Source organism: Zunongwangia atlantica 22II14-10F7 (genome assembly GCF_002094855.1).
In the GTDB taxonomy this organism is placed as follows: Bacteria; Bacteroidota; Bacteroidia; order Flavobacteriales; family Flavobacteriaceae; genus Zunongwangia; species Zunongwangia atlantica.
Genome location: NZ_ARYN01000003.1, coordinates 57672 through 288357 on the forward strand (window position 1 = coordinate 57672; position 230686 = coordinate 288357).

A 230686-nucleotide genomic window follows, 5' to 3' on the forward strand; every position below is an offset into this window, starting at 1 on the left:
GCTAACATGTATTGATCCATAACTACTTTTATTTTAAATAGGGTTTCATTAAGGAAATGAATTTACCCTGGCTCCCGGGAAAACCCGAGAGCTATTTTGATTAATATATTGGTTCCTTTGCTTTAAATATTAGATCGTGTAATGAGTTGCGATCTCTTTAAAATCTGCTATTTGAGCAGTAATCCAGGCTTCATCTTTTCCTAATTCTTTAGCCAGTATTTTTGCAACTTCAGGAGCACATTCTATGGCTGCTTTAGAATCCATAAATAACATTCTTACCCTTCTTGCAAGAATATCATCTACTGTTCTGGCCATTTCATGACGGGCAGCCCAAACTACTTCTGCTTTAAGAAAATCTAATCTTGGGTGTAATTTTTCTCCTAAAGAAGAGTCTTCTTTAATTAAATTGTGAATTTCTGGCTGGTCACTTCCGTAGATATATAAGTGATTAGAAAGATCTGGATTTTCTTTTGCTCCATGAATTTTAAGGTTCACGGTTTTACATTCTTTTTTAGGTAATTTACCTAAAGCAATAGCTTTATCTACTGTATCCTGAGCCATTCTTCTAAAGGTTGTCCATTTACCACCAGTAATGGTAATTAAACCTGTATTAGAAACTAATACTTTATGACTTCTTGAAATTTCCTTAGATTTTTCTGAACCATCTTTAGGTGCAGCTAAAGGTCTTAAACCAGCATAAATACTTCTAACATCTTCCCTGGTTACCTGTTTATCTAAATAATTATTGAAGGTTTTAAGAATAAATTCAATTTCTTCTTCTAATGCAACTGGTTCCAAACTATGCTCATCTAGCTGCGTATCTGTAGTCCCAACAATCACTTTATCATGCCACGGCACAGCAAAAAGAACACGACCGTCTTCTGTCTTCGGAATCATAATAGCATCGTCTCCCGGAAGGAAAGATTTATCAAATACCAAATGTACACCCTGGCTAGGTTTAACCATGTTACGCGCATCTGGATTTTCCATTCTTAAGATCTCATCTGTAAATACCCCGGTTGCATTAATAACAGCATCTCCAAAAAACTGATGATCCTCTCCAGTTTCCATATCTTTTGCAGAAACTCCTTTGATCTCATTATTTTCTATAACCAGATTATTTACTTTAAAGTAATTTAATACAGATGCTCCTTGCTCTATACAGGTTTGAGCTACATTTACTGCCAACCTAGAATCATCAAACTGACCATCTTTGTAAACTACTCCGCCTCTTAATTTATCTTTACGTATCGTTTCTAAACGATTTAAGGTTTCGTTTTTATTAATATGTATCGATTTACCAAGGCTTAATTTACCCGCAAGAAAGTCGTAAACTTTAAGTCCTACAGTATAAAAAATACCTTCGTACCATCTATAGTTAGGAATAATAAAACTCTGATTTTTCACAAGATGAGGAGCATTTTTACTTAAAAGTCCTCTCTCATATAAAGCTTCCTTAACCAGATCTATATTTCCCTGTGCTAAATACCTTACTCCACCATGCACCAATTTTGTACTTCTACTCGAAGTTCCTTTAGCAAAGTCTACCTGTTCTAACAATAAGGTTTTATAACCTCTGGTAACACTGTCTAAAGCAACGCCTAAACCTGTTGCTCCGCCACCGATTACGATTAAATCCCATTTTTCAATGGATTTTGCAGAATCGACCAGCGATTTTCTTGAGTATATATTTTTAGCACCCATAATTTGGAATCTTCTAATTTTCAGCTAAAATAATAAAATTATCTCAAAACGAAACATTTCGAAACAAAATATTAGTTAAAGAAAACAAACGAAAGTGTTAACGAAAGACACAGGAGGCTTTAATTAGCTTAAAATTTACCAAAAAATAGATTTACTTTCACTTTCTTTCGTTTTAGAATAGGTTACTAAAAGGACTAATTTTATACATTTGTAAAGGCCATTACTCGAACTATGAAAAGACATCAATTAATTTTAGAAAAGCTTAACCACGAGCAACACATCGAAGTTTCAGATTTATGTGAAGAACTTAATGTTTCAGCGGTTACTATTAGAAAAGATTTAAAATTACTTGAAGATAAAGGACTCCTTTATAGAACTCATGGCGGTGCATCGCTAGAGAATCCTTATATCAATGACAGACCTGTAAACGAGAAAGAGAAAATCTCGGTTATGGAAAAATCTGATATCGCAAAAGAGGCATCAAAACTAATAAAGGATAACGACTCTATTATGATTGCTTCTGGTACCACCGTACAGCAATTAGCAAAATCTATCACCAATAAAGGGGCTCTAAATGTAATTACCTCATCTTTGAATGTTGCCTTAGAATTATTAAATCATCAAAACATTCAGGTAATTCAGCTTGGCGGCAATTTAAGACATACTTCATCTTCAGTAACCGGCCATTATGCCCAGCACATTTTAGAACACATTTCCTGTAATCAATTATTTTTAGGGGTAGATGGGATTGATCTGGATTATGGATGCACTACCACCAGCTTGGAAGAAGCGCTATTAAATCAAAAAATGATGGAATCATCCCAACGTACCATTATTTTAGCAGACTCTTCTAAATTTGGAAAAAAGAGTTTTGGCAGAATTTGTGGTCTGGAACAAGTTGATCAAATTATCACAGATAATGGCATTTCTCCTACACTAGCAAAGAAAATAAGAGACCTGGGCGTTAAGCTAAGTATTGTCTAGCGATTTTTATGTACCCCTCTCTAAACCAATAATAAAGCTTTCCATTTTTTTTCTACATCAAATTAGCAACTTCCTGTTTTAATTAAAAGCTAATATTACTTTAAAAACTTCAGGATGTAGATTTAAAACACTAATTTAAGGCCAGGTTTAAACATTACCTCTCATAAATTGAGAACTAATTTATAAACCTGGAGGCCAACCACCTTCTTAAGACTAACCAATTATTACGACCCTTATGAAGCAGGAAGTACAGCTTTATTCTTTATTCACAGATTTCGACATTTCTTTATTTAAAGCAGGTAAACATTACAGAATTTATGAAAAACTAGGATCACACATCCTTGAAATTAATGGTAAAAAAGGAACTTATTTCGCAGTTTGGGCACCATCAGCAAAAGAAGTCTCTGTAGTTGGAGATTTTAATTACTGGACAGAGCACGAACATAAACTTTCGGTACGCTGGGATAGCAGTGGTATCTGGGAAGGATTTATTCCTGGCGTTGGCAAAGGCTCCAGATACAAATACAAAATCACCAGTTGCATAGATAATATTAAGACTGAAAAAGCCGATCCTTACGCTCGTAAATGCGAGCACCCGCCAGCCACAGCATCTATCGTTTGGGAAGATGATTATTCCTGGAAAGACAAAAGATGGATTAACAGCAGAAAAAATAAAAATGCCTTAGATCAACCAATATCGGTTTATGAACTTCACTTAGCCAGCTGGAGACGTAAATGGGAAGAAAATCGCCCACTTTCGTATATCGAAATGGCAGATGAGCTGGTTAATTATGTGAAAGAGATGGGCTATACTCATGTAGAATTTATGCCAGTAATGGAATATCCCTACGATCCTTCCTGGGGATATCAGATTACCGGTTATTTTGCTCCAACCTCAAGATTTGGTAGCCCAGACGAATTTAAATTCTTAGTCGATGCATTTCATCGTAAAAACATCGCTGTAATCATGGATTGGGTTCCTTCTCATTTCCCAGAAGATGATCACGGCTTAGGCCGTTTTGATGGCTCTCACCTATACGAACATCCAGATCGTCGAAAAGGATATCATCCAGATTGGAAAAGCCTTATTTTTAACTATGGACGTAACGAAGTACGTTCATTTTTAATTAGTAATGCAATTTTCTGGTTAGACCAGTATCATATCGATGGATTACGAGTAGATGCCGTAGCCTCGATGTTATACCTGGATTACTCTAGAGAAGAAGGAGAATGGGAACCAAATATTTTTGGCGGAAATGAAAATCTTGAAGCCATCTCTTTCCTGAAGGATTTAAACATGGAGGTTTATCAAAGTTTTGAAGGCGTACAAACCATTGCTGAAGAATCTACGGCATATTCAGGTGTTTCTAAACCTATCTATCTGGGAGGATTAGGCTTTGGCATGAAATGGATGATGGGCTGGATGCACGATACCTTAGAATATTTTAAAAAGGATAGCATTTATCGCCAATATCACCAAAATGAAATAAGCTTTAGTCTCACCTATGCTTTCACTGAAAATTTCACTTTACCATTAAGTCACGACGAAGTGGTTTACGGTAAAAATTCACTCTTAGGCCGTATGCCAGGAGACGAGTGGCAACGTTTTGCCAATCTAAGGTTAATGTACGGCTATATGTATTCTCATCCCGGCAACAAACTGCTATTTATGGGAGGTGAAATTGGACAATATAACGAATGGAATTATAATGCGAGCCTGGATTGGAACTTATTGGAATATCCTGTACATAGCGGATTAAACAAGCTTGTAAAAGACCTCAACAAAGTCTATAAAAAATACCCTGCTCTATACGAAAAGCAATTTAGCTCTGAAGGTTTTGAGTGGATTTCCTATAACGACAGCCAAAATTCAGTGTTATGTTATCTAAGAAAAGGGAGATCCAGTAAAGATGACCTTGTGATTATCTGCAATTTCACGCCTACAGTTTTAAACAACTATCGTATTGGCATTCCTAAACCAGGAAAACTAAAAGAAATTCTAAACACCGATAATTCTAAATACGAAGGTTCTGGTGTAAAAAATAAAATTTTAACTATCGAAAACCAGGCATTTCATGGGAAAGACTATTCTGTTGCCATAACAGTACCACCCCTGGCTGCTGTTTTTTTCAGCATAGAATAACCCCTAAATGTTTTTAATACCTAGAATATGATTACAAATACAGAATTAGAAAAGAAAGGAAACCTTTTCCCCTCTAAATTGGTTTCTTATGAGCAAAACGGAGATTCTATTTGTTTTACTTCTGAAAATGGTGTACAACTAATAATCACTGTAGTGCGAGACAGCATGCTTAGGTTTAGGTATGCAACAGACGGAATTTTTGAGCATGATTTCTCTTACGCCATAGACGAAGACCAATCTCACGGCTACTCAGTATTAGAAGTTACTGAAGATGATGAGTTTATCTGGATCACCACAGAGCAGATAAAATGCCGCATAAACCGCATTGATATGCGTACCGCAATGTTCGATCTTGAAGGGCAACTTATCCTTCAGGACGAGCTTGGATTTCATTGGGAAGAAAGTTTCGAGTTTGGTGGCAATTACGTAAAAATGAGTAAAAACTCGATGGATGGTGAGAACTTTTATGGCCTAGGCGATAAACCTACCACATTCAACTTAAAAGGAAAAAGATTAAGCAATTGGAATACAGACCAATATGCTTTTGGAAAAGATTTACCCGAATTATATAAAGCCATACCATTTTATATTGGACTGCATAGCGCTAAAGCCTATGGTATTTTCTTTGACAATACATTTAAAACCCATTTTGATTTTTGCCATGAACGTAGGCATATTACCAGCTTTTGGGCAGATGGCGGGGAGATGAATTACTATTTTATCTACGGACCAAAAATTGCAGATGTTGTTACCAAATACACCCATCTTACCGGTAGACCAGAACTACCACCAATGTGGGCTTTAGGATACCACCAAAGTAAATGGAGTTATTATCCTGAAGCTAAAGTAAAACAACTTGCTGCAGGATTTAGAGATAATAAATTCCCCTGTGATGCGCTATACCTAGACATCGATTATATGGACGGTTTTAGATGCTTTACCTGGAATAAAGATTACTTCCCAGATCCTAAAAACATGGTTGAAGATTTGGAGGAAGATGGTTTTAAAACCGTTGCGATTATCGATCCCGGTATAAAAATCGATGATAAATACGAGATTTTTAAAGACGGTCTTGAAAAAGATTATTTCTGTAAACGTGCGGACGGTCCTTATATGCGAGGAAAAGTGTGGCCTGGAAACTGTGTTTTCCCAGACTTTACAAATCCTGAGGTTAGAGAATGGTGGGCAGATCATTATAAAACCTTAATTGCTGAAACTGGCATTAAAGGCGTTTGGAACGATATGAACGAACCTGCCGTTATGGAAGTGCCGGGAAAAACTTTTCCGTTAGATGTGAGACACGATTACGATGGAAATCGATGTAGCCACCGTAAAGCGCATAATATCTACGGAATGCAGATGGCTCGTGCTACCTACGAGGGAGTTAAAAAATACATTTTCCCTAAACGTCCTTTCACCATCACCAGAGCAAGTTACTCGGGTGGGCAGCGATTTAGCTCTACCTGGACGGGTGATAACCTTGCCAGCTGGGAACATTTATGGCTAGCCAATACACAAATTCAGCGTTTGGGAATGAGTGGCTTTAGCTTTGCCGGAACCGATATTGGTGGTTTTGCAGATCAACCAACGGGCGAATTATTCACAAGATGGATTCAGCTTGGTGTTTTTCATCCATTTTGCCGCGTGCATTCTTCAGGAGATCATGGCGAGCAGGAGCCTTGGTATTTTGGTGAAGAAGTCCTGGATATTACCAGAAAGTTTGTAGAATTACGTTATCAATTGCTTCCGTATTTATACACGGCTTTTTATCAATATTGTGAAGATAATGTACCTATTCTAAAACCTTTGGTTTATTTCGATCAGGAAGATATTCAAACTCATTATCGTGCAGACGAATTTATCTTCGGAAATCACCTCTTAGTTTGCCCAATACAAGAGCCAAACGTACAGGGAAGAAGAATGTACGTACCGCGCGGGCGCTGGTATAATTTCTGGAACGACACTATTATTGAAGGAGGAAAAGAACTATGGGTAGATGCACCTTTAGATAGTATGCCTCTATTTGTTAAAGAAGGGGCGATTATACCTAAATATCCCGTGCAGCAATATGTAGATGAAATTGAAATTGAAGAAATAAACCTAGACATTTACTATAAGAACGGAAAGCAAAATTCGGTTTTATATGAAGACGACCATGATGGTTACGATTATAAAATGGGAATTTTTAATCTAAGAACCTTTAAACTAACTGGAAAAACAAAAGAAATTATTGTACAACAGCATGTTGATGGTACTTACGAATCTAGCTTAAAAACAATGAAAATTACTTTTCATGGATTGCCTTTCGAGATTAAATCTGCCAGCGTAAATAACGAAGATGTAAGTTTAGAAAGTATTAATTATGATAAAGAGACTAACTCGATCATTTTACAGGAAAGCTTTACAGATTTAAGATTGATAAGTGAGTAAACTACCTTGAGGCAAGCCTCGGAGTACTATACCCTTTGGCGGTACCAATAAAATCTACGGCCGCTGTGAAAAAACAGCGGCCTAATTTTTAATACAAAAAGAAAACGGATTGGCTTGACCTAGTCCCCACCAATCCGTTTTCTTTAAATGTAAATTAAACTCTCCTTTTTTAGGGCAAAAAAGTGTCTCTTCGTTACTTCTCTATCAAATAGTGATATTGCAGTTCATAGGGTGTCTGGCTCATCAATTCAATAAAAAAGATTTGCTTGTTTTGGTATTTATTTTGGGTAAATTTTTCTATCGATTTACTACATAAACAAAGTGCATTCGCTGCGGTAACTCCGCCATTTTTTCTTGCTTGTTTCTCAATACAGGCCTTAACTATTTTATGCTGATAAACAATTCCCGGTTTCCTTTCTGGATCTTTAGCTCTAGCATAAGTTCCCTGCATATTTTCAGCTTCGCAACAGTTTACAAACTGCTTGTTGCTGTAGACCTCGATAGTCACCTCGATCATTTCTCCGTTTGTATTTTCTACTGTTACGTTCATTTTCTGCTTATTTATACCCTAAAATTACTATCAAAAAGCAGCAAAACGAGAAGATTTCGATGTAGTCCTTTTTATCTATCGACCAATGGTAAGGGTTAAAAGTTGGATTGAATGATTTATAGATGGCCTTTTGCTAAGAATTGTTATTTTTACGATTAAATTTTTATAAGATGTCTAAAGGCTTTATCGCAGAAGGCGAAAAATACATTCAGGAAGAAAACTTTATTGAAGCGGTTACCATAGATTGTGTGGTATTTGGATTTAATGAAGGAAAAATGGAAGTTCTTCTGGTAAAGCATGCTGAAGGAATTAGTAAAGATAAATGGGGATTACCAGGGGGATGGATAACCGAAAAGGAATCTATAGATAATTCAGCTAAAAGAGTTTTAAGAGATCTTACCGGCCTAGACAATATCTTTTTGGAACAACTACAGGCCTTTGGTGAACCTAATCGCTTCCCTACCAGCCGCGTGATCACTATTGGGTATTATGCCCTTGTAAAAAGTGAAGATTACGAAATTGCTGCTGGTTTTACCGCTTCTGAAGCTAAATGGTTCTTAGTAGAAGAACTGCCAGATCTTATCTATGATCATAAGATTATTTTTGAAGCCGCTCAGGAAAAGCTTAGAAATCGCGTGCGCCAGGCACCAATTGGTTTCAATTTACTTCCTGAAAAATTTACGCTACTTCAGTTAATGCATCTTTACGAAGAAATTTTAGATGTGAAAATGGATAAACCTAACTTCCGTAGAAAATTTTTAAAAATGAAGCTTCTGGTTGATATTGGCGAAAAACAAAAGGATGTTTCGCATCGTGCAGCCAAACTTTATAGTTTTGATGAAGAAGTATATCAAAAACTGACTAAGAAAGGTTTTACCTTTGAATTTTAAGCGAACACTTAAAATTGATTTCTACTTGCTTTCTAATTTTTCAGAAATCTTATTCTTATAAAATTCGAGTTCTTTTAGGAAAGTCTCCTCGGCATCAATTGAATCATCTTCAAATCGGTTATGCCCTGTACTAATCTGATCGATCAATTGTTTATTCCGGAAGATATAAATTCCGCTGAATCCACCATCAAAGTTATTTTTATCTATTCGATTAGACTTTGTATCATAACCGAAATATTTAGTACGATCCCGCACCAACACAAGTTGCTCATTTTTTAAATAGAATGAATAATATTGTATTCCGTAGGAAAGAAATAGTGTAAGCGCAATTTTTCTTATTTCGTTGTTAGCAGCATCGTAAAAACCAATTAACTCACCTCCGTCATCTGAAGATCCTTCGATAAAATCTTCATTTTCTAAAATGATAGATTGCAAAGAATCATTACTATCCAAAGCTTTTTCCAGCTCCTTTACACCTGGATATTTTTCTATGAGGTTTTGAGCATTTAAACAAAGTCCTATAAAAAGAAACGAAAGTGTCACAAATCCCTTCATAAGCGACTGGTTAGTCAGGAATTTTAGTGACTTCCATAGCAGCTTCTCCGGTAAGACTTAAATAAATATACAGATCTTGCGGCGCAAATTCAAAATGTGAAATATTAAGCTGATCTAATTGTGCATCGACCAATAAACCTTCTGCTGGTTCGTTATTTTCTTTAAGCTTTGAGTTGATTTTGGTTAATTCCTGCTGTAATTTTTCTGAAAGGTTTTGCTTCGATTTTTGTAATACTTTCTTTTGAAGAAATTTATTCAGAATAATCTGAACAATCTTATTCATTAGTTTATTCTGATTTTCACCAACGGCTTCATAATCTTCTAACGAAAATTGATTAGTAACCGGATCAAAATTGAACTTAAGATGAATTTTAAGCTCTAATTCTTTATTTTTAAATAGAAATGTTTTGGCTTTTAATCGTAAACCAAGCGTGATATCATAATCTACTTCAGGATTTTTCTCCAGCCATACAAATTTCACTTCGGCATACTCAGCAATGCTATTTTCTTCGTCATCTTCTTCCTGCATCTTCTCTTCGATCACCTTTTCTAAAACAGCATAAGGTAATTTTACAGGAATATTCAGAATTAATCCTTTTTGGTAATCTTCAATCATAGTTTGCGGGCTTTCTTTTAAAGGTATAAAAGAAAAAGCGCCGCAAATCTAATATTAGGTTAAAATTGATTCAAAATTCAGCTAAACCCAGCTTTCAGCGAATCTTATTAATTAAGAATGCATCGCCGGTTTGCGATACAATTTACCACGAAGCCAAAAGGAAACACGTACCAAAAGAATTAGCGCCGGCACTTCGATTAGCGGACCAACGATCCCAACAAAAGCCTGACCTGAATTTAATCCAAAAACAGCAATGGCTACGGCTATGGCAAGCTCGAAGTTATTTCCGGCCGCGGTAAAAGAAATTGCAGCGTTTTCATCGTATTTTGCCCCTGCCCATCTACTGGCAATAAATCCAATCAAGAACATTAATGCAAAATAGATCATTAATGGAATAGCGATTAGCACTACATCTTTAGGAATTTCTACGATTAAATTTCCTTTTAAGCTAAACATCACTACAATGGTAAAAAGCAACGCAATTAAGGTGATTTTGGATATTTTAGGGATAAATTTTTCTGAATACCATTTTTCACCTTTCAGCTTCACCAAAACTAAACGACTAAGAATTCCCATTAAAAACGGAACTCCTAAATAAATCGCAACGCTTTCTGCAATCGTCGCTACAGAAATATTAACGATACTCCCTTCGTAACCAAAATACGGCGGAAGTTTTGTGATGAATAACCAGGCATAAAAAGAATAGCCAAAAACCTGAAAAATGCTGTTTAAAGCCACTAATCCTGCTCCATATTCTTTACTTCCATCGGCAAGATCGTTCCACACCAAAACCATCGCAATGCAGCGTGCGAGGCCTATTAAAATTAAACCGGTCATATATTCAGGATGATCGCCTAAAAATAAAATTGCCAGCGAAAACATCAAAATTGGGCCTATGATCCAGTTTAGTAATATCGAAATACTAAGAATCTTTACATTTCTAAATACCTTAGGTAGCATCTTATAATCAACTTTCGCCAAGGGTGGATACATCATCAAAATTAGCCCAACAGCTATAAGAATATTGGTAGAACCAGCGCTATAGGAATTAATCGCTTCTGGCACCGCCGGGATAAAATAACCAAGCCCTACACCTACTGCCATCGCAATAAAGATCCAAAGGGTAAGGTAACTATCCAGAAAACTAAGTTTCTTTTTCATGATTCTTTATTTTGAAAGTTCTTTTGCTTTTGTAAATACATACAATAGATCTGTTGCGATCTCTTTGCTTTTTTCCTGATATTTCTCCAACTCCTCTGGCGTACCATCGCTTACTTTAGGGTCTTCAAAAGTAAAAGCGATTCTAGCATCGGCTCCCGGCACAAAAGGACAGGCTTCGTTGGCCTGAGAACACGTCATTATCGCTGCGAAGTTTTTCTGCGGATTAAGACTATGATCATAAACTTTCGAAAAACTAATGATCGGCAGGGCGTCTTCAGCAAATTTTAAATAGCAAACCGGATTTTTATCTTCTGAAAGTTTCCCTACGGAAAACCCTACACTTTGAAAGGCTTTTAATACTGAAGGATATACCGCTGTAGCTTCTGTTCCGCCAGAATAAGAACGCACATCTTTTATACCCAAATATTCGGCAATAGTTTGAGCCCAGATTTGTGAAAAATGACTTCTTCTTGAATTGTGCGTACAAATAAAATTAAGGCTTACAGGCTCTTGTTTTTGTAGTTTTTCAGCAACAAAAGAAACAAAGCCCTTTAAAGCTTTTTTACGTTCTTCACTAATTTTATTGATATCTAAAGCATCAATAAATTCTTGGATTGCATTATACATTTTGAAGAATATTTTTGATTAGCAACAACCAGATCCAGGCTTACAAGCAGTAGCTACAGCAGCTGTTTCTGTGAGATCTTTTAAACTTCTTTTTGGCTTTTCTGAAGCGCTTTCTGGAATCCCGCATTGATCCTGGGCGAGACAGGTGGTAAATTTATTGACTAGCAAAAATCGCTCACCATTAAATTCAAGATCATATTTACCAATGGTACTTCCTTGGTATTCTACTTCAATTTCTGAATTTTCATCTAAATGCAGTACATTTTCTGAAAGTTCGATGATCGAAAGTAATTTCTCTGGATGCAAGCGATGATCGTAGTCATTTGCTTCCCATAACTGAAAGCTTGCTTTGGCTTCGTCTCTAAGCGTACCGCCACAGTCTATAAATTTCTTTTCTACACGACCAATTTCGGTAACATGAAAATGAGAGGGCACTAAGTTGCCATCTGGCAATTCAAATTCGATAGTCGTTTTTTCATTTAAGATCTTCTTTATTTCTGCTAATTTCATAAATCCAAATTTTAATTATCGTAATATTACGATTAAACTTCATTGCAATATTACGATAATTAAGCAGACTTTTAAAAGTGGAGGTTAAATTTTTTATTATTTAAATATGTTCTTCAGGGAAATAGCAATCGTGAAGCATCCTGTAAACATCGGGGTGTTTACGTTTTAGACTCCTAGGATTTTCGAAAAAATATTCACTGGCTGTAGCGAGGAATTCGGCTTCATTCGTACCACCATAATTCCGAATATCAGATTTGTTTCTATTGATAGCTTCCATTTCTTCGTGCACCATTTTTAACCACGGAATGGTGTAAGCTTGTTTTAATAATCTTTCAGGCACGCCATCTGTTGCACCATCTACTTTATCAATTAAATGAACAAATTCATGAATTCCGGTATTTAGACGATCATTATAATTTTTAAAACCATCGTGTAAAGCGCGACGGGAAAGTATCATTTGATGCTCAAATCTTCCGGTTCCCACTAAACCCATTACGATTTTATCTTCCCCACTATTTTCGAAAACTAGATTTTTATTAAAATGATCTGGATACAAGATCACTGTACTTAGGTTAGAATAATGCCAGCTCTTAAATCCAAAAACCGGAATAACCCCACTCGCAGCAACTAAAATTTTATCTAAATCTTGTAATTTAAACGAAACGCTCTCGATATACACTTCGCTTAAGAAGATCATGATTCGCTGCTGAAATCTTTTTTGTTCCGAAGTAGATAATTCGGCATAAAACTCTACATTTTCTAATAACAATTGATGCCAGTTCGCAGGAAAGGGCGCTACTTTCTTTTTCTTCTTTTGGGTTATCTTGTAAATAATAAAAGCTGCAAGGATCACCACTACCAGAATGGCTTCAAAAAGTTTATTCATTTAGAAAATGGGTTTCAAAAATTCAGCATAAAAATACCTAAAATCGGTTCTAATTTTAAGCTTAGACTTCTAAATGTTTTTTCCGGTAATTACTGGGCGTCATCCCATAGAGGTCCTTAAATTTTGTAGAGAATTTTGAAGTACTTGAGAATCCCACAGCATAGGCAACCTCTGCAATATTTGTACGCTTAGAAACCAACAATGTTGCTGCTTGTTTTAACCTGATATTCGTCATCAATTCTCCCGCAGATTGATTAGTGAGCTGTTTTAATTTTCTATATAAATGCACGCGACTAATCCCTAATTCTCCTGCAATCATTTCTACATTAAGATCTGGATTATTAGTATTTTCATTTACTACGCGCATGAATTTCTCTAACAAAGCCTCATCCCCAGATTTAATATCTACTTTTTTGATCTTATCTTCCTGAAGTTGATTTCCTGCATAGGTATTCTTTAACAGCGTTCTGTTCTTTATAAGGTTTTTCGCCGTTTTTCTAAGAATTTCAATATTAAAAGGTTTGTTGATATACGCATCTACACCAATATCCAGGCCTTCGATATTAGTTTCTTTATCGGTTTTCCCTGTAAGTAAAATAACAGGCACATGATTAATATAGATATTCTTTTTGATCTTTCGGGTAAAAGCGATTCCATCCATTTCAGGCATCATCACATCACTAATAATAAGATCTGGAGGATTTTTAGCAACTTCTGGGAAAGCAACTTTTGCGTTTGGAAAAGTATGTACATTATAACTTTCCCTGAATTCGCCAGCAATATAATTCCTTATCTCATCATCATCATCGACAATAAAAACGGTAGGAATATTCTTTTCTGTAGCGTCTTCTTCAAATTCTTCAGAAGAGGAATTCAATAAATTTACTTTAGTCTCATTTGTAAATTCTGTAGCCGATTCTAAGACTATGTCCTTTTCATCTAAATGATCTTTTCCTAAAGGCGCTGTTATCACAAACTTACAGCCAGGCTGATCTTTATTGTTTTCGGCTTTTACCGTTCCGTGATGAAGCTCCGCAATAGATTTGGTTAAATGAAGCCCAATACCGGTTCCTTCAAACTGACGATGTTCTTTACTCGAAATTCGATAAAATCGATTGAAAATATTTTCAATATCGCTTTCTTTTATTCCTACGCCATTGTCTTTGATCACAATGCTAAACTTGTTCCAGTTTTCGCTGGCTTCTATATCGATCTCTATATTGCCTCCCTGTGGCGTAAATTTTATCGCGTTAGAGATCACATTCTGAATGATCTTATCAAAATGACGTGGATCGATATATGCATACAACTCTTCTTCACGATGCCTTACTTCAAAATGAATACGCCTGCTTTCTACCTGATCTTCAAAAAGGGAAACTATATTTTTAATAAAGCTTATGATCTCTGTTTTTCTAAATTTCAGCTCAATTTTTCCCTGGTCGATCTTTCTAGCGTTAATTAACTGGTTTAGCAAATGAAGCATACGCTCTGAGTTACGCTCCATGATCTTATAAAGTCTTTGCCGCTCCGGTTGAGAATCGTTTTTGATCAATTTATTCAAAGGATTCATGATAAGTGTGATTGGCGTTTTAAGATCGTGAGAAATATTGGTTAAAAACTGTAATTTCGCCTCATTCATCTCTTCAGCCTGCAGATGCGCTTCTAATTTCTTCTTTGTACTTTGCCTTTGCCTAATGATCTGAATAATCGCATAGGTAATCAAAATAAACAGAAACACATAAGCCAGTTTAGTCCAACTAGATAGATACCATGGCGCATGAATTACAATTATTAATGATCTTGCACCGGTATATTCATCAATATCCTTCGCCTTTACTCTAAAATTATAAGTACCAGGATCTAGATCGTTAAAAGTTACGGTGTTCATTCCCGGGCGTAACTTTATCCAGTTTTCAGAATTTAGAGAATAGGCATAAGTGATCCATTCCTGGTGTTTAAAAGAAAAGGAAGAAAATTCGATACTAAAATCATTATCAAAATGAGCCAGTTCTATCGTATCTGCTTCTATAATTGGCTTGTTAATTATCGAATATGAACCAGATTTCATTCCTTTTTTTACCGGTTCGTCCTGAAGATAAAACTCGGTTATTCTAAGATCGATATTGCTTCCCGTGGCTTCTATTTCTGAAGGTTGAAAAAATGTAATTCCGTTAGTATTTCCGAAGAATAATTTTCCATCCTTATCTGAAAATGAAGCATTTTTATTGAATTCATTTCCCTGAAGTCCATCCCTGAAATAGTAATTTTTGAATTGTTTAGTTTCCCTTTCGAACTTAGCAATCCCATGGTTGGTGCTTATCCATAAATTATTATCCAGATCGGGTTCGATAGCGCAAATTACATTACTAGGTAAACCATCTGATGTGCTATAAACTCTTGTGATCGTATCGTTTTTAGGCTTAAAGTATAAACCTTCTGAAGTACCTACCCACAAGTTGAGTTCCTCATCCTCGTAAAGATTGTAAATGATCTTATTTGCGATAATATGATCTTGCCCGTTTTTATTTAGAAAAGTATTTTTAGAAAAATCTAAAGCCGATAAACCATCATACGTCCCAATATATAGTTTATTAGTCTTAGAGAATAATAAACAGTTAATCCACTTATTGTTTATTTCTTCGAAACCATCCTGTTTTTCTAATCGATTATAATTACTGAAATTTTTAGTGCTTATATCGTATTTAAAAAGTCCGTAACCAAGTGAGCCAATCCAAACGTCTTTTTTATCATCTTCAGCAAAAGCATAAATTCGTTCTACCCGATTACCTTTTTCATCTTTTAATTCCGCAGTAAAATCTAATTTATTTTCAGCTCTATTCAATTTTGCCAGTCCCTGAAGATAGGTTCCTACCCAAAGTGTATTATTAGCATCCTGAAACAAGCTCATTACACTTGCCGAACTTTGCCCCGTATTAGCCGTTATATGAGATTTTTGTCGTTTGTTTTTGCTAATTCCATAAAGTCCGTCACCATCGGTGCCAACCCACAGCGTTTCTTCGTTATCTTTTAGTAGAGAAACAATACTGTTAGATCCAATAATATTATTTTTTACAGACTGGTAACCTATATATTCAAAATTATGTGTTCGATCTGGAACCAGCAAAACACCCTTCTGATAAATCCCTAACCAAAAATTATTGGCTTTGTCCTGAATTATAGAATGAATTTTTGTTTTCGTAAAATCGAAATTAGCGATACTAAAGTCATTTTCTCTTAGTTTATTTTTTGCAGGATCATACACCCAAAGACCTTTGCCATCTGTTCCTACCATAACTTCATTCTGATTGCTTATCTGTAATGATTTTACCGGCAGGTTTTGTGAACCTTCAATTAAAGCAAACTCGTCTAGATCACGATCATAACGAAATAATCCTTTACTTAAACTAGCGACATATAAGTTTCCATTGTCGCTTTCAGCAATAGAAGATATTGAAGCATCTATATCTGAATTTATAAAATACGCTGTTACCTGATTCTCTTTATCGATTTTATAAAGTCCCTGGTTTTGGCTAGAAACCCATAAATTTCCTTCTGTATCTTCAAAAAGATCTTCGAAATACTTTTCAGGCAATGTACTTACAATTTGCCGGGCAACTAATTTCCCCGCATCCTTTTCTAATTTAGCAATTCCCTGACCCGAGGTACTTAGTATGATCTCTCCTGTTTCCCGTTCTAAAATCGAAATTACATGTGATGGATATAAATAATTATTCCCCACGTATATGGGAATATCATGAAATTCCTCGGTTGCATAGTCGTAGTATTGCAAGCCATTAAAAAATCCGAAGTATAACCTCCCATTACTATCCTGGTATATCGACTTTACGTAATTATTCTTAAGAGAAGTAGAATCGTTCTTGTCTTGCTTGTAAACTGAAAACTTAGCGCCATCATATTTATTTAAACCATCCTCTGTAGCGATCCAAACAAAACCCTTATCGTCCTGATAGATTTGATTGATCAAACTACTGGAAAGGTCGGCGTCTGTAGAGAATAATTTTCCTACTTGAGAATAGCCTAGGGTTTGTACTATAAATATGAGAAACAACCCAAATACATACTTGTAGTATCGGAAATTATCTTTGGCCGTTTTATTCATTAATCTCATATTTCAACTAGGAAAGAAATTTGAATTTTCAGATCAAAAACCATCGAAACCAACTTATAGTTTTCGTGACTACAAATTAGTAAAATTTTAATGATTTTTCAATTTAAAACCTAAAATAAAAACATTTATCAATTAAAATATTAATATTTTAGACAAAATACACTTATTACATTTTGCTTTGAAAGCACACACTCCACTTTTTAAGGTATTTTATAGTATTGAAGAAACAAATTGATAATAGAAGACAACCGGACTATTCTTTCAAACAAATTTTAAACTTTTGAATGGTGGAATCAAAAATAATTTAATAGTCCGAGTTGTCTGGAGGAAACTATTGTGCAGATAAATCAATTAAATTTTTCACCACTGGCTTTGGTTGGTTTTGCCTGTCAAACAATAAAGGATAGTCTGTTCTACCAGATACAGGCCAGTCGTTTTTCCAGGAATTTCCATCGTTTACACCCCAAAATGTTATTCTAGAAATCTTATCCTTATGTTTTTGAAACAGCTTAAAAAAGCTCAAATATCGATCAGTAAATTGTTGTTCTACATTCTCAGGCAATTGTTCTGGAAAAGGATTCATTTCATCTTCATATTTGAAGTTATCTGAAATATTTGCTCCGGCATCGCCCCATGGCGAAGGCAATACACTAAGATCTAATTCAGATATAGCGACTTCACCTAACTGGCCAAAAGCTTCGATACTTTTTTCGAACTCAGAAATTTCAGGATGATTTAACCCTATATGACCTTGCATACCTATACCATGAATGGGAACGTTGTTATCCTTAAGCTCTTTAACCATTCTCACCACACCAGCTCTTTTTTTAGGATTAGCCATTGAGTAATCGTTATAATATAATTTGGCATCTGGATCTGTCTGATGGGCAAACTGAAAGGCCAATTTTATATAATCTTCGCCTATAATTTTATAAAATTTACTTTCGCGAAGACTTCCATCATCTTCGATAGCTTCATTAACTACATCCCAGGATTTAATTTTCCCTTTATATCTTTCTACAACTGTAAAAATGTGTTCTTTCATTCTTGAAATCAGTTCCTCTCTACTCACATCTTCTCCATTTTCATCTACAAAAAACCATTTGGGAGTTTGTGAGTGCCAAACCAAGGTATGACCATGAATCGTCATATTATTTTCTTCTCCAAAATCAACGAATTTATCGGCAATTTCAAAATTGAACTTCGCATCATCAGATCGAAGTCGTCCACTTTTCATGCAATTTTCAGCAACAATCGAGTTGAAATGAGATTTCACAACATCTGTCTCATCTGGGTTTCTACCTGTGATCTGGCTGGTGTTTAGCGCAGTTCCTATTAAAAACTGATCTTTAAAGGCATCCTTTAAAGAAATAATTTCAGCATCTGCCTCAACACTCTTATCTGTTCTACAACTGTAAATAATGAAGCCCACGCATACCGGGAGAATTGCAGAAACAATCGTTTTTTTAATCATAATATGTAATAATCTTGTGGATGGTTTATTGGTTTTGATTTAACATTGGCAATTGAAATAAAAAGTTCTCCTGTAAACACTAAGTTTATTCAGCAAAAGTTACACTACTACTTCAACAATAATACTGCGACGCATTGTTAAGGCAGCTAGAAGTGATACAGGAGAACTATTAAGTAAAAAATCACAAGTATCTAAAATTCAATTTATGCCGCAGTATTTTTAAATTTTCCATTAATAAGCTTCGGCTAAGTTTTCACAGGTTTTCTTTTTTAATCACAATTATAAAATCTTAATGAATCTCCAAGCCCTATGAGTATTTATATAAATTACTGCTGAAATAATCATACTGAGAAAACTCTACTCAATCGTTTTCGTTTTAAACTCTTAATCTTTTGCAAAAGAAGCTTTTATTAGAATAATTAGTAATTTTCTCTATGCTTTGTTAACAGAATCAAATATATCTGTTAAAACATTTTAACAAAATCAAAATTGTTACAATTGCTTTACGTTGTGTTACATTCGATATTTAACACATAATTTTGAGCTTACGATGGAAATTAAAAAGCATCATTAAACATTGATTATTAAATATTTAATCCCTAAAAACCTATCCAACAAATGTATTTTTTGAAAACTTGGGATTCAATAAAAAAGATATTTCACTGACTTTTTTTAATGTAAAATAAGCGGTATAAAGCTCTACTCTAAAATATTGAATCTTCAGAATTTGTATTTTACTTAAACTTACTTAAGAAGGGAATAAACTTCATTCAAAAATATACGCCCTAAGTAGTTTCAGCAATCTAATACCGCAATCGCGAAATTCATTTTAATAGTTTATTATAGGATATGTATTGCATAAAAATCAACCAGAATTCTTACAATATCAAACTCAAAGTCTCTTATTAAAGGGTGTAAAATAAAAAAGCCAGCATTTCTGCTGGCTTTCTCTAGTAGCGGGAACTGGACTCGAACCAGTGACCTTCGGGTTATGAGCCCGACGAGCTACCTACTGCTCTATCCCGCGATATATATTGTAAAAATATCTTTATTTCAGTATGTCTTGATATCGCTTATTGCGTTATCGGGATGCAAATATACAACGCTTTTTCACTTCTCCAAAACTTTTTTCAGAAAAAAAAATTTAGCAATTCAGCTAAATAGTGATATTCGATATTTTAGAGTACTTTTCTATTCTTCATCTAAACAATACAAGAGTTTAAAAATCAATCAACTTCAACAATAAGGATTCGGTAAAAATCAATTTATAAACGGCTGAAAAAATTTTAGCCTAAACTTTACAATCTTAGCTTAAAACCCGAAAAAACTTTCCGAAGTAATAAAAATAATAGTCAAAATCAACCAATCTTACTATTGCTCTATACTATCTGCGACAAACTCCATTAGTTCGCCATCATGAAAAGCTACCGTAAATTCTATAGGATTGCAACAATTCTCGCAATCTTCAATATAGGTTTGGCGTTTTACAGAAGGGTCTAAAAGTACCGAGATTTCTTCCCAGCAATACGGACATTGAAAAAAGTGTTCAAACATATCAAAACTCAATATTCAGCAACTGCCCTGTTAATTGCAGCAATTGCAACTCGGCCAGTTTTGCATCGTATTTAGCTAAATTAAGACTCGTTTTTGCATCCAACAAATTAATTTGCGCCTGTCTAAATTCGATAGAAGAAATTTGCCCTAATCGATATTGCTCTTCAGATCTATTAAAATTATCTTGATTGGTAAGTACGTTTTCTTCCTGTACGCGATAGATATAAAGTTTATTCTCGTAATCTCCTAACGCATTGGCAATGTCTCGCTCTACTTCTAATTCTATCTGTTTTTTCTGAAGTTTTTGATTTTCTTTGGTGATTTTTGCATTCTGAATAGCAACACTGGTTTGCCCGCCATCAAATAAATCCCAAGATAAATTTAAGCCAGCTGAAAGCCCATCTGTTGTTGTGGTAGAACCAGGAAAAAAGGCTGTAGCAGCACTAATATTTCTATTCCACCCATAAGAACCGCTAAGTCCAACAGTTGGCAAGTACCCAGATTTACTCACTTTAATGTCATAATCGCTAATAATTATATTGCTTTGCGCCTGAAGTAAACTTACATTATTGTAAGACGATTGTTCTAAGAAAGATTCCATTTGTAACTGCGGAATAAAATCTACCAAAGTATCTACCTGAAATTGGCGATTATTGATATCCCTGTTTAAAATCACATTCAAATCTCGTTTTGTGTTTTGTAATTGCTGACGGGTTTCGATAATATTGATGCTATCTGTATTTACATCTACCCTTGCATTTAGAACCACAAGATTATTAGACTGCCCATATTCAAATTGATATTCGGCGCGCTTTACGCGTTCCTGTGAAATCTGAAGCGTCTCTTCTAAAACTTCCATATTTTCACTTAACCGGGCAACCTCATAATACACGGTTAAAAGCTGAAGTATTGTATTTTCTATAGTTTCCCTGGCTTCTAACTGAGATAGATTATACTGTTCTTTAAGGCTCTTGTAATTATAAAACCTACCCAAACCATCAAAAAGTGTGTAATCTAAATCAATCGATGCATTAAAAGATTCCCCCTCTATCCCACGCTGATCTACAACATCACCACCTTCTGGCTCGGTTACACGATCGTTAAGATTGTAATTATAACCACCATTTCCGCTAAGAGATGGTAAATAGCCCGAGTTTAAAATACCTTGATTATTTTCAGCAATCTCAACATTATTATTGGCCATTTTAATCCCGAAGTTACTCTCTAAAGCCCTTGCAATTACTTCGTCTTTAGTTAGTAAACTATCCTGTATACTTTCTTGCGCGTTCACTGAAAAACATAGCACCCCGAAGAAAAAGACCGTAAAATATATAATCTTAGTATTCATCTCTATTTTTTTCAGATTCATGTAATTCTTTTATAGTTCGCTCTACAGATTCTCGTTCAACTCTTTCTCCTGTAGCCAGCCATTTGCTTTCTACTTTTATACTATTGGTAATAGAAAGAAGCAAAGGCAATAAGAAAAGTGTTAATAATGTTGCTATCGCAATCCCGTAACTAATAGAAATTGCCATAGGCTTTAAGAATTGTGCCTGCCTGCTCTTTTCTAAAAGTAATGGCGCCATCCCGGCAATAGTAGTTAAAGAAGTTAAAAAGATAGCTCTAAAACGAGATTTCCCGGCTTCATAGATCGCATCTTTAAATTTTAAACCATCCCGCAGGTTCCCATTATATTTCCCTATAAGTACGAGCCCATCGTTTACCATAATACCAACCAGCGCAATAATTCCTAACGCTGAAAGCATATTGATAGGAAAATCATGAATCCAATGCCCCCAGGCAACACCAATTACACTAAACGGAATCATAATCATTAAAAGTAAAGGCTGACTATAACTTCTGAAGGTAAATGCGATAGTTGCATAAATAAGAAATAAAATAACTGGTAATACTGCACTTGCTGAACTTACCAATTTGCCGGCTTCACGATTTTGCCCTTCGTAAGAAACACTTAAACTAGGATATTTTGACAGTAAATCTGGCATTACATTTTCCTGAATATCTGCTAGAATATCTGTAGAACTTCCATTAGGATCTTCCATATCTGCGCTAACCCTAATTTCACGCATTCCATCAAGGTGACTTATAGATTCGGTTCCTCGAACAATCTCGTAATTTGCTATTTCATCAAACGGTACGCGATTTCCGGTAGGCGTCATAATACGCATATCATCTAAATCGTTAATTGACGATCTATTTTCAAGCTCATATCGCACCCAAACTCGTATTTCGTCCTGCCCACGCTGAAAACGCTGTGCCTGCGTCCCAAAGAATCCGTTTCTTACCTGTCGCATAACATCGGCAAGATCTAGCCCAAGTGCATAGGCATTGTCTTTTAGCCTAATATTAATTTCCTTAATCCCTTTTGGATCACTATCATTCACATCCTTTAGCAAAGGATTGTTTTCAAAAATCGCCTTTAGGTCTTCTTTGGCAGCTTCTAGTTCCTCTAAATTATTTCCTAATAAAGAAACAGAAACAGGATCTCCTCCAAAATTACCACCAGAACCAAAGGTTAAAGTTTCTACGCCATACACAGGACCAACTTCATCTCGTATAGCGTTGGTGATTTCTGGAGCTCCAAAATCACGCTCTTCGCCTGGTAATAGATTTACCTGAATAGATCCTTTGTTATTTCCTGGCCCTACTCTTTTTATCGTATTTTCTATTACTGAAAGATTTCCCGTTTGCCGCTCTGTGAAATCTTCGTTTACTCGCCAGGCTGCCTCTTCGATCATGGTAATAATAGAATCTGTTCTTTGCGGATTCACACCTTCAGGCATTAAAAGATCGATCGAAATTCGATCACTCGCTACACTAGGAAACAAGGTAATCCTAATAATATTTCCACCTATAGCGCCAAAAGTAAGTATCAATACTGCCAGTAAAATCCCTAGACTCAAGATTTGTTGTTTCAGGATAAAATCTAAAATAGGTGCATATAATTTATCCCGAAGAAAGATCATAACACGATCTCCTATTTTATTTACATTCCTCATTTTTTCGAAGAACTTACCAATAGCCGTTTTAGGTTTTGGCACATTTCGCTTTAATGCTTTAGAATGTGCAATATGTGCTGGTAAAATAATTAATGCTTCAATTAGCGAAACCACCAAAGTTAGCATTACAACAGTAGAAACTTCTCCAAAGAACTCCCCTATACGGCTATCTAGAAAAAGGAAACTTGCAAAGGCTAAAATTGTTGTTATGATTGCTGAAATAATTGGCGGCACCACTTCAATCGTTCCATCTAAGGCCGCTTTGATAGGGTTCTTCCCCATCTCGAAATGCTGATAAATATTTTCTGAAATCACGATACCATCGTCCACAAGAATCCCAATTACAATGATCATCCCAAAAAGAGAAAGTACGTTTATGGTTACCCCAAATTGTTCAGCAAAAATAAACATTCCCAAAAAGGCTACTGGCAAACCAAAAGCTACCCAAAAAGCCAATCGTGTATTTAAGAATAGGGATAAAAAGAAAAGCACCAAAACAATCCCCATCACCCCATTTTCTACTAAAAGCTGAGTTCTTTCCTGTAATCGAATAGAGGAATCAAAAATCACATCAAGCTGCACATTACTGCTTTTACGATTGTAATCTTCAATATATTCGTTTACCTGTGCTGCAGCGGCCAGTAAATCTTCAGAATTGGTATTACTAATCGTTACGTTTACACTTTGATTTCCGTTAAAAAACGATGCATTAGGTGTTTCAGAGAATTGATCTGAAACCCTGGCAATATCTGAAAGTCTTATAATCTCCCCACTAGTGGTAGATTTTAAAACCAAATCCTGTAAATCTTCAGCATAATAAGAACGATTGTTCGCTCTAATCAAATAATCCTCGCTACTGGTTTTTATAGTTCCTCCAGTAGTTAAAATATTAGCTCCTGCAACGGCCTGGGCTACATCCTCAAAAGTAAGATTGTACGCTAAAAGATCATTTTCTCTAACTGCAATTTCAATTTCTTCTTCTGGAAAACCATCGATTTCAATTTGCGAAATACCCTCCATCATTCGCAGATCATTCTCGATCTGCTCACTAATTCTTTTTAAGGTTACCAGCGGAATTTTCTCTCCACTAATGGCAAACCTAATGGTAGGACGTATAGATTCTTCTTTTGCAACGATTAAAGGTTCCATTCCAGTAGGAAAAGTGGGAACACGGTCTACCGCATTTTTCACCTCGGTAAGCATCACGTCGATATTCTCGTCTCGCTCGATCTCTACCGTAATCGAACCACCACTCTCCCGTGCTACAGAAGTTACACGTTCTATCCCGTCTAAACCTTTTAAATTATCTTCGATTTTAAGAATAATTCCTTCTTCGATCTCCTCGGGTGCAGATCCTGGATAAGTTACATCGATATTAATCATTCTGCTTTCCTCTAGCGGGAAAAACGAAGATTTAAGCGTTAAAGCTCCAATAGCTCCAAATAAAAGAAAGGCGATAATCACGATATTTACCGCTACTTCGTACTTTATAAAGTAACCAATAAGTTTTCTCAAAGCTATTCTGTTTTTGCGGTGTCTTCTACTTCTTCAGCATTTACCAATTGCCCGGCGTAAGCTCCCGGCACAGATGCTGCAAGCATTCTTGTACCGTCTTCTAAACCTTTTACAACAACCGTTTCTGTACTAAAATAAACTGGTTCTACTCGAACTAAATCCAAAACGCTATCTTTTACCACGTAAACTTTAGAACGTTCTACTAATAATTCCCTTGGGATTTCAAGGGCATTTGGTTCTTCCTTAGCATCGAGCATTGCTTCCAGATACATCCCTTCCTGAATATTTTGTCCTTCAACTCGAATAAATACCTGAATGGTTTGTGTTTCAAGATTTACTTTTCCGTTAATTCGGCTTACGGTACCGGTGTATTGCTGCGTTCTATCTAAATTCTGAAGTTTTACTTCTTTACCAATAGCTAATAAATCACTAAACTTTTTGGCTATAGAAACCTGCAGCTCATAAACTGATGGATCTATAAATTCACCCAATTTTTGTCCAGACCTAATAAGCGTTCCTTCTTTTACTAAAGCTTCGGTAAGAATTCCATCGAAAGGCGCTACGTGCGTATATTTTCTTAAACGCTCTTCCAGGTTTTTAATATTGTAATATGCAGATACAATTCCGCGGCCACTTATAAAATACTTTTCTTTATCGGTTTCAATTTCAGGGAGTTCAGGAACCGATTTTGTAATATCGAAATTGTTTAAATAATCCTGCCATTTTTCAAAAACTTCAGGATAATCCAAACGCAAATCTGGCATAATCGCTGTAATACTATTATACAAATCACTTTTAGCAGATTGTACGCTGGCGGCATATTCCGCAGAATCGATATTCAATAAAATCTGACCTCTTTTATATTCCTGCCCGGGCAAGAAATTATGACTACTACTTCTAAATATCCCCTGAACCTCTGAGTAAAGTTCGAGTTTTCTTAGAGCAGAAACATTTCCATTAGCAGGAATACTAATAGGAACAGTGTCGTTTTTTACTGTTTTTACAAATACGTTTTTTACAACTTTTTGAATTTCGGGATCTTTTTTGACGTTGCTATCGATGATCCACTTTGCTGCAAATACGGCCCCAACGATGAGAAGGAGTCCAAGACCTGAAAGAATTATTTTGCGTTTATCCATAATTATTTAATTGGACTCTTAAAACTCGTTAAAGTTTAATTGAATATCTTAATTTTTTAAGAAACTAGCTTATTTCTTCTATTTCTAGCTGCAAATCCTCCCATTCCTTCATCAAAGATTTAAGATATTTCTTCTTATCATTATAGCTATCTAAAAAGCCTGCCTGAGCAATGGTTTTTTCGTAGTTAGTTGCTAAATCATGATCTTTTTTCTTAAGCTCTTTTTCGATTTTGGTGATTTTCGACTCTATTTTGCTAAGCTTATTATTTAGCGTTTTTAACTTCTTTTGATCTTCGTAAGATTGCTTTTCTGAAGTTTCTTTTTTCACCGCTGTTTTAGGAGCTTTATCTCTTTTCTCTACAGCACGCATATCTTCAAGTTTACGCTGCTCTAAATAATAATCGATATCTCCTAAATACTCTTTTATTTGTTTATTTCTGAATTCGTAAACCGTACTGGTTAAGCCCTGAAGAAAATCCCTGTCGTGAGAAACAATGATTAAGGTTCCTTCAAAATTCTTACAGGCTTCTTTTAAAACATTTTTAGATTTAATATCCAGGTGGTTGGTAGGCTCATCCATCACCAGCACATTAAAAGGCTGTAGCAACATTTTACAAAGTGCAAGCCTGTTACGTTCCCCTCCAGATAATACTTTTACTTTTTTATCTACATCGTCCCCGCGGAATAAGAACGACCCCAACATATCTCTAACTTTAGCTCGATTACTCTCGTTTGCAGCATCGACCATAGTATCGTAAATACTTTTTTCTCCGTCTAAATAATCGGCCTGATTTTGTGCAAAATAACCCAGTTGAACGTTATGCCCTAATTTTAGATTACCTGAATGAGAAATTTCATCGATAATAATTTTAGCCAGTGTGGTTTTCCCCTGTCCGTTTTGTCCAACAAAGGCAATTTTACTACCACGCTCAATAAGCAAATTAATATCGTCTAAAACCTGGTGTTCCCCATATGCCTTACCAACATGCTCGGCTTCTACAACAACTTTCCCAGGCTGTACAGAAACCGGAAAACTAATATTCATCACCGCATTATCATCTTCATCTACTTCAATACGATTAACTTTATCCAGTTTTTTAATTAAAGATTGCGCCATAGAAGCTTTAGATGCTTTTGCTCTAAACTTTTCGATAAGCTTCTCTGTCTGTTCAATCTCTTTTTGCTGATTTTTCTGAGCGGCTAATTGTTGTTCCCTAAGTTCACTTCGTAGCTCCAGATATTTAGAATATGGCTTTTTATAATCGTAAATTCGGCCTAAGGAAATTTCTATCGTTCGGTTGGTTACATTATCCAAGAACATTTTATCGTGAGAAACCAGGATCACACAACCGGGATAAGAATTAAGGAAACTTTCTAACCAAATGATACTTTCAATATCCAAGTGGTTGGTAGGCTCATCGAGTAATAGAATATCGTTATTCTGAAGTAAAAGCTTTGCCAGTTCTATTCGCATTCTCCATCCTCCAGAAAATGTATCGGTTAGTTTTTCAAAGTCTTCTCGTTTAAAACCAAGACCAAGCAAAACCTTCTCTGTATCTCCTTCATAATTATAACCACCAATAATTTCGTATTGATGGGTAACATCGGTAAGTTCCTGAATTAATTCAGTATAAGAATCACTTTCGTAATCTGTACGGGTAGCTAATTGATGATTAATTTCATTCATTTTAGCTTCCAGACGTTTAATTTCTTCAAAAGCCTGATAAGCTTCATCTAAAACAGTAAGACCTTGTACAAAATCGATATCCTGCTTAAGAAAACCAATTCTTAGATCTTTATCCTTGGCAATCTGTCCGCTATCATATTCCTGATCTCCAGAAATAATTTTTAGCATTGTAGATTTTCCAGCTCCATTTTTACCAATAAGACCTATACGGTCACCGGCACCTAAACGAAAACTAATTTCCTGAAATAAATATTCTCCTTGAAAAGAGACTGAAAGATTATGTATGTTGAGCATTATTGTAACTAAAGTATCTTATGATTCGTGCAAAGATGACTAAATTTGTAATGCAAAAAAAATATTATGAAATTCTTGAAAGGCACTAAGTTGTATAGCATATTCACCGGCACCTGTCCTGTATGCCAGGAAGAAAGCATGTACAAAGAGAAAAACCCTTTTAAACTAAGCAAGGTGTACGAAATGCACGAGCATTGTTCACATTGCGGGACTAAGTACAAAATAGAGCCTTCTTTCTTTTATGGAGCTATGTATGTTAGTTATGCGGTTGGAGTTGCGTTTTCTGTTGCTGCCTTTATCATTGCACATTATTTTTTGGGCGGCGGACTATTAACTTCCTTCTTCGCGATCGTTGGGACATTAATTGTTTTTATGCCTATAATTATGCGACTTTCGAGAAATATATGGATCAATTTTTTCCTAAATTACGATAAGGACGCTGTTAAAAAGACGAAACGAAAAGTTTAGGATTTATAAAATTTCTTCTGAAAACGTCGAATATCGACTTCTGGCGGTAAAGGAATTTCATCTTCTATAAAATTAAGCAGCTTTTCTGAAATCAAAGGTGCAATTAAAACACCACGGCTTCCAAAACCATTACAGATAAACAATCGTTGATGCTCTGGATGATTTCCTGCCAACGGACGACGATCTGATGTCGCTGGGCGTATCCCGGCAACCTGATCTACAATTTCGTATTTACAGTTTATAACTTTATCGAGATCCGCCTGCAATTTTTCTTTTGCAGCTAAAGTTGGCTGCTGAGTTTTATCCTGATGATTATATGTAGCCCCAACTTTATATAAATCCTTTCCTAACGGGAGGATAAAAATCGATGATTTTACGGCCTGTTTTAACTGAAGTTCTTCCGATTTTATCACAAGATACTCTCCTTTATTCCCTCGCAATGGCAAATAATTGAAGTAAGGATTATTTACCACACCATAACCCTCACAAAAAACAATATGTCTAGCTTCCAACCCATCATAAGAAACTGAATCCTTATTAATTTTCAGTTTAGAATAATCGAAGCGTTTATTTTTTAATATTTGACGTTTTTCAAGGTATTTTTTATAGGATTCAACAAGAAGTTCGGTATCCAATGCTCCGGTTTTTTCTACTTTCCCAAAAGAAAAATCTCCAGGAATAGAATCATTCACCTGCCGTATAAGTTGTGTATTTAAAAAGGGAGAAAGCCTAAAATTATCGGCAGCTTCAAACCAGTTATTCTGTTCTTCAACCGAATGAAATCTACGATAAATATTAAATGGGCGTATTAGCTTCTCATTAAGCTTTTCTTCAAGTTTTTGATAAAAAGGAATAGAATAATTTATCTGTTTATCGGCTTCCCAGGCAAGTGTAAAACGCTTTAAAATAACAGGATTATAAATCCCGCCAGCAACTTTTGTTGATGTTTGAGAATCATCTTCAAAAACAACAAAACTGCGTTTTCGCCCCTCTAATTGGTTAGATAATGCAATACCACTAAGCCCTAAACCAACAACTATATAATCTAGCATACTCTCCTATTAATACTACAAATTAAGAATAAAAAAAGCGCCTCTAAAAGGCGCTTTTCAATTATTTTTTGAGAATTATAAATTAATAATTCCACATATCCTGTTCGAAGTTTCGAATCTGCTCTTTAATACGTTCAGATTCCAATAATTGCATAAAACTATTATCTACAATATAATCATTAATCTGGCGATCTCCCTGCACGTTATCCTCTTTAAAGATTACAGCATTAAATCTTCTGGCGTTTAGCAATTGATCAAAAGAAATAGTTGTATTGTTACCAATATAAGCTTTTGCATCATAAAGCACTTCTCTGGCATCTGGGTACCAAACCCAGAAAAGATCTACTAATTCATTCCCAAGTTCAGAATCATCCATAAAGTTAACATCTGGAGCCCTTGGTGCAATACCTAAAATACGATATTTAAGTTCTGCCTGTCTTTTATCAAAATACCAGATTCCACGAATTTTATACTCCTGGATATCTGCAGCTCCAAGATCTCTACGATCTATAAATTGCGCGTCTACTTCTTGTCCGGCATTATATTGCTCGATACCGGCATTTGTGGTATCTACTTTAGAAATTGTTGCCTGAATATCCTTAAGAGTTCTTTTTTCAGTAAAGTAAGAATCGGCATAAATATTTTCGATTTTACCGTCTTTTATCCCACGAATTAAAACATGATATAAAGACCTTCTGTTTGCAGAAATATTTAAAGTATCTACAGGATAATATAAAGGAAAATTCACTCTTTCATCCAAATCAATAATTTCCCATGTTCCTTTAGACCAAAGTACATCACGATCATCTACATAACCATATTCTAAGGGACCACCATCAACATCCTCTGCAATTTCAGCATTAGCTGATTTCCCAATATCCTCTGGCTTCTTCGCATTCAAAATATTAGCTGTTTGTGCAAGACTGGAAAAACCAACTAGCAAAAACAAACTATATATTATATATTTCCCTTTCATAATAATCTACTTTTCTTAATTCGTAAGTTCTATAAAAACCGGAGCTATCTTCTTAAGCTTATAACCACTATTAGTAGTTAGAGTAGCATCGATATCAAAAATCTGAACCGTTTCTCCTCTACCAGCTCTACGTAGTGCCGCTTTAGCAGCATTATCTAATCTATTTCCTCGAACTGTTACCGTTGGTTGTCCAGAAACTTTAAAACTGAAACCATTAACTCTTAAACCAATATCGAAATCAAAATCCAATAACTCTGCACCAACTTCAGAAACCTCTAAACTATTTCGTTGCATTTTCACTGATCCTGTTTCCTTTCTAATCGATCCAACCGGACTTGGAATATCTTTAATTCTGAATGTTGAACTAGATGGGTAACTTTTCCCATCAATAGTTCCTGTTACATTAATCTTAACTTCTCTTTGCTGAAGTGTAGTCACATCCATCACGTAACTACTTCCTGAAGTTCTTGATAAACCAGGTGCATTTGCCTGAACATTATTATCTGGAACACCAGCCATAGAAATGGTTAGCGGGTTTTTTACTCCACGATATAACACATTCATTTTATCAGCTGAAATTGTTGCTGAATTTGGCTTTGGAATTACAGCAAACTTTTGATTTACAGCAACCTCTATAGGCTCTTCTCCACCTTCATTAAATATTAATTGTCCAGTAATTGTATGATCTCCTGCATTTCCTGCCGGAACATTTAAAATAACTTTACCCCCTTGAAGTGAATAATCACTTTCAGAAAGTGTTCTACCGTCTAATTTTAATTCAATCTTGTTAGGCTTTGTTGTTTCATCACTTCTACCTAGAACAATAGCTCCATCAAAAGTTTCTCCTTGATAATAAGCAGATTTCTCAGTTTCTAGGATCGTAGTATAATTACTCATAGAAACTTCCTCTTGCAATTGTCCTGCTAACATTGCAGATAGGACATCATTCTCGGTTGTTTTAACGTCAGATTGCAATTGAGTTAGCTGAGTAATTGAAGCGATTAAAGGAAAACCTTCAAAGTTATACGTTAACCAAGGCTTTTTAGTTCCTTCGCTATCCTCTACTTCATCAGTATTAAATTTACGTGCTATTTCATTATTTAAGGTACTAAAATCTTCTCCTAAAGTGCTAATGATTCCTTCACGATAAGTGTTTATCTTTTCTACAAACTCCTCACCTTCTGGACTAATCTTACCTCCTTTAAAGAATTTCTCGTCTAAAACATCTGGTTTGTCCATCGCCTGATAATCCTGCGGATCGTCCAATTCACCAGTCAAATCAGTTTTTACTCCTGCGATATAAGTATCTAGTTCCTGAGAAAGTTGATTTATAGTTTCAGCTTTTTGAGCTAATTGCGCATATTTTTCAGCCTGCTCACCAGCTTTTGTTTGTAAGCCTTGCATTGCAGCAACATTTCTTTGCTCGGTAGTGGCGTTAGATTCCTCTAACTTTTCATTCATTGAACCAAAGGCTACCAAAACCTCTTTTGACATATTAAGCGCCATCATAGCGATGAACACTAAATACATCAGGTTGATCATTTTCTGCCTTGGGCTTTGTTTTCCTGATGCCATTTATTTTATCTTCTAATTAGTTTATTAATATATAAAGTCTAAAAATTAAGCTCTTCTTTGCCCGTGCATAGCAGTTAACATACCACCATAAACACCGTTTAAAGAAGCTAGGTTTTCGGTTAAAGAATCCATTTCAGCTTTTAGTCTGGTAGCGTTTTCAGCTACAGCTTTATTAACTTCGGCTTGTTTAGAAGCAGATTCTACCTGAACTTTATATATACTATTTAGAGTTTCCATTTGAGTTGCAGCAGTTGTTAACTCCTGGCTATATTTTTTCTGTGATGCCATTGCATCTACGGTTGGGGCAATACCTTTTGCAGCACCTTCAAAATTTCTAATGCTATCACCAAGACTACTCATTAAAGCTGCATCTACTTTTGCGTCACGCAACATATCGTCTAGTTTTTTAGAAAGCATTCCCTGAGCGTCTTTAGTTTCTTCTATTACAACTTCCTTTTTTCTTGGAGATGTTATAGCTGCACTTCCCTGCGCTAACTCTGGATAAACAAGAGACCAATCATAACCTTCGTCTACTGGTTCGAAAGCTGAAACTGTAAATACTAAAGCTTCTGTTATAAGACCTGCGATTAACATTTCGTTACCAAATGGCCAGTGCATAATTTTAAAAAGCGCTCCAAGGATAACTACAGCCGCACCAAGACCGTATACCATATTCATAACTTTTGCTCTAGATTTTGATTGTGCCATAATAAATAATGATTAAGTTTAAGTTTTTAAGATTGTTATTTAGGGGTTGTTGGTTATTTTAATTTAAGGGCGTTTGCTGGTTTAAAGGAACATCATTACCTAAGTAATCCTGCACGGTTCTAAAACCAATATAACTTCTTGCTGAATCAGCATATTCATAATCTCTGGAAGACACCTGTAAGAAATACGCTACATCTTTCCAGGATCCACCTCGTACTACTTTTCTTGGATCTTCGTAATCATCTACAGTAGGATTCATAGAAGACATGTAATCATAAGATGAAGCGTCATAAGAAGAGTTTACCCACTCAGACACGTTACCAGCCATATTATACAATCCATATCCATTTGGATCAAAAGATTTCGCTTCTACAGTATATAGCGCCTGATCTGCAGCATAATCCCCTCTTAAAGGCTTAAAGTTGGCCATAAAACAGCCACGATCATTTTTAGTGTAAGGACCTCCCCAAGGATATGTTCCACCTTCTAAACCACCACGAGCAGCATATTCCCATTCTGCTTCAGTTGGCAATCTATAATGAGGTACATTACTATCTCCTCTGGATTTACGGAAATCGTTATTATATTTTGTTCTCCATTCTGAAAAGGCTCTGGCTTGTTTCCAGTTTACCCCTACAACAGGATAATCATCAAAAGCGCTATGCCAAAAATAATCATTGTGCATAGGTTCGTTATAAGAATAATTAAAGTCTTTAATCCAAACTGCTGTATCTGGATAAACTTCTACAACTTCAGTTTGTACATAATCACGACGATTTCCTTTACCTCTGGCTGCAGCCTGGATATCCATCCAGCTATACTTAAATTTTAAATGCTTAACATCGATTGTTCTTGTTCCATTATAGGCATCTTCCTGTGGAATGTACAATTGATCCATTACCCGGGCATAAGCTACATCTGGATAATCTTCTGTATCCCAAACAATATCTACCCTTTTATTTAATTTTCGGTTTTCGTAAGAATCCATTTCGCCACCGGTACCATAAGTCTCTAACATATATTCCTGGTAAGGGGTAAGATTAGACTCATCTGCATCTGCAAAAGCGTATTCACCAATTCCATTATCTCCAGCAGTAGCTCCTTCAAGCTCAGCTTCCATTGCAAGCATTACGCGTACAACAGAATCTTTCACATAATTTACAAACTGGCGATATTCAGCATTAGTGATTTCGGTTTCGTCCATGTAAAAAGAGTTGACTGTAACCGTCTTTGGAGGGGCGTTTAGTTGTCCTGCTATATCATCATCAGATTTCCCCATGATGAACGATCCACCCGGGACTAATACCATCCCAAAAGGATCTTCAGGGTTCCATCTTTTTCCTTCCGCACCTACAAGCTGCCCTCTGTCATTACTTCCACAACTGTAGATTAAAGCAAGAACAGCAACTAGCGAAACAATTTTCTTCATAATACTTTTTAGGTTAAGACATCTCAATTTAAGGCAGTAAACCTATCTAATTATTTTCTAAAAAACAATAGTTTTAAGAAAATTACAATATATCAAAGGCTTGCCCAACTCGATTAAACTTCGTTTTTTCTCTTAGCTTTATACCATCTTTCTGGAATTACCTGATTACAGGCTTCCAAATAATCCTCCTCACTACATGGTAATAACGTGCTTCTTTTTAATTTAGTATTGGAGTTAGCAACGTAGGGAATCTCGATCCACCAACGACCGCTAAGCGGACTTTTAAAAAACACCAGTACATCATCATCTATAGGAACCTGATATTTAATAAACTCTTGCTTAGCCGCTACGGTATTTTCATTGTTCCTATAATTTACTCCTTCTGCAAAATACCAGATCATTTGTGCTAATAGCATATTTGATAATTCTCCCAATGCCGAATGATATTCAAATATACCAAAAGAGCTTACTTTATCACTTAGGCCTGCGTATCTGGATATTGCACAAATTTCTTTGCCATTAAAACCATTAGGAGATTTAAAAAATGAACTTCCCAAAGCTCCAGAATCAATACTATTTAAATCTACACTAACCAGATTGGCTGCTCTCATTATAGGTTCTATTAAAGAAATATCATTACTGATTTCTCCTAAACGATAAGCATCAAAAAACAACCTATCCATTAACTCTATTTCTTCCTGAGAGTTAAAATAGGTTTGATAGCCAATATTTGAATAGTTAAATAGATTATAAGGCTCGTTTACAATAATCTTAGAAACATAGGATTTATTAGAGATTACCTGCTCTGCATCACCTAAATCGAAACGAGCATCTACATTTACAAGGTTTACCATCTCATCTAGAGTATCATAAGCCCTGTATTGCGCATAAATAAGATCTTGCGAACCACCAAGTAAAACAGGAATCACATCCATTTTCACCAATGCGGCAACCGTTTTTTCAACCGCGAAATATGTATCTTTTACTGTATCTCCCTTTTGAATATCGCCAAGATCTGCAATATTCATACACCAGTTACCTGGAAATAAACTATAAAAAGTCTTTCTAATTCCGTCGAAATTCAGCAAGTCGTCTTCATAAGTTTCTGAAAGACGATTTTCCCGAATCCCGATAATAGCAATTTGCACATCACCAAGATCTGGAATACCTTCTAAAACCGAATTAAACTTCACTTTTGAACCTATACTATGCTGACTTAAGGCTTCAGCATAAGCTATCAACTCTTCACTAACAGGACTTAAAAAATCCAATTCCATTCAGTTACTTTTTGGATGTTTTCTTTGTTGTTTTTTTAGCAGTAGTTTTCTTCTTGGTCGTTTTCTTAGCTGCTTTTTTCTTTGGTGCTTTTTTAGCGATTATATCTTTAGCCTCTTCAAGCGTAATTTTTGTTGCATCTACTGTTTTAGGTAACTCTACCTTAGTTTTACCTTTTATAACATTAGATCTTCCCCATCTGGCCTTTTCTACACGAATCCCTTCTTCTTCCCAATTATGAATAATCTTCTCTCGCTCTTTACGTTTCTTATCTTCGATAAGTTCTTCTATATCTTCGCCTGAAAGATTATCAAAATCGTACTTTTTATTCACATTTATAAAAATCCCATTCCATTTTAAGTAAGGACCAAAACGCCCAACTCCTTTTTGAACTGGCAGGTTTTCATATTCGTAAATAGGAGCATCTGCCTTTTCTTTTTCTTTGATAAGCTCTAAAGCTCTATCAAAATCAACACTCATGGCATCTTCACCTTTTTCTAAAGAGACATATTTCTTACCAAATTTCACATAAGGCCCATAACGGCCATTATTTACCTCAACTTTTTCTCCTTTATATTCTCCTAATTCCTTTGGAAGTTGAAAAAGATCCATCGCTTCTTCGTAAGTGATGGTATCCAGTGTTTGATCTGGCCCTAAACTTGCAAATTTTGGCTTTTCATCATCTTCTACAGATCCTATCTGAACCATTGGCCCAAACTTCCCTAAACGCACACTTACCGGCTTTCCGGTTTCAGGATCTTCTCCCAGGATTCGCTCTCCAACTTCACGATCTGCATTCTTTGCAACATCTTGGACATGCGGATGAAAATCTGTATAAAAATCCTTCATCATTTTTGTCCACTCCTCATTTCCTTCAGCAATATCATCAAAGCTTTGCTCCACTTTTGCTGTAAAATTGTAATCGAGAATGTTAGAAAAATGATTAACTAAAAAGTCATTTACTACTTTACCTACCGCCGTTGGCACTAATTTTCCTTTATCACTACCTACGGTTTCGCTTAATTTCTTTTCTGAAATTTTTCCGTTTTCAAGAGTAAACTGCGTGTATTCACGTTCGGCTCCTTCAATAGAGCCTTTTTCTATATAATTTCTATTCTGAATAGTTGAAATAGTGGGCGCATAAGTAGAAGGTCTACCAATTCCAAGCTCTTCCAATTTCTTAACTAAAGATGCTTCAGTATATCGATAAGGCGGACGCGTAAAACGTTCAGTAGCATGTATAAAAATGTTTTGAAGAGCCTGATTCACTTTCATATCTGGCAACATTCCGCTTTGCTCTTCAGAATCTTCGTCGTCGCTTCCCTCTAAATAAACCTTTAAAAAACCTTCAAATTTCAGCACTTCACCATTCGCTGTAAAAATTTTATCATGCTTATCTGCTTCAATTTTCACATTGGTACGCTCTAACTGCGCTTCAGACATTTGTGAAGCGATAGCACGTTTCCAAATCAATTCGTATAAACGCTGCTCATCACGATCGGCTTTTACACTATGACTGGCAAAATTTGTGGGACGAATAGCTTCGTGAGCTTCCTGTGCACCTTTAGTTTTACCTTTAAATTGTCTTGATTTTGCGTATTCTTCGCCATAGGCTTTTAAGATTTCGCGCTTAGCTCCTTTACGTGCATCATCAGATAGATTAACACTATCTGTTCTCATGTAAGTGATATGACCGGCTTCATAAAGACGTTGCGCCAGGGTCATTGTTTTACTTACTGAAAAATATAATTTTCTTGAGGCTTCCTGCTGTAATGTTGAAGTTGTAAATGGTGGTGCAGGCGATTTCTTAGCTGGTTTTTTAGTAAGATCTGCAACCTTAAAATTAGCACCTAGATTATCATTTAAGAATGCTTCAGCTTCTTCTTTAGTATCAAAATTCTTAGGAAGTTTAGCTCTAAACGTTTTCCCTTCAGCATTAGCAAATTCAGCATCAATTCTATAAGAAGCTTCTGGAGTAAAATCTTCGATCTCACGCTCTCGCTCTACAATTAGTCTAACAGAAACACTTTGCACCCTTCCGGCAGAAAGTCCTCCCTTTACTTTACGCCATAAAACCGGTGAAAGTTCGTACCCAACCAGTCGGTCTAAAACTCTTCTGGCCTGCTGTGCATTTACAAGATTATAGTTAATCCCTCTGGGATTTTCTATTGCATTTAAAATGGCAGATTTTGTGATTTCGTGAAAAACGATCCTTTTGGTATTATCGTCCTTTAACTTAAGTTCTTCTGCAAGGTGCCAGGCTATTGCTTCTCCTTCACGATCCTCATCACTAGCAAGCCATACAGTCTCGGCATCCTTAGCTAAACCTTTAAGTTTTCTAACAACATCTTTTTTATCTTTCGAGACGATATATTTAGGAGAAAAATCTCCCTCAGTATCCACCCCTAACTCTTTTGTAGGAAGGTCTGCAATATGCCCAAAGCTTGAAGCCACCTTATAATCTTTCCCCAAAAACTTTTCAATCGTTTTTGCCTTGGCAGGAGACTCCACAATCACTAAATTTTTTGCCATAGTTTACATTTTTGTAAGTGCAAAAGTATATCAATTTTTTTTTAACCTAATAAATGATTTATTAAATAGGTTTTAAATTAAAAGTATTATAAGCTTTTAAGACCTGTTTTGAAAGCATTTTGCACAAAAATTACATGCCCGCGATATCGCGGGCATGCAAAAATAAACCAAACATAAATAACAATCGTAATTAAGAAACTTAATAGATTGATTTTACTATCTTTATACCAAATTACAACTAGTGCTTACCCCGATCGGTAACAGTCATCATTAGGCAGAATTATTTCATAGGTGTTATATTCTTTATTGACTTTGTTAGCAATGATCGGGGCTTTCACGCTATTTTCTTTTTCAAAAATCTCTTCCCCTTATTAATCTTTCACTTTTTTTTAATCATTTTCAGCAGCAAAAATCACTGCCATTTTTATCGAATTTCAACCATTAGATGTAATAAGATGAAAAAGGTTGCGTAAAAATTTTAAAAAATTTTACTGCCACTTTGTCACAAGAAGCTTAAAACGTATCTTTGCCACCTAATTACCTAAGCTTAGTACAGCATTATGGAGAAGATTATTGACGAAAAGCAACAGGGAAACTCCCTGGTAATGGAGCCTAAGACCGAAAACAAGCGTAAGCTTTTTATAGAATCTTATGGTTGCCAGATGAATTTTAGTGATAGTGAAATTGTAGCTTCTATTCTTTCAAAAGAAGGTTACAACACTACCCAGCAATTAGAAGAAGCTGATCTTGTTTTGGTAAATACCTGCTCGATTAGAGAAAAAGCTGAACAAACAGTAAGAAAACGCCTTGAAAAATATAATGCCGTAAAACGTATAAATCCTAATATGAAAGTTGGGGTTTTAGGCTGCATGGCAGAGCGATTAAAAAGTAAATTCTTAGAAGAAGAAAAAATTGTAGACTTGGTTGTAGGACCAGATGCCTACAAAGATCTTCCTAATCTTATTAATGAAGTTGAAGAAGGTAGAAATGCGGTTAACGTGATTCTTTCTAAAGAAGAAACTTACGGTGACATTTCACCTGTGCGTTTACAATCTAACGGAGTTTCTGCTTTTGTATCGATTACTCGTGGTTGCGATAATATGTGCACCTTTTGCGTTGTTCCTTTTACTCGTGGTAGAGAACGTAGCCGTGACCCGCAAAGCATCATCGAAGAGGTTAACGATCTTGCCAACAAAGGTTTTAAAGAAATTACCCTTCTTGGACAAAATGTAGACAGTTATTTATGGTATGGTGGCGGACTTAAAAAAGACTTTAAGGATGCCACACCGATGCAAAAAGCTACGGCTACTAATTTTGCTGCACTTCTAAAAATGGTTGCTGAAGCACAGCCAAAAATGAGAATTCGTTTTTCTACATCTAACCCACAGGATATGACCTTAGATGTTATAGAAGTAATGGCCGCTCATCGCAATATTTGTAACTACATTCACTTACCGGTACAAAGTGGTAGTGATAAAATGCTTAAGAAGATGAATCGTCTTCATACACGTGAAGAATATTTCAGTCTTATCGATAATATCAAAAAACTAATCCCAGATTGTGGAATTTCGCATGATATTATTACCGGTTTCCCAACCGAAACTGAAGAAGATCATCAGGACACTATTTCTTTAATGAAATATGTAAAATATGATTTCGGATTTATGTTTGCTTATTCTGAAAGACCAGGAACCATGGCTGCCAGAAAATTTGAAGATGATATTCCTGAAGAAACCAAAAAGAGAAGACTATCTGAAATTGTTGCTCTTCAGCAGGAACATAGTAAATATAGAACATCGCAATTTTTAGGAAAAACTGTCGAAGTGCTTATCGAAAAAGCTTCTAAAAAATCTGATGCTCATTGGAGTGGTAGAAACACGCAAAATACTGTGGTAGTTTTCCCTAAAGAGAACTATAAAGTTGGTGATTTTGTAAATGTGAAAATTAGCGATTGCACCAGTGCCACACTAATTGGTGAAGCTGTTGGATACAGTGACAATAATTAAAAAAGGTATATTCTTATCTAAAAGCTATTCAATAACATTTAAATACCACATATTTTAAATGGAATCAGTACAGGCCATAAAACAACGTTTTGGAATTATAGGAGATGATCCAAAATTAAACAGGGCTATAGAAAAAGCAATACAGGTTTCCCCTACAGATATTTCGGTTTTAGTGACCGGGGAAAGTGGGGTTGGGAAAGAAAGTATTCCAAAAATTATTCATTCCCTATCGCATCGCAAACATGGTAAATATATTGCTGTAAACTGCGGAGCTATTCCCGAAGGAACTATAGACAGTGAGCTTTTTGGTCACGAAAAAGGAGCGTTTACAGGAGCTACCCAAACCAGAAGCGGTTATTTTGAAGTAGCCGATGGCGGTACAATATTTTTAGATGAAGTTGGTGAATTACCGTTACCAACCCAGGTAAGACTTTTACGTGTTTTAGAAAACGGAGAATTTATTAAAGTAGGTTCTTCTAAAGTTCAAAAAACAAATGTTCGTATCGTTGCCGCGACCAACATTAATATGTTCGAGTCGATCAAAAAAGAGAAATTTAGAGAAGATCTTTATTATCGATTAAGTACGGTAGAAATTCACTTACCACCACTTCGCGAGCGTAAAGGCGATATTCATTTATTGTTTAGAAAATTTGCTTCAGATTTTGCTTTAAAATATAAAATGCCAACCATCAGATTAGAAGATGATGCGGTACTTTTAATGCAAAAATATCACTGGGGCGGAAATATTCGTCAGCTTCGAAATATCGCTGAACAAATATCGGTTCTAGAGCAGGACCGCTCAATAAATGGTAAAGAGCTTAAAGAATATTTACCAGATATGGGCAGCAATTTACCAGCGGTAATTTCAGACAAGAAAAAAGACTCAGATTTCAGCAACGAAAGAGAAATCCTTTATAAGGTTCTTTTTGACATGAAAAATGACCTTAACGATCTTAAGAAACTTACCTTAAAATTAATGCAGGAAGGCAATTCTAAAGAAGTTCGTGATGAAAATGAAGGGCTTATTCAAAAAATCTACGGTAATGGTGATGAGGACACTGAAGATTTTAACGTAGAAGATCTGGATAGCGATAATCTTGAAGTATTACAAATACCACAACAGAGTAGCCTAAGCGAATACGAGCCACAGCAAGAAAACCTGTCTGAAAAAGACAAATATCACTTTGCTGAAGAAATTGAAGAAGAAGAAACGCTCTCACTTCAGGATAAAGAACTAGAATTGATTAAAAAATCGCTGGAACGCCACAATGGCAAACGTAAAGCTGCTGCTGAAGAATTAGGGATTAGCGAAAGAACACTTTATCGCAAAATCAAACAATACAATTTATAATCTTAGAATTTCGTTTTACGAGAAACAAAATTCACGACCTTAACCTATGAAAAAATTAGGCCTTATTTTATCGATTTTCGGCATTTTGAGCCTTGTTTCTTGCGGAATTTATTCGTTTACAGGAGCAAGTACTGGTGATGCCACGAGTTTTCAGGTTAATAATTTCCAGAATACTGCAGATTTGATAGAACCGGGAATAGAGAGAACCTTTAAGCTTAACTTACAGGATCTTATTCAAAATCAAACAAATCTTACCTTAACAAATAATAACGCCGATCTTATTTTTGAAGGTGAAATTATCGATTATTATATTGCGCCGATGACGGCGACTGCACAGAACACGGCTGCACAAAATAGACTAACAATTGCAGTGCAGGTAAGATATTACAACACGCTGGAACCTGAGAAAGATTTCGACAGGCGGTTTTCTTTCTATTACGATTATCCGGCAGGACAACAATTAGTAGGCGCAACACTTAATACTGCTATTGAAGAAATTTACGACAGGATTACACAAGACGTTTTTAATGCTGCTTTAACCGATTGGTAAAATTAGCTATGGATTTAAAGAATTTCACATATTTATTAGAACATCCCGAAGAAGTTTCGCCACAGGAAACTCGAGAGTTAGAGGATATTTTAATGAATGCTCCTTACTTTCAGGCGGCACGTGCTATTCGATTAAAAGGTTTAAAAGATGCAGAAAGCCCTTCGTACAATTCGGCTTTGCGAAAAACTGCAGCTTTTACTACCGACCGTGAAATCCTTTTTGAATATATAAGCTCTATAGATTTTAACCAAAATCGCATAGCCCATCAAATTAAAAAACAGGACGAAAAACTTAACAATCTCGAAGTTTACGAACCTATAGAAGTTTTAGGCAAAAAAAGCATGGCAATTGGCGAGGCCATACAAATGAAGCAGGACGAATCTGACAAGGTGATGGATCCTGAACTTTTTGAGCGTTCTAAAAATAGAGCACCTTCAGAATTACCTGAAGATCAATTAAAAATTGGCAGCCCTTTGCAATTTAATAATGCTGAATCACACAGCTTTTCAGAATGGCTTAGATTAACTTCAGCCAAACCACTTCAGCAACAAGATTCAGCTAAAAAAGAGCAAAATGCCCCTGAAAATATTCAGAAGAAATTTGACATTATTGACCGGTTTATTTCTAAGAACCCAAAAATAAAACCGGCTAAATCTTCTCCAAAAGCCAGCGTTCCAGATCTTAGTAGCCCAGCTCCTGAGGCCTTAATGACAGAGACTTTAGCCCGAGTTTATCTTGAACAAAAAAACTTTAAAAAGGCAATTCAGGCCTATAAAATTTTAATTTTGAAAAATCCCGAAAAAAGTGGTTTCTTTGCAGACCAAATTCGGGCAATCGAAAAATTACAGGAAAATAACACAGATAAAGAATGAGCACATTCACAATTTTTTTAGTTTTAATAGTTATCGTAGCATTTTTGCTAGTGGTAGTTATCATGGTGCAAAATCCTAAAGGAGGCGGTTTATCTTCTTCTCTTGGTGGCGGCGGTCAACAAATTGGTGGTGTACAAAAAACAAACGATTTTTTAGATAAAAGTACCTGGACACTGGCAACCGTTTTATTAGTACTTATCCTTATTAGTAATGTTTCTATTATGGATGGTAGCAGCGGTTTTGGAGACTCTAAAATATTTGATGAGGACGAAGTAGAAAATGCTTTACCAGAAGCAACTCCTGCACCAGCACAACAAACTGAACAAACAGAAGCAACTCCTGCTGCAGATAGCGCTCAGTAAAAAATATACCAGATTACATTTATAAAATGCCAGCTTGTCACAAAGCTGGCATTTTTTATTTATTAATGTCAGCTTTTTTTTAGTGGCATAATTTTCGAAATATTCAAGATCGAATATTTAAAATTAATTAATCAAAATAAATTTAAAGAAAATGGGACTAAACATTAAACCGCTTTCAGACAGAGTTCTTATCGAGCCTGTAGCAGCTGAAACAAAAACAGCTTCAGGTATCTATATTCCAGAAACTGCAAAAGAAAAACCACAAAGAGGTAAAGTTGTAGCAGTAGGTAAAGGAACTAAAGATCACGAGATGACTGTTAGTGTTGGTGATATGGTTCTTTATGGCAAATACGCCGGTACCGAACTTAAATTAGAAGGTACAGATTATCTTATCATGAGAGAAGACGATATTCTTGCTATCGTATAATTCTATTCTCAGACTCAATTTTAATTAAAAATTAATCAATTTTAAGCCGAATTCCGGCAACTAAAATTTACAATAAAATGGCAAAAGATATAAAATTTGACATCGAAGCACGCGACGGTATTAAGCGCGGTGTAGATGCTCTTGCAAACGCAGTAAAAGTAACTTTAGGACCAAAAGGTCGTAACGTAATTATTAGTAAATCTTTTGGTGCTCCAACAGTAACTAAAGATGGTGTTTCTGTAGCTAAAGAAATCGAATTAGAAGACGAGCTAGAGAACATGGGAGCTCAAATGGTAAAAGAAGTAGCTTCTAAAACTAACGATCTTGCTGGTGACGGTACTACAACAGCTACTGTTTTAGCACAAGCTATCGTTAAAGAAGGTCTTAAAAACGTTGCTGCTGGTGCAAACCCAATGGATCTTAAAAGAGGGATAGATAAAGCGGTAGAAGCTTTAACTAAAAACTTGGCTGAGCAAACTCAGGAAGTTGGAGATTCTTCAGAAAAAATTAAGCAGGTAGCTTCTATTTCAGCAAACAATGATGACCTAATTGGTGAATTGATCGCTGAAGCTTTTGGAAAAGTTGGTAAAGAAGGGGTTATTACTGTAGAAGAAGCTAAAGGGACAGATACTTATGTAGATGTTGTAGAAGGTATGCAGTTTGACAGAGGATACCTTTCTCCTTACTTTGTAACTAACAGCGAGAAAATGACCGCTGATCTTGAGAATCCTTATATTCTTCTTTTCGACAAGAAGATCTCTACAATGAAGGATCTTATGCCAGTTTTAGAGCCGGTAGCACAATCTGGAAAACCACTTTTAATTATTGCTGAAGATGTAGACGGTGAAGCCCTTGCTACTTTGGTTGTAAACAAATTAAGAGGTTCTCTTAAAATTGCTGCTGTAAAAGCTCCAGGATTTGGTGATCGTAGAAAAGCAATGCTAGAAGATATCGCAATCCTTACTGGTGGTACTGTAATTTCTGAAGAAAGAGGTTTCTCTTTAGAAAATGCAACTATCGATATGTTAGGAACTGCAGAGAAAGTAGCTATCGATAAAGATAACACTACTATCGTAAATGGATCTGGAGACGACAACGCAATTAAAGAGCGTGTTAACCAGATTAAAGCTCAAATCGAAACTACAACTTCAGATTACGACAAAGAAAAACTACAGGAGCGTCTTGCTAAATTAGCAGGTGGTGTTGCAGTACTTTATGTTGGTGCAGCTTCAGAAGTTGAAATGAAAGAAAAGAAAGACCGTGTAGATGATGCGCTTCACGCAACTCGTGCAGCTGTAGAAGAAGGTATCGTTGCCGGTGGTGGTGTTGCCTTAGTTAGAGCAAAAGCTGTACTAGAGGCTGTTGCTACTGAAAATGCAGATGAAGCAACAGGTATCCAAATTGTAGCTCGCGCAATTGAAGCTCCACTTAGAACAATCGTTTCTAACGCAGGTGGTGAAGGATCTGTAGTAATCAATAAAGTTCTTGAAGGAGACAAAGATTTTGGTTACGACGCAAAGACAGATACTTACGTAGATATGATGAAAGCTGGTATTATAGATCCTAAAAAAGTTACACGTGTAGCTTTAGAGAACGCAGCTTCTGTATCTGGAATGATCTTAACTACAGAGTGTGCTTTAATCGATATTAAAGAAGACAATGCTGGCGGAGGAATGCCACAAGGAATGGGTGGCGGTATGCCAGGAATGATGTAATCACATCACAAACCCAATAGTATTAAAAAGCTGTCTTATTCATTTAAGGCAGCTTTTTTTATGCTGAAAGTTTTTAACCAGATATATTATTCAAAATCAAAAATTCATAAAAACATCCTTTTTAATGAAAACAATAAACTGCGAGTTTTGATTAAAATGAATTTACTATTGAAAAATATTCTTGAAAAGATCAATTTCTACGGAACAAAGAAAAGTTCCTCTCTAACTTTGATATAACTCGACTACTGAAATTAACGAGTTTCATAACGGAAGAGAAATTAGTAAATTTTAAGACTTCTTTCGCTTAATGTAAAAAAGCTCCTAGAAAGCCTGCCTTAAAATCACTCCAATCCATAATTATCTGAAAAACAACGATTGCCAGAATAATTAGAACTGCTGTTCTTAATTTAGCCTCTGGTTTTCCTTTCTGCTCAGTATTCATATAAAAAACGTTTGGATTAGCTAAATTATAAAAAAATATTAAAATTCACCAAGAATTCGGCGACCATGATAAGCCCGCGCACCGATACTTTGATGTATTTCGTCTAAATTTTTATTTGTAACCCGCCCGGCCGGCATGATTTCCAGTTTATTACCGGCAATTGCAATCATTCCTTTTAAAGTCGAAATTCCTTCTTTTGCGGTTGCTTTTCCTCCTGAACTTAAAATTGTAGAAATTCCATCGATTTTCGATAATTCTTCGGTTGCTTTTAAAATATCTGGTGTTTCATCAATGGCTTTATGAATTACTACTTTTAATGGTTTAGAAAGTGTTACCAAAGTAGAAATTCGGTCTAAATCCAAAGTTTTATCTTCTTTTAGGATTCCAAAAACAACTCCTTCTACTCCAATTGCTTTACAAAATGAGATATCCTGCTTCATTACATCAAATTCGGCTTCAGAATATACAAAATCGCCTCCCCGGGGACGAATCATCACGCGAAACGGAATCTTCAGTTGTGCTTTTGCCTTTTCAATAACACTTCTTTCCGGAGTAATTCCATCTTGCGACAAGTCTGCGCACAGTTCTACTCGGTCTGCGCCAAGTTTTTCAGTTTTTAAGGCTTCTTCTAAAGATTCTACGCAGGCTTCTTTGACGAAATTGGTCATTTTAAAAGGTAAATTTTAAGGTGGCTAATACCTGCGATGGCCGTAATCGATAACTACTTTGCACGTAATAATACTCGTTATTATACGCATTAATAAAGGTATCTGTGTTCAGGATATTGCGCCAGCTAATGTTAAGATCCATTTTAGGTTTCTCAAAAGTAAACTGATAGCTTAGGTTCACAAAATAATTGGTGCCATTTTCAGATAAAGAATTGCCATAATATTCGCCTCCCGCACTTAAATATTGATTGTCTTTTGGATAAAAATAAAGATCGAGCGTATGCTGCTGAGTTTCTATTGTTTGAAAATCTCCATCTTCGAAACCTGAAGTATAAGTAGTATAATTACCCGAATAATTCGCAATTAGCCAACTGGAAATTTCAGCATCTAGGCTTCCTCGAAAATTTAAACTTCTTGTGTTTACTTCGGCCAGCGTATTATTTAAAAGCTGCTGACGTTTTGATAAATTATAGGAAGTATTCAATTTAAGCGTTGTTTTCATTTTCCTAAAATACTTACTTCCACCGGCTCTAAAACTATGATTATCGGAGTTATTATCTAAAGCTACAGCTTCTAAAATTGTTGTCCCATTTTCACCAATATTAGAACTGTACAGCAAATTATTTTCAGAATAATTATAAGAATAAGATGCGCTTAAGAATAACTGTTTTAAGGGATTTCGATACCCCAGCCCGGCATTATAAATTTGTCTTGTTTCTTCGGAAATCGGGGCGTTATACCTATTTAGATTTCGATATCCATTTAGTAAAAAGCCATAATATAATTGCTGAAGTTCCCCAAAATCATACCTTAAGGCTGCTGAAGCATTTGCATCCCAATAAGCAGAAAGTTTTTTATTCATAGAAAAATAAGGTTCAAAAATCAGCCGATCCAACTCCCTGGTTTCTTCAAAATTATCATCCTCTAAACGAAAACTTTTAAATTCTAGCGGCGTACTTAAACTCAAATTCCAAGTTTCATCTTTACTTTTAAATCTGAAAGAGTTTTTAAAATAGACCGAAGATTCTACAAATTCGGTTCTGTTCTTAAAATCAGCATCAAAAACCTCTTCTCCATCTTCCAAAAAAATATCGGTATCTAATTGCTGATTCTGGATAGAAAATCCAAATTTAGGTGCTATGGTAAATTTCCCTAACGCTTCGGTAAAGCCGGCCGAATTATCGGTGTATATTTTTCTGGTTGAAACTAATTGCTGAAGCTGTTCATAAGGCTCACCATCGTTAAAAATGGCTTCAAACTGTCCCGGCTTTACTAAAAGATCCTGATTATTTTCAGCAAAACCTGTATTTGAAGTAAAAGTGATCAATTGCTTTCCTACAGTTCTAAGCAGGCGTAAATCGTTTTTAATTCCGAAGAAAGGATTGTCCATCTGCTGCATTATTCGTGTATCAGGACGATCAATTAAACCGCGTTTGGCATTCCAGGACCCATTAAAGGCTAGTTGATCTTTAAAATAATTTTTATCGGCATTATTCTCTAAAGTAAGCTCTCCTTCCAACTTACTTATAAAAATATCGTTATTCGTATTTTCGATAACATCGATCGTATCTGTAGGAGTAAAATAGCGTGTTTGAGTACTACCATCCTGTTGCTGATAATCATTAAGGTAAGAAATATTCAGTTTTAGATCTAAATCTTTTTTAATGCGCTGTAAAATATTTCCCGAAAGTAAATGAACATTATTATCTAGCCAACGCTCGGAAGAAAATGGAGGTGGCGACACATTTTGTATCGAAACCCAATTCTCCTGATCTATACCAAAATTATTTCCATAGAAGTTCTGTGAAAAATTAAGAACCTCACCAGAGGCATCTACGCCAGTATTGTTACTTTGGTAAGTAACGATCGCCTGTCTTTTCTTTGTAAATATCATTGGTGTAACTTTAGCTTGCCATAGTAAAGGCGCTGCACCAATCCCTGCGGTTGCTGTCCCGCTAAACGTGATATCTTTTTTTAGTTTTATATTGATCGAAGCTCTTTCTGAAAACTCTAAACTATCCAAAACTTTTACCGGCTGATGATTTTCTAGAATTTCGATTTTAGAAACCGCATTTGCCGAAAGGTTATTATTGGCAAGGTTATAACGCCCTTCCAACATATCTAAACCTTCGATATAATATTTCTGGATGGGCTCATCTTTATAATAAATCCCCCCATTTGGTCGAATTTCGATCCCAGGAATTTTCTTTAGTACATCTGCAATAACCCGGTCGTTTTTACCTTTAAAAGCATCTACCGAAAAACTGAGCGTATCGCCACGTTGCTGTAAAATTTCAGATTTTACGATTACTTCTTTTAAAGCTTCAGAAGAAGGCGAAAGTTTCACTTCTAATTGCTGCGCTTTATTGAGAATAGTTTTTTCGAACGTAGCAAAACCTATGTAAGAAACTTTTAGAAACAAGGATTCACTCTCACTTTTCACGGCTACCTTAAATTTTCCATCGGTGTCTGAAATTCCATAAGCCAGGATCGAAGAAACCGAATCTTTACTGATCATTATTGTTGCACCACTAAGCTTTTTACTGTTATCATCGAAAACCTGCCCGGTAATTTCAGTTTGAGAATAGCCTGCAAAAACAACGAATATTGATAGAATTATAAAGAGGATTTTTTTCATGTTATTGCAGTTCTATAGGATTATTTTCTTTCTCCAACATTTTGGTAAAGGAGGCTACCATTTTTTTATGATATTCAGGATTAAGCTTATCATTAGTATTTCCTCTTAATGCTTGCATATGCATCATAGGATCTCGACGATACTCATACAATCTTTCTGCAATATCTTCTTGGGTACTTTCAATATATTGTTTAAAATTTATCTTATAAGTAAGGGCAGGTGCGAGCTTCTCTAAACCTATAAAAGAAAAAACGTAATCATTCCCGGTATCGGCAATTTCTAATATTAAGCCCGGCAAGCCATTAAATTTATAAGGGCCGTCTGAAACTGGAACTTCAGTAGTAAACCAGGCAATATAATCCCGCCCAGCAAATGATTTAGTTGCTTTTTGAGCTTTACAACCTTTGATCACTCTTGTTTCAGGATGGATTTCCCAATCAAAAAGACCTAACTCCTGAACGTAGAAAAAATCGGTCATTGGAACAAAAACCGAATTATACATTTTTGATGCTCCCCGATCTTTGATGGTTTTGGTAAAGAATTTTGTAACTGCCGCACGCGATATATTTCCGCCATTTCCTCTTGTTACAATTGGATTTGCCAAAACATATGCCCTACTGGAAAATTGAGAAATCTCATCTCCTAAATACAGGATCATGTATTCTGATATTTTTTCTGCTGAAGTAGAATCCAATTTAAAATCAAGCTTATAAGTGACCTTATAATCGAATTTTCCTTTTAATTTTTCCTGTGCTGAAATATTGTAAAAACAGCATAATAGGATTATAAACAGTTTTAGTTTCATGATGGTTTTTGATTGATGATTTTTTTAGACTATTCCAGTTCTATCGGATTATTTTCTTTCTCCAGCATTTCAGCAAAAGATTCGATGTATTTTTGATGAACTTCTGGCGAAATAGTAATGTTTGGATTGTTTACATAAGTAAAAGGATCTTTGCGATAACGAAGGTTAGTTGCTTTTAACTCGGCCGGACTTGTTTTTATAAGCTGATTAAATTTTAATTGAAAATCCTGTTTTGGCGATAGCTTTTTTAAACCGACAAACTCAAAATTCCATTCACTTTCAACGTCTGAAATCTCTAAAATTAATCCCGGCAAACCATTAAATTTATAAGGCCCGTCTGAGATTGGAACCTCTGGAGTAAACCATGCCACATAATCTCTCCCTGCAAAGTTTGTAATAGCTTTTTGGACTTTATATCCCTTTATTTCTTTGGTTTCTGTTTCTATTTGCCAATTGAAGAGATGCTTATCCTGTCCAAAATAAAATCGATCTGCAGCGATTGTATGAATATAAAATAACCTATCGTTTTTTATTTCTTTTAAAATTTGATAATGAAAATTGGTTAAGGCATTTTTAGATGTACTGCCAGAGTTTCCCTTTACTTTTATTTGATCTGCAAAATTTTGAGCTCTACTTATATAATATGAATAATCTTTTCCCAGATACAACATCATATATTCACTTTCGGGCTTAACAAGAGTAGAATCTAATTTAAAAGACAACTTATAAATTACTTCATAATCGAATTTTTCTTTTATAGTTCCCTGTGCTGAAATCCTAAAAGAGAAAAATATTAATAGGAATAATAACTTTAGTTTCATGATGAATTTCGATTGATGATAGTTTTGCTACGGAAGCTCAATTGGATTATTTCGTTTTTTATACTTTTTGGTTAACTCCTTTCTTTGTTTAGCTTCATCTTCTTCGCTCCAACCAAATCTAATTCCTGCCTTCTGCATTGTACCAATAGGATCACGATTATAATCGTCACGAACCTGGTCGAGTTCTTTTTGAGAAACTGTTTTATAGTCATCTAAATTCAGTATTCTACTTACTGGTTTCTCTAATTCCTGAAAACTTGTTAAGCTAAAATGATATTGATTTTGTAAATCTGAAATTTCTAAAATAAGTCCCGGCAAACCAGCAAATTTGTATGGCCCATCTGAAAATGGAAGCTCTGGTGCGAACCAGGCGACATAATTTCTACCTGCAAAAGCACCCCTAGCTTTTTGAACCTTAAACCCAATTATTTCTTTAGTTTCTGATTGAATTTCCCAATCGATCTGATTTAGATCCTGCTTATATTTAAAACTGTATTGAAAAACCTTTTCGGCTAAAACAAGTTCACTTTGCTGGTAATCCTTGAAAATCGTGTATTTAAAATCGGTCATTTGATTATACTTGTCCATCCTTACTGTTTCAGGATTGGGCATATTCTCTAAAGAATCTTTAATCGCCTGGCCTAAGCTAGAATATCGTGATTGCCCATCACCTAAATAAAGAACACCAACTTCAGACTTTATAGAGTTTTCATCAGTAGAATCTTCCTGATACTCGAGTTCGTAGGTCGCTTTATAATTGAATGTTGTCTGTGCTTCTTGCTGCGCTGAAATCTTAAAAGAAAAGAAGAGCAACATTAAAGCTATTTTAAATTTCATAATCATTTTCGATTTATAAATTTATTTTGGTTGAAGTTCAATTGGATTATTTTGTTTTTTATGTCTCTTCCGGAATTTCCTTTTAGCTTCTTCTTCCTGCCCATCTTTCCAATGAATAGTTACACCGCCGTTGGTCATTGCAGTAAGTGGATCTCTTTTATAATCACCACGAACCTGATCGAGATCTCGCTGAGAAACTTCTTTATAATCATCCAAATTCAATGTTTTAGACACTATTTTTTTTAACTCCTGAAATTCCATTATGCTAAAATGATAATGATTTTTAGTGTCTGAAATCTCCAAAATAAGTCCCGGCAAACCTCCAAATTTATAGGGACCGTCTAAAAATGGCAGCTCTGGCGAAAACCAGGCTTCGTAATTTCTGCCGGCAAACGAGCCTGAAGCTTTTTGAACTTTATATCCTAAGATCTCTTTGCTTTCTGACTGAATTTCCCAGTCGATGGGATTTAAAATCTGTTTATACTTCAGTTTATCCTTAAAAACCTTTTCGGCTAAAATAAGCTCGTTATCATTATAGTTTTTGAAGATCTTATAGTGAAAATCGGTATCTGGAGTTAGACTTCTAATTCGATAAAATTCAGCCATTCTTTTATTTGAAGGATCTAAAGTTGCGGTTAAAGAATCTTCAACAGCCTTACCAAGACTTGAATATCTAGACACCCCTTCTCCTAAATAAAGTACAACAGTTTCAGATTTTATAGAATTCAAATCTATCGAATCTTCCTGATACTCCAATTGATATGTTGCTTTATAAGAATAATCCTGAGCATTAATACTTACGCCAAATAGATAAATAATAGAAAACAAGAGGTATCTCATTATTGTAATTCTATGGGATTATTCTTTTTGGCTAACTTTTCATGCTGTTTTTTCAGATAATCCTTTTTATCATCTCCTACAATTTTAATACTTACCGTTTTACCACCCGCGCCCACATAATTATTTATATAACTAATTGGATCTTTTTGATAAGTTGCCAATAAATCCAGAAGTTCCTTTTTCTTAACCTCCTTATATCCTTCAGGAAAAATCTGATATTCTAAAGGATCAGCTAATTCCTCAAAACCTGTGAATTCAAATATGTATTCAGCTTCTGTATCCTGGATTTCTAAGATCAAACCAGGTAGGCCAGCGAATTTATATGGCCCATCTGAAAGCGGAATCTCTGGAGTAAACCAGGCAGTATAATCTCTACCGGCAAAACTTGTTGTTGCTTTTTGCACCTGATATCCTGAAATTTCTTTGGCTTCAGTCTGTATCTCCCATTGTATTTTATCGATATCTTGTGAATAATACAATTTATCGTCCATCAGTTTAATTCCGTATCCCAGCTTATTTTCAGATTTATTTTTGAAGATCTTATACTTAAAATCGGTTTTAGAAGCTACCATTTTACTTTTCCACCTTTCAGATCCAATATCTGCAACATTTACATTTACCGACATCGAATCTTTTAGTGCTGCTCCTCTACTTAAGAAAAGCGAGGATTCGTTATTGGCAAAAAGCCACATAATTTCAGATTTACTGGATTCCAAATCTGTAGAATCCAACTTATAAGTAAGTTTATAGCTCACCCGATAATTGAGTTCGTTTTGTGCCTGAAGCTGAAAAAAATTGAATACTAAAACGCCTAAAATGAAGATGATCTTATTACTCATAGTGATAGTTGATTGATTTTTCCCTCACAATATCGAATATAAAACCGAAGCTCACAAGAAATGAACTATTTTTTTAGTAATAAAACTAATTTAATAGTAATTTGAAATCCATAAGCTTAAAAAAACAACATTTATTTGAAGATGGATACAAGTTAAAGTTCTTTATAACTCTTATAATTATATCCCTTTAGATTGTAAAGGATTTGAAATAAAATACTTAGGCTACTCTTTAATTTCAATAGGGTTGTTTCGCCTCTCGTACTTTTCGCTTAGCATTTTTCTAGTATCAGCTTCAACCTTTTTACTGCTAAAACCAAATTTTATTCCTGCATTTCTCATTGCGGCAATTGGATCACGATCATTATCGTCCCTAAATTGATCAAGTTCTTCCTGAGAAACCAATTTGTAATTATCCAAATTCAATGTTTTAGTCACCGGTTTTTCTAATTCCTGAAATTCAGTTAAGCTAAAATGGTAATCATCTTTAAGATCTGATATCTCTAAAATAAGTCCAGGCAAACCATTAAACTTATAAGGACCATCTAAAAATGGAAGCTCTGGCGCAAACCAGGCTTCATAATTTCTACCGGCAAAAGAACCCGTTGCCTTCTGAACGGTGAAACCTAAAATTTCTTTGTTTTCTGGTTGAATCTCCCAGTCGATCGTTTTCAGATCCTGATTGTATCTAAATTTATACCGACCAACCGTAATATTTTCAGTTAAAACAAGCTGGTTCTCCTTATAGTTTTTGTAGATCATATAATGAAACTCAGATCCTTCACTACCTCCTATAGAATCTTCTATGGCTGTACCTAAACTAGAATATCGCGAATGTCCATCGCTTAAATAAAGCACAACGCTTTCAGATAATATCGAATTCTCATCTGTAGAATCTTCCTGATATTCGAGATTGTAAGTCGCTTTATAGGAATATTGAATTTCGCTTTCCTGAGCATAAAATATCACAGAAAAGCACAAGAAAAAAGGCATCAGGATAGATTTCATAAAAAGAAATTTTATCTAAGATGCCTAAAAAAACCTTTACAAACAAAAATTCAACTAAAAAAGCAGTGCTGAATTTAATATATCAAGTTAATTAACTGGTATTATCATTCTATCTGTATTCCAGCCTTCTATAGAAATTTGAAGATCTTCCACTTCATTTTGCGGTGCTTCTAACACAATCTCTTTTGTTGCTCCGGGAATGATAGAGAAATAGTTTTCATCATAAAAAGTTGGTAAAATTCTTTCTCCACTCTCTACACTTTCTAAAGAAATTCGGTTAAAGAACGAAACAGTATTTTGTTCAGGATTGGTGATTTTAAGCTTAAATTTATTTTTAGCAACTTTTTCAACTTCAGCTTCAACTTTAGTTTTTGCTAAATTCTGTAATCCGGAATATGTGCCTGTACTGTCCGGAATCCAATAGAAATTCTCATCTAAAACTTCCTGATCCTGATTCTTAAGATCCAATTTTAAAAACAGTCCTTCTTTAGCAGCTAACGTATCAATTTGCTTTTTTAGGGACAATATTTTTTTTGTACTCGAAGCTTCGATATAAGCAAATACCTGGGTTACCGGCTTTTCATTCCCCTTCATATCGTACAATTTTATTCCTAACATAAGATCGTACTGGGCTTTAAAACCATTGTTTACTAGATACACATCGCCAGTTGTTGTATTATACATAACATGCAAAGGCTTACTCCCTTCGCGAAGTCCAAATAAACAGGCGTTAGGATCTAAATAATAATCGTACATCTGGCCGCGTAATGCGGTCCACGGATTTTGGGTTTTCCAGATGATCGACCCTGTATACCAATCCCACATATGCGAACTAAAACCTTCCATTAACGCACGGTATTGATTATAATTTACCAGCTGTGCTTTCGATGCAAAATCGGTCATATTTTCTGGCGTTCCATAAGCTTCTAAAGAATTTCCATAATCGATGTATTTATGATACGTCCAAACTGGATCCTTCACGGCTTCTGTTCCTTCATATTCTACCGGAACGGTATAATTTTCTTTTGGGAGAAAACGCTTTAAACTTACCTCATCCCCTACACCAACAGAGCCAACTTCAGAATTAAAAGGCCAGGTACGCTCTTCCCAAAAAGTCGAAATATCCTGAATTCCGTAAGGGCCATCACCATTTCCGCCTTTAAAATTATACGACATTTCATCTGAATTTGAATAATCGATAAACCAGCGTGTCCCATCTAATTCTGGTAGAATTTCATCTTTCATCGCATGTAAAATATCCTGTGGTGGAGTGATCTCGTTCCCACCGCACCAGATAGCAAGTGAAGGATAATTACGCAGCATTTTTACAGCATCTGCAGCAGATTCGATAAACAATTCGTGATCGTCTGGATATTGCCTGCGCGTCCATTGATCGTCTTTTTTCTTAGGATCTACCCATCGACCATTACAATCACCAGACATCCAAAAATCCTGGATCACCAGCATCCCATATTTATCACAGGCTTCGTAAAACTCTGGTCTTTCTGGTAAAGCACCACCCCAAATTCTTATAAGGTTTAAATTCATATCACGGTGAAAACGAATCTCGGCATCATAACGCTCTTTAGTAAAACGAAGCATCGCATCTGAGATGATCCAGTTTCCTCCCTTTATAAAAATAGGCTGCCCGTTAACGAATATCTGTTTACTACGTGTGTGCGAATTCCATTCGGTTTGGATTTCACGGATTCCTACTTTTAAAGTTTCTCTATCTGAAATTTTATTTTTTATGCTGAATTGAACTTCGGCGTCGTATAAATTTTGCTCGCCATAACCTGAAGGCCACCAAAGTTTTGGTTCTTCAATTTCGAATTCTGGAAGTGCTACCAACATTTCAGCATTCGCTGCCAGACTTACCTCCTTTTCGATGTTTTTACCTGCAATTTTAAAAGATAAAGTTCCTTCAACTTTTTTTGAAGTTGGGTTTTCAACTTCCGCAGTCAAAGAAATTTTCGCCGGTTCCTGCTTTTCTCCCGGAAGTCGCTTTCCAGAAACTTTGGTCACCACATGCGGATTTTTAAGATTTACCGCACCGGTTTTTTCGATAATTACCTTATCCCAAATCCCGGTATTTCGATCGCGAATGGGTTGGATCCAATCCCAGCCGGCTACATATTGATGGGCCACGCCACGTGCAATTGTACCATCGCCACCCTGACCTCCATTTGGATTCCCAACATGTGGTGCCGGATAAACAATTACTGCAAGACGATTTTTGCCATTTTTGGCAAGGAATTTTGTGATATTAAAACGCTTCCTAAGAAACATTCCTTTGTATTCTTTCTGGTTGACTTTCTTACCATTTAGAAAAATATCTACACTGTAGTTTATTCCACGGAAATTAAGCCAAATCTGCTCATCTTTCTTGACTTTTTCCTCAAAGTCTTTTACAAACCAATACGTATAATAATCGCGACCAACATCGTAGATATCTGGAATTTCACCATTATTCATCCCGAAAAATGGGTCGGGAATTTCACCATTATTCAGTTGCGTGGTAAGCACCGTACCGGGAACTGTGGCATTTTTCCAGTTTTCTACGGAAAAAGATGTATTTGAAAGTTCTTCGCCACTAGATGTTACATCTGCTATAGGCAGTGTTTTCCACCCCGTATTAAGCTCATAATTTTGCTGAGAAAATCCTAAGAAGTGTATAAAGCTGAAAACAATTAAAACAAGACTGTATTTTTTGCGCATATCGGTGAATGTTTTGGAAGTTTGAAAATCCTTAATAAATCGAATTTTATAAACTTTTTTCGACAAACAACCCGTGAGTATTGCTAAATGAATCTTAATAATTTAAGAAAACCATATAGTTAAAACTCAAAAAAACAATTATTCCAGTTCAATAGGATTATTCTTTTTGGCCAATTGCGCACGATGTTTTTTTAAATAATCTTTTTTATCATCGCCTTCCAAACCAATTCTAATTGTCTTACCGCCTTCGCCTACATAATTATTTACATAACTTATGGGATCGCTTTCATAAGTTTCTAGTAACTCTAGAAGTTCTTTTTTCTTGATTTCTTTATATTTCTCCGGAAAGATTTCATATTCTAAAGGTTTAGAAAGTTCTTCAAACCATGCGAATTCAAAAACATATTCAGCTTCGTTATCCTGCATTTCTAAGATCAAACCTGGTAAGCCTGCAAATTTATACGGCCCATCAGTAAGTGGAATTTCGGGAGAAAACCAGGCAATATAATCTCTCCCGGCAAACCTTGTTGTTGCTTTTTGTGCCTGGTATCCTGCAATCTCTTTAACTTCGGTCTGTATCTCCCATTTTATTTGATCTATTTCTTCTGTATAATACAGCTTATCAGCTATTAACTTAATTCCGTAGCCAACTTTATTATTTGCTTTATTTTTAAATACCCTGTATCTAAATTCTGTTTTAGCAGCTTCCATTTTACTTTTCCACCTTTCAGAACCAATATCCGCAGCATTTACGCTTACAGACATAGAATCTTTTAAAGCAGCGCCTCTACTCAAAAATAAAGAGGATTCATTATTAGCGAAAAGCCACATGATTTCAGATTTACTGGATTCCAGATCTGTAGAATCCAACTTATATGTAAGTTTATAACTGACCCGATAATTGAATTTATTTTGAGCCTGAAGCTGAAAAAAATTGAATGCCAAAACGCCTAAAATGAAGATGATCTTATTTCTCATAATGATAGTTGATTGATTTATGTCACAATATCTAATATAAAAACCAACAAAACAAGAATTAAACTACTTTTTTAGTAATAAAACTAATTTAATAGTAATAAATAGAATTACCGAATTGTGGAGAAAATATTTATCTTCCCATAGATAATAAATTATAAATGAATAACAGTCTTAAACGCATCATCTTAATTGCAGGCCCATTAATTTTTACAATATTTCAGTTTTTACAACCACCAGAAGGAATGACACCTGAAGCTTTTGATGTGTTAGCCGTAACCCTCTGGATGGCGATTTGGTGGGTTACCGAAATTATCCCAATTGCAGCGACTGCCCTATTGCCTATTGTTCTTTTTCCCTTAAGTGGCGCTCTAGAGATAGGTGTAACTACTGCCTCTTACGGCCATAAATATGTATTTCTATACATGGGCGGATTTTTTATTGCCGTAGCCATCGAAAAATGGAATTTACATCGCCGTATTGCCCTTAATATTATCAATTTAATTGGCACTAATATTAAATTGATCATTCTAGGTTTTATGGTAGCCACCGCATTTTTATCGATGTGGATCTCTAACACCGCAACCTCTGTAATGATGCTCCCTATTGGGACAGCCATTATCCTACAACTAAAGGATAATCCTCAAACCAGTGAAGACGAAAATAAAACCTTCGGAAAAGCACTAATGTTAGCTATTGCTTATAGTGCTTCTATTGGCGGAATTGGAACTTTAATTGGTACACCGCCAAACCTTGTTTTTGCCGGAATTGTTGAAGAATTATACGGTATCGAAATTAGCTTTGTAAAATGGGCGCTTTTAGGAATGCCTATTTCCATTCTTCTTTTAATCTTTTGCTGGAAGTATATCACCAGTATTGCATTTAAATTCAGACAAAAAGAATTTCCCGGTGGAAAAACCGAAATTAAAAGATTACTTGACGAACTAGGAAAAATAAGTCTTCAGGAAAAACGTGTATTGATCGTATTTGTGCTCACCGCACTTTGCTGGATTACTCGTTCTTTTTTTCTAGAAAAGTTCTTACCAAATATAGACGATACGATTATTGCTATGTTGGCAGGAATCGCCTTATTTTTAATTCCTTCTGGGAAAAATAAAGAAAAACAAAAACGCCTGTTAAGCTGGGAAGAAGCCGTTAAAATTCCCTGGGGAATTATATTACTTTTTGGTGGAGGAATGGCGTTAGCCAGAGCGTTTAATGATACCGGATTAGCAAACTGGATTGGTGAGCAGTTAGTGAATCTGGAAAATTTACCGCTATTTTTATTGATTTTGATCCTGGTAGCTTCTGTCAATTTCTTAACTGAAGTAACCTCTAACCTGGCAACCACAGCCATGTTATTACCAATATTGGCACCTATGGCGCTTGCTTTACATTTGCATCCATACTTCTTAATGGTTGCAGCAACATTAGCCGCCAGCTGCGCTTTTATGCTTCCGGTTGCGACACCTCCAAATGCCGTGGTGTTTGGATCTGGCTATCTAAAAATCGCAGACATGATGAAGACAGGCTTTTGGTTAAATATTCTTTCTATATTAATAATTAGCCTAATTATCTATTTTGGTTTACCTCTTATCTGGGACTTTGATCCTTATACCATCCCTAAAGTTTTTAAATAATTAATTAGATAACTTCAATCTAAAATATTTGATTTTTTTACGGTCGTATGTATAGGTGATATGAATTTCGCCGTTTTCAGCCTGAATTATTGCCGGGTAACTAAACTCACCTTCTTGCTGATTTTCGAGTTTTAAAACGTCGTGCCAATGTTCGGCATTTTCAGAATATGCTAAATTCAGTTTACTTCTACCATCCCACCAGTCGTCTCCACTGGCCATGGGATTATAAACCATTAAAAATCCGCCGTTTTTTAAACTAACAGCATCGATTCCGGAGTTTGGGTTTGCAAGTTCTGAGGCGCTAAAATCACTCCAGGTTTCGCCATTATCTTTGCTGAAACTTTCTAAAACTACATCCTGATCACTTCTAAAAAAAGCTTTTAAATCGCCATTTTTAAGCTGAACAATGGTAGGCTGAATTACTTTATATTCTGAATCCTGATTCACCTTAATTTTGCGCCAGTTGTTACCAAGATCATCTGAAATTTCCATGTGAGCATGCCAAATTTCGCCATCCTGAAGTTCTACGCTAGACGGACTCACAATTCGGCCATTTTCTAACTGAATTGGCTTGTTTTTTATTGGTCCTAAAATACCTTCTGGTAATAATTTTTTATCGCTCCAGGTTTCGCCATTATTTGTTGAAGTTTTATAAGCGCCCCACCAGGTTGAAGGTGAAGGTCCAATTTTGTAAAATAAAAAGAGTTTATTTTCAGTATTAAAAAGCACAGGATTCCAAGTTGGGTAACTTAGCGTATCATTTTGGAAACCAGTGGCTACTTTTTTAGGAGAAGACCAACCATTCTTGCTTTTTTTACTGGTATAAATGCTAACATCTGGATGTCTTTCGTGCGTACCACCAAACCAGGCGGCAATGAGATCTCCATTGTCTAATTCTTCGATCGTAGAAGCATGCGCACTTGGAAAGTTAGCTTCAGTATAAATAAAACCCGACTCTAAAACTTCGAATTTCAGCTTTTGCTGAGCGATTAATTTCAGACTAAAAAACATAACTAAAACAACGAATCTTGACCTCATAATGTAGAAATAAAAAAAGGGAAGAGGTAAACTACTCCTCTTCCCTTACAATGTATGAAACAAACTTACACTTACTTGAAATTCTTTTTTAATACTTTCTATTTAGATCCTGCTATTTAGACCCTGAAAGTATTCTAAACTTTAAAAAGGAAGGAGGATGGCGGTCCTCCTTCCATTGTCAAACAAACTATTCACTTTTATGTGAACATAACATGAAGACTTATTGAGATAAGCTGTCCAAAATCGGTTGTTCCAAACCTGAAATTGATGATTTTGGGTCTTCATTCAGCTGCTCTAAAATTGTAATCGTATTTCCTTTTTCTTTTAACCAGCATCCCGGTAAATACAATGTTTGTTGCGGGCCAACTTTCCAGTAACGGCCAAGATTGTGGCCATTTACAAAAACGATCCCTTTACCCCATTTTTGCATATCCAAAAATGTATCTCCTACTTTATCCAAATCAAAACTTCCTGAATAAAGTACTGGTAAACCTTCTTTAACTTCGGTTGATTCTTCTAGATTAGGTGCAACATCAAAAGGTGCTTTATACATTTCCCAACCGCCAGAAATTTCGTAATCGTTAATACTTACCGCACTAATAATTCCTTTGGTGTTTTCAGTAATTTTAGCTCCGTAATTAATACGCCCCATATTCTCTACAAGGATCTCTAAAGTCCCGTTAAACGGAATTTTAATATCCATCTCGTATTCGTTGTAAATACGATTTAGCTTTCCTACGTACTTACCATTTACATAAATAGTGGCATAATCACGTAATCCTGGTATTTGCAACTTTCCGTTTATAGGCTGCGTAAACTTTTTACGATATAAAACATATCCAAATCCCTGGTCTAATTCCTCGAAACTCATAGGAGCATCGGCTATAACAGGCTTTGATGATTTGATATATTTAATCGCACTTTGCTTTTTATCAAGCTTAATTTCTGGGATAGCTATTACCGGAATTTGAGCCGGAATTTCAGGAATATCATATTCTACATATTCCTTCATTAATTTTCTTATCGCCATATATTTTGGCGTTGCCCATCCAGCTTCAGAAATTGGTGCATCATAATCGTAACTAGTAATATCTGGTTGGATATCGTGATCGTCGTTATAATTTGCGCCACTGGTAAATCCAAAATTAGTACCACCATGAACCATATAAATATTAAAATCTACATCGTTCTTAAGATACACTTCGGTTTGCTTAGCAATGGCATCTGCACTAATTCTTGTAAAAGGCTCTGCCCAATGGTCTAACCACCCGGGATAAAATTCGGCTACCATATACGGGCCTTCCCCATTATGATATTCATTAACCGCTTTTTTAAGATTGGCAATATTATTTTCACCATTGGCGGTTGGCAATACGCCTTCTAAAGCGCCACCGCTAAATAACCAAGTACCATCTGAAGTAAAAAAAGGCCCATCTAAACCAGAATCCTTCAGCATTTCAAAGATCTTTTGTTTATAAGCTTTATGGTCTTCTGCGGAAATATCCTCTCGTTGCGAAACGAAAGAACCAAATTCATTTTCAGCCTGAACCATAATCAAATTCCCTCCTTCACTTGCCTGAAGCGGTTTTACCTGTGCTGCAAGCTCGTTGATATACGTGCGACAAGAATCTAAAAATGCCTCGTTATTTTGACGAATCTTAAGATCTGGGTTCTTTTGAAGCCACCACGGATAACCACCAAATTCCCACTCGGCACACGCATAAGGTCCAGGGCGAAGAATCACAAAAAGTCCTTCTTCTTCAGCTAATTTTATAAATTCTGTTAGGTTTTTATTATCTGATTTCCAATCCCATTCTCCCGGAGCTGTATTGTGATAGTTCCAGAAAACATAGGTATTAACAGCATTTAAACCTAAAGCTTTCATCATCTGTAAGCGATGGCGCCAGTACTCTTTTGGGATCCTGGCATAATGCATTTCTCCTGCATAAATATGAATAGATTCACCATTATACTTAAAATCACCATCTTCAATCTTAAACACTTTGTTCTGTGCCTGTACAGTAAAGCCTACAAGACAAAAAATAAGTATGAGTTTTGATAAAATACGCATTGATATTAATAAATTTCAATATTAGTAATTACCGGGCTGGCTTTTGCCGCCTCAAACTCAACTTTAATTGCAGTGGTTTCTACAGAAGGAACTTCAAGTATTCTTTTGTATCCAATCGTAGTGCCTTCAGCAATTTCTTCCCACTCACCATCGATCATTGCTGCAATATGAAACTTTTCTACACGTTGTCCTAATGCTATATTTTCCTGTACTAATACAAAATTAACCGTTTTAGCAGAATCAAATTCAATTTCCACAGAAGATTCAATAATTCCTTCATCGGTTACCCAAAATGAGCTTGGATCTCCATCAATTAAATTCGCCGCAGCATAGTCTTCAGATTCGCCTCTAAAATTACTAGCTGAGATTTGAACATTTTCAGCTAAATTTTCAGCAAAAACACTATCGATTATTCTTCGCATTCCTAATAAAGAAGCTACATCATTTTCATGAAACTGCCCTCTTTGATCTGGCGGAACATTCAGCAACAAAGTAGATCCCCTACCCACAGATTGCATGTAAGTTGTAAATAATTCTTCTGGAGACATCACTAAAGAATCCTCTTCTTTATGATAAAACCAACCCGGGCGAATAGATGTATTTACCTCAGCCGGGATCCAATCTGTACCATCTTTAGATCCTGTTTGTAAAACATCGCCAATACCTGGTTTCCCGGCATAAAGCGTATCTGGTGTAATTGTGTTCCAGTTTGTTGTGCCACCAACACCGTCTTCGTTTCCTACCCAACGCAAGTCTGGACCGGCATCACTAAAAAACAGCACTGCAGGCTGCATTTCCTCAACCATCGCCAAAGTTGTTGGCCAATCATAATAGTTTTGTTTATCGATTCTTCGCTCTTCGTTAGCGCCGCCGTAGTAACCGTCACCACCATTAGCACCATCAAACCACATCTCGAAAATATCGCCGTAATTAGTAAAAACTTCTTTTAACTGATTTCGGTAATACTCTACATAAGATGCTTCTCCATAATCTTCACGATTACGATCCCACGGAGAAAGATAAATCCCAAATTTTAATCCGTGTGCTCTGGCAGATTCGGCTACTTCTTTAACCAAATCTCCTTTTCCATCTTTGTAGGGAGAATTTGCAATATCATGCTCGGTATAATCTGAAGGGAAAAGTGCAAAACCATCATGATGCTTTGCGGTTAAAATCACTCCCTTAAAACCTGCTTTTTGCAAAGTCTCCATCCATTGATCTACATCAATAGCTGTTGGATTAAAAATTTCTGGCGATTCGTCACCAAATCCCCATTCTTTACCTGTAAATGTATTGGTAGTAAAATGAATAAAGGCATTCATCTCCATATCATGCCAGGCCAGTTGTTCTTTTGTTGGGGTTGGTCCTACAGCCTGTGGTGCTTTAACTCCCTGCTTTTCGTTACAGGCAAATAAAAGACTGGCAATACCAATCCCGGCAATTGTTTTGTTTAAATTTCGGATCATTTATTTAGTTTTCTATTGAAAATGCTATTCCTGAACTATTTTTTGCTGAACGGATTTCTTTAGGAAGACTAATTTCTACCTTACCATCCTTAATTTTAAAATCTACTTTTTCACCGGTTTCCAGTAACTTGATTTTAGCGTTTTCTGAAGGTAAATTTTTACTGAAGCTGATAGTTTTTGGTAATTCTTCACCATCCTTAAACATTGCGATAGCGAAGGTTTTCTTAGCATTTTCAGTAAAATAAACATTCCCATCCTGATAATCGTTAATCGCATGAGTATCGTAGATAGCTTCCCCGTTTTTATCAAGCCATTTTCCTATTTCTTCTAGTTTTGCTACCACTTCTAATGGTAAAGTTCCATCTGGTTTTGGCCCCACTCCAAGAAGCATATTTCCACCTTTAGCAACAACCTCTACAAGATTATTGATAACTTCAGTAGAAGATTTAAAGGGATCGTTAGGTACATACCCCCAGTTATTTCCTAAAGGCAGGCAACTTTCCCAAGGATTATCTAGTTTGGTTTCAGGAATCTTACGCTCTGGTGTTTGGTAATTCTCGTAAGGGCCATGCACTGTACGATCTGCAAAAATGATCCCTGGCTGATTTTCCCTTGCCATTTCAGCAATTTTAGGCATATCGATCTCCTGACTAAAATCTGGAATTGGTGCTCCCCAGGCTCTAACTTCATCGTTCACGGTTTCTTTTGGGCGTACCCAACCACCGTCTAACCAAAGAATATCTACACTACCATAACCCGTCATTAATTCTTCGATCTGGTTATAGGCAAATTCTTTAAACTTATTCCAACGCCAATCGTACTTTTCTATATCGTAATTAGCATTTCTATTTGGAGTAGCATATTTATCCCACCAAAAATATTGCGAATGCCAATCTGGTTTAGAATAATACGCCCCAATCATAAAATCTTTCTTTCTAAAAGCTTCAAAAATATATTTTGCTACGTTCGCTTTTGGATGGTTTTGGAAAGGACCATTGGTAATTTTATAATCGGTTTGCTGCGTATCGAACATATTAAATCCATCGTGATGCTTAGTGGTAAATACCATGTACTTCATTCCGGCAGCTTCAGCAGCATCTGCCCAGCTATCTGGATCAAAATTTACCGGATTAAAGATTTTATCTAAATTCCAGTACCATTTTTTATAATTATTGTAGGTAATTGTACTATCACGTTCTATCCAGTCTTCAGAACATAAATTCCAGCTTTCCATAATTCCGGGTACCGAGTAAACACCCCAATGAATAAGCATTCCGAATTTTTGATTTCCCCATTTATCCAGTTTTTCCAAAACCTGAGGATCTGTGGGTGCTACATATTCTTCAGATCGTCCATGTACACCATGCTCGTCTTCCTCCTGCGTTTGGGCCTGCAAAGCCTGTACGCCAATTAGTAGTGCCAGTACTAAAAATGCTTTTATTTTGTTGAATTTCGACATTTGTGGGTTTTATTTAGCTTGTATTTTAATTAGAAATTGTAATTGTTTCGGGAATTTCAAAAGTGGTTTCCAGTTTAATATCTTCAGATGAAGCACCAATCATTAATTTAAATTCACCAGCTTCTACTTTTTGGATCATTTCAGCATCAAAAAGTGATAATTCCTTCGGAAGCAATTCAAATTGAAGACTTTTTGTTTCTCCTGCTTTTATAGAAACACGCTCAAATGCACGTAATTGCTTTACAGGACTAAGTACACTGCTTAGCATATCGCGAATATAAAGCTGAACAACTTCATCGCCATCTATTTTGCTGATATTGGATACTTTTAGACTGATATTTATTTTGGTGTTTTGTCCTTTTCCTGAAGTGCTTAATTTTAAATCTGAATATTCAAATTCAGAATAACTTAAGCCATAACCAAACGGAAATAAAGGTTTAGCATCGTGCTCTACATAATCTCTTCTTATAGGAAACCAATAATTGTAATATACCGGGATTTGTCCTAAAGATTTTGGTACAGAAACCGGCAATCTTCCCGCAGGATTAAAATCTCCGAAAAGAACATCGGCAATCGCGTTACCACCCTCCTGCCCGGGATACCAGACATCTAAAATAGCAGGTACATTTTCTGCAGGCCAGTTTAGCAATAATGGGCGACCTTTAATTAACACTAAAACAGTTGGTGTACCTGTTGCCACAACAGCCTGAAGCAATTCCATCTGTTTCCCCATTAAATTAAGAGTAGAACGATCGAATCCTTCACCACTCTCCATATCTCCTAGAATTTCATCTTCTTTTGAAGAAACAGTAGCAGCTCCAGTTTCTAAATATTCGGTTTTAAAATCTCTGGCACTAGAACCTCCCAATATAACTATGGCAACTTCAGCATTTTTTGCAGCTTCTACCGCAGCCGGAATATCTGTTTGAGTAGTATCTCTAACAGCTGTTCCTTTTACATAATCTATTGTTGTATTCGGTAATTTATTCTGAATTCCTTCTAAAGCGGTAATTATATTATCTTCAGATTGTGGGCCAGTATAATCTCCTAACTGATTGTATTGCATATCTGCATTCGAACCAATTACAGCGATACGTTTTAGCTCTTTACTTAGCGGAAGTAGATTATCTTCATTTTTAAGCATCGTTACAGATTGGCGTGCAACTTCTCTTGCTAATTCGATATGCTCTTCACTTCTTACTAACTTTTCAGCTTCTTTTTCGCTGGTAAAAGGATCTTCAAAAAGCCCTAATTTGAACTTTACAGCAAGAATTCTTTTTACAGCTTCATCGATACGCTTTTCAGAAACTTTACCCGCTTTTACGGCATCTAGTAAAGCATCATCAAAACCATTTCCTCCCAGATCTACATCTACACCAGCATTCATGGCCACAGCAGCAGCATCTTCTTCAGTATCTACAATGTGATGATCTCCTAAAAGACCTTCGATACTTGCTAAATCTGAGATCACAAAACCATCAAAGCCCCATTTTTCACGAAGTGTATTTGTTAATAGACTTTTATGCGCTGTACTAGGTACGCCATCGATAGAACTATAAGCAGTCATCACCGATAAAATCCCGCTATCTACTGCTTCTTTAACCGGATACATATAATTTTGAAATAGATCGCGTTCTCCAATATGAACTGCAGCACCATTATGCCCGCCTTCTGATACTCCGTAAGCAGCAAAATGCTTTAATGTGGCAGCCACATGTTTTTTTGTTTTTAAATCACTTTCGTTATCTCCCTGAAAACCCTTTACTATAGATTTTCCCATCTGAGCGATAAGGTAAGAATCTTCACCAAAGGTTTCTTCTACTCGAGACCATCTTGGCTCTCTGGCGATATCTATAATAGGACCATAAGCAGTATTACTTCCCTGCGCTCTAATTTCTAATGCAATAGCCTGAGCCATTTCTTTAATCAATTTAGTATTCCAGGTACTAGCCTGACCTATCGCAGTTGGGAATACTGTAGTCCCTACTGCCATATGCCCGTGCATAGCTTCTTCTTCAAGTAATAATGGAATGCCTAAACGACTATTTTCAATAGCATATTTTTGTATTGCATTGGTAATTTTTGCAGCTTCTTTTGGGTGTAACCCAGTTTCTAAAGTTCTTTGCGTCCATGGATCTGCTCTTAAAACTCCCCATAAACCACCAATATGCCTATTCTTTATTTCTTCTTTATAAAGTTCACTTAAACTTGCCTTAGTCCCTGCCTTTTTGCTATACATTTTCCATCCAAGTGGGGTAGTTAGCTGTCCTATTTTTTCATCTAGGTTCATTAAGGAAATTAAGTTTTCTACTCGCTCATCTACGCTTAATTCTGAATTTTTGTATGGCGCATTTTTAAGATCCTGTGCAATCAGGAAATTTGAAATTAGTAAAAAACAAAGGCAAATCTTTTTCATTTATTTTAATTTAAAAATTTTAATAGGAAAACTGGTTGACGATTAATCAACCAGTTTTCACCTAACTAAACAGAAACAATCAAACGCTTGTTTTCTTTTTAGAAGTTTGCAGCACCGGTATCCCACCAAACTCTGGTTCCTCCATTATCTGGACCACCAAGAAGTTCAACTCCGGTTTGCACACCTTCATTATGTGTATTGTATTCTACTGTTGGGAATGGCGTTCTTCTAACAAACTCATCTGTATCGATTAATCCTCCACTATAATTTACTACAACAGGTATTAATCTTGGATATCCCGTTCTTCTGAATTCAGACCAGGCTTCCTGACCATTTGGAAATAAAGAGATCCATTTTTGAGTAATAATACGCTCTAATTTACGCTCATCTGAATCTGATTCTTCCCAGGCAATCGTAATGTCACTTGACGCAGAGAAGTTATTTTCAGAATTTTTAGGATCTGTATAGTCTGCAAATGTGCTAGTTGCATCAGCTAAATAATCAGCCGCTCCAGCAGCATCAAATTCATCAAAACTAAGTTGTACACCCTGAGTATATAAATCTTCTGCAGAACCTCCCATATTCCAACCTCTTAAAGCACCTTCTGCTCTTAAGAAAGCAACTTCTGAAGCTGTCATAATCTTTACATTTTCAGCTGTACCGAACATCGTTCCTATTGCTGAAAAATTCACATAAGTGTTTTTAGATGAAATCGCAATACCTTGTCTAATTCCTTTAAACTCTCCAGCCACATCATCGTCTATTGCCGGTTGAAAATAAATTGGTAAACGAGGATCTTCATAACCTCCTAAAACAGATTCCATCGTAGCAGACATTCTTGTATCCTGCCAGCTACTACTAAACATCCATAATGGGTGCATATTTCCCTGTAAAGACATCATAAGGTTGTCTTCATTGCTCTCCATTACCCCGTATGAATTAGCAATTGCTTTTTCAGCTTCCTGTTGTGCAAGTGCTGGATTAACCTTTACGATTCTCATTGCAAGACGTAATCTTAAAGAATTCGCTGCTTTGATCCATTGTGCGATGTCTCCACCTAAAGTTGACGTATCAAACTGGACAAATTCGGTATTATCTGTATAAGTTTCTAAAGTAGCTACAGCCTCATCCAATTCAGCAAAAAACTGAGTATAAACCTGCTCCTGGCTATCATAAGGCACAAAACTAGGAGAAGAGTTGTACTGGCTATACATTATTGGCCCGTAGTTATCTGTAACCTTATGCATCGCAAAAACTTTATGAATAAGTCCCAAAGCATAAAAATTTGGGTAATTTTCATCAACACCATTTTCTTCAAATCTTCCCATATATGACATGATATTGTTATACTTAAGGACCATTTGTCTATCATACCATGAAAAGGCATAAGTCACATTATTTCTATTAGAAACAAAGGGAGTTGGAGGCACCAAGAACTGTGAAAAGGCATCTCCGGTAAGGTTCTCTTCTACCTGTAAACCAGCATCGATAGTTCTAACATACGCTTGCATGGCTCTTACAAAACCTCCAATATTATTACCATCCTGTTCTGCAGATTCGTCTGTAATCCCATAAGGATCTGTGTTGATCTCTTCGAAATTATCTGTACAGTTCGTTACAGCGAAAAGTGCAGTAGCTGCTAATACTGTATTAAATATTTTTTTCATCATCATCTTAAATTAGAAGTTAGCTGAAAGGTTTAAACCAAAGTTTCTAGTAATCGGTGGACCAAAATTTGTCACCGCTTGAGTTCCGTTACCTGTACTAATGGCAAAGTCTGGATCTGTTGGTGCCTCGTTGTAAAAGAAGAATAGATTGTTTCCTACTAAAGAAACATTTAAGTTCTTCATAAAACTATCTTCATCAAAGCCAAAGTTATAACCTAAAGTAAATTGTCTAAGTCTAACATTAGTAGCATCGTAAACATATCTTTCTTTAATTCCATTTCTACCACCAACACCAGTGTAATAATCAAGGGCATCTACAACACCACTAAATGGTGTACCGTCATTTAAAACACCGTCAACCTGAACACCGCCAGCATCTCTGGCAGCAGCAGTTGCTTCGGTTGCGCCAAGACCATCTAGATAAGCTTCGGTTTGGGAAACAAATTTACCACCAACTCTAGCATCAACTAAGAAACTTAAACTAAAGTCTTTAAAACGCATAGAGTTATTCCAGCCTAACATAAAATCTGGGTTAGCACTTCCTACCAGTTTCATTCCATCTGTAGTATTTGCATTTACTGGAATTCCATCTTCAGAAACTACAATGTTTCCGTTTTCATCTCTGGTATATGCATTTACATAAATATCACCTAAAGAACCTCCCTGTACAATATAAGTTTCATAACCTTCTCCGCCACCACCAACGATCGTATTTCTTTGACCATTTAATTCTTCATTAAGATCTATAATTTCGTTATCGTTATGTGTAAAATTGAAAGTAGAATTCCATGTGAAATTATCGTTCTTGAAAACGTCTGCTCCTAATGTTAATTCTACACCATAATTTCTTACGTGACCTGCATTAACAAAATAGGTTTCCCAAACTGTCCCAAGAATTGCCTGTAAAGGTAAAAACTGGTCTCTACTATCAATTTGATAATAGGTCGCACTTAAATTAACTCTGTTTTTAAAGAATCTAAAATCTGCACCAAATTCCCAGTTATCCTGAATTTCTGGTTTTAACTCTGTAAAAGGCTGAGTAGTATTAAAATCGATTTGGTTGTAAGCTGCATCATTTATAGGATTGGTTCTAAATGCTGGAACCTCATTTGCTACTTGTGCAAATGAAGCTCTTACTTTAGCATAAGAAACAAATTCTGGCAGCTCAAATGCTTCACTTGGTAAAAACGTAACACCTGCTGAAGGATATAAATAAGAAGTGTTTTCTGTAAAAGATAAGGTTGAAGCCCAATCATTTCTAGCCGAAACATCTAAAAACAGCATATCTTTAAAACCTATAGAGGCATTGGCAAAAACAGATTGTTTAACTAATCTTGAGCTTACTTGCTGAGCTCCAGTAAAAGCTTGTAAACCTGTAATATTCTGAATAGTAAATTCGTTTGGTGCATATAACCCATAAGTATTACTATCTACAGATAATCCATCTCCAATAATTCTTTTTTGATAAGCTGTCCCTACCAATCCATGAAAATCCCAATCTTCACCAAATTCCTGATCGTATGTTAAGATCATATCGGTATAAGCCTGCCAGCTCTCTATATTTTCATAAACATAACGACCATTATCACTAGAAACTACAGGACTACTTCCTGCCATTACTTTTTGCTCGTAAATCTGGCGAGTAAAATCATAACTAGCACGTCCTGTTAAAGTTAACGCATCAGAAATATTATATTCTATAGAAGCATTTCCTATAAAACGTTTAGTTCTTTCAGTATTAGGTGCATTGTTTAATATCCAGTATGGATTCATGTTCGCTTCACTGTTTCCTAAAATTGGCCAGTTTTGCGTCATAATATTTCTTTGAGGATCTAAAACCTGATAGTTATTAGCATACTCATTAAAATCTAAACCTCTTGGAAAAGTATAAAGCCCTAAAAGAGGATTAAAATAATAACCATTCAACATCTTATTGTCAACCTTTTGGTCTGTCAATAAAACATTAGAAGAAACTTTAACCTTTTCATCAAAGAATTTAGATGTTTGCTTGAAGGTTAAGTTATTCTTATTAAACTCGTTTGTAGGCATGTTACCCGTAGCATAAGTATTAGCATACGAGAAATAAGTAGTAGTCTTATTATTACCACCACTTAAAGAGATAGCATTTTGAAGCGTAATACCCGTATCAAAAAAGTCATCTACATGATTTCTGTAGCTTCCAGGTGCTCCCCAACTTGAATCTGCACCAGGTTCATCTGTAGCTCCATATCTAAATTGAAGATCTGGATAATCATAAACTCTTTGAACCTGAGTTGTAGAGCTAATATTAATTCTGGTTTTCCCCTCTTCTCCTTGTTTAGTTGTAATAAGAATTACACCATTTGCTCCCTGGCTACCATAAAGTGCAGCCGCATTGGCTCCCCTAAGTACTGTAACACTTTCGATATCTTCTGGGTTAATGTTCGATAAACCATCACCACTATCACGACCACCATAAAAACCACTGGCATCTGAAGTTTGATAGTTTGCCATAGGGATACCATCAATTACAAATAAAGGTTGATTTGAAGAAGTAATATTCTTTGATCCTCTTAATTGAATTTTAGTTGAACTACCAGCACCTGCTGTTCCCTGCCTAATTTCTACACCGGCAACTTTACCACTAAGTCCTTGTGTAAAATTCACGTTTTTACCCTGAGTAACTTCTTCAGATCCCAAGGTTTGAGAAGCATAAGTAAGCGCTTTAGATTCACGCTTAATACCCAATGCCGTAACCACTACCTCATCTAAAGCTTCGGTATCGGTTTGCATTTCTACGTTTATTTCATCAGATGTAACAGGAATTTCCTGAGTAGCATAACCAATCATTGATAAAACCAATGTAGCATTCTCTCCCACACTTAATGAGAAATTCCCATCAAAATCTGTAGAAGTACCATTAGAAGTACCTTTTTCCATCACCGTCACCCCAGGCAAAGGCATTCCTGTCTCTGCTTCAATAATGGTCCCAATTACTGTTTGTGACTGTGCCACAACAATTTGAGTTAGTCCCATTACAAGCAGAAACGAAAAAATAATTCTTTTAAACATACTTGTATTTAATTTTAGTTAGTACCGTAATTAGCAGCGTGCGACTACTAATTTTATCTTAAATGTTATAAATAAGTTAAGTTTCTTAAAATAAAATCGACAGACAACTCCTATGAGTAGACCAACAACTTAATAATAAATTTAAGATTTAATTGCTGTTTACACACAATTTTAAATAAAGTTCAAATACTAATTAAAGTTTTTTATTTTTTCATTGCTTTTTTCGTATAAGTTAATCGATTAACCTATCATTAAAACTCATATTCAATTTTCAAGAAAACGATTGAGTTATTTTCTATCTAAAAAAGCTTAATTATTTTAACATTTTTAAACCTGAAGTTTTCTAAAATATAGAATAAATAATCCTCGGGGGATTATACTATTTGGCGGTGCCAATAAAAAAACCAGAATGCTTAGGCATTCTGGTTTAATAACTACTTTTCGATATATAGAATTAAAACTATTTAACTCAATACTTTTCTATTCGTTCCAGATAAAATTCCCCATTTCCAAAGACCAGTTGTTCCCAAAAAATCCACCAAATTTAACACCTGGCAAACCTGCTTTTGGCATTGCACTATCAAACACCATTACATCTGGGAAAAATGTTCCGTTTTCAAGATAATCGTTAGCATAAGCAGCGTGCATTCCTTCAACTCCCGTTGCACTAATTACTCCAATACTCGTTGAAGCATTATCGTTATTTGGATAAATAAAATAGGTACCATATTGAGAACCTTTTAAAATTTTACTACCAATTTCTATCTCGCCATTAGACACTTGTATTGGTGAATCTTTAAGTAATTTTTTCCAAGCCGCGTTATTGGAGCTATTTCCGTAGAGAATAATATTTTTACCTTTAAAATCATCTAATTTGAAGTTGGTATCCTTTATTAATTCTATATTTCCGTTTGCTCGATACCAAAATTTTTCAGCATCAAACTTGGCGCGGTTATAATACCATTCATTTTCTTCATCACTACCTTTACTGGCATAAACAAAAACCATATTATTTCTGAAAGCGTCTTTAAAACCTCCGTATCTAAGCGGACTTTTTTCTGAAGCTTCAGGTTGATCTACGATTTGCCATTTATCTTCAACTTTTGAAATGAATATTTTATCTGAAGAATCTAATGTTATTGGTTGATGGTCTATAAAAACTTCGGTTAGATCTTCCTGCCCCATCGCTTTTAAATCTATAGATAATGTTTCTACATTAGCCGTTGCTATCTTAAATCCATTTTCAGTTCTATCGAATTTAAAATTACTAATCTCGAATGGTTGTTCCTGTTGAAAGATACTTACAAAATGAGAGCCTTTAGATACTCCTGGTGAAGCTGTTGTAAAGTTAATATTGTTGATTTCAGTATCCTTTTTTATTTCCCTTCTATTAAAGAAATAAAATATAGGAGGCCAGTCTACACTTTCGTCTCCAAACCAATGCTCTCCTCCTGGATACTCGTAATAAGCAAAATCATTATGATATTTTCCCAATCGCTCACGCATATCTTGTGCTAAAAAGGTAGGAACTACATTATCTGAATCTCCATGAAGGATATAAACACCATAATGCAAATAATTTTCTTTTAATTTCAAAGTTCTACTCGTGTTTCCGGCGCGTCTAATCATGACATCCATCTGCTCCTGTTTGCCATTACCTAAATTTGGATTGATTTTTTGCTCAAAATCGGCTAAACTCATACCAAATCTTCTTTGTGCCATTTCATCATCTATATTTCTGGTAAAACTATGTCGATATTCCAAAAGATCTGGATAACCAGCAGCTGGTGCTATCGCAGCAAATTTATCTGGATAAGTTGCCCCCAAATACCAGGTTCCATGACCTCCCATAGAATGACCTGTTAAATAAGTATGTTGCGCATCGGTTTTGTATAAATCTGAAGCATGTTTTAAAACTTCTAATGCATCTAATCTTCCCCAATCTTCCCATGCAAAACCAAATGGCCTTCTATTTGTTGGCGCAACAACGTGCCCCCAGTCTTTTTGTTTATATGCATTCGCCTGGTTTACGGCTTCTACAGAAGCACCGTGAACAGATAAAAACAAAGCCTGATTTTCTTTATTCTTAGTTAGTGATGGCGCCACACTGTAATATTGAACACTATGATCTATATCACTTAAAAAAGTATTTTTGTGATGTTTGTAAACCGACTTTACATCTAAACTAATACTTGCGGTATCAATTACGCTATTATTCTTAGCTTTTAAATAAAGTGTTGCAGTTACAGATTCTCCTTCTTTTAAATCTTTAGGATTCGGAATAAGAAAAGGTACTTTTCGAACATATTTTGGCGCTACAGCCGGAATTTTAATGACTTCGGAATTTCCATTCAATTTAACTTCAATAGAAGCATTCTTAAAAAATTCATCTTCAGTATTAATAATTCGTATTGCACCCCAAAGTGATTCACTACCTTCTGCAATTAAATCTGGCAAAGTAAGATCTCTTATGGTAAATTCTACTGGTTTAAAGGTCTCTAGTAAACGAGCTCTTATTTTTGGAAATCTTCCTCCTGAAAGTAAAAATGTATTTTTTCCTTTCTTTAAAGTGATAGGAATCAAATTCCAACCAAAGTCATAATGATCGCCTTCATGCGGCAATCCATTTATCAAAACTTTAGTATGCCCGGAAGCTTCAAAAAGAACCGTTTTTTCTTCTTCTGAAGTATATTCCAGATACAAATAACCATTACGTCTTAAAAAAGGATCATTAAATTCACCATTTTCAGCAATAGTTATTTTCTCCCATTTAACAGATTTCTCATTAAAACTATCGTAAACCTCTTTGCCTTCTGAAATTCCAGAGTTAGAAGAATTATTTAAAAAATCTGCAAAAACAGGATCATATTCTACAGAAGCATTACTAAAAGGAACTCCTGTAGTTTTTAAAATTAATCCTTCTTTAAATAAATGAATCACCTCTCCTTCACTTACATCGTTTACTTTCTCTTTACCAAAATATTCAACAATATTTCCTTCCCTTTGTTGGGCAGAAACTTTAGTAGTTGTTATAACTAAGCAGGCAATAAATAATATTCTAAAAAAAGTCATTATGTAAATTGAAAAAGAGGTGATTAAAGTTTTAATTTTTTATTATTCTACATCCCACCAAATACGAGTGGTTAAAAGATCTGGACCTTGCGATTGTACAGCAGCATTATAATTCTCTGCATTAGTAGACTGCTCTGAAACCATATAGGTTAATCGTCTTGGGATCGTACCATTAGTAACATTTCCTGGATAATTTACAGGAGTTAATGCTGGGTAGCCACTTCTTCTCCAGTTAGAATAAGATTCTATCTCGTTTAAGAAGGTTGCAGCCCAATATTGTGTATTAATTAGTTCTAAAGCATTTTCAGCGTCGTAAGGATTAGCGGCGATATAATCGTCGATTTCAGCATCGCTAATTACTGCTTCTGGAGAATATAACTCAAGATAACTCATTGCAGCTCTAATTCCTGCATTGTAATGAGCCTCTGCATCTCCACCGGCAATTCCCCATCTATAAGCTGCTTCAGCCATCATAAATTCAACTTCCGCATAAGTTTGGAAAAACATTGGCGCAGCTTCACTAGTCATATAAAATCTGTTTGGCTCAGAGTAATCCTGTGTATTACTTTCACCTGTTAAATCTCTTAATAGAGAATTATCTAAACCATTAGGAAGCCCTCTTTGAGCAGCAGGATCTAAACGCTCTGCAGCAGTTCTAGTGTTCTCTTCTGAATCTGTTGCAGGTAAACTGGCATAAATTGTTAATCTAGGATCGTCCTGTAAAAACTCAATAAATGTATCACTCATTCTAGGAGTAGCATCTGCTGTAAAAGTTTCTCCGTTCCCGTTTTGAACAATACCATTTCCTTCTTCATGACGAACATAAGCAATATCATCGTTAGATTCCATTACACCACCTTCAATAGCTCTTTGGGCCCATTGCTGAGCAGAAGCTTCATCAACTTTAGTCATTCTCATGGCTAATCTAAGCATTAAACTGTTAGCCCATTTTCTCCAGCTATCAATATTGCCTCCATAAAGAATATCTGCACTACCTAAACTACTTGTACCACCGGCTTCAAAAATCGCTACAGCCTCCTGAAGTTCATTAAGCATATCTGCATAAATTTCTTCCTGTGGATCGTAGGCTGGTCTTAAATCTCCATCAACATAAGCTTTTCCCGCTTCAGAATATGGTACATCACCATATAAATCTGTCATCTTTTGATATTCAAAAACACGAAGTGTTTTAACTATCGCATAATCTACAGAGCTAGAATCGCCAGCTTGCTCTAAACCAGCTTTCATATCTTCTATAGATTTAATTGTTTGTGGGTACTGTGATGTCCAAAAAGCTTCGGCATAAGCAGTATTTAATAAATATTTATCCCCACTCCAATAAGTCTCGGTATTAGCAATATGTTGCACCATAGTAGAAGAGTAAATTAAATTAGCTCTCCATGATTCGTAACGTTGCCCAGATGCATACAATACTGCAGTTGGAAATTTATAGCCAAGATCTACTTCTGCAGCTGTAGTAGGATCTATATTGATTTCTTCAAAATTATCATCACAAGACTGCAACAATAAAATGCTTACCAAAAATAAGGCTGTATATATTTTATTTTTCATCAATATCTTCTTTAAAATTTAATGTTAAGATTAAGACCATAACTTCTACTAGTTGGAAGTCCAAATCTTTCTAAACCTCTAGCTCCTCTACTGTTAAAGGAAGATTCTGGATCGATATTTTCTGTCTCTCTTTTAATAAAGAATAGGTTTCTACCAATAACAGAAATATTAGCACTGTTAATAAAAGTGTTCTTTAATAGATCACTTGGCAGGCTATATCCTAAACTAAACTCTCTAAATTTGATAAAATCGGCATCCTGAATATGTTCTTCAGCAATCTCATATAATCTTTTGTAGTAAGTTTCAACATTTTCTGGAGCGATTGTAGTTGAATAATCGGCTCCTGAAGCATCAAAACCATTTATTTGAAGACCATTTTCTCTACCCACTAAAGTATTTTGGCTTGCCCCGTAATAGTTTGCAAATGCACTGGTTCCTGAATAAATTTCAGCTCCAAATTTCGCATCTATTAAGAAAGATAAATTCCAGTTCTTATATCTAAAGTTATTGGTAAGTCCCATTGCCCAAGGAGCAACTCCGTTACCAAGTACTTCCTGTGGACCAACAGTTGGAGTTCCATTACTATCGTACTGAATTCTTCCCTGGTCGTCTCTAACATAAGTAGTACCATAAATAGCTCCAAAAGGCTGTCCTACAATTGCACCAGATTGAACATTAGTAGCAGATGATCCATCAGGAAATAATGGGTTACCGTCTTCATCTGTTTGTACTACTTCGTTTTTATTATATCCTAGGTTATAAGAAACATTCCACGTGAAGTTCTCGTTTTTAATTGGAGAACCAGATAATAACATTTCAACACCATTATTTGTTAACTCTCCAATATTTACAACCGCAGAACTATATCCTGAAGCATTAGAAATAGTGATTGGTACGATATCATCTGTTGTTGTATTACTATAGTAAGCAAAATCTAAACTTAACCTGCTTTTAAACAATTGCAGATTTAAACCAATTTCATATTCTTCTTTAGAAAATGGTTTAAGATCCTGATTCGGTAATCTGTCATTACTTATTCTTCCTAAAGGAACAGAAGCTCCTGTACCATTATAAGTATCAAAAATACCATAAGCTAAAGCTAATTGATAAGGATCGTTGGCACCACCAGCAACATCAGAATAACCTAATCTTAACTTACCAAAAGTGATCCAGTCTGGCATTTCGAAGGCATCGCTAAATACGAAACTTGCGTTTGCAGAAGGATAAAAATATGTATTCGGGCTAGATTTACCTGCAAGAGATAATGTAGAGAACCAATCCTGACGCCCAGTAATGTTTAAGAATAAGAAATCATCATAAGAAAACTCTGTAGAGAAATACAGTGAGTTTCTTTTAACCTGTGAAAAATCGTAGGTGTAGTTTTTATTTGTAAGGTTATTAATATCTTCCAAAGCAGGAATTACGAATTCTGTTCCTCGCAATTCTGTTCTTTCAATTTTCTGATCGTTGCTATTCGCTCCAAGGATAATTTCTCCAGAGAATTTATCGAAAGATTTATTAAATCCAAGCATTGCATCAGCATCAACCAATTTTGTATTATAGGTAATTTCAGACATTGCTCCCAGCGGAATATAAGCTGTACCAAATGGCTCGATAGAAGTAATTCTGGAAGTATATTGGTCTAAACCAGCTCTACCTAAAACATACATCCAATCTGTAACATCATATCTTACAGTTGAAGACCCAATAAATCTATTTCTTAAACTACTGTTACTAAATTCGTAAGCAGAGAAATATGGATTTTGATGATAGGTACTACTAGAAACTCTATACTCTGTACCCTCGTCATTTATCCAAGGCTGATAATCTTCTACATTAATGTTTGGAGGAGATAAAACAACCGCAAAGTTAGCGTTACCAGGAGAATCTGATAATCTTGGTCTATTTTTTACGTCTTCAAGGACATATTTACCACTTACATCAAGACTTAATTTTTCTGCTAACTGCACCCCTCCATTAAGAGAGAAAGATTTTCTGTTAAGTCCGGCATTTGGCATAACATCTTCATTACTTAAATCTGTAGCAGAAAATCTAAAGTTATAACCTTCTCCTGCTTTCGTAATAGCTACGGTATTAGTTAAGGTATAAGCAGTTCTATAAAATCTATCAAGATTATTCCCTTGGTCTGTATAAGGTCTTTCCTGCCCATCAAACTGAATCACATTTGAACCATCTAATCTACCTCCCCAGGCCTGCATTCCTGCAGAAAGTGCCTCCTGAGTGGTTTGTGGTGCTGCACCATTATTTCCTTGCCCGTATTGTTTTTGAAAATCGTAAATATCAGACATAACGCTTTCAAATAGTACAGAGCCAGAATACTCTACTCCAAAACCTTGCTGACCTCTACCGGTTTTAGTATTAATAAGAATAACACCATTAGAAGCTCTAGAACCATAAAGGGCGGCTGCCGCACCACCTTTTAAAACACTAATAGATTCTACGTCATCTGGGTTAATACTCGAAATACCATCACCAAAATCTGATCCTCCCCATTGGCTGGCAGAACCTAAGTTGGTATTATCAATAGGTATCCCATCTACTACATAAAGTGGCTGGTTATTACCTCCTACACTTGAAATACCACGAATTAAAACGTTACTGGTTCCTGCTGGACCTGTAGCTGCACCGGTTACATTTAAACCTGCTACTTTACCTTGCAGAGAATTAATTGCATTTACCTGCTTAACGTCTGAAAGTTCATCACCCCCAACTTCGGTTAACGCATAACCTAATGCTTTTTCTGAACGTTTAATCCCCAAAGCCGTTACTACAACTTCATCTAAAGCTTCAGTATCGGTTTGTAATTCAGCATTAATTTCTCCTGAGGTTACAGCAACCTCAAATTTCTGGTATCCTACCATAGAAAATACCAATGTTGCTCCGTCACTTACAGTAATGGTGTAGTTCCCATCAAAATCTGTAGATGTTCCGTTAGATGTGCCCTTTTCTAAGACTGTAACTCCAGGCAAAGGCATACCTGTTTCAGCTTCTGTAATGGTTCCACTTACTTCCTGCTGCTGTGCATTGGCAAGTTGAATAAATCCCATTACAAGCAAAAACGAAAAAATAATTCTTTTAATCATACTTGTAATTAATTTTAGTTAGTGCATACTCTAGCAATCATATTGCTAATTTTAAGTTAATAGGTTCACTAAGTTTTTATCAAAAGAAAAGCTTTAGAATATCGTTTTAGAGACATACTGAAAAATATGAATATAAAAAACGTTTTCGACTGACATTAAAACTTAATTTTAAACTAAGTTAACACAATTAATAAAAAAATAATAGCAAATATTAAAGAAACTTTATTTTTTTAGGAAAGTTATCTTTTGTTAAATTTAACAAAGGTCTTTTTATAGACGAACCATCGATTTGAACTTCTATCTCCTTTTTTGAAACAGTATTATTTTCAATTATCAGCTCCCCATTCTCATAAAAGTCTTTATTAAGATGTAGCTTAATTTTATCGAAAGTTGGAGTTACGAAGGTGTAAACGGGTTCAGCGGGAGTTATTGGGTAAATTCCCATCATCGAATATATAATCCAAGCACTCATAGTTCCTGTATCATCATTTCCTGGGATTCCTCCGGGTAAATTTTGCCAATATGTATCGATTAGCTCATGAATTTTTTCTGAAGCCTTGTATTCTTTCCCCGGAATAAAATTATAAAGATAGCCGTAGGCGAAATCTGGCTCGTTAGCCATATCGAACTGATCTTTTTCAAAAAGTTCATCTAACCGAGCTTCAAATTGGTTATTTCCACCCATTAATTTTTTTAGTCCGTTTACATCATGTGGCACCATAAACAAGTATTGCCACGCATTCCCTTCGATATAACCAGGATTATGGGCAAAATTAGCACCAGCTAATGGATCAAATTCAGCAAACCAGCTGCCATCACTATTTTTTGGCTGAATAAATTTGGTCTCTGGATTATACAATTTCTTATACGACATCGAGCGTTTTAAAAACTGCTTATAATCTTTCTTTTTACCTAACTCTTTGGCTAACTGCGCAATCGCATAATCTGCAATATTATATTCCTGAGTGGTAGACACTGGCCCTTCAACCTCACCATCTACTCCCAAATAACCATTATTTATATATTCTTTTAAACCTGGCCGCAATGGATTATTGGTGGTATCTAATGCACTTTTCAGCATCGCTTCATAGGCTTTTTCAACATCAAAATCGGTTAAACCACGTAAATAGGTATCGGCTAAAACTACCGCCGCAGGATCTCCAACCATCGTAAAAGTCTCGGTTGAATTTAACTCCCACTTTGGCAACCATCCATTTTCGTCATACATCTCTAACATCGATCTCACCATATTCAGCTGCTCTTCTGGATACAGCAAACTCATTAACTGATGATAATTACGGTAGGTATCCCATAATGAAAAAGTGGTGTAACGAGTTCCTTCAGTCTTCCCAATTTTACCTGTAGCGATTTCAGGATATTCACCATTGATATCGTTTAAAGTGTTAGGATGAATTTGTGTATGATACAAAGCGGTATAAAAAATCGTTTTCTCATCGTTTGTTCCACCTTCAACTTCAGCAACCTGCAATTTCTTTTTCCAGGCATTTTTTGTTTCCGCCAATACTTCTTCAAAAGTGGAATCTCCAACTTCTTTTGCTAAATTTTCACGAGCATTTTCAATACTTACATAAGACACCCCAATTTGAACTTCTACTTCTTGTGGTTCTTTAAAATCGTACGTCATATACGCCCCAATACTATCGCCAACAACCTCTCTGGTAAATCCTTTCTTGATTCGGGTTTTCCCGTTGTATCCCATCCATTGCGACTCTAAACCTTCGTATTTATAAGGTGTTTTCCACACTCCAAAATCATCGGCTGGTTTAGAGAATTTCGCTACAAAATAAACTGGATAAGCAGCTTCTGCATTATTGTAACAAAAACTTCCTACCATTCGCATTCCTTCGATCTCGTCTGGCCCTACAACATGCACCATAGCGCCCTGCTCGTTGGTTAATCCTAAACCTAGATTCAGTAATACATTCGATTTTCCTGCCGGAAAAGAATACCTGCTCACTCCCGCTCTCGTGCTTGCTGTAGCTTCAGCTTTTACATTATATTTATCTAATTTTGCCGAATAATATCCTGCTTCTGCAGTTTCTTCAGAATATGTTGTTCCGTACTCTATATGATCTGTTTCTAATTCTCCCGTAGTTGGCATGGTAATGATCACGCCAAGTTCCGGGCAACCAACACCACTCATATTTACATGACTAAAACCGGTTAAAAACTGATTTTCGTGTACGTATGGATTCGATAACCACTGACTATCTTTTTCCAACGGATTTAGATCTATTCTTCCGGCAACGTTAAACGGTGACACACTTGCCATCCCTCTTGGAGCAATTGCCCCGGGATTTGTAGCGCCATAATTTGAAGTTCCTATAAAAGGATTTACATACGGAAGCGGATCGAATCCTGTTTGTGCCGAAGCCAACTGAACACTTATAAATACAACTACTACTGAAAGAATATTTCTTACTAAAAACATCGAATATTATTTTACCTGAATTTCATCTAAAAACAACCACGCACCGCCTCCATTAGGAGTTTTTGCTAATGGTTCTATACTTACTCTTACAAACTGAATATTTTCCTGAGTCTCAAATTTCAACTCAAAATTCTCGATTTTCGCCCCGGGATTGGTTTGATATTCTCTTTTTAAAGAAGCTACTTCTTTAAAAGACTTTCCATCTTTAGAAACTTCCACTTTTAAGTGCTGCGGAAAATAAATCCCGGTTCCCTGTTCTTCCAAACTTCCCACAACAACTTCACTTACCGTCGTTGTTTCTTCCAAATCAATGGTGACAATGGCTGGATTCCCTATCCATCCCTGCCAGCGGCCATCTTTAAAATACTTACTCCCCTTTAAAACATTTACAAGCGCTGTTTCGCCTGTAGAAGCATAACTTTGATTGTAAGGATATTTATAAGTCACCGGCTTGGCCACAGCCTTATGAAATTGAAAAGTTTTATCCATGACCGGCCCCATAACTTTAGCATTACTAAAAACAGCAGCCTTAATTTTAGTATCGGTATCAACTTTTATTTCGCTTTCGTAGACACTAGATTCAGCAGTAAGTTCTTCTTCGTTTAGGGCATAACGAATTTCAGTATTTGGAAACTCAGATTTTAATTTGATCGTAATTTCTCCGGTTTCCAAATCAATATCAGATTCTGGCTGAATCGCATACGCACTTTTCGCATAATTAATCCCCATCATCTCAAAACGGTCCATCATTTTGCGTATTCTTACCGAGAAATCTTCCCAGCCTAGTTGTTCTTCAGGACTCCAAACCACTTCAGCCAAAGCCGCTAATCTTGGAAATAACATATATTCAGAATGTTCTTCTGTAGGCACATATTCTGCCCAAAGATTGGCCTGCCCACCAAGCACATGCTTTTTCTGCTCGGCACTCATCGAATCTAACACTGGTCTAAATTCATAAACTCGCTCTAGTGGAGTGAATGCGTTAAAAGCCACCGGCTCGTGATCTGGACTTCCCTGGTAATAATCGAAATATAAATGACTGGTTGGCGTCATGATCACATCGTGACCTTCTTTTGATGCTTCCCATCCGCCTTCAAAACCACGCCAGCTCATCACCGTTGCTTCTTCTGGCAAACCACCTTCTAAAATTTCGTCCCAACCAATCAGCGTTCTGTTATTTTCATTCAAAAATTTCTCGATACGCTTCATAAAATAACTTTGCAGCTCATCTGCATCGGCAAGACCTTCTTCTTTAATTCGGCGTTGGCAATCGGGACAGGTTTTCCAGTTGGTTTTTGTTGCTTCGTCACCACCAACATGCATATATTCTCCCGGAAACAATTCCATCACCTCGGTAAGCACTTCTTCTAAAAACTCGAAAGTAGATTCTTTCCCGGCGCAATAAATATCTGTAATTGGCCAAACTCCGCCTGAAGGAACCGCAATAGGTTCTCCCGTGCATGACAACCATGGATAAGCCGCGATCGCACTCATCACGTGTGCCGGCATTTCGATCTCTGGGATTACACGAATTCCTTTTTCCTGCGCATAAGCCACAATTTCTTTAATATCTTCCTGAGTATAAAATCCGCCAAAAGTTGCTTCGGCATCAGGATCATTTTTGGTTCTCGCGTTCCAGTGGCTATCTTCCTGGTCGACTCTAAATCCGCCGACTTCAGTTAATTTTGGATATTTTTTGATCTCAATTCTCCAGCCCTGATCGTCCACTAAATGAAAATGAAACGTATTCAGTTTTAAAAACGCTAGTCTATCGATATGTTTTTTGATGTAATCTTTTCCGAAGAAATGACGCGAAACATCCAGCATATTTCCGCGATAGGAATATTGCGGTGCGTCACTAATTTCGACATTTGGGATATACCAGCCGATATTCGATATTTTCGAGGCACTTTCTATTTCTTTCGGAAGTAATTGGCGAATCGTTTCTAATCCATACACAAATCCCAGTTTAGAATTTGCCTCTAAAATCACATTTTCTGAAGTTACTTTAAGTTCGTAAGCCTCTTTAGCGATTTCTGAATTTATTTTTAGCTGAATACTATTTTCTGAAGTTACTTCTGTTGAAGTTTCCAACTCAAATCCGGCAGCTTTTTTAAAAAGATCGTTTAAAATTGAAGAAACTGAGGCTAAACTATCCTGCGGAATGATAATTTTGGTGCTTTTGGTTACTTCGAAGCTTCCGTTATTGAATTTTAGCGATTTTGGCTGCGGAATTAGCACTAAATCGTCTTTTGTAAATGACGGATTTTCCTTCTTTGCACAACCAATTGCGGCTAGCGCTATAAAAAGAAGTAAAATTTTAACCAATTTCATATAATCTTGATTTAGAAAATAAAATGATATCCAGATTTATCGAATATTAATAAATAGTATTAGGCTGCGGAGTTTCTAAAACCCTGTCTACAGGTTCGCTACTCATTTCGAATAACAATTCACCTCCCTCTACAATTTCTTTATGCGTGATATAAGCACGATTCAGCTCTTTTCCATTTAATTTTACCTTAGTAACAAACTGATTTTCTTCAGCGAAATTCGATGTTTTTACACTGAATTTTTTACCGCCCGGCAGATTAATTTCAGCAGATTCAAATAAAGGAGCGCCCAACATATAAGTTCCCTGCGCCGCATTTACCGGATAAAACCCCATCGAACTAAAAATATACCACGAGGACATTTGTCCACAATCTTCATTTCCGCAGTGTCCGTTTGGTTCATTTTTATATTGCTCGGTTAGGATTTGCCGAACCAGTCTTTGTGTTTCAGAAGGTTTTCCCAGGTAATCGTATAAATACGCTACGTGATGACTTGGCTCATTTCCATGCGCATATTGCCCGATCATTCCGGTGCTAAAAATTGGCAATTTATCGTCCGCAGCAGGATTAAAGCTAAACATCGAATCCAGTTTTTGCGTAAAACGCTCTTCGCCTCCGGTAGTTTTTATTAAACCCGAAATATCCTGCGGCACAAACCAGTAATATTGCCACGCATTGCTTTCACTAAAATAATCGGAATATTCCTTGCTATTAAATCCCGCGATAAATTCACCATTTTCGTTTTTTGCTCTAAAAAAACTGGTTTTAGAATCATAGGTGTTTTTCCAGTAACCAGAGCGTTCTAAGAAGTATTGATAATCGTCTTCTTTCCCCAAATCCTTAGCGAACATAGCGATACACCAGTCGTCGTAAGCATATTCTAAAGTTTTAGAAACACTCCAATCGCCTTCTTTTTCTTCAGCCGGAACATAACCTCTTTCAGCAAAAACATCGATTTTACGGGTGCTGGTCATTGCGCTTGCCTTACAGGCTTCGTAAGCTAGTTCAGCATCAAAATCAAAACCTTTAAAATAAGCGTCTACGATCACGGGAACCGAGTGATAGCCTAGCATCATATTAGTTTCGTTCCCCTGCATCGACCACACCGGCAGCAAACCGGTTTCCTGGTAATGCGCTAACATCGATTTTATAAAATCTGGTACTCTTTCCTGCTGAATGATCGTATAAAGCGGATGCGCCGCTCTAAACGTATCCCAAAGCGAAAAGGTATCGTAGCGATTAAAACCATCTGCATTTTCGATGCTATCATTCGCGCCTTTATAATTTCCGTTAGGATCACTTAATAAAGTTGGAGCCAACATCGATTGATACATCATCGTATAGAATATCGATTTTTGATCGCTATTTGATGTTTCAATTTTTATCTTCTGAAGTTCTTTTTCCCAGGTTTCATTGGCTTCTTCGCGGTAATGATCGAAATTAAAGTCGGGTGCTTCCTTCTCTAAACTTGCGTAAGCGCCTTCAATATTTGCTGAAGACACTCCGGTTTTAACCACTATTTGCTCTTCTGAAGTTGTCTCGTAATTCAGGATGATTTTGGTGTTTTCAGCGGTGATTTCTTTTGCTGAAATTTTCGCTCCATTTTCTAAAATTTCGAAATCCTGAAAGGCTTTAGAAAACTTCATCACAAAATATACACGCTGATCTTTTGCCCATCCGGTAGATTTTCGATAACCTTCGATAACCGAATCATTAACTACTTTAAGATGAGTTTCTGTAGCGCGATCCCAGTTTAAAGCATAACCAAGGTCTACATGAATTTGTGATAAAGAATCCTCTGGAAAAGTGAATCGCTGAATCCCGGTTCTTGGTGTAGCGGTAAGTTCAGCTTTAATATCGTAATCTAAAAGCTGCACCGAATAATATCCAGGTGAAGCTTCTTCCTGTTCATGATCAAACTTTGAAAATGGTTTGTGATTATTCTCTGGAATACGTTCTGAAAACTGACTATTGGTTGGCATCACCAAAATATCGTAAAGATCGCCGGCACCCGTACCTGTTAAGTGCATATGTGAAAAACCGGTAATGATCGAATCTTGATAAAAATATCCGGCGATACGATCCCAGCCGCCAACACCAATATCCGGACTTAACTGCACCATCCCGTAGGGCGTAGTTGCTCCGGGATAGGTATTCCCCGGCCCATCTGTCCCGATAAACGGATTTACAAATTGTGTAAGTTGCTCTTCTGCTATTTTACCTACTTCAGTTTCCTCTGTTTTACAGGAAAAAATCGTTATTAAAACAGCGATTCCTAAGAATTTTAATTTCATTTTTTAAGCGATTAGCCTTCAGCAATAAGCTGTCAGCTATTATTTTAAGCAGTAAGCTGAAAGCTTTCAGCCTTTTGTAATCTCAATATTTTACATTTAGAGCTTAGCTATAATCTCAGATTAAAAAAACAAATAGATGAGATCCCGGATCGAGTCCGGGATGACTATACTTTGTCATTTCGAGCGTAATGCAATGAAGTCGAGAAATCTATTAAAACTTTGAAATTTCTCCATCACACTAAACTTTACCTGCCGGCAAGGCAGAATTAAAATGATAAATCTTTTCAATTATCAGTAGCGAATTCATTCAAAATTCAGCATTCAAAACTTAAAATGATAAGTCCTGGTTCTTGCTTCCTATCTCTTCTCTCTGTTCTCTAGTCTAATTTCTATAATCTAAATTCTAACGTCTAACAGCGAAGCGATCTAAAATCTAACTTCTTAATTCTAATTATTCCTCACTTGCTGCTTTAACCGCTGCCAGTTTTTCTGGAGTAAAAGCACCTCCATCAAAGAAAGAAACGCCTTTTGCTCCGTTTGCTTTTGCCTGGTTGATGGCTTCAGTTAATTCTTCAGGAGTCATTTCAGGAATATAGATTCCGGTATGTAATTCGGTATTCTTAGCTTCCAGATCCTGCACACCTTGTTTTGTAGCAAAACCAATCCAATCTATTTCTTCATTATAGAAATTATTATAGATCATTGGCAATACATAGTCGATATCCCATTTATCCCAACGTTGGCGAACCATGTGATCTGCCATTTCTGGATAAGGGAAAACTGCCGCACTAAGCTCTTTGTTATTTTCGTGAACGATTTTATAAGCATCGTTAACCAGATCTCTAATTCTGTTTAAACGGAATTGTTTCCACTCCATATCTATCTGTGGATCGTCGGTATCTCTAGGATCTTTGTGGTGCATCTCTTTAAACTTAGCGATACAAACATCACAATAACAGAAATCATATTCTGGCATTTCTGTAGTTTGCTCTAGATCATACTTTGGTAATAATCCAATAGGTAGAAAAATATCCGGGAATCTTATATAATCTAAATGTACCGTTTCTACATCTTCAACTTTTGCCAAACCTTCTACCAAACTTAAAATATGGTTTCTCGATTCTTCTCTGGTTGGGCATAACCACTGGTAATAATCTACATAAGGGCGATGATCAAAACAAGATTCACCATTACGGCTTACCTGATACCAATCTGGATGCTGTAAAGCAACTTCGTCCCCTGGGCGATTTACTGCCATGATCCAGGCATGAACTTCTAAACCTTCAGCTTTGGCAAGTGGCGTTAAACGAGAAAGTAATTCGGGATCTGTATCAGTATTTATTAAAACTGCATCTAATCCATTCTCTTTATATTTTTTGAATTCTTCAGTATAAGATTCATCTGTTCTACTGGCATCTGCGGTGATCCATGTCCAGTATTTAAAATCTGAATCTTCAGTAGTTTCTGCAGTTTCCTCGTTAGCTTCCGCAGTATTTGCTTTCGCCTTTTGCATATTATCTAAACACGAAATGGTCGAGAAAGCGACCAATATCGAAAACAATAAAAATCTAAATTTCATACGATTAAGGTTTGTTGAAATTGCCCAATCTGGACAGTATTTATTTGGTTAATTGAATAAAGGATCCATCTTCTTTAATTAGGTATTTTTCTCCTGAAAAAGGACTTTCTATACTAATATTATACCCTGAAGAATGGACTTCTATTTTCGGATTTAATTCTTTATTTAAAACTGAAATAGGCGAATCCTGAAGTTTATCTACAGTATTTGCCCATTTTTGATGTTTTGAGTAATAATTTTTTTGTGCTCTGTATAACGAATACATCGCCCAGCGAATATGTTCGTCTTCAGGGATCTGAAATTCGATATTTTCTGAAGCTTTTTTATCGCTAAAAAATACGTAACCCCAATGCTCTGGCTCGTGCATATTAATTACACCCTGTGGTGACCAAACCCAGTTATATTCTGGTAGATATTGGCCATTTTCACCTTTCTTTCTTGAATAGCGACCATCTTTAAGATCGTGATTCCAGTTTACGCGAGAAAAGTTAACACGCCAAAAATCGTTCTGCGGAATTTTACCATTTGCACTAGCTTCAGTTAAAGCATCCCAGGGCATAGCAATTTCTACTTCCCAATATTGGTCTTTATCTGAAGCATCGTTCAAAGTTCCTTCAATATTTACGGCAGATTTAATTCCGTTAATATCCCAGTGATCGATCGCCGGCCCGCCTTCGCGATACGCCTCGATAAGCATTAAATCCCAAACAGTATTTAAAGCATTCACTTCAAACTCCATGTATTTTTGGGTATCACCATCTGGATCAATAAAAACTTCAAAATCGTTATTATAGAAAATCACCGTATCACGTTGTTTTAGAGTCCCCCAAATATGTGGTTCTTCTAATTTGGCGTAGATATAAAAATACTGGTCGTCCCAAAGCATTTTTGCATTGGTTTTATACTTTGGGACTTTATCACCTTCAATATCTATAAAATCGGCTGTCCATTTTGCCTCTTTCCAGCTTGCTTCATCGGCTTTACCGTCTATAACAATTTCTTCTGAAGTTTTATAGGACACGTAAGAACGTGGCGGCTCTTGCGCAAAAGCGTTTATACAAAAAAGAGATCCAAAAATGGCTAAAATCGATTTCATTTTATAAGCTGTTATTTTTTACAAAGTCTACTACTTCGCTAATTTTACCATAAGCAACGCCTGTGCAGGTATCTGCTGCGCCGTAATACAAAGCTAACTTATCCTCTTCATGCGAATGCAATGCCGCACAAGGAAAAACTACATTTGGCACATCTCCTGTCATTTCATAAAGTTCAGCCGGAGCTAATAAGTAAGGCTGTGAACGGTATTTTACTTTATCGGGTTCGTTTTTATCTAAAATGGCAGCACCTACCGAATATCTAAATCCATTACAGGTGGCGATAACACCGTGATAGAATAACAACCAACCTTCATCTGTTAAAATCGGCACCGGGCCAGCACCGATCTTAGTGCATTGCCATGCACTTTGTTCAAACGGAGCAACTTTCATTACACAACGATGTTCACCCCAGTATTTCATATCTGGGCTGTAGCTAATGTAAATATCACCAAATGGCGTATGGCCATTATCGCTAGGGCGACTTAACATTGCATATTTACCGTTGATCTTTGTAGGGAACAAAACTCCGTTTCTGTTAAAGGGCAAAAAAGCGTTTTCACACTGAAAAAATTCTTTAAAATCGAAAGTGTAAGCGATACCAATGGTAGGGCCGTGATATCCATTACACCAGGTAATCCAATAACGATCTTCGATGAAGGTAACACGAGGATCATATTTATAATCTGAATCGATCATTTGGGTATTACCGGCCTGCATTTCGATTGGCTCGTGGTTAATATCCCAATTGATACCATCTTTACTAAAACCAGCAAAAATATTCATTTGCACGGCTTTGTTATCACATCTAAAAACCCCGGCAAATCCATCTTCAAAAGGAACTACAGCACTATTAAAAATACTGTTAGAAGTTGGTATAGCATATCGATCGATAATAGGGTTTTCGCTATGTCTCCAAAGTACATCTGTACAATTCTCAGGTTTATCCTGCCAAGGTATATTCTTCATCATCTTCTTTATTTTACTCGAAAATCGAGATTTTTATTATTTTAATCCTAATAATTAATCAGGTTACTTCTTTATTTATTAAATATCGTCTTCACTGGTTTCCAGATTTTTCACTTTATCCAGCCAGGTAAACTTCAGTATTAAACTGGTTAACACAAAAACGGCCACAGCCATCCATGTTTTGCTATAGTCTCTCACTACCAAAAATATTGGCAATAAGATCATGCTCGATTGCCAGATAATCCCAATAATACAATTGAACATATCCAGCCAAAAATCATTGTTTTTTTCTATTTTTTCTTCGGAATAATGATCTCTAACCGGCTTCCACCAGCCCCAGGGATGTACATTAGTGTAAAATGATTTTAATGTTGCCATATCTGTAGGCTTGGTTAAGAAAGTTCCTAACAAAGAACCTAATAGCGAGAATCCAAGAATTATAGGAAATAAATAGATCGCCGGAATTTCTGAAAGGTCATGCAGTAAAGTACCTGCTTCTAAATTCGCTTTATTCTGATCTAAGAAAAACTGAAGCGTTGCGATAATTAAACCTGCTAACATTCCCCAAAAATATCCCCAGCCATTAAAACGCCACCAAACCCATTTTAAAAAGTTTGCGGCAACATAGCCACCATAAAGTGCACTAGTGATCCAAAGCGTAATCGAGTTTATAGAATCTGCAAAAAAGCCCATAATAACTCCCAGGGTAACTACACCAAAAGAAGCAATATGACTCGCTTTTACATAATGCCTGTCTGAAGCTACTGGCTTAAAATATTTCTTATAAATATCATTTACGATATAAGCTGGCCCTGCATTTACAAAAGCAGAAAATGTAGACATAAACGCGGCTAATAATCCTGCCAGCAATAATCCTTTAATCCCAACCGGAACGTGATTATTGATTACTTTTGGTAAAATTACTTCAAGATCGTTACCGGTTACCGCTCCAGCTTCAAGCATTTGAGGCGCTATGAAAACAAGCCCAATCAATACGATACCACCAATTAAAAGATAACGAGGAATAAACAAAACCAGATTTGTAAATCCACTCATATACGCTGCATCTTTTACATTTCTGGTAGAAAGAATTCGCTGCATATCGTAACCCGGAGTTGGTCCTGCTACACTCGAAAAGAAACCTTTAAAAAGCGTCATTCCAATAAAAGCACCAAACATTTTATACCCCTGTGTATCTATAAGTCGGTTAAACTCTTCGTAATCTCCAGACCAGAAGCCGGTAAGTTCATTTCCGAAGAAAACATTTTTCCATTCTTTAGGAATTAAAGTATTTACCTCGACATCAGTAAATGCGTAAAATGTATAACCTGCCACTAAAATCCCGGCAAGTACCATAATTAAATATTGTAAAACCTCTGTGGTTACCACAGAGAACATTCCTCCTTTAATGGTATAAATCGTGGTAAAAAATATAATAAGTAAGGCATAGGTTTGCTCTGAATTTAGCAGCGTTGTTTCAGCAATAGTAAGGCTTGCATCCCAAGGAAGAATTACCGTCATAAACTTACCGGCACCTTCAAAGAAATAAGCGATAAAACCTATAGAAGCAACTACTGCAAAAATAGCTACGATTAAATGTGAAGCTCGTCCTGCTTTATCATCACCAAACCGAGTTAAAATCCACTCAGATCCCGTCATTACTTTTGAACGTCTAATCCAAACGGCCAGGAACATCATTACAAAAACCTGGTTCCAGATGGGCCACATCCACATAAACATGAAACTTTTTACCCCGTATAAAAATAGGATTCCAACCATCCAGGCGGTACCCGATACATCGAACATCCCAGAACCATTACTTAATCCCAGGTAATACCATTTTATGGTCTTTCCTCCTAAAAAGTAAGAATCTAAACCTTCGCTGGCTTTTTTAGACACCCAAACGCCAACGCCCAGGGTTAAAATGATATAAAGGACAATTATAATTACATCTACTATATGCATTAATTCTGCTTATTTTTTGGCTACACCCCAGTTTTTATTCGGTTCGCTTCCCATTACAAATTCTAAAGATCCACCCGCAAGTATTTGTTCATGAGAAATTGTAGTAGTATTAAATTCTTCTCCGTTAAGTTTGGCTGACTGGATATAGAAATTTTCTGGAGAAACATTTTCAGCAGTGATCACAAACGTACCACCATCCTTAAGCTTGATCGTAGACTTTTCGAAAATTGGTGTACCAATTTCGTAGGTCGCACTTGCAGGGCTAAAAGGATATAATCCCATAGAACTTAAAACGTACCATGCAGACATTTGTCCTGCATCTTCGTTACCTGAAAGTCCGTTTGGCGTTGTATTATACTGAGAATTTAAAATATCATGAACATAATATTGAGTTCTCCACGGCTTACCTGCTTTATTAAATAAATAAGCAATATGGTGACTTGGCTCGTTACCATGTGCATATTGCCCAATTAAGCCTGAAATATCTGCGGAAGTATGCTCTCCTGTAATTTCTGAACTTTCGTTAAAAAGCTGTTCTAATTTTTCAGTAAATGGCTCGGCTCCTCCATGAAGTTCAATTAAGCCTTCTGGATCGTGAAGTACAAACCAGCTGTGTTGCCATGCATTCCCTTCAGTATAATCTGTATTTACACGATGTTGCGAATGCTTAGGATCGAAAGGTAAATGCCATTCTCCTTTAGCCGATTTTCCTCGCATAAATCCTGTTTCAGGATCAAAAAGTTTTTTGAAGGATTCTGCTCGCTTCGAAAAATACTCGTAATCTTCCTGCTTATCTAAGGCTTTAGCCATTTGCGCCACACACCAATCGTTATAAGCATATTCTAAAGTACTGGTTACAGATTCGTTTCCTAGATCGAAAGGAATATAACCATACTCTCTAAGTTCTTTAAGCCCACGTTGATCTTGCATCATTGTAGATTTTAAAGCCTCAAAAGCACGCTCGGGATCAAAACCCTTTATTCCTTTGAAATAAGCTTCTGCAATTACAGGAATAGAATGGTAACCTGTCATGGTATTAGTCTCGTTTCCATAAAGCGTCCAAACTGGTAAAGTCCCGCTCTCATCATAATACGCAAGCATAGAATTGATAATATCTGGAACTTTATCTGGATCTGTGATCGTTAATAATGGGTTTTCTGCTCTAAAAGTATCCCAAAGTGAAAGCGTAGAATAAGTTGTGCCATCAGCGCTGGAAATACTATCGTTTTGTAATCGAAATTCGCCATTTTTATCACTAAATGTTACTGGAGATAATTTAGTGTGATAAAGAGCAGTATAGAAAATCTCTTTTAATGAATCTATTGGAGTTTCTACAACAATATCTGAAAGTGCTTCATTCCAGGTTTCTTTAGATTCGGTTTTAATTTCTTCAAAGTTGAAATTAGCATCGCTATCCAGATTTTCTTTTGCATTCTCTAAACTTACTGAAGATAATGCTACTGCAACCTGAAGTTTTTTATCTGCTGTATCAAAGAATAATTGTGCTGAAGTTTTCTTCCCTTCAACCTCAGATGCTTCAGAAAGTTTAGCTTCAGTATATAATTCAGAATTAATGATTGGCTTAGAGAATTTCGCTACAAAAAACACTTTTTGATTTTTTGCCCAACCTGTGCTGTGACGGTAACCAGTGATCGTAGTTTCGTCTTCTATTTTTATAGCAGTCTCTGTTGGCTCGTCCCAGTTAATTGCAAAACCAAGATCGATCACTACAGATTGCTCTTCGCCCTCTCCAAAAGTATAATTATGATATCCTGTTCTTAAAGACGATGTAAGCTCTACATTAACATCAAAATCTTCTAAAAACAACTGGTAGTAACCAGGTTTAGAAGTTTCGTTATCGTGAGAATATTTAGAAAGATAAGGTATATCGTTTCTTTCCTTTACAGTTTTGGTTAAATCGATTTTTTTATTCACCGGCATAAAAAGAAGGTCGGCAAGATCACCAATACCAGTACCTGATAAATGCAAATGACTAAATCCTGCCACCAGAGAATCTGAATAATGATATCCAGAACACCAGTCCCAACCACTTGTACCGTTATCTGGACTTACCTGCACCATCCCAAATGGACGGCTGGCTCCCGGAAAGGTGTGACCATGACCTCCAGTTCCTATAAAAGGGTTTACGACACCTACCAAATCTTCAGATTTTGGCGATTCTTTTAGATTTTCATCTCCCTCTTTTTTACAGGAAATTAAGAGTAAAAATGATGCAGTTATTGTGCAAAATCGTTTTACCATAATTGTAGTTTTTTCGGATTAATCGTTGAGTCACCCCAACTTCTAAGCTAAATATTTATATATTCATCAACTCTTAAAAAGATATTAGACCAATGACATATCTGAACGGACAAACAACTAAAAAGTTAAGAAAAATATAAAAATTGGCTAAGGCAAAATCCATAAAAAACCTGTTTAGACTTCCTAGATTTGCAGATTACGAAATCAAGACCCTACACCATATCATATTTTGGGGTATTTATTTTATTTTCAACACATTAAGATGGGGGAGCTATTACGAAGACTATCCATTATCGATTAAGGGAAATCTTTTAGGTTTCCCCATACACATGTTTCTTTGCTATTTTACGATATACTTTCTTATCCCAACGTTTATCTATAAACGGCGATTTATTTTATTTAGTCTTACGTTAATAGCTACAATATTTTGCATGGTAATCATCAAATTTGAGCTTACCTATTTTTTAATTAGTAATAACGTGTGGCCAGAAGGACCAGAAACACATTCGCTTACACCAAATTATGTAATCCAGATGATGTTAGGCGAGTTATATGTAATCTCTTTTGTTACCGCAATTAAAATCACCATAGATTATATTTCTACCAACCAAAAAGCAGCAAAACTAGAGCAATCTAAATTAGAAACCGAGCTAAGATTCTTACGATCTCAGATCTCTCCGCATTTCTTTTTTAATACTTTAAATAACATTTATGCGTTAACTCTGGAAAAATCGAACAAAGCTCCAGATGTAGTCTTAAAACTCTCTGAGCTAATGCGCTATTTACTTTACGAGACAAAAAATAAAAGGCAAAGCCTGGAAAAAGAAATATTATGTATCCAAAACTACCTGGATCTTGAACGTATTAGATACGGCGAGAATTTAAATGTAGAAATGGAAATTTCTGGAGATATTTTAGGAAAACAATTATCACCTATGCTTCTTATTCCTTTTGTAGAAAATGCCTTTAAGCATGGGGTAAACGAAAACATAGGGAATGTTTTTGTAAAGATAAAATTAAAAGTTGAAGATGATTTTCTTTACTTTGAAGTCGCTAACTCTACGTCCCAAAAACGTAAAATGAAGCTCCCTAAAAAACTAAAGCCTTCTGGCGGAATTGGAATAAAAAACGTAAAAAAACGCCTCGAACTTGGCTACACCAAAGAAGAATACCAACTTGATATTGGTGAAAAAAACGGGCAATTTTTAATTGAATTAAAACTAAAACTAAAATGAGTCTTTCCTGTATCATAATTGATGATGAACCTTTAGCAATAAAGGTGATAAAAAACTATGTGGAACAGATTAAAGAGCTCTCCCTACAAGAGACCTTTACAAATGCAGTAGATTGTATGAATTATCTACAGGAAAACGAAGTCGATTTACTTTTTTTAGATGTAAATATGCCTCTTTTAGATGGTTATAGCTTTTTAGAAAGTCTGCCCCATAAGCCCAATGTGATTATTACCACAGCTCACGAAGAATATGCTGTAAAAGGCTACGAATTAGAGATACTCGATTTTTTAATAAAACCCATCCCTTTTCCTCGATTTTTAAAGGCCGTAAATAAAGCTTTAAAGTTGAAAAATGAGAGCCAAAATCTTACAAAATCGGTTCCTGAAACAGAACATATTTTCGTGAAAGTTGATAAAAAACGAATGCGAAAAATTTATCTGAATGATATTTTGGTGATCGAAAGTTTAAAAGATTACATTAAAATTATCACCGCTACAGATAAGCACATCGTTCATCAAACTTTAAGCAGTTTTACTGAAAGTTTACCACAAGATCGATTTATAAGAATACATCGCTCTTACACCATCGCTATTCCAAAAGTTGAAGCGATAGAAGGAAATAGTATTGAAATTGGTGGTAGCCGCTACACCATTGGCCGCAGCTATATTAACGAAGCAAAAGAAGCGATTTTAAAAAATGGAGATCAGGATTAATCCTGATCCTGTCTTGAACTCGACTTCAAGAAATACTTTGGGCTAACGCCATATTTTTCTTTAAAAATCTTAGAAAAATAACTACGATTATTTAAGCCAATAGCCACAACAATTTCAGAAATATTTTTATCGGTATTCATCAGCATTTCTTTAGCTGCTTCTAATTTTCTATGCTGAATATATTTGTTCACTGTAAGATCATAAATATACTTAAAACCTTCCTGTAGTTTATTAACGTTGGTTCCTGCTTCCTTGGCTAAAGCTTCAACGGTAAGATTGCTTGCCAGATCGCCTTCAATCCTTTTTGCTACATAGTTTACTTTTTCGATATCAGACTTCCGAAGAATTTGTGGTAATTTATCTTCAGCTTCGTCATCCTGATATTGGGCAATTTGCACCACTAACATTTCAAAAGCTTTTCCTTCAAGAAAAATGGAACGCAAAAAACCTGTAAATTCTTTAGTGGCAATTTCTTCCATAAGATCTGCCGACTTTAAACTGTAATTCCCCTGGTAGTAAAATTCCTTTTCAGAAATCTTATCTTTAAAAATCTCTTTAAGCTCTGGCTCTATTCCCTGAAACTGGTAATTATCACGATTCGAAAAAATAGAGCGTATAATCTCTAAACTTGATACATGCGTGGCTACATCTTTTTTAAAACTTAGCACATGCCCGCTGTAACCACTACTCGACACAATAATATTTTGAAAGCTATCGATGGTATTTGCCGTTTCAGAATCTTCAAAACAATGATCTACACTTCCCTGAGAACAGAATATAAATTTTAAAGGATGTACACTACTTAACGTAAAATGAATATCTATGTCTTCGTAAAACTTACAATTATATGTTACAATACCAATACCTGAATCAAAACTGGATCCCCTAATATAACCCTCGCCAATACTTGAAGGAATCTCTAAAATAAGCTCCCCTGCCCCATTTTTTATTGGAGCATCAATACATTTAGAGATGTCTTTAATTATATCATTTACAGGTAAAGTATTAACGTCTATTCTCATAAAATCTGCAGCTCTTTAAAACAGACGACTCATCTTCTTTGCCTGTTTATTTTCTATTTGTAAACGTTTAAACGAACGTTGCGACTGGTAAAATTAATATTTGAAGTCAATTTTTCTTTACGATAGTTAAAGTTGTGTGTTATCAACTATTAGTTATGTGAAAAACGTTATTCATCGTTATATACCGCTAGTAGCGCGGCATACAGGATTAAATAATAAATAGCTGAGATTCGATAAATTAAACTCCAGGTTTTGCCTTTGCACTAATATAATTAAATTAGAATAATTCTAGCAAATTCTTCAGGCTTTCGTTAACAGCAAGCAGCTTAACGGTTTGCTACAAACTCGTTTAAAAATTGAAGCTAAAATTGTATAATTTTCAGCATTTATTTATTAAAAAAATAAAAACTCCAGCTACAAAAGTTTTTCAGTTTCTATAGATCTAAAGTCAATTTTTAAAGATAGGATTACATAAATTGTATCTTTACCTAAAAACAATTTATGTCTAAAACATATTATGATCCGGCCGACTTAAGGAAATTTGGTGAAATTACAGAATGGAGCGAAGAGCTTGGGAAAAAGTTTTTTGATTACTACGGAAAAGTTTTTGAAGAAGGAGCACTTTCTGCCCGTGAAAAATCACTTATCGCTTTGGCAGTTTCTCACGTGGTAAAATGTCCTTATTGTATAGATGCCTACACTAAAGATGGTTTGCAGCGAGGCATTACCAAAGAAGAAATGATGGAAGCCGTTCATGCCGGTGCGGCCATAGAAAGTGGCGCAACTCTTGTACATGGTGTACAAATGATGAATAAGTACAAAAAGCTTAGCATGTAAACCAAAGCTAATCTTTTCGTCTAAACCAGCGTACAATATTTTTATATGTCTTTAAAATCCCTAAAAGCAAGAGAAGACGATCTATCCAGCCCTCAACGACAACTGGAATTATTAAGTGAAGGAATTTTTGAAGAAGGAGAGCTTCCAACTTTTAAAGATAAAATTGCAGAAAGTGGTCATTTCCCGCTTAAACCTAAAAAGCTGGAAATATTGCAACTAAACCTTGGCTATATGTGCAACCAGGTTTGTTCGCATTGCCATGTAGATGCCGGGCCAGATCGTAAAGAAATAATGACTAAAGAAACCATGCAACAATGCCTGGAAGTTATTAAAAATACCGGCGCGCATACTTTAGATCTTACTGGCGGTGCGCCAGAAATGAATCCCAATTTTAGATGGTTTGTAGAAGAAGCTTCTAAAGCAGGGATCAAAGATTTTATCGTAAGATCTAATCTTACCATCATTTTAGCGAATAAAAAATATCACGATCTACCCGATTTCTTCAAGAAACATAATGTTCATGTGGTTTCTTCGCTACCTTTTTACAAGCGCGAGAAAACAGACAAACAACGCGGAAACGGAGTTTTCGATAAATCGATAAAAGCGCTGCAGCTTTTAAATGAAGTAGGCTATGCACAACCGGGCAGCGACCTCAAATTAGATCTGGTTTATAATCCATCAGGTGCATTTTTACCTACCAACCAGGCAGCGATGGAAAATGATTTCAAGAAAGCGCTAAAAGAAGATTTCAATATCGATTTTAATAGTCTTTTTGCGATCACAAATCTTCCGATAAGCCGATTTTTGGAATATTTAATTGCTTCAGAAAATTACGAAGATTACATGTATTCTTTGGTAGATGCTTACAATCCCGCTGCCGTCGAAAATGTAATGTGTACCAATACGATTTCGATTAGTTGGGATGGCTGGCTTTATGATTGTGATTTTAATCAAATGTTGGATCTAAAGGTGAATTCTAAAGTAAAACACATTAGCGAGTACAACGAAGATTTGCTAAATGATCGAAATATCATTATTTCTCAGCATTGCTACGGCTGTACCGCCGGTGCAGGAAGTAGTTGCCAGGGTTCTACGATCTAATTTCACTCAAATTACAAGTTCTTTTTAAAGAAATATTTTCTAGCTTTTCTGATGTAATTTAATCCTGAAATTGTATAAAATCGGCTTCTTTTTCTTGGCAAAACGAGCGAGTTCAATTTCTAAAAATTAAGTTGAATAATATACAATCTCGGCCTTTATAAATTTCACAAAAAATTAGTCGACATTTTCATATAATCATAGTATATTGCTAGGAATGCAATACATCTGAAGGCTTTGTAAAAAGCATTAAAAATCAGCTTTTCAGATACAAAATATGATTTTTTGAGAGAAACAAATACTTCAAAAAACTTACTTTTAATTTTTACTCGTAATCCCGAATTTGGTAAAGTAAAAACCAGACTTGCCAAAGATATAGGAGATCAGGCTGCATTAGATATTTATAAATTTTTGCTGGAGCATACGGCAAAGATTTGCGCTCCGCTAAACACTAATAAAGCAGTATATTATTCCGAAGAAATAAAAGAAAATGATTTATGGGATAATGCTCTTTTTCAGAAGAAAAAACAAAAAGGCGAAGATCTGGGTGAGCGAATGAAAAATGCTTTTGCTGAAGGTTTTAAAGAGGGTTACTCGAAAATCGTTATTATAGGATCTGATCTTTATGATATTAAAACCGAAGATTTAGAGCAGGCTTTTGAATTGCTGAACGAAAATGAAGTAGTGATTGGCCCGGCTGAAGATGGTGGCTATTATTTATTGGGAATGACCCAACTTCAGGAAAATCTCTTTCAAAATAAAAACTGGGGAACCTCAACGGTACTTCAGGATACATTAAACAACCTTACAAAATCAAATTATAAATTATTACAAAAGCGGAATGATATAGACCTATATTCAGACATTAAAGATCATCCTGCTTTTATTCCATTTTTTACAGAACGACCATGACCATGACAGACGCAATTCAGGAATCAACCGATTATCTAAAATCTAAAGGATTTGAGGCTCCAGAAATCGGAATTATTTTAGGAACCGGACTAGGAAAACTTGTAGACGAAATAGATATCGAACACGAAGCCAGTTATAATCACATTCCATATTTTCCAACTGCTACGGTAGAATTTCATAAAGGAAAATTGATCTACGGAAGCCTTGAAGGCAAAAAGGTAGTGGTAATGCAAGGGCGTTTTCATCTTTACGAAGGTTATACTTTGCAGGACGTGACTTACCCGGTGAGAGTAATGAAAAGACTGGGAATAAACAGATTATTGGTTTCTAACGCGGCAGGATCTATAAATCTGGATTACAAAAAAGGAGAGTTAATGTTAATCGACGATCATCTTAATTTTCAGGGAGGATCGCCATTAGCTTTTAAAGGCGTAGCGCAACTTGGGGAACGATTTGTGGATATGGCGCAACCTTACGATCCAGACATGAATGCCGAATTAGAAAAGATCGCAAAAACAAACAATATCAACCTACATAAAGGAGTATACGCTTCAGTTTTAGGGCCACAATTAGAAACCAGAGCTGAATATCGCTTCCTTAAGATCGCCGGAGCAGATGCTGTGGGAATGAGTACGGTTCCAGAAATTATTGTAGCGAATCATTTAAAGATCCCGGTTGCGGCAGTTTCAGTGATTACAGATGAAGGAAATCCAGACGATCTTAAACCGGTAGATATTAGTGAGATCATTGCCATGGCTGAAAAAGCCGAACCTCAAATGATCGTTCTCTTTAGAGAACTTATCAAAACGCTTTAGTACAAATGAGCAGTTACTTAGAAACCACAAAAAACGTTTATAAAGATGCAGCACTTACACCAGATGTTGGGCTTTGCTGTACTACAAATCCTATTTGGGAATTGCCGGGATTAAAGATCCCTAAGATCATGCAGGAAATGAATTATGGCTGCGGAAGCACCGTACATGCACGTGATCTTTCTAACAATCCGCGTATTTTATATGTTGGTGTTGGCGGCGGAATGGAATTATTACAATTCGCTTATTTCTCAAGACATAAACATGGCGTAATTGGGATCGATGCCGTAGATGAAATGTTGGAAGCTTCAAGAAAAAACTTCAAAATTGCTGAAGAACAAAATGATTGGTTTAGCTCAGATTTTGTGGATTTGAAAAATGGCGATGCGCTTCATCTTCCGGTAGAAGATAATTCGGTTGATGTTGCTGCTCAAAATTGCCTGTTCAATATTTTTAAAGCTGAAGATCTTAAAAAAGCAATTGAAGAAATGTACCGTGTTTTAAAACCACATGGTAAACTGGTGATGAGCGATCCTACCTGCGAGCAGGAAATGAATGAAGAGCTTAGAAATGACGAACGATTAAGAGCTTTATGTCTTAGCGGAAGTTTACCTATTAAAGATTATGTAAAAGCTTTAACCGATGTTGGCTTTGGAACCATAGAAATTAGAGCCAGAAAACCATACAGAATTTTGGATCCAAAACATTATCCAACCAACGAATTGATTTATATTGAATCTATAGAAGTTGCCGCCATTAAAGATCCCATGCCAAAAGACGGACCTTGTATCTTTACCGGAAAAGCAGCGATCTATTATGGAGAAGACGATCATTTTGATGATAAAAAAGGGCATGTTCTTTTAAAAAATCAGCCTTTAGCGATTTGCGATAAAACCGCAAAAGCATTAAAAGATCTAGGCCGAGATGATATTTTTATTAGCGAATCTACCTTCCATTACGATGGTGGCGGGTGTTGCTAAACACCAAATTTAAACTGAAAATTGCGCAGCATGAAAAATTTTAACCTACTTAAACGAATATTGATAATGGCCATTTTCCCTATTGGTTTAAGCAGCTGCGCCTTATTTTCAGCGGCTGGATTTTCCAGTAAGGGTTTACCTCATACACAGGTAAAAGGCGAGTTAATTTCAACGATTTCTAATACTTCTACTAATATTGATCATTCTACCTGGCATAATTTGCTTCAAAAATATGTAGATGAAAGAGGACTAGTAAACTATGAAGGCCTCAAAAAAGATCGAAAAGCATTCGATAAATACATCAAGATGCTTTCAGAAAATAAACCAGATCAATCCTGGTCTGTTCAAGAACAATTGGCTTATTACATAAACACCTACAATGCTAATACCGTAAAGATAGTTCTGGATAATTATCCTTTAAAAACCATTCAGAATATCGATGGTGCAACCACTAAAGAATTTGTTAGCATGGGTACAAAGCAAATTTCTCTGGGCGCCTTAGAAAACAGTATTCTAAGAAGAATGAACGAACCCCGAGTTAATTTTGCGATTTGTAAAGCTGCAATTTCCAGCCCAAGATTATTAAACGAAGCCTACACCGCCGGGGCTATCAATGAGCAATTAGAATTTGCAACCCGATCTTTTATAAATTCATCTAAGAATCTTATAAAACCAGAATCTGCACATCTTTCTAGAATTTTCGACTGGTATAGTGGCGATTTTACCAACGGCAGTATTACTATTGGCGAATACATAAATCGCTATAGCGAGGTAAAAATGAAGAATTGGAATAATATTTCTTTTAGAGATTACAACTGGAACTTAAATAAACAATCCTAACCAACGAATCTCTTTAATTCACATACTTGCCGTAATTCACTTTTACGGTTTCTTCGGCCAGTTTATTTTGTGGAGTAAAACGATCGTTTTGTTTTCCGCCGGCACGCTCGTGATCGTGATGCCATTTCCAGAGAAATCCGCCGGCAAACCAGTGTTCTGGCCAAAATTCATCATAAATTACCTGTAAAGCCTTTGCCTGTAATCCTTCATTTAGATTTTCAGGAACCTTATCCCCTCTTCTTCTTGTAGAAGCCTGCCAGGGTTCTTTTGCTGTAAAATCAATATTTCTGTAGCCGTATTCAGTAAATATCACCTGCTTTTTATATGCTGAAGATAATTGCTGAAGCATTTTTTTATGCGATTTCCATCCGGCGATCAATTCGGCTTCTGTAGGATTTTTTGATTCACTTATCGGGAAATAAGCATCTACGCCAATAAAATCGAGTTCGTCCCAAAGTTCAAACCGGTCTACTTTATCCCAGTTTTCAGCATAAGTAATTTTTCCTGAATAAACTTTGCGCACTTCAGCGATCATCTTCTTCCAAAATTCAGGTCTTTTTTCAGTAAAATTATAAAGCTCGGTTCCTATGCAAAAAAGTGAAATTTGTTCTTTTTCGGCCAGTTCAGCATACAATAAAATATATTCCAGATAGCTATTTTCGAAAGTTTGCCAGTGTTCTTCTGAAGTCATATTAAGATCCCCGGTAAATTCGCCATGCCAGATCCAAATTTGAGGTTTAAGCATGATTTTTAATCCATTTCCCTGAAGTACCTGGATATTTTGCTGGACACCATCTACACGTTCTCCCCACCATTGCCGTTCGTGATTAAAATGCAACTCGGGACTATTTAAATCCTGAAGAAATGCAAAAGGCATTAAGGCAACGGTATTCGCATTTACATTTTTAAGCGGAAGAATATGCTCGATTTTTAACGAATCTCGGGAAGCTACCAAACTTAAACCGTTATATTTTAATTTAGGGAAATCTGGCTGGCAGCTGCAATGAAAAAGAGTAACCGCAACAATTAACCAAAAATTAAATTTCATTGAACCCACCTTATTTTTAAGCTTAAATTAAAGAAAATCAGCATCTATCTAAAAAATTAAATAAACATACTCAATTTTAAAATTGCTTTTCGACATTATAAGTTAAGATACTTCTTTATTTTCGACTAACTTTTAAATTGCACTTCGAATAGAAATCATTAAGCAATATCTGCAAAAGCATGGAGCACATCGTTATTCTTGGTAACGGAATTTCTGGAATTACCGCTGCACGGCATATCCGCAAACGATCGGATAAAAAGATCACGGTAATTTCTGCGGAAAGTGATTACTTTTTTTCTCGTACTGCGCTGATGTATGTGTACATGGGGCACATGAAGTGGGATCACCTGAAACCTTACGAAGACTGGTTTTGGGAGAAAAACCGAATCGATCTAAAAAATGGCTGGGTACAGCAAATCGATTTTAGTGAAAAAACACTTCATTTTAAAAATGGCGACAAACTTAATTACGACAAACTGATTCTAGCAACGGGATCGATCCCTAACAAATTTGGTTGGGAAGGTGAAGATCTAAACGGAGTGCAGGGATTGGTTTCAAAACAGGATTTAGAGTTACTCGAAAAAAACACGAAAAACTGCAAAAAAGCAGTCATTATTGGCGGTGGATTAATTGGCGTAGAGCTAGCAGAAATGCTTCGCACCAGGAATATTGAAGTCACTATGCTAGTTCGAGAAAAAGCTTTCTGGCATTCGGTATTACCTTTTGAAGACGCGAATATGATTTCTGAACATATTAAATCTAATGGCGTTGACCTAAGAACAGTAACCGAACTCGACAAAATAATTCCAGATGAGCATGGGAAAGTCAGTTCTATAATCACCAAAACCGGCGAACAAATCGATTGCCAACTTGTGGGACTTTGTGCCGGTGTACGCCCAAATATTGATTTTTTAAAAGATTCAGATTTAGCGATAAATAAAGGAATTTTGGTGAATTCTTATTTAGAAACTAATATTCCCGATGTTTATGCCATTGGCGATTGTGCCGAACAACAAGAAGCCATTGACCAGCGAAAACCGGTTGAAGCCGTTTGGTATACCGGCCGCATGATGGGCGAAACTTTAGCACTAACACTTACCGGAGAGAAATCTCAATATAATCCTGGGAATTGGTTTAATTCGGCTAAATTCTTTGATATCGAATATCAAACTTACGGTTGGGTTTGGCCAAGACCTAAAGAAAATGAACAGCATTTTCATTGGCAGCATGAAGATAACACCAAAGCGATCACGATAAGTTTCGATAAAAAAACGAAACTTTTTTTAGGAATAAATAGCTTCGGAATTAGAATGCGACACGAAGTTTTAGATCGTTGGCTAACTGAAGAGCGAGAAATCAATTACGTTCTTGCCAATCTAAAACAGGCCAATTTTGATCCTGAATTTTATGCTCGGCATGAGGCAAAAATATTTGAAGGCTTCAAGAAAAATCTCCAAAACGCATAAACTATATGAGCAATATCGAACATAATATGTCTATCACCGGGGATGCTCCAAAAAGTATTTCCACCACTCAAAAAATAGCAAGTGCTGTTGGCCTTTCCGGTTTATTGATCTTGGTTCTTGCCATCGCAAATTTTAATTTTCCGAATAAAAGCTTATTTCTAAGTTTATCGCTGGGAATGATCTCGCTAGGTACGGTAATTTTCTCTGTAGATGCCTATTGGGGAAAACATGCCGGAATTAAAAACGACGGAGTTTGGTTTAAATCCTTAAGTGGTAAAGGTTTTTGGGCCTGGATTCTTGGGATTGGACTAACCTTATTTTACGTCGTTTTATATTGGTTTCCGCAGTATTTGGGATTAAACAGCGAAGGCGCGAATACCGGAATTATCGCCTTATTCGATCCGCTAAGTAAATTTATTAATGGCGGACCGGCCAGCCAATGGTTTGTATACGGATCCTTATACACGGTGGCGATCTGGATTTTCGGATTCAAATTTATCCTGAAATATCGCCATAATCGCTATGAGATCATTAGAACCTGCTCGGTGATGTTTTTCCAGTTAGGTTTTGCGTTTTTAATTCCTGAAATTCTTGCCCGACTGAATAAACCTTATTTTGCACCGGCAACTATTTGGCCACTGAATTATGATCTTTTTGCCGGCTATCGCTTAGATTCATTTTTATCTGCCGGAAATTTAGGTGTGGCCATGCTTATTTTTGGTATTGTTTCGATCTTTGTGATCACCCCTATTCTTACCTACAAATACGGAAAACGTTGGTATTGTAGCTGGGTTTGTGGTTGCGGTGGTCTCGCTGAAACTGCCGGTGATCCTTTTAGACAACTTTCAGATAAATCTCAAAAAGCCTGGAAGATCGAACGTTGGGTAATTCACAGTGTATTGGTTTTTGTTACCGTAATGACCATCGCCGTAGTCTATTCCTATCTTGGTGAAAATTCAGATCGATTTTGGTTAACTAAAGATGTATTTCTTTGGGGAAGTGCAGGCTTTCTTACACTACTTTTCGCCTTGATCATTATCTTTAAACGCGACCAGATCCAAAAAGATGCGAAATACGGAGCGATTGGATATTTAGTGGTGATATTAGCGATTATTGGCATTAATTATTTCAGCGGAAACTGGAATATTTTTTTCTTCCCGGCATATAAACTCCGTGAATGGTATGGCTTTTTGATCGGTGCAGCTTTTTCTGGAGTGATTGGTGTTGGTTTTTACCCAATTTTTGGCAGTCGAGTGTGGTGTAGATTTGGATGCCCAATGGCCGCGATTCTTGGGATGCAACAAAAATTATTTTCAAAATTTAGAATTACAACCAATGGTGGGCAATGCATTAGCTGCGGAAATTGCTCGGCTTACTGTGAGATGGGAATCGATGTTAGAGCCTACGCACAAAAAGGACAAAACATCGTACGCTCTAGTTGCGTGGGCTGCGGAATCTGTTCAGCGGTTTGCCCTCGTGGTGTTCTGAAATTAGAAAACGGAAAAACAGAAGGCAGAATCAACGAAAATGAAGTTTTACTTGGGAACGATGTAGATCTATTGGATCTTTTAAATCAGAAAAGCAACTAATGGAAATCATCGATCTTAGTCAGGAGATTTACGATGGCATGCCGGTTTACAAAGTCTTGCCACAGGTAAGCATGAAAATGCATGCATCGCACGAAGAATGGGAAGGCATCGAAAATCCTGAAAACCCAACTCCCAGTGTTTATGCTCTAAAGATGAGTGAACACACCGGTACGCATGTAGACGCGCTAAACCATATGCGTAAAGAGGATAAAGGAAAATCGATCGATACTATGTCTTTGTCTACTTTTTATACTGAAGGGATTTGTCTCGATTTTTCAGCCAAAGGATTAAAAGAGATCATTACTTCAGAAGAAATAAAAAATCAACTAAAATTATCGAATCTTGACTTAAAGAAAGGCGATACTTTATTGTTTTGTACCCATCATTATCAAAAACATTTTAATACTGAAAACTGGCCAAATGGCCCGGGAATTTCAGCAGAAGCTGCTCGCTGGCTTGGTGAACAAAAGATCGCTGCATTTGGTGTAGAAACCATGTCGCCCGGCGTACCCGGAATTTCCAACAAAGAGGTTCATAACATCTGCGGTGAATTATCTTTTACGCATTACGAAAATATGATCAACCTGGATAAACTGGTGGGACGTGGGCGTTTCAGATTTATCGCCCTACCTTTGAAGATTCGCGGTGGCACGGGTTCCCCTGTTAGAGCCGTTGCGATTTTTGAATAAACTAAAGCCTCACAATTGAATAACAATCCCCTTATAAAAGTTATTATCCCTGCCCATAACGAAGCAGATTCGATTGCAAAAGTTATTGCTGAAATCCCCAATATCGTTGATGAAGTTATTGTGGTAAGCAATAATTCGACCGATGATACCGAGAAAAATGCTTCAGCAGCCGGGGCGACCGTTCTTCAGGAAAAACGCAAAGGTTATGGTTATGCTTGTTTAAAAGGATTGGATTATATCGCTAATCAACCTCAAAAACCTGAAATCATTGTATTTCTGGATGGCGATTACAGCGATTACCCTTCAGAATTAACCAATATTATTGCGCCCATTCAGCAAAAAAATATGGATATGGTGATTGGTGCCCGAGTAAAAAAATGGCGAGAAGATGGCTCGATGACGCTTCCGCAGATCTTCGGAAACTGGCTTGCTACCACTTTAATGCGTTTATTTTTCGGGGCAAAATTTACCGATCTTGGTCCTTTTAGAGCGATAAAATACGAGAAACTGCTTCAGCTAAACATGCAAGATAAAACCTATGGTTGGACGGTAGAAATGCAACTTAAAGCCATAAAACAGGATTTTACGTATGTAGAAGTACCGGTGCATTACAAAAATAGGATTGGTGTCTCTAAAGTTTCTGGAACGCTAAAAGGCGCTATCTTTGCAGGCGTAAAGATTTTGGGCTGGATATTTAAATATAGCTTTAAATAGATTAAAAAATAGATTGGATTTAGCGATTATCATAATATACACACTGGCGTTGCTGGTGATCTTCTTTTACAGTATTTCAGAATTACAATTATTGCTGAATTACTTAAAAGCGAAGAAAAGTGTCGATAATGCTGAAAAGTTCGATCTAAATAATCCTTCTGAAATCCCCAAAGTGACCATACAATTGCCGCTGTACAACGAAATGTATGTGGTAGAACGATTACTGCGGAATATCGCTAAGATCGATTACCCGAAAGACAAACTTGAAATCCAGGTTTTGGACGATTCTACCGACGAATCGATTTTAAAAACTACTGAAATTATTGCTGAAATTCAGAAAAGCGGAATTGACATTCGGCATATCCAACGGGAAAACCGAAGCGGATTTAAAGCCGGCGCACTAAAAGAAGGATTAAAAATCACCAAAGGAGAATTTATCGCCATTTTTGATTCCGATTTTATGCCCAATCCAGATTGGTTGCAACACACGGTTCCTTATTTTAAGGATTCTGAAATTGGCGTTGTACAAACGCGTTGGGCACATCTAAATCGTGATTACTCGCTGCTTACAAAAATCCAGGCTTTTGCTTTAGATTTTCATTTTATATTAGAACAAACCGGAAGAAATTTTGGTAGGCACTTCATTAATTTTAATGGAACGGCCGGGATTTGGCGCAAAGAATGTATTCTGGATGCCGGAAATTGGAGCGGCGACACACTTACCGAAGATCTAGATCTTAGCTATCGCGCTCAGCTTAAAAAATGGAAATTCAAATACCTGGAAGATGTCCAAACTCCCGCTGAACTTCCCGTGGTAATAAGCGCAGCACGCTCACAGCAATTCCGATGGAATAAAGGTGCTGCTGAAAATTTCAGAAAAAATTATCTAAGATTGGTTAAAGATCCAAGTGTTTCTTTTGGCACAAAATTTCACGGATTTTTTCATTTGCTAAATTCCAGTATGTTTTTGATCGTATTATTATTGGGGATTCTAAGTGTTCCCGTGCTGTACATTAAAAATAACAATCCTGCATTTAGCTGGTATTTTAATGTGCTTGCCGGTTTTGGAATTAGCACTATCATTTTCTTTTTCTGTTACTATGTTCCCTACACCAAAATCTACGGAAAAGGGATCAAATCTTTTTTTAGTTTTATCGGGATGTTCATTACCTTTTTTGCGGTAGCGATGGGATTTTCAGTGCATAATTCTTTAGCGGTTTTAGAAGGCCATTTTGGAAAAAAATCGGAGTTTATCCGAACACCAAAATTTAACGTGAATACGCTTAAAGATTCGTGGAAAGGCAATAAATATTTATCCAATAAATTTTCTGCGAACATTCTTATCGAAGCTTTGCTTTGCCTCTACTTCGCATTCGCTTTGTACAGCGCTTTTGCTTTGAATGACTTTGGATTAATTGTTTTCCACCTTATGCTTTTTGGCGGATTTGGTTTTGTGGCTTTTAAAAGTATTTTTTCGAAGACTTAGATTTTAGACCACTTCGCTGCGAGATATTAGATTATAGACAGGAGACTAGTAGAGTCTAAATACATCGGGAAGTTTGTCTCAATTCGTTGTTTTTGTCATACCGGACCTGATCCGGAATCTCATCCTTTACTGAAAAAATACCATTGTAATGAGACCCTGAAAAAAGCTTGCTAGCTTGAGCGTCAGATAAAGGAAGACGACTCCTCTTGAGAATTTATTGAAGACATTCAAATCTATTTCTCTATTTTCGTAATCTCACTTAAAATCTCCGGCTGCTTTGCTTCAATTTCTGAAATTCCATAAAATTCCGTTGCTTTTATTTTTAACGGCGGCTACTTTTTACTGGAGTTTTGCTTACGATTTAGATCGTGCTGATTTCCCAAAAATGCTTATGCTTTATGCGGGTTTGTTTTTTCTGAGCTTTAAAATTATTCAGCTTTTAAAAACAAGATTTTGGCTATTGGCAGGTGCAGCTCTAATTTTCAGGCTCATCTTTTTTATTGCTTTACCCGATTTATCCCAGGATTTTCATCGCTTTATTTGGGACGGGAGATTGTTAGCCAACGGAATCAACCCATATTTATCAACTCCAGTTCTCTTGATGGAATCGGCACATTTTGGCAGCATTTCTCAGGCTCAGGAATTAGCGAGTGGCATGGGCGCTTTAAGTGCTTCTAATTACACAAATTATCCACCTATAAATCAGCTGATCTTTGCTGTTGCAGGCATGATTTCACAGAATAGTATTTTATTTTCGGTAATTATTTTCAGGATTTTTATCCTTTTAGCAGAAGTCGGAATTCTTTTCTTCGGAAGAAAACTTTTAAAGAAACTTGATTTACCTGAACACTGTATTTTCTGGTTTATACTGAATCCTTTTGTGATTATCGAATGCTTCGGGAATCTACATTTCGAAAGTGTGATGGGCTTTTTTATTCTGCTGAGTTTTTATTTTCTATGGAAACGAAAATGGATAATTTCAGCTATAATTTTGGGATTATCGATTTCAGTAAAATTGCTTCCGCTTATGTTCCTCCCGCTTTTTCTGAAGTTTTTCAGCATTAAAAAAAATGATTCAGAAAATAGCGAAAATCGACATGTAGCAACTCAGTTTTCAGAAAAAATAACCGATCTAAAATCGATAAATTGGGCAAAACTTATTGGGTTTTATGCTATTGTCCTGCTTAGCGTTATTTTAAGCTTTCTACCTTTCTATAATTCGGTTTTCTTAAATAATTTTTCTGAAAGTGTTGGACTTTGGTTTCAGAAATTCGAGTTCAACGCCAGTATTTACTACATCGTTCGCTGGATTGGCTTCCAAATTAAAGGTTACAACATTATTGCAGATGCAGGTAGAATCCTTCCTGTTGTTACTTTTATCATTATCCTTACCCTTAGTATATTCAGAAAAAACAATAGCTTAAAATCGCTAATTTCGGGTTGTATTTTTGCGCTTGCTTTTTACTTTCTGCTTTCCACAACCGTTCACCCGTGGTATATTGTGACACCGCTTTTACTTTCAGTATTTACGAAATATCGATTTCCTATCGTATGGTCTTTTATGGCAATTTTGAGTTATAGTGCCTATGGAAATGCAGAATTTCAGGAAAATTTATGGCTGGTGGCTTTAGAATATATCGTGGTAATTGGCTTTGCGATCAATGAAGTGTTCTTTCCGAAGAAATTAAGCTTTAGCCTGCTTTCTTGATTTATGAATTAAAAACAGGTTTCTAATATATACGATTCCGCCAAAAAAATGTGCAGATAATAACACAGGATCTGTTCTAAAACAGGCGTAAGTAAAAATAATTGCAGAACCGGTTAAACTCATCACCCAAAAACCCCAGGGCAAGCTGCTTTTATCTCGCTGCTCTGAATACCACCATTGATAGACAAACCTTCCGGTATAAATAATTTGGCCAACAGTACCTAAAATTACCAGCCAAACAGCAATATTGTCTCCTGTAAACAATCGTCCCCAATCTAAGCTGCTAAAAAATATAAGATAAGCTGCTATAACTATTGGCGATAAAATAACTGCAGCTTTAAAGAAAATATTAGAAGGTTTCCATTTATTTTGAAGTTGTAAATTTCTAAAATAGAAATAGTAAATAAGCGCCTGGCCAATCATTATCGACAAATCCTTGCGCATATAACCGTAAATAAAGAAAAGAATGGCGCCAAGTAAACTAAGCTGCCAGAAAATAGTTGGGGTTTTTACTTTATTGGCCTTTTCAGACAAAAACCATTGTGTAATTAAACGGGCAGAGAAGCATAACTGCGCTAAAAAGCCAATCCCGTAAACTACCCACATATTCATACCCCAAAAAATTAGAAATAAAAAAGCTGTCCAAAATACGCCAAAATAGGCTAAAGGACAGCTGTTTTATCTTGTAAATCTTTGTTAATACTTTTTGCTAGAAAAGTTAAACAGTTTACATATCTAAGAGGTAAGCGAAAATTAGCGGCGCAACAATTGTCGCATCACTCTCGATAATATGCTTTGGTGTATTGATATCTAATTTACCCCAGGTGATCTTCTCGTTTGGTACAGCACCAGAGTATGACCCGTAACTTGTAGTAGAATCTGAAATCTGGCAGAAATAACTCCAAAACGGTGTATCTGTTCTTTCTAGATCCTGATATAACATAGGCACCACACAAATTGGGAAATCTCCGGCAATACCTCCACCAATTTGGAAGAAACCAATTCCGTTTTTAGAATTCTCTGTATACCAATCTGCAAGGAACGTCATATACTCGATTCCAGATTTCATGGTACTTGCTTTTAATTCGCCCTTAATTACGTAAGAAGCAAAGATGTTTCCAAGCGTAGAATCTTCCCATCCTGGCACAACCATTGGTAGGTTTTTCTCTGCAGCTGCGTACATCCAGGAATCTTTAAGATCGATCTCGTAATATTCTTCTAAAACTCCTGAAAGTAATAATTTATACAAGTATTCGTGCGGAAGATAGCGTTCTCCTTTATCATCTGCTTCTTTCCATATTTTAAAAATATGCTCCTGAATTCTTCTAAAAGCTTCTTCTTCTGGGATACAGGTATCAGTAACACGGTTTAAACCACCTTCTAAAAGCTCCCATTCTTCTTTTGGAGTAAGGTCACGATAATTAGGCACACGTTTATAATGTGAATGTGCAACTAAATTCATTACGTCTTCTTCCAGGTTAGCGCCAGTACAAGAAACGATTTGTACTTTATCCTGTCTAATCATTTCAGCAAAGATTTTACCAAGCTCGGCCGTACTCATAGCTCCCGCAAGAGAGACTAACATTTTGCTACCGCCTTCTAATTGCTTTTCGTAATCTTTTGCTGCATCAACAAGTGCTGCTGCGTTAAAGTGTAAATAATATTTTTCTATGAATTGCGAAATCGCTCCTTTATTCATCTTCGTCTTCTTCGTTATAATTTTGATATTTGAATTTATAGCTTAGCATCTTATAATATAGTTTTGCCGCAAGAAAATCTGAAGATTTCTCTTCTTTATTAGGGCAAAGCTCTACAATATCGAAGCCTACTACATTCTTCTTCTTAAACATTAATTTTAGAAACTCTAAAGTTTCGTACCAAAACAAACCTCCTGGCTCTGGTGTTCCCGTAGATGGTAAAATAGAAGGATCAAAAGCATCCAAATCTATCGTAATAAATACGTTAGGCGTCATTTGCCCAATAGCATCGTCCATCCAGTCTTCGTAAAGATCGTGACCAAAATACACCTGGTTTTCGTCCATATGCTCAGTTTCTGAAATATCCATAGAACGAATTCCTACCTGAATTAGGTTAGTCTTTTTACTAGCCTCGTACATAGCACAGGCATGGTTACATTTAGAACCTTCGTACTCTGGTCTTAAATCTGCATGTGCATCTAACTGAACTACGGTTAAATCTTCAAAACTTTCATTAAAAGCTCTAATACTACCAATAGAAATACTATGCTCCCCTCCAAAAAGTGTTACAAACTTTTCCTGAGAAATATAATTTTTAGTGGTTTTATACACTGCCTCTACCATTTTTTCTGGTGAAGAATTCTCTGTAACGGCAGGTGCTAAATACACTCCTTTTTTATAAACTTCAGATTTAGTTTCGATATCGTAAACTTCCATATTTTCTGAAGCTTCCAAAAATGCCTCTGGGCCTTTATCTGCGCCTTTTTGCCAGGTACTTGTGCCATCGTAAGGAACAGGAATTAATACCACCTTCGCCTCGTCTATTCTGGCATATTTATCGGGTATACCGGCATAATTCTTTTTACTCATTTTAATCTAGTTGGTTTAATAAGAAATAGTTGATTGTTTTAAAGATAAAAATTTTAGTTCTCATATTTACTCGTAGCCCAAAATATCTAACATATCCTCGGCCTTTTGCTGCTCGCTAAATAATTTGGTGGTAATTTTACCATTTTCGTCTCTATCGATTAGCAAATGTTTTGGTTGCGGTATTAAACAATGCTGAAGCCCTCCAAAACCTCCAATAGTTTGCTGGTAAGCTCCCGTATTAAAGAATCCTATATAGAGTGGTTTATCTTTCTTGAATTTTGGAAGATAAATGGCATTGGTATTTTGCTCGCTGTTATAATAATCGTCGCTATCGCAGGTTAGCCCTCCTAAAAGTACACGCTCGTATTCATCGTTCCAGCGGTTAATAGCCAACATTACAAATTTTTTACTAATCGCCCAGGTATCTGGCAAAGTGGTGATGAAAGATGAATTGATCATATTCCATTTCTCACGATCGTTTTGTTGCTTTTGGTATAAGATTTCATAAATCGCACCTCCACTTTCACCAACAGTAAAGCTTCCAAATTCTGTAAAAATGTTTGGAACCTCTACATCTGCTTCAGTACAGGCTAGTTTTATCTGATTAATGATTTCTTCAACCATATACTGGTAATCATAATCAAACGCCAAAGAATTTTTTATAGGAAATCCTCCGCCAATATTTAAGCTGTCTAATGTTGGGCAAATTCGCTTCAGGTTAATATAAACCTTAAGACATTTATTAAGTTCGTTCCAGTAATAAGCCGTATCACGAATCCCGGTATTGATAAAAAAGTGAAGCATTTTTAGATTCACTTTATCATTATCCTTTATTGACTGATTATAAAACGGAACAATATTTTTGTATCCAATCCCCAATCTTGAGGTATAGAATTCGAATTTTGGTTCTTCTTCAGAAGCAATTCTAATCCCAACTTCAAAATCGTCGTTTATACGATCTTCCAGTAGGCTTAATTCTTCATAATTATCAATAATCGGAATACAGTTTTTGTGTCCGTTATTAATTAATCGGCCAATATTCGCAACGTATTGATCACGTTTAAAACCGTTACAAATCACATAAGCATCGTCTCTCAGTTTGCCAGAAGCCTTTAATTTTTCGATAATATTAATATCGAAAGCTGAAGAGGTTTCAATATGAATCTCGTTTTTAAGCGCTTCGTTCATCACATATTCAAAGTGCGAACTTTTAGTGCAGTAACAATAATTATAAGTTCCCTTATAATCGAGATTTTTCATGGCTGTTTTAAACCAGCCTTTTGCACGATTGATATTGTCTGAAATTTTTGGCAGATAAGTGAATTTTAATGGCGCACCGTATTGCTTTACCAGCTCCATTAAATCAATATCATGAAATTGAAGCTCACTACCCTCTAATTTAAATTCTTCCTGAGGAAAGTAGTAAGTCTGATCGATTAAATCCCTGTACTTGGTATTCAATTTTATAAATGTAGATTGGTTAAAAATTAAAAATTAGTTATTAATTACACAGTCTGAAAATTCAGATTGATAAAATATTGTTAAGAAAATTATTAATGTAAAAAGTGTAAGATTTAGAATTGCTACTAAACCCAACAAACACCTGAGATGGCGGATACCTGAAGAAAAAATGTTTTTCAATCTAAAAACACTAAAAAATAAAGCTATTAATTAAAATCTTTTGCCGCCGGGTGATTTTTTAAATAATAGTTGTTACCACCCGTCACGAAACAGGTGGTAAATGTAAATAAAAAAGTAATTGAAATTTTAAAAAAATCGACTACAAATTTCCAAGGTTAATTACCTCTTGTTTAGTAAGTGTTCTAAACCTGCCACGTGGTAAATCTTTCTTGGTTAAACCTCCATAAACCACACGATCCAGGTTCAGAATTTCGTAACCTAAACTCTTAAAGATCTTTTGTACAATATGTGGTTTTGTACTTGTGATCTCCATCCCTACTTCAGATTTTGGGCGATCTTTTACGTAACTTACATCAGTTACATTAATCTTTTTACTTTCGATATAAACGCCTTCTCTAATCTTTTCAAGATCATCTTGTGATAAAGCGTGATCTAATTTTATATGGTAAATCTGTCGAATTCCGTTTTTAGGATTAGCAAGTTTCTTAGCTAAAGCACCATCGTTAGTAAAAACCAGTAAACCTGTTGTTTGCGTATCTAGCTTCCCAATAGGATCTAATTTAGATTTAGATGCTTTTGCCATAATATCCATTACGGTTAAGCCGCCTTTATGCACACTTCCGGTTACAAAAACACCTTTAGATTTATTCAGTACAAAATACTCTGGCTTATCTGGGGTAATGCTACGGCCGTCGAATTTAACCTCGTCTGTTAACTGTACTTTGTAGCCCATCTCGGTAACAACTTCTCCATTTACAGTTACATTTCCTGAAGCGATATAAATATCTGCATCTCTACGAGAACAAATACCAGCATTAGCGATGTATTTATTTAAACGCATTCCGTCTTCACGCTTCTCTAAAGCCGTATTCTTACGCTTAATGGGTGCATTACCACGAGCATATGATTTCTTACGACCACTGCCACCCTGTCTTCCACTAAACTTTTTTTCTGAAGAATTATCCCTTCTGCTCATATCGCTAATTTTTTGCAAAGATACTTGTTCGTATCGGTGTTAAAAAATGATTATTAAAAGATTTTGATTTATTTTGAAGTCAACTTACTAAAATCTAGCAATTTGCTTTTAGAACACTCTATTTAAAAGCGTATCTGGATCGATAAGTAAGATGCTAAAAACCCCGGCTACAATAATAAACTTCAGGATATTATGAAGTATTAGATACTGCCACTTCGCCTTACTAAAATATAAGATAAGCATAAACAAGGCTAACAGAAAAAAGCTGGCATAAAAGTAATAGTGCATATAACCAACATCAAATTTTTGGGTAAGTAATAGAGTTGGAATAATCGAAATTAAAAATAATATTCCTAAAAATAATTTACTCCACTTCTCTCCATAAACCACCGGAATGGTGTGATAATTTAAAGCAAGGTCTCCTTTAATATTTTCCAGATCTTTTACGAGTTCCCGCATGGCGATCATTAAAAACAGGAAGGCCGCATGAATAAAAATTACGGTTTCGGTATTGCGATAGTATACAAATACCGCAAAAAACGGAACAATAGCAATAATCGATGCTACCAGATTTCCTACGAACAAAATTTTCTTCAATCGGTGCGAATAAAACCAAATAGCAAAAATATACAACGAGAAAAAGACAACGGTTTTAAATGAAACGTAGCTAGCAAAAAACACCGCAAACATATTCAGAATAAAATATACTGAAAGTTTTGTGCGCTGCCCCACAATCCTGTCTAACATCGTTTTTTTAGGCCGATTGATTAAATCCTTCTCGCTATCGTAAAAGTTATTGATAATATATCCTGAAGCAATTACGGTAGCCGTGCTAAGAATTAGAAAAAAAAGATTATCATCAAAAAACACTTCTCGTAGCGGAAGATCTGGAGCCAATATAAAAGCTGATGCCAGATACTGCGCAATAACGATCATAAGAATATTATAACCGCGCACCACAGAAAAGAGGCTTAGCATCTTAAGCAAGAAACGCTTATTCATTAGCGAAGCCATAGGCTGTAAATTTTCAGGTAAACTTAGAAGTTGTAAACTACTTCCAGATTGTAATCTTTTAAGGACTTTCTGGCCTTCTCGATATCTTCAGTAAAACCAAGAATGTAGCCACCGCCGCCAGATCCACAAAGTTTCAGGTAATAATCGTTAGTTTCAATACCATTTTTCCAAAGATTGTGAAACTTCGCCGGGATCATTGGCTTAAAGTTATCTAAAACCACATGTGAAAGACTTTTTACATTCTTAAAAAGCGATTTTACATCTCCTTTTAGAAAATCGTCTACACAGGCATCGGTATGTTTTACAAATTGATTTTTAAGCATTTTTCTAAACGGCTCCTGCTTCATATTTTCCATAAAAATAGAAATCATTGGTGCTGTTTCTCCCGTAGAACCACTATCCAATAAAAATACCGCACCAGTACCATTCTCGGTTTGTGAAGGAATTCCTGCCGGCTCGATATTATCTTTAGAATTGATTAATATTGGAATGCTTAAGTAACTATTTAAAGGATCTAAACCAGAAGATTCTCCATGAAAAAAGCTTTCCATTTTACCGAAAATCTTCTTCAGTTTTAATAATTTATCTCTGGTAAGATTTTCCAGCACTGTAATTTTATCAGTCGCATATTTGTCGTAGATCGCAGCCACTAAAGCACCGCTACTCCCAACACCGTATCCCTGCGGAATGCTGGAATCAAAATACATTCCCTTTTCAATATCTGCTTCTAAACTTGCAATATCAAATTGCACTAGTTCTGGATGTTCTTTTTGAAGTGTATTCAGGTAATTTGCAAATCTTCTTAAGTGCTCGTTAGACTCTTTTGCTTTTGCCGTAGGCTCTTCTGAAACCTTTAAAGCACCGTTGTAAAAATTGTAAGGGATCGATAATCCTTTGGAATCTTTAATGATCCCGTATTCCCCAAACAATAAAATTTTAGAATAAAATAAAGGTCCCTTCATATAAATTAGCCTTTTAGCATTCAGAAATTGAAAATCTGAATCACAGCCGTTTACGTAAATCTACAACTTTTTTGATCCCTGTCCAATCTCGTCACAAATATAGTGTCCATTTTCACAATAGACAACTAACTCGTTCTTAACAAATTCCAAAATCTCTTCCTTATTTTTAGAAGGATATAACATATGCACGTTTGCACCTGCGTCTAAAGTGAAACAAACCGGGATTTTACTTTCCTCCCGCTTTTCCCAAATTTTATTGATAATTGCCAGTGTGTTTGGTTTCATCAACAAAAAATATGGGTCGCTACTCATCATCATTCCGTGAAGAGTAAGTGCTTCGCGCTCTACAATTTTAATAAACTGCCCTAAATCGCCCTGCTCAAAAACAGGAATCAATGCAGATAGATGATCATGCGCCTGGTTAAATCTGGCTTCGGCAAAAGGATGGCCATGCATTAAATTATGCCCTACTGTACTACTTACTTTCTTTTTGCCTTTATCTACCAGCAAAATAGTATCCTGAAAATCTTTAAAAACATCGGCAATTTTAAATGGATATTCTATTCCATATTCGTCGCTACTGAACGGGATTTCTTTGTGTGCACCCCAAACCACAAGATCGCCTTTTACACTTCTACAAGCGCTACCGCTACCTAATCTTGCTAAAAACGATGCTTTTTTATAAAAATAATCTTCGGTAACCTCAGGAAACAACTCCTTTTCGAGGCTCATTACACAAAGTGCCAAAGCACTCATTCCACTAGCCGAAGAAGCAATCCCGCTACTATGTGGAAAAGAATTTTCTGAAACCACCTCAAACTTAAATTGCTTTAAATAAGCGCAATAAGGTAAAATTCGTTTAAAAAAAGCTGCAATTTTAGGTTTAAAGCTCTCTTTTTTAACGCCTTCGAAGATCACATCGAACTCGATTTCTTCGGAAATTTGATTCTCCTCAGAAACTTTAACATAGTTCAATGTAGTGGTAGTTTTGCAGTTTTTTAGCGTAAAACTTACTGATGGGTTTGCCGGAATTTGATTTTCCTTTTTCCCCCAATATTTAACAAGTGCTATATTACTTGGGGCTTCCCAGCATACCGATCCACTTTTTGCAACAGTTTTTAGACCTGTTGCAATAAACTCCTTATCAGGCATTTTTCAATAGATTTTCAGCAAATATATGCTTTTAAATTTTTCCCGATAAATGAGCAACAAAGCATTTTTTTTGCTATTTTTAAATACAAATCTAACCTGATTCATGAACTCTAAGCTGCTCATTCGCAGCGTAACAGCTACCGCAGTTTGTCTTGTTTTTGGCTTTTTGGGGATTATTGCTCTTCAAAACGGACTCGACTCCTGGTATGCTACGTTGCAAAAACCATGGTTTACACCGCCAGAATTTTTATTTGGCCCGGTGTGGACGATAATGTACGTACTTATCGGGATTTCAGCAGGATTGGTTTGGAGCAAAGGCTTTTATCACAAATGGGTTAAAACAGCGCTTTATCATTTTGGCTTCATTTTATTACTTAATGCGTTTTGGTTTCTTTTTTTCTTTGGCCTTCACGAACCAATGATTGCATTTATGGCTATAAGCGCCGTTTTCATTTTATTGTTAATCACCATTAAATGGTTTAAAATCGTAAATACAATCTCGGCCTACCTTCTTATTCCTTACGCCGTTTGGGTGCTTTATCTGGTTGCTTTTACTTTTGAGTTTTGGCGAATTAACTAATCCCAGCAATCGCTTTTGCCGCTATAAATCCACCCGTCCAGGCATTCTGAAAATTAAAGCCTCCGGTAATTGCATCAATATTCAAGACTTCTCCTGCTAAATAAAGATTCTCATATTTTTTACTGCGGAAAGCTTTAAAATCGATTTCCTTTAAGTCTATGCCACCTGCCGTTACAAATTCATCCTTAAAGGTACTTTTTCCATTTACGCTGAATTCTCCTTTACAAAGCTGGAGCGCTAGTTGATCGAGTTGCTTTTTTGAAACATTTGCCCAAACCTCATCTTCTGGAATTCCTGAAGCTTTTACCAATTTAACCCAAAGACGCTTTGGAAGTTCAAATTGGGCATATTTGATCACTTTTTGTTTTGCTGAAGACTCTTTTAATCGGATTAAGTCTTCACTGATTGATTCTGGATTAAAACCTGGCACCCAATTCACCAATATCGAAAATTGGTAATTACATTCATTTAAATCTCGTGCTCCCCAGGCTGAAAGTTTTAAAATTCCGGGGCCACTCATTCCCCAATGCGTAATAAGCAGCGGACCTTCGCTTTCTAATCCTGAGTTTGGAATTTTCACTTCAGCAAACGTAGAAATACCCGCTAAATCTTTAATTCTAGGATCTTTGATATTGAAAGTGAATAAAGATGGCACAGCATCGACCATTTTATGCCCCAAATCCTTCAAAATATCCCACATTTTGGGATTACTTCCGGTAGCAATTACCAGTTCATCACAACTAAAATTGGTTTTTGTACTTTCTACAAGCCAAGATTCGTTATTTTTTTGAATGTTTTTTACAGGTTGCCCGGTAAGAACTTTAATCCCTAATCGCCTGGTTTCAGAAAGAAAACAATCGATTATCGTTTCAGAAGTATTAGTAACCGGAAACATTCTTCCGTCGTCTTCGGTTTTTAGTTCTACTCCGCGATCGACAAACCAACCAATGGTATCGCCCGTCATAAAACTATGAAAAGGGCCAATTAATTCCTTTTCTCCCCGCGGATAATTACGGGTTAAATCTTTGGGTATAAATTCAGCATGCGTAACATTACAACGCCCGCCACCAGAAATTTTAACTTTAGACAATACATTTTTACCACGCTCTAAAATGGCGATTTTTAATTCGGGATTAAAATTCGCCACATTTATCGCGGTAAAGAAACCGGCAGCTCCACCTCCAACAATCAACACGTCATAATGCGCCATACCTTCCTTTAAAAAATCTATTTTATATTATAATCGATCTGGAAAATCTGTAAAAATACCATCGACACCAAGGGCTTTCATTTTCTTGATCTTCTCTGGTTTATTTACTGTCCAAACATTAATTTTTATACCATTCCTGTGGCAGTCTGCTAGATAATCCCTGGTTACCAGTTTGTAGTAAGGATGAATTGCAACGGCCTTTAAGTGTCTTGCTTGCAAGAAAGCAATACTTAGATCGTCGTCTGTTAGCACCGCGACAGGAATTTCTGGGTTTAAGCTTCTAAGGCTCATTAATTCATTAAAATTGAAGCTGGAAATAAGGATTCTTGAACCCGGATATTTTTGAAGACATTTTAAAACCGGTTCGGCAGTACCTTCGCCTTTCAATTCAATATTTAAAATCACTTTATCCTGAATAAGTTCCAGAACTTCTTCTAAAGTAGGAATACGATAACCTTCTTTGGTTTTAAGGGATTTAATTTCAGAAAGACTTTTATTGCCTACCATCCCGGTTCCAGAAGTTGTTGTTTCCAGTTCTTCATCGTGAATTACCACCAGCTCTCCCGTTTTACACAGATGCACATCGATCTCGATCATATCTACTCTTAGCAATAATGCTTTTTTGATACTTTCTAGCGTGTTTTCTGCGACGTGACCTTTCGCCCCACGATGCCCAATTTTTAAAGTTGCCATTTATTTAGTTTGTTGTTAGTTAGTTTTATTCAAATAATTCTTAGTTCAAAAAATTAAAACCGGCATCTCTTTAGAAATGCTTAGGACAACTTAACATTTTTTTTGCGCTCACCATGATTAAATTGACTCGATTTCAAACCACTAAAATGCAAATTTTATGAATGAACCAAAAACCTTTCCGCAACAAGATCAAAAACAACCGGGTGATCAACACAAAATGAATCCCCAACCAATGATCATTAGAAACGATTATAAAGGTAGTGAAAAGTTGAAAGGCAAAAACGCATTAATTACCGGTGGAGACAGTGGTATTGGGCAAAGCGTAGCAGTTCACTTTGCACGTGAAGGCGCAAATATTGCTATTATTTACCTTGAAGAAGATGAGGATGCGCTAGAGACAAAAAAACTTATAGAGGCCGAAGGACAAAATTGTTTTTTAATAGAGGGCGACATTAAAAACCCAGAATTTTGTAAAAAAGCAGTAAATCATGTCGTTACAGAATTTGGCAGTCTCGATATTTTGATCAATAATGCCGCAGTTCAATTCCCAAAAGATGAAATTAAGGAGATTAGTATAGATCAACTTAAAGAAACTTTTGAAACGAATATTTACCCTTATTTCTATATCTTGAAAGAAGCCTTAGATCATCTAAAAGAAAATGCAAGCATTGTAAATACTACATCTGTAACTTCTTATCGTGGTAGTTCTCATTTATTGGATTATGCCAGCAGTAAAGGTGCAATTACAAGCTTTACAAGGAGTTTATCGTCGATGCTGGTTTCTAAAGGAATCAGAGTAAACGCAGTTGCACCAGGCCCAATCTGGACGCCACTAATACCTGCTACTTTTGACGATGTTACCGAATTTGGGCAAAAGGTGCCGATGGGACGCGCGGGACAACCAGGAGAAGTCGCTCCAGCTTATGTTTTCCTAGCCAGTGAAGATAGTAGCTATATTACCGGGCAAACCATTCATGTAAATGGTGGCGAATTAATTGGCGGATAAATTAACGAAACACAAAAAATAAAAACATGGAAAAATGGTTTGAAGCGTCAGGAACAAGTTTAGTTGCTATCACCTTAAGCGCAATAGGAATATTTATCTTAGTCATCTTATATACAAGAATCGCAGGGAAACGAAGTTTTTCCAAAATGTCTAGTTTTGATTTTGCGATGACCATAGCAAGTGGGAGTATCTTGGCTTCAACCATTGTATTAAAAAATGTAAGTTTAGTTCAGGGTGCCGTAGCTCTGCTTGTTGTCTATATTTTACAACTGGTCACTGCTTATTTAAGAAGATATCCGGCTTTTCAGAAAATAACTGATAACGATCCTATTCTGCTTATGAAAGATGGAGAGATTTATTACGATAATTTAAAGAAGGCCCGGGTAACCGAATCTGATCTTCGCGGAAAACTTAGAGAAGCGAATGTGATCCAACTTTCTGAAGTAAGGGCCGTTGTTTTTGAAACCACAGGTGATGTTTCTGTACTACATTCCGCAGACAAAAAATTAGAAGATTGGATAATTAAAGATGTAAATCGAAAATAGTAATTTGCGCAGGTAATTTTTACTTAACAGTCGAGAATAATCTATTACTCTAAAAAATGTACCAGCCAAAAAAATACATAAAGGATGATCCTGAATTTATCTTCCAGTTTATACAGAAGCATCCTTTTGCGACTATGGTGAGTAAGCTAGACAACTTTATTGCTACTCATGTTCCGGTTTTGATTGAAGGCAATGCAGAAAACTTTAGATTATACGCTCATATTGCCAATCATAACGAGCAATTAGAAACTTTAAAAGACGATGCTGAAGTTTTACTTATTTTTAGTGGCGCACAAGGCTATGTAAGTTCTTCCTGGTACGCAGAAAAAGACATTAGCACCTGGGATTATTCAGCCGTGCATATAAATGCTCACATAAAACTTCAAACTAAAGAAGAATTAGAAAGCTCTTTAAAAAAACTGGTAAATACTTTCGAAAATCGACAAAATTCGCCTTTGTTCTATGATGAAATTCCGGAGCAAATGCTTTTGGATCACTTGCCACTAATCACTGGATTTTGGGCTAAACCTTTTAAAATTCAAGGAATCGCAAAATTACACCAAGGATACAAAAAAGAAGATATAGCATCTTCTATAGATCATTTAGAAAAAGGTGATTCACAGCAAAAATCACTTGCTAAGGATATTAAGGAAGAGAATAATTTGTAGAAATACTCTTTACAAGTCTTTACAAGCTAATTCTCACATAATCAGCAAGAACACAGTTTTCAAGGTAATCACATCCCAGCTTTAAAATTTCTCCTTCAAAGGTATAATAACGACCTTTATCACTTACCGTACTAAAAAAATTCAGTTTTGTCTTTTCCATGATTTGCTGCTGGTGATCCTCGAAATTCGCATACTCATCATAATTAAGTATAATTCTACTCTCTTCTATGGTAAAGCTTCCTTCGTGCCGGCTTAAGTAACCAATAATTTCGTGTGTTTCAGAATCTTCAACAAATTCCTCTTTACGGTAAGCCCCATCTTCAGAAAAAATTATTTGCGAAATAAAAATATAATCTATACCATCAAGCGCTTCATAGTAATTTTCACTTGGGACCATGGTAAATTCCCACGCACCAACAATATCTTGATTAATCACTTCCTCATCACTGCATCCCAACGCAAGTAAGCTAAGAATTAGAACAGGTAAAAATTTCTTCATAATAAACACTTTCTTTTCAAGTAGATGCCAAAAACTTAAAAAGGTTGCTTTAAATATGAAAAACAGCAATAATTAAGACCGATTTTCATCAAAATTAATCATCCATTTTACTCCGTACTTATCTGTAAAACTCCCATAATAAGCACCCCAAAATGTATCCTGAAGTTCCATTTCAACAGCACCATCTATAGAGAGTCCGTTATACAAACGATCGGCCTCTTTCCTACTTTCAGGATGAAGTGAAATGTACATATTATTACCAGGCTTAAATTGATGTCCCATAGAAGGCAAGATATCTGAACCCATTAGTATTACACCTTCAGCAATTGGTAAAGCGATATGTAAAGTTCGATTTTGCTCGTCTTCAGTTAACTTATTGGCATCTGGGGTTTCATTCATCTTAAGAAATGCCATAAACTCACCTCCAAATATGGCTTTATAAAAATGAAAAGCATCTGCGGCATCTCCATCAAAATTCAGGTAATAATTCACTTTCATGATTACGGTTATTTTTATTTAGTTATTTAAATATAAGAAAGTTATGCCTATTTTTTATCCCGTTCTAAACGAATAACGAGCTATTAATATTCAGTTAATACGGCTAGAAAAAATCTTATCTATTTTTATCGAAATTCAATCCTAACCGAATTAATCTAATGAAAAGAAGATCTTTATTAAAAGGGCTTGGTGCTGCTGCCTTGGCACCATCATTATCTTTCACCTCAAAATTTCGAACTGAAAAACCTGTTTTACGTATAGCGCATATTACAGATGTTCATCTTAAAGATGATCTTGGCGCTCCTAAAAAGTTTGAGCGTTGTTTACATCATATTCAGCAACATTCACCTAAAGTAGATCTTATCCTTAATGGCGGGGATATTGTTTTTGATATGAACAAAGAAAAACTTAACGATATCGATGCTCAGTGGAAATTAATGGAATCGATAATGAAAAATGAAAATGATATCCCTGTAAAATATTGCCTGGGAAACCATGATGTTTGGTGGAATGAAGATTCTAAAGATGAAGTATTCTACGGAAAAAAATATTCTTTAGATCGTTTAGAGTTAGAAAAACCCTATTACAGTTTTTCACAAAACGGCTGGAAGTTTATCATTTTAGACAGCACCCATCAGGATATCGACGATACCTGGTACATTGGTAAACTTGGTAACAAACAGATGGAATGGCTTAGTTCAGAATTAAAAAATACCCCTGAAAAAACACCAATCTTGATAATGTCTCACATCCCAATTTTAACATCGGTTTTAATGATACAGGATAATGTAATTAACCGCTGGGAGTTTTTAGGTGGCGATATGCATACCGATTGCGCGCAGTTAACAGATTTGTTTTATGAGTATCCTAACGTAAAACTTTGTCTTAGCGGGCATATACATATGCGAGACAAAGTGGTGTATAATGATGTTACTTATATTTGTGATGGTGCAGTTAGTGGTGCCTGGTGGAATGGGATTCGCCGGCAAACCAACCCAGGTTATGGATTAATCGATCTTTATGCAGATGGCAGCTTTAACGAAAGCTACATTAATTATTGAAATAAGAGATATATTATAAAGTAAACTACCTCGAGGCATTCCTTGGAAACAAATTTTTAATTTCAAAGCAAGCCTCGGCGTATTATACCCTTTGGAGGTAATAAAAAAGCTCCTTTTAAAAGGAGCTTTTTTATTTTATCTATCACCAGCAGTTGCGGCAAGGTAACCAATACCCTGCAACACATCTTCTTTTTCCTCTAGATCTGTAATCATTAAGGTTTTATTACTGATGTCATATCTTTGATCGAAAATTAGAAAAGCTTTTTCTAAGAACAAGCCGATATAAAATTTAGACGGCCGGTGTAGACGAGCCGAATTTACACCAATCCCGTTTTTATCGATATAAATAAAACGTTTAGAAAAAGGTTTCCAGTTCGAAGAAACTTTAATTTCGAAATCTGAATCTTTTAATCGCTTTAAAAATTCAGCTACAACATTCTCATTATAATGTTGATCTAAAAAGCTTTTTAAATCATCATAAAAATGGGAACTATTAATAATCTGATTGGAGCGGGATACCATATTGTACACCTTTAAATGCGCCCCGGTGTAGGTTAATTTCATAGCTATTCTCGGTTAGTTTAGTAAGTTCAAAATTAAACAGTTACCACGAACTTCTACGAAATTTAACATTAAAATTTCATCATTAAATTGATAATTATAGATTTACTATAAATTACATTCTAAATATTTGGAATTAGAAATACAGCCAACAAAAAAGCTCCTTAGATTAAGGAGCCTTTAATTATATAGTAGGTAATTCTTTACGAATCCGCTCCCAAAAATCTGGATTAAAGAGATAAGCAGCGCCTACAACTCCAACTTTTTCAGCTTCGGTAACAATTCTTATACTTGTTTTAAGCCCTTCAGCCTCAATACAATTTTCAAGTTTATCTAGAAAGTAAGCTGAAGCTTTGGCTATATTCCCGCCGATAAATAAAACGTCGGTCTCGAAAGATTTTAAATGCGGAACTAAAAATTCACATAAATTATCGCTAAAATTGGCAAAAACCCGCTTCATATTTTCAGGATCTTTTTCAATAAGCTCTTTCACTCCGCAACCAGTGATATCTTCACCGGTTAGATCGCTGTAATGATTAATTAGCCATCGCGTAGAAAAATAATCGTCGGCAATACCATCTTTAAAATCCTTATCCCATAAACAACCGTGCTCTGGCACTCCGTTTCCAGAAATTAATGGCACTTTATTTTTAAGAAAAGTTGCTCCAAAACCAGTACCAAGGGTAATCGCAATGGTATTATCTTTATTTAAATTTTCTAAAAGATCACTTCCTAAGCCAAAAGAAGAAGCATCATTTAAAAATCTTAGCTTAATTTGTCCGTTTTGGATTTCTCTGGCAAGCCCATCGATTACAGAAACATTATAAAGACTTTCGTATTTATCGTTACGCTCGTACTTACCTATACCTTTTGCATAATCAAAAGGACCAGGAATAGCAATACCAACACCTAAAATATCATTATTGCTAACCGCCTTAATCGAATTATTTAAACAGGAAGCCCACTGTTTAAAAATGATGTCTTTAGGCGATTTATTATCAATTTTTTGGTTGTAATAGCTATTCTCTATTACAGAAAAAGAATCTAAGTCTATGGCTGCACTAGTGATATGGGTACCACCGATATCTGCGCCTATGGCTATATTCATTTTATCTCGATTTTCGGATTATGCTCATCACCATTTTATTGAAATTTCAACGCCTTCAGGATCATTTGCAAATTGCAGAAGCAAAGTTTTACTCTTCTGGTCATAATCCTGATTGGTATCTGGTGATTTACGTAATGGTTTATTATTAATTGAAATTGATTTTGGTTGCTCCGGAAGCAAAATTCTCATACTATTGTTAGTATCAAGCGGACTTTTACAAACAAAAGTATATGATGTTCTGGTAATTTCTTCATCATAAATTCTACTTGCCGAGGCCAAAACCTGTGGTTTATTTTTATCTTTTACGCTACTAATATTGTATAAATAGCTTTGCTCTCCTGGTTTAGTAACTATTTCTGAAAGAACTGGTAATGCTGGATTAAAAAGATCAATATAACTTCCTTTAGTTATTACAGGTGCATCAGAAACACTTTCATCTAAAGTGGCAATAAGCTCGTAAGCTCCTCTAACGAGTTCAAAATTATTTTTGAACTGAAGCTTTTGCTCATTATTTACATCAGCATAAGCTTTATTTAAAGTGCTAAGAAAAATATCATCTCCATTTTTATTCGTCACAAAATCCTTTGGATTCTGCTTAATAAAATAGACTTTCCCTTTTCCCGCCTTGTAAACCTGATTATCCTCTGGATATTCAATATTTAGTATATTGGTTAAATGCTCTATAGGCTTTTTGTAATTATATTTACCGGTATTCCACCATTCCTCTACTTGCTGGTAAGGGTCGTTATCTGCCGCAGCATAAATTAAAACTCCGCCTTCCTTAATCCATTTTGCAAGATATTCGTGCTCTTCAGGATTATTGGGTTTCATATTCGAATAGCTAAGAATCAATACTTTTTTATCCTGAAGACTGGGCTTGTAACTAAGGTTTTCTAAATGAACGGTTCTAACCGGAACTCCTCTTTTTAATAAAGGGAAAGTTTGCCCGTAAAAGTTTGAAAAATTAGGGTCTTCGTAGCCATCGTGATTTGGAAAGGTTTGAAACATCAACGAATTACTCATAGCCACCGCAATCCCCTGATCTCCACTTACCGTATTTTCTGAAACCTGAATATCATTTAAAGTATTCACCATAATCTGCATTTGGGTAGAATATGGCTTTGGGATAAGAATTTTCTTATCTGTTCCGGCAACACTATAAGGACGAGTATAAATACGCTCTGGCCATGGCATAACCTCGTAATTAGCATTCCCGGGATATAATAATTTTGCAACAAATGTTGCCTGATAGTTCTTTTTATAATCTTCCCAACTTTGGTTACGATCTTCGATAGGATCTGTTAAGAAGAAAATTTTTCTATTAGTTGGGGCTGTCATCGAAACCATCGAACCATATTCTAAAAAGGCATTTTCAAAAGTTCTTTCTTTCAAATTCCCATTAAAATAATTAGGTGTTCTTGAAGTTCCTGTCCAAACCTGTGCGATATAACCATCTATTCCCTCTAGAGAAGCCAGACTGGCCTCTGGACTAACTATATTCCATGCCGAATAATTAACTAACGAATGTGTTGGGATATACACCTTAACATCTAAGCCTTTTTCTTTGCCATACGACTTTGCATATTTAGAAACCTCATCGATAGCATTATAATAAAGCTGGTATTTTAACTTATTAGACAACCAGGTACTCTCTGGAGATTGGTGTTGTGGTTGCCATGCAAATCCATAGTGATTTTCCCATTCTTTTTTAAACTGAGAACTATAACCGGCCCTTGTCCAAAATTCAGGTTCCTCTAAATAAATTGAACTTATCCCAGCATCGATCACCGTTTTAATAATTGCCGTTTTCATATAATTTAAAAACGACTTATTAGGAACAATGTAAGGTACATTTTCGCCATGCCAGATGGTATCCCCACTTTGTTCTACCTGACCTTCATTTAAGTGTTGTTTACCATCCCATTCTCCTAAAAAATAATCCTGATAAGAACCCCAGGCAATTCCCGTCATAAAATGAGTTGTATATCCTTTATCTCTCCAGGATTTAACTCTATTTAAAAATGTAGCAGAGGGATCGTGATCTGATGGATTACCATTTACTCCATAGACAATTGCTATATCGCTACGAACATCTATTTGTGGCATCCAACCCGTACTGGTTTGAAAAGCAGTTTTTGCTCTTGTTTTAGCACTATTTGTTGTTTGTGCTATAGAAATCGAAGTAAATAAAACGGAACTGCATAACAGCCCCAGCTTTAAAAATTTTGAGTGCATTCTCATTGATAAGAAATAATTAATTGTTGCATTAAAACTTCGATTGCTTCTGTTTTTAAATTCTGTAGTTAGTACTTCTTCCATGTATAGATAAAAGAAGTTCTCGAATATAATAAAACGTTTTAGCAAATTAAAGCATTTTCGACGAATAATTGAAATCTTATGTCTAACAACCATTACTACACTATAAATGGACAAGGTTTACCTATAAACCAAGCTGTTAATGCTTCATAAAGAAGATTACATAATATTCACCACTTTCTATCTTACAAAGCATTTTACACACTAAAAAACCACAATAAGTGAATTATTTTCAATTTTAAAGCTAATAAAGTATAAACTAATGATAATTTTAAGTTAAAAATAGCATACAATAAGATCTAGCTTAGCCACTATTCCCCAACAACTAAAAATTAATATATGCTTCAAAAAACCAATTCTCACCCACTCCCCTTAATGTTTAAGCAGAAAATTTACATTCTTTTTTTGATGCTTTTTATATCGGGAGCAAACCTGTTTGCACAAAATCAATTAACAGGAAAAATTATCGATAACAACGGGATGCCATTACTTGGCGCTACAGTTGTTGTTAAAGGAACCTCTAATGGTACGCAAGCTGATATGGACGGAAATTTCACACTCCAGGTTGCGAATCTACAAGATGCTATTTTGGTTATTTCTTACGTAGGTTTTTCTACAAAAGAAGTACCTATTAACGGAAAAAAATCTATTGAAATAACATTAGAAGAAGACTCTGAAGCTCTTAGCGAAGTAGTTGTAACAGCCCTAGGAATTAAGAGTGAAAAAAGAGCTCTAGGATATGCTACTGCTGAAGTTGAAGGTGATAATTTAAGTGCTGTAAAGGCAACCAATAACTTTGTAAATGCATTAAGCGGTAAAGTTGCCGGTGTACAAATTTCCAGCGCTTCAAGTCAGCCAGGTAGTGGTGCTCGTATTGTGATTAGAGGTGGTTCTTCGATTACTGGGAATAACCAACCACTTCTGGTAGTTAATGGTGTACCTTTCGATGCTTCTAATGGTAGTAGTTCTTCGGGACTTGCAGATATCGACCCAAATTCTATAGAAAGTTTAAGTGTTTTAAAAGGTGCTGCAGCTTCTGCGTTATACGGTAGTGAAGCAGCAAACGGTGTAATTCTGGTAACCACAAAATCTGGCACTTTTAATATGAAGCCAGTGATCACTCTTAGCAGCTCTATTAGTTTCGATGAAATTTACGAGATTCCGCTTCAAGATCAATGGTCACAAGGATACTGGGCAGATGGTGACTGGGTGTATGTAGATGGAAACTCTTCATTTACCTCAACCAGTTTTGGACCAAGAATTTCAGATGTACCGGGTGCACAATCTTACGATCGTTGGGAAATTTTTGAAACAGGAATCACAAACGAAAACAGCCTAAGCATAACTGGCGGTGGAGACAAAGCTTCTTATTATGTTAGCTACAGCAACTTAAACAATAACGGTATTCTTTCTCCGCTTGAATTCAGAAGAAATTCAATAAATGCCAACACTTCGTTTAAATTTACTCCTAAACTTACTGTTTCTTCTAATATTCTTTATACCACTCAAAAGAACGAACGTCTTTTTGAAGATAATTCTAACAGTTCTTTTATGAATACTCTAATGTCTACACCAAACACCTGGAATCCTTATCCTATTTATGCTGAAGACGGAAGTTTAAGATCGTATAGAGGAGGTTCCAGAGATCCATACACATGGGTTTTGGATAATGTTGGCGCTAACAACGAAAGAGATCGTTTTGCAGGTACGTTTATTATTGAGTATGAAATCCTGGATCACTTAAAATTTAGATCTGTAACAGGTATCAGCACTACTAACGCGCATACAGATTCTCATTATAATCTTGGGGGTTATGCATCTGTACAGGGAAGTTATAGCTCTTCAGAAAGGTTTAGTCGTGATATCGAATCTACAGAAACAATCACTTACGACAATGATTTTGGTGATTTTGAAGTAAACGCCATGATTGGGCATAATATTCAGGAAAATAAATGGAGAGGTAACTACTTTAATGGAAACGGACTAATTCTGCCAGGTATCTACAATTCTACTAACGTAAGTGGATATTCTGCTTACGATGATCGCGGAATGTTTAGATCTTATTCATTTTTTGGGCAGGCTATGATTGGCTATAAAAAAATGCTTTATTACACCGTAACTGGAAGAAACGACTGGGCGTCTAGTTTAGCAGATAGCTTCTTCTACCCTAGCCACAGTTTAGGTCTTGTGTTCACAGAACTTTTACCAAAAAATGACATTTTAAATTTCGGAAAACTAAGAGCCAGTTATGCAAAAGTAGGCTCTCCTGCCGGTGCCTATGCCAGAAACAACCCTTTGGTTTCTGCTGGTGGAGACGGTGTAATGTGGCCGTTTAATGGTCGCAGAAGTTACCTTTCTTCTGCAAGGATTCCGAACGAAAATCTTACGAACGAATTTAAAAGCGAAGTCGAACTTGGTTTAGAACTTAAACTTTTAAAAAGTCGCCTAAACTTCGATATTGCTTACTACCATAACTGGAGTGAAAACCAGATTTTATCTGAACAATTTCTGGCTTCTACAGGATACACTTATGGTTCAGTAAACATAGGAGGGATTACCCACAAAGGAGTTGAAGTTGGTATAAATGCCACTCCAATCCAAACTGAATTCTTTAATTGGGATTTAAGCCTTAACTGGTCTAAAGATAACTCTAACGTAGATCGTTTGGGTACTAACAACGAACCTATTAGTGTTGGTTCTTATGGTTATGCTATTGTAGACCAACCTTACCCGGTAATTTTTGGATTAGGATTTTTAAGAGACGATCAAGGCAGATTGGTTTTAGATGACACTCCTGGTTTAAGCTACGGAAGACCTTTAGCAGATAACAGAGGAAACCAGATTCTTGGACAAACCGCACCAGAATGGATTGGTAGTTTAAGAAACACCTTTAACTATAAAAACCTTTCTATAATGTTTCAGTTCGACATGAGTAAAGGCGGTAACCTTTACAGTCTTAACGACCATTACCTTACATACTATGGTTTAGCGGCACATCAAAATAACCGCCCAGACAATAACATGACTACTTTCGATGGAGTAATGGGACATTATGATTCATCTACCGGAGAAGTAGTAGTTACCAGCGAAACACCAGAGCCTACCAGATACGACCTTTATTATCAAACCGTAGCACAATCTGTACTAGAAGATAATATTATGCCTAAAGATTACATCAAATTAAGAGAAGTGCAACTGGCTTATAATTTACCAAATAAAATTGTTGCCGGTGCCGGCTTACAGGATGTTCAGATTGCTTTTTCTGGAAGAAACTTATGGCGAAGCTTTCATGATGATTTTGAAGGACCAGATCCAGAAATTAATACAGATGGTATTACTAACGGAAATGGATACCTAAGCTACAGCTTACCAACCACAAAGACCTACTCTATTACCTTAACTGCAAAATTTTAAAATGAGAATTATGAATACAATAAAGCAATTATATAAGATTCGATTTTTAATATTTTTTAGCGCCTTTTTTATAACTGGGTGCGAATCATGGACAGATATCGATACAGATCCAGACAGCATTACCGCAGGACCATCGATCACCGAAGAAATAATGCTTATTGGTGTAGAAGCTGAATGGGTTGCAATGGCAAACGAAAAATTTGAAACCTGGTACGGTTATCCTACCTGGCTATCATGGTTTGCTATAGAAGGCTCTAACGCTATCGTAAACGTAGATCCCGGTTTTGGAAACGAGGTGTGGAACTCCTACTCTTACTCCTTAAAACATGCAGTAGAATTATATGATTTTGCTGAAGAAAATGGCAATACTCACTATCAGGGAATCGCAGGGGTAATTGCCGCTCATCACTGGTTTTACATTGCAGATGTTTACGACCAGGCTCCTTTAGAGCAGGCAATGACAGGTTTAGAAAACCAACAACCAGAATTGGCTACACAGGACGAATTATACGCTCATGCTAATGCGCTTTTAGATGAAGCTATCGATCTTTTTCAAAACACAGATGGCGGTGAACTTTTACCAGGAACAGACGATTATATGCTAAACGGTGATATTGATAGCTGGACGCGTTTTGCTTATTCCTTAAAAGCAAGACAGGCCATGAGAAGAATCTATGCACCAGGTATAGATCAGGATACACAAATCACTCAAATTCTATCTTATTTAGAAAATGGGATGACCTCTAACGATGACAATGTGATGTGGAGACATCTTGAAGATCTGGCAAACGCAAATCCGTTATATAATTACATGACCAGAGCTTATAGTGGTGGACGCGGACTCACACCTGGAAACTTTCTTATCGATATGATGAACGATTTTGAAGATCCCAGAAGACCTATCATGTTCACTAATGCTGAAGCAGATCCAGATGGATATATGGGGCATTATGCCGGTTCAGCGGTACAAGCAGGAAATAGACCAAGCCATTACAGGTTCGAATATCTTTCAATGTCTTATCCAGATCATATAATGCTTTATTCTGAATCTAAATTTTTAGAAGCTGAAGCTTATGCGTTTAGAGGCGAATGGGATTTAGCTGAAGCCGCTATGAAAGAAGGAAGTCGTGCAGATATGGAATATATGGAAGTTCCCGATGCTGAAATCACAAGCTACAACGCACAAGCTTCTTTAGATATGCCTACAAATCATGAAGATGCTCAGCAATTAATTATTCAGCAAAAATATTTATCGAACATCTTTAGAACAGGGGAAACTTACTTTGATTATGTAAGAACCGGTTATCCAGAATTCGATTTCGAATACATGATACAAAACGCAAATGCCAACAACACTTTTGCAAGAAGGTTTCCTTATCCATTAAATGAAATCGAAAGAAACCCAAATGTAACCGCCGTTGGCCAGCCAGATTGGTTTAACGAGGGAACCACCTGGGATAATAAAAACTAATTAAAAATTGCTAAATCTTATATAATGCTCAAATTCGATAAAATGAAAGGCTTTTTTTCAGCCTTAATTCTCTCTAGCCTGTCACTATGCTCTATAGATGCACAGTCCCAGGACGACAGTTTTGTTCCCTGCCAGGTAATGCCTATGCTAATTACCAATCACGAGGCAGATATGGGCGATTTGGTACGCTATTATTCTCCTTCAAATGGTTTTAGATGGGGAAGAATTTCAGATTCTGGAGGTTCTCAAGAAAGACGTGACCGTATTATTGAACTAAAAGAAAAATATCTTGCAGAATTATCTAAAATCGACTTTAAGGAACTTCCGCAGGAATGTAAAGTAGATTACATTTTATTTAAGCGCGATCTTAACAATGATATTAGTGAAGCAAAACAACATAATAAAACCTATGCTGAAGTTAAAAGCTGGTTTCCGTTTTCAGAAAACATCTACAAATACCTAAAATTAAGACGAAGAGGCTACCAGTTAGAAGCCAAAGAAGTGGCCAAAAACTGGAACACTTCAGCAAAACAAATAGACTCTTTATTACCTATTTTAAAAGAAGATCAATCCTTCAATAAAGATCAGGTTCAAGAAGCTATTTCAGCAGTAGAAGACCTTAAAAATTCAGCTTCCAGTGTTTTCTCATTTTATAACGATTACGACCCAATGTTTACGTGGTGGGTTCCCAGCACTTATAAAGCTTTGGATTCTAGCCTGGCGAAATACAAAACTGCTTTTGAGGCTAAGTTGGAAAATAAAAGGCCTGTTGATGAAAGCGGAATTATTGGTTATCCCGCCGGAAGAGACGAACTGGTAAAACAGTTAAAATACGAGATGATTCCGTACACTCCTGAAGAGCTTATTAAAATTGCCAATAAAGAGTTTGCCTGGTGCGATAAAGAACTTTTAAAAGCTGCTGAAGAGATGGGCTTTGGTAAAGACTGGAAAGCAGCACAGGAAAAAGTAAAAAATGCTTATGTAGAACCAGGACTTCAACCAGAAGCGATGTTAGATCTCTATAACGAATCTGTTGAATTCCTAAAAGAAAATGACCTTATAAGCGTTCCTCCATTAGCTGAAGAAACCTGGGGAATGCAAATGATGTCTCCAGAAAGACAACTAGTAAACCCATTCTTTACTGGTGGTACAAATATTACCATCTCTTACCCAACCAGCGGAATGACCTACGAACAAAAAATGATGAGTATGCGTGGTAATAACCCACATTTCTCTAAAGCTACCGTGCATCACGAATTAATTGCTGGTCACAACTTAGAAGGTTTTATGAATAGCCGCTATAGAACGTATCGCAATTATCGCACACCATTTTGGACAGAGGGCTGGTCACTTTATTGGGAATTATTACTTTGGGACGAAGGTTTTCCTAGCAGCCCAGAAGATCGTATAGGAATGTTGTTTTGGCACATGCATCGTTGCGCACGTATTATTTTCTCTCTAAACTATCATTTAGGAAAATGGACTCCGCAGGAATGTATCGATTTCTTAGTAGATCGTGTAGGTTTTGAACGTGCTAATGCTGAAGGTGAAGTAAGACGATCTTTCATTGGAAGCTATCCTCCACTTTATCAATTAGCCTATTTAACCGGAGGAAGACAGTTTTATGCTCTTCGCGAAGAACTGGTAAAAACTGGTAAAATGACCGATAAGGAATTCCACGATAAAATAATGCAACTTAACGCTATGCCAATAGAGATGATAAGAGCAATCCTGACCAATCAGGATTTAAAGGAAAATTTCAAAACATCCTGGAAGTTCTATGATTCGATCGAGTAGAATAAACAGATTATCCGCTATTTGTAATAAAGGGAATTACTGTCATTCCATTTGTGACACGGAATCACATTATGAGTTAAAAAAGGAACTTTATATATAAGATCCTGAATTAAGCTTACCTACCAAACAGATAGGTTAGAAGATAAAAACTCCTTTGTTTCATCAAGGATATTCAAAAGAGTAAATACCTCAAATTGTTTGATGCCCCACCCGGGATATTGTTTACCTCACATAGGCAATATTTCGGGTATTTTTTATCCATTATGTACACAAACAAATTGAACTTAATCTTCTAAATACTCAAATTGTATATTTTTAAGACATTTTTTTATGATATCAAATACACTTTAAGGGTAAAACTAAAGGACTTTTCTTAAAACTAAAGCATAAAAAAAGCCTCTCATTTCTGAGAGGCTTTTAACCTGTGCGGGCGGAGAGACTCGAACTCTCACACCTCGCGGCACTAGATCCTAAGTCTAGCGTGTCTACCAATTCCACCACGCCCGCAGGTTCAATAAAGTGCTTATCCTTTCGGTAAGCGGATGCAAATATAAACAAATCTTTCAATACACAAACAAGCTTTCAAAAAAAATTTTGAATTTCTTACCTTTGGGAAATTTCAAAATCTAAACCCAATGGACAACGTTAAATCTTATGTTGAAGAGCATAAGGATAGATTTGTCTCAGAACTTGTTGATTTACTTAAAATTCCGTCGATAAGTGCCGATTCAAAATTTAAAAATGAAATGATCACCACTGCCCAGGCAGTGAAAACAGAATTAGAAAAAGCTGGTTGTGATTTAGTCGAAATTTGTGACACCCCAGGACATCCCGTTGTATACGGCGAAAAAATTATCGACAAAAATCTACCAACCGTGCTAGTTTACGGTCATTACGATGTTCAGCCCCCAGATCCATTAGATCTTTGGAACTCCCCTCCTTTTGAACCTGTGATCAAAGAAACAGCCTTACATCCAGACGGAGCAATTTTTGCTCGTGGAGCCTGTGACGACAAAGGCCAGATGTATATGCATGTAAAAGCTTTGGAATATATGACCAAAACCAATCAGCTTCCCTGCAATGTAAAATTTATGATCGAAGGTGAAGAAGAAGTTGGAAGTAAACATTTAGGCTGGTTCATCGAAAATAATATCGAAAAGCTACAAAACGATGTGATTCTTATCTCAGATACTAGTATGATCGCAAAAGATGTGCCTAGCATCACCACAGGATTACGTGGCTTATCATATATGGAAGTTGAAGTTACGGGACCTAACCGTGATTTACACTCAGGCCTTTATGGCGGTACGGTAGGAAACCCAATCAATATTCTAACAAAATTGATCTCTTCTCTTACAGACGAGAATAATCATATTACCATACCTGGATTTTATTATAATGTAGAAGAACTTTCTGCGGAAGAAAGAGCTAAAATGGCTGAAGCACCTTACAATGAAGAAGAATATAAAAAGAAACTAGACATCAATGATGTTTATGGTGAAGCAGGATTCTCTACTTTAGAACGTGGCTCTATTCGCCCAACTTTAGATGTAAACGGAATCTGGGGCGGTTATATTGGTGAAGGTGCTAAAACAGTTTTACCATCCAAAGCCTTTGCTAAAATTTCGATGCGCTTGGTACCAAACCAGGATTGGCAAGAAATCTCTGAACTTTTTAAAAAGCATTTTGAAAGTATCGCTCCAAAGGCAGTTACTGTTAAAGTTAATGCACATCACGGTGGTTACGCTTATGTAACGCCAATCGATAATGACGCCTACAAAGCTGCAAGTAAAGCTTACGAGAAAACCTTCGGAAAAACACCAATTCCGCAACGTAGCGGTGGTAGTATCCCAATCGTTTCTCTTTTCGAAAAAGCTTTAAAAAGTAAAATTATTTTAATGGGCTTTGGGCAGGATACCGATGCCATCCATTCACCAAACGAACATTTTGGCATTTGGAATTACCTAAAAGGTATTGAAACCATTCCGTATTTTTATCAAAACTTCGCAGACTCGCAGAAATAAGTTACGGTCTTAGTCAGCTGTTTTATAGCATAGCTTTCAGCGATATTTAAAATTAAACCTCACAGGTTTTTAAAACCTGTGAGGTTTGTTATTTTAAAGAAATAGATTTCTCGACTTCACTTTGTTTCGCCTTTCTGTAGGCTAGGCAAGCTCGAATTAATCGTTAGCGAAATTTGCAGAAAGCTGAAAGCTAACTGCTACATGATAATTGTTTATTGAATTTTGCCAATTGTCTACTGAGACTGCTTACTGAAATCAGATTTCTCGATACAATTTTAATTTCGCTTCACTTCATTAAAATCACTCGAAATGACAACTTCTTAAGTTATAAAACGATTCTGCCATAGCGGGCACTTTGAAATTAGCTTTTCAATACTTAATTCTAACAGCGCAGCGGTCTAAATTTTCTCAATCAAATCTCCACGAACAGGTGAGTAATTTTCGATATATTTTCGATCCACTTTTAAGCGTTTAAAATAAGATTTTAAGCCTTTCGCACTGTTCATTTTTAATTCATCCTGAATATGCATATGCAAATGTGGCTCGCTGGAATTTCCCGAATTTCCGCATAAAGCTAATTGTTCTCCTTCTTCAACCTTATCACCTTCCTTCACTTTAATCGAATGCTTTTTTAAATGTGCCAGCCATAAAAACTCGCCATCTTTCAGCTTGATTACAATGGTATTTCCGGTCACAAAATCTGGATTCATTTTACCGGGAATATTATCATAAATTCCGTCCACCACCATCACCACTTCTCCGGCAGCAGGAGCTAAAATTTCCTCTCCAAATGCATAATATTGCTCGTTGGTGCTACCGTCGCCTTCATGCGTTTTAAGATCGTCGTTGATCTTTAAAAAATCGAAAGCGCCAGTTTGCGCAGGATGCTCTACATGATAATTATCTTCTTTCCTGTCGCCACCCCAAACCACGTACCATTCACCTTCAAAAGGAAGATCGAGCATCGTATCGGCTTCAGCAAGATTGGTTTCTTTTCCGTAGGGTGTAAACTTAAAACCGGTAATCTCTTTATTTTCTGAAAGTGCCAGGCTAAACATAAAAGCACCCGCATCAAATTCCGTAGCATAAATAGTGTACGGCGGATTAAATGTTAGAAACTCTGAATCGATAATATTTCCTGCGGAAGTCTTTAAATTTCTAAAAAACTCTTCGGTTTTCTCTAAGCTAAACGCGCCTTGCATTTCTACGGAATAACTATCGAAAATTGCTTTAAATTCTCCTGAATTATATGCTGAAATTACCGATTCTTTGACCTCTTCATAATCATTTTGATTTTGCCCAAAACTTAACTGAAAACCAAGAACGAAAAATAAGAATAGAATACTTTTATTCATTTTTTACTTCTTTTATGTAGTTATTTACCAAATCTTCCATCAAGGTTAAAGTCACCGTTCCCTGCGATAAAATTACCCTGTGAAATTCACGAATATCGAAATCTGTTTTTAAAGCTTCTTCTGCTTTTTTTCGCAATTCTTTAATCTTAAGCTCGCCCATTTTATAGGATAGCGCCTGTCCCGGCCACGAGATATAACGATCGATCTCGGTATTAATTTCATGCAAAGAGAGTGCGGTATTTTTCGTCAAAAAATCCACCGCTTTTTCGCGACTCCAACCTTTGGCGTGCATTCCGGTATCTACCACTAATCTACAAGCTCGCCATTGCTCGTAGGTTAGTTGCCCAAATTTCTCGAACGGATTGGCGTAAATTCCCATTTCTTCACCTAAACTTTCAGCATATAAACCCCAGCCTTCACCATAAGCCGAAAGATAAAATCCACGGCGAAATGGCGGAATGCTATCTCCTAATTCAGCATTTAAGGATATTTGCAAATGGTGCCCCGGCACGGCTTCGTGAAGTGCTAAAGCGGGCAATGCATATTTTGGCCTGCTTTCTAATTTATAGGTGTTAATCCAAAAATATCCAGGTTCGGTTGGAGAAGATGCTCCTTTATATCTTCCTGCCGTATATTTTGGCGCGATAGCACTTGGCACTGGTGCTACGCCATAGGGCTTTCTGGGCAAAACTTTAAAAAACCTGGGCAATTGCGCATCGATTCTCTTGGCAATATCCCGACCTTCTTTTAGTAATTCTTCTCCTGTTTCTGCATAAAATTGATCGTCTGTTCGTAGAAAATCAATAAATTCATCAAAGCTTCCTTCAAATTTTACTTCTTCAATGATCGCTTTCATTTCAGCATTAATTCGCGCAACTTCTTTCAATCCAATTTCATGAACCTCATCTGCGGTAAGATCTAATGTGGTGTAATAATGAATTCTATTTTGATAATATTCAGGACCGTTTGGAATTTCAGAAACGCCTATACTTTTTCGGGTTTTTGGAAAATATTCGGTTTCAAAAAATTTCTTGATTCGTTTAAACTGCGGAATCACATTTTCTTCCACAGCGATTTTAGCGACTTTTAATACCGAATCTTTTTGCGCCTGCGTTAAGTTGTTAGGCAAATCCTGAAACGGACTAAAATAAAAGCTTTCTGTATAATCGTCCACGATCTGGTCGTTATAAGTAGCCTCGTAACCATCGAAAATCACCAAAGGCTGCGTGATTCCTAATTCCAATCCTTCTCGCAACAATGCTAAATTTTGATCTACATACTTCGGAATCGCATTTAGCTTTTTTAAATACCACTTTACCTGCTCGTAATTATTCAATCGCCCAACATGATAAGGCAAACTCACATGAAATCCCGCATCTGAAAGAAGCGGATTCAAATAAGCCTTGTAGACATATTGATCTACACGTTCCTGAAGCTTAAATTTCATTAATTCAGCCGTAATTTTTTCAGTTTGCGAGAGAGTAGATTTATCGATTTTGGATAATTTATCAAGGAGATTTTGGGCAAAATCGGCTTCAGATTCATAGAGTTCTTCTGTATGTAATCCTAAAGGATATTCAGCATAATCGTAAGCGCGATGTTCGCTTTCAGCTTTAAGAATGCTATCCAGTTGAGCTGACGGATTTTGAGCAAAAACAATACTCGTAAAAAATAAACAAAATGAGCAAAGAAGTGATTGTAATTTCATTAACCAGGGGTTTTACAAGGCCTAAGATAATGATTATAGGGAAATGATTTATTAGTTGACGGTTTACGGCTGACAGTTCACGGTTTACAGTTATCAGAGATGAACTAGCTTTCAGCTTTTAGCGATTAGCGATTAGCGATCAGCTTAAATTAATGTCATTCCATGCTTGCCACGGAATCTCATCCCCTAAATATGCTTTTAGACTATCGATCGAGTCTAACTGATAAGTTAATTGAATGTCACTTCGAGTGACAAATTTCGTAATGCAATGGAGGAATTTGTTGTATCGAGAAGTCGGTTTCAATATACAGTATACAGCTTACAGTTAGCGGTTTATAGAGATGAATTAGCTTTTAGTTTCTTAAATAGATCCTGAAATTATACAATATTGATATATGTTTTTCTAGATTGAAATTTAAAATAATTTTTGTTTTTCACAGTGTATCAATAGCAATCGAAATAAGTCGAGAAATCCATTATTTATGAAAAAGATTTCTCCATTCCGCTGCTCTCCAGTCGAAATGACAAAAAAAACAATTCAAAATTCAGCATTCAAAATTCGAAATTATCGTTCCAACTCTTGAATCTCATATCTATTTTCTATGTTCTAAGATCTAATTTCTAAGAGCGAAGTGGTCTAAACAAAACTGCCAACTGAAACTGTAAACTGAAACCTAATTTCCTCTCATTCGCTCTAACAAACCTTTCATCATCTTAGAAGCATCGCCGTAATCTTTTTCAACTTCAGTAGCAATAAGTTCTCCGTCTTTGACTTCGAGTTTATAGCTAAAAACAAATCGTGAATCATTTCCTGTTGGATCGATCGTACCAAAACGAAGATCATTAAAATAAAGGTTTCCTTCTTTTTCGGTAATCGTGTACCAGCCTTTCGAGATCTTAACCAATCGCTCGAAATTTGGATAATTTTCCAGATCTCCCAGCAAATCGTAATTTTTAGGATAGCGCCTAAATTCTATGGGCTTATCGTCTAAAATCGAATAAGTTCCTACTAAATAAGATTTATCTGTCGCCACGTTAGCCGTCCAAAGAATAGTGTTAAACGGACTAGGTTTTGTTTCGATCTCGTAATAAGACAAATTTTGTTCTTCTAAGGCATTTTTAAACTCATAAAATGTATAGATCTTCAGCGGAATCGTAATGCAAAAAAGGTAAAAACAGCTTAACTGCAATCCCATATAATTCAGCTTTCTTCGGCCTATAGAATCTTTCGGTCTAAAAGCAGCCAATACCACAAAAAATAAAAACGGGAGCGTATAAAAAGGATCGATCACAAAAATCGTTTTAAAAGCCAACCTTATATCTGCCGGCCAAAAAAGTTGCGTTCCCCAGGTGGTAAACATATCTAGAAGCGGATGCGTAAATAAACCCCAAAACATCAATTTAGACCAGCCTTTCCAATCAACATCGGCTTTACGTTCGATCTTTGAAATTAGCCAGCCAAAAATGGGTGCAAAGATCAAAGCAAAGAAAATAGAATGTGTAAAACCACGATGCATTTCGTTGGCGGTAATCGTATCTGTAAAATTACGAGCAATCACATCCAAATCTGGAATCGTGCCGGCAATTGCCCCGTAAAGCATGGCTTTATTACCAACTTTTCTACCTAAAACCACTTCGCCTACCGAAGCTCCTAAAACAATCTGGGTTAATGAATCCATTTAAACTTTCTTTCTACTATTCGTCTACAATCTCCATTTTTCGCAATAAAAACGAAGCATTCATATTTTGGCAAATCCCATCTTTAAAGCGATAATCAAAATGAAGTTCATCATTAATGATTTCAGCGTCAAAATAATGGTTTTTTACCTGGGGTAATTCTGCGGTAATTTCACAAAGGCTAAGATCGTGGGTGGCGATAATTCCTGTAGAATGTGAACGTACCAGTTTTCGAACAAACTTTTTAGAGCCATTGGCTTTATCGGTGCTGTTTGTTCCTTTTAAAATTTCATCTAAAATTATAAAATATCGATCGTGTTGAATACGATTTACGATATATTTAAGTCGTTTTAGTTCAGAAAAGAAATAAGATTCATCATCATTTAGCGAATCGCTGGTTCGCATACTGGTAATTAATTTTATAGGCGTGTACTCACAATTTTCAGCACAAACCGGCAAACCAATATTGCTCATCACGATTTGCAAAGAAACCGTTCTTAAAAATGTACTTTTCCCGGCCATATTGGCCCCGGTCACGATAAAAAATTCTTTGTTGTCGATATAAAAATCATTGGCCACACGCTTTTCGGGATGCAAAAGCGGATGCGCTAATTGCGTTGCCGAGATTCCTTTTTCTCCGGAATTTATCTTCGGAAATGTATTATCTGGATGATTAAAACTGAAGTTTCCTAACGAATTATAAGCATCGGTAAGTTCGATCACTTCAAACCACTTTTCTACCTGAAGTCCGTATTTAGCAATCCAATTTTCCAGTTTTAAGGACTGCCGCAAATCCCAAAGTAAAAAGCCATTCCCAAAGATCCCGAATAACATATTATTTCGTTGATCTAAGGCATCGATGGCTTTAGAAAATTCCCTAAAGATCTGCGAAGCTTTCTTACTTTCAGTCCTAATCGCCTGCTTTTTGTCTTGCATTATTGCTGAAGAAAACGCTTCGTTTTCTAACATTCCCAGCAATTGGTGATATTGGTGAAAAGTATCCTGAATTTTAGAAACGCTTCCCGAAAGTAAATTGATCTTTTTCAGGTAGATTCCTGTGATCAAAATACCAACGACTAACCATAATATCAGCTGAAATTCACTTACAAAACCAAGCGCATATCCAACAATTACAGCAATCGACAATACCGAAAATACCGGCGAAAGCCATTTTATAAACTTCGGAACAAAACGTTTGTATTCTTTAAACCAGCTAACAATAGTGGTAGAAGATTCGGTTGTTTTTACCAGACTTGCGGTAGCGCTAAATTCCTGGCGCCATTTGGCTTTTTCGGCCAGTTCTTTTACCGCTTCCTGTTTCTGCGGAATATTTTCAATCTCATTGGCGAGCAGCACGCTTACCAGCTTTTTTGTTCCCTCGTAAAGTGCCGTTCTATTTAAATACTGAAAAAAGGAACCTCTTCCGAAGAGATCAATATCCTGAGCATATTCATGATTAGGAACTTCAAATTCGCTACCATCTGGCAAATCCTGAAATCGTCGCGATTGCATGACATCAATTTCGGTTTGATTCAGTTTAATGATCGCTTTTTGCTTATCGCTTTTGTATTTAAGATCGCTATGCCGCGAAACCAGGAAAACGAAAACTGCGATCCCGCCAATGATCGAAGAAATAATTACCTGTGTATTTCCCCAGAAAAAATAAATTAGAAAACAAATAATTAAGAAAACAAACAGGCGTAATAAGCTGGACGCTAATAATTGTTTAGAAAGTTTGTCTGCCGCTTTTTGATGAATTTCAATCTGTTTTTTATAAAAATCGATGTGTTTTGCCATTATAATTGGTCGAATTCTCGTTGTTGTTTTTTCGTTAAGCTATTAACGATTAGATGATAAGAATGGTCTGTAAGTTCAAAAATTAATTCGGTAGGGATTTCACCATCCAGAATCATCGTATTCCAGTGTTGTTTGTTCATGTGATAACCGGGAATGATCTTTCCGTCGTATTCTTCGCGAAGTGCTAATGCTTTTTCCGGCTCGCATTTAAGATTTACCCGAAGTGGGACAGCATCTAAAGACACCAAAGCAAACATTTTACCCATTACTTTAAAAACAAGTGTTTCAGGATCAAAAGGAAGATGCTCGGTCACCGCTTTTTTATCCAAACAATAATTTCTGAAAGTATCTATATTCATATTGTTGATTTTCAGGCTTATTTTTTTTCGATCTTTTTCTGCTCGGTTTCATCTAAAACTAATGCCGAATAATCCAATTTCCAACCAATGGTTTGCACGATATTTTCCATAAGCAATACAGTATTTAACGCCTCTTTTCTTGCCTGTTCGAACAATGGTGATTCCGGAATTTTATCTACAATATGCTTTTTTGCGTCGCGATTAATTTCGGTAAGATCTGAAGTTGTAAAAGGATTGGCCCAGCCTTCGCGCTTATCGTAATATTTAAAATCGGTTTCTATGGTAAGCAATTCGGGTTCAGGAAAATTAGTAAGAATGATCTGCTTTTTCTCGTTATCACTTTCCATCTTGATCTTACTAAGATCGAAACCCACATGCGCTTTTGCGTTAATTAAAATAATGGCCTTCTTTTTCCCAAAGATCAGACTTATATATTTTTCCTTTAGATTTTCGTAATGATAGATTTCAGAAAAATCACCTTCTACCGTAATAAATTTGCAAACGCTTCTAATCTTTTCCATTAACACAACAGATTGCTCTTTGGTTTTCACCTTTGAACGATCTTTGTTAAACGCTGTAAAAATAAAGTACGATGCAATGGCGCCTGCCGCCAGCCCGATAAAAAGAAATTCCATAGTCTACTTTCCGATTTCTCCCAAATGGGTGAATTTAAAACCTTTTTCGTATTTGAGTCCGTATCCTAAAATACGATCAAAAGCCGAATGAGAAAACAAAATTACACCTATTAATTGTAAAACCTGAAAATGAAGATGAATCCCCACCAGCCAAAACAAGATCGCCAAACCCTGATGATGGAACAAATTGTACAAAAATGCTCCTATTTTATTATTGAAAACATAACCAATTGCACCAATATCTGGCGCCAAAAATAAACCGATAAACCACCACCAGGAAAAGTCTAAAAAATAGAAAGCGAAAATGCCCAATCCTAGTTTGGCAAGTTCTTCGAGTTTAAGTGTTGTTTTCATTGATCATTGAATTTTATATAAAATAGGTTTCGATGGCGAGGCATCATTTTCGAATGAAGCAATCTGTAAATTCAGAAAATATTCACCGTCTGGCACATGATTCGGCACATAAATAAGTTCTGAAATTGTTGCGTCAAAACGTGTATTTTTAGGATAATTCCAAAAAGCTTTATGCGCCAGTAATTTTCCTTCGTCTTTCTCTTTATCTACTGATGGTAGATCGATTAGCAAATGTTTTACGTTCAATTGCCTGATAAAGATCATAGCTTCTTCAGATAAATACGGCCAATTGGTATGCGAATATTTTTTGCTTCGCTTTTCGATATAATTTGGCAGTGTTCTTATCACTAAAGCTTCCGGACAAGAATCGCCAATTTGCTCTTTTAATAATGCTGCGGAAATTACCTGATCTTCGCCTTGAACTTCCGGACTTACAGAAATAAGTTTCGACTTAAAAAAGAAGTTTTTTAAAGTTTGATTTATACTGAAAAACTCTTTGCTGATATGTCCAACACATTCAGTATGTGTACCATGCCCATGAGGATTAAACTGAATATTATTAAAATTCACTGAAGCTCCTTCTGAAACTTTCCCTACAAAATCACCATCTTTAAAAGGCGCGATCTTTGGCGAATCTAAATACCATGCAATGGGATTTTTATCGTCCCCGCGTAAACTCAGCGATATATCGATAGGTTTCGAAAAATCTATCGTAAAACTTTCTCCTTTATACTGAATTTGTGCAAGCATAATTTGTTTAGTTCTGGAGAGTAAAATTAGAGATTATTTATGGTTATAACAGTTTATGTAGAACATTGAGTGTTAGTTTTACGCAGAAAATTTTAAAACTCAGTTTTCAAAATAAATATTAATCCTTGCTAGTTTTTTCTCCCTTATCTATTTTCTATATTCTCAATTCTAATATCTATCAGCGCAGCGATCTAAGCCTTAATCGATATAAAACAAATCGGCTGCAATGCCATCACTTAAAAATGTCCCTTTTTCAGTGATATGCATCACATCATTTTCAATTTTCAGCAGCTCTTTTTGAAATAAAATAACCGACTGTTCCTTTAGATATTTTACATATTTTTCACCGAATTTGGTTTCAATTTCTTCCAAATCTACACCAAAATGAGTTCGCAATCGCGTCATGATATATTCGTTATAGCGATCTGTTATGCTTAACTCTTCAATTTCGAGAGGCAGTTCCGATTTTTCGATTGCTTTTATGTAAAGCGTATTATTGGCGATATTCCATTTTCGGCAATTGCCATCATAAGAATGTGCGGAAGGACCGATACCCAGATAAGGTTTACCTAACCAATAGGCCGTATTGTTTTGCGAAAAATAGCCCGGTTTGCCGTAATTTGAAAATTCGTAATGCTCAAAACCGGCATTTTTTAATGTTGTTCTTAGAATCTCGAAATGTTTCGCTGCAGCGGCATCATCTACCGGTTTCACTTTCCCTTTTTCAATAAATTTCTGTAAAGCAGTATTTGGCTCGACCGTTAATGCATAGCTGGAAATGTGCGGAATATCCAAATCGAGTAATATTTGGATATTCTCTAACCAACGCTCGTTACTCATTCCCGGAATACCATAAATTAAATCGACCGAAATATTATCGAATTTCGACCTAGCCAACTTGATAGATTTTAGTGCTTCTTCAGCATTATGAGCGCGGTTCATTAATTTTAGATCCTCTTCAAAAAAAGACTGCACGCCAATGCTTAGTCGGTTAATTTTTGAATTTGCCAGCTCGTTTAATTTCTCTTCAGAGAGATCATCTGGATTCGCTTCTAAAGTAATTTCAGGATTTTCAGAAATATTGAATTCCGTATAAATCGTTTCAAAAATCGCATTCAATTCCTCTAAATTCAGCAAACTTGGTGTGCCTCCACCAAAATAAATGGTTTGGATCGGTTCATTTAGCAGCTCATTTTTCCGAAGTATTAATTCCCTTTGCAATGCGCTAACCAGCTCACTTTTTTTCTTCAATGAAGTCGAAAAATGAAAATCGCAGTAATGACACGCCTGCTTACAAAATGGGATATGAATGTAGATTCCGCTCATTTTTTAATTTGAAGATTTGGAAATGTGCTAATGCGATAATTAATTTTCAAATTGGCACATTATCAAATTACCGAATTTTGTCTGGATTTTGTTTTACAAACGCATCCCAACCGGTGTAACTTTTACCGATATTAGGTTGCCCGGAATTGTAAAAATGACAAACCGCAGCGGCGAGACCATCGGTAGAATCCAGGTTTTTGGGCAAAGATTTTAACTTCAGCATACTTTGCAGCATTTTTGCAACCTGTTCTTTACTAGCATTTCCGTTTCCAGTGATCGCCATTTTAATCTTTTTAGGAAGATATTCAGTAATTGGGATTTCACGTGAAAGTCCGGCAGCCATCGCCACTCCCTGCGCTCTTCCCAGCTTCAGCATCGATTGCACGTTTTTACCAAAAAAAGGCGCTTCGATCGCAATTTCATCTGGATGAAAAGTATCAATAAGCTCGATCGTACGCTCAAAGATCAATTTCAGTTTCACATAATGATCATCATATTTTTTTAGCTGAAGTTCGTTCAGCTGCAAAAACTCCATCTTCTTATTCTTCACTTTTATCAATCCAAAACCCATAATCGTAGTTCCCGGGTCGATTCCTAAAATGATCTTTTCGCTCAAATTCGTGATTTTTTGACAAGGAAATTAAAGTATTCCTCTTTTGCAAAGCTACGGAAATCTATCTTTGCGATAAATTGCTAAAGGATTTCTGAAACTTCTGTAATTCTGAAAAAATTAAACCCATTTTATGCTAATATTCGTTGTTTTGATCGCTATTTCTTACGCCGCACTAATGATCGCTTTCAAAAAAGGCTGGGGCAAATTAAAAGAGCCGCTTTACGACTACGAAATGCCTGAAAATAGCTTTTCGATTGTGATTCCGTTTAGGAATGAAGCCGAAAACCTACCAGAATTACTCGAAAGTTTGTCTTTGCTGAACTATCCTTTAGAACTTTTTGAAATTTTACTGGTAAATGACGAATCTGAAGATGATTCTGAAAAAATTATTGCTGAATTTATCGAAAATCAACCTCAGTTTTCCTTGAAGCTTTTACAGAACAATCGAAGTTTTAATTCCCCAAAAAAAGATGCGATAAAAACAGCGATTGAAATTGCCCAATCTGACTATATTCTTACCACCGATGCCGACTGTAAAGTGCCGCAATACTGGTTGCAAAGTTTTAATACTGAAATTATAAAAAATAACCCCGCAATGATCGCTGCACCGGTGACAATCGAAGCTGAAAATCCAAAATTCAGCACCGCTTTTGAAGCGCTTGACTTTTTGAGTTTGCAAATTTCTGGTGCCGGCGCATTCGGACTTAATAAAGCTTTTATGGCCAATGGCGCTAATCTTTGTTATAAAAAGGAAGCTTTTATTAGCCAAAATGGATTTGATGGAAATGATAATATCGCCAGTGGTGACGATGTGTTTTTGCTGCAAAAATTTATTCAGCAGGGATTTAAAGTGAGTTTTCTTAAAGATAAGTTGGCTGTGGTAATCACAAAACCGCTGAATGATCTTAAAAAACTGGTACAGCAACGGATTCGCTGGGCATCAAAAACCCCGGCTTACAGCAGTAATTTTGCAAAACTTACCGGAATTATCGTTTTTGTAATGAATCTCGCTTTTAGTTTGAGTCTGCTTTTGGGACTATTTAAGCTATTTCCTTTTCCTTATTTTATGATCATCTTTTTAGTGAAATTCAATTTAGATTTTGTGTTGCTATATAATGCCTGTCAGTTTTTTAACCAGGAATCACTAATGCGACATTATATGATAAGCAGTGTTTTACATCCATTTTTTTCGATCTACGTGGCTTTTCTTTCTCTCTTTGGAGGTTATCAATGGAAAGGGAGACGTTTTTAGCTATTAGCAGACAGCTATCAGCTCTCAGCCTTCAGCAATATAAAGTTTTTAGTAAGTGAGTTTTATTAGTTTTCGGTAAACAAAATTCAATAAACAATGATTGTCATTTCGAGTGATTTTAATGAAGTGCAGCGAAATTAAAATTGTATCGAGAAATCTGTTCCCAGTAAGCAGTCTCAGTAGGCAGTTGGCAAAATTCAATTAACATTTAGCAACTAGCTCTCAGCCTTCAGCAATATAAAAGTTTTAGTTATTGAGCAATCTCGGTGTACAGTGAACAAAATTCAATAAACAATGATTGTCATTTCGAGTGATTTTTAATGGAGTGAAGCGAAATTAAAATTGTATCGAGAAATCTAATCATTTTTGCCAGTGAGCAGTCGCAGTGGGCAGTTGGCAAAATTCAATTAACAATTAGCAATTAGCTCTCAGCCTTCAGCAATATAAAGGTTTTAGTTATCTCCATCAGTTGGCAGTCTCAGTTAGCAGTAGAGTTCTATTCGCAATGATTGTCATTTCGAGTGATTTTAATGAAGCGCAGCGAAATTAAAATTGTATCGAGAAATCTGTTCCCAGTAAGCAGTCTCAGTAGTTACAAAATTCAAAAAACAATTATCAATTAACAGGTAGCCTTTAGCTATTAACAAATTTCATTACAGATTAGGTCTAAAGAACTACTGAAATCTCATTCAACATTAAGCATTTAAAATTCAACATAAATTTATCTTCTCTTAAAATCTATTGTCTAGATTCTAGAATCTAAAAGCGAAGCGTCTCAATACTCAATTCTAAATACTAAGAGCGCAGCGCTCTAACTTCTAACATCTATCAGCAACGCGATCTTAATTCTATTCCCTATCTTTAACCAAAACCAATCTTATGAATTTTTATATCCTAACTTATCATCTTGTAGATTCGTATTTAGAAGAACGTGGTAAATACCGCGGAGAACATTTAGGTATGGCGAAAAAAGGACAGGAAGCCGGAGAAATTGTAATGGCTGGAGCGCTGGACAACCCTGCTGATAAAGCTGTTTTTATCTTTAAATCTGAATCTGAAGAAACCGCTATAAACTTTGCCGAAAATGATCCTTATTACAAAAACGGACTCATAAAAGAATATTCGGTTAGAAAATGGAATGTGGTGATTGGAAATGAGTAGTGAGTAGTGAAATTTCAGATTGAAAATTTAAACTGCAAAAATGTTTTTTTCTGAATACTAAAATTACTCTGCCTTAATTACAATTGGCATTTTAAAAGCGGTAGAAACTGGGATTCCGCGTTTGCTGGCTGGATAGATCTTAGGTAAAGAATCGATACTTTCTCTTAGCCAGTTTTCAATTTTTGGTAATTGATTGGTCACCGTGCTATCTATTGCAGAAATCGAATCGATCTCTGGTTTCCCGGTTTTAGTGACTTCAAGATAAATATAGATGGTATCGTCGATACTTTTACTAACCACCGGCTGTTGCTGTTCCAGATAAGCGTAGACGTTTTTGGCGACTGCAGTTTCAAAACAATTTCTTGCAGCAACCAATTCGGTTTCCTGCTGGCATTCTTCAAAAGCCGGGTATTCGTCGACTTCTTTCCAGTTAAGGGATTTTGATTCCTGTTCTAAAACTTCTTCAGAAGATATTTTCTTTGTTTCAAAATTACAGGAAAATAGCATCAAAATTAAAACCGAAAAAAAGCTACCTCGAAGCACACCTTTTAAGTAGGTATGGCTAGTAACTTTTTGTAGCGAGAAAGGTGTTTTTATAACCTCATCTCTACTGTTGAGTAAACTTCTTTTCATTAAATCTTCGGCTTCTGGCATCAAAAATAATCAAATTGCGCTTAACCCCAAGATTAGATGATTTTTATACTATTTTTTCTGCTCAGAAATATCGCTGGTATCTGCTTCAGCTAAAGAATCCTTCAATTGATCTTTTTCATTTTCTTCGGAATTTTTTTCAGCAGCTAAATGTTTCTTTTTCTTAAGATCACTTATTCGGGTTTTAGTGAGATACAGCATTTCTCTGGCCAAGTAGTTAGGCTTTTCACTATTGTATTTATTCCAAAACGCCTGATAATAATTAATCTTGGTATCAAAATCCTTAAAATAATTATCGCCGGCAACCGCACGCTCGTATAAAGCCCTTATATGATCTGGATTTTCATTTAAAGTTTTCTGGAAATAATCAAAAGCTTTTTTATAGTCTTCAAGATACTTATAGGTAAGCGCCAAACTAAAATATTCCCCGTCCAAAGGCTGATCTTTAATCTCGATAGCCATTAATAAATGAGCTTCAGACTGCTTAAAATCTTGCGTGTTGGCGTACAATCTGCCCAACAGAAAATGAGTTGAAGAATTTCCCGGCTCGTAAGCTAAAGCCATTTTATAATGTTCGATCGCCTTATCCTTTTTACCATCTTTATAATAAGCGTAAGCTAATTTAGTATGAATAAATTCATTCCCCTGTCCTAGCTTAATGATCTTTTCGTAATGCGGAATCGCTTCGTAAAAAACCGCCATCGCCGAATATGTTTGTGCTGTGATAGAAAGTAACGAGACGTTATTTTCGTTTTTGCCTAATCCCATCGCAGTATAGGCTAAGGCTTGCTGATAGTCGTTATTTCGAAGACTTTCTTTAGACAATTTATACAACGCATTTTGGTGAAATTGGTCATATTTATGCGTTCTTTTAAATAGCTCGAAGGCCAGACTATCTTTTGCCATTCGTTCGTTGGCCAAACCTCTGGAATAATAAAATTGTGCGTTTTCAGGATAACGTAAGCTTAGTTTTTCGTAAAGACTGTCAGCTTCCTTTAATCTATTCAGGTTTAAGAGTGTTTCCCCATAATTTAAAGCCGTTATTACCCGGCTAGAATCTAAATCCAGGATCTTTTTATAGGTTTTTAAAGCCTTTTTATCTTCACTATTCGCCTTGTAATATTTAGCCAGATCTGTTAATATTTTTACTGAAGAAGTATCTTCTTTCTCCATCAACAAAACTGCCTCGTCGTATTTCCCAACAGCATATAAGCTATCGGCAATTTTGGTGTTGGATTGTGCGTAAATCGAAAGACTGATAAAGGCAAAAAGAATTGTACTAGTTAATCGCATAAATTATACTTTTAGATAAAACGGAAGCACCTGCTTTCGTTTTTCGTATTCTGAAATTAGGGTTTCTCGGAATTCCCGATTATTAAACATAAACAAATACATCGCGCCTCGTGCCTCCAAAAGACGTTGTTCGTTATCTTCTGAAAACTGAATTTTATTTAAGTTCTTCATCCCATTTACAAACTGATCGTAAAGATTACTTCCCTGCTGAAAATTTTCTAAGATAGCTGCTACTGAAAATGCTTCGATAAAAGGATTTTTGATTGATGGATTTGCTGAATTCCCATTTAAACCACCACAAACTTTTCCTTTATATCTCCCCTGTTCATCAAGACCTTTGATATAAAAATACTTTGAAGCCACATCTGTTAACCGATCCAGACTAATGGTATCTACAAATTTCCCAGTGCTTATTTTTTCTGAAAATTTATCCATTAGATCACCAAACTGTGCATCTGAATTTAAAAAACGGTAAAATTCCTTGTGTAGTGAAACACTATCTTCTATACCTTTTAGCTGAGAAAACTCACGAAACCCTGAATAACCAGTAAAAAGATTTAATAAAACTACTTTGTTTGTTTCGGTAAGTTCATATAAAGGATTTGTTTCCTCTAACTTTTTAACCGTAGGTTTTGGAAATTTCTGGTCTCCAAACTCCAACATTTCAACACCAAAAATTTTCTCGTAATTATTTCTAATATCAACTTGATTGGTTTGTGCCGACATGGTTTTTATCCCGAGAATCAGTACAACAAAAAGGAAGCCTCTCATTACATGTCTTCATTTAAAGTAATTGGCAGCGAATAAATCACATTTACTTTTTCAGAATTATGTTCTCCCGGGATTAACTGCGGAAGTCCTTCTACGGCCTTTACCGCTGCGGCTTCTATAACTTCACGGTTATTGCCCGCCAAAATCGCTCTGGCTCTTGCTGCTTCAACTTTTCCTAAAGAATTAATTCTGAATTGTACCACAACTCTAATAGCACTATCAAAATCACCTTTTATCCCCTCATTAAACCTGTTATTCACAAACTCATTTATTTTTTCTGAAGTACAGTTTTTTTGCTCTGCTGCTGCCAGTTCTTCACAACCCTTAAAAAGCGGAACTTGATCGACTACCGCAAAAGGAAAATCTACGGGCTGATTTTCGTTATTTTCAGCCATTATTTCAACATTCGCTGTGTTTTCTACGGAAGTAGTGCTTGCTTCAGAAACTTTATTCTGAATCGTATTTGCTGAAACATTCGCTACAAAAACCAACATGGCGAACGTTAACGGAATGGCAAATAAATATTGAAGTTTAGCCATAGATCGGCTTTGTTTTTTCTGTATCATTTTGATGCGTTTTTTTAACGATGAATTATTTAAAAACTGACTCGAAAATATAAGATCCTCACTACCAAAACTGGCATTAAGTAAATGCTGAAAATAGTTAGATTTTGAGGTCTTTTTCACCGACTCGGTATCGGCAAGATACTCGTGTATCATGGCAATTTTAGATTGATACACATACACCAACGGATTAAACCAAAAAATGACCTTGAAAATCTCGAAAATCAACAAATCCAGGCTATGTAATTGTTTGGCGTGTACTTTTTCGTGTACCAGGATTTGATCTCGCTCTAAAGCTGAAAGTTCGCTTCCCAAAAAGATGGTTTTAAAAAAGGTAAAAGCAGCTCTAGTTTGCGGTAGCTCAATAATCCTAAATTGATCTTCAGTTCTTTTAAGGTTTTGTGTAAAAAGTGACTTCAATTTAAACAATTTCAGGCTTAAAAAAATTGCGCTTATCACAACACCAATCACATAAGTTACCACCCACCAGTTTATAAAAATTTGCTTCGAAATTATCGAATTTCGGCTGGCTTCCTTTGTAGTTTCAGGTGCGGTAATATCTAAAATCTGTTGCGCCCTAAAAGCGCTTAGCCTTTCTGGTGAAACCACATCATAAAAAAGATCGAATTTCAGTAAAGGTAAAATTAGCGACAAACTAAAAGAAAGCAGCAAATACCAGCGATTATAAGCAAAAAAAGTAGTTCGTTTTAAACTAATCTCGTACACCAGCCAAAATAAAAACTGAAATACAATCACCTGAATACTGTACTGCAACATCTTTTAATTTTTAAGTAAAATACCTAGGGGCAAGCCCAAAAGGCACTCATTGGGAATAAATTTTTAATTCCGAGGCAAGCCTCGGGATATCATAGCCTTTGGCGGTGCCAATGAAAACTGCCCGGAAATGGGCAGTTCCCTAGTTCTTTTTCATATTATTTTGAAGCCGGTGCTGGCGGCGGTGGCGGTGGTAAAGAACCATCTGATCTTCCAGCAGCACCAGAAGTATTTTCTCCATTTTGGAAAGTGATTGGTAATGAATACACAACACCTACAGCTTCTCCTCCTTGCTTACCTGGCGTCATTTGTGGGATAGAATTTACCACTCTTTTGGCTTCTTCTTCCAATTCTGGTACTGGAGCTTTGGCTCTAATATCACGAATACTTCCGGTTTCGTCGATCTTAAACTGAACAATTACTCTGGCAATCGAACCTTCTTCCAAAAGATTCTTTCCTATTTGAGTATTAAATTCCTTTTGAACATGTTTCATAATCTTTTCTGAAGTACAATCCTTACGCTCTTCGTTGGTTTTTAAACCTTCGCAACCAGCAAAGGCAGGAACTTCTTCGATAACAGCAAACGGTACATCTGCAGTTGAAGACTTTGAACCATAACCCTGTACCTCTATTACTTTTTTATCTTCAAACCTACTAGATCCCAACATTTTATCTTCAATTTCCTGTAAACTATTTACCAATTGAAGTTTTTGATCTGAAGTTAAATTATCCCTGCTCTCGATCTTAGAAATTAAACTTTCGATATCACTGCTTGGATCTTGCGAGGCAACCTCTCGATCATCTGAACAGGAAACATAAACAAGCATCATCGCTAATACCGGCACCACCAGTAAAAACTTAAATTTTGCGATGGTTTTAGATTTGTTCTTTTGTAACATAATTATTCGTTTTTTGATTAAAGATTTATTAAAAAATTGATTGGTGAATGAGAGATTTTGAGTTTCAAAAGCACTGTTAAGTAACTGATTGAAATAATGTTTTTTAGAAGTTCTTTTTACCACTTCTTCATCGGCGATAAACTCGTGTAATAAGGCAATTCGATTCTGAAAAATATAAACTAGTGGATTAAACCAGAATACGACTTTTAAGATCTCGAAAAACAATAGATCCAGGCTGTGTTTTTGCGAAACATGAATAAGCTCGTGTTCTAAGATTTGCTCGCGTTCTTCAGCTGAAATTTCACTTCCCAAAAAGATGGTCCTTAAAAATGTAAAAGCCATTCTGGAATTAGGAATTTCAACAATTTTGAAGTCTTTTTTATCTTCAGCTTTAAACTGAAATAACTTACCTATAACTCGCCATCTTTTTAAGAATAACAACAAGCTCATAAAACTACCCAAAGCGTAGGCTATCAGCCACCAATTTACTGCTGTTGTCTTTTCGGCTACAATATGCACCGTAGGTAATTGTTCAACTTGCGGCTGGTTAGCCCCTATAAAGACTTCGGGTAATTTAATGGTATTATTAATTGCCATGACGGCAGATGCAGGTACAACTTCAGATAAAATAGTAAAACTGGCAAAAGGCAGTATTAAAGACAGTACCGGGGTTAACAAAAGATACCAACGGTTTGCCGTAAAAAAGGTTTCCTTTTTAAGAAACAATTCATACACCAGCAAAAATGCTAGCTGAAAAACTATAATTTGAATAATGTACCTTATCATAATCTAATATTTTTAAGCCTGAACCTGAAAAGTTATTGGTAGAGAATAAACCGAAGTATGCGGAGTCGGCTTGTTTTGTGATGGAATCAACATAGGCATAGATTTAATTATCTTTATGGCTTCTTTTTCTAATTCTGGTTGTGGAGCCCTCGCTCTTACCTCTGTAATTGCCCCGTCTGCCGAAATTTTAAACTGTACAATGATACGTGTTAAACCCTCTAAGCCTAATTCTTTTCCTAAATTGGTATTGAAATTTCTTAATACGTAATTTGAGATCTTTTCTTGTGTACAAGCTTTTCTTTGCTCTTCATCCGTTATAGATGTACATGAACCAAAAACCGGTGGGTAATTTACTTTTTCATACGGAATACCATCGGTAATTAAAACTTCTTTTAAAGAATTATAACCTGGTTCCATCTCCTCAACTGGCTTTGATTTTAGATTCATATACATCGTGTATGCAACCTCGCCATCTTTGGATATTGTATGAGAAGAATAGTCCTGAGGCACCGTTTCTTCTTTAGAATGCACGGTATACGTTACGCTACCTTCGGTATAATCTATAGTAGACCAAAGCACATAATCTTCATTATTTTCCATTAAAAACTCCTCAGACTTTTCCTGAATAGCTAAACTTTCTGCTGTTCTATTTTCAGCTTCACCTTTCTTTACTACGTAGGTATACTCTTCTAAATTATTTTCTACATCAGAACGTTCTTCATTAGAGCATGAAACGTAAACTAGCATCATCGCAATAGCGGGAATAAGTAGTAAAAATTTAAGTTTTGATAATTGACCTGATTTTCTTTTTTGCAACATAACAATTCGTTTTTTGATTAATGATTTATCGAAAAATTGATTGGTGAATGAGAGATTTTGGGTTTCAAAAGCACTATTAAGTAACTGATTGAAATATTGTTTTTTAGAGGTTCTTTTTACTACCTCTTCATCGGCTATAAACTCGTGCAACAAAGCTATTCTATTCTGAAAAATATAAACTAGCGGATTAAACCAGAATACAACTTTTAAAATCTCGAAAAACACAAGATCCAGGCTATGTTTTTGCGAAACATGAATAAGCTCGTGCTCTAAGATTTGCTCTCGATCTTCAGCTGAAATTTCACTACCCAAAAAGATGGTCCTTAAAAATGTAAAAGCCATTTTAGAATTGGGAATTTCAATGATTTTAAAGTCTTTTTTAGTTTCGGTTTTAAACTGAAATAATTTCCATAAAATGCGCCATCTTTTGAAGAATAACGCCAAGCTTATTGTAATTCCCAAAACGTAAGCTAGCAACCACCAATTAATATTTAAAGACTCTTCTACCGGAATCCGGGCTGTTGATGTTTGTGCCAATCCGGGCTGAGTAGTTTCTATAAGAACTTCGGGCATCATCAGGTTTTGATTCGCAACCGGTACTACTTCCTGCGGAAATAAATCTGCGAAATACGGAATATGCAAAAAGGGTAAAAGCATTGCGATAACGGGTGTTACCAGCAAATACCAACGGTTTGCCGTAAAGAAGGTTTCTTTTTTAAGAAACAATTCGTACACCAGCAAAAATACCAGCTGAAAGATGATTACCTGAAGTAGATATTGAAACATATTACTTATCGTCTTTATTGATTTCTTTTAAAATGGCTTCTAAATCTTTAGTATCCATTTCATTTTTCTTCATAAAAAAAGAAACCATACTTTTAAAAGACCCATTAAAGTAATTATTAATCAATTTATTCATACTCTGGTCGCTATAGGTTTCTTTCGCTACTACAGGAAAGTAGATGTATCCTTTCCCCTTTTTGCGGTGATCTACAAATTCTTTGTTTTCCAAAATCCTTACAATCGTAGAAACGGTATTATAAGCCGGTTTTGGCTCTGGCATCTCTTCGATAATCGTCGCGACGTTCGCTTCCTTTAATTGCCAAAGAATTTGCATGATTTCTTCTTCTGCTTTCGTTAATTGCTTCATTTTTTATTTTTTAATAGGGTCTTTAATTTCATAAATCTTGAGTATCCGAAGGTCTTTTAGTAAGATTAATAGCAATTCCAAAAGACCTTGTTCTACTCATTTGATGAAACTGATAGTATTGATTGATGGAGCTAATATAAACTAATCATTTAGTTTAAACTAATCTGTTAGTTCAAAAAATTAAACTTTAACATTTTATGATTCTCCTTAAAAAGCTATTAAAGCATCCAGAATAATCGATTTTACTCATAACTTTAATAGAAAACTAACATAAATAGCTCCTAAAAGTTCTATCTTGAAACAACAAATTTTAGCATCACAATAATTAACTATGAAAACTTTGCAAGACCCGAAGCAGTTAGATTCGGCGATAGAAAACCTGGAAGAATTACAATCGAAATTCAGCAAAAATAAACCGCTTATTTTTTTAGACTTTGATGGCACCCTGGCTCCAATCGTAGAGAATCACGAAGATGCCGGTATGGACGATGAAACTCGAAAGATCGTAAAGAAACTCTCCCAAAAATATGCTATTGCGGTGGTAAGTGGTCGCGGTTTAAGTGATGTTAGGGACAAAGTTGGGCTTACAGATATTTATTATGCCGGTAGCCATGGCTTTGAAATTGCGGGACCTAATAATTTTGAAAAAGACAATGAAGAAGCTGAAAAAATGCTTCCGGTTTTTAACGAAATTGAGGAAATACTTCAGCAAAAACTAAGAGTAATTGATGGCGTAAGGTTTGAACGTAAAAAGTTCACATTGGCCATTCATTATCGCCAAGTAGCTGAAGATAAGATTTCAGAATTTCATGAAATCATAGAAAATGAAATCCAAAACTATCCAAAACTGCATAAAGGTGACGGTAAAAAAGTAGTTGAAATAAAACCGAATATCGACTGGCATAAAGGAAAAGCTGTTAATTTTCTTCGGAAAGAATTGAGCGAAGAAGAAAATCCATTTTCAATTTATTTAGGAGACGATACTACAGATGAAGATGCCTTTAGAGAAATGGAAAATGGGATTGGAATCCTGGTTGGGGAACACGCCGATGATTCTTATGCCGATTATCGCGTTGAAAATATAGAAGAAGTAAAACAGTTTTTAAATTCATTGCTTTAAAAAGCTATCAATTTACAGAAGTTAACCATCTACGGATATTATACCCTTTAGCGGTGCCAATAAAATAGATGCCAAAATTATATAAAATCAACACTAATTTTTAAGCATGACGATACTCCTTATAAGCCTGGCGGTGATTTGTTTAGTTGTTGGTATTATTGGCAGCGTTTTACCAGTGCTACCGGGCGTGCCTATTAGCTGGCTGGGATTATTGCTTTTTTATCTTATCCCGGGTATCGAAATTGATTACTGGTTTTTAGGAATAACACTTGTTGTTGCAATTGCAATCTATGTCTTGCAAATTATGATTCCCGCGATGGGAACTAAAAGATATGGCGGTAGTAAAGCAGGAATGATTGGTACCACTATTGGTTTAATCGTAGGGATTTTTGCACCTATCCCTTTTGGGATTCTTATTGGCCCTTTTGTAGGTGCATTTATTGGTGAAATTATTAATAAATCTGATTCTAAAACGGCGTTGCGTGCTGCTTATGGTAGTTTTATAGGTTTTCTAGCCTCGACATTTATGGAGTTTATGGTAGCGCTAATTTTCTTTGTTCTCTTTATTTATAAAGGCTGGAGTTATAGGGAATTTCTTTTCAGCTATTAAACTAGATATATCGCGGGATAGAAACATTAAATTTAGTACCGGTTTTTTCTTCAGAATTTATATCGATTTGCCCACCCATTTCCAGCACCAAATGCCTTACCAGTTTTAAACCTAAACCATAAGTATGCTCTCCTACCAGGCCTTCTTTAGCTTTTAATGCTGAATTCATGATATCTTCTATCGCTTCTTCCTTTAAAAAGGTTGTTTTATCATCTACAGTCACACTAAGCTTTGCCATATCTGAAGCTCCGCTGTTCTTTAATCCTATAAAAACCTTTATTTCTGAAGCTTCCTTGGCATAGGTAATAGCATTAGAGACAAGATTCCCTGAAATTTGAGTGATTTTTTGCCTTGAAAATCTCAAATTATGATTCCCTGGCAGTAATTCGATATTTAAAGATATATTTTTAGATTTCGCCAATCCGTTATATAAAGCAAGTAATTTATTCTTTAATTCGGTTATCGTAATACTCGCTTTTGCATATTCTAAGAACTCGTTATTATTTTTCTCTAAAATATCGCTAATAATATCCAAAAGCTCTGTACTGCTTTGTCCAGAAAGGTGAAGATATTGTTTTAATACTGAAACATCATCTTCGTCCTCAGCAAGTTTACTTAAACCAAGAACACCACTTACCGGCCCTCGAAGATCGTAACCCAATTCGCGTTGGGCTGCATGCATATCGTGAAAACGGCGATTTATTTCAGCCATTTTTTTAATTCCTTCTAGTTTTTCAACAATTTCAGCTCCAATAAGTTTTAAAGCTTGTTGCTGATTTTTATTCAAAGTATACCCAACCTCATCGATAATACAAAGCGCTCCTATGGCATTCCCTTCTGAAGTTCTTAAAGGCACTCCAAAATAGTAGCCATATTTTTCATCTAACGGAACATTAAATTTATCGTCATCTCTAAAATTTTCGACCTCTAGCGATTCTTTTTCTCCAATGGTATATTGGCAAACTGAATTTTCCCTTCGCATTACAACAGTATCCATACCGCTTGCCGCGATAGACCACTGCCAGTAAGAATCTAAAATATTCACTAAAGAAAGCTCGGCGCCCGTAATGCTAGAGGCCAGTTCCGTTAAATTTTTAAACATTTCCTGTAGGCTCTGGTAATCCAGGTCTAGTTGAGAAACTTCGAGAACTCTCTTAAACTCGGCTTCAGAAGAATCGTTTGGTGCAATCATACATTTGGTCGAAAATCATAGTAAAATACATATTTTCAGTTAAATAGACAACTTAATTAGTTTCAGAAAAACTATTTATACCTCTCTAAAAACCTAATCTAAAGTACATCTATTTTTTGAAATTTCACATTATAAAAGTTTATGTTAATTTGACCAAAACAAGCTAACTTCATAATTAACAAAGGTTTATGCGATAAAATTTAAGATCATAATAGGTCTTGAGTAATTTTACTTCAGGAACCAAAAAACTACAATTATGAAAAAGAATGTTATTAAATTATCTGTGCTGGCTTTTGCTCTTACAGGTATTGTAAGCCTTTCTTCTTGTAAGAATACTGAATCTGAAAATGATGTCTCTGAAGTTGATAATACAGATATGGAGCAGATGAATGAAAATTCAGATAATGCCTATCCATCTAATGCAACTGCAGAATATCTGGCTTATGTAGATCGCTCTACAGACGAATCTGAAAACAAACTTTATACTGAACAAGCCATTAATAAATTGGCCGCTGCGGTTGAAGAAAAATCTCAGGATCTAAAAGCAAATCCAAGCGATAGCTTAAGAACTATCCTTCCTGAAGATAATACTACTGAAATGGATACCACTATAACTACCGATAGTTTATACACTAAAGGACAAATTATTGTAGGTGTGCTGGAAAACTTACAAAAGGATAATTTCCCAGAATTATCTGAAGATGTGGAAAGCTTAAAAGCCAGCTGGAAAAAATTAGAAGAGGCTAAAAAAACTAATTATAAAGAGACCGCGGTAAATTCATTTTTCAATAAAGCAGCAGATCTTTTAGAGGAAATGAATACCAACACTACAGACGGTACTGTTACTGCAAGTTATGTAGGTAATGATTCTACTCAATATAGCACTGAAGCAGATACCATACAGATAGATAAACAGTAATTGGAATTGCCAAAGAAAGAACGAAGGTCGCCTTTTGGCGGCCTTTTTTATTGGGTAAAACTAAGCAGCCAAGCCAAAATGTATGGAGCTAACAAAGCGGTAATAATGCCGTTAAAGCACATCGCTAAACCGCTATAAGTTCCTGCGGAAGCACTAATTTCAAAAGCCCGGGCTGTACCAATACCATGTGCTCCAGTGCCTAATGCCGTGCCTACTGCCTTTTTATTTTTTACCCCTAATTTGTGAAGTACAACAGGACCAAAGGCATTGCCTAAGATTCCTGTTATGATTACAATCCCTGCAGTGATTTCTGGAATACCTTCAGTGATCTTAGTAATCTCTATCGCGATAGGCGTAGTTACCGATTTTGCGGCTAAAGACCGACTAATAATTTCAGGAGCATTTAAAAGCACTAAAAATAGAACTACGGAAATAATGCCTACAATGCCGCCAACAAATACCGAAATAAGAAATATCTTTAAATCACGTTTTACTTCTTCTAACTTCTCGTATAAAAATACTCCCAAAGCCACTACAGATGGCCCTAAAAAGAAACTAATATATTTTGCCCCATTGTTATAGGTTTCAAAATCTATATTAAAAATAAACAAAACCGCTATTATCAATATTGCTGAAACCAGCACCCTATTAAAAATAACAAAATCGAATTTCTCTTTTAATTTTCCTGAAAGGAAATAAGCCATTAACGTAAGGGTAACTCCAAAAATGGGAAGCGCAAAAAATGCTTTCATTTTTTATCCAGTTTTTGATAAATCGCTCCAGTGACATAAATAGACAGCAAAGTACTTAAGATCACGGCAACCGAAACCGGAATCCAATAGGCTGCAATAATATTGGCGTAAACCATTAACCCTACTCCATACGGAATAAAGAAAACAACCAAATACTTCACCAGAAAATCTGAGGCTGGTTTTACATCTTCCAGCTTTATAATTTTAAAGAACAACGCCAAAAAAATAAGAAGCATCCCTATAATATTTCCTGCAATGGGAATCGCTAAAAAGTAATGAATTAGTTCTCCCAGAAAAAGAAAGCAAAAAATATAGATCAAGGATTTAAGCATTACTCATAAAGATTATCTACATCTGCATGATGTAATTCTACAAGAAAATCGGCAATTTTAGAGCTTACCGCTTCTACGAACTTTTTACCCTTTTCGGCGGTTGCCTTTTTAGGATTTCCCACTCCGGTATCACGGCTAACTTTTGTCCACTGTCGCTGGCTGCTTACCCAACCTTCTCTAAGCCCTTTAATTTTATAGCTCTTAGTAGCGCCATCACCAGCTTCTTCAAGTGGCAACACAAGTTCTGGAGCCAAATGCATTACAACAGCTGTTTCTAATTCACCGGCATGATCTCCGGGATCATCAAAAAAAGGAGTCGCATCCAAAACCTGAAACCAATTCAGGCTACAGGTAAAAATATCTGGAAACTCTAAGCTAAGCTCCCGGATCATTTGCTTAAAATGATTCCCTCCATGAGAATTAAAAATAACCAGCTTTCGTATACCACAATTATTTAAAACCTGCGCCACATCTTTTAAAATTGCGTATTGCGTAGAAGGATTTAAATTCATACAAAATGGAATATCCATCTGCCCTGTATTCACTCCGAATGGAATTGTAGGCAGCAACAAAACTTTAGCACCATTATCCCAAGCTTTTCTGCAGGTTTCCTTCGCCACACCTTCTGCTTCAATATTATCTGTAGCGTAAGGTAAATGGTAATTATGTGCTTCAGTAGCGCCCCAGGGCAAAATAGCTATTTCGTAATGCTCATCTTTTACATTTTTCCAGTTCGTTTCAGCAAGGATATAGGGTTTCATAATTTATCAACATCTAATTAAATATGAATTTACGACTTATATTTTCAACTAAATAATTAAAAAACAAGGTTTTTTTTATATAATACTTAAGTTTACACACTATAAAGGCAATCTTACAAAACAAACCATGTTCGATTTTATAATTATTGGGGCAGCCCAGGCTGGCCTAGCAATGGCGTATTACCTAAAAGAAGCCGGGTATCATTTTCTTATCCTTGATAAGGAAGAAGAAATTGGTGCTTCGTGGCTTAATCGTTGGGATTCTCTAAAATTATTTACTCCAACAGAATTTAATCATCTGCCAGGCATGGATTTTCCAGCCGAAAAAGGTCATTATCCTTCTAAAACCGAAGTTGCCAATTACTTTAAAATTTATGCTGAAAACTTCGAATTTCCGCTACAGTTAAATACGCTGGTGACTTCAGTAAAAAAAGAAAAATCCAGCTTTTATATTGAAACCGAAAATCAACAATTTCAGTCGAAAAATGTGATTATAGCTACAGGACCTTTTCACGTTCCTTACACTCCCCCTTTTCACAAAAAAATAAGCTCTGAAATTTTCCAAATTCATAGTAATTACTATAAAAATGTGGCGCAATTAAAAGAAGGAAACACACTTGTTGTTGGTGCTGGGGATTCTGGATTTCAGATTCTCGATGAAATTTCAGCATTGGGGCAAAAAACCTATTTTTCAGGAGCTACAGATGTAAAAGTGCTTCCGCAGGAATTTTTAGGAAAAACTTTATGGTGGTGGTTTACAAAAACAGGATTTTTAAGCTTCAACAAAGATTCCTGGATTGGTAAAAGAATTAGTAAAAGCAGGCAACCTATTATTGGAACCGATGTAAAAGAGATCTTATCGCGAAAAAATGTTGAAGCTGTTGGTAAAACTATCGATGCTGAAGATGATCTTATTTCTACTGAAAAAAAAGAGATCACAAATATCGCCAATATCGTCTGGGCTACAGGTTACCGACCTAATTTTAACTGGATTGATGGTTTAGAGCTTACCAAAGATGGTTATCCAAAGCATAAACGAGGCATTAGTAACACTAAAGGACTATATTTTATAGGCCTCCCGTGGTTACACACCCGTGGATCTGCAACTTTGGGAGGTATAAAAAATGATGCAAAATTTTTGTTCGATTTTATCGAAAATCAGCCTTCGTGACGCTTATAATTTTCGGTTGGTAATACCAAAAACGGAATTTTAACATTATAAGCAACCTCGTGAACTAAAGAGCTAAACAATAGCTTTTCAATAAAAGTATGCTTGTTTTTAACCATTACCAGCATTTCTACAGGATTTTGTTTTTGATATTCCTGCAAAGCATCCATCACGCTATCACGATTTATACGGCCAAAAATATATCCGTAATCATCAAAACATTTTTGAAGTGCAGCTTTTGATTTTTCCTGATTTTCATCTAAATCTCTTCCAAAGCTTACGTTTAAGATATGTACTTTAGATTCAAACTGTTCTACTAGTCGTTTTAAAAACCATAAATCGTATTCAGAAAAATCTAATTTCAGGTCGTTAGGAAACAGGATATTTTTGGGTTCTTTATACGTTGCCCCGGCAGGAATTGCCAGCAAAGGACATTTAGCTACTTTAATAGCATGCACGGTATTAGTTCCAAAAATAAGTTCGCTACCACCCTGAGCGCCTTCTGTACCCATTATAATTAAATCGATAGACTGTTCAGCCACACGATCTTTAATTTCTTCGTGTAACATTTTAAAGGTTGAAACTAATTCGAATTCGTGATATTTATTTGGAAACTCCTCTTCGATTTTCTTTAAAAAACGAGATAAATTTTTAGTTGAATTTTCTTTATAAACACCGTACAAACTACTGTAGATTATAAAATCGGCATTATAGAGCGTATTTAGCAGAATAAATTTGGTTCTGGAATTTTTAAATAATTGCAATGCATATTTAATGGCATTATATGAATTATCTGAAAAATCGGTTGGCAAAAGCACAGTTCTCATGACTAATTATTTTATGTCTAAATTTACGAATCTTGCCTTTGCCTAACTATGATTTTGGTCATAATCACCATCTGCTGGTAAAATTTAAAGCATCACTAAGTTAGTTACGGCTTTAAAATATTTATAATTAACAGGCTATTAGCAGCAAGCTTCAATTTTATCTTTAATTTTTGCATTAAGCCAAGATCATTTTAATGAAAAGAGAAGCAATAGATACTAAAACCAATCACAATCCTTTTAAACTTTCGCCAAAAGGCTGGTGGGAAGTAGTAAAGCAGGTAAAAAATGAGATCTCTGCAGATAAGGTAAGTATTGTTTCAGCCGGGGTTGCTTTTTATGCATTTTTAGCCACTTTCCCAGCAATTATGGCGTTGATCTCTTTGTATGGATTAACCACAGATCCTCAGGAAATTCAACGGCAAATAAGTGAACTTTCAGCAATGATGCCACAACAGGCTTTCGAAATTTTGCAACAACGTATCGATGTATTTCTTGAAACACATGGCGACAAACTTGGTTGGGGAACCTTATTTGGAATACTATTTAGTATTTGGAGTGCCAACAAAGGCACAAACGGTTTGCTAACAGGAGTAGATATCGCTTACGATACTACAGAGAATCATAATATTTTTAAGCAATATTTAATGGCCTCGATTTTTACAGTTGGTGGCCTGGCTATGCTTATTTTAAGTATGATTTTAATTGTAGGCTTCCCGGCATTGGTTCATAAAATTGGATTACCAACATATCTTGAAGATTTAATTAGCTGGTCACGTTGGTTGATATTGGCCTTTTTAGTGAGTATTTTTTTATGTTTAGTGTATAAGTTTGCACCGGCAAGGCCAAAACCGGCAAATCGATGGGTAATTCCTGGTGCATTATTTTCAACTTTTGTGTGGTTGGCTGCATCTTATGGCTTTTCCTTTTACGTGAGCAACTTTGGGAATTATGGCGAAGTTTATGGTTCAATTTCAGCAGTTGTAGTCTTATTGCTTTGGCTTTACATCACTTGCTTCATTATTTTATTGGGTGCTGAAATTAATACTGAAATCGTCGATTATCTAATTTCTGAAAAATTAAAAAACAACAACAATTCAACAAAAAACTAAATTAACAACCACTAAATAATATAATTGTTAAAATTAAAGGTTAAAAAATAATAAATCATTAAATTACAAGGTATTCTTTCCAAATTTAATGATTATGAAAAATGATGCTTCTAATGAGACTTATGTTGAATACCGTGTTGCTAATTTTATTCTTGCCAATCACCTTACTTATCAAAAAAATAAAAGGGGAAAATTGTTAAGCGATAAGCAACTTAATTGCAGAAGTTTTAAAGCAAAATTCTTAAAGCTTAAAAAGTCGAAAGTCCCAAAACACGCTATCTCCTCAACACCAATTGTTTTTACCTGCGGTTATAAAGTGATAAAAAACACTTCATATATTCTAAATTAAATTATAATATTTTTTGTGTTCAACTTTATCATTTTATCTTTAAACAAAAGTTGAATATGAAAATTGCTGAAAAATTTAATCTTTCTGAACGACAGATAGATCGCGTAATTGCCATGGCCTGGGAAGATCGTACTACTTTTGAGGCTATAGAATATCAGTTTGGACTTACAGAAAAGGATGTGATAAAATTTATGCAGGAGCAAATGCACCCCAGAAACTGGAAAAAATGGCGTGCAAGAGTTCAGGGTAGAAAAACAAAACATCAAAAATTACGGAATTTTGAATCGGGCAGATTTAAAAGTAGCCAGCAACGGCAAATAACGGGTAACCGAATTTCTAAAAAGAAATATTAAAAACTATGGCACCCGAGAAAGAATACAACTTATCGTCTTTAGATATTTATCTAAGTAAGCAGCATAAAACTTTTAATGACCTAAAAAGCTTACGCCTGCATCCACTTTGCAGTATGGATATTTTCGCAGATTATTCAGATAAAATAAAAGAAGAAGCCAGGCGGAATACTGAGCTGGAATCACTTAAAGCTTTTGCTGAAAAATATCATTGGAGCACTTCATTAAATTTTATGCTTAATCAGGATTATGAAGCTTTGGTATTAACCAAAAGAGATCAAACTATCTTATGGACCAATAAAGGCTTCAGCACTATGACAGGTTATCCGGCGAACTTTGCTAAAGGGAAAAAACCAAATTTCCTTCAGGGAAAAAACACTTCCGCAGCAATTAGAAAAAAGATAAAGAGCAAGGTAACTTTAGAAAATAATTTCTCTGAAATATTGGCCAATTACCGAAAAAATGGAGAGGAATATTTATGCAAAATCGATATTTATCCTATTAAAAATTTAGATCAGCAGGTCACTCATTTCTTAGCCCTGGAAAAAGAAGTTTATGAATATTGAAGAACGTATCGAAAAATAGACAACCCATCTTTTTAAAGCTGTTTTTCCAAATACCACCAATCATTACGACACTCTTTTTGGCGGTACGGCTATGCAAATGATGGACGAGGTTGCCTTTATCACTGCAACACGGTTTAGCAGACAACGTATGGTAACCGTTAGTAGCGATCGCATCGATTTTAAAAAACCAATTCCTGCCGGCACCTTTGTAGAATTAATAGGAAAAGTGACCAAAGTTGGTAATTCCAGTTTAAAAGTTAGTGTTGAGATTTTTACTGAAGAAATGTATTCTAACCATCGCGAACAGGCTGTAAAAGGAGAGTTTACTTTTGTTGCCATCGATGAAGATAAAAAACCAGAAAGCCTTAGACTATAAAATCCTAAAAAAAATAAAAGCCATGAAAAATTTCATGGCTTTTGATTTTTGGGCAAAAAAGGTTTACTACTCTGTGTAAAAATAAACGGCTGAAGCGCCAGATAAACTGTTATTAATTTGTGGAGATCTATTTCCACTCGTTGTGCTAACATCAGAGAATGCAAGCACTCTACCTCCACCATTTGCTACTTCAGCAATAAATACAGCATCATAATTAGAATCATATACAACATTTACAGGATTTCCAAGGTTGGTGTTTCCACCACTAACCCTCATTTGGTCCTCGATAGAAATCATTCCCCCATCCATAGTTGCGTTAAACTTACTGTCGAAATTTGTAATAACATGAAAACCTCCATCTGAATCTGAAGCTGCATCACCAATATCTGTCATTATCATAGTTCCTCCGTCATAATCTAAACCATGTGTTCTAACAATACCTTCTACCTCTACGGTTTTAGATGCTGAAGCTTCCATATCTGTCATATAAGTTGAAGAAAAATTGGTAAACACTGCAAGCATATTGGTGGCATCAACTACGGCATAAAGATCGTTATCAACAAATTCTATCCCCCAAACCTTAAAATCTACGCTTACCACATTTCTTAATTGAAAGCCCGAAGAGGTTTTAGTATAAATAAAGAATCTTCCATCTGCAGTGGTATCATCGCCATCTACATCTGCATTATCTGCTACAACATAAATATTTCCGTTTACGGCAATATCACGCGGACTTTGTAAATCTGAAGAACTTGATAAGTCTAAGCTAAGATTTAAATCTACCCCGGTTTCTAAACCACCAATATCTAAATAGCTCTCCAAACTTGCTGAAGATCGTGAAACAATAGTAAAAGAATCATCGTCGCCATCGTAATAAATACCTTCTGCATCATCTGAAGAGGTTTCGTAGCTTGTTGTTTCACCATTATTAATATCATAACGGGTTACGCTACCATTATGACTGGTTGCATATAAATGTGCAGTTTCTGAAGTTTCTACAGGAGTTCTTCCCATGCTGTCGTCATCGCTACATGAAATCATCATTGTTCCTGCAGCTAACATAAAAATTGGCCTAATAAACTTTTTCATATTAATTGAGTTTTTTGTTGTTCAGATACTTACGCAAATATGCTTAAAATAGTTTTCTAAAAAATCTTTCAGCTTTCCTAAAAAACTCACATATAATTGATTTTCAGTTATTTAAATATAAAATAGCTTCAATTTTTAACTTTGTTTTATTAAAAGATTAAGATTGTTTTACCTGAGATTGGATAAAAAAATTGCGTCATTCATATTGGATAAAAGAAGTTTAAATCGATTTAAATGAATGTAAAGATTATATGATAGTAAAAGACAAAGTCGCTTTAATAACTGGAGCAAGTAGCGGAATAGGAAAAGCTATTGCCATAAAATTATCTGAAGAAAACTGCAAAATCGTCCTTGCTAGCAGAAATGTCAAAAAACTTCAGGAAATTCAGAAACAATTAAAATCCGATAGTATTACTATCGAAATGGATGTAAGCCAGACAGAAAGTGTGGCCAAAGGTTTTAAAAAAGCTATCGCTAAATTTAAAACAATAGATATTCTGGTAAATTCAGCCGGAGTAATGCCTTTAACCTATTTAAAAAACCGCCACTTAGATGAATGGTTGCAAACCATCGAGGTAAATGTAAAAGGAACATTGCGCTGCATTCATGGCGTATTACCATATATGAAGAAAAACGAGGGCGGTCACATTATTAATATTTCTTCTGTAGATGGTAAAGAGGTGTATCAAGGTGGTGCTATTTACGGCGCATCAAAATCGGCCATTATCACTTTATCCAAGGCGATGCGAATGGAGCTTTCTCCTGAATATAATATAAGAGTCACCTGTATCGAACCAGGAACGGTAGATACCAGTTTAAGAAATAATATCACAGACGAAGAATTACTGAATGATAAAAACTACAATAACGCAGCTGAACCAAAATTAGAAGCTAACAATATTGCAGATGCTGTTCTTTACGCTCTCTCGCAACCCGATAGTGTAAACGTGAACGAACTGCTTATAAAACCAACTGGAAAATCTTAAAAATTTTAATTCTGAATCCAATAAAACAGACTCAGAATCTAATCATTAACCAAAATAAAAACTATAAATACTATGAAAAATCAATTGAAAAAAACCGGAAAATGGGCTGCTGGATACCTTGCGGCTAAAGCAGGAAAAAGAGTAGTGGCCAAAAGTGGCGTTGTAGGACTTGGAATTGGTGCTGCAGCAGGTTTAGGTTACTTAGGCTATAAACTTTTTAAAACCAAAAAAGATCAAGACGATATTAGCCAGAATTACCATGAAATTAAAGGCGAAAAGAAAATTGTGGTGTAAAACATCCAATTTTAGCCAATAGAAATTACAAGGAATCATAAAATATCTCGAATATTGAGTAAGCCGGAATTTCCGGCTTTTTTTATGTTTACTTTTTAAGCAATGGTCGTATATTTAAAGAGTGAATCGATCCAAAACTCTTAAAGCATAAATCAAAGAGCATTTTGTAGCTTCTAAATGAGCTTTAAACGATTTCAAATAAGCATAAAAGTCTAAAAACTACAAGTAATAATGAAAAAAATCATACTCTTATTCGCAGGTATAAGCCTTTTTACTTCATGTAAAAATACCGGCGAAAACAAAGAATCTGAGGAAAATAATCTTATCGTTTCAACAGAAAATGGAAAAGTTGAAGGTTTTTTAAATGAAGACCAATCGGTTAGAAAATACTTTGGGATTCCTTTCGCGCAACCTCCAGTTGGGGATTTACGATGGAAGGCGCCACAAGATGCCAAAAACTGGAATGATACATTAGCTACAAAAGAATTTAAAAATAAACCCGTTCAGGCGAATGTGTTTGGGGACATGAAATCTCGTTCTAATGGGATGAGCGAGGATTGTTTGTATCTAAATGTTTGGACGCCAAAAGAAACTTCAGAAGAAAAACTGCCGGTTCTTGTTTATTTCTACGGAGGCGGCTTTGTAGCCGGTGATGCTTCAGAACCTCGCTATGATGGCGAAACCATGGCTAAAAAAGGAATGCTTGTAGTTACCGTAAATTATAGGTTGAACATCTTTGGCTTTATGGCGCATCCAGAACTTAGTGAAGAAGCTTCTTATAAAGCTTCAGGAAATTATGGATTGTTAGATCAACAAAAATCACTGGAATGGGTTCAGGCTAATATTGCAGCTTTTGGAGGCGATCCTAAAAAGGTAACCATTGCAGGAGAATCTGCCGGATCGATTTCGGTAAGTGCTCAAATGGCTTCGCCTTTGTCTAAAGATTTAATTAATGGCGCGATTGGCGAAAGTGGTGCTTCTATTCATCCAACTCTTGCTCCTATATCTTTGGAAGAAGCTGAAAAAACCGGAATCGATTTTGCTGAACAAATTGGCGCTAACTCGCTGGCAGATCTTAGAGCGATGAGTACCGACTCTATTTTTATGCTTTACCAAAAATCGGGTAGATTTGGTTTCCCTGCAGTAATTGATAATTACTTTTTACCAAAATCACTTCCAGAAATTTTTGAAGCCAAAGAACAGGCACAAGTTCCTTTACTTGTAGGATGGAATTCTGCTGAAATTCCAGGAATGGGTGTGATGCAGGGATTAGAAAACACTCCAGAAAATTTCATTAAAAAAGTAAAAGAGATTTATCCTGAAGATTACGAAGAAGTATTAAATCTTTATCCACATACCACTAATGAAGAAGTAATCCTTTCAGCAACAAAACTAGCTTCAGATCGCTTTATTGTTTACAGTACCTGGAAATGGTTCGATCTTCATCGCAAAAATTCAAATGCTCCTGTTTATCGTTATTTGTACAGTAAATTAAGACCAGAATTAAAAGATCAATCTAAACAACCGGGACTTGCCGGCGGAACTCAGGAAAAAGACGAAAATACTCCTGAAGCACCAAAAGCGATTGGCGCACCACATGCGGCAGAGATCGAATATTTTATGGGGAATCTTGATCGCATAGAAGATTATGCATGGACAGAAGAAGATTATAAAGTTTCAGAAACGATTCAGGAATACCTGGCGAATTTCGTTAAAACCGGTAATCCAAATACCGAATCTTTACCAGAATGGCCAAAAGCTGAAGCTAATGATGAAACTCCACCTGTAATGATCTTAGATACCGAATCTAAAGCTGAAAATGCTGAAGATGATAAACGATTTTTATTTTTAGATAAGGATTACACAAAGTAATCGCCAAATATATGCCTTTATAAAAAAGAAAGCCCTCTAAAATTAGAGGGCTTTTTTGATCTTAGTAAACTACCTCAAGTCTAGCCAATGAAAGCTTTGTTTGAAAATAAACTTTAATTCAAGCTAAGCTTCGAAGTATTTAATCTTGATTACCAAGTTAATTTTGGCGTCTATCTCGCATCCTGCCACGCATTTGCTCACGGCGCTCTTCCTGCATTTTAGTATATTTTTTAAACTGATCTTCAGTAAGTAATTCTTTAAGATCTTCGTCTCTCTTTTCAGAAAGTTTTCTCATTTGCTCAAAACGCTTACTACGATCTCCGTTAGAATTTCGAAGCGCTTGTAATCCTTCAGTAAAATCTTTATTGATTTCTTTATACGCCGGGATTTGTTCTTCATTTAAAGCCAAAGCAGCAATTTCTTCTTCCTGCATTTTCTTTAAGACATCTTCAGACATTCTTCCCTGAGCAAATACTTGAGCTCCAAAAAGAAGAAATAAACCTAAAATTATTTTTTTCATGATTTAAACTGGTATTAAGTTACTACAAGCATTTGACTCTTAAATAATTAATTAGTTTAAACCATAAATCTTAAAATTATAAGATTTCAAGAATAATTATTTAGAACATTTATCACATAAACCTTTTACCACAAGATTAGCATCTGTAGCCTTAAATCCTTTAGGAAGACTAATATTAGGAATTGTTTGATCTGTTAAACATTGGGTTTCCCCACATTTAGAACAGTGAAAATGAAGATGTAATTTATCATTCAAACTTTTATTTCCAGAAGATTCTAAAGCAAACTTTGCCATTCCGCTACCATCTTCAATTTTATGAACCAAACCTTTTTCCTCGAATAGCTTTAAACTTCTAAAGAGTGTAGTTCTTTCAGTTTGGCCAAAAGCCGCTTCAATATCATTTAAACTCATCGCCAAAGATTCTTTTGCCATAAATTTATAAACCAACAATCGCACGGCAGTGGGACGAATTCCCTTAGCTTTTAAAATACTTTCAATTTCTTCCATGATATTTTTAGATCCTTCTTGTGGATTTCTTCAGGAACATAAATTTAAGATTTATTGGATAGTTTCTCGGTATTCCGGCAGAAAGTCTTCAGAATTTATCACTTACTGTGTTTACAAGTTAAGTAAACAAACTCAGCGCAAGCCTGTGAGACGTTTAAAAAATTCGTCTTTGTATCTAGGCAAGCTTCGTAACATTCAATCTCGATTACCAAGTAAAAAATATAAGCTGAAAATCGATAAAATCGAGATGCTTTTTTATTCCCTTCAAAAAGTGCTAAAAGCAACTTAAAGTTTTTATAAATTCTGAAGTGAATAGCGCTTCTCACTGTGTAAAGGCTTTATAATTCTTTACCTTTAAAAGAAAACCTTTCCATGAAATTTTTCATTAATAAACCCGATAACGTTGTAAACGAATCTATAGAAGGATTGCTTACAGATCCTAATCTTACCAAACTAGACAGTTTTCCAGAAGTAAGAGTAGTTACCCGAAAAGAGATCGATAGATCTAAAGTTGCCATCATCTCTGGTGGAGGTTCTGGTCACGAGCCTATGCACGCTGGTTTTGTCGCCAAAGGAATGCTCACAGCTGCCGTTTGTGGCGATATTTTCGCATCACCATCTGTAGATGCTGTTTTAGCGGCCATTCTTGCGGTAGACAGTGAAAAAGGCTGTTTACTGGTTATAAAAAATTATACCGGAGATCGATTGAATTTTGGGCTAGCAGCCGAGCAGGCCAGGGCTCTTGGTCATAAAGTTGAAACAGTGATCGTGGGTGACGATATTGCTTTAGGCGAAGATACGCAGCAGCGTGGTCTTGCAGGAACTTTACTGGTTCATAAAGTTGCCGGACAATTAGCTGAAGAAGGAAAATCTTTGGATGAAGTCACCAAAGCGGCAAAAAAAGTGGCTGAAAGTGCTATCTCGATCGGACTATCACTTACCGAAGGACAGAAATTCAACAACCCTGAAGAGTCGAGATTGGATAAATCTGAAGCAGAATTAGGATTGGGAATTCACGGCGAACCAGGTGTAGATGTTATAAAAATGGATCAGGCCGATGCACTGGTTCAAAAAGCGGTAGATAAATTGAAGGAATATCTTCCGGAGGACGAAGAAAAATATGTGCTGCTTTTTAACAATTTGGGCAGTGTGACTCCGCTTGAAATGAATTTACTGGTGCATAGTTTTGATAAAATCGATATTTCTAAAAAAGTGAAATACCTGGTAGGCCCAACCGCAATGACCACTTCTTTAAATATGAATGGTTTTTCGATCACGCTTTTAAAATTAGACGAAGAGATCGAAAATGCACTTTTAGAAAAAACCGAAACTCCAGAATGGCGAATTAGAGCCTATGCGAAACCAAGTAGCATTAAAAGTCCGGACTTACCTAAAACCATGCAATTCGAGCCTTCTGAAAATAAAAAACACCAGAAGATTGTAGAAAGTATTGCCGATTATCTTATCGAGATGGAAAAGGAAATGAACGATCTGGACGAGAAAGTTGGTGATGGCGATGCAGGATCTACTTTTGCTGCTGCAGGGAAAAAGTTTAAAAAGATTTCTTCGGAATTACCCTATGCTTCGTTACCTGAATTATTTACCACCATTGGCCGCGTTTTAGCACGAGAAACCGGTGGTTCTAGCGGTGTATTGTTGTCGATGCTCTTTACCAAAGCCGGAAGCAGCCTTGAAGATGATGACAATATTGGAAAAGCTTTGCTAAACGGATTAGAAAAAATGAAATCCTACGGTGGCGCTGAAAAGGGCGATCGTACCATGATCGATGCTATGCAACCTGCTTTTGAGGCTTTAAGCGATAATAAGTCTATCAAAGAAGCTGCAGAAGCTGCGAGAGAAGGAGCCGATGAAACCGCCAATATCACCAATACCAGTGCAGGACGTAGTTCTTATTTATCTGAATCTAGCCTTGAAGGAATCCCAGATCCGGGCGCTGAAATGGTCGCTCGAGTATTTGAAAAGCTTGTTGAAATTGTATAAAAAATCAGTTAAATACCTCGGGGTATTATACCCTTTGGCGGTACCAATAAAAAAATCCGTTAGAAGTTCTAACGGATTTTTTTGTAATTGACTAATACCTTGTTCTTATCGAATACTTTTTACTTTTTTAAATACTGAAATGAATTTGATTTCAGTTTAAAAACATTCTTCTTTTTATCGAATTTCAGCTTAACAATAGCTGTTTTACGCGGACTAACCTGTTCTTCTGAAAAATGAGTATGCAGCACATAATACAAAGAATTTCCTTTTTTAAACAAATCGCCATGTCCTGTACCATTAATATCCAAATCTGCTGTTGATATTAGCGGATTTGAAGCTGCTTTTTTCCAGGGGCCAAATGGACTTTTAGCCGTAGCCACCCCTACCGAATAGTCTGGATTTCTAAAATCGTTTACCGAGTAAAGCATAACATAAGTATCGCCATTTTTAAAAACTGTTGGCCCTTCGCTTACAGGCCATTCAGCATTTGCAGTGTTTTCCCAGCTTTCTTCAGCAGCAATACATTCTTTTAAAGTTTCGGGCTTTATTGCGCTAAGATCTTTGGTCATTTCAGCAACAAAAATTCGGTTTCCTTCCGTTAATCTTACATGGTATAAATACACTTTCCCATCATCAAAAAAAACAAAAGGATCGATTTGGTTTACCGGAGCTTCTAAAGCTTTTCCTTCATTTTCAAATGGTCCTAAGGGACTATTGGCGGTTGCTATGGCAATATTTTCGTTGGCAGTATACGCCATATAATATTTGCCCTGGTATTTAAAGATTTGCGGCGCCCAAAAACCTTTGGTTCCAAATGCATCTCCTTTCTTTAAAGCAAAACCATCAGTTTTTCCAACAGGGCCTTCCCAGTTTTTTAGATCTTTAGAAGTATACACCAAAAAACCTTCACCAGGAATGCTTTGATCTTCCTTGGTTCCGTATAAATAATAAGTGTCATTTTCTTCGAAAATCGTTGGATCTGCTAACAAAATTTGCTTTTCCTGAGCATATAACTGCATTGAAAAAACAATGCTTAAAAACAACCAAAATCGGTTTATCATATTCTATTTTTTTTGATAAAAACCTGAAAATTTAAAATCTTCAGCTTTTAAAAAGATATTTTATTAAATAAAATGGCACCAAAATAAATTTGATGCCATTTCTCCTAAAAACGCTGCACCAGGATCAACTAGCCTGGTACATGCATCAACAAAAAAACTAACTGTAATTTAGATTACACGGTACTAACTGGGTTACAAGTCCAGTTTTCTATAAAAATCTTCTTATTTTTTATACAATTTCGATGTATTGGATATTCAAAATTTATAGTTTCAATGTGCTATTCGTGCGCAAAAATATCTTCAGTTTTTAGTTTGTTTCCGGCAGGATCTATTACATCCAGATTTAAACCAGAACCTCCTTCTCCCTGAAAGTATTCTAACGTCATTTTATGATAACCGGCAGCTAATGGAATTTCAGCTTTTTTAAGTTCCATCCCGTGGATACCATCATGCTCGATAACCACCTTTCCATCTATAGTTAATCGAACTCCGTCATCTGCACTTAAATGAAACCCATAAATTCCCTGCTTATCAGCTTTCAAAAAGCCTTCAAATTTTAATCCGTAGAAATTTTCGTTTTTTCTTAATTCTGAAATTTTCAAAGATTTTGTTTCTCCTGAAGCAGCAACTTCTTCCGCAGAAAAATCTGGTAATTTTTGCCATTTACCACCATAAAGTGCATATGCAAGACCAGGTTTCATTGAACTTGAAAGCGCTTTTGAAGCTTCCTGATAGCTATCTACTTTTTCAAATTCTTCACTGGTTATATAACTTTCTTTATCTCCATCTATCGCAATGGCTTTAACCTGCGAAGATGCTGAAATTGTAAAAGGACCGCTATATTTTTTAGAAGATGAACCTGGCTCACTTCCGTCTAAAGTATAATAGATCGTTTCGTCTTTTCTAGAGCTAAGACTTACTTTTAGATCGTCTACAAAAAGGCTGTGTGCCGCTTTTATGCTCACTGGCGAGATCATTTGATCTGTATGAATATCGTGTAGATAATCTACCGGGATTTTAATCACTTCACGATCGTAAGTAACCAGCCCGTTTACTTCACCTTCTACATCTGAAACCTGCGTGTAAACCACCGCACTGGCATCTTTTTCTTCTTTCATTTCCCAAACCTTATCCCAAAGCTCGGTATACGATTTTCTAAATTCTAGAGAATCTGCCATATTACGATACCCCCAGTTAGACTCTTGCCAAAGGTGACCTTTTAAAGGCAGTCCTAAACCACCAAACTCACCAAGAACAGTTGCTCTATCTTCTTCAACTGGATAAACATCTGGCCCAGGATAGCTGTGCATATCGATAATATCGCCTACGTTGTGATCTGTCCAACCACTGGCGTTACTTACTAATCTTGTTTCATCTAAACCTTCAACCCATTTGGTTAAACGCTCTGTATCATATTGTCCCCAACCTTCGTTAAAAACTACCCACATTACAATACTAGGATAGTTATAAAGATCGTCGATCATATCTTCAAATTCAGCTTCAAATTGATCTTTGTCTTCCTGAGTTAAACGTTCTAAGAAATCTGGATGTGGATAGGCCTGCGGCATATCCTGCCAAACCAACATTCCCATTTTATCGCAGAGATAATACCATCTCTGGCTTTCAGTTTTAGCATGTTTTCTAAGTAAATTGAAGCCCATTTTTTTGAAAGTTTCAATATCCCAGATGTATGCCGCTTCGGTTGGTGGCGTCATTAAACCATCAGGCCAATAACCCTGATCCAACACACCCACCTGAAAATAATCCTTGTTATTTAAGAATAGCTTGGTTTTCCCTTCTTCTTTCCCAAGGCTAATTTTACGCATAGCCACATAACTTTCAAAACTATCGGTAGTTTCTTCACCGTTCACCAATTCGACTTTTAGATCGTATAAAAATGGATTTTCAGGACTCCAAAGTTTAGCATTTTCAACTTTTAAAGTAATGGTTTCACCGGCGCTGCCCTCAGCTGTAGCAACTTTAGAAGATCCATCCATAAGCTGCAACTTAATTGTTCCTTCAACCTCATCTTCCGCAGTAAAAGTCACTTCCCCTTTATCTATATTTGGACGAATTTTGAAGTTTTCGATATGATTTTTACTTAACGGCTCCATCCATACACTTTGCCAGATCCCGGTGGTAGAAGTATAAAAAATACCTTCTGGATCTCTTACCTGCTTCCCTACCGGCTGCAAGCCATCGTTAGAAGTATCGTGAACTTTAACAACCACTTCCTGTTTTCCTTCTTTTAAAAACGGAGTAATATTGAATGCAAAATGATCGAAAGCTCCTTTGTGATCACCCACTTTTTCGCCGTTTACATAAACTTGGGTTTCGTAATCTACACCTTCAAAATTCAGCATAATTTCTTCGCCATTCCAATCTTCAGGAATAGTGATGAGTTTTCTATACACCAAATCATCCGAAGTTTTCATAATTCCAGACAGGTAAGATTCTACCGCAAAAGGCACCAAAATCGAATCTTTTAATGGTTCAGAAAAAGTAGTTTTATCGGTCTTTTCAAGGCTTACTTCCCAATATCCATTTAGATTTTCCCAGTTTTCACGTTTTTGGATAGGTCTTGGATATTCTGGCAGTACATTTTGCGGATCTACTTTATTAGTCCACTGCGTTGTTAAGATTGCCTCTGGCTTATTTTGGTTGTTTTCAGCTGTTGTTTTTTCATCTTTACAGCCTACACTAAGCATGCCTGCAAGTACAAAAACAGCCGATTTTTTAAGTATTTTCATATTATCGCGTTTATTTTTTATGCTGAAATTCTACAATTTCGATGTGTATTTTTTCTGAAAAATTATTCCCAGGTTTTAGCATTATCACCTTCCCCAATTACCGGAAACGCACTAATTCTTAATCTGGCAGCTCCCATTGGAATCAGTTCCACGTTTTCTATTGCTTCCGAAGATTTTACAGGACTGTCCTGAAGCTCACCAGCCAAATCGTATTGATCGATCGTCCAGTTTGGGATTTGCTTTGCTTTGGTTTTTAAAACAATTGGCGCATTTTCTACCGTAAACGGAAAATTATTTGCCGGCCAGTCTTTTTCAACAATTTCAAAAGAATCCTCTGGATTTTCATCTAAAACCAATCCGTAATTCCACGGTGAATCTGGATAAATCTCGTAAGACGGCCATTTTTCCTGATCTACTCCTTCCTGCCATTTAGAATCCCAAATTGCTGTTTCATCACTTCGTTTTTCGATATATTTTTCATCGATTTTTAAACTAAAAGTCAATGGCCCGTAATCTATACTTGCACTATTATGATTTTTCTCCCAACGACGGACTTTCAATTGCTTCGGAAATGTAAGTGTGATCTGGTCCCCATCATTCCAGTCGCGATGTAATTTGATGTACTTTCCGGCTTCAGGAGCAGTTTCTATTTCCTCTCCATTCACTTTAACTGAAGCCTCTGTACACCATCCAGGAATTCTAAAATACAATGGGTATTCTGTATCAGCTTCCGTAGAAGAATTGATGCTAAACTGAAGTTGATCTTCAAAAGGATATTTGGTTTGCGAAGTAATACTTACCTCTTCTCCACCGGCAACTTTCGCTGTTACCGTACTTGGCGAATAAATTACCGCAGCCAAACCATTATCTGGTGTCGCCATCCAAAGATTCTCTATCATATAAGGCCAACCCTGCCCATGGTTATGCTGGCAACAGCGAGAACTAAACGGATTCATCATAATAAATGGCCCGTCGTTCATAATACCGGGGCGATGATTTTTATCATCGTTTAATACCATATTTGGGCTTGTGATGTAACGTAAAGATTTAAAATCTGGCATCATGGTTGCCGGGAACGTATTAAAAGCAACCTCCTCGGTATGATCTGCCCAGAAAGTGTCTCCGGTAATTCTTAACAACTGTTCGTTGCTATTCATTTGCTCCACAACACCGCAGGTTTCGATTCCCTGTCTTGGATCGTCATAACCCGGTCTTGCATTTTCATCGGCTCCAAACATTCCGCCTGGAACCTGCCCAAAATGATCTCTAATTATTTTAAAATCTTCATAAGTAGCTTCAAGATCTTTTTTATCGTGACTAAGTTGAGAATACTGAGCCGGTTCTCTAAAAGCCTGAGCTACATTTACATTATGCCAGTCTACAAGATTGCCAAACCAATCTGGCCAATCTGTACCTTCGCGGGTTTCTTTCCAGTTATTTATTTCATCTAAAGTATTATCTCGTTTTTCCCAATCTGCCGTATTTCGATGAATTTTTTCAGCAAGATCTAAGAGAAATTTATCGCCGGTGCGATTGTATAACCACATAACGCTGTACAGATTATCACCACCTCGAATACGCTGCCAATAATGACTTCTGCTTAAAAAATCTTCATCTGGAACTTCTAATTGAAATTTAAAATAATTGGTCATCAAATCGATCACTCGCTCATCCTGGCTGTATTCGTAATACGATTGCAGGCAATACAGCATGATCATATTAGACCAGAAATCCTGAGTACCATCTTCACCAAAACGCTTAGGCCCAAAATTTCCATCTTCGCGTTGGCTGGCAAGTGCTGCCTCTATCCAGGATTTGGTTTCTTCGATCATTTTTTGATCTTCTAAAATATAGGCCATGTTTCCATAACCTTTAAGCCAGTAGGGAACTTCTTCCCATCCCCAAGCACCAGAACCGTCTTTAGAAAGCCAAGCATTATCTTCTTTTTGTAACCATGCGCTAATTTCCCCAAGATGACCATTTAAACCATTGGCCTGTCTTGATAAACACTCGGCCAACCAACCTTCTGGTTTTACTGCTCCTACGGGTAATTTTAAAAACACACTAGATTGTAAAGGCGCACGGTTCCCTATATAATATTGATTGGTTATGGTGGTATCTGGAATTTGCACAACTTCAGCAACAATGGTCTCATTAGATTGTTTATCGTTTTTACACGACACCAATCCTGTAATTCCCAAAACAACTACTAAAGTTTTAAAATAGTTTGTCATTAGATCGTGGTGGTTAAAATTTTGTGGTGATTTTCGGATAAAAAAATGGAGATAGGCAAAAGCCTATTCCCATTTATCTTTTAATAATTTGATATAATAACCTCCTACAACACTACGTGCCTGGAAACCTCTTTGATCACCGCTGCTGGTATAATGCCAGTCACTCATAGGTACACGATTTTTTGTCTCTACAGCGAACTTATAAATTGGATCTCCAAAATATTTAAAAGTTGCATCGTCACCTAAACTTGCCGTCCAGTAAATCCAATCTGATTTTGTATAATCTGCACGATTATCTAGAGGAAGACCATATTCATTTTGCTTTTTTCTGTAATAAGCTAATTCGGTATCAAAAACTTCCTGAGGGAAAATTTCAAGATCCATTACCTTATCCCAAACCAGATTATACTTTTGGCTCCACGTACTTTTATCGTCATAGGTTAAAGCATAGTGATCGCCTGCGTCTGAAAGTTGCATCCACTCTTTGGCCATATTACGTGCTTTTGCAGTGAATTTTTCAGCTACATCTTTCTTTCCTAGCTGATTTGCCATATAACCATAACTTCCAACACCCATAATTGCTTTTACCGCTAAATTTGCGTTACGTGCAAGGTGACCAGAAAAATCATCTGTAGATAACTGGTTGGCCGGATCTAAACCAGCTTCGGTTAGATATTCTGTCCATTCGGTAAGTGTTTCCCAATGCTTTTTAGCATAATCTGCATTACCTTCGGCCATTACGATCGCTGCAGTTAACACCACCATATTACCAGATTCTTCAACTGGCATATCTTCACCATAAGTTTGCCCGGTTGCAATTGGATAGGTTCCTAAATCGTGAGCAGGGAAAGGCTTTTTCCATTTTCCACTTTCAGAATAATAGAAAATCCCGTTAAGCATTCCTTTTAATAAATCTGGATTATAAATCAAAAACAATGGCGCTGAAGGATACGTAACATCTACAGTATTTATCGAACCATTACTAAAGTTTTCTTTAGACAAGAAAAGAATTTCACCTTCGGGACTTTTCGTTAATTTATGGGCAGCAATAGCCTGGCGATACGCAATTTCTAATACTTCAGCATATTTTTCGCCACCGGCTTCCACGCCATCTTCAAAAAGATCTTTGTTGAAATCTTCACATTCATCTAAAACATCATCATACTCGGCATACGCCTTTTCTAATTCTGCCTCAATGCTGTTTTTTCCATCGATATTCCACCATGGTCTTAGTTTTTTTCCGAAGTAATTAATCGAATAAATATCATCGTAACCCAACATAACCATGTATTCTTTTTCTCCGGAAATGCTCTCTTCTGCGAAAACAGTATTCAGCATTAAATTGGTGCCTTTATTTTTTGCCTTCATACTTTTTCCTGAAGCAAAACTTGCTGTAGCATCTGAAGCAGCGGTAACCGACTGACTTGCATTTGCAGATTTTGGAACTGCGAAATACATATATCCCCAATCGATTCTTAAATTATCTCCTTTTTTCTCTAATATTGGCTGTTCTACTGTACCGGCTTTTAAGAAATTTAAGCCTTTGGTATCTCCTGTTTCTGAAGTTACTTCCTGGCTGGATTCGTTAACTGCAATTGCTGAAGCCGCCCCCAAATACACCTGAACTTTATGCGAATTGCCATCGTTAGGTTTTGTTTTTACTGAAATGTAAGAAACCGGGCGCGCCATTAGATCAAGATTATCCATTAATAAAGGCGAAGTGAACGTAAGATCTACATCTACACCGCCAGCTTTAAGCATATACTCGGTTTGAGTTGCTCTAAGATCTACACCTGTTTGTTCTGCAACTAAAACTTCAGCCTTAGATTCTTTTACCTCAGCTAAACCAGCATCAAGGAAACGACCTCCGGCAGTATTTCTAACATGGATCGCTAAAACATTGCCTTTTTTCTTCAATTTCTGCTGAACAGATTTTTCGATCTTTATATAGTCAAATTCGTGATTCCAGCCTTCTTTTTTAAAGATCTGCTCACCATTTAAATACACCACAACATTATCGTCGTGATGAAGTTTTAGATATAATTCATCGAATTTGGTCGATTTTAAATCGAATTCTCTACGATACCAAAGATCATCGCTGGTCCATTTTGTCTCGTATTTTCCTTCATCTCCAAAAGGTGCTTTCTTAGATTTCCAGTTTTTGTCGTTAAAACCAAGTTTTTCCCATCCAGCCCCAGGATTAGATTCGGTTGTTTTTACGCTATATGATTTTAGATTTGCGGCAGGCAATACATCTTCATAGTTTCTGGCTTCACTACCTAGAAAACGGTAAGTTTTACCATCAACTTTTATAAGTCCAACAAGACTTTGCTCGTTCCCCGTCCAGTGAACGGTAGTAGATTCGTTAATTTTATCTCCAAAAGACCAGATACTTAAGTTAGGATCGTGAGCAATTAGAGGATAAGCTGGTGCTTGCCTTTCTTGAGCAGTTAAAAAACCACTTACTAATAAGCTTAAGGCAAATAGAAGTTTCTGTTTCATTGTTAGGATTTGATTTTGATTAGTTAATTATTTGTGGTGGAAAATTGATATTCGGAAATAGTATGATAGGTTTCGCCGGGCTCTAAAATAATAGACGGGAAGTTTTCCTGATTTGGTGCATCGGGGAAGTGCTGTGTCTCTAAAGCAAAAGCGGTTCTATAATCGTCTTTAGCGCCAGATTTAAAGGTGTTTTTACTCTGCATAAAATTACCGCTGTAAAACTGTACTCCGGGTTCCTGGGTATATACATTCATCACAATCCCAGATTTGTCTCCGGTAAACATAGCAGCGTGGTTCATACCGTCTTCTGTCTTATTCAACACAAAATTGTGATCGTAACCATCTCCATTTTTAAGTTGATTATTTTCGGTTTCGATACGTTCTCCAATGGTATGTGGCTCTGTAAAATCAAACGGGGTTCCTTTAACGTCCCTTAATTCTCCTGAAGGAATTAAACCTGCATCTACAGGAGTAAATTGATCTGCAAAGATTTGTACTTTATGATCTAAAATTTCTCCACTTCCTTCACCATTTAAATTGAAAAATGCATGATTGGTAAGATTTACCGGAGTTGCTTTATCTGTAGTTGCTTCATACTCAATTTTTATACTTTGATCACTGGTAACCGAATAGGTAACCTTTACCTCCAAATTTCCAGGAAACCCCTCTTCCATATCTGGAGAATTATACGTTAATATCAAAGTTTTATCATCTGGTTGTTCGGCATCCCAAACCACATATTGAAAACCTTTGTTTCCGCCATGCAGTGTATTTCCGTTATTATTTGTTAGAATGGTATATTCTTCACCGTTTAAGGTAAATTTACCTTTGGCAATACGATTGCCTACACGACCTATGGTTGCTCCAAAATAAGGCTCGGTTGCATTAGCAAAACCAGAAACACTGTTCATCCCTACCACAACATCGGTCATTTTTCCATCTTTATCAGGAACCCAAAGACCTACGATCCTACCTCCATAATTGGTAAAAGCAACTTCTATATCAGTATTCTTAATCCAATATAGTTTTACCTGCTTTCCATCGACAATAGTATCAAATTTTTCCTTTTTTAAGCCATAAGCAGTATCTGGGTGATATGCTATTTCAGCTTCAGTATTTTCAGTCTCAGATGGCTTTTCTTTACAAGCTGAGGCCAGTAAAACCAAGAGTATTGCTAAAAATGTATTTTCAACATTTCTCATTATTTAATAATATTTATTACTTATTTATAAAATTAAAACAACAACCTATAATAGCTAAAACCTTTTAGGCAATTTAAAATTATTAATTTAATAATACTAATATTTTTAACGTATTTTTTACGCTTATTAATATCAAGCTTCACTAAAGCCTTATGAATACTGAAAAAACGACTAATTTTTATTCAATTTTTTAATCAAATCCACTTCGTCCTGACGATAAGGAGTTCCATCTTTTCTGAACACATCATGAAACCATTCAATTGGCTCTCCTTCTGCTATTGGAGTATCCCAGGCGAAAATCGTATTGGTCTTCCCGTTTACCAGTCCCCAATTAATTGCCCCAATATTTTCATTTTTCAACATAGGTAATGTATTCGAATATCGGCTATCTCTGGTTCTGGCCATATATTCAGTACAGATCATTGGGCGGCCATGTGATTTTAAAAGTTCTATAACTCTACGATGCCATTCCGGCCCCTCATAATCATGATAAGTGATAATATCTGAATGTAGGGCCTGGTAAGCATTTAGATCTTTTAAACCCCAATTCCATAAACCAGCAGATACCGGCTGTGATGGATTAATCTCTTTAGCCCAGGTGAATACGTTTTTTAATAATGCTAAAGATTCATTGCCTTTATTGTTATTTCCCGGTTCGTTATATAAATCCCATAACAATACGCGATCGTCATTCGCGAAAGTTTTAATAATATCCTTTACGTAAACCTCTAATTCGGCAAAATTGGCTTCATTTTTTGAGGCCGGATAACCGGGATCCTGCATCCAACCCGAGTTATGCGTTCCTGTTTTTGGTTCTGGTTGCTTGCCAATTTTTGGATCTGCCCCCCAAACATCATCAAAAATCACCAATATCGTCTTGATATTATGCTTATCTGCAATTCCCAAATATTCATCAACACGATCCTTAAAACCTTTTTTATCGGCTTTATAAGCAAGACTATGCAGGTAAACGCGCATGGTATTAAATCCAATTCCTTCAGCATATCCCAACTCTCTATCGATGGTTTCAGGATCAAAAGTTTCTTCCTGCCACATCTCTAATTGATTAATCGCCGTACTGGGAATAAAATTTGCACCAGACATCCAATCATGCTTTTTATACCATTCGGCTGCCTTTTCACGTGACCATTTATTCTTCAATACGATATCTTCCTGTTGGGCAAAACTGTTTATCCCGATAAGAAAACCAATAAGTAAAACTATTCTTTTCATTTGCTGTATTTTGATGTTTTTTGAGTTCGTTTATTTTTCTTCGGAAGGAATTTCCAGGATGGTTTTTGTTGAAACCGGAGTGCCTAGATTTGGTGTTCCATCTTTATTCCAACTAATTTTCTGCATTCTGGGCGATCTTTTTCCGCCACAACCATCTCCTGAATTATCGTTAGCATGGTATAATATCCAATCCTCTTTCCCATCTGGAGATTTAAAAAAGGAATTATGCCCTGGTGCATACACGCCATTTTCTTTAGACCATGCAAAAATTGGCTTCTTGTGTTTTTCCCAGTTCTTAGGATCCATAAGATCTTTCCCTTTAAGCTGAAGTAATCCCAGCGTATAAAAATCGGTCCAACAACCACTCCCAGAAAAAACAATAAAAACTTCTTTCCCGTTCGATAAAAATTGTGGTCCTTCATTTACCAATACGTGGGGACCTCCTTCCCATCGGGTTTCCCAATCGTAAGTTGGTGTAGCGATCTTTTGTCTTTTCCCTTCCATTGTGGTTGGATTTTTCATTTTTGAAATGAATAGATCCTGGCGACCATTTTCATCTCCTTCCCAACCAGACCAAATCATATATAACTGTCCTTTATGTTTGAAGACATTCCCATCAATCGCCCATTTATCTGAAGGAGTGGCCAGTTTCCCTTTAAATTTCCAACTATCGTTCATTGGATCTCCTGAAGTATTTTCTAAGACATACATACGGTGATTATTATTATCACCGTTATCTGCAGCAAAATACACGTACCAGTTCCCATCGATCATATGAACTTCTGGCGCCCATAACTCCTTAGAATACATGGTATTCTTGGGCGGTGTCCAAATCGTGGTTTTTTCTGCCGTTTTTAGATCGGCAAGATTTTTCGTTTTCCATAACACTAATTGATTTTGCAGTGTATGGATGTAATAATAATACCCATCATGGTACGTACTGTAGGGGTCTGCACCAGAAGGTAAAAGCGGATTGGTAAATGTTTTTTGCTGACCAAAACCTGTCCCGCAAAACATTACCAAACTCAGCACTAAAATGATTTTTAAACTTCTTTTCATTGTGGGTGTTTAGAAAAAAGAAGTTCCGAAGGAATTAAAGCCGCTCCGGAAACTTCCTAAGGTTAACATGGATGTATTATAATTCTAATTTTACTGTTGGTGTAAATAAAAGATCCTCTACACCTATAATCTTAATCCCAACCCTGGCAAAAACATAATCACGATCGTAATTGGCCGTATTTGGAAGACTTACCGATAAATTAATATTGTTTATATCTGAAAGATCGCCCGGTCCTTCCTGCACGATATCATAAGCCTCTCTGTTATTATAGCGATCACCGTCATTAATGTTATACTCTGCCCAGTTAGAAACCAATTCAGCTTTATTAAGATATAGATTTACATATTCTATACCTCTGGCATTATCTCCTGTAATAATCTGATCCAGATCTACAGAAGCATTCACTCTACCTCCACTAATAGTGATATCTGAATTTTCAACGATGTAAAACGGAGTAACTTCAATATCCATCATCGTATCTCCATTTAAAGAAAAGAAAATCGTATCTGCAGCCTGAGCACTTTGTTCCTGAGCCACCCAGGGTCCCTGCCCATTTACGAATTTCAATTTATAATCACCGTCAAAAAACCTTCCGCTATATGATCCATCTGGAGCGATATGTACATCGAGTGGTGCTAAAGCTCCAAAACCTGGTTGCCATAATTGAAACCTTACCTGAGAAGGGCCAACTTCTATTGGCATCCCGTTATAAACCACGCTTCCATTAAATATAGATTGCGGCTCTTCATAATTGTCTATCTCACATGAAGCCAGACTTAAAACTAACCCCATGAATAATATATAATACTTCAACTTCATAATATTCGATTTAAGATTATTGATTAGGGTTTCTAACAATTAATGGGTTATTAGTTAGTATATTCTGACCAATTTCAGAATAATAATTTCCTAACTGAAAATTATCTGCTCCCGTTACACGGTTAGGCTTAACAATTTTAAATAACCAGTCTCCGTCGTTTGGATCTCCCGGGTTGTAATATTTATAAGGCCATAAACCGAAAGGCTGAGTTCTTCTTTTAGTAGCATCACCAATGTTTGAAACTAAATCACTAGCCTCCATACTAATCCCATCTAATACCTGGTCTGCAATTCTCCAACGTTTAAGGTCAAAGAAATGAAGCCCTTCAAAGGCAAATTCTACATAACGCTCGTGTGCTATACGATCAAAATTAATATCAGCCGCAGTTAATTCAGTAGTGATACCAGCTCTGCTTCTTACGCGGTTCATATATTCTGCCGCAAGTTCATTCTGCCCAAGTTCGAAGGCAGCTTCAGCAGCATTTAAAAGTACCTCAGCAAAACGGTAACGTACAAACCAAACATCACTACGAACACCACGCTGACCTGAACCCGATTTTGGATCCTGATATTTTCTAATATAAAATCCAGTTTGTGCGGTAAACTCAACTCCATCTATAGGACCATCAAAACCAACTACCTGAATTGGGCCATCACTACCTGCTACTTCTTTTTGCTGTCCTCTGGAATCTCCACTTACAACCGTACCATCTTCAAGCTGTAATCCTGCCCAAATATCGGTCTCTCGATCTTTAAAGGTAGACCCGGGAACAATTACAGTTCCTTCTAATCTCGCATCGCGGTTAGCAAAAAGGTCTTGTGGATCATCATATAAGATATATTCGCCACTTTCATCCATTATTGGTAATGGCTCGTATTCACCTTCTATAGTTTCGAAAGATTGTACCAGGTTTAAAGCAGGGTTAATTCTACCTCCTTCTTCTTCCTCTGCTCCAAAACGTGGCTGATTAGCAATGGTAAAACTATGCGCTTTCCCACTTTGAAGCATAAAATCCTCAACAAAAATCACTTCTGGATTATTCGATTTATCATAAAATAGAGCAGCAAAATTGTTAGATAAATTTGCCTCATCTTTTAAATACAAACTATAATTCCCTGCATTACCATCGATAATTTCCTGAGCTGCGCTTAACGCCTGTTGATAGTATCCATCTGCTCTGGAAGCAGGAATTCCTATTTCTCCTCCCGGAAGACTTACACTTGGAGTATTTTGGCCATATTTTGCAATAGAACCAGCATATAAAGCTGCCCTAGCCTTCATCGCTAAAGCTGCTGCTTTTGTAGCTCTAGATTTTACATCTGCACTTGCAGGCAGATCTTCCATAATTTCATCTGCTTCAGAAATTACGAAATCGTAGACCTCAGCTTCAGTATTTCTTGGAAATCTTAAATAAGTTGCATCCCCACTAAAATCATAGGTTTGAGATTCTAAAATTATCGGAATTCCTCCCATTCTTTTTACCATTGTAAAATAGTATGAAGCCCTTAAAAATCTACCCTCTGCCATAAATCTGGCCTGCTCAGAAGGCTCTAATTCGCTAGACAATTCAAGCCTTTCAAGAAACAGGTTCATTTCTCTTATATAGCCATAATCCCAGGTTCCCCAGGCACCATAGCCCCATCCACCATTTTGGAACTCGCCATATCTACCAGCTTCAGACCAAAAAGCTACATTAAATTGAGCTAAAGAAGCCCAATCTTCTACGGTTCCAAAATCATTATATCGATTATATAAATCTGCTAAAACAGAGAGTACTAAATCTGGACGATTAAAGGTTTCTTCCTGACCTAAAATATTGGTAGGCTCTCTATCCAGAAAATCTGAATCTGATGTACAGCTACTCAGTATAGCAGAAAAACTTAATATGTATAGAAGTTTTTTCATTGTAGTTTGTTTTTAGATTGAAATGTTAACACCAACGTTCACGAACTTGTTTTGAGGATACTGCAATCCGTTATCGTCAGATATTTCAGGATCAATTCCGTATTCTTCAAGATTATCTATAGAGAACAGGTTGTAAGCATTCACATAAAATCTTGCTCTTTTTAAATTAATCTTATCCAAAATACTCTCTGGCAATGCATAACCAAGCTCTAAAGTACGGGCTCTTAGATAGGTTACATTATGCAACCAGAAGGTAGAATTTCTATTATTACTATGCCCACCATCATTAAATCTAATTGCCGGATATTTACCAGGAATCCATTCACTATTAATATCTAGTGGATCTGCGCGATGCCATCTATCAAGAAATATAGAGTTTAAAGCACCTTCGTTTTGATATGGCCATCTTTGCTCCCAGTTTTGATTCCAGGAATAGCCTGAAGCTCCAGAGAAATCTGCTGTAAAATCAAACCCCTTATAAGCCAGGTTTAAACTAAAACCAAAGTTTACCATAGGATTGTACCTAGTATATCCAATAGGCTTTTCATCGTACCAGCCAATTCTACCATCACCATTTATATCTTCGTAAATAATATCTCCAGGCAACAATGTACTATTCCCCTGCCCATCGATATCTACAGGATAATTATCTATTTCTTCCTGAGTTTGGAACTGCCCAATAGCTTCTAATCCCCAGAAAATATTATTGAATCTATGTTCTCCCGATGCTCTATATCTTTGGTAAGAATTGTCGAATCTTGGCTTATAGGACTCCAGGAATTTACTTCTGGATAAAGAAGCATTTCCGGAAACTGTAAAACTTAACTCCCCAAATTTCTTAGAGTAAGACAATGCACCTTCAATCCCATACTGTGCATCACTATTTACATTTTCATCTGGTAACCCATAACCAAGCTCGTTAGGAATAAGAATGTCATATTTTCTACCTCTTAAGCCGGTTCTTTTACGATAGAAATAGTCAAAAGATCCAGATAACTTATTATCGAAAAGATAAAAATCTGTTCCTACATCTGTAATTCTACTTTTAAACCAGGTTAAATTTGTAATTGGCTGCCCTTTGTCTCTACTGGCAATCACAGCTTCTCCATCTAAAATAGCTACTCCTTGATTATAATTATATCCGGTTAAATAATCGAAAGCACCAATATCAATATCATCATCTCCCAGCTCTCCATAAGAAGCTCTAAACTTCAGGTTATCCAAAATACTATTGCTTCCTAGTAAATTTTTGAAAAATTGTTCTTCTGTAATTCGCCATCCTCCGGAAACTGAAGGAAAATAACCTACACGTTTATTAGGTGCAAATTTCCATGAAGCATCACGACGTCCTGAAGCCTCTAAATAATATTTATCTTTATAGTTATAGCTTACTTTGGCGATATACCCAATTCTTGCTTCTTCATTTTCTGAATCATCATATTGATCCATATCAGAGAAATAAATTAACGGAAGCGTGTTAGTACTTGGTACTGAATGCACATACTGTCTTAAAAATCGGTTCTCTAAGCGCTCTGCTATAAACACAGCATCTACAGCATGATCACCAAAATCTTTTTTATACTGAAGTTGTCCCTGATAAGTTTTTCTAAAAACTTTCTCGGCCGTACGCTCTCTAAACGGATTAGTACTACCACCAGTAGGAGTATAAGAATCATCATCTGGATTATATGTAAAAGCTTCGTAAGTATATTCGTGACCATTTTGTATACGATCTGCTATATAATATGAATACATTCCTTTAAGCTTTAAACCGTCTATAAAAGGCATATCGTATTCACCTGTAAAATTGGTTTGTAAAACCCTCCAGGTATCACGATAGTATCCTCCAGTTTCGAAATTATGAAGCCCCCAGTTAGTTTCGTTATGGCCAATATCATTTAGATATTCAGGATTATCATTAGCATAAGGACGCTCAAAAGGACGGTTTCTTAAAATAGCAAATCTTGGCAACCAGTAATCATCATAACCTGGGATTCCCGGGTTTTCTCTCTTCTCTACCCTACCATTAATTTGTACTCCTATCTTTAGACGATCTGTAATATTTGCATCTACATTACTCTGTATATTATCACGCATAAATGTGAACTCTTCACCTAATACAGATTCCTGATCTAAGTGCGTTAAAGAAACATAGTAATTGATATTATCCGATCCTCCACTAGCGCTAACATTCATGTTTTGCATAGGAGCATTTTTCTTAATAATAAAGTCTTTCCAGTTAAAAGACTGGTAACCTCTTTCTTCACCAATTCTATAACGTTCTAACTCTTCAGTAGTAATTCCCGTAGATCCAAATTGGTTAATTTCAGCCGCAGCTCTTCCAAGCATCCACTGGTAAGAATCGTTTACACTTTCTGGAAAACGAGACCAGTTTTGCCAGCCTACATAAGCATTCACATTTACAGCGCTTCGCGTACCACGCTTCCCTTTTTTTGTAGTTACCACCACAACTCCATTTGCTGCTCTAACACCATAAATGGCAGCAGATGCATCCTTTAAAACAGTAATACTGGCGATATCGTTAGACGAAAGGTTATTAAATTGCCCTGCATCCTGTTGTACACCATCAATTACATATAATGGATCCCCCATATTACGAATTTGGATTGAAGCACTTGCGCCCGGGCGACCATCATTCATCCTAAAGCTTACTCCTGGAATTTTCCCAGCAAGACCGGCAGAAACCGTAGCCCCACCATGAACTTTCTCGATATCATCACTGGTAATACTTGAAATTGCACCGGTAATCGATTTCTTATCCTGTGACGTATATCCAGTAATAAGTACTTCATCTAAACCTGCAATATCTTCTTCTAATTCAATATTAATTTCTGTACGACCATCAACCTGAACGGTTTTGGTTTTATATCCCAGATAACTGAATAAAAGCGTAGCATCTGGAGCAACTTCTAAAGTATAGTTTCCATCAAAATCTGTAGTGGTTCCCTGGTTAGTTCCCTGAATCAATACATTTATAAAGGGTAATGGTTCCTGAACTTCTCCTGCTGATGTAATTTTTCCTGTAACCGTTATAGTTTCCTGAGCAAAACTTTGCTGAAACACTCCGAATAAAAACAGAAAAAATAGCAAAACAGGCTTTTTAAATGTTTGTAATAGTCTTTTCATCGAATTTTCATTTTAAAAATGATTAAGTAGTAGGTAAATTGATCTCTAAAAGAAGAAACCAAACGAAAACGATTTAGTTTTTTGTTTCAATAATAATTATGTATTCATATTTAATATTTGATAAATTATAGATGTGATTTTTGAGATATTCAAAGTAGATTATTTTCTCACAGATTTTATGTGATAAATTGTTTCATTCTTTCATCCAAATTGTTCAAATTTTAAGATTTCCTTAGAATTTCATCTAATTTGAGACGATATGTTAGTATTTGAGACAAATAGTTGAATGATAATTCTTAATTTTCTCTAAAATTGAATGAGTTTGTTTAGAAAGATTTTATTCGGAATAATTTGTAGCCTTTTTTTGACCAATTTGGCCACCGCCCAAGAGCTTTATTTTAAACACTACCAGGTAGAAAATGGATTAAGTCATAATTCTGTAATTACTATGCTACAGGATAAAAGAGGTTTTTTGTGGTTTGGGACTAAAGACGGACTTAATCGTTTTGATGGATATAACTTTAAACTGTTCCATCACAATACCAAAGAAGATAAAAGCATTGGTAGTAATTATATACGATGTCTCTACGAAGAGCGTAATTATTTATGGGTTGGGACAGATAACGGACTTTTTCGTTACAATAATCAAAAAGAAAGCTTTTGCTCTCTTTCGCCTGCTATTACAAAACCAATTTTAGATATTGAAGCTGATAGGGATAATAACTTATGGTTTATTGCTGGTGGCACTTTATATTTTAAAGAAAAGGACACTTTATCCAGTCTTAACCTTAAATCCTATGACGATTTTTACGCAATTCTTCTATCAAAAGATAGTAATCAGAACATTTGGGCAGCTTCAGGAGAACATGTTTATCATTATTCTGAAGAAAACAGGGCCTTTAAACCTATAACATTAGATATAAATAATACAAATGCTTTACCTGTAATTATAACGGCTCTAAAAGGAATAAGCAATTCACAAATGCTAATTGGCACCAGGCATCAGGGTGCTTTTGTTTATGATATTACAAAAGAAACTACTAAACCATTAATCGATAATTATAACGAACAGCTTTACGTAAGGGATATTGTAGAAAAAGAAAACGGAGATATCTGGCTGGCCACAGAAAGCGGACTCATAATCTACGATATTCAAACTAAAAAATACAACAATTTTAAAAAGAGCTATAACAATCCATATTCACTAACAGATAATGCGCTTTACACTTTAACCACAGATAAGGAAGGCGGCACATGGATTGGTAGTTATTTTGGTGGTGTAAATTATTTACCAAAAGAATTCACGCCATTTAAAAAATACTTCCCAAAAGAGGGCGAAAATAGTATTAGTGGCAATGCCGTTAGAGAAATTCATCAGGATAAAAACGGAGATTATTGGATAGGTACAGAAGATGCTGGTTTAAATAAGCTTGACCCAGAAACAGGAATATTTAAAAATTTCACTCCTAAAAACTCCAATATCGCCCATTATAATATCCACGGAATTTTACCATTAGACAACGAACTTTGGGTTGGTACTTTTGAACATGGCCTAGATGTTTTTGATATTCGAAGCAACAAAATAATTAGACATTACGAACAGGAAGATAACAACCCACATAGCCTTGGTAATAATTTTATACTGGATATCTACAAGGGCAAAAACGATAACATTTATGTAATGGCTTCACTAGGCATCTATATTTATAATCCAGAAAAGGATCACTTTAATGATCTAGAGGGCTTTCCTCAGGATTTTCATTATGCTGCATTTATGGAAGCTAATGACGGTACTTTATGGGCGGCGACGTATTGGGACGGTCTTTATTATTACAATCCCACTACCCATAAAAAAGGATATTTTAGATATGATGCACAAGATTCTACCAGTATTAGCAGCAATGTGATCAACGGAATTTTTCAGGATTCTAAGAAGAATATTTGGATCACTACAGAAAACGGACTCAACCTATACCAACCAAAATCTCAGGATTTTAAAAATTACAATACCCAGGATGGCCTTCCCAGCAATGTTAGTTACTCCATTTTAGAAGACGACGACGCTAGTTTATGGATTAGTACTTCAAACGGACTGGTACATTTTGATCCTGCAAAAGAAAGCTTTAAAACCTACACAAAAGCCAACGGATTATTAAGCGATCAATTTAATTATAGCTCGGCTTTTAAAAATGATGAAGGCCGAATGTTCTTTGGAAGCGTAAAAGGTTTGGTGAGTTTTAATCCTGAAGAGTTTATAAAAAACACCTATGATCCGCCGGTTTATATCACCAATCTTAGCATCAACAATGAAGCTATTAAAGTTGGTGCTGAAGATTCTCCGCTTGAAAAATCTATAACAGAAACCTCCAAAATCACCTTAACTTCAGATCAATCTACCTTTAGTCTGGATTTTGCATCGCTAAGTTTTACCGCTCCAGAAATGACCGAATATTCTTATCGACTTCTTGGTCTTAACGAAAAATGGATACCACTTAAAACAAAGCATAGCGTTAATTTTACCGAACTTCCATCTGGCAATTATACTTTTCAAGTAAAAAGCACAAATAGCACGGGTGTAGAAAATAAGGAGATCGCTTCATTAAAAATCGAAGTTTTACCACCATTTTATTTCAGCAATCTGGCTATTTTCTTATACATCTTGGTGTTTATTATTTTATTTGTTCTTTCGTTAAGATACTATCACTACCGGGTTCAACGGAAAAACAACAGGAAAATCAAAGCATTTCAGGATGAGAAAGAAAAAGAAATCTATCAGTCCAAAATCGAGTTTTTTACCAATGTAGCGCATGAAATTCGTACACCACTCACGCTTATAAAAACACCTTTAGAAAAATTAATTGGACAGACAAAAGACCAGCCATTAATGCAAAAAAGCCTTTGTATCATGGAAAAAAATACTGAAAGGCTTATCAACCTGGTTAATGAATTACTCGACTTCAGGAAGACTGAAATTGAAAATATTAAGCTCACTTTTGTTGAAATTAATATCTCTGAAACCCTTAGAAATACCTACACCAGATTTAGCGAACTAATCCAGGAGAAAGCGGTAGATTTTAGAATGAAACTTCCGCAGGAAGATGTTATGGCGTATGTAGATGAGGAAGCGATTAAGAAAATTATGAGTAACCTCTTCAACAATGCTATCAAATATGCTAAAAATGAAGTTATTCTGAAATTAGAAGTAAATGACACCGAATTTATTCTGAAAATTCAAAACGATGGAAGTTTGATTCCGCAACACCTAAAAAAGCGCATTTTCGAACCCTTTTTTAGAACCAATGAAGTTTCTAACCAAACCGGAACCGGTATTGGATTAAGTTTGGCCTATAGTTTAACCGAATTGCATAGCGGAAAGCTTATTTTAGCTAATGAAGACACTCATTTAAACACTTTTATTCTTAGTCTTCCGCTTCGGCAGGAGCAGGAATTTAGCTCATATAAAAAGAAGCCTAAAATTATCGAATCTCAGCAGGAAGAGATTCCGCAGGAAGAAATTGTGAATGATCCGGCTGATAATTCAGGAATTTTAATCGTAGAAGACAACCGAGAATTATTAAAATTTATTGCTGAAGATTTTAAAGAAGAATATACCGTTTTTAAATCTACAAATGCTGAAACCGCAATCGAAATTCTTAAAAAAGAGAATATTTATTTAATTATCAGCGATGTAATGATGAATGGAATGAATGGATTTGAATTTTGCGAACACGTAAAAACAAATCTGGAGACCAGCCATATTCCAGTAATCCTGCTTACCGCTAAAAATGCGATGCAATCGAAGATTCAGGGATTAGAAGCCGGTGCCGATGCTTATATCGAAAAGCCTTTTTCATTGGAATATTTAAAAGTTCAGGTGAGTAATCTTATTGAAAATAGAAGGCATATTATGGAATTTTATTCCAGCTCCCCACTTTCACATATTAAAAGTATTGCACACACTAAAACCGATGAAAAGTTTATTAATAAACTGGAAAAATTGATCTACGATAATCTTTCAGACCAAAATCTGAGTGTAGACAGTCTTGCAGATATAATGAATATGAGCCGTTCTACTTTATACCGAAAGATTAAAGACCTATCGAATTTGAGTCCCAATGAACTTATAAATATCGCTCGTTTAAAAAAAGCAGCCGAATTACTACAATCTGGGGAATATAAGATCTATGAAATTTCTGAAATAGTAGGTTACAAATCACAAACCAGTTTTGGCCGTAATTTCCATAAGCAATTTAAAATGACACCTAGTGAATATATGAATGGAAAACAGCCTATTGAAGAATAGGCTGTTCCCTGCTTTAGTATTTGGATAGTAAGTTTTGGGCAAGCCCATGAGCATTTGTTCGAGAATTGCCTTCAATTCGATGCAAAGCTCAGAGTTAAAAATTATCGAGTAAAATTTTACTGCCAGCCACCGCCAAGACTACGATATAACTCAACATTGGCGATGAGTAACTGGTTTTTGATATTTATTAAATTTAGCTCACTTTCTAATGCGTCGCTTTGAGCGGTAATAACTTCCAGGTAGTTCGCGTAACCACCCCTAAAAAGCATCCCGGCATCTTTTAATCCTTTTTGGGTAACCTCGATACGCTCTTGTGCGATTGCATATTCTTCTTTTAATTTCTCCATTTTAGCCAGAGAATTAGAAACATCTGCAATAGCCGTAATTAAATCGTCTTTAAAATCTAACTGAGCGATTTCCTTTTGTGATAAAGCGATATTATAATTGGTTTTTAGTTTTCTATTATTAAATATTGGCTGAAAAATAGCTCCGTTTAACAAAGCAAAACCTGAACTTACCGGATCTAAAAACTCTTCTAACTGAAACGAATTTAAACCTGCTGAAGCCCCTATACTTAAGGATGGATATCGCAGCGCATTTGCAACACCAGCATCTGCATTAGCTGTGATAAGTTCATATTCAGACATAGCGACATCTGGGCGGTTTTTTATCAATTCTAAAGGCACACCAGAAGTGTATCTTTTTTGAAACTCAATTTGTTCAAAATCGGTATCAATTTCTATTGGTCTTGGTGACCTTCCCAATAAACGATTAAGTTTATTTTCCATGATCACATATTGGCGCTCTAACTGCGGAATTAAAGTTTTCGCCTTTAATTTCTGAGATTTTGTTTGCTGAATCGCCAAAGATGTAGATTCTCCTGCATCATATTGTAACTGTACAATATTTAAAGTACTATCGCTTAAAGCATAGTTTTTCTCAGCAACTTCTATCTGTGATTTTAGCATAACCAGATTGAAATACGTTGCTGCCACTTCTGAAATTAGTGAAGTTTGCACCGCTTTTTTAAACTCTTTACTTTTCATAAATTGAGCTCTGGCGGCTTCCTTTTGCCAACGTAACTTTCCCCAAACATCCAGTTCCCAGTTAGCCTGTAAAGCAGCAGAATACTCTAGACGCTCTGTATAAAAACTTGTTGGCGGATTTTCACCATGATTTCTTCTTGCCCTGTTAGAACCGTAATTATTATAATTTTCAGAATAATATTCTCTACGATAATCGGCCGGCCTTGCATTTATAGAAGGAAGAAAATTAGCTTTAGATTGTGCAAGTTCTTCCATCCCAATTTCCATGTTTTTCATGGCTTTTTGCAAATCGATATTATTTACTAATGCCGTATCGATTAAGGTCTGTAAGGTCTCATCTGTAATATAATCTTTCCACGGAATTTCAGACATTGGGATGGTATCGTTATTTACATCATTAGTGTTTAATGAATCTACAGATAAGGTTTCATCCTCTTCTTCACCTGTATAAAATTCAGAAGAAACATCGTCACCAAAATCTGGTCGCGTATACTCCTCTCCTACTTTACAACTTACCACGCAGATCATTGCAAAAATCCCTAAAGCAGATTTTACCAATCCGGCTGAACGTTTCGATTTATTGTTTGGTTTTATTGTTGAAAGAAAACTCGTTTTCATCTTCAATTTTTTAGTTGATTTTGGTTTACTCGGCATAACGTTCCAGATTCATTTTATCATGAAGCACCTGGAAAACATAAGCAAGAACAGGAATTACAAAAATACCCAAAACAATTCCGCTTATCATTCCACCTGCAGTACCAATACTAACTGAATGATTTCCCTGTGCCGATGATCCTTCAGCAAACATTAATGGCACTAATCCCACTGTAAATGCTAAAGAGGTCATTATAATTGGTCTAATTCTTAAGGCGCTGGCCTCGATAACCGCATCAAAAGCAGTGAATCCTGCACGACGTTTTTGCGCCACAAATTCTACAATTAAAATAGAGTTTTTAGCCAGTAAACCAATAAGCATAATAATACCAATTTGCACATAAATATTATTATCGATTCCTGCTATGTTAATTGCAGTAAATACACCAAATATACCTACTGGTAAAGAAAGCATAACTGCCAATGGCAATAGGAAACTTTCGTACTGTGAAGCCAAAATAAAATACACTAGTAAAATGATAATGATAAACACGACAATGGTATCTCCACCAGAATTTTTCTCCTCTAAACTCATACTGGTCCACTCGTAACTTAAAGTTCCAGGAAGTTTTTCAGCAGTAAGTTCTTCGATCATATTCATTACATCTCCTGTACTATAACCTTGCGCCGGAGTAACATTTATTTTTGCGGCATTATAAAGATTGTAACGGTTTACTACTTCTGGACCGTAAGTTTGCCTAAGTTTAACTATTGTATTTACAGGCACCATCTCTCCTTTATCGTTCTTCACAAAAATACTGTTGAAGGATTCTGGCGATTCTCTAAACTGAATATCAGATTGCATATAAACACCATACTGCCTACTAAACCTGTTAAAATCACCAGGCTGAACCCTACCAAAGTAAGACTGAATAGTAAACATCATTTCTTTTACACTTACTCCTAAATTCTTTGCCTTTTCATAATCGATATCTAATCGATATTGAGGGAAATTAGGATTGAAGGATGTAAATGCATTTTCTACCTGCTTTTGATTATTTAATGTATTTATAAATTCGTTTACAATCTGACCAAACTCACCTAAATCACCATCAGCTCTATCCTGAAGCATAAACTGAACCCCATCAAAGTTACCAAATCCTTGAATAGTTGGTCTTGGATACATATTAAAATCGGTTTCAGGAATATCATCTAATTTTGATAAAAGGTCTTTAATTACCGCTTGTATATCCTGAATTTCACCACGATCTTCACCTGCATTTAACTGCACATAGGCCAAACCAGACGATGGACTATTGGCGTTATCTACCACATTAAAACCAGATACCGTATTTACTCCTTTTACCGCAGGTTGCATTTGCAAGATAGAATCTGCTTTTCTTAATGCCACGTTTGTACGGTGAAGAGAAGAACCTTCAGGCATTTTCATTGATAGAATCAAGAAGTTATCATCTTCAGTAGGAATAAAACCACTAGGTGTTATTTTGGACAAAAAGATTGTTAACCCAATAATTACTGCCAGTGCACCTAAACCAACCCATTTTCTATTTAAAATCCAACGAACCGCATTTAGGTATTTTTGTGTAAAGCGATCGAAGAAATTATCGAATTTCCTAAATCCTTTTCTACGTAAAACCTTAGCTTTTCTAAATTGTCTATAATTAGAAATTGCTTTTGCAATACCACGTTTATCTTTTTTTCTATCTTTTTTTCCGAAGAAAATTTTACTAAGTACCGGTGTTAAGGTAAGCGCATTAATTGCAGAGATTAATACCGCAAAAATAATGGTATAAGCAAATTCCTGATAAAACACTCCCACAGGACCACTTAAAAAACCTACCGGGACAAATACTGCTGCAATTACTACGGTAATCGAAATAATCGCACCTGTAATTTCGTCCATCGCAGAACTTACGGCTTCTTTAACCGGCATTTTATGATGCGTCATCTTTTCGTGAATGGCTTCCATAACCACAATAGCATCATCTACCACAATACCAATTGCCAATACTAAAGAGAACATACTTAATACATTCATGGAAGCACCAATAATGTTTAGGAAGAAAAAAGTACCTAATAATGATGCCGGGATAGATATCGCAGTAATAAGCGTTGCTCTAAAATCCTGAAGGAAAATAAATACAACAAGGAAAACCAGAATAAATGCTTCAACAAGCGTATGTTCTACCTGACTCATCGATTCATCGATCTGATTTCTTACACTATAAGTAATTTCATAATGTACATCGTCTGGAAATAATCGTGACTGCTCTTCTAAGATTTCACGAATCCTTCCATCAATTTCCATAGCATTAGCACCATTTTGCTGAACAATATCTATGGTTACAGATGGTTTTCCGTTTAACCTGTTTTCACTGGTATAGTTAGAAGCACCAAATTCTACCCTCGCTATATCTCTTAGATGAAGCGCTGTTTCATCTTTGGTCTTGATAACAAGGTTCTCATAATCTTCGGGCTGACTAAATCGCCCGTCGTGCTTCATGATTATTTCAAAAAGTTCTTCTGAATTTTCTCCAAATTTACCTGGAGCAGCCTCGAAGTTCTGATCTTTAATTTGATTATAAACATCACGCGGAGTAAGCTGATAAGAAGCCATTTTCTGCGGATTAAGCCAGATTCTCATGGCATAATCACGCTGTCTTAAAATTGAAGCTTCAGCAAGACCATCTACACGCTTTAACTCCCTACGGATATTAATTCTTGTAAATGCATTTAAGAAAGTTTCGTCGTAAGTAGGATCATCACTATAAATATTAATCGTCATGATACTACCTTTCATCCTTTTGGTAACCGAAATCCCTGCTTCAGAAACTTCAGGCGGAATCATAGAGGTAATAGTAGAAATTCGGTTCTGAATATCTACCGCAGCCAAATCTGGATCTGTACCTGGTTTAAAATAAACAGTAACACGACCTCTACCAGAGTTTGTTGCGGTAGAGTTTGCATAAGACATATTTTCTGTTCCGTTAATCGCCTCTTCTATAGGCAATAGAACAGATTTTGCAACAGTTTCAGCATTACCACCGGGGTAATAAACCTCTACACTAACACTGGGAGGGGCAATTTCTGGAAAACGCTCTACCGGTAAAGATGTAATACTTGCGGCCCCGGCTAAAACCAATATGATTGTAATGACCAGTGTAAGGACTGGCCTTTTTATTATTTTCTTAAACATGCAATTTTTTTTGGTTTTGAGTTTTTGAAAGTTGGTCTATTCCTGAACCTGGGATAATAACCGGCCTCTTTCAATAGGCTTTACTTTTATACCATTCGCCAATTTATCCAGTCCAGAAAGTACGATACGATCGTCTGGAGATAAGCTTTTAGAACTCACAATATAATTATCGCCAGATCTACCTTCTGTAATAATCTCTTTTCGTTGCGCAACATTATTTTCATCTAAAACAAAAACGAATTTTTTATCCTGAATAAATGTGGTTGCGCTTTGAGGTACTAAAATGGCTTTTGGATAAATTTCTTCCATTAAGATTTTACCCGTATTTCCTGATCTTAAAAGGGTATCTGGGTTTTGAAATCTTGCTCTTAAAGTAATAGATCCCGTTGTACGGTCAATTTGCCCTGAATTTGCATCAATTCTACCAGAATGATCGTAAACTGAACCATCTGCCAACACCAGTTTCACCTGGCTATTCATCTTGTTAGAGAGTGTATCGTTTTTTGCTCTTTCGTAGTATAGATAATCTGACTCGCTCATAGAAAAATACACGTAAATATCATCTACTTTCGATAAAACAGTAAGAGGTTTTTCGTCTGTTTGTTTCACAACGTTACCCGGAGACTTTGGGATTCTCCCCATAAAACCACTTACAGGAGCTTTTATCGTTGTAAAACTAAGATTGATTCTCATATTCGCAGCTTGGGCCTGCGCTCTTTCTAAAGAAGACAAAGCCACCTGATAATCGGCTTCGACAGATTTCTTTCTAACTTCAGAAATTACTTCGTTATCAATTAGAGGTTGTAAGCGATCTAAATCACTTTTCGCCTTTTCTACTTTAGCCCTTTCCAGAGCTACATTGGCCATTGCATTTTTATAGTCCTCCATATACGGCTGACTATTTACTTTAAATAATGGCTGCCCTTTTTCAACAAAATCACCTTCATCTACATAAATCTCTTCTAGAATTCCATCTACCTGAGGGCGAATTTCGACAGTTTCTACTCCTTCTATAGAACCTATATATTCAAAACCTTTAGAAGCGTTTTGTTCTTGTAGCGAAACTACAGGTAATGGTAAGCCCTCGTCTACTTTTTCTTCCTCTTTACAAGAAGACAGGCTTAATAGAGCGCATGAAATGAACAGTATTGCAAATTTGTTCAACATTGAAAATTTATATTTCTTATCCATATGTACAGAATATTTCTGCTAAGGAATAAGCAATTTACATACCTTTCGATTTCAAACGTTCTCGAATAGCGTTTTTAATACTTTTTTGTGATAATTTGGGGTATTCTACACTTTTGCTCACCACACAAGTTGTTGATTAATGCCACACATTTTTTAATTAGGCTGATACTAGTAAGCATTTGGTAAAATCACTTATGCATAAAGCTCAGCAGGCTATTTTGAGCTATACTTGGCTTACGTTTCCAAAAGCTATAATGAAGAGGAAAACATCTAATACCGGTCCTGGCTAAAGTTTTATATCTCTCTAGGCTAAAAGCTCCTTCAAAGTTCCCAGGATAACCAATTAAGTCTATAAAATAATTGTCATTTCCAATAGTAACTAGTACATCCAAAATACAACCAGCTACAGGGTATCCACATTCGATGTTTTTGAAGCCTTTTTTAATTAAAAAGTTTACAACTTCTTTCTGAAAGCTATCATGCTCTTCGATTTTAAAAGCCTCATGATTAAAACTTTTCACAAAACTTAAATATTCAAATAACAACGAATTATGATTAAGTTTTGAGACCTCAACCGAGGTTACAATAGCCTGATAAGATTTAGCCCTGGTTATGGCTACATTAAATACTTCAGATTTATTTAGATGGATATAGGCAGAATGATGAGTTTTATCACAAACACAAAATGAAAGAAAAACTATCTCTCTTTCAGAACCCTGAAAATTATAAGGAGTGCCGCAAAGAAGTTTATATTTTTTAAGCTCATTTATATCAAAATTATCTCTAATTAAATTCTTTATGTAAATAACCTGAGCATTAAATGGGGATATGATTCCAAGCGTTGGCTTTTTGCGAGCATCTTTATATTTGGATAAAATACCATGTAATTTTTCTATAATGAAGTCTGCTTCAAGCTTATTAACTCCCTTCTCATTACGCATCCCATCTACCTTAAAACAATCTAAATGATGATCATTAATATGATCTGGGGTAGATTTTAAAACCTCTAACTGGCCACTATAAAATTTCTGGTTACTAAACTCTACCAAAGAGGGTGTAGACCTAAAATGTTCCCTTAAAAAAGTAATTTGAGCCTGATCCTGTGTCTTAGAAAGATATAAGTCTAAAATACTTCTATTTCGATAATCCAATGAAGCATCTTCTGGAAGACTATATTTTTGCTGAAGTTCTATTTGTTTAGTTCTTGAAACAAAAGAGTAATGCCTTAACTGGTTAGGATCTCCAATAATCACAGTTTGCTTTGCTCTAAAGATCGCTGGTAATACAGAGGCTATATCGCATTGTGTAGCTTCATCGATTAATACTAAATCAAATAAATTTTCTTCTAATGGCAAGATAGAATTAAGATCTGATAGATTGGCTAGCCACACAGGAAATACTTTTAAAACACTACGATGATCTACATCCTCTAAAATCTTTTTATAGACAGAAAAACTTGAAGAATCCAAGGCGTCATAAAATTTAGCAATGTCTTTTCTATAATGTAATGAATTCTTAGTGATATTGCAAGCTATCTTATGTTTAGAGAAAACACTTATCTCTTTTTCTAATTCTTTAAAAACAGCATTCATTTTATCGAATGTGGGAAGAAGTTTTTCTCCCTTATAAGAAATCTTACTAAAATAAAATTTCTCCCATTTCTCCCATAAATTAAGATTATCATTAAACTCAAGATTCGATAATCTAAGCTCCTGCTCTATTGATTTTTCAAATTCAGATTCTAATCTTTCAAGTTCATCGATTAACATTTCTAATTTCTGAAGATTAACTCCTCTTTTCCTTCCGGCTATACCACTTAAATACTTTTTGATTTTTGATTTTAAGCTGACTTTGTAGTTAAAGCCTGAGGTGTGTATAAGATAATCCTTAAGTCCAAAATCATCTTCTAACATCTCTCTAATTACCTCTACTGCCTGTTTAGTTTTAGATACAACTAAAACAGATTTGTTATTCATTACAGCATCGACAACTATAGAATTTATGGTATAACTCTTTCCTGTACCAGGAGGTCCTACAATTACAGAATTTAAAAATTTATTTGCATTTTTTAGTGCATTATATTGTTCTGTATTTAACCTATTTTTGTAAAGACTTTGATAGCTTCCTGGAGCAGTTAATTTCCCGTTAAGCAATTCTTCCAAATTTCTGCTAAACTTTTCGCCCTCTGCCATCTTTTCCAAATCGGTTAAGATCCTTAAAGAGGTTTCAGATTTTTCAACTAAGATCGTTCCTGCAGCCGGTACAATTTTATAACTACAACCGTCAAAATCCTCTTCTGCCAAGTATTTTCTAATCTTAGATGCATTCCAAACAGTGGGAAATAATAAAAGATCTTCTGTATCCAGATCAAGTACATAACGATCTAAAAAACTTTTTATTCCAATTAGATTACCCGTCTCTAATCTACGCGAAAGCTCTGTTAAAAAGTCATCCTTATTAACCACGTTATCCTGCAATTCTAATAATTGCAACGCATATCTATTTATCTCGAAATTGCTTCGGTCTATTCGCAAAAAACCAAGCTCATCTTTAATCTCTAATTGAGCAGGGAATAAAAAAAGTGGTGCACAAATACGATTATCTTTTGCTATAGGGTTATTTGCTTTTCCAAGAATAAAAAAGCATCCATAAAAAAGCTGTTTTTCCAGGTCGTAAAGTTCCAGCTCCTTATTTACTTCATTAATTTTTTTATTGGAATAGGGAATTAAAGGTAATTCTTTATAAAGTAATTCTTCAGTATTACTTACAAACCATTTATATGAATATTTACTGGATAAAATATTTTGAAGAATAAATTCTTTATTATCCAGCTTAAAGCATTCTTTAAAATAGGAATAAAAATCCTTTGGTATATACTTCACCCTTATATTGCTATTGAACTCTCAAATTTACAAATCTTTATGCGAGTTTTGGTATCGCAATTTTCTAATATCCCCAAAACAAAAAAGCCTCTTCCCGAATAAACGGAAAAAAGCTTCTCATTGGTAACCTTAAGATCATAAAATCTAAAAAGGTTTACCTACAAGTTCCAATTTCTTGGAACAAACAACACAACTAAATCTTAAGATTCGAAGAAATTCTATTTAATTTTTCTGAATCTCTAATGGCAAAAACCACTTATATTTTTGGTTTCCCAGTATTTTCTGGAAAAAATTTTCAACTTTAAAATCCCTTTAAATGAACATTACAACGATAACAATTGAAAAAAGGGCTGGCAAACTTACAATCTAATTTTAAATTATACAAATTAACGATTATTATGGCTTTAATTATAAATAATTTCTAGCTATTAACGTTTTATCACTTAGTATGTCTAATCCAGCGATGAAAAGTAATAAAAAGATTATCCAGGAATTAAAAAAAGGAAAAAAATCTACCTTTAAGGATATTTATTTTCTTTACTATGATAAACTTTTTCACGTCTGTAAAAAATTCGATTTTAAAGTATTATCCCCGCAGGACTTTGTTCAGGAAGCTTTTTTAAAAATCTATAACAACAGGCATCAGTTAAACGAAGAAGCACCCTTAGAAGCACAAATTATCGTGATTTGCAAAAATCTCATATTTAATCATCTTAATAGGGAGAAAAAAATAATTCCGCTGCATCCAGATTTTCTTAAAAACGAACAAGATTTGGAAGAAGCAGAACATCATTTAGAGTTCAAAAAAGAACATCTTTTCAAGCTCATAGAAGAACTTCCGCTTCAGCAAAAAAAGATCTTCAAATTACACAAAATCGACAATTACTCTTATAAGGAAATTGCCAGTCTTACCCAGCTCTCTCCAAAAACCATCGCCAATCATATTTATCTGGCAAATAATTTTATCAGAAAAAATATAAAAAAGGCTTAGGAACTTTAATGATCTCGATTGTATTATAAAAAATACCCTTTAAGATGATTGTTGAAAGTTATACCTTAGACATTCTAGATCAGGATAAATTAGTGCATTTACTTAAAATCCTGGCTTTTCAATTTTCAGATTACGAGATTCATCCTTTTACTTTAGAAGATAAGATTTTAATCATTGTATCTTCTAAGACTGAAATTGAAGATAATTTTATAAGCCTTGTTAAGAGTGAAGGCTTCAATTGTAAATTACTAATGGTCTCTTGATGAAGAAAAGCGAAATTGATAAAAATTTTGATGAATTTTGGAAAGAAGAAACCCCAGAAAACCCTCTTGAAGTTAAAGAAAAATCCTGGAAAAATTTCTACCAAACAAACTACAAAAAACAGAAGTCTACATTAACCCATTTCACTAAATATGCTGCTGCAATAGCGATATTGGTGATTTTAGGACTAAGTTTTTTCACGATAAATGAGCCAGCAACTGAAACCGCTTCGCTAATTCATATCGAAAATCCAGGAAATATTTCAAAATTGATTTTTTTACCTGATAGCAGTGAAATTAGGCTGAAGCCAAAATCTAAAATCACTTATACCAAAGATTACAGCACTAATCGTGAAATTAGGCTACACGGAAACGCATTTTTTAAGGTTAAAAAAGACCAAAATCATCCTTTTAAAGTAATTAGTAACAAAACCTTAACCACCGTTTTAGGTACTTCGTTTACTATTACTGAAAATACAGCCCAAACGCATGTAAAATTGCATCAGGGAAAAGTAAAAATGAACATTCGTGGCAAGGCTGAAAGCTGGATTTTATCGCCAGGTGAAGAATTTATTTTGGACGATGGAAATCCTAAAATCCAGAATTTTAAAAACCATGTAGATTTTGAAAAAGCAAGTATTAAAAGCATCATAAGCTTTTTGAAAGAAGAATATGGCTTTAAAATCACTATTTCTACAGTATTTTTAAATAAACAAAGCACCTTGCGTATTAAAAAAGAAGAAGACATTGAAATTCCCATAAAAATACTCGCAGAAATTTACAATCTTAACTACAGCATAGATCGCCTAAATACTATCGTGATCTTTAAAAAACAAGAATCTACACCAACTAATAATATTATTAAAGAATGAAATATTTTTTAATCACTTTTTTACTGCTTTATGGTTTTGGCCTTCACAGTCAAAACCTTGCCATAAAGATTGAAAAAGGGAATACGATTACTGCACTAAAAGATCAAATCGAAAAACAATCTGATTACAAACTGGCTTATGCTGAAGAAATGAGTTCTCAACTCACATTTAATGATGAATTTAATTACGAAAGCATAAGCCTACCTGAGTTAATTAAGCAATTAAACCAAAAACTTCCGCACGATTTTAAAGTGCTTGGAAATAATATCACGGTAAAACCAGGAAAACCCGAACAACAAAACTTTCAGGCAAATTATATACTCTCAGGAACTATATACGACGAGAAAAATGAGCCACTTTTGGGCGCTAGTATCACCATTAGAAAACTTCAAAAAGGAACTACTACAGATAAAAATGGTAAGTTTTCGATACAACTTCCAAAGGGAAAACATGAAGTAAATATTAGCTTTTTAGGTTATAATACGATCACCGAAACTGTAAGTCTTAATAGAGACATTACCTGGACTCTAGAAATGGAGCCTGGCGGAGAAACGCTAGAGGAAGTAGTGATCGAGCAAAATAGTAAGGCTACAAATATTAAAAAACCGCAAATGAGTATGAACAGCCTTAGCATGAACGAGATTAAACAAATCCCGGTTGCTTTGGGTGAACCAGATCCTTTAAAATCTTTGCTTACGCTTCCCGGAGTAACCAATGCTGGAGAAGGCTCTTCTGGATTTAATGTTCGTGGTGGCGCAGCAGATCAAAATTTAATTTTATTAGATAACGTCCCTATTTATAGCGATTCTCATCTTTTTGGATTTTTCTCGGTTTTTAATGCTGATGCGGTTAACTCGCTGGATCTTTATAAAGGCGGAATTCCATCAAAATATGGTGGCAGAGTTTCTTCGGTTTTAGATATTACTCAGAATAATGGAGATTACAAGGATTTTAAATTTGAAGGTGGAATTGGATTAATCTCGAGCAAGCTAAAAGTTGAAGGTCCTCTTAAAGAAGATAAAGCCTCGTTTATGCTGGCCGGAAGAACCTCTTATGCTCATCTTTTTTTACAACTGGCCGATAACGAGAATTCGGCACAATTTTATGACCTGAATGCAAAACTGAATTATAAACTAAATGAAAATAATAGTCTTCATTTTTCAGGTTATTTTGGTAATGATGTTTTTGATATTAGCGATAGTTTTTCAAGCACGTATGGTAACACCATGGGGAAACTAAACTGGAAACATCGCTTCGGTAAAAATATAAACACAGATTTATCGATTTTCTATAGTGATTATCAATTCGACCTTAGCTTAAATACGCTAAGTTTTAGCTGGGAAAGTGGGATAGAAAGTTACGGTTTAAAATATGCCTGGCAACATTATATTTCAGATGATATTCAGCTTAATTACGGTGTCGATGCCACATACTACGATTTTAACCCGGGAATTCTTATTCCGAATAGTAGCGAATCTACCGTAAATTATAGGGAACTGGACCGCAAATATGCTTTAGAACCTTCTGCCTACCTAGATGTAAATCAAAAAATTGGAGATCAATTAGAAGTGCGATACGGACTTCGATACAGTGCGTTTTACAGATACGGGCAACAAAATGTGAATATTTACGAAAATAGCCCGGTTGAATATAATGCAGATTATAATATTTATCAGGAAGCGACACCTGTTGGAACCGAATTTTATGATTCTGGAGAAGTAATTTCTAGTTTTGATAATTTTGAACCACGCGCTGCATTATCCTTTATTCTGAATGATGAAACTTCTTTAAAAGCTAGTTATAACCGAATGGCGCAATATTTACATATTGTTTCTAACAGCCAGTCACCCACTCCGGTAAACATCTGGACGCCAAGCGCCCCCTTTATTGAACCACAAATATTAGATCAATACGCTTTAGGTTACTTCAGAAATTTTGATAATAACACCTATAGTTTAGAAACTGAAGTTTTCTATAAAGACATCGATAATAGAATTGATTATGTAGATGGTGCAGATCTTATTGCGAATAACGATATCGAGCAGGTTTTGCTAAATGGTGAAGCCAGAGCTTATGGTTTAGAAGTTTTATTTAGAAAAAATAGAGGTGATCTTACCGGATGGATTTCATACACTTTGTCCCGCGCCGAACAACGAACCGCAGGAAGAACTCCGCAAGAACCGGGAATCGCCAACGGAGAATGGTATTTATCTCCTTACGATAAATTACATAACCTTAGCATTACAGGAAATTATGAGTACAACAAAAAATGGTCTTTCAGTGCAAACTTTGCCTTGCAATCTGGCCAACCAGTAACCTATCCCAATGGATATTATGAAATAGGAGGTATTCCTGTCCCCAACTATTCTTTACGAAATGAAAATCGTTTACCGCTTTATCATCATTTAGATCTGGCCGCGACTCTTACCCCAAAACCAAATAAAAATAAAGGCTGGCAAAGCTATTGGGTGTTCAGTATTTATAATGCATACAACAGGAGAAACGCCGCATCTATACGCTTTACAACTAACGATGACACCGGAATAAATGAAGCCCGAAGATTATCGATTTTCGGCATTTTACCTAGTGTTTCTTATAATTTTAAGTTTTAATTCTATGAAATTTCTACACAAAAAATATATACTTCAGTGTTTCGCTTTGCTGTTATTAGCAAGCACTGCTTCCTGCGAAGATGTTATCGATGTTGATCTGGATCAAGGGGAAGCCAGACTGGTCGTAGATGCTGAAATTCTTTGGCTCTCTGGTACTTCAGGAGATAATCAAAGCATTTATCTTTCCAGGTTAACCGATTATTATAATACGGAAACTACTCGTGTTTCTGGAGCTATTGTTAGTATCCAAAATCAGGATGAAGAACTATTTTATTTTACAGAATCTGAAACCGCTGGAACCTACACCTGCACTAATTTTGATCCTGAGATTGGCACCGAGTATACTTTAAATATTATTGTAGACGGCGAAGAATATACCGCTACAGAAACCTTAGTTGCTTCTCCTGAAGTTACAAGAATCGAACAATATGAAGATGGTGGCTTTTTGGGAGAAGATAAAGAAGTTCGTTTTTATTATGATGATCCTGAAGATGAAACTAATTTTTATCTGGCCGACTTTCAGAGCGATGTGCTAAACTTCCCAGAATACGACCTTTCCAGTGACGATTTTTTTAACGGAAATGAAATGTACCAAAACTTCTCGCATGAAGATCTAGAGCCAGGAAGTGATATCGATATTACTTTTCGAGCAGTCTCAGAACAATTTCATGATTATATGGAACTTATTTTGGAAAGTGCAGTTGCCAATCCTTTTGGAACGCCACCTGCAAATGTTCGCGGAAACCTTGTAAACGAAACAAATCCAGATAATTTTGCCTTTGGTTATTTTAGATTATCACAGGGCATACGTTTTAGATATACGATACAATAGTGATATTAATTAAAATTAGCCTTAGTTATTTTAAATAATACCAATCCCATAAGTATTTTTAATCTCGGTCATTACAAAAGTGCTGTGCGTACTGCCAATACTTTTTACACCGCCTAATTTATTAAACACAAAATCCTGATAATGCTTCATGTTTCGGGCATATACTTTCAATAAGAAATCAAAATCACCCGAAATGTTATAACATTCTACGATTTCATCGATATCCATTATATCAGCTACAAATTGATTCCCGATATTCCTGTCGTGCTTTTTCAGTTTAATATTGCAAAAAACGATAAATCCCTGATGCAATTTTTCAGCATCTAAAATGGCGATATATTTTTTAATATATCCGTTTTTTTCTAATCGCTTTAAGCGCTCAAATACTGGAGAAGCAGAAAGATTTACCTGCTTTGCCAGCTCTTTTACAGTAAAATTTGAGTTCTCGTGCAGTATTTTTAAAAGCTTAAGATCTACCTCATCTAAGTTTTCCATAGGATATTATTCTTTTTAAGGATAAAAACTCAGCATTCAAAAGTACAATTTTCTAAGTTAATCAATCATAACAGAAATTAAAACCTAATTTAAACTTCAATTTAGATAAAACAACCTCAATATTTAATTTTGACCATAATAAAAACCTAACAATAAATTATTATGTGCATTCATTCAACCACAACCAACAAGACCGATGCAGTAGGAAGTTTTTTACGTCCCGAAGCTTTAAAAAAAGCGAGAGAACAATACGCTAAAAATGAAATTACAGCAACTGAATTAAAAAAAGTTGAAGACGAAGAAATCATTAAATTGATCGAAAATCAAAAAGAAGCAGGACTTACCGCTTTAACTGATGGAGAGTTTAGACGTAGCTACTGGCATCTGGATTTTTTCTGGGGATTCAACGGTATCGAACACTTTTTAAAAGACCAGGGCTATTTATTTCAGGGAGAAGAAACCAGGAAAGATTCGGCTCGATTATCTGGAAAACTAAAATTTAATCCTGAACATCCTGTTTTTGAAAGTTTTTTATTCCTGAAAGAACACTGTGGCGAAGATCATATTGCCAGGAAAAGTATCCCTGCTCCTGCACAATTATTTGCTGAACTGGTGCGAGGTGATAATGAAGATTATGTAAACAAATTTTATCCAGATAGAGAAGAATTGTTTAAAGATATAGCTGAAGCTTATCATCAAACCATTCTAAAACTATACAATTTGGGCTGCCGCGATCTAAAAATCGACGATTGTACCTGGGCAATGTTATGCGATGCCGATTTTTGGAAAACAATGGCCGGTGAAGGTTTTAATCGTGACGAGCTTAAAGAAACCTATCTAAAATTAAACAATCTTGCCCTGGAAAATCTACCTGAAGATCTTCGATTATCAACTCATGTTTGCAGAGGAAATTATCATTCTACCTGGGCTGCTTCAGGTGGTTACGAACCTGTGGCCGATACGCTTTTCGCTAAAGAAAAAGTAGAAAATTTCTATTTAGAATTTGATGATGATCGCTCTGGAGGTTTTGAGCCTTTACGTTTTATTCCGAAGAACAAAAAGGTGGTTTTAGGCCTTCTTACCAGTAAGAATCCAACTTTAGAAAATAAGGAAACAATTATAAACCGAATAAAAGAAGCGGCAAATTATGTGGATTTAGATCGCTTAAGTTTGAGTCCGCAATGTGGTTTTGCTTCAACCGAAGAGGGAAATATTTTAACTGAAGAAGAGCAATGGCAAAAGATTAAATTGATAAAAGAAATCACTCAGGAAGTTTGGAATTAAGGCTTCAGAAGTACTTTAACAAAGATGGCCTCGTTAGTAATAGCGGGGCATTTTTATTCAGAAAAAATTAAGCCCAAAATTAACGAATATCACCACTAACCTAAATGTTAGTGTTAGCTTTTTGAAAAAACAAAGACCATTATAATCAAGACGAATTAATTTATAAATATATGAGCTTAATTGACGATTTAAAATGGCGTTATGCCACAAAAAAAATGAGTGGGGCTACAGTGCCTCAGGAAAAAGTAGATTACATCTTAGAAGCAGCCAGATTAGCACCATCTTCATCTGGACTTCAGCCCTATAAAATTATTGTAATTTCAGATAAAGCTTTATTAGAAAAAATAAAAGATATCGCCTGGAACCAAAATCAGGTAATCGACTGTTCTCACCTTTTAGTTTTCGCAGCCTGGGATGCCTACAGTGACGAGCGAATCTCTGAAGTTTTTAACTATACTATGGACCAAAGAGAACTTCCGCACAGCACTATGGACGATTATAAAGCTAATATTCTTAGCCTTTACGAACCACTAGGCCAGGAATGGCATGCCAACCACGCTTCTAAACAAAGTTACATCGCTTTTGCAATGGCAATTGCTGCGGCAGCCGAGCAAAAAGTAGATGCTACCCCAATGGAAGGTTTTCTTAATGAAAATTTAGATGAACTTTTACAATTAAAAGGAACTGGTTATAAAAGTACTTTATTACTTCCTTTAGGTTATCGTGAAGAAGAAAATGACTGGTTGGTAAATATGAAAAAAGTAAGAACGCCTAAAGAGGACTTTATTACTGAAATAAGTTTAGAAGATTTAAAAGCAACTGAAGCTTAAAAAGAAGACCTAAAAATCCCCAATATTAGCTTTAAGATCCTATCATTTTATGATAGGATCTTTTGTTTTTATGCCTTTTCCTGATTTCAATTTTTAGTAAACTACTTCGGGGTATTATAGCCTTTGGCGGTGCCAAAAAATCCAAAACCAGAAGGCTTTCTAACAAAACTCCCGCTAAGCTGGTTTTAAATCATTTAATATCACTATTTTCAAATTAGAAAAAGCTTAAGCCTTTTTAACCAAAATCACTAAAAATGCAATCTAACGTAGGACTAATATTAGAAGAAAAAGCTGCCGATATAGGAAACTTTATGGTAGGCAGATTACTTCCATTCCGGCAAAAAAGGGCTGTTGGACCATTCTTATTTATAGATCATATGGGGCCGGCTTGTTTAAAAGAACATCAAAATTTAGATGTCCCACCTCATCCGCATATTGGACTTTCTACCCTAACTTATCTTTTTGAGGGTGCAATTTTTCATAGAGACAGCTTAGGAAATGCCATAGAAATTAAACCAGGAGAAGTGAATTGGATGACAGCCGGTAAAGGCGTAGTTCATTCTGAAAGGACTCCTGAATATTTAAGAAAAGAAGATAAGTTTTTACACGGGCTACAAATTTGGATTGGTCTACCTAAAGAGTTAGAACAAACAAAACCTTCATTTTTTCATATTGGTAAAGAAGAAATTCCTAGCTGGGAAGAAAATGGTGTTTCTTACAAATTAATCGCCGGAAAAATAAAAGAAAAACAATCCCCTGTTCCCGTTCACAGCCCTCTTTATTTTATTGAAATAAAGACAAAAACTGCACAAAAAATAAATATCGGAAATCAGCTTTTTGGGGAAGTTGGCATGTATGTATTGGACGGAACCGTAAAAATTGAACATAAAGACTACGGAACCAAACAATTATTGATCGCTAAAAATGCGAACTTATGTGAATTTGAAACCAACGGAGAAACCACACTTTATCTTTTTGGTGGGGAAGCTTTTGAAGAGGAACGCTTTATGTTTTGGAATTTTGTGAATTCAGACAAAGAGATTTTAGAGCGGGCAAAAGAAAACTGGAAAGCACAAAACCACGAAGCTTTTCCTAAAATACCAAATGACGACAAAGAGTATGTGCCTTTACCAGAACCTAAATTTAGATAAAATGGCTATTAGTTTTAAACACGAAGAAGATGGAAGAAAAGGAAAATTCATTATTATGGAAAATGATATTCTCGCAGGAGAGATGACTTATGTATGGGCTGGCACAAATAAATTTATAATCGACCATACAGAAGCTTACGAAGAGTTTTCAGGGAAAGGTTACGCAAAGCAATTAGTTCTTAAAGGAATTGATTTCGCAAAAGAAAAAGGAGTAAAAATTATTCCGCTTTGTCCCTATGCAAAGAAAGTTATGGAAAAAGATGAAACATTACATCAATGGCTTTTCAATTAAAAATTTTCAGAATCAAAAAACATAAAAAAACCTCTCATTTCTGAGAGGCTTCCTACCAACTAAGTGCAAATTAAACACTGTGAAAAAACAATTATCTAAGCTTTATTTTTTAGAATACCAATCTTTATTCTTTTACAAAATCTTTTTTTAGACGAATAGGATTATCTGGTATTCGATTTTTTAGGGTTTTCTTATCCCCATTTTTTATCAAATCGAAAGCATCATACAAATTCCCAATTGGCGTGTAAGCTTCGTAACTAAGCTTATTATCTTTAATTGTTATAATTTGAAAAAGCTGGGTAAATTCTCCTCTTCGTTCTATCCATTTTTTATCGGTAGACTCATACATTTTAGGTCCGCTTACAGAAACGGCATAAATCGTTCCGGCATCAGACATCGATGTCACACCAGATTCTTTATTACTAATTTGCCCCCTTGCATAAGTATGATCGTGCCCTTGTAGAACAAGATCTACCTTATACTTATCAATTAAAGGTTTCAAATGCTCTATTAGTACTGCGTTATCTTCTCTTTTTTGAGCAGGAGTGTATAACGGAAAATGCATAGTTAATGCTGTCCATTTTTTTGTGTTATTCTTTAATATTGAATCCAGCCATTTTACCTGAGCTTCGCGATTTTCTGGCTTTCTTTCAAAATTAATACAATCGATAGAAATCAGTTTAAGATCTTGATAATCTACCGCGTAAGTAGTTTCTGAAATATCGGTTAAGCCCTTTGGCCCGTTTTTAGGCAAATTAAACTGTGGTCTCCATAAAGAAGTTAGCGTAGTGTCTTTATATTCATGATTTCCAGGAGTCATAATGCTGGGCGTAGTTGCATGAATAAAACTCCCTGCATAAAACCATTCTCCCCATTGAATATTAGAATCGTGATCGTTTATTAAATCCCCGGCGTGAAGCATAAAATCTACAGACGGGAATTTTTTGTATGAACTTCTAATCACCCTGCTCCACATCGATTTTAGATCATTTTGAGCATCTCCAAAATATATAAAACTAAATTCCTCTCCCTGTTTATCTGAAGCTGTTGTATATTGAAACCATTCACTCCACAACAAATCGCTATTTTCTGCCTCGCTACCTACTCTATAAACATAGGTGGTTGAAGGTTTTAAATTATGAATGGTAGCCGAATGGTAATTAGCTTTTACCAAAGGTTCGATATGTTTTAAATGCTGATTTTCGAAAACTTCAGTAGTTGCCCTTTTTCTTTCAATATCTCCCAATCTAAATTCTGGCCCATCTGTAGCCAATGCAACTTCTACGTAACTATTTGTAATCTGCTGATTGGTTCTCCAGTTAACCGCAAGCATTGTAGATGGATCTTCAGGAAGGTTTGCAATAATCCTGTCTGGAACTTTACTAGGATATAATATTTTATGAGAAAGGATACTATCCTGTGCTTTATAATGCGTATGTGTATGCTCACTTTCTTCATGCGGATGAGGGTGTTGATGAGCATCTTCCTGGTTTTCTTCATCTTTACAAGACACAAAGCTTACCGCTAAGAAAAAAGTAAAAAGAAATATAGGATTAATTGTAAATTTCATATTCGATAATTTTTAATACATTTTTTAAAAAGCGACTTTAAAAGCCGCCCTATTTTTTATTACTGAAGTAACCACATTTGAGACCATTGATCGTTCTCTGCCGGGCTAAGACCTGTATTAACTGCATCTAACATATTAGCTTCGTTGTAAGCATCAGAATAAATAAATCGTAATGGCGTATTTTGCCCTCTTGTTCCTGAAATTATATTTTGATTAAGGTTAGGATAACCTGTACGTCGCCAATCAAACCAGGATTCGTAGGTTAACCATAAAGCAATCCATTTTTGATGAATTATAGCCTGTAAAGGATCTGCAGCATCTGCTAGAATCTGGCGTGCATTTTCTAAATATAGCGTTTCGTTAAAAGCTACCAGTTGATCTTCAGCCAAGTTGTAAACTGCATTTTGATCGCCATCATAAATCTCATATTGATCAAAAGATAATTGTATTCCGTTTTCGTAATGATCATACTCATTATCTGCTATCCACCCACGAACACTTGCTTCAGCTAAAAGAAATTCTACCTCAGCAGCATTCATAAAAACAGCTTTTACAAGATCATTAGTATTCTCTGAATACATTGGGGTAAGATAAGAGCTATGAGGATTTGCTGCCGCAGCTAGATATACATTTGGTGCAAGGCTGGCAATGGCATCACCAAAATCATTTAAAGTTGCGGCTCCCATATTAAAATCATTAGGAGCACTTAACGCCACAGGTAAACCAACAAATAATGATGTATTAAGATCATTTTCTAAATTACTATCAATATTTAAAGCCTGAATATCCAAATCTACATATCGTCTTAAGCGACCATTTTCTATAATCAGACTATTTTCTGTACCCTGAGTTAATTGAACATCTACCGGAGCTACCCATTTTGTTAATCTTGGATCCTGTAAAGCAATAAGATCATTTACAATAGTTGAAGATGGCTTTCTTCTGTAAAATTCAGACCGGTTACTCCAATTTAAGGCACCACCTGGCCAACTGTTATTTGCATCTGTACCTACGTAAGACACAGCTGCATTATCTGTATTATCCTCTAATAAAGGGAGGTTATTTTGTACAATATTAGCAAAACCTGCCTGCGCATTAATTTCTTCTTTTTCAGATAAACGCATATAAAAACGTAGTCGTAAAGAATTGGCAAATCTTCTCCATTTTTGGCTATCACCACCATAAACGATATCTGCATCTGAAACTTCAGAAATTACCCCGGCAGAATTCAGCAATTCATTCGCTCTTTCCAAATCTGCCAGAATCCCAAGAAAAACATCTCTTTGCGCATCATAGGAAGGCTGAAATGCTTCGCCTCCATTTTCTCCCATTAGTGCTTCACTGAAAGGCACATCTCCAAAAGCCGAAGTTAGAAAACCAAATCCATAAGCTTTCATAATCAAGGCTACAGCCTGATAATAATTTTTTACTTCGCCATCTTTTTCAATTTCAGCTCTTTCATAGATGTACTGAGCGTTTTTAAGCGGACTATAAAAGTTATTATAATTTACGGGAGACCATTGATAATTATTCTCTTCATAACTGGTAAAATCTCTTTGTAAATACTGCGTAGCAGCAGATAACTCACCCCAATCATAAGCCAACAAATCCTGTATTTGTGCAGACGAGCTTAATACATCGGTTAATACAAATTTAATATCAACCTCTGTATCAGATAAACTATTAGGGTTTACATTAATTTCGGTTAAAGAATCGCTACAAGCCAGGTTAAAAATTAACAAGCTTAATAGTCCTATTTTTATAATATTTTTTCTAAAAATTCTCATTTATCTTAAATTAAAATCCAACATTTAGTCTAAAACCAACTGGAGCTGTCCAGGGAGATATATTCCATTTTTCATGTCCCTGCTGCCCTCCATAAAATGCTAGTTCTGGATCTATACCAATCCCAGCTTCTGTCCATAGAATAATATTCTTTGAGTAAACTGAAAGTGAGATATTTGTTGCTGCAATCTTTTGAGCAAGCTTTTCTGGGAAAGTGTAAGTAAATGTGATATCTCTTAATTTCACAAAAGAAGCATCATACATAAATGCATAGCCCGTACGCCAAAAACTACCACTAGATTCTACAACACGATAAGCATCAAACATTCTTGTACCAGGCCCTCCAAAATTCTCGGTATAGGTACCGTCTCCATTATCGATAACACCAGGAAAGAAAGCCCCATTATTATTTCCGTTATATTCAAAACCACCTAATTCTTCTGTTCTTCCACCAACCCAAACATCATTATCTCGATATAAAGGATTACTTCTAATCTCATTGGCTAATGCTTCACGATCCCCTCCAAAAGAATTTGCATCCAGAATTCCTGAAAAAGTGCTTGAACTCACACCATTATGCCAATCTTCGATTTTTCCAGATCTTGCCATTCTCTTCATTGATTCAGAGAAAAATTGTCCTCCCTGTCTCCAATCAAAACTAGCCGATAAACTGAAGTTTTTGTAGGAAATTGAAGTAGTCATCCCTAAAGTGAAATCACTATTAAAATTACCTACTTTCTTTTGGTTTTCCTGAGTACGATCTACTACCCATCTCCCATTTGCATCCAAAAGATTCCAACCGGCATAAGGCCCTTCTTCAACCTTCTCTATATATGGTGAATATAAATCTCCTATTTCGCCTCCTACTCTTGTAAAGGATCCCATATCTGTTCCGCCGCCAAAAGAAATTCTATCAATACCATCAGTAAGTTCTACTAATTTGCTCTTTTGAGTTGTAAAATTGAAGTCCATATTCCAGATAAGATCTTCAGTTTTTAAAGGCACAAGATGAAGCCCAAGTTCTACACCATAATTTTCAACTTTACCTGCATTAATAGTTGTACTGGTATATCCTGAAAGTGGAGAAGCATTTACATTTAAAATCTGGTTTCTGTTTTCATTTTTATAATAAGTTGCATCTAATCCCAGGCGATTATTAAAAAACTTTAGATCTGCACCTACCTCATAAGAAGTAGCTATCTCTGGTTTTAATTGAGTATTAGGCATACTTGAAGGAAGGGAATAAGTAAAATCATCTCCCCAGTATCCCTGCGATAATACAGGATGAATAGCATAAGGAGAAGTATCTTTACCTACTTCTGCCCAACCAGAACGCAACTTAACAAGTGATATCCAGGTTGGCATTTTAGCTAACTCAGATACCAGTAAACTACCAGATATTGAAGGATAGAAATAAGAACGGTTTTCTTTAGGTAAAGTACTGGACCAATCGTTACGTGCCGTTAAGTCTACAAAAGCAAAGTCTTTAAAACTTAGAGACATTAAGCCATAAGCGCTATAAATTGCTTTTTCTGAAAATGAACTCGAATAAGAAAGTCCACCTCTAGAAACATTAGAAAGAGTAAACAAACCCGGTAACACCAGATTATCTCCGCCTGAATTAAAGCTTTCTCCCTTAGAATTTAAAATATTCCCTCCAACCGAAGCTGAAAGATTAAAATCTTTAATTTCTTTGGTATAACTAAGTAAAACCTCTGCATTAGACTCTCGATTTAAGCCTCTATTAATATAGTATGAACCATTAGGCTGAGAATCTCCAAACCCCTGATATGACCATGGTCTTACAATCTCTTCCCTATTATTTACGCTACTGTGAGATACTCTTGCCAGTGCATTGAATGCTGAAGAAATTTCCCAGTTAAGCTCAAGGTTTCCAAAACTTCGAATTCTATCAAATCGATTTTGGCGTTCACTGCTAAACCACCACGGATTATTATATCCCTCAGTAATATTACGTTGCTGCACATTGTTTTCCAACCAAATGTTATCCCTTAAATCATTAATATTGATATGAGGTGCAATATTATAGATATCAAAGTACTCATCATTCCCTCCGATAAGATTAGACGGATAATTATCTGAATTAGAATTATTAAGATTAATATTCACAGAAAGTTTTACATTATCTGTGATATTATAATTAGTTCCTAAATTTAGGCCAATTCGTTTCAACTCGGCTTCAGGCGTAACGCCTTCAGCATTAAGATGAGAAATTCCTAATCTAAAATTCCCTTTTTCACTATTTCCAGAAACAGTGGCATCATTAATTGTTGTTACACCTGTTGTAAAATAATCTTCTAGGCTATTGTCATAAAATTGCAACGGAAGTGCTTCACCATTCGTATTATATTGTACCGCAGCAGCTCCTTCTTCAGCACCATACCAGTGCTGCCAGGTAGCTTCATTAAAAAGACCGCGCTGCCCGTTAGTAAAACGGTTTTGAAGATCAAAATACTTATAAGGATTGTTTAAGGTAAGAGTTGAATTAAGACTCACGCCAATCCCTTTTTGATAGCCTGCACCAGATTTTGTTGTAATTAATATCACCCCGTTACCAGCTCTAGATCCATAAAGCGCAGCTGCACTTGCCCCTTTTAAAAAACTTATAGATTCTATATCCATAGCGCTTATATCTCCCATAACACTCGCATCTCCTACAGGCGCACCATCGATTACCACTAAAGGCTGATCGTTTCCTGTTAACGAAGTTCTTCCTCTTATGGTTACATAAGTTTCAGCAAAAACATCGTTACCTGCTTTATTAATAGTTAATCCCGAAACTTTTCCAGAAAGACCTCCCAACACATTTTCTTGCGGTACAAGATTTAAACGCTCAGAATCTACTTCTCCAACAGCATAACCTAATGCTTTTTTCTCTCGTTTCATCCCAAGAGCGGTAATTACGACCTCGTCTAAGGCTCCAGATGCTGGTTTAAGCTGAATATCGAAATTTGATTGTTGCGCTACTTGAATTTCCTGAGTTTCATAACCTATAAATGAAACTAATAAAATTGCATTTTCATCATTTACCTGAATAACAAATTTCCCATCGAAGTCTGAAACTACTCCATTTGTACTTCCCTTTTCAATGATACTAGCCCCTGGTAAAGGCAAAGCATTTTCATCCATTACTGTACCTTCAACCTGAAATTGGATAATTTCTGACTTATTTTTTTCAGAATCGGTCTTTGGTTTTTTAGCATTAAGATGAATTTGCTTTTCTGCTTCATCAATAATATAAGCGGTTGCACTACCCTTAAACATGGTTTTAAGCACTTCTGTTAAGGGCTGCTTATCTACTTTTATGTCTATTTTTCTATTGAGGTCTACATTTTTTATTCGGTATATAAAATGAAAGTCAGATTGATGCTCTATTTCATCAATTAGCTGAAAAATGCTTACATCTTTATGATCGAAGGTAATTTTTGCTTTTTGGGCCAGTGAATCATTGGCCTGCATACCAAATACAGATAAAAGAAATAGAATACTTATTCTCATTTTTAATTTATCAAATACGGGTTTAGATCTTCTTTTAGGTTTAAGAAGTTTTTTCATACTTTTATAATGTTATTAAGTGATTGTTTTTTTAGACAGTTCACCAGTTCATAAATCGGGAGATGTTGCCGCATTTTCCGATTTTTCTTTTTGTAGCCGGCGTTTAAACTGTACGATGATTTTTGTTTGTTTTGCGTACTTTTTTACATGCTTTCTTTTTTAAAGGTTATTGTATAATTATGGTATCGTTTACCCTTTTAAATTCGATCCCGTGATATTCTCTTAGACTTTCAAAAACTTTATTTATGCTTATTGAATCAAAGCTGGCATTAAACTTTTCGTTAGCCAACTCTTCATTTTCATTAATTATTACAAGATTATAGTGGCGTTCTAATTTTTTTAAGATGTTTTTAAAAGGCATTTCCCTAAAAACAAGCTGGCCACTCATCCATGACGTATAGATTCCTGGGATTACACTGGTCTTACTAATCACGTTTGATTCTTTTTCCAAAACCCCCATCTCACCAGGACTAAGTAAAGTGCTATTTTGTGCAGCGTTTTCATTTCCTGAGTACAATGCAACTGCACCTTCGGTGAGTACCACCTCGGTTACTACGTCCTCTTCATAAGACTGCACATTAAATCTGGTTCCTAATACACTTATATTTAAGCGATCTGCATTTACAATAAAAGGTCTTAGGGAATCTTTAGAAACTTCAAAAAAGGCTTCTCCTTTAATCTTTACTTTTCTAGTTTGATTTGGTAAAAACCTGGATGGGTAGGTTAAAGAAGAACCGGCATTCATAAATACCAGCGAACCATCATTTAGTTTTATTTGAAATTTTTTACCGTAAGGAACTTTAAGCGTATGATATTCTACAGGTCCATCTCCTATAGAAAGGTCATATACCAGTGATTTATTTTTAATACTTCCAATAACATTGCCTGTGGTAGACGTAATAGAATTATGATTTCCTTCATTTATAACCTGAATACTCCCATCTGGAAGTTGCAATGTTATTTGTTCTTCTAAACCTGGAATTGTTGATTTTTCAGATACTATTTTCTGAAGTAATACACCAACTCCTATTAACATTATAAAAACAGCTGCAATACGCCATATTTTAAATCTTCTCTTTGGCGACTTTACGTTATCAACCTCATTATTCGCAATTGTTCTTAACAATGCGCTGAAGCAAACGAATTTTCACTTCTTCTTTTTTAGAAAGCTCCCAATCCTCTAGAGTGTTTTTAATTTGCACCTCCTCACAGAAACGCTTTAAAAGCGATTTTTCCGCAGGAGTACACTCAGCTTTTTCAAACTTCTCAATTAAATTAAAGAATTCAGTCTTGGTCATATTATTAGCCTTTACAACTACAAGACACAAAAGGGGAGCTTATTTCACATCAAAAAATTTAAAAACCAACACACTTAATATTTTGTTAACCCTGCAGCTACTTTAAGCTAACTTTAGCCTAAAAACCACCAAAAAACAGGCTTATAAACAACGAAGCACCTAACTCGCTTCTAAGATGCTTCAAAGCTAAACTCACCTGATTTTCTACTGTGCGTTGTGAAATATTAAAGTGATTGGCAATCTCTGCAGAAGAATAATGCTGAAATTTGCTCATGTAGAAAATAGCACGACAACGCTCGGGAAGTTCACTGGTGGCTTTTTCAATAGCCATGATGGTATCATTTTTATCGAACTCCTGCTCAATTTCCGGACTAAGGTTAAGCCTATTTACAATTAGCTCATCAAGCTTAGTAAACTTATTATCTCTAAGTTTTAAAAGAGCTCTATTTCTAACAGAATTGTACAAGTAGCTTTTTAAATTCCTTATCTCAAGCTCTTCTCGCCGTATCCAGATTTGCGTAAAAACTTCGTGAAGTACATCCTCAGTAAGCCAAGTGTCGTTAAGAATATTATTGGTATAAACATAAAGCTTATCCCAGTAATTGTGATAAACCTGCTCAAAAGCTAATTGATTACCCTTACTAACTAATGCAATAAGGATAGTATCTGAAGATTCATTTAATTTCTTGGCTTCCAACTGAAGACATATTACTGCTACAAAAAAATTAAAATCGAATCTTATCCCCAAATAACAGGAGTTAAGTAAATATTACGAAAATGCTTCTAAAACTATTTAATACTCAAAGAACGGATAAACTCTATGTAACTGTAAATATTGTCTTATAAAAAAAAGATTTTGAATTTAAGGTTTCAGCACGAAAACAAGAAGAAAAATTGCTGCATAAAAAAAGCCTTTCATTTCTGAAAGGCTTTTTGCAATCTTGCGGTCTGGACGAGACTCGAACCAAACATATATATTTTTGATTATCAATATTTTAAATAAATTAATATTTAGACATACACCGAATTCAGCACCTTTTAACAAACTTTAACATTTATTCATATAAATTTTAGCTCATAATGTACACTTCGTCCACCTCCTTGTGGTTTCAAAATCCCTTTAGAAACCATATCCTGTAAGTCTCGTGTGGCCGTGGCTTTTGAAGTTTTGGTTAGTGATGTATATTTCTTCGCCGTCATTCCTCCTTCAAAACCCTCAACACCTTTATCAAACATTTTTAAAATCACTTTTAACTGACGATCATTTAAATTCTCCCGATGTTGATCCAGAAATTTTGCTTTTTTTAAAATAAATCGAATAACTGCTTTAGCATTTTTCTGGGCAGTCAAAATAGTCTCACAGAAATAAACAATCCAATCTGTAATATTCAGGGAACGTTGTGCCATTTTTAAGGCTTCGTAATACGCTGCTTTATTTTGTTCGATTGCGGTGGATATACTTAATACTAATACTCTACCTAAAGATTCGGAAAGACATTTATCAGCTATAGCTCTACCTATACGTCCATTTCCATCTTCAAAAGGATGTATCGTTTCAAAATACAAATGAGCGATAGCTGTTTTGATCAATGAACTTCGAATATCATTATTTTCAATATCAAATTCCTTGTACCACTGTATGAACTGTTTCATCTCCATAGGAACTCGATGAGATGGAGGAGCTTCGTAATGAATTTCTTCTCTCCCGTATCTCCCTGATACTATAAGCATGGGTTCCTCTCCAGATCGATAAGTCCCTGCCTGAATATACCTGGATCTGGTAAATAACATCGCATGCCATCCCTTAATTAATCGTTCGCTTAGAGGTTCGGAAAAGTTTTCTCTTACCTCCACCATTAATTCTGCAATTCCCCTGGCACTGATATCTCTAATAGTAGCACCATCTCCAATACCCAATCGATTTTTGATCGATGACATTACATCCTGACGACTGTAATATTCCCCTTCAATTTCAGAAGTTTTAATGGCCTCATCGATCATAAACTGTATAATCGCATCTTGTCTAAAGTCAGAAGGTAGGCTATCTATAATCCCTTTAACTTCACCCGTCTCTGAGGCAAATTCAATGACAATATCATCGATTGCTTTTGATTTATAGTCAAAAGAAGGCCAATTTTCAAGTTGCCAGTTATACATATGAGCCAAATAAACACGTTATTCAAATCAAATATACATAATTTATGAGCCGAATAAAATTTTTATTCGGCTCATTCGTGATTACAGTATCGGATTCTAATTAAGTTAACACGGAATACATTTTTTATTCTATTCTATATTCAGCATTGTTTATCGATATAGTTATTAACAATTGACCGATTTAAATATTTCAAAACATTAAATCTGATCAATTTGATTCAAATAAAATTTAAGTTGAAATATAATTTGATATGACTTAAATCTAATTGAAAGCATTTTAGTGTAATTGCTTAAATCATAGCTCACTGTGAATAACTACAGACGTATCAGTCGCTATTTATTTGCGTTTAATACTACTTTTATCGACAGAATTCTACTATAGATTACAAGACGTCTTGTTCATTATTAATTTTTAAATCTAATACCAATGGACAAGTTTAAATTAGAAGAAAAACTCGACAGGATTGAAAACCTCCTTTTGGGTGTAAAGAAAGTACTGACCTTTGATGAGGCCTGTGATTATACAGGAATTTCTAAAAACTACCTGTATAAACTTACCGCCTCTGGTGCTATTCCACATAGTAAGCCTAATGGAAAGCGCATCTTTTTTGATATCCATAAGCTTAATTCCTGGCTTCTTCAAAATGAACGGGTGACCAAAGAAGATCTTAATACTCCCGTAGTAGACCAGCTGCTGGATCAATAAGCACATTCTTTTCATCTTTTAACCTGCTGTATTCTCAGCACAAATTCATCTATTATGAATAGTATACCATATTTAAGGGTAGGGACTTCGTATTATAAAAAAGTCAAAGCACCTACCATTGCCGGGCATTTCCATGAGCTTTTGCTTCCCTGGAGTGTTGAGACCATTCGACAGGATCATGGAAAATCATACCTGAGTAAAATTGCAAAATATGATGGGTTTACCTGTATTCCTGATCACCTGAATTTTAAACCGGTCTATCATA

General features: G+C 35.8%; 178 protein-coding genes, 2 tRNA genes and 1 pseudogene (2 of these 181 only partly in view). 63 read left to right on the forward strand and 118 right to left on the reverse strand.

Annotated features, from left to right (window positions below; all coding sequences use genetic code 11):
• On the reverse strand, window positions 1-20 hold the 5' end (the start) of the coding sequence (gene glpK / locus IIF7_RS03955) for a glycerol kinase GlpK (protein ID WP_084840382.1). Its footprint begins 1474 nt before the window's first position; the window shows 20 of its 1494 coding nt (coding positions 1-20); its start codon is at window positions 18-20; its stop codon lies beyond the left edge, outside the window.
• Between the two features lie 109 nt (window positions 21-129).
• Window positions 130-1704 (reverse strand): glycerol-3-phosphate dehydrogenase/oxidase, encoded by a 1575-nt coding sequence (locus IIF7_RS03960; RefSeq protein WP_084840383.1) that lies wholly within the window; start codon window positions 1702-1704, stop codon window positions 130-132.
• A 231-nt stretch (window positions 1705-1935) separates the two neighbouring features.
• Between IIF7_RS03960 and IIF7_RS03965 the strand changes: the two genes are divergently transcribed.
• The 3 genes from IIF7_RS03965 to IIF7_RS03975 all read left to right on the forward strand — a co-directional run bounded on the left by IIF7_RS03965 (window position 1936) and on the right by IIF7_RS03975 (window position 7261).
• Entirely contained in the window at window positions 1936-2688 is a 753-nt protein-coding gene (locus IIF7_RS03965) for a DeoR/GlpR family DNA-binding transcription regulator (RefSeq protein WP_084840384.1), read from the forward strand.
• A gap of 235 nt (window positions 2689-2923) precedes the next feature.
• Window positions 2924-4831 (forward strand): 1,4-alpha-glucan branching protein GlgB, encoded by a 1908-nt coding sequence (gene glgB, locus IIF7_RS03970; RefSeq protein ID WP_084840385.1) that lies wholly within the window; start codon window positions 2924-2926, stop codon window positions 4829-4831.
• A gap of 27 nt (window positions 4832-4858) precedes the next feature.
• The gene (locus IIF7_RS03975) at window positions 4859-7261 is read left to right on the forward strand and encodes a glycoside hydrolase family 31 protein (protein ID WP_084840386.1); all 2403 of its coding nucleotides are present in this window, start codon (window positions 4859-4861) and stop codon (window positions 7259-7261) included.
• 193 nt (window positions 7262-7454) lie between these two features.
• On the opposite strand, the gene IIF7_RS03980 is transcribed toward IIF7_RS03975, so the two are convergent.
• Entirely contained in the window at window positions 7455-7811 is a 357-nt protein-coding gene (locus IIF7_RS03980) for a hypothetical protein (RefSeq protein WP_084840387.1), read from the reverse strand.
• A 170-nt stretch (window positions 7812-7981) separates the two neighbouring features.
• Here IIF7_RS03980 and IIF7_RS03985 point away from each other — a divergent pair, with 170 nt between their 5' ends.
• Entirely contained in the window at window positions 7982-8701 is a 720-nt protein-coding gene (locus IIF7_RS03985; protein WP_084840388.1) for an NUDIX hydrolase, read from the forward strand.
• Window positions 8702-8722: 21 nt separating this feature from the next.
• On the opposite strand, the gene IIF7_RS03990 is transcribed toward IIF7_RS03985, so the two are convergent.
• The 14 genes from IIF7_RS03990 to IIF7_RS04055 form a co-directional block, all read right to left on the reverse strand.
• Window positions 8723-9256, reverse strand: coding sequence for a hypothetical protein (locus IIF7_RS03990; protein WP_084840389.1), 534 nt, complete (start codon window positions 9254-9256; stop codon window positions 8723-8725).
• A 10-nt stretch (window positions 9257-9266) separates the two neighbouring features.
• Complete coding sequence (locus IIF7_RS03995) at window positions 9267-9872, reverse strand: DUF4403 family protein (protein WP_084840390.1); 606 nt, start codon at window positions 9870-9872, stop codon at window positions 9267-9269.
• Between the two features lie 111 nt (window positions 9873-9983).
• Complete coding sequence (gene arsB, locus IIF7_RS04000) at window positions 9984-11033, reverse strand: ACR3 family arsenite efflux transporter (protein WP_084840391.1); 1050 nt, start codon at window positions 11031-11033, stop codon at window positions 9984-9986.
• Between the two features lie 6 nt (window positions 11034-11039).
• Complete coding sequence (locus tag IIF7_RS04005) at window positions 11040-11660, reverse strand: low molecular weight phosphatase family protein (RefSeq protein WP_084840392.1); 621 nt, start codon at window positions 11658-11660, stop codon at window positions 11040-11042.
• Between the two features lie 18 nt (window positions 11661-11678).
• A complete protein-coding gene (locus IIF7_RS04010; protein ID WP_084840393.1) occupies window positions 11679-12170 on the reverse strand; it encodes a DUF6428 family protein in 492 nt (163 codons plus the stop codon).
• A 100-nt stretch (window positions 12171-12270) separates the two neighbouring features.
• Window positions 12271-13056, reverse strand: a complete 786-nt coding sequence (locus tag IIF7_RS04015) for a M90 family metallopeptidase (RefSeq protein ID WP_084840394.1) — start codon at window positions 13054-13056, stop codon at window positions 12271-12273.
• A gap of 61 nt (window positions 13057-13117) precedes the next feature.
• Complete coding sequence (locus tag IIF7_RS04020; RefSeq protein ID WP_176218890.1) at window positions 13118-17176, reverse strand: hybrid sensor histidine kinase/response regulator transcription factor; 4059 nt, start codon at window positions 17174-17176, stop codon at window positions 13118-13120.
• Between the two features lie 340 nt (window positions 17177-17516).
• Window positions 17517-18659: an endo-1,4-beta-xylanase gene (locus tag IIF7_RS04025; RefSeq protein ID WP_084840396.1), complete on the reverse strand. Its 1143-nt coding sequence runs from the start codon at window positions 18657-18659 to the stop codon at window positions 17517-17519.
• A 954-nt stretch (window positions 18660-19613) separates the two neighbouring features.
• Window positions 19614-19686, reverse strand: a tRNA-Met gene (locus tag IIF7_RS04030).
• Between the two features lie 344 nt (window positions 19687-20030).
• Window positions 20031-20213, reverse strand: coding sequence for a CPXCG motif-containing cysteine-rich protein (locus IIF7_RS04035; protein ID WP_084840397.1), 183 nt, complete (start codon window positions 20211-20213; stop codon window positions 20031-20033).
• A 1-nt stretch (window position 20214) separates the two neighbouring features.
• Window positions 20215-21561, reverse strand: a complete 1347-nt coding sequence (locus IIF7_RS04040; RefSeq protein WP_084840555.1) for a TolC family protein — start codon at window positions 21559-21561, stop codon at window positions 20215-20217.
• Window positions 21551-24748, reverse strand: a complete 3198-nt coding sequence (locus IIF7_RS04045) for an efflux RND transporter permease subunit (RefSeq protein ID WP_084840398.1) — start codon at window positions 24746-24748, stop codon at window positions 21551-21553. The genes IIF7_RS04040 and IIF7_RS04045 overlap by 11 nt, the downstream gene beginning before the upstream one ends.
• Window positions 24749-24750: 2 nt before the next feature.
• The gene (locus IIF7_RS04050; protein WP_084840399.1) at window positions 24751-25887 is read right to left on the reverse strand and encodes an efflux RND transporter periplasmic adaptor subunit; all 1137 of its coding nucleotides are present in this window, start codon (window positions 25885-25887) and stop codon (window positions 24751-24753) included.
• Window positions 25888-25951: 64 nt separating this feature from the next.
• Window positions 25952-27868: an ABC-F family ATP-binding cassette domain-containing protein gene (locus tag IIF7_RS04055; RefSeq protein ID WP_084840400.1), complete on the reverse strand. Its 1917-nt coding sequence runs from the start codon at window positions 27866-27868 to the stop codon at window positions 25952-25954.
• Window positions 27869-27934: 66 nt separating this feature from the next.
• Here IIF7_RS04055 and IIF7_RS04060 point away from each other — a divergent pair, with 66 nt between their 5' ends.
• A complete protein-coding gene (locus tag IIF7_RS04060; RefSeq protein WP_084840401.1) occupies window positions 27935-28336 on the forward strand; it encodes a DUF983 domain-containing protein in 402 nt (133 codons plus the stop codon).
• Here IIF7_RS04060 and IIF7_RS04065 read toward each other — a convergent pair.
• From IIF7_RS04065 to topA, 7 genes are all read right to left on the reverse strand, one after another.
• Complete coding sequence (locus IIF7_RS04065; RefSeq protein WP_084840402.1) at window positions 28333-29388, reverse strand: NAD(P)/FAD-dependent oxidoreductase; 1056 nt, start codon at window positions 29386-29388, stop codon at window positions 28333-28335. The two genes, IIF7_RS04060 and IIF7_RS04065, sit on opposite strands and share 4 nt — an antisense overlap.
• A gap of 82 nt (window positions 29389-29470) precedes the next feature.
• Window positions 29471-30364 (reverse strand): type IX secretion system ring subunit PorN/GldN, encoded by an 894-nt coding sequence (porN, locus tag IIF7_RS04070; RefSeq protein WP_084840403.1) that lies wholly within the window; start codon window positions 30362-30364, stop codon window positions 29471-29473.
• A gap of 15 nt (window positions 30365-30379) precedes the next feature.
• Window positions 30380-31939: a type IX secretion system motor protein PorM/GldM gene (porM, locus tag IIF7_RS04075; protein ID WP_084840404.1), complete on the reverse strand. Its 1560-nt coding sequence runs from the start codon at window positions 31937-31939 to the stop codon at window positions 30380-30382.
• A gap of 45 nt (window positions 31940-31984) precedes the next feature.
• Window positions 31985-32647 (reverse strand): type IX secretion system motor protein PorL/GldL, encoded by a 663-nt coding sequence (porL, locus tag IIF7_RS04080; RefSeq protein ID WP_084840405.1) that lies wholly within the window; start codon window positions 32645-32647, stop codon window positions 31985-31987.
• Between the two features lie 58 nt (window positions 32648-32705).
• The gene (gene porK / locus IIF7_RS04085) at window positions 32706-34076 is read right to left on the reverse strand and encodes a T9SS ring complex lipoprotein PorK/GldK (protein WP_084840406.1); all 1371 of its coding nucleotides are present in this window, start codon (window positions 34074-34076) and stop codon (window positions 32706-32708) included.
• Between the two features lie 113 nt (window positions 34077-34189).
• The gene (locus IIF7_RS04090) at window positions 34190-35353 is read right to left on the reverse strand and encodes a formimidoylglutamase (protein WP_084840407.1); all 1164 of its coding nucleotides are present in this window, start codon (window positions 35351-35353) and stop codon (window positions 34190-34192) included.
• Between the two features lie 4 nt (window positions 35354-35357).
• Entirely contained in the window at window positions 35358-37883 is a 2526-nt protein-coding gene (topA, locus tag IIF7_RS04095; RefSeq protein ID WP_084840408.1) for a type I DNA topoisomerase, read from the reverse strand.
• Between the two features lie 560 nt (window positions 37884-38443).
• On the opposite strand from topA, the gene miaB reads away from it, so the two are divergent.
• The 7 genes from miaB to groL all read left to right on the forward strand — a co-directional run bounded on the left by miaB (window position 38444) and on the right by groL (window position 45166).
• The gene (miaB, locus tag IIF7_RS04100; protein ID WP_084840409.1) at window positions 38444-39889 is read left to right on the forward strand and encodes a tRNA (N6-isopentenyl adenosine(37)-C2)-methylthiotransferase MiaB; all 1446 of its coding nucleotides are present in this window, start codon (window positions 38444-38446) and stop codon (window positions 39887-39889) included.
• Window positions 39890-39947: 58 nt separating this feature from the next.
• Window positions 39948-41240 carry a sigma-54 interaction domain-containing protein gene (locus IIF7_RS04105; RefSeq protein ID WP_084840410.1) on the forward strand — a complete coding sequence of 431 codons (1293 nt, stop codon included), beginning with the start codon at window positions 39948-39950 and terminating at the stop codon, window positions 41238-41240.
• Between the two features lie 46 nt (window positions 41241-41286).
• Window positions 41287-41790: an LPS assembly lipoprotein LptE gene (gene lptE, locus IIF7_RS04110; protein ID WP_084840411.1), complete on the forward strand. Its 504-nt coding sequence runs from the start codon at window positions 41287-41289 to the stop codon at window positions 41788-41790.
• An 8-nt stretch (window positions 41791-41798) separates the two neighbouring features.
• Window positions 41799-42662, forward strand: a complete 864-nt coding sequence (locus tag IIF7_RS04115) for a hypothetical protein (RefSeq protein WP_084840556.1) — start codon at window positions 41799-41801, stop codon at window positions 42660-42662.
• Complete coding sequence (secG, locus tag IIF7_RS04120; protein ID WP_084840412.1) at window positions 42659-43024, forward strand: preprotein translocase subunit SecG; 366 nt, start codon at window positions 42659-42661, stop codon at window positions 43022-43024. The genes IIF7_RS04115 and secG overlap by 4 nt, the downstream gene beginning before the upstream one ends.
• 151 nt (window positions 43025-43175) lie before the next feature.
• A complete protein-coding gene (locus IIF7_RS04125; protein ID WP_084840413.1) occupies window positions 43176-43451 on the forward strand; it encodes a co-chaperone GroES in 276 nt (91 codons plus the stop codon).
• A 77-nt stretch (window positions 43452-43528) separates the two neighbouring features.
• Window positions 43529-45166: a chaperonin GroEL gene (groL, locus tag IIF7_RS04130; protein ID WP_084840414.1), complete on the forward strand. Its 1638-nt coding sequence runs from the start codon at window positions 43529-43531 to the stop codon at window positions 45164-45166.
• A 304-nt stretch (window positions 45167-45470) separates the two neighbouring features.
• Here groL and IIF7_RS20800 read toward each other — a convergent pair whose 3' ends face one another.
• The 11 genes from IIF7_RS20800 to IIF7_RS04180 form a co-directional block, all read right to left on the reverse strand.
• Window positions 45471-45608 (reverse strand): hypothetical protein, encoded by a 138-nt coding sequence (locus IIF7_RS20800; protein ID WP_176218891.1) that lies wholly within the window; start codon window positions 45606-45608, stop codon window positions 45471-45473.
• A 38-nt stretch (window positions 45609-45646) separates the two neighbouring features.
• Complete coding sequence (locus IIF7_RS04135) at window positions 45647-46276, reverse strand: copper homeostasis protein CutC (RefSeq protein WP_084840415.1); 630 nt, start codon at window positions 46274-46276, stop codon at window positions 45647-45649.
• A 1-nt stretch (window position 46277) separates the two neighbouring features.
• The gene (locus IIF7_RS04140; RefSeq protein WP_084840416.1) at window positions 46278-48914 is read right to left on the reverse strand and encodes a carboxypeptidase-like regulatory domain-containing protein; all 2637 of its coding nucleotides are present in this window, start codon (window positions 48912-48914) and stop codon (window positions 46278-46280) included.
• Window position 48915: 1 nt separating this feature from the next.
• Window positions 48916-49719, reverse strand: a complete 804-nt coding sequence (locus tag IIF7_RS04145) for a GLPGLI family protein (RefSeq protein ID WP_084840417.1) — start codon at window positions 49717-49719, stop codon at window positions 48916-48918.
• Between the two features lie 29 nt (window positions 49720-49748).
• On the reverse strand, window positions 49749-50540 hold the full coding sequence (locus IIF7_RS04150; RefSeq protein WP_084840418.1) for a GLPGLI family protein: 792 nt from the start codon (window positions 50538-50540) through the stop codon (window positions 49749-49751).
• Window positions 50541-50567: 27 nt separating this feature from the next.
• On the reverse strand, window positions 50568-51377 hold the full coding sequence (locus IIF7_RS04155) for a GLPGLI family protein (RefSeq protein WP_245801512.1): 810 nt from the start codon (window positions 51375-51377) through the stop codon (window positions 50568-50570).
• 21 nt (window positions 51378-51398) lie between these two features.
• Window positions 51399-52217 (reverse strand): GLPGLI family protein, encoded by an 819-nt coding sequence (locus tag IIF7_RS04160; RefSeq protein ID WP_084840419.1) that lies wholly within the window; start codon window positions 52215-52217, stop codon window positions 51399-51401.
• Window positions 52217-53056, reverse strand: coding sequence for a GLPGLI family protein (locus IIF7_RS04165; RefSeq protein ID WP_084840420.1), 840 nt, complete (start codon window positions 53054-53056; stop codon window positions 52217-52219). The genes IIF7_RS04160 and IIF7_RS04165 overlap by 1 nt, the downstream gene beginning before the upstream one ends.
• A 222-nt stretch (window positions 53057-53278) precedes the next feature.
• Complete coding sequence (locus IIF7_RS04170; protein ID WP_245801515.1) at window positions 53279-54061, reverse strand: GLPGLI family protein; 783 nt, start codon at window positions 54059-54061, stop codon at window positions 53279-53281.
• An 87-nt stretch (window positions 54062-54148) separates the two neighbouring features.
• Entirely contained in the window at window positions 54149-56779 is a 2631-nt protein-coding gene (locus IIF7_RS04175; protein ID WP_084840422.1) for a glycosyl hydrolase 2 galactose-binding domain-containing protein, read from the reverse strand.
• Between the two features lie 138 nt (window positions 56780-56917).
• The gene (locus IIF7_RS04180) at window positions 56918-57757 is read right to left on the reverse strand and encodes a GLPGLI family protein (RefSeq protein ID WP_084840423.1); all 840 of its coding nucleotides are present in this window, start codon (window positions 57755-57757) and stop codon (window positions 56918-56920) included.
• Between the two features lie 158 nt (window positions 57758-57915).
• On the opposite strand from IIF7_RS04180, the gene IIF7_RS04185 reads away from it, so the two are divergent.
• Window positions 57916-59394: an SLC13 family permease gene (locus IIF7_RS04185; RefSeq protein WP_084840424.1), complete on the forward strand. Its 1479-nt coding sequence runs from the start codon at window positions 57916-57918 to the stop codon at window positions 59392-59394.
• Here IIF7_RS04185 and IIF7_RS04190 read toward each other — a convergent pair whose 3' ends face one another.
• The 18 genes from IIF7_RS04190 to IIF7_RS04275 form a co-directional block, all read right to left on the reverse strand.
• The gene (locus tag IIF7_RS04190) at window positions 59395-60432 is read right to left on the reverse strand and encodes a sialidase family protein (RefSeq protein WP_084840425.1); all 1038 of its coding nucleotides are present in this window, start codon (window positions 60430-60432) and stop codon (window positions 59395-59397) included.
• Between the two features lie 220 nt (window positions 60433-60652).
• Window positions 60653-62503: a beta-galactosidase gene (locus IIF7_RS04195; protein ID WP_084840426.1), complete on the reverse strand. Its 1851-nt coding sequence runs from the start codon at window positions 62501-62503 to the stop codon at window positions 60653-60655.
• Between the two features lie 5 nt (window positions 62504-62508).
• Complete coding sequence (locus tag IIF7_RS04200) at window positions 62509-63969, reverse strand: alpha-L-fucosidase (RefSeq protein ID WP_084840427.1); 1461 nt, start codon at window positions 63967-63969, stop codon at window positions 62509-62511.
• A gap of 4 nt (window positions 63970-63973) precedes the next feature.
• Window positions 63974-65428, reverse strand: coding sequence for an alpha-L-fucosidase (locus IIF7_RS04205; RefSeq protein ID WP_084840428.1), 1455 nt, complete (start codon window positions 65426-65428; stop codon window positions 63974-63976).
• A 25-nt stretch (window positions 65429-65453) separates the two neighbouring features.
• On the reverse strand, window positions 65454-67844 hold the full coding sequence (locus IIF7_RS04210; protein WP_084840429.1) for a glycoside hydrolase family 3 N-terminal domain-containing protein: 2391 nt from the start codon (window positions 67842-67844) through the stop codon (window positions 65454-65456).
• A 98-nt stretch (window positions 67845-67942) separates the two neighbouring features.
• The gene (locus IIF7_RS04215; protein ID WP_084840430.1) at window positions 67943-69517 is read right to left on the reverse strand and encodes a RagB/SusD family nutrient uptake outer membrane protein; all 1575 of its coding nucleotides are present in this window, start codon (window positions 69515-69517) and stop codon (window positions 67943-67945) included.
• Between the two features lie 6 nt (window positions 69518-69523).
• On the reverse strand, window positions 69524-72562 hold the full coding sequence (locus IIF7_RS04220; protein ID WP_084840431.1) for a SusC/RagA family TonB-linked outer membrane protein: 3039 nt from the start codon (window positions 72560-72562) through the stop codon (window positions 69524-69526).
• Between the two features lie 480 nt (window positions 72563-73042).
• Window positions 73043-75634, reverse strand: a complete 2592-nt coding sequence (locus tag IIF7_RS04225) for a prolyl oligopeptidase family serine peptidase (protein ID WP_084840432.1) — start codon at window positions 75632-75634, stop codon at window positions 73043-73045.
• 42 nt (window positions 75635-75676) lie between these two features.
• The gene (locus IIF7_RS04230) at window positions 75677-77206 is read right to left on the reverse strand and encodes a SusD/RagB family nutrient-binding outer membrane lipoprotein (RefSeq protein ID WP_084840433.1); all 1530 of its coding nucleotides are present in this window, start codon (window positions 77204-77206) and stop codon (window positions 75677-75679) included.
• An 11-nt stretch (window positions 77207-77217) separates the two neighbouring features.
• On the reverse strand, window positions 77218-80310 hold the full coding sequence (locus IIF7_RS04235) for a SusC/RagA family TonB-linked outer membrane protein (RefSeq protein ID WP_245801516.1): 3093 nt from the start codon (window positions 80308-80310) through the stop codon (window positions 77218-77220).
• 211 nt (window positions 80311-80521) lie between these two features.
• Window positions 80522-82762, reverse strand: coding sequence for a GH92 family glycosyl hydrolase (locus tag IIF7_RS04240; protein ID WP_084840434.1), 2241 nt, complete (start codon window positions 82760-82762; stop codon window positions 80522-80524).
• Window positions 82763-82768: 6 nt separating this feature from the next.
• Window positions 82769-85096 carry a glycoside hydrolase family 20 protein gene (locus IIF7_RS04245; protein WP_084840435.1) on the reverse strand — a complete coding sequence of 776 codons (2328 nt, stop codon included), beginning with the start codon at window positions 85094-85096 and terminating at the stop codon, window positions 82769-82771.
• A gap of 46 nt (window positions 85097-85142) precedes the next feature.
• Window positions 85143-87389, reverse strand: a complete 2247-nt coding sequence (locus IIF7_RS04250; protein WP_084840436.1) for a GH92 family glycosyl hydrolase — start codon at window positions 87387-87389, stop codon at window positions 85143-85145.
• 451 nt (window positions 87390-87840) lie between these two features.
• On the reverse strand, window positions 87841-88968 hold the full coding sequence (locus IIF7_RS04255) for a family 10 glycosylhydrolase (RefSeq protein ID WP_084840437.1): 1128 nt from the start codon (window positions 88966-88968) through the stop codon (window positions 87841-87843).
• 40 nt (window positions 88969-89008) lie between these two features.
• Complete coding sequence (locus IIF7_RS04260; RefSeq protein WP_084840438.1) at window positions 89009-90064, reverse strand: carbohydrate-binding family 9-like protein; 1056 nt, start codon at window positions 90062-90064, stop codon at window positions 89009-89011.
• A gap of 1 nt (window position 90065) precedes the next feature.
• A complete protein-coding gene (locus IIF7_RS04265) occupies window positions 90066-91031 on the reverse strand; it encodes a glycoside hydrolase family 130 protein (protein ID WP_084840439.1) in 966 nt (321 codons plus the stop codon).
• Window positions 91032-91109: 78 nt separating this feature from the next.
• Entirely contained in the window at window positions 91110-92996 is a 1887-nt protein-coding gene (locus tag IIF7_RS04270) for a sodium:solute symporter family protein (protein WP_084840440.1), read from the reverse strand.
• A gap of 9 nt (window positions 92997-93005) precedes the next feature.
• A complete protein-coding gene (locus tag IIF7_RS04275) occupies window positions 93006-95261 on the reverse strand; it encodes a GH92 family glycosyl hydrolase (RefSeq protein ID WP_386274394.1) in 2256 nt (751 codons plus the stop codon).
• 140 nt (window positions 95262-95401) lie between these two features.
• Between IIF7_RS04275 and IIF7_RS04280 the strand changes: the two genes are divergently transcribed.
• A complete protein-coding gene (locus tag IIF7_RS04280; RefSeq protein ID WP_245801518.1) occupies window positions 95402-96493 on the forward strand; it encodes a sensor histidine kinase in 1092 nt (363 codons plus the stop codon).
• Complete coding sequence (locus IIF7_RS04285; RefSeq protein ID WP_084840443.1) at window positions 96490-97206, forward strand: LytR/AlgR family response regulator transcription factor; 717 nt, start codon at window positions 96490-96492, stop codon at window positions 97204-97206. The genes IIF7_RS04280 and IIF7_RS04285 overlap by 4 nt, the downstream gene beginning before the upstream one ends.
• Here the strand turns inward: IIF7_RS04285 and IIF7_RS04290 are convergent.
• Window positions 97203-98228 (reverse strand): helix-turn-helix domain-containing protein, encoded by a 1026-nt coding sequence (locus tag IIF7_RS04290; protein ID WP_084840444.1) that lies wholly within the window; start codon window positions 98226-98228, stop codon window positions 97203-97205. The two genes, IIF7_RS04285 and IIF7_RS04290, sit on opposite strands and share 4 nt — an antisense overlap.
• Before the next feature lie 501 nt (window positions 98229-98729).
• Between IIF7_RS04290 and IIF7_RS04295 the strand changes: the two genes are divergently transcribed.
• The 6 genes from IIF7_RS04295 (at window position 98730) to IIF7_RS04320 (ending at window position 103707) form a co-directional block, all read left to right on the forward strand.
• Window positions 98730-99065 carry an arsenosugar biosynthesis-associated peroxidase-like protein gene (locus IIF7_RS04295; RefSeq protein WP_013073569.1) on the forward strand — a complete coding sequence of 112 codons (336 nt, stop codon included), beginning with the start codon at window positions 98730-98732 and terminating at the stop codon, window positions 99063-99065.
• A gap of 45 nt (window positions 99066-99110) precedes the next feature.
• On the forward strand, window positions 99111-100166 hold the full coding sequence (gene arsS / locus IIF7_RS04300) for an arsenosugar biosynthesis radical SAM (seleno)protein ArsS (protein WP_084840445.1): 1056 nt from the start codon (window positions 99111-99113) through the stop codon (window positions 100164-100166).
• Window positions 100167-100448: 282 nt separating this feature from the next.
• A complete protein-coding gene (locus IIF7_RS04305; RefSeq protein WP_084840446.1) occupies window positions 100449-101075 on the forward strand; it encodes a TIGR04282 family arsenosugar biosynthesis glycosyltransferase in 627 nt (208 codons plus the stop codon).
• A 2-nt stretch (window positions 101076-101077) separates the two neighbouring features.
• Window positions 101078-101890 (forward strand): purine-nucleoside phosphorylase, encoded by an 813-nt coding sequence (locus IIF7_RS04310; RefSeq protein WP_084840447.1) that lies wholly within the window; start codon window positions 101078-101080, stop codon window positions 101888-101890.
• Between the two features lie 5 nt (window positions 101891-101895).
• Entirely contained in the window at window positions 101896-102867 is a 972-nt protein-coding gene (gene arsM, locus IIF7_RS04315; RefSeq protein WP_084840448.1) for an arsenosugar biosynthesis arsenite methyltransferase ArsM, read from the forward strand.
• A 30-nt stretch (window positions 102868-102897) separates the two neighbouring features.
• Complete coding sequence (locus IIF7_RS04320) at window positions 102898-103707, forward strand: DUF547 domain-containing protein (protein ID WP_245801519.1); 810 nt, start codon at window positions 102898-102900, stop codon at window positions 103705-103707.
• 13 nt (window positions 103708-103720) lie between these two features.
• Here the strand turns inward: IIF7_RS04320 and IIF7_RS04325 are convergent, their stop codons facing one another.
• Window positions 103721-104755, reverse strand: a complete 1035-nt coding sequence (locus tag IIF7_RS04325; RefSeq protein ID WP_084840450.1) for a glycoside hydrolase family 113 — start codon at window positions 104753-104755, stop codon at window positions 103721-103723.
• A 179-nt stretch (window positions 104756-104934) separates the two neighbouring features.
• On the opposite strand from IIF7_RS04325, the gene IIF7_RS04330 reads away from it, so the two are divergent.
• From IIF7_RS04330 to mptB, 6 genes are all read left to right on the forward strand, one after another.
• Complete coding sequence (locus IIF7_RS04330; protein WP_084840451.1) at window positions 104935-106221, forward strand: NAD(P)/FAD-dependent oxidoreductase; 1287 nt, start codon at window positions 104935-104937, stop codon at window positions 106219-106221.
• Between the two features lie 5 nt (window positions 106222-106226).
• A complete protein-coding gene (locus IIF7_RS04335; RefSeq protein WP_084840452.1) occupies window positions 106227-107810 on the forward strand; it encodes a 4Fe-4S binding protein in 1584 nt (527 codons plus the stop codon).
• Window positions 107810-108499: a cyclase family protein gene (locus IIF7_RS04340; RefSeq protein WP_084840453.1), complete on the forward strand. Its 690-nt coding sequence runs from the start codon at window positions 107810-107812 to the stop codon at window positions 108497-108499. Before IIF7_RS04335 ends, IIF7_RS04340 begins: the two co-directional genes overlap by 1 nt.
• A 15-nt stretch (window positions 108500-108514) precedes the next feature.
• Window positions 108515-109213 (forward strand): glycosyltransferase family 2 protein, encoded by a 699-nt coding sequence (locus IIF7_RS04345; RefSeq protein WP_084840454.1) that lies wholly within the window; start codon window positions 108515-108517, stop codon window positions 109211-109213.
• Between the two features lie 13 nt (window positions 109214-109226).
• Window positions 109227-110699: a cellulose synthase family protein gene (locus IIF7_RS04350; RefSeq protein WP_084840455.1), complete on the forward strand. Its 1473-nt coding sequence runs from the start codon at window positions 109227-109229 to the stop codon at window positions 110697-110699.
• 277 nt (window positions 110700-110976) lie between these two features.
• Window positions 110977-112407, forward strand: a complete 1431-nt coding sequence (mptB, locus tag IIF7_RS04355) for a polyprenol phosphomannose-dependent alpha 1,6 mannosyltransferase MptB (RefSeq protein WP_084840456.1) — start codon at window positions 110977-110979, stop codon at window positions 112405-112407.
• Here the strand turns inward: mptB and IIF7_RS04360 are convergent.
• The 8 genes from IIF7_RS04360 to IIF7_RS04395 form a co-directional block, all read right to left on the reverse strand.
• A complete protein-coding gene (locus IIF7_RS04360) occupies window positions 112384-113019 on the reverse strand; it encodes a lipid-A-disaccharide synthase N-terminal domain-containing protein (protein WP_176218892.1) in 636 nt (211 codons plus the stop codon). The genes mptB and IIF7_RS04360 overlap by 24 nt on opposite strands.
• 115 nt (window positions 113020-113134) lie before the next feature.
• Entirely contained in the window at window positions 113135-114106 is a 972-nt protein-coding gene (locus IIF7_RS04365; protein ID WP_084840457.1) for a deoxyhypusine synthase family protein, read from the reverse strand.
• Entirely contained in the window at window positions 114099-114974 is an 876-nt protein-coding gene (speB, locus tag IIF7_RS04370) for an agmatinase (protein ID WP_084840458.1), read from the reverse strand. Before speB ends, IIF7_RS04365 begins: the two co-directional genes overlap by 8 nt.
• A gap of 66 nt (window positions 114975-115040) precedes the next feature.
• Window positions 115041-116435, reverse strand: coding sequence for an arginine decarboxylase (locus IIF7_RS04375; RefSeq protein WP_084840459.1), 1395 nt, complete (start codon window positions 116433-116435; stop codon window positions 115041-115043).
• Between the two features lie 319 nt (window positions 116436-116754).
• The gene (locus IIF7_RS04380) at window positions 116755-117591 is read right to left on the reverse strand and encodes a pseudouridine synthase (protein ID WP_176218893.1); all 837 of its coding nucleotides are present in this window, start codon (window positions 117589-117591) and stop codon (window positions 116755-116757) included.
• A gap of 108 nt (window positions 117592-117699) precedes the next feature.
• The gene (locus tag IIF7_RS04385; protein WP_084840461.1) at window positions 117700-118605 is read right to left on the reverse strand and encodes a geranylgeranylglycerol-phosphate geranylgeranyltransferase; all 906 of its coding nucleotides are present in this window, start codon (window positions 118603-118605) and stop codon (window positions 117700-117702) included.
• A gap of 23 nt (window positions 118606-118628) precedes the next feature.
• Window positions 118629-119567 (reverse strand): mevalonate kinase family protein, encoded by a 939-nt coding sequence (locus tag IIF7_RS04390; protein WP_084840462.1) that lies wholly within the window; start codon window positions 119565-119567, stop codon window positions 118629-118631.
• A gap of 60 nt (window positions 119568-119627) precedes the next feature.
• Window positions 119628-120719 carry a diphosphomevalonate/mevalonate 3,5-bisphosphate decarboxylase family protein gene (locus IIF7_RS04395; protein WP_084840463.1) on the reverse strand — a complete coding sequence of 364 codons (1092 nt, stop codon included), beginning with the start codon at window positions 120717-120719 and terminating at the stop codon, window positions 119628-119630.
• A 103-nt stretch (window positions 120720-120822) separates the two neighbouring features.
• On the opposite strand from IIF7_RS04395, the gene IIF7_RS04400 reads away from it, so the two are divergent.
• On the forward strand, window positions 120823-121299 hold the full coding sequence (locus IIF7_RS04400; protein WP_084840464.1) for a TspO/MBR family protein: 477 nt from the start codon (window positions 120823-120825) through the stop codon (window positions 121297-121299).
• Here the strand turns inward: IIF7_RS04400 and IIF7_RS04405 are convergent.
• Together IIF7_RS04405 and IIF7_RS04410 are read right to left on the reverse strand one after the other, a co-directional pair.
• The gene (locus IIF7_RS04405; protein WP_084840465.1) at window positions 121292-122509 is read right to left on the reverse strand and encodes a BaiN/RdsA family NAD(P)/FAD-dependent oxidoreductase; all 1218 of its coding nucleotides are present in this window, start codon (window positions 122507-122509) and stop codon (window positions 121292-121294) included. The two genes, IIF7_RS04400 and IIF7_RS04405, sit on opposite strands and share 8 nt — an antisense overlap.
• A gap of 27 nt (window positions 122510-122536) precedes the next feature.
• Window positions 122537-123202 carry a glycerophosphodiester phosphodiesterase gene (locus IIF7_RS04410; RefSeq protein ID WP_084840466.1) on the reverse strand — a complete coding sequence of 222 codons (666 nt, stop codon included), beginning with the start codon at window positions 123200-123202 and terminating at the stop codon, window positions 122537-122539.
• Window positions 123203-123359: 157 nt separating this feature from the next.
• On the opposite strand from IIF7_RS04410, the gene IIF7_RS04415 reads away from it, so the two are divergent.
• Genes IIF7_RS04415 through IIF7_RS04425 form a run of 3 tightly spaced genes read left to right on the forward strand, consistent with a single transcriptional unit; the run spans window position 123360 to window position 125421 of the window.
• Window positions 123360-124208 (forward strand): SDR family oxidoreductase, encoded by an 849-nt coding sequence (locus IIF7_RS04415; RefSeq protein WP_084840467.1) that lies wholly within the window; start codon window positions 123360-123362, stop codon window positions 124206-124208.
• A 26-nt stretch (window positions 124209-124234) separates the two neighbouring features.
• Window positions 124235-124753, forward strand: a complete 519-nt coding sequence (locus IIF7_RS04420) for a DUF421 domain-containing protein (RefSeq protein WP_084840468.1) — start codon at window positions 124235-124237, stop codon at window positions 124751-124753.
• A 56-nt stretch (window positions 124754-124809) separates the two neighbouring features.
• Window positions 124810-125421: an FMN-binding negative transcriptional regulator gene (locus IIF7_RS04425; protein ID WP_084840469.1), complete on the forward strand. Its 612-nt coding sequence runs from the start codon at window positions 124810-124812 to the stop codon at window positions 125419-125421.
• 19 nt (window positions 125422-125440) lie between these two features.
• On the opposite strand, the gene IIF7_RS04430 is transcribed toward IIF7_RS04425, so the two are convergent.
• Both IIF7_RS04430 and IIF7_RS04435 read right to left on the reverse strand, forming a co-directional pair.
• Window positions 125441-125920 (reverse strand): hypothetical protein, encoded by a 480-nt coding sequence (locus IIF7_RS04430; protein ID WP_084840470.1) that lies wholly within the window; start codon window positions 125918-125920, stop codon window positions 125441-125443.
• 72 nt (window positions 125921-125992) lie between these two features.
• A complete protein-coding gene (locus IIF7_RS04435; protein ID WP_084840471.1) occupies window positions 125993-126418 on the reverse strand; it encodes a VOC family protein in 426 nt (141 codons plus the stop codon).
• A 158-nt stretch (window positions 126419-126576) separates the two neighbouring features.
• Here IIF7_RS04435 and IIF7_RS04440 point away from each other — a divergent pair, with 158 nt between their 5' ends.
• Window positions 126577-127479 (forward strand): metallophosphoesterase family protein, encoded by a 903-nt coding sequence (locus IIF7_RS04440; protein ID WP_084840472.1) that lies wholly within the window; start codon window positions 126577-126579, stop codon window positions 127477-127479.
• Between the two features lie 135 nt (window positions 127480-127614).
• Here IIF7_RS04440 and IIF7_RS04445 read toward each other — a convergent pair whose 3' ends face one another.
• The 3 genes from IIF7_RS04445 to IIF7_RS04455 form a co-directional block, all read right to left on the reverse strand.
• Window positions 127615-128043 carry a hypothetical protein gene (locus IIF7_RS04445; RefSeq protein WP_084840473.1) on the reverse strand — a complete coding sequence of 143 codons (429 nt, stop codon included), beginning with the start codon at window positions 128041-128043 and terminating at the stop codon, window positions 127615-127617.
• Between the two features lie 181 nt (window positions 128044-128224).
• Window positions 128225-129148 carry an ROK family protein gene (locus IIF7_RS04450; protein ID WP_084840474.1) on the reverse strand — a complete coding sequence of 308 codons (924 nt, stop codon included), beginning with the start codon at window positions 129146-129148 and terminating at the stop codon, window positions 128225-128227.
• Window positions 129149-129175: 27 nt separating this feature from the next.
• Window positions 129176-131467 carry a hypothetical protein gene (locus IIF7_RS04455; RefSeq protein WP_245801520.1) on the reverse strand — a complete coding sequence of 764 codons (2292 nt, stop codon included), beginning with the start codon at window positions 131465-131467 and terminating at the stop codon, window positions 129176-129178.
• A 336-nt stretch (window positions 131468-131803) separates the two neighbouring features.
• On the opposite strand from IIF7_RS04455, the gene IIF7_RS04460 reads away from it, so the two are divergent.
• The 3 genes from IIF7_RS04460 to IIF7_RS04470 are packed head-to-tail and all read left to right on the forward strand — an operon-like array spanning window position 131804 to window position 138146.
• Complete coding sequence (locus IIF7_RS04460; RefSeq protein ID WP_084840475.1) at window positions 131804-134878, forward strand: SusC/RagA family TonB-linked outer membrane protein; 3075 nt, start codon at window positions 131804-131806, stop codon at window positions 134876-134878.
• Between the two features lie 10 nt (window positions 134879-134888).
• A complete protein-coding gene (locus IIF7_RS04465; RefSeq protein WP_176218894.1) occupies window positions 134889-136349 on the forward strand; it encodes a SusD/RagB family nutrient-binding outer membrane lipoprotein in 1461 nt (486 codons plus the stop codon).
• Between the two features lie 42 nt (window positions 136350-136391).
• Window positions 136392-138146: a DUF885 family protein gene (locus tag IIF7_RS04470; protein WP_245801522.1), complete on the forward strand. Its 1755-nt coding sequence runs from the start codon at window positions 136392-136394 to the stop codon at window positions 138144-138146.
• Between the two features lie 425 nt (window positions 138147-138571).
• Here the strand turns inward: IIF7_RS04470 and IIF7_RS04475 are convergent.
• A tRNA-Leu gene (locus IIF7_RS04475) sits at window positions 138572-138653 on the reverse strand.
• Window positions 138654-138781: 128 nt separating this feature from the next.
• Between IIF7_RS04475 and IIF7_RS04480 the strand changes: the two genes are divergently transcribed.
• Complete coding sequence (locus IIF7_RS04480; protein ID WP_084840478.1) at window positions 138782-140170, forward strand: dipeptidase; 1389 nt, start codon at window positions 138782-138784, stop codon at window positions 140168-140170.
• A 398-nt stretch (window positions 140171-140568) separates the two neighbouring features.
• On the opposite strand, the gene IIF7_RS04485 is transcribed toward IIF7_RS04480, so the two are convergent.
• The 10 genes from IIF7_RS04485 to ruvC form a co-directional block, all read right to left on the reverse strand.
• Window positions 140569-141525, reverse strand: a complete 957-nt coding sequence (locus IIF7_RS04485) for a M23 family metallopeptidase (RefSeq protein WP_084840479.1) — start codon at window positions 141523-141525, stop codon at window positions 140569-140571.
• On the reverse strand, window positions 141518-143233 hold the full coding sequence (locus IIF7_RS04490) for a DUF885 domain-containing protein (RefSeq protein WP_084840480.1): 1716 nt from the start codon (window positions 143231-143233) through the stop codon (window positions 141518-141520). Before IIF7_RS04490 ends, IIF7_RS04485 begins: the two co-directional genes overlap by 8 nt.
• Before the next feature lie 674 nt (window positions 143234-143907).
• Window positions 143908-144912, reverse strand: a complete 1005-nt coding sequence (locus IIF7_RS04495) for a metal-dependent hydrolase (protein ID WP_084840481.1) — start codon at window positions 144910-144912, stop codon at window positions 143908-143910.
• 16 nt (window positions 144913-144928) lie between these two features.
• Complete coding sequence (locus IIF7_RS04500) at window positions 144929-146707, reverse strand: MutS-related protein (protein WP_084840482.1); 1779 nt, start codon at window positions 146705-146707, stop codon at window positions 144929-144931.
• Complete coding sequence (locus IIF7_RS04505) at window positions 146707-147066, reverse strand: MmcQ/YjbR family DNA-binding protein (RefSeq protein WP_084840483.1); 360 nt, start codon at window positions 147064-147066, stop codon at window positions 146707-146709. The genes IIF7_RS04500 and IIF7_RS04505 overlap by 1 nt, the downstream gene beginning before the upstream one ends.
• Window positions 147067-147083: 17 nt before the next feature.
• Complete coding sequence (locus tag IIF7_RS04510; protein WP_084840484.1) at window positions 147084-147701, reverse strand: DUF4230 domain-containing protein; 618 nt, start codon at window positions 147699-147701, stop codon at window positions 147084-147086.
• A 3-nt stretch (window positions 147702-147704) separates the two neighbouring features.
• Window positions 147705-148055, reverse strand: a complete 351-nt coding sequence (locus IIF7_RS04515) for a DUF4260 domain-containing protein (protein ID WP_084840485.1) — start codon at window positions 148053-148055, stop codon at window positions 147705-147707.
• A gap of 3 nt (window positions 148056-148058) precedes the next feature.
• Entirely contained in the window at window positions 148059-148805 is a 747-nt protein-coding gene (locus IIF7_RS04520) for a cyclase family protein (protein WP_084840486.1), read from the reverse strand.
• A 198-nt stretch (window positions 148806-149003) separates the two neighbouring features.
• A complete protein-coding gene (gene hemW, locus IIF7_RS04525) occupies window positions 149004-150131 on the reverse strand; it encodes a radical SAM family heme chaperone HemW (RefSeq protein ID WP_084840487.1) in 1128 nt (375 codons plus the stop codon).
• 67 nt (window positions 150132-150198) lie between these two features.
• Complete coding sequence (gene ruvC / locus IIF7_RS04530) at window positions 150199-150747, reverse strand: crossover junction endodeoxyribonuclease RuvC (protein ID WP_084840488.1); 549 nt, start codon at window positions 150745-150747, stop codon at window positions 150199-150201.
• Between the two features lie 127 nt (window positions 150748-150874).
• Between ruvC and IIF7_RS04535 the strand changes: the two genes are divergently transcribed.
• Both IIF7_RS04535 and IIF7_RS04540 read left to right on the forward strand, forming a co-directional pair.
• Window positions 150875-151996 (forward strand): glycosyltransferase family 2 protein, encoded by a 1122-nt coding sequence (locus IIF7_RS04535; protein ID WP_084840489.1) that lies wholly within the window; start codon window positions 150875-150877, stop codon window positions 151994-151996.
• 879 nt (window positions 151997-152875) lie between these two features.
• Window positions 152876-153157 carry a YciI-like protein gene (locus IIF7_RS04540; protein ID WP_084840490.1) on the forward strand — a complete coding sequence of 94 codons (282 nt, stop codon included), beginning with the start codon at window positions 152876-152878 and terminating at the stop codon, window positions 153155-153157.
• Window positions 153158-153220: 63 nt separating this feature from the next.
• On the opposite strand, the gene IIF7_RS04545 is transcribed toward IIF7_RS04540, so the two are convergent.
• The 7 genes from IIF7_RS04545 to IIF7_RS04575 form a co-directional block, all read right to left on the reverse strand.
• Window positions 153221-153790 (reverse strand): hypothetical protein, encoded by a 570-nt coding sequence (locus IIF7_RS04545; protein WP_245801524.1) that lies wholly within the window; start codon window positions 153788-153790, stop codon window positions 153221-153223.
• A gap of 69 nt (window positions 153791-153859) precedes the next feature.
• The gene (locus tag IIF7_RS04550) at window positions 153860-155101 is read right to left on the reverse strand and encodes a tetratricopeptide repeat protein (RefSeq protein WP_084840491.1); all 1242 of its coding nucleotides are present in this window, start codon (window positions 155099-155101) and stop codon (window positions 153860-153862) included.
• A 3-nt stretch (window positions 155102-155104) separates the two neighbouring features.
• Window positions 155105-155872 carry a hypothetical protein gene (locus IIF7_RS04555; RefSeq protein WP_084840492.1) on the reverse strand — a complete coding sequence of 256 codons (768 nt, stop codon included), beginning with the start codon at window positions 155870-155872 and terminating at the stop codon, window positions 155105-155107.
• A complete protein-coding gene (locus IIF7_RS04560; protein WP_084840493.1) occupies window positions 155872-157212 on the reverse strand; it encodes a M56 family metallopeptidase in 1341 nt (446 codons plus the stop codon). The genes IIF7_RS04555 and IIF7_RS04560 overlap by 1 nt, the downstream gene beginning before the upstream one ends.
• 155 nt (window positions 157213-157367) lie before the next feature.
• Window positions 157368-158894: a M56 family metallopeptidase gene (locus IIF7_RS04565; RefSeq protein WP_084840494.1), complete on the reverse strand. Its 1527-nt coding sequence runs from the start codon at window positions 158892-158894 to the stop codon at window positions 157368-157370.
• Window positions 158895-158906: 12 nt separating this feature from the next.
• Window positions 158907-160499, reverse strand: a complete 1593-nt coding sequence (locus tag IIF7_RS04570; RefSeq protein ID WP_084840495.1) for a M56 family metallopeptidase — start codon at window positions 160497-160499, stop codon at window positions 158907-158909.
• A gap of 1 nt (window position 160500) precedes the next feature.
• On the reverse strand, window positions 160501-160863 hold the full coding sequence (locus IIF7_RS04575; RefSeq protein ID WP_084840496.1) for a BlaI/MecI/CopY family transcriptional regulator: 363 nt from the start codon (window positions 160861-160863) through the stop codon (window positions 160501-160503).
• 331 nt (window positions 160864-161194) lie between these two features.
• Between IIF7_RS04575 and otsB the strand changes: the two genes are divergently transcribed.
• Both otsB and IIF7_RS04585 read left to right on the forward strand, forming a co-directional pair.
• Window positions 161195-161983, forward strand: a complete 789-nt coding sequence (gene otsB / locus IIF7_RS04580; RefSeq protein ID WP_084840497.1) for a trehalose-phosphatase — start codon at window positions 161195-161197, stop codon at window positions 161981-161983.
• 106 nt (window positions 161984-162089) lie between these two features.
• Window positions 162090-162593 (forward strand): DUF456 domain-containing protein, encoded by a 504-nt coding sequence (locus IIF7_RS04585; RefSeq protein ID WP_084840498.1) that lies wholly within the window; start codon window positions 162090-162092, stop codon window positions 162591-162593.
• A 1-nt stretch (window position 162594) separates the two neighbouring features.
• On the opposite strand, the gene IIF7_RS04590 is transcribed toward IIF7_RS04585, so the two are convergent.
• Complete coding sequence (locus tag IIF7_RS04590) at window positions 162595-163785, reverse strand: GAF domain-containing sensor histidine kinase (RefSeq protein WP_084840499.1); 1191 nt, start codon at window positions 163783-163785, stop codon at window positions 162595-162597.
• A 256-nt stretch (window positions 163786-164041) separates the two neighbouring features.
• On the opposite strand from IIF7_RS04590, the gene IIF7_RS04595 reads away from it, so the two are divergent.
• Entirely contained in the window at window positions 164042-164704 is a 663-nt protein-coding gene (locus IIF7_RS04595) for a hypothetical protein (RefSeq protein WP_084840500.1), read from the forward strand.
• 47 nt (window positions 164705-164751) lie between these two features.
• Here the strand turns inward: IIF7_RS04595 and IIF7_RS04600 are convergent, their stop codons facing one another.
• From IIF7_RS04600 to IIF7_RS04610, 3 genes are read right to left on the reverse strand one after another with little or no spacing between them, the layout of a single operon-like run.
• Window positions 164752-165456, reverse strand: a complete 705-nt coding sequence (locus IIF7_RS04600; protein WP_084840501.1) for an LrgB family protein — start codon at window positions 165454-165456, stop codon at window positions 164752-164754.
• Window positions 165453-165788, reverse strand: a complete 336-nt coding sequence (locus IIF7_RS04605; protein ID WP_084840502.1) for a CidA/LrgA family protein — start codon at window positions 165786-165788, stop codon at window positions 165453-165455. Before IIF7_RS04605 ends, IIF7_RS04600 begins: the two co-directional genes overlap by 4 nt.
• Window positions 165788-166549, reverse strand: a complete 762-nt coding sequence (locus IIF7_RS04610; RefSeq protein ID WP_084840503.1) for a creatininase family protein — start codon at window positions 166547-166549, stop codon at window positions 165788-165790. The genes IIF7_RS04605 and IIF7_RS04610 overlap by 1 nt, the downstream gene beginning before the upstream one ends.
• 127 nt (window positions 166550-166676) lie before the next feature.
• Here IIF7_RS04610 and IIF7_RS04615 point away from each other — a divergent pair, with 127 nt between their 5' ends.
• Window positions 166677-167720, forward strand: a complete 1044-nt coding sequence (locus IIF7_RS04615; RefSeq protein WP_084840504.1) for a flavin-containing monooxygenase — start codon at window positions 166677-166679, stop codon at window positions 167718-167720.
• Here the strand turns inward: IIF7_RS04615 and IIF7_RS04620 are convergent.
• Window positions 167708-168544, reverse strand: coding sequence for a universal stress protein (locus IIF7_RS04620; protein ID WP_084840505.1), 837 nt, complete (start codon window positions 168542-168544; stop codon window positions 167708-167710). The two genes, IIF7_RS04615 and IIF7_RS04620, sit on opposite strands and share 13 nt — an antisense overlap.
• A gap of 194 nt (window positions 168545-168738) precedes the next feature.
• Between IIF7_RS04620 and IIF7_RS04625 the strand changes: the two genes are divergently transcribed.
• From IIF7_RS04625 to IIF7_RS04645, 5 genes and pseudogenes are all read left to right on the forward strand, one after another.
• Window positions 168739-169653 carry a YihY/virulence factor BrkB family protein gene (locus tag IIF7_RS04625; protein WP_084840506.1) on the forward strand — a complete coding sequence of 305 codons (915 nt, stop codon included), beginning with the start codon at window positions 168739-168741 and terminating at the stop codon, window positions 169651-169653.
• A gap of 94 nt (window positions 169654-169747) precedes the next feature.
• Window positions 169748-170002 (forward strand): hypothetical protein, encoded by a 255-nt coding sequence (locus tag IIF7_RS04630; protein WP_139801264.1) that lies wholly within the window; start codon window positions 169748-169750, stop codon window positions 170000-170002.
• A gap of 56 nt (window positions 170003-170058) precedes the next feature.
• Window positions 170059-170355 carry a TIGR03643 family protein gene (locus IIF7_RS04635; RefSeq protein ID WP_084840508.1) on the forward strand — a complete coding sequence of 99 codons (297 nt, stop codon included), beginning with the start codon at window positions 170059-170061 and terminating at the stop codon, window positions 170353-170355.
• A 5-nt stretch (window positions 170356-170360) separates the two neighbouring features.
• The gene (locus IIF7_RS04640; RefSeq protein ID WP_084840509.1) at window positions 170361-170918 is read left to right on the forward strand and encodes a PAS domain-containing protein; all 558 of its coding nucleotides are present in this window, start codon (window positions 170361-170363) and stop codon (window positions 170916-170918) included.
• Window positions 170908-171294: pseudogene (locus tag IIF7_RS04645) on the forward strand (acyl-CoA thioesterase). Before IIF7_RS04640 ends, IIF7_RS04645 begins: the two are co-directional and overlap by 11 nt.
• A 66-nt stretch (window positions 171295-171360) precedes the next feature.
• Here the strand turns inward: IIF7_RS04645 and IIF7_RS04650 are convergent.
• Entirely contained in the window at window positions 171361-172383 is a 1023-nt protein-coding gene (locus IIF7_RS04650; protein WP_084840510.1) for a hypothetical protein, read from the reverse strand.
• A 251-nt stretch (window positions 172384-172634) separates the two neighbouring features.
• Here IIF7_RS04650 and IIF7_RS04655 point away from each other — a divergent pair, with 251 nt between their 5' ends.
• The 3 genes from IIF7_RS04655 (at window position 172635) to IIF7_RS04665 (ending at window position 175535) form a co-directional block, all read left to right on the forward strand.
• Complete coding sequence (locus tag IIF7_RS04655) at window positions 172635-173369, forward strand: SDR family oxidoreductase (protein ID WP_084840511.1); 735 nt, start codon at window positions 172635-172637, stop codon at window positions 173367-173369.
• Window positions 173370-173441: 72 nt separating this feature from the next.
• Complete coding sequence (locus IIF7_RS04660) at window positions 173442-173663, forward strand: hypothetical protein (protein ID WP_084840512.1); 222 nt, start codon at window positions 173442-173444, stop codon at window positions 173661-173663.
• A 231-nt stretch (window positions 173664-173894) separates the two neighbouring features.
• Window positions 173895-175535 carry a carboxylesterase/lipase family protein gene (locus IIF7_RS04665; protein WP_084840513.1) on the forward strand — a complete coding sequence of 547 codons (1641 nt, stop codon included), beginning with the start codon at window positions 173895-173897 and terminating at the stop codon, window positions 175533-175535.
• Window positions 175536-175692: 157 nt separating this feature from the next.
• Here IIF7_RS04665 and IIF7_RS04670 read toward each other — a convergent pair whose 3' ends face one another.
• Complete coding sequence (locus IIF7_RS04670) at window positions 175693-176055, reverse strand: hypothetical protein (protein WP_084840514.1); 363 nt, start codon at window positions 176053-176055, stop codon at window positions 175693-175695.
• A gap of 96 nt (window positions 176056-176151) precedes the next feature.
• Window positions 176152-176562, reverse strand: a complete 411-nt coding sequence (locus IIF7_RS04675; RefSeq protein WP_084840515.1) for a Fur family transcriptional regulator — start codon at window positions 176560-176562, stop codon at window positions 176152-176154.
• Window positions 176563-176934: 372 nt separating this feature from the next.
• Between IIF7_RS04675 and IIF7_RS04685 the strand changes: the two genes are divergently transcribed.
• Window positions 176935-178563: a dihydroxyacetone kinase subunit DhaK gene (locus IIF7_RS04685; RefSeq protein WP_084840517.1), complete on the forward strand. Its 1629-nt coding sequence runs from the start codon at window positions 176935-176937 to the stop codon at window positions 178561-178563.
• 119 nt (window positions 178564-178682) lie between these two features.
• On the opposite strand, the gene IIF7_RS04690 is transcribed toward IIF7_RS04685, so the two are convergent.
• From IIF7_RS04690 to IIF7_RS04735, 10 genes are all read right to left on the reverse strand, one after another.
• Window positions 178683-179624 (reverse strand): glycoside hydrolase family 43 protein, encoded by a 942-nt coding sequence (locus tag IIF7_RS04690; protein ID WP_084840518.1) that lies wholly within the window; start codon window positions 179622-179624, stop codon window positions 178683-178685.
• Window positions 179625-179902: 278 nt separating this feature from the next.
• A complete protein-coding gene (locus tag IIF7_RS04695; RefSeq protein WP_084840519.1) occupies window positions 179903-182374 on the reverse strand; it encodes a sugar-binding domain-containing protein in 2472 nt (823 codons plus the stop codon).
• A 62-nt stretch (window positions 182375-182436) separates the two neighbouring features.
• The gene (locus tag IIF7_RS04700) at window positions 182437-184608 is read right to left on the reverse strand and encodes a beta-L-arabinofuranosidase domain-containing protein (RefSeq protein ID WP_084840520.1); all 2172 of its coding nucleotides are present in this window, start codon (window positions 184606-184608) and stop codon (window positions 182437-182439) included.
• Window positions 184609-184671: 63 nt separating this feature from the next.
• Entirely contained in the window at window positions 184672-187110 is a 2439-nt protein-coding gene (locus IIF7_RS04705; RefSeq protein ID WP_084840521.1) for a glutaminase family protein, read from the reverse strand.
• 23 nt (window positions 187111-187133) lie between these two features.
• On the reverse strand, window positions 187134-188312 hold the full coding sequence (locus IIF7_RS04710; protein ID WP_084840522.1) for an aldose epimerase family protein: 1179 nt from the start codon (window positions 188310-188312) through the stop codon (window positions 187134-187136).
• 171 nt (window positions 188313-188483) lie between these two features.
• Complete coding sequence (locus IIF7_RS04715) at window positions 188484-189545, reverse strand: cellulase family glycosylhydrolase (protein ID WP_084840523.1); 1062 nt, start codon at window positions 189543-189545, stop codon at window positions 188484-188486.
• A 30-nt stretch (window positions 189546-189575) separates the two neighbouring features.
• Complete coding sequence (locus IIF7_RS04720) at window positions 189576-190604, reverse strand: glycoside hydrolase family 43 protein (RefSeq protein ID WP_084840524.1); 1029 nt, start codon at window positions 190602-190604, stop codon at window positions 189576-189578.
• A 76-nt stretch (window positions 190605-190680) separates the two neighbouring features.
• A complete protein-coding gene (locus IIF7_RS04725; RefSeq protein WP_245801526.1) occupies window positions 190681-191424 on the reverse strand; it encodes a DUF3823 domain-containing protein in 744 nt (247 codons plus the stop codon).
• 16 nt (window positions 191425-191440) lie between these two features.
• A complete protein-coding gene (locus IIF7_RS04730) occupies window positions 191441-193330 on the reverse strand; it encodes a RagB/SusD family nutrient uptake outer membrane protein (RefSeq protein WP_084840526.1) in 1890 nt (629 codons plus the stop codon).
• 12 nt (window positions 193331-193342) lie between these two features.
• A complete protein-coding gene (locus IIF7_RS04735) occupies window positions 193343-196477 on the reverse strand; it encodes a SusC/RagA family TonB-linked outer membrane protein (protein ID WP_217806676.1) in 3135 nt (1044 codons plus the stop codon).
• Window positions 196478-196793: 316 nt separating this feature from the next.
• Here IIF7_RS04735 and IIF7_RS04740 point away from each other — a divergent pair, with 316 nt between their 5' ends.
• Entirely contained in the window at window positions 196794-200780 is a 3987-nt protein-coding gene (locus tag IIF7_RS04740) for a hybrid sensor histidine kinase/response regulator transcription factor (RefSeq protein ID WP_084840527.1), read from the forward strand.
• Between the two features lie 116 nt (window positions 200781-200896).
• Here the strand turns inward: IIF7_RS04740 and IIF7_RS04745 are convergent, their stop codons facing one another.
• From IIF7_RS04745 to IIF7_RS04760, 4 genes are all read right to left on the reverse strand, one after another.
• Window positions 200897-202444: a TolC family protein gene (locus IIF7_RS04745; protein ID WP_084840528.1), complete on the reverse strand. Its 1548-nt coding sequence runs from the start codon at window positions 202442-202444 to the stop codon at window positions 200897-200899.
• A 25-nt stretch (window positions 202445-202469) separates the two neighbouring features.
• Complete coding sequence (locus IIF7_RS04750) at window positions 202470-205637, reverse strand: efflux RND transporter permease subunit (RefSeq protein WP_084840529.1); 3168 nt, start codon at window positions 205635-205637, stop codon at window positions 202470-202472.
• A 36-nt stretch (window positions 205638-205673) separates the two neighbouring features.
• Complete coding sequence (locus tag IIF7_RS04755) at window positions 205674-206804, reverse strand: efflux RND transporter periplasmic adaptor subunit (RefSeq protein WP_245801528.1); 1131 nt, start codon at window positions 206802-206804, stop codon at window positions 205674-205676.
• Between the two features lie 212 nt (window positions 206805-207016).
• Complete coding sequence (locus IIF7_RS04760; RefSeq protein ID WP_084840531.1) at window positions 207017-209710, reverse strand: DEAD/DEAH box helicase; 2694 nt, start codon at window positions 209708-209710, stop codon at window positions 207017-207019.
• Window positions 209711-210173: 463 nt separating this feature from the next.
• Here IIF7_RS04760 and IIF7_RS04765 point away from each other — a divergent pair, with 463 nt between their 5' ends.
• From IIF7_RS04765 to IIF7_RS04785, 5 genes are read left to right on the forward strand one after another with little or no spacing between them, the layout of a single operon-like run.
• Entirely contained in the window at window positions 210174-210701 is a 528-nt protein-coding gene (locus IIF7_RS04765; protein ID WP_084840563.1) for an RNA polymerase sigma factor, read from the forward strand.
• Between the two features lie 44 nt (window positions 210702-210745).
• On the forward strand, window positions 210746-210964 hold the full coding sequence (locus IIF7_RS04770) for a hypothetical protein (protein ID WP_084840532.1): 219 nt from the start codon (window positions 210746-210748) through the stop codon (window positions 210962-210964).
• On the forward strand, window positions 210964-211833 hold the full coding sequence (locus tag IIF7_RS04775) for a FecR family protein (protein ID WP_084840533.1): 870 nt from the start codon (window positions 210964-210966) through the stop codon (window positions 211831-211833). The genes IIF7_RS04770 and IIF7_RS04775 overlap by 1 nt, the downstream gene beginning before the upstream one ends.
• Window positions 211830-214445, forward strand: a complete 2616-nt coding sequence (locus IIF7_RS04780; RefSeq protein ID WP_084840534.1) for a TonB-dependent receptor — start codon at window positions 211830-211832, stop codon at window positions 214443-214445. Before IIF7_RS04775 ends, IIF7_RS04780 begins: the two co-directional genes overlap by 4 nt.
• 4 nt (window positions 214446-214449) lie before the next feature.
• Window positions 214450-215277, forward strand: a complete 828-nt coding sequence (locus IIF7_RS04785; RefSeq protein ID WP_084840564.1) for a DUF4249 domain-containing protein — start codon at window positions 214450-214452, stop codon at window positions 215275-215277.
• A 30-nt stretch (window positions 215278-215307) separates the two neighbouring features.
• On the opposite strand, the gene IIF7_RS04790 is transcribed toward IIF7_RS04785, so the two are convergent.
• Complete coding sequence (locus tag IIF7_RS04790; protein WP_084840535.1) at window positions 215308-215772, reverse strand: Lrp/AsnC family transcriptional regulator; 465 nt, start codon at window positions 215770-215772, stop codon at window positions 215308-215310.
• 162 nt (window positions 215773-215934) lie between these two features.
• Here IIF7_RS04790 and IIF7_RS04795 point away from each other — a divergent pair, with 162 nt between their 5' ends.
• The 4 genes from IIF7_RS04795 to IIF7_RS04810 all read left to right on the forward strand — a co-directional run bounded on the left by IIF7_RS04795 (window position 215935) and on the right by IIF7_RS04810 (window position 219329).
• A complete protein-coding gene (locus IIF7_RS04795) occupies window positions 215935-217056 on the forward strand; it encodes a 5-methyltetrahydropteroyltriglutamate--homocysteine S-methyltransferase (protein ID WP_084840536.1) in 1122 nt (373 codons plus the stop codon).
• 170 nt (window positions 217057-217226) lie between these two features.
• Window positions 217227-217886, forward strand: a complete 660-nt coding sequence (locus tag IIF7_RS04800; protein WP_084840537.1) for a nitroreductase family protein — start codon at window positions 217227-217229, stop codon at window positions 217884-217886.
• Between the two features lie 254 nt (window positions 217887-218140).
• Complete coding sequence (locus tag IIF7_RS04805; RefSeq protein WP_084840538.1) at window positions 218141-219037, forward strand: pirin family protein; 897 nt, start codon at window positions 218141-218143, stop codon at window positions 219035-219037.
• A 1-nt stretch (window position 219038) separates the two neighbouring features.
• Window positions 219039-219329, forward strand: a complete 291-nt coding sequence (locus IIF7_RS04810) for a GNAT family N-acetyltransferase (RefSeq protein WP_084840539.1) — start codon at window positions 219039-219041, stop codon at window positions 219327-219329.
• A gap of 124 nt (window positions 219330-219453) precedes the next feature.
• Here the strand turns inward: IIF7_RS04810 and IIF7_RS04815 are convergent, their stop codons facing one another.
• From IIF7_RS04815 to IIF7_RS04850, 7 genes are all read right to left on the reverse strand, one after another.
• A complete protein-coding gene (locus tag IIF7_RS04815; protein ID WP_084840540.1) occupies window positions 219454-220899 on the reverse strand; it encodes a purple acid phosphatase family protein in 1446 nt (481 codons plus the stop codon).
• A gap of 59 nt (window positions 220900-220958) precedes the next feature.
• Entirely contained in the window at window positions 220959-222686 is a 1728-nt protein-coding gene (locus IIF7_RS04820) for a SusD/RagB family nutrient-binding outer membrane lipoprotein (protein WP_084840541.1), read from the reverse strand.
• 10 nt (window positions 222687-222696) lie between these two features.
• Window positions 222697-226260, reverse strand: coding sequence for a SusC/RagA family TonB-linked outer membrane protein (locus tag IIF7_RS04825; protein WP_084840542.1), 3564 nt, complete (start codon window positions 226258-226260; stop codon window positions 222697-222699).
• A 166-nt stretch (window positions 226261-226426) separates the two neighbouring features.
• Window positions 226427-227386, reverse strand: a complete 960-nt coding sequence (locus IIF7_RS04830) for a FecR family protein (protein WP_084840543.1) — start codon at window positions 227384-227386, stop codon at window positions 226427-226429.
• Window positions 227364-227558: a hypothetical protein gene (locus IIF7_RS04835; protein ID WP_084840544.1), complete on the reverse strand. Its 195-nt coding sequence runs from the start codon at window positions 227556-227558 to the stop codon at window positions 227364-227366. The genes IIF7_RS04830 and IIF7_RS04835 overlap by 23 nt, the downstream gene beginning before the upstream one ends.
• A gap of 118 nt (window positions 227559-227676) precedes the next feature.
• Window positions 227677-228306 (reverse strand): RNA polymerase sigma factor, encoded by a 630-nt coding sequence (locus IIF7_RS04840; protein WP_084840545.1) that lies wholly within the window; start codon window positions 228304-228306, stop codon window positions 227677-227679.
• A gap of 311 nt (window positions 228307-228617) precedes the next feature.
• Window positions 228618-229715, reverse strand: coding sequence for a Fic family protein (locus IIF7_RS04850; RefSeq protein WP_084840547.1), 1098 nt, complete (start codon window positions 229713-229715; stop codon window positions 228618-228620).
• A gap of 427 nt (window positions 229716-230142) precedes the next feature.
• Between IIF7_RS04850 and IIF7_RS04855 the strand changes: the two genes are divergently transcribed.
• Entirely contained in the window at window positions 230143-230421 is a 279-nt protein-coding gene (locus IIF7_RS04855; RefSeq protein ID WP_084840548.1) for a helix-turn-helix domain-containing protein, read from the forward strand.
• 54 nt (window positions 230422-230475) lie between these two features.
• On the forward strand, window positions 230476-230686 hold part of the coding region annotated (locus IIF7_RS04860) for a primase-helicase family protein (RefSeq protein WP_084840549.1) (this coding region is incomplete at its 3' end). The annotated region continues 896 nt past the right edge of the window; 211 of 1107 annotated nt are visible.

What these genes read in the sequence shown, in the direction of transcription:
- IIF7_RS04325 (WP_084840450.1), bottom strand. Translation starts at nt 104,755, where the DNA reads ATGAAATTTAATTTTTGGTTAATTGTTGCGGTTACTCTTTTTCATTGC.
- IIF7_RS04090 (WP_084840407.1), bottom strand. Translation starts at nt 35,353, where the DNA reads ATGGAATTGGATTTTTTAAGTCCTGTTAGTGAAGAGTTGATAGCTTAT.
- IIF7_RS04795 (WP_084840536.1), top strand. Translation starts at nt 215,935, where the DNA reads ATGTGCATTCATTCAACCACAACCAACAAGACCGATGCAGTAGGAAGT.
- IIF7_RS04650 (WP_084840510.1), bottom strand. Translation starts at nt 172,383, where the DNA reads ATGAAAAAGTTTATTAGGCCAATTTTTATGTTAGCTGCAGGAACAATG.
- arsS (WP_084840445.1), top strand. Translation starts at nt 99,111, where the DNA reads ATGTCTTTAAAATCCCTAAAAGCAAGAGAAGACGATCTATCCAGCCCT.
- IIF7_RS04055 (WP_084840400.1), bottom strand. Translation starts at nt 27,868, where the DNA reads ATGCTCAACATACATAATCTTTCAGTCTCTTTTCAAGGAGAATATTTA.
- IIF7_RS04340 (WP_084840453.1), top strand. Translation starts at nt 107,810, where the DNA reads ATGGAAATCATCGATCTTAGTCAGGAGATTTACGATGGCATGCCGGTT.
- IIF7_RS04455 (WP_245801520.1), bottom strand. Translation starts at nt 131,467, where the DNA reads ATGGAAGAAGTACTAACTACAGAATTTAAAAACAGAAGCAATCGAAGT.
- IIF7_RS04230 (WP_084840433.1), bottom strand. Translation starts at nt 77,206, where the DNA reads ATGAAAAATAAAATATATACAGCCTTATTTTTGGTAAGCATTTTATTG.
- IIF7_RS04425 (WP_084840469.1), top strand. Translation starts at nt 124,810, where the DNA reads ATGTACCAGCCAAAAAAATACATAAAGGATGATCCTGAATTTATCTTC.
- IIF7_RS04270 (WP_084840440.1), bottom strand. Translation starts at nt 92,996, where the DNA reads ATGCATATAGTAGATGTAATTATAATTGTCCTTTATATCATTTTAACC.
- groL (WP_084840414.1), top strand. Translation starts at nt 43,529, where the DNA reads ATGGCAAAAGATATAAAATTTGACATCGAAGCACGCGACGGTATTAAG.
- IIF7_RS04515 (WP_084840485.1), bottom strand. Translation starts at nt 148,055, where the DNA reads ATGAAAACAACACTTAAACTCGAAGAACTTGCCAAACTAGGATTGGGC.
- IIF7_RS04050 (WP_084840399.1), bottom strand. Translation starts at nt 25,887, where the DNA reads ATGGATAAACGCAAAATAATTCTTTCAGGTCTTGGACTCCTTCTCATC.
- IIF7_RS04405 (WP_084840465.1), bottom strand. Translation starts at nt 122,509, where the DNA reads ATGGCGCATTATGACGTGTTGATTGTTGGAGGTGGAGCTGCCGGTTTC.
- IIF7_RS04690 (WP_084840518.1), bottom strand. Translation starts at nt 179,624, where the DNA reads ATGATAAACCGATTTTGGTTGTTTTTAAGCATTGTTTTTTCAATGCAG.
- IIF7_RS04400 (WP_084840464.1), top strand. Translation starts at nt 120,823, where the DNA reads ATGAACTCTAAGCTGCTCATTCGCAGCGTAACAGCTACCGCAGTTTGT.
- IIF7_RS04015 (WP_084840394.1), bottom strand. Translation starts at nt 13,056, where the DNA reads ATGAATAAACTTTTTGAAGCCATTCTGGTAGTGGTGATCCTTGCAGCT.
- IIF7_RS04630 (WP_139801264.1), top strand. Translation starts at nt 169,748, where the DNA reads ATGAAAAATGATGCTTCTAATGAGACTTATGTTGAATACCGTGTTGCT.
- IIF7_RS04505 (WP_084840483.1), bottom strand. Translation starts at nt 147,066, where the DNA reads ATGAATATAGATACTTTCAGAAATTATTGTTTGGATAAAAAAGCGGTG.
- IIF7_RS04235 (WP_245801516.1), bottom strand. Translation starts at nt 80,310, where the DNA reads ATGATTAAAAGAATTATTTTTTCGTTTTTGCTTGTAATGGGATTTATT.
- speB (WP_084840458.1), bottom strand. Translation starts at nt 114,974, where the DNA reads ATGAGTAAAAAGAATTATGCCGGTATACCCGATAAATATGCCAGAATA.
- IIF7_RS04255 (WP_084840437.1), bottom strand. Translation starts at nt 88,968, where the DNA reads ATGAAATTTAGATTTTTATTGTTTTCGATATTGGTCGCTTTCTCGACC.
- IIF7_RS04600 (WP_084840501.1), bottom strand. Translation starts at nt 165,456, where the DNA reads ATGAAAGCATTTTTTGCGCTTCCCATTTTTGGAGTTACCCTTACGTTA.
- IIF7_RS04775 (WP_084840533.1), top strand. Translation starts at nt 210,964, where the DNA reads ATGAAGAAAAGCGAAATTGATAAAAATTTTGATGAATTTTGGAAAGAA.
- IIF7_RS03975 (WP_084840386.1), top strand. Translation starts at nt 4,859, where the DNA reads ATGATTACAAATACAGAATTAGAAAAGAAAGGAAACCTTTTCCCCTCT.
- IIF7_RS04415 (WP_084840467.1), top strand. Translation starts at nt 123,360, where the DNA reads ATGAATGAACCAAAAACCTTTCCGCAACAAGATCAAAAACAACCGGGT.
- IIF7_RS04850 (WP_084840547.1), bottom strand. Translation starts at nt 229,715, where the DNA reads ATGTATAACTGGCAACTTGAAAATTGGCCTTCTTTTGACTATAAATCA.
- IIF7_RS04755 (WP_245801528.1), bottom strand. Translation starts at nt 206,804, where the DNA reads ATGTTGAACAAATTTGCAATACTGTTCATTTCATGCGCTCTATTAAGC.
- IIF7_RS04805 (WP_084840538.1), top strand. Translation starts at nt 218,141, where the DNA reads ATGCAATCTAACGTAGGACTAATATTAGAAGAAAAAGCTGCCGATATA.
- IIF7_RS04160 (WP_084840419.1), bottom strand. Translation starts at nt 52,217, where the DNA reads ATGAGATACCTCTTGTTTTCTATTATTTATCTATTTGGCGTAAGTATT.
- IIF7_RS03960 (WP_084840383.1), bottom strand. Translation starts at nt 1,704, where the DNA reads ATGGGTGCTAAAAATATATACTCAAGAAAATCGCTGGTCGATTCTGCA.
- IIF7_RS04150 (WP_084840418.1), bottom strand. Translation starts at nt 50,540, where the DNA reads ATGAAACTAAAGTTATTATTCCTATTAATATTTTTCTCTTTTAGGATT.
- IIF7_RS04585 (WP_084840498.1), top strand. Translation starts at nt 162,090, where the DNA reads ATGACGATACTCCTTATAAGCCTGGCGGTGATTTGTTTAGTTGTTGGT.
- IIF7_RS04725 (WP_245801526.1), bottom strand. Translation starts at nt 191,424, where the DNA reads ATGAAGTTGAAGTATTATATATTATTCATGGGGTTAGTTTTAAGTCTG.
- IIF7_RS04705 (WP_084840521.1), bottom strand. Translation starts at nt 187,110, where the DNA reads ATGAAACAGAAACTTCTATTTGCCTTAAGCTTATTAGTAAGTGGTTTT.
- IIF7_RS04590 (WP_084840499.1), bottom strand. Translation starts at nt 163,785, where the DNA reads ATGATTGCACCAAACGATTCTTCTGAAGCCGAGTTTAAGAGAGTTCTC.
- IIF7_RS04385 (WP_084840461.1), bottom strand. Translation starts at nt 118,605, where the DNA reads ATGGCTTCGCTAATGAATAAGCGTTTCTTGCTTAAGATGCTAAGCCTC.
- secG (WP_084840412.1), top strand. Translation starts at nt 42,659, where the DNA reads ATGAGCACATTCACAATTTTTTTAGTTTTAATAGTTATCGTAGCATTT.
- IIF7_RS04335 (WP_084840452.1), top strand. Translation starts at nt 106,227, where the DNA reads ATGAGCAATATCGAACATAATATGTCTATCACCGGGGATGCTCCAAAA.
- IIF7_RS04500 (WP_084840482.1), bottom strand. Translation starts at nt 146,707, where the DNA reads ATGGCAAAACACATCGATTTTTATAAAAAACAGATTGAAATTCATCAA.
- IIF7_RS04550 (WP_084840491.1), bottom strand. Translation starts at nt 155,101, where the DNA reads ATGCGATTAACTAGTACAATTCTTTTTGCCTTTATCAGTCTTTCGATT.
- IIF7_RS04420 (WP_084840468.1), top strand. Translation starts at nt 124,235, where the DNA reads ATGGAAAAATGGTTTGAAGCGTCAGGAACAAGTTTAGTTGCTATCACC.
- IIF7_RS04545 (WP_245801524.1), bottom strand. Translation starts at nt 153,790, where the DNA reads ATGAAAAGAAGTTTACTCAACAGTAGAGATGAGGTTATAAAAACACCT.
- IIF7_RS04660 (WP_084840512.1), top strand. Translation starts at nt 173,442, where the DNA reads ATGAAAAATCAATTGAAAAAAACCGGAAAATGGGCTGCTGGATACCTT.
- IIF7_RS04790 (WP_084840535.1), bottom strand. Translation starts at nt 215,772, where the DNA reads ATGGAAAACTTAGATGAGGTAGATCTTAAGCTTTTAAAAATACTGCAC.
- IIF7_RS04260 (WP_084840438.1), bottom strand. Translation starts at nt 90,064, where the DNA reads ATGAAATCGATTTTAGCCATTTTTGGATCTCTTTTTTGTATAAACGCT.
- IIF7_RS04605 (WP_084840502.1), bottom strand. Translation starts at nt 165,788, where the DNA reads ATGCTTAAATCCTTGATCTATATTTTTTGCTTTCTTTTTCTGGGAGAA.
- IIF7_RS04245 (WP_084840435.1), bottom strand. Translation starts at nt 85,096, where the DNA reads ATGAAATTGGTTAAAATTTTACTTCTTTTTATAGCGCTAGCCGCAATT.
- IIF7_RS04010 (WP_084840393.1), bottom strand. Translation starts at nt 12,170, where the DNA reads ATGAAATTAGCAGAAATAAAGAAGATCTTAAATGAAAAAACGACTATC.
- IIF7_RS04555 (WP_084840492.1), bottom strand. Translation starts at nt 155,872, where the DNA reads ATGAGAGGCTTCCTTTTTGTTGTACTGATTCTCGGGATAAAAACCATG.
- IIF7_RS04025 (WP_084840396.1), bottom strand. Translation starts at nt 18,659, where the DNA reads ATGATTAAAAAAACGATTGTTTCTGCAATTCTCCCGGTATGCGTGGGC.
- IIF7_RS04490 (WP_084840480.1), bottom strand. Translation starts at nt 143,233, where the DNA reads ATGAAATTACAATCACTTCTTTGCTCATTTTGTTTATTTTTTACGAGT.
- IIF7_RS04695 (WP_084840519.1), bottom strand. Translation starts at nt 182,374, where the DNA reads ATGAAAATACTTAAAAAATCGGCTGTTTTTGTACTTGCAGGCATGCTT.
- IIF7_RS04575 (WP_084840496.1), bottom strand. Translation starts at nt 160,863, where the DNA reads ATGAAGCAATTAACGAAAGCAGAAGAAGAAATCATGCAAATTCTTTGG.
- IIF7_RS04290 (WP_084840444.1), bottom strand. Translation starts at nt 98,228, where the DNA reads ATGAGAATAGACGTTAATACTTTACCTGTAAATGATATAATTAAAGAC.
- IIF7_RS04655 (WP_084840511.1), top strand. Translation starts at nt 172,635, where the DNA reads ATGATAGTAAAAGACAAAGTCGCTTTAATAACTGGAGCAAGTAGCGGA.
- IIF7_RS03995 (WP_084840390.1), bottom strand. Translation starts at nt 9,872, where the DNA reads ATGATTGAAGATTACCAAAAAGGATTAATTCTGAATATTCCTGTAAAA.
- IIF7_RS04765 (WP_084840563.1), top strand. Translation starts at nt 210,174, where the DNA reads ATGAAAAGTAATAAAAAGATTATCCAGGAATTAAAAAAAGGAAAAAAA.
- IIF7_RS04310 (WP_084840447.1), top strand. Translation starts at nt 101,078, where the DNA reads ATGACAGACGCAATTCAGGAATCAACCGATTATCTAAAATCTAAAGGA.
- IIF7_RS03985 (WP_084840388.1), top strand. Translation starts at nt 7,982, where the DNA reads ATGTCTAAAGGCTTTATCGCAGAAGGCGAAAAATACATTCAGGAAGAA.
- IIF7_RS04105 (WP_084840410.1), top strand. Translation starts at nt 39,948, where the DNA reads ATGGAATCAGTACAGGCCATAAAACAACGTTTTGGAATTATAGGAGAT.
- porL (WP_084840405.1), bottom strand. Translation starts at nt 32,647, where the DNA reads ATGGCACAATCAAAATCTAGAGCAAAAGTTATGAATATGGTATACGGT.
- glgB (WP_084840385.1), top strand. Translation starts at nt 2,924, where the DNA reads ATGAAGCAGGAAGTACAGCTTTATTCTTTATTCACAGATTTCGACATT.
- IIF7_RS04380 (WP_176218893.1), bottom strand. Translation starts at nt 117,591, where the DNA reads ATGAGCAGAAGGGATAATTCTTCAGAAAAAAAGTTTAGTGGAAGACAG.
- IIF7_RS04250 (WP_084840436.1), bottom strand. Translation starts at nt 87,389, where the DNA reads ATGAAATTAAAATTCTTAGGAATCGCTGTTTTAATAACGATTTTTTCC.
- IIF7_RS04175 (WP_084840422.1), bottom strand. Translation starts at nt 56,779, where the DNA reads ATGCGCAAAAAATACAGTCTTGTTTTAATTGTTTTCAGCTTTATACAC.
- IIF7_RS04005 (WP_084840392.1), bottom strand. Translation starts at nt 11,660, where the DNA reads ATGTATAATGCAATCCAAGAATTTATTGATGCTTTAGATATCAATAAA.
- IIF7_RS04835 (WP_084840544.1), bottom strand. Translation starts at nt 227,558, where the DNA reads ATGACCAAGACTGAATTCTTTAATTTAATTGAGAAGTTTGAAAAAGCT.
- IIF7_RS04720 (WP_084840524.1), bottom strand. Translation starts at nt 190,604, where the DNA reads ATGAAAAGAAGTTTAAAAATCATTTTAGTGCTGAGTTTGGTAATGTTT.
- IIF7_RS04285 (WP_084840443.1), top strand. Translation starts at nt 96,490, where the DNA reads ATGAGTCTTTCCTGTATCATAATTGATGATGAACCTTTAGCAATAAAG.
- IIF7_RS04065 (WP_084840402.1), bottom strand. Translation starts at nt 29,388, where the DNA reads ATGCTAGATTATATAGTTGTTGGTTTAGGGCTTAGTGGTATTGCATTA.
- miaB (WP_084840409.1), top strand. Translation starts at nt 38,444, where the DNA reads ATGGAGAAGATTATTGACGAAAAGCAACAGGGAAACTCCCTGGTAATG.
- IIF7_RS04610 (WP_084840503.1), bottom strand. Translation starts at nt 166,549, where the DNA reads ATGAAACCCTATATCCTTGCTGAAACGAACTGGAAAAATGTAAAAGAT.
- IIF7_RS04855 (WP_084840548.1), top strand. Translation starts at nt 230,143, where the DNA reads ATGGACAAGTTTAAATTAGAAGAAAAACTCGACAGGATTGAAAACCTC.
- IIF7_RS04195 (WP_084840426.1), bottom strand. Translation starts at nt 62,503, where the DNA reads ATGCGTATTTTATCAAAACTCATACTTATTTTTTGTCTTGTAGGCTTT.
- IIF7_RS04815 (WP_084840540.1), bottom strand. Translation starts at nt 220,899, where the DNA reads ATGAAATTTACAATTAATCCTATATTTCTTTTTACTTTTTTCTTAGCG.
- IIF7_RS04570 (WP_084840495.1), bottom strand. Translation starts at nt 160,499, where the DNA reads ATGTTTCAATATCTACTTCAGGTAATCATCTTTCAGCTGGTATTTTTG.
- IIF7_RS04395 (WP_084840463.1), bottom strand. Translation starts at nt 120,719, where the DNA reads ATGCCTGATAAGGAGTTTATTGCAACAGGTCTAAAAACTGTTGCAAAA.
- IIF7_RS04190 (WP_084840425.1), bottom strand. Translation starts at nt 60,432, where the DNA reads ATGAGGTCAAGATTCGTTGTTTTAGTTATGTTTTTTAGTCTGAAATTA.
- IIF7_RS04225 (WP_084840432.1), bottom strand. Translation starts at nt 75,634, where the DNA reads ATGACTTTTTTTAGAATATTATTTATTGCCTGCTTAGTTATAACAACT.
- IIF7_RS03965 (WP_084840384.1), top strand. Translation starts at nt 1,936, where the DNA reads ATGAAAAGACATCAATTAATTTTAGAAAAGCTTAACCACGAGCAACAC.
- IIF7_RS04265 (WP_084840439.1), bottom strand. Translation starts at nt 91,031, where the DNA reads ATGAAGAATATACCTTGGCAGGATAAACCTGAGAATTGTACAGATGTA.
- IIF7_RS04665 (WP_084840513.1), top strand. Translation starts at nt 173,895, where the DNA reads ATGAAAAAAATCATACTCTTATTCGCAGGTATAAGCCTTTTTACTTCA.
- IIF7_RS20800 (WP_176218891.1), bottom strand. Translation starts at nt 45,608, where the DNA reads ATGAATACTGAGCAGAAAGGAAAACCAGAGGCTAAATTAAGAACAGCA.
- IIF7_RS04460 (WP_084840475.1), top strand. Translation starts at nt 131,804, where the DNA reads ATGCTTCAAAAAACCAATTCTCACCCACTCCCCTTAATGTTTAAGCAG.
- IIF7_RS04510 (WP_084840484.1), bottom strand. Translation starts at nt 147,701, where the DNA reads ATGGAATTTCTTTTTATCGGGCTGGCGGCAGGCGCCATTGCATCGTAC.
- IIF7_RS04615 (WP_084840504.1), top strand. Translation starts at nt 166,677, where the DNA reads ATGTTCGATTTTATAATTATTGGGGCAGCCCAGGCTGGCCTAGCAATG.
- IIF7_RS04595 (WP_084840500.1), top strand. Translation starts at nt 164,042, where the DNA reads ATGAAAAAGAATGTTATTAAATTATCTGTGCTGGCTTTTGCTCTTACA.
- IIF7_RS04115 (WP_084840556.1), top strand. Translation starts at nt 41,799, where the DNA reads ATGGATTTAAAGAATTTCACATATTTATTAGAACATCCCGAAGAAGTT.
- IIF7_RS04700 (WP_084840520.1), bottom strand. Translation starts at nt 184,608, where the DNA reads ATGACAAACTATTTTAAAACTTTAGTAGTTGTTTTGGGAATTACAGGA.
- hemW (WP_084840487.1), bottom strand. Translation starts at nt 150,131, where the DNA reads ATGAGCGGAATCTACATTCATATCCCATTTTGTAAGCAGGCGTGTCAT.
- IIF7_RS04040 (WP_084840555.1), bottom strand. Translation starts at nt 21,561, where the DNA reads ATGAATACTAAGATTATATATTTTACGGTCTTTTTCTTCGGGGTGCTA.
- IIF7_RS04145 (WP_084840417.1), bottom strand. Translation starts at nt 49,719, where the DNA reads ATGAAACTAAAACTGTTTATAATCCTATTATGCTGTTTTTACAATATT.
- IIF7_RS04205 (WP_084840428.1), bottom strand. Translation starts at nt 65,428, where the DNA reads ATGTCGAAATTCAACAAAATAAAAGCATTTTTAGTACTGGCACTACTA.
- IIF7_RS04620 (WP_084840505.1), bottom strand. Translation starts at nt 168,544, where the DNA reads ATGAGAACTGTGCTTTTGCCAACCGATTTTTCAGATAATTCATATAAT.
- IIF7_RS04800 (WP_084840537.1), top strand. Translation starts at nt 217,227, where the DNA reads ATGAGCTTAATTGACGATTTAAAATGGCGTTATGCCACAAAAAAAATG.
- IIF7_RS04125 (WP_084840413.1), top strand. Translation starts at nt 43,176, where the DNA reads ATGGGACTAAACATTAAACCGCTTTCAGACAGAGTTCTTATCGAGCCT.
- IIF7_RS04780 (WP_084840534.1), top strand. Translation starts at nt 211,830, where the DNA reads ATGAAATATTTTTTAATCACTTTTTTACTGCTTTATGGTTTTGGCCTT.
- IIF7_RS04435 (WP_084840471.1), bottom strand. Translation starts at nt 126,418, where the DNA reads ATGAAAGTGAATTATTACCTGAATTTTGATGGAGATGCCGCAGATGCT.
- IIF7_RS04625 (WP_084840506.1), top strand. Translation starts at nt 168,739, where the DNA reads ATGAAAAGAGAAGCAATAGATACTAAAACCAATCACAATCCTTTTAAA.
- IIF7_RS04180 (WP_084840423.1), bottom strand. Translation starts at nt 57,757, where the DNA reads ATGAGAAATAAGATCATCTTCATTTTAGGCGTTTTGGCATTCAATTTT.
- IIF7_RS04495 (WP_084840481.1), bottom strand. Translation starts at nt 144,912, where the DNA reads ATGGATTCATTAACCCAGATTGTTTTAGGAGCTTCGGTAGGCGAAGTG.
- IIF7_RS04635 (WP_084840508.1), top strand. Translation starts at nt 170,059, where the DNA reads ATGAAAATTGCTGAAAAATTTAATCTTTCTGAACGACAGATAGATCGC.
- IIF7_RS04365 (WP_084840457.1), bottom strand. Translation starts at nt 114,106, where the DNA reads ATGAATAAAGGAGCGATTTCGCAATTCATAGAAAAATATTATTTACAC.
- IIF7_RS04450 (WP_084840474.1), bottom strand. Translation starts at nt 129,148, where the DNA reads ATGAATATAGCCATAGGCGCAGATATCGGTGGTACCCATATCACTAGT.
- IIF7_RS04750 (WP_084840529.1), bottom strand. Translation starts at nt 205,637, where the DNA reads ATGTTTAAGAAAATAATAAAAAGGCCAGTCCTTACACTGGTCATTACA.
- IIF7_RS04410 (WP_084840466.1), bottom strand. Translation starts at nt 123,202, where the DNA reads ATGGCAACTTTAAAAATTGGGCATCGTGGGGCGAAAGGTCACGTCGCA.
- porM (WP_084840404.1), bottom strand. Translation starts at nt 31,939, where the DNA reads ATGGCATCAGGAAAACAAAGCCCAAGGCAGAAAATGATCAACCTGATG.
- porK (WP_084840406.1), bottom strand. Translation starts at nt 34,076, where the DNA reads ATGAAGAAAATTGTTTCGCTAGTTGCTGTTCTTGCTTTAATCTACAGT.
- topA (WP_084840408.1), bottom strand. Translation starts at nt 37,883, where the DNA reads ATGGCAAAAAATTTAGTGATTGTGGAGTCTCCTGCCAAGGCAAAAACG.
- IIF7_RS04210 (WP_084840429.1), bottom strand. Translation starts at nt 67,844, where the DNA reads ATGAAAAAGATTTGCCTTTGTTTTTTACTAATTTCAAATTTCCTGATT.
- IIF7_RS04135 (WP_084840415.1), bottom strand. Translation starts at nt 46,276, where the DNA reads ATGACCAATTTCGTCAAAGAAGCCTGCGTAGAATCTTTAGAAGAAGCC.
- IIF7_RS04560 (WP_084840493.1), bottom strand. Translation starts at nt 157,212, where the DNA reads ATGTTGCAGTACAGTATTCAGGTGATTGTATTTCAGTTTTTATTTTGG.
- IIF7_RS04330 (WP_084840451.1), top strand. Translation starts at nt 104,935, where the DNA reads ATGGAGCACATCGTTATTCTTGGTAACGGAATTTCTGGAATTACCGCT.
- IIF7_RS04735 (WP_217806676.1), bottom strand. Translation starts at nt 196,477, where the DNA reads ATGAAAAGACTATTACAAACATTTAAAAAGCCTGTTTTGCTATTTTTT.
- IIF7_RS04540 (WP_084840490.1), top strand. Translation starts at nt 152,876, where the DNA reads ATGAATTTTTATATCCTAACTTATCATCTTGTAGATTCGTATTTAGAA.
- IIF7_RS04480 (WP_084840478.1), top strand. Translation starts at nt 138,782, where the DNA reads ATGGACAACGTTAAATCTTATGTTGAAGAGCATAAGGATAGATTTGTC.
- IIF7_RS04140 (WP_084840416.1), bottom strand. Translation starts at nt 48,914, where the DNA reads ATGAAAAAAATCCTCTTTATAATTCTATCAATATTCGTTGTTTTTGCA.
- IIF7_RS04200 (WP_084840427.1), bottom strand. Translation starts at nt 63,969, where the DNA reads ATGATCCGAAATTTAAACAAAACAATTGCCGGGATTGGTATTGCCAGT.
- IIF7_RS04185 (WP_084840424.1), top strand. Translation starts at nt 57,916, where the DNA reads ATGAATAACAGTCTTAAACGCATCATCTTAATTGCAGGCCCATTAATT.
- IIF7_RS04640 (WP_084840509.1), top strand. Translation starts at nt 170,361, where the DNA reads ATGGCACCCGAGAAAGAATACAACTTATCGTCTTTAGATATTTATCTA.
- IIF7_RS04770 (WP_084840532.1), top strand. Translation starts at nt 210,746, where the DNA reads ATGATTGTTGAAAGTTATACCTTAGACATTCTAGATCAGGATAAATTA.
- IIF7_RS04430 (WP_084840470.1), bottom strand. Translation starts at nt 125,920, where the DNA reads ATGAAGAAATTTTTACCTGTTCTAATTCTTAGCTTACTTGCGTTGGGA.
- IIF7_RS04470 (WP_245801522.1), top strand. Translation starts at nt 136,392, where the DNA reads ATGAAAGGCTTTTTTTCAGCCTTAATTCTCTCTAGCCTGTCACTATGC.
- IIF7_RS04670 (WP_084840514.1), bottom strand. Translation starts at nt 176,055, where the DNA reads ATGAAAAAAATAATTTTAGGTTTATTTCTTCTTTTTGGAGCTCAAGTA.
- IIF7_RS04445 (WP_084840473.1), bottom strand. Translation starts at nt 128,043, where the DNA reads ATGAAATTAACCTACACCGGGGCGCATTTAAAGGTGTACAATATGGTA.
- lptE (WP_084840411.1), top strand. Translation starts at nt 41,287, where the DNA reads ATGAAAAAATTAGGCCTTATTTTATCGATTTTCGGCATTTTGAGCCTT.
- IIF7_RS04715 (WP_084840523.1), bottom strand. Translation starts at nt 189,545, where the DNA reads ATGAAAAGAATAGTTTTACTTATTGGTTTTCTTATCGGGATAAACAGT.
- IIF7_RS04535 (WP_084840489.1), top strand. Translation starts at nt 150,875, where the DNA reads ATGCTAATATTCGTTGTTTTGATCGCTATTTCTTACGCCGCACTAATG.
- IIF7_RS04060 (WP_084840401.1), top strand. Translation starts at nt 27,935, where the DNA reads ATGAAATTCTTGAAAGGCACTAAGTTGTATAGCATATTCACCGGCACC.
- IIF7_RS04730 (WP_084840526.1), bottom strand. Translation starts at nt 193,330, where the DNA reads ATGAAAAAACTTCTATACATATTAAGTTTTTCTGCTATACTGAGTAGC.
- IIF7_RS04215 (WP_084840430.1), bottom strand. Translation starts at nt 69,517, where the DNA reads ATGATGATGAAAAAAATATTTAATACAGTATTAGCAGCTACTGCACTT.
- IIF7_RS04170 (WP_245801515.1), bottom strand. Translation starts at nt 54,061, where the DNA reads ATGAAATCTATCCTGATGCCTTTTTTCTTGTGCTTTTCTGTGATATTT.
- IIF7_RS04740 (WP_084840527.1), top strand. Translation starts at nt 196,794, where the DNA reads ATGAGTTTGTTTAGAAAGATTTTATTCGGAATAATTTGTAGCCTTTTT.
- IIF7_RS04220 (WP_084840431.1), bottom strand. Translation starts at nt 72,562, where the DNA reads ATGTTTAAAAGAATTATTTTTTCGTTTCTGCTTGTAATGGGACTAACT.
- IIF7_RS04710 (WP_084840522.1), bottom strand. Translation starts at nt 188,312, where the DNA reads ATGAGAAATGTTGAAAATACATTTTTAGCAATACTCTTGGTTTTACTG.
- IIF7_RS04360 (WP_176218892.1), bottom strand. Translation starts at nt 113,019, where the DNA reads ATGAATATGTGGGTAGTTTACGGGATTGGCTTTTTAGCGCAGTTATGC.
- IIF7_RS04440 (WP_084840472.1), top strand. Translation starts at nt 126,577, where the DNA reads ATGAAAAGAAGATCTTTATTAAAAGGGCTTGGTGCTGCTGCCTTGGCA.
- IIF7_RS04485 (WP_084840479.1), bottom strand. Translation starts at nt 141,525, where the DNA reads ATGAATAAAAGTATTCTATTCTTATTTTTCGTTCTTGGTTTTCAGTTA.
- IIF7_RS04825 (WP_084840542.1), bottom strand. Translation starts at nt 226,260, where the DNA reads ATGAAAAAACTTCTTAAACCTAAAAGAAGATCTAAACCCGTATTTGAT.
- IIF7_RS04785 (WP_084840564.1), top strand. Translation starts at nt 214,450, where the DNA reads ATGAAATTTCTACACAAAAAATATATACTTCAGTGTTTCGCTTTGCTG.
- IIF7_RS04295 (WP_013073569.1), top strand. Translation starts at nt 98,730, where the DNA reads ATGTCTAAAACATATTATGATCCGGCCGACTTAAGGAAATTTGGTGAA.
- IIF7_RS03980 (WP_084840387.1), bottom strand. Translation starts at nt 7,811, where the DNA reads ATGAACGTAACAGTAGAAAATACAAACGGAGAAATGATCGAGGTGACT.
- IIF7_RS04165 (WP_084840420.1), bottom strand. Translation starts at nt 53,056, where the DNA reads ATGAGTAATAAGATCATCTTCATTTTAGGCGTTTTAGTATTCAATTTT.
- otsB (WP_084840497.1), top strand. Translation starts at nt 161,195, where the DNA reads ATGAAAACTTTGCAAGACCCGAAGCAGTTAGATTCGGCGATAGAAAAC.
- IIF7_RS04520 (WP_084840486.1), bottom strand. Translation starts at nt 148,805, where the DNA reads ATGCTTGCACAAATTCAGTATAAAGGAGAAAGTTTTACGATAGATTTT.
- IIF7_RS04685 (WP_084840517.1), top strand. Translation starts at nt 176,935, where the DNA reads ATGAAATTTTTCATTAATAAACCCGATAACGTTGTAAACGAATCTATA.
- IIF7_RS04675 (WP_084840515.1), bottom strand. Translation starts at nt 176,562, where the DNA reads ATGGAAGAAATTGAAAGTATTTTAAAAGCTAAGGGAATTCGTCCCACT.
- IIF7_RS04745 (WP_084840528.1), bottom strand. Translation starts at nt 202,444, where the DNA reads ATGAAAACGAGTTTTCTTTCAACAATAAAACCAAACAATAAATCGAAA.
- IIF7_RS04810 (WP_084840539.1), top strand. Translation starts at nt 219,039, where the DNA reads ATGGCTATTAGTTTTAAACACGAAGAAGATGGAAGAAAAGGAAAATTC.
- IIF7_RS04240 (WP_084840434.1), bottom strand. Translation starts at nt 82,762, where the DNA reads ATGTTTTTAGTAAGAAATATTCTTTCAGTAGTAGTTGTATTTATAAGT.
- arsM (WP_084840448.1), top strand. Translation starts at nt 101,896, where the DNA reads ATGAGCAGTTACTTAGAAACCACAAAAAACGTTTATAAAGATGCAGCA.
- IIF7_RS04390 (WP_084840462.1), bottom strand. Translation starts at nt 119,567, where the DNA reads ATGAAGGGACCTTTATTTTATTCTAAAATTTTATTGTTTGGGGAATAC.
- IIF7_RS03990 (WP_084840389.1), bottom strand. Translation starts at nt 9,256, where the DNA reads ATGAAGGGATTTGTGACACTTTCGTTTCTTTTTATAGGACTTTGTTTA.
- IIF7_RS04320 (WP_245801519.1), top strand. Translation starts at nt 102,898, where the DNA reads ATGAAAAATTTTAACCTACTTAAACGAATATTGATAATGGCCATTTTC.
- porN (WP_084840403.1), bottom strand. Translation starts at nt 30,364, where the DNA reads ATGAAAGGGAAATATATAATATATAGTTTGTTTTTGCTAGTTGGTTTT.
- IIF7_RS04820 (WP_084840541.1), bottom strand. Translation starts at nt 222,686, where the DNA reads ATGAGAATTTTTAGAAAAAATATTATAAAAATAGGACTATTAAGCTTG.
- IIF7_RS04155 (WP_245801512.1), bottom strand. Translation starts at nt 51,377, where the DNA reads ATGAAATTTAAAATAGCTTTAATGTTGCTCTTCTTTTCTTTTAAGATT.
- IIF7_RS04020 (WP_176218890.1), bottom strand. Translation starts at nt 17,176, where the DNA reads ATGAATAAAACGGCCAAAGATAATTTCCGATACTACAAGTATGTATTT.
- IIF7_RS04465 (WP_176218894.1), top strand. Translation starts at nt 134,889, where the DNA reads ATGAATACAATAAAGCAATTATATAAGATTCGATTTTTAATATTTTTT.
- IIF7_RS04035 (WP_084840397.1), bottom strand. Translation starts at nt 20,213, where the DNA reads ATGTTTGAACACTTTTTTCAATGTCCGTATTGCTGGGAAGAAATCTCG.
- arsB (WP_084840391.1), bottom strand. Translation starts at nt 11,033, where the DNA reads ATGAAAAAGAAACTTAGTTTTCTGGATAGTTACCTTACCCTTTGGATC.
- IIF7_RS04565 (WP_084840494.1), bottom strand. Translation starts at nt 158,894, where the DNA reads ATGATAAGGTACATTATTCAAATTATAGTTTTTCAGCTAGCATTTTTG.